The sequence below is a fragment of the Ensifer sp. Root558 genome, assembly GCF_001427045.1.
In the GTDB taxonomy this organism is placed as follows: Bacteria; Pseudomonadota; Alphaproteobacteria; order Rhizobiales; family Rhizobiaceae; genus Ensifer; species Ensifer adhaerens.
Genome location: NZ_LMGC01000001.1, coordinates 557902 through 783744, shown reverse-complemented (window position 1 = coordinate 783744; position 225843 = coordinate 557902). Strand labels below are relative to the sequence as shown.

The window sequence follows — 225843 nt, the reverse complement described above, 5'->3', positions numbered from 1 at the left end:
GAGCGACCGACGATGCCCACCTTCTCGCCCGGGCGCACCACGAGCGAGAAATCGTCGATGACGCGGTCGCCCTTGCCGTAGTGGAAGCGGACGTGCTCGAAGCGGATTTCCGGCTTGCTCACGGCCAGTTCCGTCGCGTCGGGCCGATCGACGAGACCGATCGGCTGAGAGACCAGTTCGGCCGAGTTCTGGATCGTGCCGATGTTGCGCATGATCGAGTTGAACTGCGTCATCATGCGGCCAAGCAGCATGTTGAGCCGGAGCACCAGTGCCAGCGTGAAGGCGACCGCGCCGGAACTGATCGAGCCTGCGAGCCAGAGATGGATGGCGTAGACCGCGATCGCCGTGATCATCAGGCCGGAAAGCAGTGCCAGCGAGGCGCGCACGGCCGTCAAGAGCCGCGTGAACGGGATGACCGCGCGCTGGAACCGGTCGAAGCCGCCGCGGATATAGCGGTCGTTCTCCTCGTCGCGCCCGAAGAGCTTCAATGTCTGGATGTTGGAATAGGCATCGACCATGCGGCCGTTCAGCATCGACGCCATTTCGGCGGTATCGCGGGCGTGCTTGCGGATGCGTGGAACGAAAAAGCGCGCCAGCACCAGGAAGACGACGATCCAGAAGCCGACCATCGCGGCCAGACGCCAGTCGAGCTGCGCCACCAGCGCCATGGTGGACGCCGTGTAGATGACGATGAACCAGACGACCTGCAGCAGCGAGACGAGCAGGTCGCTCGTTGCTTGAGCGCCGGCCCAGACCTTGGTGACGATGCGGCCGGAAAAGTCGTTCTGAAAGAAGGTCAGCGACTGCCTGGCGACGTGCACGTAGGATTGCCAACGCACCAGGTTCAAAAAGCCTGTCGTGATCGCCTGTTCTTCGACGAGCGCCGCCAACGACACCGCGATGAAACGGAAGACCATGACTGTCAGGAGCATGAACAGAAGCTCCGGGCCATTGGCGGCGATCAACCCGCTCCAGCCAGCTTCCGGCTTCACGGTGTCGAGCAGATCGACGAGCCGCCCGACGAAGTAGAATAGACCCGCCTCCAGCATGGCGACGAGGCCGCCCAAGACGGCCATAGCGATGAACGGTCCCTTGGCCTGTCTGGCGTAGAACCAGGCAAACCCCCAGAGCGATTTCGGCGGCTGCAGGCGCTCGCGCGGTGCGAAGGGCTTGATCCAGTTCTCGAAGAGGCTGACGATGGCGCTGAGCATGGTTCCGATATAGGCGGTTCGGCAGGAACAGCAATCGGTTTCGACACAATTGCAGATTACAAATGCGTAACGTCTAACAAAGAGGCCCGCCGCTCTTTCGAACGGCGGGCCTCAGGTTGCTTACTCTGCGGCCTCTTCCTTCTCGACGTCGTCGGCGATGAAGCCGCCCGACTGGCGAGACCAGAGGTCAGCGTAGAGACCGCCATGGGCAACGAGCTCGGCATGCGAGCCGGTCTCGACGATGCGGCCGGCCTCGAGGATCACCAGCCGGTCCATCTCCGTCAGCGTCGACAGGCGGTGGGCGATCGCGATCACCGTCTTGCCGGCCATCAGCGCGAACAGGTTCTCCTGGATCGCCTGTTCGACTTCGGAATCGAGCGCCGAGGTCGCCTCGTCGAGGATCAGGATCGGCGCGTCCTTCAAGAACACGCGCGCGATCGCGATACGCTGGCGCTGGCCGCCGGAGAGCTTGACGCCGCGTTCCCCGACCTGCGCGTCCAGGCCCTTGCGGCCCTGGTTATCCTCGAGCCCCTGGACGAAGTCCCAGGCGTTCGCCTTCTTGGCCGCCGCAATGATCGCCTCGTCGTCCGCTTCCGGATGGCCATAGGCGATGTTGTCGCGAATGGAGCGGTGCAAGAGCGAGGTGTCTTGCGTCACGACGCCGATCTGCGAGCGCAGGCTGTCCTGCGTGACGGTGGAGATATCCTTGCCGTCGATCCGGATCGCACCGTCCTCCAGGTCGTAGAAGCGCAACAGCAGGTTCATCAGCGTCGTCTTGCCCGCACCCGAGCGACCGACGAGGCCGATCTTCTCACCCGGCTTGATATCGAGCGACAGGTGATCGATGACACCCTTGGCCTTGCCGTAGTGGAAGCGGATGTTGTCGAAGGCAATCGCCCCCTTGTCCGCTGTCAGCGTCTTGGCGTCCGGCTCGTCGACGATGTCGTGCGCCTTGGTCATCATGCCGATGCCGTCATAGACCGTGCCGATATTCTCGAACAGCGCCGAGACTTCCCACATGATCCACTGCGACATGCCGTTGATGCGCATCGCAAGGCCGACGGCGATCGCGATCGCGCCGACGGAGATCGCACTCGTCAGCCACAGATGGATGCCAAGCGCTGCGATCGCAAAGAGCGCGATACTGTTGTTGGCATAGACCAGCACGTGGAACAGCGTCACCTTGCGCATCTGGCGATGCACGGTGTCGAGGAAGCCGTCCATGCCGTCGCGCGCATAGCCTTCCTCGCGGCCGGCATGCGAGAACAGCTTGACCGTACCGATATTGGTGTAGCTGTCGACGATCCGGCCGGTCATCATCGAGCGCGCGTCCGCCTGCTCCTTGGAGATCTTCTGCAGCCGCGGCACAAAATAGCTGACGATGCAGATGTAGATCGCCAGCCAGATGCCGAGCGGGATCACCAGCCGCCAGTCGGCGGTGGCGACGACGGCGAGCATCGTGACGAAGTAGCTGACGACATAGACGAAGACGTCGAGGATCTTCATCACGGTTTCGCGCACGGCTAGTGACGTCTGCATGACTTTCGTTGCCACGCGTCCGGCGAACTCGTTGGCAAAGAAGGTCATGCTCTGGCGCAGCAGGTAGCGGTGCATCTGCCAGCGGGCGATCATCGGATAGTTGCCGAGCAGCACCTGATGCATGATCAGCGAATCGATCGCCACGAGGCCCGGCAGGCCGATGAGGACGAGCGCACCCATCCAGAACAGCCGTCCGCTTTCGGCGGCGAGGAAGCTCTCGCGGTCGGCGCTCGACAGCCAGTCCACCATGTTGCCGAGGAACTGGAACAGCGCCACTTCGCCAATGGCGATCAGCGCCGTACAGACGGACATGATGATGAGCCACGGCGCAGCCGGCTTGGAGTAGTGCCAGCAGAAGCCGAACAGAGTCTTCGGCGGAACCGTCGGCTCCTCCGGCGGATAGGGATTGAGGCGGGATTCAAACCAGCCAAACATAACATTGCTCCTTCAGAGTATTTTGAAGGAAAGCGGGATTTCGCCCCGCATTCTTATGATGAAAAAGTCAGTCCGGAAATGCAGCCCGCAAAGGGCTTCGTCTTCCGGAGTCCCGGAAGCGCGTCGATCTCGGTTAAAAGATAGGTCGCGGAACCGGTCAGGCCAAACGGTGGCCCACTACTCCAGGAAGGCGTGTCAACATCAATACATTCATGTTTGCCTCCGTCGGTTCGCGTTGAAGAGGTCCGATCTCTACCCTTATTCGCGCTCGCATGCCAGATTGTCGCAGGCACTTTCTTGCCCAATTTTTCATCGCTCCGACCGCTGTTGCCGTTTCGGCACAGATTAGCGCAGGCAATATGAGCGACCTCAAAAGCAAGCAGCGCCGGACGTTTCGCGGCGGAGAACAAGGATGATCGCTTCATCGGACACGCCTCCTGACCTTCAAAGTGTCGGCTTTCTCCTGCGGCGCCCCCGCGAGGGTGACGCAGACGTGCGCCTGAGGCTCGGCCGCCATCCGGATATCTACCGGATGTTCGGTGCGGGCAGGTCGTTTCCCGGCCTCTTCGGCCACGGTGAAGCGGACGCCTGGGTAACGCGCATCGCCGAACATCCGGCCGCCTGGATCATCGATCAGGACGGCCTCGTCGGCGAAGTGCGGCTCGACAACATCAACCGCGCCGATCGCCGCGCGAACTTCGCCATCGGCATTTTCGATCCGGATCGCCTTGGCAAGGGTCTTGGCACGGCGGTCATCAAGCGGGTATTGGCCTATGCCTTCGACGAACTTGCCCTTCATCGGGTCTCGCTGAGGGTCCTCGCCTTCAACGAGCGGGCGATTGCGGCCTATCTCAAGTCCGGTTTCTCGATCGAGGGCCGCGAACGCGAATCGGCGCTGATCGACGGTGAGTGGCACGACGACATCATGATGGGCATCCTGGCTGCGGATTTCGATACGCGGCGCAACGCCCCCGGAAACGAGTAACCTGACGTGAGCAATCTGCGCATCGCCCTCTACCAGCCCGATATTCCCGGCAATACCGGCACGATCCTGCGCATGGCCGCCTGTCTCGGGCTTTCGGTCGATGTGATCGAGCCGGCCGGCTTCGACCTCTCCGACCGAAACCTGAAGCGCGCCGGCATGGACTACATCGCGTCGGTGGCGCTCACTCGTCACGTCAACTGGGAGCGCTTCGAAGAGTGGCGCTCGGCGAGCGGACGTCGGCTGGTGCTCGCCTCCACCAAGGCTGCCCTGCCCTATACGCGCTATGATTTCCGCCCAGACGACATCCTGCTTTTCGGGCGGGAAAGCGCCGGCGTGCCCGATCACGTGCACGAGCGCGCCGATGGCCGCATCCTCATTCCGATGGCCGACGGCCAGCGCTCGCTGAACATCGCGATCTCCGCCGCGATGATTGCGGGCGAAGCGATCCGGCAGGTTTCGCCGATTTGATACCGTCTCCATAGCCGTCTCCTTGGCGGCAGGCCGAGCTCTTTGAGAGCCCGGCCGAGAGCCCTCGTTTCCAACGTTACGCCGCGACTTCGTTGTAAGGTTTGCTCTTGCGCGCCTGCTTCAGCACCCGCGCCCACCAGGTCAGGCGATCCATCATCAAAAACAGCGGCGCGCGGAGCTCCTCCGGTTTATAGAGGTTGCCGGCAGCATCGAACTTCGACCACGCCTTCGGGAAGGCCACGCCGTCGCGCAGTGTCACCGTGTGCAACTCTCCAAACACCTGGCGCAATTGCTCGACCGCGCGAATGCCGCCCGAGGCGCCGCCGTAAGAGACGAAGGCGACCGGCTTTGCGTGCCAGGGCTCGTAGACAGAGTCGATCAGTTCCTTCAGCGCCGCCGGGTAGCCGTGGTTGTATTCGGGTGTAACGACGATGAAGGCATCCGCCTCGGCGATCTTGCGCTCCAGCCATTCGCCCGGATTGACCGCCGCGCCAAGGCCGCGCGACGTTCTGAGCCGCGCCGGGTCGATGATCGTCAGGGAGAAGGTGTCGGAAGCCGATAGTTCCCGGATCAGCCAATTGGCGACTGTGTCGCAGAAGCGACCCTGCCGCGCGCTGCCATAGATCACGGCGAGGGTCATTTTCTCAGTCATGGGGATCAAGCTCCTGTTGTCTCAGTCATGGAGCCAATGCTATAAAACCTCAAGATTAGTTGAGGTCAATAGCCGTTATGACGATTGTGAAACAAAGCGAATTGCGCCGCGAACTGACCGTGGGCGAAGTGGCGGAGCGCAGCGGCGTCGCCGTCTCCACCCTGCATTTCTACGAGGCCAAGGGGCTGATCCGCAGCAACCGCACCCGCGGCAACCAGCGCCGCTATCCGCGCGGCGTGCTCAGGCGCGTCGCCGTCATCAAGGTGGCGCAGCGCACCGGCATTCCATTGTCGGAAATCCAGGACGCTTTGTCGGTTTTGCCGGACGATCGTCCGCTGACGGTCGAGGATTGGGGCAGATTGTCCGAAAACTGGCGCGAACAGCTGAACGAACGCATCGCCAGCCTGATGGCGTTGCGCGACCATCTGACGAGCTGCATCGGCTGCGGCTGCCTGTCGCTGCGCGAATGTCCTCTGCGCAATCCGCACGACGTGCTGTCGATGGAAGGCGCCGGCCCAAGGCTCATGGATGAAGACAGCCACCCTTGAGCGGCCGCCACGACCAAAGGTGCCTACGCATGGTCATTGTGCGGAAAAGAAGATGAAGTCAGAACTAAGAGGCCGAGTTGCGATAGTCCTTCCTCTTCTCGCTCTCATCCTGTTCTCATGGTTCTATTATCTTGACGATCGCGCATGCGCCGCAGGGGATCAGCAATGCGCCGTCAATACATTCCTGGCGCTTGCCCTGGGGACCGTGATACTCGGGCTGGTAGCCATCATTAATCTATTGATTCTTCTCGGAAAAACTCTGATTTATATTCAGGATCGAAATCGAGGTTGAGCGCTGTGCTACCTTGGCTCGCAGGGAATCTGGCGCGTTTGTTGACGTGACCGGTGATCTCAGAAAAAGCGGCAGGGGCGATGGATCAATCCGCGGTCGGCAGGCGGCGCATCGTAAACTCGATCTCGTCGCCCTCGAGCTGGCGCCAGCTTTCCACCTCGGTCCAGTAGGCGGCCTTCGGCCAGGTGTCGAACCATTCCCGCGCTTTTGCACGGGCAGCACTGCGGTCGAGCCGAAAGGTTTCCCGCACGAAAAGGCCGTCGCCTCGTGTCGGATTTTCCCGGCGATGCCGGGCGATCTGCCGCCGCAATCCATCGAGCGGCGGGCCTGCAGGTATTCTTGCCATGGGCTATACCTCTGGATTGTAAGATAGTGAGGCAAGCCTGCCTTTGCCAGAGCTTTGTGTAGGCGGGTTTCGCCGGGGCCAAGGACACGCCGCGACCGAGTGGCCGAAGCGCTGGACCGCCGTTGCCATCAGCGCCAAAGTGTGAACTGTGGCGACTTCAATCGAATCGGCGGCATCTCATCGGGAAATCCCGCCAACAGGACGTAATTTCATGGAACGACCGCAGCTACCCCAGGGGCTCCCCGCAGACATCGAAGATAAGAAGGCGGAGGCGCGTGCATGGTTCGAAGGGCTGCGCGACACCATCTGCGCCGCCTTCGAGGCGGTGGAGGATGAGCTGACCGGGCCGCTATCTGACCGCGCCCCCGGCCGCTTCGTTGCCAAGGACTGGAGCCGTGAGGATGGCAAGGGCGGCGGTGGCCGCATGTCGATGATGGAAGGCCGCGTCTTCGAAAAGGTCGGCGCGCACACCTCGACCGTCTACGGCGAGTTCTCGCCCGAATTCCGCAGCCAGATCCCGGGTGCAGCCGAAGATCCCCGTTTCTGGGCTTCGGGCATTTCGCTGATCGCCCATCCGGTCAATCCCAACGTGCCGGCCGTTCACATGAACACCCGCATGGTGGTGACGACCAGCAACTGGTTCGGCGGCGGCGCCGACCTCACTCCGGTGCTCGATCGCCGTCGCGTCATGACGGATCCCGACACGCAGCTCTTCCACCGCGCGATGGAGATCACTTGCGGGCGCCATGCGGTCGCCGACCATGCCAAGTTCAAGAAGTGGTGTGACGACTACTTCTTCCTGCCCCATCGCAACGAGGCGCGCGGAACCGGTGGCATCTTCTACGACTGGCTGCATTCCTCGGAAGAGCAAGGCGGCTGGGACGCCGATTTCGCCTTCACCCGTGATGTCGGCAAGGCGTTCGCCATCGTCTATCCGAAGATCGTGCGCACCAATTTCAATGCGCCCTGGACCGAAAACGACCGCGACGAACAGCTGGTGCGCCGCGGCCGCTATGTCGAGTTCAACCTGCTCTACGATCGCGGCACCATCTTCGGCCTGAAGACCGGCGGCAATGTCGAGTCGATCCTGTCGTCCCTGCCCCCGGTCGTGCGCTGGCCGTAAACTCAGCAGCTTAGACAGGCAGAGAGAAGCGCTCGCACCGCGCAGATGCGCTTCTTCTCCGGGACCGCGTCATAGCGCGATCGAGCCGATGAATGGCCCGCTGACCAATGCCGTCGCGGGCCGCTTCGGAATTCCTGACGTCACTTGCAGATCCGCACCTTCTTCCAGAAGACCTTACCGTCGGCGCCATAAGCCCGTTCGGTTTTGACGACGCAGCTCGGTTTGCAGCCGTAGCTATAGTTCGCGGCCTTCGCCGGCATGGCCAAGGCAAGTGCCATCGTCGTCGCCAGAGCCATGGCGAAGCAAGAACTGCGCATTTTGTATATCCCCGTGTAATCCGACCGCGACGGAGCCGCCCGTCGCCTGAAACGAGCCATCGCACGGATCAGTCCCACCCCGCTGTTTCGAATGAAACAGGCGAACAAAGCCCGCTATCAGGCGTTTCACCTTCGTCGAGCGAGGTGAAAACAATGATCTTCAAGAAACGGACATTTTACGGCGATGAACCGGAGCGGCAGGKGGCCGATCACCCGGCCGAACTGGAGCGCCGCGTCGCCCATCTCCTGGCTGTCACGCCCGGCCTCGATGCAGCCGATGTCACTGTTACCGCCAAAGGCAACACCATTGTGCTTGCCGGTTTCGTGGCGACCGAAGGCGAGGTTTTCCGCGCCGAAGAGGCGGCAAAACAGGTGCAAGGCGTCGCGGAAGTGATCAACCGGATCGAGACGGTCGCCGCAAGATAGAAGCGTTCTCGGTTCCTCAGATGGAGCCGAGCGTCCAGCTGACGATTTCTGCCGAAACATTGGCGAAGGCCTGATCCATGGCCTTGATGAAGGCCGTGTTGCCCGTGCCCCTGACCGCGGCCGTGGCGCGAAACGCCTTTTGCGCCAGCACCGTGCCGTTGCGATCGTTGAGGATCTTGGCGAAGATTTCGACATTGGCCGTGTCGGCGCCCTCGGTCGAAATCTCGAAGGCGCGGATTTCGGTGATGACCTGGTAGTCGATCGCCAGGCCCTGGCCGGGCTTGCCGACGCCGCCGATCTTGCCTGTGTCCTCGAAGGCCTGCACGAGCTTCGCCTGTACCAGCTTCGGCAGGCGGTCGCTCCACTGAGCCTTGGCGAGATATTGCAGTTCCGCGCCGGAGAGGCGGATGACGACCTGATCGCTGTCGAGTGCCTTCAGAGCCGTCGGCTCCGGCACGAGGATCTGCTTGCCGGTCGATGCGCGACCTTCGACGGCCGGCCTTGCCGAAAGACTGTAGGTGTCGTTGACCGCTTTGGTACCGCAGCCAGCAAGTCCTGCTGCCAGCATGATCATCAGGGCGGAGCGCCACGCTCCCGCTACTCGCACGCCCACCAGCCCTGGAAAACTCATACTGCCGTTACCTTTGTCCCACACAACTTCGGCGCATTCCCGATCGAAACACACCACCCGGCCCCACGCCGGCTGTGCCCACCGACTCAGCGTCGGGTGCGGCCATCATATTGCTTTACCGTCTCGCCGCCAAAGAGAAGGCGTTGCGGATCCTTGTCGAACGTCGAGATCGTGTTCTCGAGGCTCTGCACCGTGCGGCGCGTATCTGTGACGAGCGCCTCGACGTCGCGCAGCCCCGAATTCGAGAAGCGCTTGAGGTTCTCCGCAATCGGGCCGATCTGGGCGTTCAGGTTGTCCGCCATCTTGCGGAACGAGGCGAGCGTCGCGCGGGCGTCAGCCGAAAGCGACGGCGCGTCCGCATCGCCGAGGAAACCGTCGACCTTGACGAGAATGCTGTCGACCCGGTTGGCCGAAGCGTTCAACTTGCTTGCCAGCTGCGTGACGTCGGTGATCGTGCGGTCGATGTCCTGCTGGCGCGCCGTGATCTTGTCGGCGAACTGCGAGATGTTGGCCACCGTCTTGCGGGCGTCCGCCGTCGCCGCTGTGATGTCGTTGACGACGAGCTCCACCTTCTGCTTGTCGACCGAGGCGACCAGCGTATCGACCCGCTCCAGCGTCTTCTGGGCGTTCTTGCCGAATTGCTCGTAGGTTTCGACCGTGCGCCGGAAGGCAGCGATGGTTTCGGAAACGCCGCCCGACGCAGCCTTCAGGTCGGTGCTGATCTGCTCGACGTTCGAGACGATCTGATCGATCTTCTTCGGATCCACCGATTTCACCAGAGTTTCGGCAGATTCCAGAGTCGAATCGAGCTTCTTGGACGCAGCACTCACCGAACCGGAGAGTTCCGTCACGCTCTTCAGGAAGTCATCGATCGCGCCGGAATTGTTCGCGAGCGCATTCGAAAACGTCTCGGCATTGCCGATCGTCTTGGTCAGCGGACCGCGCACGTCAGTGACGAAGCCCTGGATGTCGGTGATGGCGCTGTTGGCGCGGTCCATAATCTGGTCGGCCGTCGCGAGCAGGCTGGTGACGCTCGACTGGTCCGCAAGGATACGCGCCTGCGTACCCTTCTCGATCGCAGTCTTCAGGATGTTTTCGTCGCCCTTGTGGCCACCGCTGAGTTCGATATAGGCCGCACCGGTCAGGCCTTGCACTTCCAGCGTCGCCTTGGTCGACTTGAGCACCGGCGCGTCGACCGAAACCTCGGTCAGCGCGATCGAATAACGCGGATCGTTGGCATCGATCGCGAGGTTGCGAACCGTGCCGACGGGAATGCCGTTGAAGCGCACCGGAGAGCCGACCGAAAGGCCGTTGGCCGACCCCGGAATGTTGACCACCAGCTCGATCATCTCGCCGCTACGGCCATACTGCGACATCCAGTAGACGAAGCCGAATGCGGCTGCGACCACGAACACCGTGAAGAAACCGACAATGGCGTAGTTCGCTTTCGTTTCCATTCGTACCGACTACCTTCGTGGCCGCTTCACCGGCTCTACCTCCGATCTCGACGCCTGGGCATCAAAATCGGCTTCTCAAGATTCATTGATCGTTCCGCACGATCGATCGTGCCCGCTTGCCACGGAAATAGGACTGCACCCACGAATCGTCGCAGGCCAGCATGTCTTCCACCGTGCCTTCGACCAGGACCTTCTTCTTGCCGAGAACCGCGATGCGGTCGCAGACCGAAAAGAGGCTGTCGAGGTCGTGAGTCACCATATACACGGTCAATCCCAGCGTGTCGCGCAGCTTGGCGATCAACTCGTCGAACTCCGCCGCCCCGATCGGATCGAGCCCCGAGGTCGGCTCGTCGAGGAAGACCAGGTCCGGATCGAGCGCCAGCGCGCGCGCAAGTGCGGCGCGCTTGATCATGCCGCCCGAAAGCTCCGACGGGTACTTTTCCGCCGCCTCCGGCGCAAGGCCGACCAGCTCGATCTTCACCCGCGCCAGCTCGTCCATGAGGCTCTGCGGCAGGTCGAGATATTCGCGCATGGGCACCTGGATGTTCTCGCGCACCGTCAGCGCCGAAAACAGCGCTCCGTGCTGGAAGAGAACGCCAAGACGCATGTCGAGCGCGATGCGTTCGCCCTCGGTGATGTTGTCGTAGTCCGCGCCGAGGATTTCGATCTTGCCGGACCGCTTCGCAAGCAACCTCAGAACCGTGCGCATCAGCACCGACTTGCCGGTGCCGGACGCTCCGACGAAGCCGAGGATTTCGCCGCGGTAGATCTCGAGGTTCAGCTTGTCGAGCACGATGTTGGAGCCGAAACCGACCGTCAGGTCGCGAACGGAAAGCACGGCCTCGCGCCCGTTCGCCTCGGTCGGCTGGTACCCCTCGTGACTCTTTTCGATTGGGTTCACGCTGTTCTCCGCATCAGAAATCAATGGCCGCGTAGAACATGGCGAAGAGCCCGTCGATCAGGATCACGACGAAGATCGACTTGACCACCGAAGACGTCACGTGGCGGCCGAGCGACTCCGCGCTGCCGCCAACCTTCAAGCCCTCGACGGCTGCCACGACCCCGATGATGAGCGCCATGAAAGGCGCCTTGATCATGCCGGCGGCGATCGACGAAAAATCGATGGCTTCCTGCAATCGGGCGAGGAAGGTTGGGATCGTGATGCCGGAATAGCCCCAGGCAACGAGCGCCGCACCGACGAGCGCCGCGAAGTTTGCGATGATCGTCAAGAGCGGCAGCGCGACGGTCAGCGCCACGAGGCGCGGAAATACGAGTACGCCGACCGGGCTCAGCCCCATCACCTTCAGCGCATCCACCTCTTCACGCATCTTCATCGAGCCGATTTCGGCGGTGATCGCGCTGCCGGAGCGGCCAGCGATCATGATCGCGGTCAGCAGCACCCCGATTTCACGGAGCTGCAGGATGCCGACGAGATCGACGACGAAGACCTCGGCGCCGAAATAGCGCAGCTGGAACGCGCCCTGCTGGGCGATGATGGCGCCGATCAGGAACGACATCAGCGTGATGATCGGTACGGCTTTCACGCCCATGCGGTCGATCTGGTGGACAATCGCCGCCGGCGAGACGCCGCTGTGCCGTCCAAGCTTAAGCTGGGCGCCGCGCACCGCGGACCCCAGGATGTACATCGCAGCGACGATATCTTCCCACGTCGCCGCCATGACCTCGCCGACCGGGGCGAAGATGCGCTGAAACAGCGGCAGCCGTTCGCCGTTCTTTTCCGGCGAACGCAGTTCAGCCGGCAGGGCGTCGATCAGCTCGACATAGCGCTGTCCGCCTTCGGCGAAATGAACGTTGTCGCGCGACGGGCCGACGACACGGGTCATGAAGCGGCGGATGATCCAGGCGCCTGCGGTATCCATCGCCGTCACGCCGGACAGATCGAACTGCGCGGCCCCGTCGCCCTTGCGCGCAAGGCCGTCGAGCTTTGCCGCCATCGCTTCGGCCGTCTCGTGCCGCCAGGTGCCGGTAAAGACATAGCTTCGCCCGCCGCCACTCTCGGACAGCGCGACATCGGCGGTCATCTTGCGGGCGGCTTGCGACACGTGTCTTCTGTTATCCCGATTTGCCTCTGCAAAACTCGTCCAATCTCGATAGATTTGAGGACAAGATTGTGCAGCAGACCTAAAGTGTTACCACGTCTGTTGCGCGTCCGACCGGAGGCAACGACTGTGTAAAGATTCGTAAATCCTTCCACCGTCATAACGGCTCGCACCTTTGCTGTCACCCGAACGTTGCGGCGCTATGACGCCGGGCCAACAGATTACCTGCCGGAGACGCTTTCATGTCACTTTCCCTCGATGCCACCGTGGAACATTTCCCGATTGCGGGCACGTTTACGATCTCGCGCGGCTCCAAGACGACGGCAAGCGTCGTCACTTGCCGCATCGGAGACGGTGTCCATACGGGCTCCGGCGAATGCGTTCCCTACGGCCGCTACGGCGAGACGATCGACACGGTGCTCGCCGAAATCGCCGCCATCCGCCACCACATCGAGGCCGGGCTCAGCCGCGCCGATCTGCAGCGCGCGATGAAGCCGGGTGCTGCCCGCAACGCCGTCGATTGCGCGCTGTGGGATCTGGAAGCAAAGCAGAAAAACAAGTCGGCCCATGTTCTTGCCGGCATTTCTTCACCGGAAGCATTGACCACGGCCTATACGCTTTCGCTTGCCGAGCCCGACGCGATGCGCGAGCAGGCCGCCAAATATGCCCACCGCGCGCTCCTCAAGGTCAAGGTCGGCACGTCGGATGATGCTGCCCGCATCCGTGCGGTGCGCGCCGGCGCACCGGAAAGCCGCATCATCCTCGACGCCAACGAGGGCTGGACGCCCGAAACGCTTGCCTATCACTTTGCGATCTGCGCCGAGGAACGGATCGACCTGATCGAGCAGCCGCTTCCCGCCGGCCGCGACGAGGCGTTGGCAACGATCGCCCGTCCCGTTCCGATCTGCGCTGATGAAAGCGTGCACGCGACCGGCGACCTCGCTGCTCTCGTCGGGCGTTACGACGCCGTCAACATCAAGCTCGACAAGACCGGCGGCCTGACCGAGGCACTGCGCATGCGCGATGAGGCGGTCTCGCTCGGGCTCAAGGTCATGGTCGGCTGCATGGTCGGCAGTTCGCTCGCGATGGCGCCGGCGATCCTGGTGGCGCAAGGCGCGGATTTCGTCGATCTCGACGGGCCGCTGCTGCTGGCGCAGGATCGCGAGCCCGGCCTGCGCTACGAGGCCTCGCTTGTCTTCCCGCCGGAGCCGCGCCTCTGGGGTTGAAGATACCAGGCGGTGACGGCAAAGCAGCAGCCGGCAAAGGCGACGACCGACATTGAATAGAAGCCGTTCACCCCGTACCAGGCGTAGAAATAGCCGGACAGGAACGTGAAGATCGCGGTGAAGATACCGGTATAGAAGAAGTAGAGCCCCTGCGCCGACGCTTCCTGTGATTCCACCACCCGCTCGACCAGCTTGTGCTGCATGCCGGTGTGCATGATCGCATAGGTGAAAGCGTGGAAGCACTGCAGGATGAAATAGCCGCTGAAGCCGATATCCATCGGGAAGATGATCCAGCGCACCACGGCGAGAAAGCAGCCGGACAGGATCATCACCCAGACGCTGAAACGGCGGCTGATCGCCTTGGCGAAGATGAACATCGTCACTTCCGCCGCGACGCCCGCGCTCCAGAGCAGGCCGATCTCGGTGCCGCTGTAGCCGATGTGCTGCCAATAGATCGCCGAGAAGGCAAAGAGCATCGCGTGGCTGGCGTTGACCAGCGTCACCCCGATCAGCAGCAACTGCAGGTCGAGCTGCCGCAGCGACTTCGGCGGCGGCTCCGTCAATGCCGTGATCGGTGACGGCCGCCGCGGCTTGCCGACTCGTGGCGCGGCATAGGCCATGATGATCGTCAGGCCGAAGCCGATCGCCATCGCCGGCAGCACCATGTCGCTGCCGAAGATGCCCACCATCCAGCCGCCGAGCATCGTCGCGCCGATGAAGGCGACCGAGCCCCAGAGCCGCATATGGGCGTAGTCGAAGCCCCAGCGCCGCACGCCTGAAAGCGCGATCGCCTCAACGATCGGCACATAGGGAGAATAGACGGCCGACTGCAGCGTATAGATCACGAGCACCGGCCAGAATTCGCGGAAATAGAACAGAACCACGGCCGTTGCGAGCGACAGGAAACCGGACCAGATCAGGACGATCGCCCGCTCGCCGAGCCTATCGGCAATGACGCCGGCGATCGGCGCCGTGATGACGCGCACGAACATCGGCAACGCCAGAACGACGCCGATCTCGAAGTCGCTCATCGACAGCGTGCTCAGCCACATCGGGAAATATGGCATCGCGAAGCCGTTGACGATCAGCGGCGCACAGAAGAGCAAAGCAATGCGAAGCGCAAAATGGCGCGGCGGAGGGCCCACATAGGCGGGCGCTTGGAAGGGAATCATCGTCTGACCTGATGGCTGTGCCCAATCTCTAGCACGAGCCGGGCGCCCCTCGCCATAACCTAGTTTTCGCGACAGGAATATCGCTGCGCCGCGAAGGTCAGGCCGCGCGCTGGGTCAGCAGTTGGGCGAGCAGTTTGTCCGCTTCGCCAGAGGCTTCGCCTTCGCTGGCGCCACCGCGCATCTGGTGCCAGGTGATCAGTTCCATCGTGCCGTCGTGGTGCTCGGCAATCGCCGTGCAGCTTTCCACCCAGTCGCCGGTGTTGATGTAGCGGATGTCGCCGATCTCCTCGATGACAGCATGGTGGATATGACCACAGATCACGCCCTGCGCATCGTGACGGCGCGCCTCCTCGGCGACCACCTTCTGGAACTCGCCGATGAAGTTGACGGCGTGCTTGACCTGGAGCTTCGCCCAGGACGAGAACGACCAATAGGGCATGCCGAGACGTCGGCGGACCGCAGCAAGCCCGATATTGATGGCGATCGCCGTGTCGTAGGCCCAATCGCCGAGATAGGCGAGCACGCGGGCGTTGCGCACGACGACGTCGAATTCGTCGCCGTGCAGCACGAGATATTTACGGCCGTCGGCCCCCTCGTGCATGTAGCGTTGCGCCACCTCGATGCCGCCGAAATGCACGCCCGGAAAGTCGCGCAGGAATTCATCGTGATTGCCGGGGATGTAAACGATGCGGGCGCCCTTGCGCGCCTTGCGCAGGAGCTTTTGCACCACGTCGTTGCAGTTCTGCGGCCAGTACCAGCTGCGCTTCAGCCGCCAGCCGTCGACGATGTCGCCGACCAGAACGATCGTCTCCGCTTCATGATGCCGCAGGAAGTCGAGCAGGTAGTCGGTCTTGGCGGCCTTCGAGCCGAGATGGACGTCCGAGATGAACAACGTCCTGAGCTTTCGTACGGAGTTGTCTTGCTGCGCCGCCATCATGCGAGCCTCGTCTTCAGGTTATGCTTTCTGCCTTCGTGAAACCAGACTCGTGTTTCAGGAAGATGACATCAACATTGCGTCACCGGTCCCCCCGCTGAAATCAGCACTGCAAAACTGTACCTCGCTTCGAATTCATGCCAAAAGGCACGACCACGAATGAGGAATGTGAGAGCATGAATACGGGCGACAAGACGAAATCCCATACCGGTCCGGCCAGCGGCGACATCGACCAGCAGGCCCTTTTCTTCCACCGTTACCCACGCCCGGGAAAGCTCGAAATCCAGCCCACCAAGCCGCTCGGCAACCAGCGCGACCTGGCGCTTGCCTATTCGCCAGGGGTTGCAGCCCCCTGCATCGCCATTCGTGACAATCCGGAAACAGCCGCCGATTACACAGCGCGCGCCAACCTGGTCGCGGTCATCTCCAACGGCACGGCCGTCCTCGGTCTCGGCAATATCGGTCCGCTGGCTTCCAAGCCCGTCATGGAGGGCAAGGCCGTCCTCTTCAAGAAATTTGCCGGCATCGACGTCTTCGACATCGAAATCGACGCGTCGAGCATCGAGCGCATGGTCGACGTAATCTCGGCGCTCGAGCCGACCTTCGGCGGCATCAACCTTGAAGACATCAAGGCGCCCGAATGTTTCGAGGTGGAGCGGCGCCTGCGTGAAAAGATGCAGATCCCGGTCTTCCACGACGACCAGCACGGAACTGCGATCATCGTCGCCGCCGCCATCCTCAACGGCCTCGAACTCGCCGGCAAGGACATCGCGACCGCCAAGATCGTCACCTCGGGCGCAGGTGCCGCCGCACTCGCCTGTCTCAACCTTCTCGTGACGCTCGGCGCCAAGCGCGAAAACATCTGGGTCCATGACCTCGAAGGCCTCGTCTACAAGGGCCGCGAGGTACTGATGGACGAATGGAAGTCCGTCTACGAGCAGGATAGCAGCAACCGCGTGCTTGCCGACAGCATCGGCGGCGCTGACGTCTTCCTCGGCCTTTCCGCCGCCGGCGTCCTGAAGCCGGAACTGCTGGCGCAGATGGCCGAAAAGCCGCTGATCATGGCGCTCGCCAATCCGACGCCGGAAATCATGCCGGAAGCCGCCCGCCAAGCCCGTCCGGACGCGATGATCTGCACCGGCCGCTCGGACTTCCCGAACCAGGTCAACAACGTTCTCTGCTTCCCGCATATCTTCCGCGGCGCGCTCGACTGCGGCGCAAGCACGATCAACGAAGAAATGAAGATGGCGGCCGTACGCGCCATCGCCGGTCTTGCCCGCGAAGAGCCTTCCGATGTTGCCGCCCGCGCCTATTCCGGCGAGACCCCGGTCTTCGGCCCGGACTACCTGATCCCCTCGCCGTTCGATCAGCGCCTTATCCTGCGTATCGCGCCGGCGGTTGCGAAGGCAGCCGAGGAAAGCGGCGTCGCCACCCGTCCGATCCAGGACTATGACGCCTATCTCGACAAGCTGAACCGCTTCGTCTTCCGCTCGGGCTTCATCATGAAGCCCGTCTTTGCCGCCGCCAAGAACGCCCAGAAGAACCGGGTTATCTTTGCCGAAGGCGAAGACGAACGCGTGCTGCGCGCCGCCCAGGTGTTGCTCGAAGAAGGCACGGCCCGCCCGATCCTGATCGGCCGTCCGCAGATCATCGAGACGCGCCTGCGTCGCTATGGCCTGCGCATCCGTCCGGATGTCGATTTCGAGGTGGTCAACCCCGAAGGCGATCCGCGCTACCGCGACTATGTCGAGGACTATTTTGCCCTCGTCGGCCGTCTCGGCGTCATCCCGGAAGCCGCCCGCACGATCGTGCGCACCAACACGACCGTCATCGGCGCGCTCTCGGTCAAGCGCGGCGAAGCCGATGCGTTGATCTGCGGCGTCGAAGGGCGCTACAGCAAGCACCTGCGCGACGTATCGCAGATCATCGGCAAGCGCGACGGCGTGCTCGATTTCTCGGCCTTGAGCCTGCTGATCTCGCAGCGCGGCGCAACTTTCTTCACCGACACCTATGTGAGCTACTGCCCGAGCGCCGAAGAGATCGCCCAGACGACGGTCATGGCGGCACAGGAAATCCGCCGCTTCGGCATCACCCCGCGCGCCGCCCTCGTCTCGCATTCGAACTTCGGTTCGCGTGATTCGGAGAGCGCCACCAAGATGCGCACGGCGCTGCAGCTCGTGCGGGAACTCGCGCCCGATCTCGAGGTCGACGGCGAAATGCACGGCGATGCGGCGATCTCGGAAGCGTTGCGCCAGCGCGTCATGCCGGACAGCAGCCTGTCGAGCGAAGCCAACCTGCTGGTCTTCCCCAATCTCGATGCCGCCAACATCACGCTCGGTGTCGTCAAGACCATGACCGACAGCCTGCATGTCGGCCCGATCCTGCTCGGCTCGGCGCTTCCCGCCCATATCCTGTCGCCGTCCGTCACCTCACGCGGCGTCGTCAACATGGCGGCTCTGGCGGTGGTCGAAGCCAGCCATCCGGGTTGAGATGGCAACGCGGAGATCGCCACCGGTCTTCGCTGCATTCGGGCGCCATGCCGGCGCCGGCAAAACCGTATCCGGATGTCGCGCCTGCTTCAGGCGCGGCATCGCTGGTTTTGCAGATCACCCGCGAATCAGCCCCTGTCACGCGGCCGATCGACGACTACAATCAAGGCGTGCACAATTGGTATTACACACCAATCGGGAAAGTTTGCGCTGGACAAAAGGTGAACCTCTAACCATGCTGGGGCCTCGGACGAGATTCGGTGTTGTGGCATGACTGAGCAGCAGGCTGTCCTCGACATGCTGGAAATCCTGGAATGTGGCGGCTGTGTCGAGCCCGCTCATTTCTTCACATTGATGCGTCGAACCTTCCGCATTGCCCATCTTCTCTATCTCGAAGCGGAGCCCTATGCGGACGAGCTCAAGGTTTGCCGGCTGCATCACACCTTCGGCGCCTACGCTGCCGAGATCTACCATGCCCGCAGCCTTCACCGGATCGATCCGATCCTGAAGCTGGCGCTTGGCGGCGTGCGGCCGGTGGAATGGACGATGGCACGGCATCGCTTCCCGGAATGCGAACCGTTGTTCCAGGCAGCCCAGGAAATCGGCATATCCACTGAGGGCGTCGCCTTGCCATTGCCCTCGCCCGCCGGGCGCATGGCGTTGCTCGCAATCAACGTCAACATGACAGCCGGCGAATGGACGACCTATCGCCGCCATCACCTGCGCGATTTCCAGCTGGCCGCCAATCTCTTCCATGCCGCCATGCTGGAGCACGGCGCCATGGCCGGCAGCATTTCGACCCGAGAGATGCGGTTGACCGGCCGCGAGACCGAGGTCCTGACCTGGGCCGCCGCCGGCAAGAGCTATTGGGAAATCGCCACGATCCTCGGCATTTCCGAGCGCACCGTGCGCTTCTTCATGACCAATGCGCGACGCAAGCTGAATGTCGTTTCCAACACTCAGGCTGTGGCACAGGCCGTACGACACGCTCTGATACCCTCCGTTTGACACCCGACAATACGCCTCCACCGAAACCCCTCGAAATCTAGTGGCAAATATCGCGCATTTGAACTGTCGCTAGCGACAGTTACGCAACCGCCGCGAGCCTGACAGCATCGCCCCATCCCCAAACTCGGATGGAGAAAACGATGATCAGGATCCTGAACGGAAAGACCCGCGCACAACACCCGGCGGCCGTCGACGACATGTTCCGGTTGCGCAAGCGCGTCTTCCACGACTTCCTGAAATGGGACGTGCAGACCGAAGGCGACTGGGAAATCGACAACTACGACCAGGCAAACCCGCTCTACGTCCTGTCCTATGCGCCCGATACCGGCCGGCTGCGCGGCGCGCTTCGCCTCCTGCCGACACTCGGCCCAAACATGCTGGACGATACCTTCCCGATCCTGCTTGGCGATAATCCGGAAATCCGCAGCGCTTCGGTCTGGGAATCCAGCCGCTTCTGCATCGAGCCCGAGATCTCGCAGGACCGCGCCTCGAACCAGGTGACGGTCGCGGCCGCCGAACTGATGTGCGGCGTCGGCGAGCTGGGCCTTGCTTCCGGCATCAGCCACATCGTCACGGTGACGGATGTGTTCCTGGAGCGCATGTTCCGGCGCATGGGATGCCCGGGCGAGCGTATCGCCGAACCGCATCGCATCGGCTCCGTTTTCGCGGTTGCCGTCGCCTGGGAAGTAACGCCGGATCTGCTCACGCGGATGAAGGCGGTCGCTGCCATCGAAGGTACCGTGCTCGAACGTCCGATGTCGCTGGAAACCGCCCGCGCCGCCTAAGCGCGTCAGTCGATCTGCGCTGTTAACGCAAACCGTCGCTTGTCGTTGCACGATCACCGACAAGCTCTATGATGGAGGCGAAACAGGAATGCCGCTGGCAGCCACCCGCAGAAGGTCGGCGCCGACCTGGCAACAGGAAGAGACTTTCGCCCGTGTTCACGCGCATGAAACACGTCGCTGCGGCCCTTGTGCCTCTGGTTCTGATCGGTGCCGGTCCGTCACTGGCATCGACGGCCTGCGACCGACTGAACGCGCGGCTCGCGCAACTGCCTGACTACGTCGCCAGCAATGCCGATGCGCGCGACTACGCAAGCGCGATCTCGCGGCAGAATATCGAGCTGCGGCGGGCAAAGAACGACCGCCGCCGCGCGGGTTGCGGTGGCGGCAACGCCATTGGCTTCGACGGCGGCGACCCCGACACCTGCTACGGCCTCAACAGCCTGATCGCCGAGATGGAAGACAATCTGCGCATGCTGAAGTCCGAGCGCGAGCAGATCGTCGCCGGCGGCAGCGACGACAGCCGGCGCCGCATCCTCGCCGCGCTGGAGATCAACGGTTGCTATGGTGACCGCGAGGAGTTCGCAAGCGTGGAACCGGACGTGCCGGAAAGCCACCGCAACATCGTTGCCGACCTGCCGCCGGAAGACGCCTACGGCCCGATGCTCGGCCGAGGCGAAGACGGCTACGCACCGCAGGAGCGCTACTATAGCGGCACGCTCAGAACCATGTGCGTGCGTACCTGCGACGGCGCCTTTTTCCCGGTTTCTTCAGATGCGACGCCGGCCGATTTCCCGCGCGACGAGCAGGCCTGTCGGGCGCGCTGTCCGGGGGCTGAGACCGAGCTCTATTTTCACGACCTCAACACGGAAGAGAGCGACAAGATGGTCTCGGCCGTGACCGGCCGTCCCTATACCGAAATGCCCAACGCCTTTGCCTATCGCACCCGCGCTGTCGGAAAACCCGGCCAGTGCGGCTGCCAGATACCGCAGACCGCCTCGACCACACCGAAGGCAAACGGAACGAAGATCGGTGACGACCAGTCGTCGATCATCGTCATCGAGACCAAGAAGCCGGAAGCGGCGAGCAATACCGCCAAGGCGCCGGCCGAAGAGCGGCCTTATGATCCGTCGAAGAACAAGGTTCGCGTCGTCGGCCCGACCTACCTGCCGCAGGAAGAAACCGCCATCGACCTCAAGCATCCGAAGGGACCGGCCTATCAGCCGGTCCAGAATTGATCGGACGAGGCCTTACGCCTTCTCCTTGCTGCGTCCCCATCCGTCTTCGAAAACCAGCTCGTCGAGCGGCAGGCGCTGGCGCCAGCCCTTCACAGCGAGTTCCGGCTGCTGATAGAGGCGATCGACATAGCCGAGGCAGAGCCAGGCAACGATCTCGATATGATCTGGGATGCCGAGAATCGCCTTGATCTCGGCCTCGTGGAAAATGCTCACCCAGCCGACGCCCACCCCTTCGGCCCGCGCAGCAAGCCAGAGGTTTTGCACGGCGCAGACGGTGGAATAGACGTCCATCTGCGGATTGTGGGTGCGCCCGAGTACGACGGCACCGCCGCGCGTGCGGTCGCAGGTGACACAGATGCTGAGCGGCGCCTTGCGGATGCCTTCCAGCTTCAGCGCACGGTACTTGGCCTGTTGTTCCGCCTCGAACATCAGCGCGGCCTCGTCATTGGCGCGGCGAAACGCATGCCAGACGCGCTCACGCGTTTCTTCCGCCCGCACCAGCACGAAGTTCCACGGCTGCATGAAGCCCACGGACGGGGCGCTGTGCGCAGCGGCCAGCAGGCGCCCGATCAGATCTTCCGGCAATGGCGCGGGCAGGAATTCATCGCGCACGTCGCGACGTGTCTCGATGGCACGGTAGACGGCCTCCCGCTCTGGCAACGAAAAGGCGCCGGCAGCCGCAAGGCCGCCCTTCGGTTCAGTCAGCATCGTTCGATCCCCAACAATGCGAAACCTCCCGCCGTCCACGCGGGGTTCGGTCTATCTCGCCAGGCCGGTCTTCTGACTTCGGTTCAACCGATCACCTCGCCTTCCCAGATCGATTGAAGATCCAGTGGCAAAACCTTGAATCAATTCAAGGCTCTCTTAGACGCGATCGTCCCCGTCACAGCGTTGGGCACGTTCCGGAATGACACCGGATTCCCGATTCTCCCGCTTTCGCGGGCACCTGACGACGGCACTAAGTGCACAGCCGTTTGAGAAAGACAAGCGGCGCCAACCCGGTCGAGACATGGCGCGCCACTTTCCGCCGGCTACTGTCGAGCTTAGTCGTTTGCCTCCGCCTCAAAGCGGAGCGACCGGATGCGGCGAGCCGTCATAGGCGCCCCAGACCGACTGATCGAAGCAAATCACCGATCCGGTCATCAGCCCGGACTCGGCCGACGACAGATAGGCGCAGGCCCGCGCCACTTCGGCCGGATCGACGAGCCGACCGAAAGGCTGGCCGGCCGCCGCCTTTTCAAGCCAATCGGCAGCCGCGCCATGAAACTCGCGCTGGATGCGGTCTTCGCCTTCGGACGCCATCCAGCCGATATTCAGGCCGTTGACGCGAATGCGGTTGCGAAGAAGCGCATAAGCCGTGTTTTTGGTCAGCGTTTCGAGGGCGCCTTTCGACGAACAATAGGCGGCAATGAACGGCTGGCCGGCCATCGCCGACATCGAGCCGATGTTGACGATCGTGCCCTCGGTCTTCTCCCGCCGCATGATCTTCACCGCCTCCTGCATCAGGAAGAACGGCGCGCGCACATTGATCGCGAACATGCGGTCGAAGAGTTCGGGCGTGGTGTCGAGGATCGTGCCACGGTCGGTGATAGCTGCGGCGTTGACCAGCGCATCGACCCGGCCGAATTCCGCGTCGCAAGCGGCGACCACCTTGCGGGCGTCCTCTACTTTTTCAAGATCGGCCTCGACATAGACGACTTTCGCGCCGCTTGCCTTGCCGATCTGCTCGGCCTTCGCCCGCCCCTTGGCGGCGTTGCGGCCGCAGATGACGATGCCTTCAGCGCCGCGCTCGGCGAAAAGGCCAGCAATCGTCGCGCCCAGTCCCTGCGTACCACCGGTGACGATGGCGATCTTGCCTTGCAATTGTCCACTCATCGAATTCCTCCCTTGGAAATGATCGTTTGAAACGGCTGCGGCTCCCGGCTGAAACACACCGGGAGCCTGTCAAATTGTAACTCGCTCGTCAGCTCAGCTTGCGCTTCGCCTGCGCCTCCAGCACCGAGAGAAACTCTTGTTCGCCCGTCCCCGCAGTGAGAGCCTCGCGCATCAACTGCGCCTGCGTCTTCGGCGCCAACCCGCCGAGTGGCGGATCCCGGTCGAGATTGGTGGGGAACGAATAGCCCTCGGCACAGGAGGAGATCGCGTTGGCCGCTTCCGCCTGCGTCAGCGTCCCGCCCGCCAGCAAGGCCCGCAAGGCCGGATAGAGCGTCGCGCTCATGGTCAGTCGGTCAACGGTTTCCATTGCGCGACCGAAGGCCGAAGACACCTGCAGCAGGTTGGCCACGCGGCGGATATCCCGGGAGCGGTTGGTGCCGGCGGCATGGAAGAGCGCCGGGTTGAAGAAGACAACGTCGCCCTTTTCGAGCGGAAGCTGCACATGGTGTGCGTCGAAATAGGCGCGGAATTCCGGCCGGTTGAGCGCCAGATAGCCCGGCACATAGGTTTGGCTATAGGGCAAGAACAGCGTCGGTCCGCTTTCGAGCGGCATGTCGCGATGGGCAACCGCCCCCTGCAGCGTCAGCACCGGTGAAAGCCTGTGCACATGCGCCGGATACTGCTCGATCACGGCCGCGGTCTGGAAGCCGAGGTGATAATCCCGGTGCGCCGATTGCGCCGCACCGCCAGGATTGACGCGATTGACCTGCGCCGTCATCTGGTAGTTCGGCCCGAGCCAAGCCTCGCTGACGAGCGCTATGACGGCATTGCCGTAATAGGAGGCGAAATTCTCCGGCGCGTTCAGGCAGTGCTTTTCCAGCGAGTTCCAGATGCGGTCATTGGCACCGGGTTTGGCGAAGTGATCGCCGCCGCCGCTGTTGCTTCGATGTTGCTCTTCGATGATGGCGTCAAAGACCCCGCTTGCGACGTCGATTGCTGTCGTATCGGCAAAGGCGCGCTTGAAGACCGCCACGCCAGGCCCGGTCGCCAGTACCTCGCAGATCTCCGCCAGAACAGAACGCCGCGCCTCGGCATCGCCGCACGCCGCAATCAGCGCGGCGCTGTCATATATCAGGATATTCTTTTCGCAGCCGGAAGCATGGGGGTAGTCGGACAGACTGGTTTGGCGTTCGACTTCCGCCCGGAACGCTTCGAGATCGCATGCCTCTTCGGTGAGCCAGACGCGGTCGATTCGCTGGCGCGCTTTGTTGTCGGTCTTCATCGCGTTTCCTCCTCTGGAACATCCTGATGAACACGACTATAGGCGGCGGCAAAACATGATATAGAGCAAGAATCCATCAAAAATCCATCAGGAGAGCAAGGCGATGGCCCATCCGTTTCTGGTCAAGGACATCGCCTTTCAGGCCGGGCTCAGCACCGCGACCGTCGATCGCGTGCTCAACGAGCGGCCGGGCGTGCGCCGCCAGACGGAGGCCCGGGTTCGCGCAGCCATCGAGGAATTGGAGAAGCAGCAGGCCGGCCTCGACATCCAGGGGCGCAAGTTTGCGATCGATATCGTCATGGAGTCGCCACAGCGCTTCACCGATGCGGTGCGTCGCGCCTTCGAGAGCGAGGCGATGACCTTCGCGCCCACCGTCTTTCGCTGCCGGTTCCACTTCGCCGAGACGATGCGCCCGCAGGAGATCGTGCAACTGCTCGACCGAATCCGGCTGCGCGGGACCGACGGCCTGGTGTTGAAGGCGCCGGACGTGCCCGAGATCGTCGCCGCAGTCGCCCGTTTCGAGATGGGCGGTACGCCCGTCGTGACGCTGGTAACCGACCTGCCCCATTCCCAGCGGACGGCCTATGCCGGCGCCGACAACCGGGCGGCGGGCGAAACGGCCGCCTACCTCCTCGGGGAGCGCTTTTCCGGCGCGCCGGCAACTGTGCTGGTGACCCTTTCGAGCGGCCGCTTTCGTGGTGAGGAGGAACGCGAGATCGGCTTTCGCCGGGTGTTGCGCGAGCGCTATCCGGCAATCCGGATCGTCGAGATCAGCGAAGGCCACGGCCGCGACAGCGAAACCGGCCGCCTGGCTCACGCGGCGCTCTCGGCCAATCCCGATATCAACGCGGCCTATTCGATCGGTGGCGGCAACCGCTCCGTCCTTGCAGCCTTCGAGCGCCTCGAACGTCACTGCGCGCTCTACATCGCCCATGATCTCGACGAGGACAATCTGGCGCTGTTGCGGGAACGGCGCATTCACTTCGTGCTGCATCACGACCTCAGGACCGATGCGCGCACCGCCTTTCGCACGATGATGCTGCGGCCCGGCGCCCAGGCGCCGGCAATCGGCCCGCAGCTTTCCGCCGTGGTGGTGATCACGCCCTACAATGTTCCGGAGTAACGCTGCTGACGATCAGCGGGTAACGTTCAGGCCGCCGACTGGCCGTCGTTCTTTTCGGCTGGCAACACCATGTCGTCCGCCGTCTCGAAGCGGTTGCGACCGCGCCGCTTGGCCAGATAGAGCGCTTCGTCCGCAGCCAGCAGCAACTGGCGTGCCGTCAGGCCATGCCGCGGCGCAAAGGCGATGCCGGCGCTGCCGCCGACAACGAGCATTTGGCCGTCGAAAGCGACCGGCGTCTGCGCGTCGGCGATCAGGCCGGCCGTCAGGCTGCGGGCGTCGGCCTCGCTGCAATCGCCGAGAATGACCGCGAATTCGTCACCCCCAAGCCGCGCGACCGTGCCCTTCGGGCCAGCCCGGTTGCGAAAGCGCTCGGCCATGGCCACCAGCACGGCATCGCCGGCGGCGTGGCCGTGGCGATCGTTGACCTCCTTGAATTCATCGAGGTCGGCATAGACGAGCGTGAACGGATGCGTCGATGCCCGCAACAGGGCTGCCGCCAGCATGTCGTCGAAGCCGCTGCGGTTCATCAGCCCCGTCAGGCGATCGTGCTTGGCAAGATGCCGGTTCAGCGCCTCGCTCTGCTGCAGAGCGGCAAAGAGCGTCGAGAACCGCAGCGCCACGAAGGCCATCAGCAGTGCTGCGACGATCGCCATGATAATGACGCTCGGCAACAGCTCCGCGCGGACGAACCCACCGGGCGATTTCGGCACCCAGGCGGCCACGAGACAGGACGAATCGGAGCAGCGCCCGACAGACGCATAGGCACTGCCTGCAGGCCGCTCGTTGAGCGGAACAAAGGCCAGCCCGCGAATACCCAGCCGTGCCGCGATCTCGCGCGTCATTTTCGGCGTGACCGGCCGAACGGCGACCATCAGCACCGGATCGCGCCGTCCCGCCGGAACCACCAATGTCTCGGGGATGACCGCCTGCACCACGGCAACGCTCATGCGCCCGCCGATCTCGCGCAGGTCCACCGCGTGGATGCCGGGCACGGCCGGCATCACGGACTGCGCATCCGGCGTCGTGACATCGAGATTGTAGGTGCCGTCGTTGTTCCTGAGCGCATTGTCGTAGCGGCGCTTGGCTTCGTCTACGAGATCGTCGACCTCGTCGAGCGGCACGCGGGCCACCTCTGCCGGAACCGATGCGCCGTCCTTGAGCGCCGTCGAGACGGTGCGGGCCGGATCCGTGAAGATGATCCAGGAGAAGCCGTAGTCTTCCCAAAGCCAGCCCGAAAGCTCGTCGGCGACGAAACTGTCGCTGACATGCCCCGTCGCCAGCTCCTCGTAGGTCTTGTCCCAGAAGGACACCTGCGCCTGGAACTGAACGACCGCATCCATCTGGTGGCGCAGCTCGTTTGCGACAAGCCGACGCTCGGCCGAAAGGCCGAAGCGATCGGCCTCCGTGACGGATCGGTCGAGGACATAGATGAGGCTTGCAATGATCAGGACCGCGACCAAGGTACAGGCGGCATGGATCGCCCAGACCGTCTTGTCCCGTTTTGCCTGCCGCAACGCCTTTTCCACCACGCCAGTCCCCCTCGTCCGTACCGGCCCTGCCGGGCATACTAGCACTTGTGGAGGTGCGATGCGCAACGATGGCAGCCGATACTGCCGGCACCCTAGCGACCAAAATCGAAGTTTGGCTTAAATAAGCTGGTGATAAAATACTTAACGATTTCAACCGACTGAATCGCCCGACAATCAGCGGTCGCAGCGGGGATCAGGAGAACGCGGGCGACTGCCCGCGCCTCCCTCTGCGTATCCTATTGCGGGGCGGCCGCCGAAGCGCGCAGCAAGGCGACGATCTCCGCATTGCCCTGCTCCAGGGCAAGATCGCGTATCGACGGGCCGGCGGCGCCATCGCGCACGCGTGCATTCGCGCCCCTTTCGAGAAGCAGCCGCACCGTTCCCGCCTGCCCGTTGATCACGGCAAAGGCAAGCGGTGTCATCCAGTCGTGCTGTGGCTCCGGCCTGCCGCGCCCGCGGAACGTGCCGAACGGCGTTTCGATCAGATCCGGCTGCCGGTCGAGGATGTCGGAGAGGCGCGCGGCCACGCCAAAGGACGCAGCTGCGAAGATGTCGAGCGGCTGATCCTTCAGGAAAGTGACCATCGCGTCCTTGCCGTTGTATTTGGCCCAGCCGATCGGCGGTGCATGATGGTAGGGGTCGCGGGCCAAGGGATCGGCGCCGTGATCGAGCAGGCGCCTCGCCATCGCGACATGCCCATGCAGCGCCGCCTCGTGCAACGGCGTGCGCGAGGTCATGCGGTTGACGTCGAAGCCGAGCGCGAGCATCAGCGCCACGGCGTCATGCCGGTCCTCACCCGCCGCCTCGTGCAGGATGGCGGGGTGTGCAGCCTGGGTTCGAGCGACAAGTGTCGGATCCCTATCGACAAGTTCCCTCGCCTCGTCGGCCTTCACTTCCCCAACGGCACGGGCCAGCCGGTCGACATCCTCCAGCGGTGCTTCGGTCGCGCCGCGCGACACGAGGTATTGTGCCAGTGCCGGATCGCCGCCGAGCTCCGCCCATTGATAGGGCGTGCGCCCCTTGATCGGGCGATTGACGTCGGCGCCGTGCGCAACAAGCAGCCGGACGCGATCGGACATGCGTTTTTCCAGTGCCCAGGCAAGCTGATAGTCGAAGACGCGTTCGCCATTTTCGACCAGGCCGCCATCGTTGCGCACCAGCCAGTTGTTGCGGTCGTCGGCATTGAGGCCATGGTCGAGAAGCAGCTGGAGGCAGGAATTGTCCGGTTCGAACATCCGGTTGTAGAGCGCCTGGCTGTCATTGACTCGGGCACCGGCATTAAGCAGCAGCCGCGCAAAGGCAAGGCAATCCGGGTGCGGTGGCTGCCGCTCCGGCCCCGCCTCGCCCTCGCCGAAGACGCCGGTCAAAGCCGTGAAACGATACTGGCCGTCGTCGAGCCAGTAAGCGTTCGGATCGGCCCCGCGCGCAATCAGGCGGGCGCCCGCCGGCAGCGACGAGCGGCCGGGAACGCGGGCATATGCGGCGTAGAGCAACGGCTCCCAGTCGAACGGACCGCCGCGCTTCTCTGCGAGTTTCGGGTCGCGATCGAGAAAGCGGTCGATCGCCGCGGCGTCGCCGAGCGCAGCGGCCACGTGAATGTTGTCCCCGGCAATCTCAGGATGGTCCTTGAGAAGGTCGAGTGCCTGAGCGAACCGCTCGGGATCGGCAGCGACGTCGCCGAAATAGGAGACTGTCGCCAGAGCGAGAAAGCGGTTTGCGACCTGTTCGGTCGACGGCGTGCCGGCCTCGGCTTTCTCCAGATGCCGCTTCAGCCGCGTCCAGCTGGCAAAGCCGAATTCGCGGGCAAGCACCAGCTGGGCATCCTGAAGGCCCATTGCGGTCGGTTCGGAGAAATAGGGAAGCGCCCGCTGTCTTGCACTGGCATCGCCAGCCTTGACGGCCTTCAAAAAGGCCTTGGCCTGCTTGCGGATCGTATCGAGGGTAATATTCGCGGAAAGATCGCGCGTGATCATGAAAGACCTCCTTTCATTCACGTCCGGTATCCGCGCCCACAGACTGAAAAGAGGTGTGGCAACCAAGTTCAGTGAGACAGGTGGGCCTTGCCCTTCCCGCGGATCGGATGCGCCCTGCGAACGACCTCATCGCTAGCATGGCCTCGATATACTTGTCCAGCGCGGTCAGCTTTCCCGTTCGTAGCGGACGAAGGCGAAACGATCGCCCGTGGGCGCCCAGTTGGGAACGTTGATCGTCCCCTGCCCGCCGAAGAGCTCGAACAGGATGCGGGCATTGCCCCCGTCCAGGTCCATCAGCCTCAACCGGACATCGAGATCCCTCGGATGATCGAAGACGTCGCCGTCATAGGAAAGCACAAGCAGATGCTTACCGTCAGGCGACGGATGCGGAAACCAGTCGCCATAGGGGCTGTCGGTGATGCGCGTGACGTCGCTACCGTCCGGGCGGATCCGCCAGATCTGCATCTGGCCGGTACGGCTCGAGTTGAAATAGATCCATTCGCCGTCTGCCGACCAATCGGGCCCGTCGTTGCGGCCCTCCCCATGGGTGAGCCGCCGCTCCTCGCCGCCGTCGACGGAGATCGTATAGATGTCGAAGACCTGGTCGCGGATGCCGCAATAGGTCACCGTGTTCCCGTCGGGCGACCAGCCGTGCCAATAGGAAGGCAGGTTGCGGGTGACGAGCCGCGGCGTGCCGCCTTCGGCCGGCAGCAGGTAGATCGCCGATTTCCCGAACTCGGTCTTGTCGCTGATCGCGATCGTCGTGCCATCCGGGGAGAGGCCGTGGTCGTTGTTGCAGAGCGTCGCAAAACCGGTATCGATCTCCACCGGTTCGGAACCATCGAGGCCAAGCCGATAGAGCCTGCCGTCACCGTTGATGATCAGATGTGAGCCGTCCCGCGACCAGTTCGGTGCCTCGACCAGCCGGTCCGTCTGCCAGACAACCCGCGTTTCACCTGTTGCGATGTCATGGATTTCGACGGAACTGCGCATGCTCTTCTCTCCCGGACGAGGCCGCTATTTCTTGTCTTCACCCGCCGGCAGGGTCGCCAGAACCTTGGAACAGACCGATTGCATCAGAACGGAATTGCGTCGGTCCCGCCAGTCGGTGACCAGACCCCAGGCCAGCAGGAGCAGGATACAGATGAAGGCAACGCCGACGACGGTGAGGCTTCCGGTCGCAAGGCCATAGACCCCAAAGATCGCAGGCGTCGCGAAATAGCCGATCTGCGCCGATAGCTGCCGGCCGGCGGAAACGTCGCTTGCCGACCACAGTCGCAGGAGCCGGATTTCCTCGTCCGTAAAATCTGGACGGCCCTGTCGGCCGTCCGTCTCTTCGGAGAGGATATCCATCGCCTAGCCCCGGTCGCGGAAGCGGTTGGTGATCGGGTAGCGGCGGTCGCGTCCGAAGTTCTTCTTGGTGATCTTGACGCCCGGCGCCGATTGCCGGCGCTTGTATTCGGCGATGTAGAGCAGATGCTCGACCCGGTGTACGGTCACCTCGTCATGGCCGCGGGCGACGATCTCGTCCGTCCCCATTTCCTTTTCCACCAGGCATTCGAGAATGTCGTCGAGCACCGGATAGGGCGGCAGCGAATCCTGGTCCGTCTGGTTGGGACGAAGCTCGGCCGAAGGCGCCTTGTCGATAATGTTCTGCGGAATGACGATGCCGGAAGGACCAAGCGCGCCCGGAGGAACCGTGGTATTGCGCCAGCTCGAGATGGCATAGACCTGCATCTTGTAGAGGTCCTTGATCGGGTTGAAGCCGCCGTTCATGTCGCCATAGAGCGTGGCATAGCCGACCGACATCTCCGACTTGTTGCCCGTGGTCACAACCATCGAGCCGAACTTGTTGGAGATCGCCATCAGGATCGTGCCGCGGGTGCGGCTCTGCAGGTTCTCCTCGGTGATGCCTGATTCCGTGCCTTCGAACGTATCGGAGAGTGCGCTGAGGAACCCTTCGACCGGCTCGGAGATCGGCACGATGTCGTAACGGCAGCCGAGGGCCTCGGCGCATTCCTTGGCGTCCTTCAGCGATTCCTGCGAGGTGTAGCGGTAGGGCAGCATGACCGTGCGCACCCGCTCCTCGCCGAGCGCATCGACGGCGAGCGCTGCGCAAATGGCGGAATCGATACCGCCGGAGAGGCCAAGCACGACATTCTTGAAGCCGTTCTTGTTCACATAGTCGCGGAAGCCGAGCATGCAGGCGCGGTAATCCGCCTCCTCCCGCTCCGGCAGGCGCGACTTCAGGCCGTGCTCGCAATGCCAGCCGCTCTCGCCCTTCTTCCACTCCACGATCGAGATAGCCTCTTCGAACTGGCTCATCTGGAAGGCGAGCGACTTGTCGGTGTTGAAGGCGAAGCTGGCGCCGTCGAAGACCAATTCGTCCTGGCCGCCGAGCTGGTTGGCATAGATCATCGGCAGGCCGGTCTCGATCACCTGCTTCAGCACGACCTGATGGCGCACGTCGACCTTGCCGCGATAATAGGGCGAACCATTCGGCGACAGCAGGATTTCAGCACCGCTTTCGGCCAGCGTCTCGCAGACGCCGAGATCGCCCCAGATGTCCTCGCAGATCGGAATGCCGATGCGCACACCGCGGAAATTGACCGGTCCCGGCATCTCGCCCGGATCGAAGACGCGCTTCTCGTCGAACTCGCCATAGTTCGGCAGATCGACCTTGTCGCGGATCGCGATCACCTTGCCATCGTCGAGTACTGCCACGGCGTTATGTCGGCCGGTCTTCGACAGGCGCGGGAAGCCGATGATGACGCCCGGGCCGCCATCGGCCGTCTCGGCGGCCAGCTTTTCGACGGCCTGGAGGCAGGCCTTGAGAAAGGCCGGCTTCAGAACAAGGTCTTCCGGCGGATAGCCCGAAATGAACAGCTCCGTCAAAAGCAGGAGATCGGCGCCCTGTCGCGCCGCATCGGCGCGCGCCTCACGCGCCTTGGCCAGGTTTCCGGCGATGTCGCCCACGGTCGGATTGAGCTGGGCTACGGCGATACGAAGGAGCGAGGGGGCGTTTTTATGGGCGGTCATGAGCGGGCCTGTCGGTCTGTCCTGAACGATTGCATCTGACTTTCGCAATGTTCTTTAGCGCAATCTGCGGAAAAATACCCACAGCCAATCGCAGCCACGCGAAAAAAACCGAAAACTTCTGTTTTTCCCGGTCCTTATACTGGGCCGTTCGTGCGGCTTCACGCCACGAAAAGCCACCCTCCATTCCCGTTAAGAAACCATTCATCCCCTGTTCAAAATGACGGGCGTATGACAGTTACACGACGCATTTATGAAATTGGAGAATATGTTGGCCAGTATCGATTCCGCTGTCGCGCGAGGCTCACGTGTCTATGCCGATCGACCCGGCTTCGCCGCACGGCACGCCAAGACGCTCGCTTCCACGCGCAGCGCCCTGTTCTCCCTGTTCGTTGCAACTGCCCTTGTCTTCGCCGTTGAACTGATCGTCCGTCAGTCGCTGACCGATACCCTATCCTATGTCCTCGACCCGACGCGCCCGGCGCTGACGACCATCGGCATATTCTTTCTCATTCTGCTCGCTGTCGACGGTATTTTCGGCCGCGAGCACAAGTCCGCCGTGGTGATCGCGCCGCTGGCACTTCTGCCGGCCGTCATCTGCCAGCAGAAGCAGGTGTTCCTGTCCGATCCGCTCTATCCGACCGACTTCCTGTTCGGCCGCCAGATCATGGAGCTGATGCCCGTGCTGGTAAAGGACCGTCCGTGGACGGCGGTCGGCATCGCGGTCGGCCTGGTTGCCACCGTCGTCGCCATCGCCCTCCTGTTGCGCTTTGCCTGGCGGACCTTCCCGAAGCTGACGACCCGCGAGCGTGTCGCCCGCCTCGCCTTCGCGCTGCCGCTGCTCGTCGCCTTCTGGAACATCATGGATTACAACCAGTTCTCCTGGATCCGTGATCGCCTGAAGGTCATCCCGATCATGTGGGACCAGACCGAGAACTATAAGCACAACGGCTTTGCGCTCGCCTTTGCGATCAACCTGCCGATGGCCAATGTCAGCGCGCCCGCCGGCTACATGGCCGACGCGATCGACCGCATTCCGGTGAAGCCGCTTCCCGCCGGCACCTCGCACCGCGGCAAGCCCGACGTCATCGTGCTGATGAGCGAATCCTTCTGGGATCCGACCCGCCTGCCGAACGTCAAGCTGTCGCCCGATCCGATGCCGACGATCCGCGAAATGCAGTCGGGCAACGTCTTCTCGCCGGAGTTCGGCGGCATGACCGCCAATGTCGAGTTCGAGGCGCTGACCGGCTTCTCGAACGCGTTCCTGCCCTACGGCAGCATCCCGTACCAGCAGTACATCCGCAATCCGATCCCGTCGCTTGCCACCTTCTTCCGTGGCGAAGGTTACGTCTCGCGCGCCATCCATCCGTTCCAGAGCTGGTTCTGGAACCGCACCGCCGTCTACAAGGCATTCGGCTTCGACATGTTCAAGTCGGAAGAGAACATGCCGCCGATGCAGAAGCGCGGGATCTTCGCCTCGGACGACTCGCTGACCAACGAGATCATCCGCCAGGCCGACGCGATGGACGACCCGTTCTTCTTCTTCGCCGTCACACTCCAGGGCCATGGCCCCTATGAGGCCAACCGCTACGCCAACAACACCATCAAGGTCGAAGGCGACCTGCCCGAGGCCGACCGCCAGGTGCTTGCCACCTACGCGCAGGGCATCAAGGAGGCTGACGACAGCCTGAAGAAGCTGATGGACTGGGCCAAGAACCGCGATCGCGAAACGGTTATCGTGCTTTTTGGCGACCATCTGCCGCCGCTTAACACCGTCTATACCAGCACCGGTTTCATGAAGGGTGTGACGGCGGAGCGCAAAGGTTCGAAGGAGCAGATGAAGGCGCAGCATGAAACGCCGCTCGTCGTCTGGTCGAACAAGACTGGCCCGAAGAAGAACGTCGGCACCATCAGCCCGGCCTTCCTCTCCTACCAGATCCTCAAGCAGTCCGGTTACGAGCATCCCTACTACACCGGCTTCCTCGGCAAGGTGTATGACCAGTACCGCGTTGTCGACCGCTACATGCTGATCCGCAAGAATGGCAAGGAAGTCGCCGAGTGGTCGCGCCAGCCGAAGGTGCCGGCACTCCTGCGTGACTACCGCTTCCTGCAACACGACATGATGTTCGGCGACCGCTTCTCGACCGACCGGTTCTTCAAGTCACACGCTGATCTCTTCGCCAGCGTCGAAACCCACTGATCGAAGACCGGAGCGGCCAGCAACCGCTCCGGTCCTTGCGGCATTTTCGCGTACCGCCTGATTTCCTTGCGGCGCTGACGCGCTAGATTGTCTCCGGCCAACTCCGGAGATCGCCATGCCGCACTTCAATGACATATCGAAACAGCTTTTCGGCAAGCCGCTCAGCGAGCTCGGAGAGATCGAGCGCCGCATTCTTACCCATGCCCGGGACCGACGCACGCTCGCCACCGATTCACATGCCGCCTTCACGGCACGGCTCTCCTTCGGCGACAGGCTCGCAGACAACATCGCCCGCGTCGGCGGCTCCTGGAGCTTCATCATCGGCTTCTGCGGCTTTCTCGTCTTCTGGGTTTTGCTGAACACCATTCTGCTCGCCACCGGCGCCTTCGATCCCTACCCCTATATCTTCCTCAACCTGATGCTTTCGATGCTCGCCGCGCTGCAGGCGCCGGTCATCATGATGTCGCAGAACCGCCAGGCGGAGCGCGACCGCTTCGCTGCCTCGAAGGACTACGAAGTCAATCTCAAGTCGGAAGTCGAATTGATCGCACTGCATCACAAGGTCGACGACGTGTTGCTGCGCGAGATCTCCGAATTGCGCGCGGACCTGGCGACGCTCAACCGGCAGCTCGAACGCTATCGCACGCCCCCCGGACAGGAGTGACCGGACCCCGGCCGAACCGGGACGATGCGCTGACGATAGGCAAGCCGGCCCTCGCGCAGATTTCGGCGCCCGGACGCGGACGCGCGCAGCCGCCGCGACAGGGCGAAAACTAGCTCATTATCATAAATACTAATTCAACTGTGAATACACATTTTGCAACATTCGCGAAATGCATTGGGATTCAACAACTTATCGGAGTATGAAAAAATTAATATTTGAGGATCACGTTATGGGTGCAGGGACATTCGAGAAATACAGCAACGTGGGTACGCGGAGATGCTGCAATGTCCAACTTCAAGCGCCTGTTAGGCGGCCGGGACGGGGCCGCTGCGATCGAATTTGCAATAATAGCACCACTCTTCTTCATGTGCGTGCTGACCCTGATCGCCTATGGCGTCTATCTCAGTGCCGCCCATTCCATTCAGCAGATTGCTGCCGATGCCGCCCGCACAGCCATCGCCGGCCTCTCCCAAACCGAGCGTGAACGGCTCGCGACCGACTATATCCGTCGCACGACGATGGATCAGGCCTTCATCAAGTCGTCGCGCATGACCGTCACCGTCAGGGACGACGCCAACAACGCAAACCAGTTCACCGTCCGGATCAAATACGACGCCGGCGACCTGCCGATCTTCAACCTGTTCACATTCGCCATGCCGAGCGAACAGATCGAGCGCTTCGCAACCATCCGCATCGGAGGGGTCTGATATGCTGTGGAAACCCATGCGCTCCCTCGCCCGAGCCCGTAGCGGCAATATCGGTATCTCGGCCGCCCTGGCCATGCCGTTGGTGATCACGTCCATGGCCCTTGCGATCGACTACGGCTACCTGACCGTCCAGAAGCGTGAAATGCAGTCTTCGGTCGATCTCGCTGCGATCGCGGCAGCGGCCAACGTCTCCGCCGCCGAGAAGGCCGTGCTCAACCACTTCGCCAACAATGGCCTGAACTACGGCGTATCGACGCCGAACGGTTTGTTGACCATCGACGGCAAGACCCTGCCGCCCGGTGACATCAGCACCGCCAAGCTTGATGGCGTCGCGACCGTAGCGCGCGGGCGCTACGTCCCCGATCCGTCGGTCGATGCCGGCCAGCGCTTTATCAAGGACGCCACGCCCACGGACGCCGTGCAGGTGATGCTCGAAAGGAAGGGCGACATCTTCCTCGCCTCGATCTTCAGCGCCCCGCCGGACCTCAGCGTCTACGGCACGGCGGCGAGTTCGAAAATCGCGGCCTTCTCCGTCGGCTCCCGTCTTGCAAGCCTCAATGATGGGCTGCTCAACTCCATCCTCGGGCAGATGCTCGGAACGACGATCTCGCTCAAGATCATGGATTACCAGGCGTTCATCGACGCCGACATCGATATCCAGCCGTTCCTGAAGATCATTGCGACCAGGCTCAACCTGACGGCGGCGTCCTATGAAGACGTACTCAAGGCAAACCTGACGATGCCGCAGCTGCTTGCCTCCATGCGGCTCGTCCAGGGCCTGTCCGGAACGGTCACGGCCGCACTCAAGAGCATCGAGCTTTCGACCTCGAACGACAAGCGCACCTTCACCTTGGCGCAAATCCTCAACCTCGATCCGAAGAAGAGCCTGCAGGTCGACGCTGGCTCCGATTGGGCGATGCGCGTAAGCGCGCTGCAGATCGTGTCGGCGGCTGCAGCCATCGCCAATGGCGAAAACCAGATCGCCCTCAATGCCGTGGCCGGCCTTCCGGGGATCGCATCTGCCAAGGTCAAGCTTGCGATCGGCGAGCCGCCCGTCGAAACGCCAAGCCACCGCCTCGGCACGCCTGGCGCAGCAATACGCACCGCCCAGACCCGCCTTGCCGTCGAAGTCAACGTCGATGGCCTGGCCGCCCTTGCCGGCATTCGCATCCGACTGCCGATCTATGTCGAACTCGCCTATGCGGAAGCCAAGCTCGCCGACATCAGGTGCTATGGCGGCACGCCCGAAAATGCTTCGGTCAGCGTCGATGCCGTGCCCGGCATTGCCGAAATCGCCATCGGCGACGTCGATCCGGCGGTCCTGTCCAACTTCTCGTCAGACGCGCGGGTACAAAGAGCCAAACTCGTGGACGCCCTGGTGGTCAAGATCGATGCGCTGGCCCATGTCGAGGCGCAAAACCTCAAGCCGACGCGCCTGAGCTTCAGCCCGTCCGAGGTCGCGGCCCGGTCGATCAAGACGGTCTCGACCAAGGACATCCTGACCTCGACGACGCAAACGCTCCTCAACAATCTCGACCTGAACATACAGGTCCTGTTCCTGACGCTCGGCAGCCCGACCATCGTGCAGCAGGCATTGGCCCAAACGCTCGGAGCCGTCACCAAGCCGGTCGACGATCTGCTCTACAACCTTTTGCTGCTCGTCGGCGTACGGGTCGGCGAGGCCGATGTCCGCGTCACCGGCGTCAAGTGCCAGTCTCCGGTCCTCGTGCAGTAGACCCGTTCAAACGGGGCGTTCGACGGCCACCGTCAACGCCCCGTTGAACAAATTCGGTTGCTGACACGTTATGCACAAGGTAGCCCTAGTAAAAGGAATGCAGCTGAGCGCGGCTGGCCGGCGGGGCACCGAGAGTGCCCTTCACTTGGCGGGCCGCGCAAGCATTGGGGGTATGCGCAGCAGATGCATGTGATGGCAGAGCAGGAAGGCGCAGCGCGGGATGGCTCGCTCGCCTTCACCGCGGAAGGTTTTCTTTGTCATCCGGAGTTACGCAACGTGCTCCAGGCGAGCGCGCGCGATCTGATGGCGGCCTACGACATGTTTCCCCGCATCGCTCGCCTTGTCGCCTCCCACCAGAAATGGACGCTCAGCCAGGCCGTCTACGCCCTGCACCTCGAGCGTGAGCCCGGCAACCCCGAAACGGGAGTTACGACCGCCCGCCTTCTCAAGTTCATCCATGAGACCGGCGGCGCCAGCCGCAATACCGCCGCTGCCTTCATCGCCGAACTGCTGACCTACAAGCTTTTGCGCGACGCGGAGGGCGGCCGGGGTCGCAAGAAGATCCGTCCGCTAGAGCCGACCGAAATCAGCGAAGGCGCCATGCTGCGCTGGTTCATGAGCCAGATGGGAACGCTCGATCGCTTCGACGGCCAAGGCCGTGTCGCCCGCGTCGAAGCCGACCGCACGGTTTTCGAACGGGCTCAGCCGATCGCCGCCCGCCTGCTGCTTTCGGATCGCCGGTGGACCCAGCCGCCGGAAGGTGTCGCGGCTTTCGTCTGGACCGAGTGCGGTGGCCTCCTGCTCGACGATCTCATGGCGCGGCCGAAGAGCCTTGAGCCTGTGAATGGTAAAGTCTGGCTGGAGGCGAACCTCTCGGATCTCGCCACGCATTACATGATCTCGAACACCCATATCCGGCGCATCTTCACGCGGGCCCAGGATCTCGGCTTGCTTGGAAGAGCCGATGAGGGGCAGCGCGGCCTGTTCTGGTTGAGTGAGCGGCTGATCGAGGAATATTGCCAATGGCAGGCAGTTAAGCTTGCCGGCCTTGCCAACGGCTTCGAGCAGGCCGAGCGACAGGCGGCAAACCCGCCGGCCTGAACCTCAGACGCGGCCGGCTGCGAATTTCGGCAGGTCGTCCTTGATCTCGTAGAAATCGCCCTGATCTTCGCAGAAGATATGGTAGCCCGGCTTCAGCACCGTCGGCTTGTCAAAGGCGCCCGCGAGGATCGACGTGTAATCCGAACCGTCCGCCTTCCAGAACAGCGCTGACCCGCATTGCCGGCAAAAGCCCCGGCTGGCGCTGTCACTGGCCCTGTACCAGGTTACGTTTTCCGCGCCCTTCAGCTCGAAGTCCTGGTCCTGCACGTTGGTGGCGGCGTAATAGAGCCCGGTCTGCTTCCGGCATTGGCTGCAGTGGCAGAAGATCAGCTCGCGCAGCTCGCCGCGCGCTTTGAAGCGAATGGTGCCACAAAGGCAGCCCCCGTGATGAATGTCCTGCATTGCCCCTCCCCAAGTTCATGACCCCTCGATCCTGCCATGGAGCGTGCCGACGCAAGCCACAGCCCGCGCCGCGCCCTGCTCCAGACACGAAAATGCCGGGCCAGCTTCCAGAGCCGGCCCGGCATTGTCAAATTCAAAGCATCCAAGCGACGTTCAGAAAACCTGAACAATGCCAGAGATTTAGATCAGCCGTTGACGACCATCTTCTTCTCGTCGCGGCCGCCCTTCATGCGTTCGGCGAGCAGGAAGGCGAGTTCCAGCGCCTGGTCCGCGTTGAGGCGCGGATCGCAATGGGTGTGGTAACGGTCGGCGAGATCGTCGCCCGAAAGCGCACGCGCACCGCCGGTGCATTCCGTCACGTCGTTGCCGGTCATCTCGATATGGATGCCGCCCGGGTGCGAACCCTCGGCGCGGTGGATCTGGAAGAAGCTCTCCACTTCCGACAGGATCCGCTCGAACGGACGGGTCTTGTAGTTGTTGAGCGTGATCGTGTTGCCGTGCATCGGGTCGCAGGACCAGACCACCTTCTTGCCTTCGCGCTCGACCGCACGGATGAGGCGCGGCAGATGCTCGGCCACCTTGTCATGGCCGAAACGGCAGATGAGCGTCAGGCGGCCGGCTTCGTTGGCCGGGTTCAGAAGGTCGATCAGCTCCAGCAGGCCATCGGCCGTCAGCGACGGACCGCACTTGAGGCCGAGCGGGTTCTTGATGCCGCGGCAGTATTCGATATGCGCATGGTCAGGCTGGCGGGTACGGTCGCCGATCCAGATCATGTGGCCGGACGTGGCGTACCAGTCGCCCGAGGTCGAGTCGACGCGCGTCAACGCCTGCTCGTAGCCGAGCAGCAGCGCCTCGTGGCTGGTGAAGAAATCGGTCTCGCGCAGGCTCGGGTGGTTTTCCGAGGTGATGCCGATCGCCTTCATGAAGTCCATGGTCTCGGAGATGCGGTCCGCAAGCTTGCGGTAGCGTTCCGCCTGCGGGCTGTCCTTGACGAAGCCGAGCATCCACTGGTGCACGTTGTCGAGGTTGGCATAGCCGCCCATCGCAAACGCGCGCAGAAGGTTCAGCGTCGCAGCCGACTGGCGGTAAGCCATGATCTGGCGCTCCGGGTTCGGAATGCGCGCTTCCTCGGTGAACTCGATGCCGTTGATGATGTCGCCGCGGTAGGACGGAAGCGTCACGTCACCCTGCTTCTCGATACCCGAGGAGCGGGGCTTGGCGAACTGGCCGGCGATACGGCCGACCTTGACCACCGGCTGCTGTGCACCGAACGTCAGAACGACGGCCATCTGCAGGAAGGCGCGGAAAAAGTCGCGGATCGTGTCAGCGCCGTGCTCGGCAAAGCTCTCGGCGCAGTCGCCGCCCTGCAGCAGGAAGCCGCGGCCTTCGGCGACATTGGCGAGGGCACTCTTCAGACGACGGGCTTCGCCCGCAAACACCAGCGGCGGATACTTCGCGAGGCGCGCTTCGGTCGCCTCAAGCGCTGCCAGGTCCGGATATTCCGGCACCTGCTGGATGGGTTTCTGCCGCCAGCTGTTTGGAGTCCAAGTCTGTGCCATTTCGATCACCTGTTGTCTGCCGCGGATCCAACCGCGCGGGTCACGCCCTGACGGCCAATGGCGGCCGCCCGGTATTCTGAAATTTCACTCAACATCCGCTCGCCCTGCCCCGGTCACTTGGCCAAGCCTCGTGCCCGCCCAGCCGGAAACGCCGCGGAATGCGGGCTTATAGACGTTAAGGAAACGCTTGGAAAGCCATCCTACCAGAATTCATTGCTTTGCAGGGCGCCCGGGGCGCAACGATATTTCCGCGGAGCGCACGATCCCGAAAGTCCTGCTCCCTATATCGAAAGAACGCTGCGCAGTTTCAATGGGATAGTGGCATCCCTGATGCTACAGCCGCCGCCAAGATAGGCGACAGATTGTTCAGCGATCGTGCCCGGCGGCTTGCGGCCGGCAATGGCTGGCCCTCACGTCCCAGCGCGCGCGTGTGCGTTCGGTGAGTGGCGCATCGGAACGCGTCAAGCGCGCGTCCGATCTGCGCCGGTTAAGCAGAAAAGAGAAGGCCGGCAGCACCCAGTGCAGGCCACGCCACTCCGGTCCGTCGAGCGGATCATCCAAGCCGTTGCGTGACCCGCGGCGACGTTCACGCTGCAGAACCGTCCACATGACCGCCCAATGTTCAAACATGGTCTCGCCTCCTTTGCCTTGAGACAATCGGAGACCTAATGTCTTCGCCGGCAGCGTTGTAGGCGCACCGTTGAAAGACGTCTTTCATCCGCGAACGGAAGTCAGGGCGGACGACCCGCGCTACTACGAGACAATGACCGCCATGGAGTGCTTATGGCCGAGGCAGCCTGGGACGATTTGAAACTCTTTTATCACGTTGCGACCGAGGGTGGCTTGAGCGGGGCTGCCACGCGAACGGGGTTGAGCGCGCCGACCATCGGCCGCCGCATGCTCGCGCTCGAGCGAGCGACCGGCAGGGCACTCTTCATCCGCAGCCAGCAAGGCTACCGCCTCGCCCACGATGGCCAGATCCTGCTCGAACATGTCCGTGCCATGCGGAATGCCGCCGCAAATATCTCCGATTGGCACCGCGACGCCTTCGCGCTGCCGATCGTCTCAGTCGCAAGCGACGCCTGGGTCGCGGGCTTCGTGGCCGATCATTCAACCGACATCCGCGGCTCGGGCGACGGCTTTCGCTTTTGCTGCAAACATGCGCACCGCGGCCTCGACCTGACCTTCAGAGAGGCCGATGTGGCCGTCCTGTACGAACAGCCCCGCTCCGGCAACGTGGCAGTGCGCCGCTCGGTGAACATCGCCTATGCCGTCTATCGCGCCCGCAACATGCCGGAGCGCGAGGACTTTCCCTGGATATCGATTGGCACCGAAGTTGCCAGCTCGCCGGCTGAAAAATGGGTCTTTGAAAACCGCGAGCAGCAGATCCATACGTGGACCGACAGTGCCGCTCTTCTCGTGCGGCTGATCCGCAATGGCGCCGGCCGCGGCGTCCTGCCCGCCTTCGTCGGCGAAGGTGATCCATTCCTGAAGCGCGAAGGCGAATTGATCGAGGGCCTGACGCATCCGTTGTGGATCGCGGCAAACGACGACGACCGGCGCCGTCCGGAGGTCCGGACGGTCATCGATCGTCTCGCCGATCTTTTCAAACGCGAGGAGGCGCGGTTTGCAGGAGCTTCCGCCTGAGGCGGCTCAGACCCGCTCGCCCTTGCGGATGCGATAGGACGGCGAATACATCGTTACCAATTCTTCCGCCGCCGTCGGGTGCACCGCCATCGTCCGGTCGAAATCGTCCTTGGTGCAGCCGGCCTTCAGCGAAATGCCGAGCAGCTGCGCCATTTCGCCGGCGTCGTGACCGAGGATATGGGCGCCGAGCACCTTGCGGTCGGCGGCATTGACGATCAGTTTCATGATCATCTTTTCCTTGCGGCCCGAAAGCGTCGCCTTCATCGGCCTGAACTCGGCGCGGTAGACTTCGAGTTCGTCGAACCGGCGCGTCGCTTCCTCTTCGGTCAGGCCGACGGTACCGATTTCCGGCTGCGAGAAGACGGCAGTTGCGATCAAGTCGTGGTCCGGCGACACCGGATTGTTCTTGTACTCGGTCTCGATGAAGCACATCGCCTCATGGATCGCGACCGGCGTCAGCTGAACGCGGTCCGTCACATCGCCAAGCGCATAGATGCCGGGCGCGCTGGTGCGCGAGAAGGCGTCGACGATGATGGCGCCGCGCTCGTCCGTCTTGACGCCGGCGGCCTCCAGGCCGAGACCTCTGGTGTTCGGCACACGCCCGAGCGCCAGCATGACCTGGTCGGCGACGATGTCGCCGTGCTTCATCGTGTGCGCGACGCGCTTGCCGTCGGCGTCGAGCGCAACGGACTGGATGATGTCCTCGCAAAGGATGCGGATGCCCTTCTCCTCCATCGCGACGTGCAGCCCGCGGCGCAGGTCATGGTCGAACCGCGAGAGAATTTCCTTGCCGCGATAGATCAGCGTCGTCTCGACGCCGAGGCCGTGGAAGACATTGGCGAACTCGACGGCGATGTAGCCGCCGCCGGCGATCAGGATCGACTTCGGCAGTTCCGCAAGGTCGAAGGCTTCGTTGGAGGAAATGCAGTGCTCGTGGCCGGGCAGCGCGTCATGCGGGGTCGGATGACCTCCGACGGCAATGACGATGCGTTCGGCCGTTACCGTCTTGCCGCTGTCGAGCAGGCGAACCGTGTTCGGGCCGACGAGCTCGGCGCGCGTATGCAGGATTTCGGCGCCCGCATTGTTGAGGCCCTTCTGGTAGAGCCCTTCGAGCCGGGTGATTTCCTGCTCCTTGGCGGCGACCAGCTTCTTCCAGTCGAACGTGCTTTCGCCGACCGTCCAGCCGAAGCCCGCTGCATCTTCGAAGTGCTCGGAAAACTGCGACGCGTAGACATAAAGCTTCTTCGGAACGCAGCCGCGGATAACGCAGGTGCCGCCATAGCGAAACTCTTCCGCGATCGCGACCTTCTTGCCGAGGCTTGCTGCAAGGCGCCCGCTGCGCACGCCGCCCGAACCGCCGCCGATTACGAAAAGGTCATAGTCGAAAGCGGGCATGGGCAGTCTCCTGAAAGCAAGCGGGCCGAAATGGCGATCTGAAAAGCGCGCCGAACGATCCTGGGCCGACACGCAACCGGGCGCAGCCGATGGCCGCGTCGCAGGCACATATAGTGGAGCCTCCGGGCAAAAGAAAAGCCCGGATCGCTCCGGGCTCCTCGAAACGTGATGAAGGCGCTCGGCGCCGCAGCTTATTGTGCCGGCGCCTGAACTGCACCTTCGGCTGCTGCCGGCTGGGTGGAGCCGACCTTCTCGTCGAGCGACTTGGTCGCTTCCTGGGTCAGGTCGCGCGATACGCCCGATGCCCAGATGTCGGCGGCCTTCAGGAGTTCGCGGGACGCGATCGGGCCGTCGTTCAGGAGCTTCTTGCCGGCGGCGGAGTTGTAGAACTCGGTGATCGCGTTCAGCTCTTCGAGCGAAAAGGTCTTGGCGTAGATCGTCGCGGCTTCGTTCTCGAGATCGGCGCGGCGGGCGGCAAGGCTCAGCGCCTTATCGTCGACGGTCGCGGTGATCAGTTCCTGATGGTTCGGCGATGCCTGGATCAGCGTGTTCTTCAGGCGCTCGGCAAGGTTCGGCAGAATGTTGTCGAAGCTGTTGGTTACGCCGAGAGCAGCGATCGTCGCGCGCGCCGCCTTGATCTGGTCTTCGGAGACGTCCTGGGCCTTAACCGCCGGAACGGACGCAGACAGCAGAACCGCGGTGGCAGCGAAAGTGCGGACAAGACCTGCGAGTTTGTTCATTTTTACCCTTGCTCCTGTGTTTGTCGCATGCTGCCCGGGCGATTGCCGCCGCCAGGCCCGCATGTATGGAAACCTGTTGTCTTCACCGCTCCTGCCCCTGACGGGGCAGCGAAGCCGGCTCAGGACGCAGTCAGCGTGCGTGCCCCTTGCGGCCCGGCAATGATTGCCAGCGAAGCGATGCCGATGAAAAGCCCGTGCTCGACGACGCCGGGAATGGCATTCAGCTCCCCGGCGAGCGCATCTGCATCAGGAATACGGCCAAAAGATGCATCGAGAATGAGGTGCCCGCCGTCCGTCAGAAAGGCGCCGTCATGGGACTGGCGGACAGTGATGTCGCCGGAAAGTCCGAGGCGCGAGGCAACCTTTTCGATCGCGATCCGGGTTGCCACCTGACCGAAAGGATTGACCTCGATCGGAAGCTTGAAGGCGCCGAGAACGTCGACCACTTTCGTCTCGTCGGCAATCACGATCATGCGCTTGGACGCAGCCGCAACGATCTTTTCGCGCAGCAGCGCGCCGCCGCCGCCCTTAATCAGACGCAGCTGACCATCGACCTCGTCGGCGCCGTCGATCGTCAGGTCCAGTTCGGGCAGCTCGTCGAGCGACTTCAGCGAAACACCGAGTTCGAGGCAGAGCCGCGCCGTGCGCTCCGAGGTGGGAACGCCTTCGATGCGAAAGCCCGCTGCAACCTTCTCGGCCAGGAGCCGCACAAACTCCTCGGCCGTGGAACCCGTGCCGATGCCGAGACGCATGCCGTCTTCGACATATTCCAGCGCCGCGGCCGCGGCTTTGATCTTCATTTCGCGGGCGTCCATGCGCCGGTCGCTCCCTTGTGATTCGCACGGGCAGCAGGCCGCAATCAGCGAACGGCCGCCCGTTTTTCCGCTGTGACACTTACACGCCCGACGACGCAAACAAAAGTCAAAATGAAATCGGCACTCAGGATTCCGTGTGCTTGCCGGCACCGCTTGCCATTGCAATCGCCGATGAGTTCGCCTACCCGATCAACAACGGTTTTCAGCGCCAAGAGGTTTTCTCCTTGTCTTCTCCCATTGTCGTCTTCGACCTCGACGGAACGCTCGTCGACACGGCCCCAGACCTGGTCGCCAGCCTCAACCATGCGGTTACCCAGGCCGGCGTCGAGCCGGTCACCTACGGCGACCTCACCCATCTCGTCGGCCACGGTGCCCGCGCCATGATCGAGCGCACCTTTGCGATGCGGCAAAAGCCGCTGGCCGAAGACATGCTGGAATGGCAGCTGAAGGAGTTCGTCGATTTCTACCACGGCTCGATGCCGGGCGATTCGCTGCCCTATCCGGGCCTGGTCGACGCGCTCGACCGCCTATCCGGCGCCGGCTTCAAGCTCGCGGTCTGCACCAACAAGCCGGAAAAGCTCGCCACGCGTCTGCTCGAACGGCTCGGCCTGATCGAGCGCTTCGCCGCGATATCGGGCGGCGATACCTTCGAAGTGCGCAAACCGGATGCTGCCCACCTGCTGCGCACGGTCTCCAATGCCGGGGGCCTGGCAACCCGCGCCGTGATGGTCGGCGACAGCCTCAACGACTTCCTCGTCGCCCGCAATGCTCAGGTGCCCTCGATCGCCGTTCCCTTCGGCTATTCCGATGTGCCGGTCGAAAGCCTCGACCCCACCGTTGTCATCAGCCACTTCGACGAACTGACCCCGGATCTGGTCTCGGGCCTGTTTTCCAAATAGAAGACAAGAAAAAGGCCGCTCGAAGCGGCCTTTTTCTTGCTTATCCTTCCGCCCGGCGTGCGCCGCGCGTCGCCTCGAAGGCCCGGTTCATATACATGTCGCGCTCATAGACGTCGTTGAAGTACTCGACCACGCCGTCCTTGTTCGGCCAAGCCGTGAAGTAGGCGACGTAGACGGGAACCTTCACCGGGACCTGCAGCGCCTTGTTGCGGCCGCCGGCGATCTCCTTGCCGACATCGTCGACGCTCGTGCCGAGCACGGCTGCCGCCATCAGGCGAGGATCGGCAAGCCGCACGCAGCCATGGCTGAGCGCGCGATTGTCACGCTTGAAGAAGCTCTTCGACGGCGTGTCGTGCATGTAGATCGCGTGACTGTTGGGGAACAGGATCTTCAACTCGCCAAGCGCATTGTCGCTGCTCGGCGGCTGACGCACGGCAACCGATGCGGTCGAGCCGTTCCAGTTGACCGATGCGGACGGGACCGGGCGACCGCCGACCTCGACCTGGTAGCCCATCCGGTCGAGATAGTTCGGGTCGCTCCTGAGCTTCGGCAGCATCTCGTTGACGATGATCGACTGCGGCACGCCCCAGTAGGGGTTGACCTCGACCGTCTGGATCTCGTCCTGGAAGAAGTAGGTCTGGTTCGCCTTGGACCCGACGACGACGCGCATGGAGAACTGCTCGGCGCCCTTGTCGGCGTAGGTGGCGGTAAAGGCCGGCTGGTTGATGAAGACGTAGCGGTCGCCGAGACCATCCGGCAGCCAGCGCGCCTGCTCCATGGCGATTTCGAGCTTGTTGATCTTGGAGGCGACCGTGTCGCCGCCCGTCAGGATGCGAAGCGACGCCTGGCCGACGACACCGTCGGCCTTGAGCCCGTGCTCCTGCTGAAAGGCCTCCACCACAGCAACCAGCTCCGGCGTGTATTCCGGCGTGCCCTGGTAGGCGGCAAGAACCGTGGCATGATCGGCCTTCAGCTTCTCCGAGCCCTTGAGGCGGATACCTGCGATGACGTTGGCGAGCTCGGGATTGCTCTGCCCCGGCTTCAGCAGCGTGCCGGGCGCGATTTCGACGCGCTGCTCGACGCTCTGCTCGGAGCGCAGCTTCACCAGTTCGGCAGAAAGAGCGGCAAATTGCGCGCTCTTCGGGTTCTGCTCATTGAGAAGCGCGGTCATGTCGCTGCTTGCCGACATCTTGTCGAGAAGCGGTAGCAGATCCACCGTCTTGCGCTTGAAGTCGTGATAGCCGGAGATCTTGTTCGGGTCGATGCGACCGCGCACCGTGTCCTGCACGTAGCTGAGCGTCGCTGCCGAAAGCGCGATCTCGAACTGCACGAGCTCTTTCTCGCGGGCGATCATGTCGCCGCGATCGAACGTATCGGAGGGCACGCTGACGGCATAATCCTGCGGATCGAGGCCGACCTTGGCGGCGTCGGCAAGAACGGCAACCGCCGCCTTCGCCTTGGCGTTGACGCCTTCGGCGCCAATCCAGATGTAATCCATGCGGGCGCCGTAATGGGCTTCGACCGCCTTTGCGACGTCACCCGAGGCGCGCACATTGATGCCGGGAAGGAACTGCCGCGCGTCAGCCAGCGGCATGCGCAGCACCGGCGGCAGCGCGTCGTTGCGCACGGAGCCGGTGACCAAGGGATCGAGCAGCTTGTCGGTTGCGATCCGACGCAGCGGCTCCGCCTTGTAGGTATAGTATTTCGGGCCGGTGATCTTCGGCAGCGGCTTGGCCGCCTGCTGCGGGTCAGCCATCGTGCCGACGCCGGGGAGCGGCTGGGTCGGTTGCACCTGCTGCGCCTCGGGCTTCTTTCTGCCTGCCCGAATGAAATCGCCGAACGTGAAGGCCGAAGCCGGCCGCGCGTCCATGGTCGCGATCGCACAGCCGCTCATGAGCGCCACGATCGCTGCCGTCTTAAGAACTCTCATATGAAACTACGTCCCCGTATCGCGTTGTCGCCGAATTCGGCTGAAGCCAGATTCTCGCCACGCCCTCGTGCGCTAAAAGTTATAGAAAAGGATGGTGAATGAAAAGGAAACGCGCCGATAACGATCGTCCTCGAACCTCCGTTTAGAATCTCCCCAACGCCTCATTTGCAGGACGTTCAGCGAGCGATAAAAATTTGATCCCACTGGATTTTATTTCGGTGCGCGCGTTGGCACGGGCGGCGGCCGGCGATCGGCGCTGGAAAAGAAGATGGCGTCTGTGACCGAAACATCACAACGCCGCCAAACGCCCGGCAAGGACCGAATCACGGTGACGCGACATGCACCCGCCACGCCCAAGGGGTTTCAAACGATTGTAGCATGGCCAGCCATGGACCGCCCCTTTACAAGCTCCAGCCGTCGGGGCAGAGAGAGGCCCGGCACCCTGGAGAGATCGGCCACACGGCCCCTCGCCCAGGCTTGATGAACCGCATGATCAAGGCAGGTATCACGATGACATCGACGCGCACGGAAACAGATACGTTCGGCCCCATCGAAGTGGCAAATGACCGCTATTGGGGCGCCCAGGCCCAGCGTTCGCTCGGCAACTTCAAGATCGGCTGGGAAAAACAGCCGGCCTCGATCGTCCGGGCGCTCGGCATCGTCAAGCAGGCGGCCGCCCGCACCAACCAGGCGCTCGGCCGGCTGGATTCGACCGTCGCCGACGCCATCGTCAAGGCTTCGCAGGAAGTGATCGACGGCAAGCTCAACGACCACTTCCCGCTCGTCGTCTGGCAGACCGGCTCCGGCACGCAGTCGAACATGAACGCCAACGAGGTGATCTCGAACCGAGCCATCGAACTGCTCGGCGGCGTCATGGGCTCGAAGAAGCCGGTGCATCCGAACGACCACGTCAATATGAGCCAGTCGTCGAACGACACCTATCCGACGGCCATGCACATCGCCTGCGCCGAGCGCGTCATCCATGACCTGCTGCCGGCGCTGAAGCACCTGCACAAGGCGCTCGAAGCCAAGGTCAAGGCGTTCGACCACATCATCAAGATCGGCCGCACCCACACCCAGGACGCAACGCCGCTGACGCTCGGCCAGGAGTTCTCCGGCTACGCGGCGCAGGTCGCCTCCTCGATCAAGCGCATCGAAATGACGCTGCCGGGCCTTTGCGAACTCGCCCAGGGCGGCACGGCCGTCGGTACCGGCCTCAATGCGCCTGTCGGCTTTGCCGAAAAGGTCGCTGAAGAGATCGCCAAGATCACCGGGATCGCGTTTACCTCGGCGCCGAACAAGTTCGAAGCGCTCGCCGCCCATGATTCCATGGTCTTCAGCCATGGCGCGATCAATGCGACAGCCGCCGCCCTCTTCAAGATCGCCAACGACATCCGCTTCCTCGGCTCCGGCCCGCGCTCGGGTCTTGGCGAACTGTCGCTGCCCGAAAACGAGCCTGGCTCGTCGATCATGCCCGGCAAGGTCAACCCGACCCAGTGCGAAGCCCTGACCCAGGTCTGCGTCCAGGTGTTCGGCAACCACGCCGCACTCACCTTCGCCGGCAGCCAGGGCCATTTCGAGCTCAACGTCTTCAACCCGCTGATGGCCTACAACTTCCTGCAGTCGGTACAGCTGCTGGCCGATGCGGCCGTATCCTTCACCGACAATTGCGTCGTCGGCATCGAGGCACGCGAAGACAACATCAAGGCGGCACTCGACCGCTCGCTGATGCTGGTGACGGCGCTTGCTCCGAAGATCGGCTACGACAACGCCGCCAAGATCGCCAAGACCGCCCACAAGAACGGCACGACGCTGCGCGAAGAAGCAGTCGGCGGCGGCTATGTGACGAACGAAGAGTTCGACGCGGTCGTTCGTCCGGAAACAATGATCAGCCCGGCCTGATCCATTTTGATACACCACGGCGCCTCCAAGGCGCCGTGGCTTTGATGTCGCGAACGCACTGTCGATCGGCAAAATCTGCCGTGATCGGTCATGATGCGGCGGCGCGACGGCGGCAAATATTAAGACTTCGCAAATCATTTGCCCCTAAAAATAATGACCGATAAGCAGCGTTTCATATTAGGGGGTTTGCAGATGCAAACGGCAAGCTCGGGCAAGGCTCAGACGCCCGATATCGCAGCGCAGGTAACCCATGCGATGCGCATGATGGGCGTGGCGCCCATCCCCCGCAACTACGAGCTCTATTACGAAGCCTATCTCGGCTCCAACCCGCAATTGTCGAAGGAGCTGGCAGCGCTCGGCAGCCGCGCGACCCAGGAAGAACTGGATGCAATCGGCGCGCAGTACTTCAGCCACATCCATCGCTCCACCGGCATCGAACGCGCCCACACCACGCTTGCGGCCAAGCTTGCCGAACTCGTCACCCTGTTGCGCGACGAGCAATATGCGCTCGAGAACTACAACAAGGTTCTCGACGAGGCCTATGTCAACATCGTCAGCAAGAGCGCGTCGAGCGCCGATATCCTGCGCCACGCAATCGGCATCCTGACCGACGCCACGGCCGAGACGATGAGCCAGGGCAAGGAACGCGTCGAGACTGTCGTGCAGAAGTCCTTCGAGATGGAGGTCATTCGGCAGGAACTCGACGAGTACAAGCGTATCGCCAACACCGACTCGCTGACGCGGCTCGCCAACCGCCGTGCCTTCGACGACAATCTGGCGGCCGTCTACAACAACGAGCACCTGCGAAACTTCACCGGCCTGCTCGTTGCCGACATCGACCATTTCAAGAAGGTCAACGACACCTTCGGCCATCCGGTCGGCGACAAGATCCTTGCGACCGTCGGCGGCGTGCTGCGCGCCAACCTGCGCCGCGAAGCCTTCGTCGCGCGCACCGGCGGTGAGGAGTTCGCCATCATCCTCGGCGACAGCAGCCAGGAAGAATGCCTCCAGATCGCCGACCGCATCCGCACTGTGCTGGCCGCAACGCCCTTCCGCAACTCCAAGACCGGCGTCAATTACGGCCCGATCACGCTGTCCGTCGGCGTCTGCATGGCGACGGCCGCCGAAGACCCGGTCGACCTCTACAACAAGGCCGACATCGCGCTCTACTCGGCCAAGAACGCCGGCCGCAACAAGACGGTTCTCTTCGAAGACGGCATGCGCAAGGAATCCGGCCGCAACTGGCTGATCTACCGCCGCTGAGACAGCAGCGCCTACCTGAAACGAAACCGACAACGGGCGCCTTCACGGGCGCCTTTTGCGTTTCATGGGCAACGAGCCCGCTTTCCGCTCAAATGCGTTACCGGCGGCAGGAATCGGCGCCTGCGGCGCGAGCGATTGCGATGATCTCCGGCCGGTACTCGAAGTGCATCGTGTCGAAGTGATACCAGCGGCCGCCCCAGATGAAGCCGTGTTTCTCGAAGGCTTGGACGATGTCCAGCGGATAGCGGTTGCGATAGCCGCCCCTGGCTTTTCCCGCCCAACGCCAATAGTCGGCAAAGCGCGTGTTGATATCGATGGCCGCACCGAAGCTGTGGACCGACAGCGTCGCAGCGCCGGCAATTGGCCGCCAGTTGAAGGTACCGGCACTCGGGCTGAGATAGCGCTTGAGTTCGGCTTGCCGCGAAAGGTCAGCAGCAACAGCCTTCAGCGCCGCCGCCATCCCGTGCTTCCTCGTCACTTGCAGCCATTCGCCGAACCAGTCCACGCTCACGAGATCCCGCCGGACGGCTGCAGCGCTGCCGCCATAGAGCCGTTTCAGCAGCGCTTCGCTGCGGATGCGCCCCGGGTCGAAATCGACCGCCGGTGGCGTCGCACAGGCGCCGAGCGGATAGATCTGCGACAGGCTGTCCTCGACGTCTCCTGCCGCGAGTTTCTCGGCATGGCTTTTCGCTCGGCCGTCGTCGATGATGATCGGCGGTCCGCCATCCCTGAGGACCAGGGCATTATTCTCGATGCGCTCGATGGCATCAGGGTAGCGGGCTGCCAGCAGCCTGAGCTTCTCCGACAGCAACGGCTCGGTGGCAGACGCCTTGCCGATTAGGAGAGCGAGCAGGAGTGCACCTGTCATAGCTTGCCGCAGCACCCTCGCCTCCAGCCTCTGTGCTTGGCCAATCGTGCCGATCAGCCGGGACGCAGCCTACCACATGGTCTTGGCGGCGCGCTCCGGCCATTCTCGGTCATAGGTGTCACGGTCGAAATCCGCCTTGGCGGCCTTCAGAAGCGTGCCAGGCGTCGGCAGCGATGCCGGATCGAGGAAGCGGTCTGGGTTCCAGAGCTGGGCGCGCATGACGGCGCGGGCGCATTGGAAATAGACCTCACCGATCGTCACGACGATAACGCTGCGCGGATGTTTGCCGTCGACCTCGAAGCTTTCCGTCAAGCCAGGATCGACACTGAGGACCGCCGTGCCGTTGATGCGCATCGTCGTGTTCGAGCCGGGGATCAGGAACATCAGCGCCACGCGCGGATCGCGCACGATATTGGCGAGCGAATCGACGCGGTTGTTGCCGCGCCAGTCCGGAATCAGCACCGTCCTGTCGTCGGCGATCCGCACGACGCAATCATCGTCCCCGCGCGGCGAGCAATCCAGGCCCTCCGGACCGACGGTCGCGAGCGCGCAGAAAGGCGATGCCTCGATCATCAGCCGGTATTCAGCCGTCAGCGTCTTGGTGACCTTGGCCACCGATGCTTCGCTGACGCCGCCATAGAGCGCGTTGAGTTCCTCGACCGAGGCGATGATCGACATACCGTCCCCCAATGCTGCCAGATTTCCCCGGGGAACGATCAGGGCGCTGATCTGCGCGCCGAATCCCGGGCCAGTGACCCTTCGGCCGATAGCATGACAGACTGATGACGAGGTCAACGAAAAATAGTCAGGCGACGGCTTTTTGATCTTCCGCGTGTATGAAGGCGTTGATCCGCGCAATCACCGGTGCGGCCGAAACAATGCGCCTGTGGCCAAAACCGTTTGCCCAGTGCATCTCGACATTCGGCCCGGCCGCCGCATAACGGCGCGCATGGTCGGCGGAGACTTCCTTGTCGTCTTCCGCATGGATGATGAGCGTCGGCACGGCACGCGCCTGGATCACGCGCGCGGCATCGAAATCATCAAGGCGCCGTCCGGACAGACGCTCGACCACGCCTTCGAAAGCCGCCTGCGCCTTTGGCGACAGGCGAAGGATTTTTCCGAACCCTTTGAAAAGCCAGGTCATCTCGCTCGGCGCGCCGATCAGCACCAGCTTTCTCGGCATATGGCTGTGCACGTCGCAGACGATGCCGCCGGCCGCACAGGCCAGGCTGCCGCCGCCGAAGGAATGGCCGACACAGACGTCGAAATTGCCGAAATGCCGCCAGGCCGCGTCGATCGCTCGAACCGCCGCCGGCATCGTCAGCGTGCGCCCCGGCGAAGCGCCGTGCCCTGGCCAATCGAGCGTCACCACCTCGGCGCCGCCCTTGACCAGGCCGTCGATCATCGCCGCCAGATAGTCGCTGCGCGATCCCCAGCCGTGCACGAGGAGAATGCGCTTGGTGTTGGCAGCCTCGCGCGGTGCGGCGAACTTGCGCGCCAGCACCCAGCCGCCGGCATAGGAGAGCGTCACCGGCTGCCCCCTGGCGATCACCGGGGCTGCAGCCGCAAGCGCCGCCCTTTCCTTGGCATTCTTCGGCCTTCTGCCGGGCGTGAGGGTGAACAGCCTGAAAGCGAGCCGCCCGGCCGCCTCGGGTGAAAACGCGTCGACGCCTTTCAGCGCGTTGCGGATGACCTTGATCGCAAAGGATGCCATAGTGGGAATCTCTAAAAATGTTCAATGCTGAACATAATTGTACAACGATGAACAAAAATCAAGTGACCACAGAACATCATTTTCCCTGGGACCACCCCCGCTTCCGCAGCTGGATCGCGGTTGCCCGTGCCTGCCAATTGATGCAGCAGACGGTAACCCGCGAGATCGCCCATCTCGATATCAAGCCCCCGCATCTCGACATCCTGATCAATCTCTACCGGTTCGACGGCATCTCGCAGCAGGAACTGGCACGCAAGCTGCTGGTCGGCCGCTCCAACATGAGCATGCTGCTGCCGCATCTGGAAAAACGCGGCCTGATCCTGCGTCGCGGTGACGAGAAGGACAAACGGGTGCTCAGGCTATCGCTGACGCCCGAGGGCCGCACGCTGACGGAGGCCGCGATGGAGATCCACACGGCGCTGATCGAAAGATTGCTCGACGATGAGTCGATCGATGACTGCTTGGTGGTCACCCGCTCCATGGAGCGGCTGATCGGCCTGCTCTTGCGGGAGGAAGGCGAATTGGCCTGAGGTGGGCGCCACGCGGGCGCCGCATGCATGAAACCACGCGAGAGCGCACGGCCGTCGTCAGCGCGGCTTCTCGGCCTTGTCCCGTGACATGCCCTTCTCCACGAGCTCCTGCTCGTAGCCGGCAAACAGCTCCGCACCCTTTTCGCCGAGTTCGCGCAGGTAGTTCCAGGTGAAGATGCCGGTGTCGTGGAAGTCGTCAAAGCCGATGCGCACCGCATAGTTGCCGGTCGGCTGCACCGAAATGATCTGCACGTTGCGCTTGCCGGGCACGGTCACCCGCTGACCGGGACCATGGCCCTGCACTTCGGCCGACGGCGAAAGCACCCGCAGCATCTCGGCCGAGAGATCGAAGGAGGCTCCGTCGTTGAACGTCACCACAAGCCGGTGGCGATCCTTCGACACTCGCAATTCCGTCGGCCAGACTTCGCTCATTTCGCTGCTTCCTTTCGCGTACGACAAACCGGATGCCGGCCATTCGCCGTAATCTGCGTCCCCCGATGCGGCATTGCTCTGAAGGACAACAATGCACTAGCGCAGAAATCGGCGCGCGAGAATTACCCGTCTCTTCCGATCAACACTTTGCGACAGTATGCGCCTTGACGCGACGATCTTCGACGACGACATTGAAGGGGCTGGGAGAAAGACGCTTGAACACAGCAACGATAGACAGATCTGGCGCTCTGCCGCTGGAGCAGAAGACAGCCCCGATGATCGACCCCTTCGGCCGGGCGATCACCTATCTGCGCGTGTCCGTTACCGACCGCTGCGATTTCCGCTGCACCTATTGCATGGCCGAGCACATGACCTTCCTGCCGAAGAAGGATCTGCTGACGCTCGAAGAATTGCAGCGTCTCTGTTCCGCCTTCATCGAGAAGGGTGTCCGCAAGCTCAGGCTCACCGGCGGCGAGCCGCTGGTGCGCAAGAACATCATGTTTCTGGTGCGCGAACTCGGTCGCGAGATCGAGGCCGGCCGGCTCGACGAGCTGACGCTGACGACCAACGGCTCGCAGCTTGCGAAATATGCCGCCGAGCTTGCAGACTGCGGCGTCAAGCGCATCAACGTCTCGCTCGACACGCTCGACCCGGCAAAGTTTCATCAGATCACCCGCTGGGGCGATCTCTCCAAGGTTCTGGAAGGCATCGACGCAGCCCAGGCCGCCGGCCTGAAGATCAAGATCAATGCCGTTGCGTTGAAAGGCTTCAACGACGCAGAGATTCCCGATCTCATGCGCTGGGCCCATGGCCGCGGCATGGACCTGACCTTGATCGAGACCATGCCGATGGGCGAGATCGAAGAAGACCGGACCGACCACTACATGCCGCTGTCGGAAATGCGCCGGCAACTGGAAGAGCAGTTCACCTTCTCGGAGATTCCCTATCGCACCGGCGGCCCTGCCCGTTACCTCGAGGTGGCGGAAACCGGCGGAAGGCTCGGCCTGATCACGCCGATGACGCATAATTTCTGCGAGAGCTGCAACCGCGTCCGTCTCACCTGCACCGGCACGCTCTATATGTGCCTCGGGCAGAACGACGCGGCCGACCTGCGCACAGCGCTGCGCGCTTCCGAAGACGATGCCTATCTCAGCCAGGTGATCGACGAGGCGATCGGCCGCAAGCCGAAGGGCCACGACTTCATCATCGACCGCGAGCACAACCGCCCGGCGGTTGCCCGCCACATGAGCGTCACCGGCGGCTGATCTTTCATCAGGATACCAATTTGGAAGAACAACCGGCAGGCGGCCCCTCAACCGCCTGCCGGCACCTTCTCCGCGCAGGTGGGGAGAAGGGAATGTGGGGCACATCTTCGTGTCCCCACGTATTCCGCGTGTAAGTGGATAGCGCCTGTATGGGCGCGCTTGACCGTCCGGCACGTTCCCTCGCCCCGCCTGCGGGGAGAGGTTTGGTCAGCGGGTGCCCAAGCCGCCCGCCCGGACACTCAAGCCGCGTAGCTTCGATGCCCCTGTCCGCGGGCGCCGATACCGTCCGTCCCGGTACGGAAGCGTTCGATCTTGTCGTTGAGCGCTTCCACCTGCCGGCGCAGGCCATGGATCTCGGCGGTGTTTTCCTCGACCATCGCGGCGTTCTGCTGGGTGATCATCTCGACCTGATGCACCGCCGAGTTCACCTCGTTGAGACCGGTGTACTGGTCGGCGGCCGAAGCCTCGATGTTGCTGACGAGGTCGTGGATCGTGCCTATGTGGCTGTTGATCACTGTCAGCGCGTCGCCGGTTTCCTGGACGAGAGCGACGCCGCTTCTCACCTGTGCCGAGCTTTCGGAAATCAGCCCCTTGATCTCGCGGGCAGCCCCGGCACAGCGCTGGGCGAGTTCGCGCACCTCCTGCGCCACCACCGCAAAGCCGCGGCCCGCCTCGCCTGCCCGCGCCGCCTCGACGCCGGCGTTGAGCGCAAGCAGGTTCGTTTGGAACGCGATCTCGTCGATGACGCCGATGATCGTGCTGATCTTCTCCGAGGAGCGGTTGATCTCGGCCATGGCATCGATCGCCTTGGCGACCACTTCGCCGGAATGCTTGGCGTAGGAGTTGGTTTCACCGACCGAAACCGTTGTCTTGCGGGCGCTTTCGGCCGTCGCGCGGACGATATCGGTCAATTGACGCAGGGCCCGCGAGCTTTCCTCGAGGGCTGCCGCCTGCTGCTCGGTCCGGCGCGCCAGATCGTCAGCCGACGCGGCGAGATTGCCGGTGCCGCCGGTGATCTCGCCGGTGACAACGCGCACGTCGGCAAGCGTCGCCCGCAGCGCCTCGACCGCATTGTTGTAGGTGCGGGCCATGATCACGTAATCGGCGGGCAGATCCTCGGACATGCCCTCTTCGAGATCGCCATCGGCAAGTGCTGCGAGCACGTCGGAGAGCGCGTTCAGCGCCTGCATCTGCTCGGCCTCGATGCGGGCGCGCTCAGCAGCCCGGCGCGTTTCCTCTTCTGCAGAAAGCGCGCGCGCGGCCTCGGCCTCACGACCAAGCCGGACATTCTCGACCGCATTGTCGCGGAAGACGGCAACCGAGCGCACCATGTCGCCGATCTCGTCGCCGCGGTTGCGGCCTTCGATGGCAACGTCGAGGTCACCATTGGCAAGCCGCGTCATCGTTTCGGTCACGCGCTTCAGCGGACCGCGCAGCGTCTCGACCAGCATCAGGCCACCGATGATGGCGAGCAGCGTGCCGGCGATCATCGCCACGATCGAAACGTCGGCCGAACGCTGGCTGTCGACCTTGCCGGCCTCCTGGGCGCTGCTGACGAAGCTTTCGAGCGTCGTGCTGGCGGCTGCGACCATCGTCGCCGCTTCGCTCTTTGCCGTTTGCCAGCGGCCGCCGACGTCGATCAATGCAGCGGTGTCCTTGTCGATGTTGTCGAGCGACGGGCCGAGCTTACCCGGAAGGTCGCGAAGGGCAGCGTTCTTGCCGCCGAGTTCGCCGAGCTTGGCTGAGGTTTCGCGAACCGCCAGGATGTCGGCCATGACCGGCTCGCGGCCGGCGGCATCGAGCTTGCGATGCAGTTCGCTGATGTGCAGCCGCGTGCTGTCGAGGCCCTTGAAGGTGTCGCCCATCAGCGCGATCAGGGTCTTCAGCTGCGAGATCTCGGCATCCATGCCGACGAAGCGCTTGGCGGCCGTGTCGGAATTCTTTGCGGCCTCCTTGGCAAAGTCCGCTTCGTATTTCGAGAACTTGCTGAGGATCGGCACCAGCGCGTTCTTCTTCGCCTCGTTGTCATCGCCGCCGGCAAGGGTCGCCTGCACCTTCGTTGCCTGATCCTTCAGTTCGGCAATCGGCGCCTGCACCTTTTCCGAGGCGATCTTTTCCGCCTCTTCGATCTGCTTCATGAGATGCGGCAGAAGCTTGTTCGCCTGGTCGATCTTGGCGTCGGGGTTGACGGCCATGGTTACCGGCAGGCGGAATTTCTTGATGCGCTCCGCAAGGCCCTGATAGGCGGCGGCATCGAACAGCAACGCCTTGGCAAAAGCTTCCTTCTCACCCGATTCCTTGCGGATGATGTCGATCTGCTTGTAGGCGCCATTGCCCTGTTCGGTCATGTCGGCAAGCGCCTTGTCGAGTGACGCTGTTACCTGGTCGCGCTCGAGCTTGGTCGCCCAGAGCTTGTCCGTCTGGCTGCGCATGGCTTGACCAAGCGTAAGCACCGAAGCGATTTCCGCCTTGTCCTCGGCACGGGTCAACAGGCCGTCGAGCGTCTTCACGCCGCTTTCCTGTTCGTCGATCTGGGCCGACAGTGCCGTGCGCGTCTCCTCGCTCGGCGCATCAGCAAAAGCCTGCAGCGCGCCGCGCAGCGCCTGGAAATCCGAGAGATTGTTGATGGTTTCCCGCGTCACGGTCATATGGCCGTTGAGCGTGCGGGCAGTGAAGAAGCCGATGAGACCAATGCCGGCGATAAGCGCCACGAGCGGAACCACGAAAAGCAGCACCTTGGTGACGATACGCAGCCGTTGCAGCAAGCGATCGATGAAAGACATTGCGCACCCCTGATTATTCTTATGGGAAGCAGGCCCGCGCGGCGGTTTTTCTTGGTGGAAACACCGATGGGCCATCGGCCGGAGGCTCTCCCAAGCCTCAAGCAAACGTCCCTGGAATGGCCACCCTGCAAGGTTTATTGCGGCGCCACCCCGCCGATCGCGTCATGCGAATGGATGCGGAATTGCCGCGACGATAGGCAGCGAAACTTAAGATTCCGCGAATAAGCTTATGTTCGAGCACACCGGCTTTACCGGCATGCGACAGTCTTTCCGGCAATGGTTCTCCCTCGAAGGCAATCCTTCTACTTGTCGGACAAGAAAAGTCGGAGCGGCATGCGATCCCGTTTGCACAACCCGGCAGCCAATGCTTAAACATTAGGCGATCCATTCACGGATTCGCCTCCCCATCCGCCGGCAGCGCAGGCCGCTTGCCCGGCGTCGCAGGACAGCCAGCATGCAAGCCTCCACCAATTTCCGCGGCATTCTTTTCATGTGCCTGGCGATGGTCACGTTCTCGTGCAACGACGCGCTCGTCAAATCCGTCACCGGCGCAATGAATGTGGGGCAGATCATCTTCGTGCGCGGTTTGCTGACGACGCTGATGGTCGTGCTCGCGGCCTGGCATTTTCGCGCCTTCCGGCCGATCGGAACGCTGATGCGGCCGGTGATCCTCTTGCGCATCGCCATGGAGGCGCTGGCCTCGGTCACCTATATCTCGGCCCTCGGCCAGATCCCGCTCGCCAACGCCTCGGCAATCATGCAGGCGCTTCCCCTGGCCGTCACGCTCGGCGCCGCGCTCTTCCTCGGCGAACCGGTCGGCTGGCGCCGCTGGACCGCGATCATCGCCGGCTTCATCGGCGTGCTGATCGTGCTCCGGCCGGGCCCCGAGGGCTTCACGCCGGCGGCGCTGACCGTGGTTGGGTGCGTCTTCGTCACCGCCACCCGCGACCTCTGTACCCGCCGCATCGGCCACGACGTGCCGGCGCTCTACATCACCGTATCGACTTCGCTCGTCACCACCCTCGTCGGCGCCTTGCTCATCCAGCCGATGGGCGGCTGGCAGCCGATGTCGACGACGACCATCAGCCATATCGCTGCGGCAAGCGTTCTGCTGATGCTCGGCTACCAGACGATCGTGCTGGCGATGCGGGCCGGCGACATTTCGGTGATCGCCCCCTTCCGCTACACCAGCCTGATCTGGTCGATTGCGATCGGCATCTTCTTCTTTGCCGAGGTGCCGGATCACTGGATGCTGGTCGGCGTCGCGATCATCATCGGTTCGGGTCTCTACACCTTCTATCGCGAGACGCTGCGCGGTCGCAAAGCCGTCGCCCAGCGCTCGCTGACCGGCCCACTGGAATAGGAGCCGACAATGCCCGGAAGCCGTCCCTCGCCCCTGATCAGCGCACCCCTGCCCGCCGTCGTGCTTGGCGGCGGATTGTCGCGCCGTATGGGCAGCCCGAAGTTCGGCCTTCAGCTGGGCGGCCAGACGATGTTGACGCGCATCGTCGTCCGGCTCCGGCCTCAGGTGACGAGCGTCGCCGTCAACCTCAACGTCGATCCGGCCGGCGCCATCGACAGAGGCGTGCTCGTCATCGCCGACACAGTCCCCGGTTTTCTCGGCCCGCTTGCCGGCGTGCTGACAGCCATGCGCCATGTCGCGGCGACCAATCCGGCAGCAAGCCACGTCGTCGTTGTTCCGACCGATACGCCGTTCTTTCCGGATGATCTCGTCACCCGAATGATTGCCGGCCTGACAGAGCACCAGCAGATTGCCGTTGCGGCATCCAACGGGCAGATGCATCCGTTGTTCGGGCTCTGGCCGGTCGCCCTTGCGGACGAGCTTGAGACCTTTCTGACAAGTGACCCGAAGCGCCGCGTCCGCGCCTTCATCGAACGCCACCCTTCGGTAACGGTCGATTTTCCGCTTATCGCGACGGCAGAAGGCGCATTCGATACGTTCTTCAACGTCAACACGCCCGAGGATCTGACCGACGCGGAGCAATGGTTGCGTTTCTTCGAGGATGACAAAACATGAGCGCCATGAAGATCTTCGGCATCGCCGGCTGGAAGAATTCGGGCAAGACCGGCCTGATGGTACGGCTCGTCACCGAGCTAACGCGGCGCGGCTACATCGTCTCCACCGTCAAGCACGCCCACCACGACTTCGATATCGACAAGGTCGGGGCCGACAGCTACCGTCACCGCGAGGCCGGCGCCCATGAGGTGACGATCGTCTCCGGCACGCGATTTGCCATCATGCACGAATTGCGCGGCGCCCCGGAGCCAAGCTTCAAGGAGATCCTGGCGCGGCTCGCGCCTTGCGATCTCGTCCTCATCGAAGGCTACAAGCGCGAACCGATCCCGAAGGTCGAGGCTCGTCGTCTGGAGTCAGCGAACCGCGAGCCGCTGGCGCCCACCGACCCCCACATCTGCGCAATCGCTGCCGATCATCCGGTAGAAGGCTCCGATCTGCCAGTGTTCGAGCTCGACGACACGGCGGCAATTGCCGATTTCGTCGAGAAGGTCACAGGGCTACAGCGCAAAGGCGTCTGAAATGCGCGAAGGCGCTGCAGGCTCAACGCTGTGAGGCACGGCGATACTCTTCAGGCAGCTTCGCCAGCAACTCCTGCGCTTTCTGCATCCCTTGCGCGGCCGCCTTGGCATACCACTCGGCCGCGGCTGAAAGATCCTGCTCCACCCCATCGCCTCTCGCATAGGCGATACCGAGAAAGAATTGGGCGTCCGCATTTCCTTGCTCCGCCGCCTTGCGGAACCACCTGACGGCAGCCGGAGCGTCAATCTCCACGCCGATGCCATTGAGATAGGCGATGGCGAGATTGAACTGCGCCAAGGCATAACCCTGGTCAGCCGAAAGCTTGTAGAGCCGCGCCGCCTCCTTCGCGTTCTTCTCGATACCTTGGCCATTCGCATACATGACCGCCAGGTTGAATTGCCCTTTGGGATCTCCGCGATCGGCAAGCATCAGGAACCAGCGGTGCGCCTCGGCGTAGTTTTCATCGACGCCGGCACCCGTCAGGTACATGGCGCCGACATTCATCTGCGCTTGCGGGTTTCCCTGTTCTGCCGCCTTCAGGAACAGCTCGAATGCCTGAGCCTCGTCCTTCTCGACACCGCGACCCAGCATGTAGAAGATTGCCAGATCCACCTGCGCCGAGACCATGCCCCGGTCCGCCGCCATCCGGCACCACTTCACCGCCTCCCGATCGTCGCGCCCGACGCCGAAGGCGCGCACGTAGATCGTGCAGAGGAGATTTTGTGCCTGCCCGTTTCCGGCATTCGCAGCAAGCCGCAGCCAGCGATCACCCTCCTTGGTATCGACCCGCCCCGCCTCGCTGTTGAAATAGAGCCTGCCGGCATTCACCTGCCCTTCGATGTTTCCCTGCTCGGCTGCTCGCACATACCAGTTGAGCGCCTCGGGAACGCTGCGTTCGACACCGGTGCCTCTCTCATACATAACGCCGAGATTGTACTGGGCGCGGGGTTCCCCGCCGATCGCGGCGCGCGACTCCCAGCGATAGGCCTCCGCGTCATTCCTCAGCGTACCGTTGCCCCGCAAATAGGCGACGGCAAGATTGTGCATGGCCGCAACCAGCCCCTGGTCCGCAGCCTTCCGATACCATTCGAAGGCCGCGGCCGGATCGCGCGTCGTTCCGCGCCCCTCCTGAAACATGTAGCCGAAATTGTATTGGGCCGCGGCATAGCCCTGCTCCGCTGCCAGCCGGTAGTAGGCAACGGCCTGCGCGTCATCCTTGGCGACACCCAATCCCTGTTCGTAGTGAACGCCGATATTGTACTGGGCGGCCGGCGTCTTCTGATCGGCTGAAAGCCGAAACCAGCGAAGCGCCTCGACATAGTTCTGCTTCACACCTTCGGCACCGTTGAAGTAGATCGAGCCGAGCAGGAACTGGGCTTTCGCGTTGCCCTTCGCTGCAGCCCTCCCGTACCAGCCGATGGCTTTCATGACATCGTGGGCAACACCTTCGCCGGTCTGGTAGCGCATGCCGAGATCGACCTCGGCCTCAACGTCACCGGCCTCGGCGCGCTCCAGCACCTGCTCGAATGGTGGCAGAGCCGTGCCTGCGCCATAGGCACGCGTAGGCAAGGAAGCCTCCACGAGCAGTGCGATAACGAGCCCGAAGACGACACGTTTCATCCCACCCCTCCAGAACCAGTCGCATAGGGAGAGAAGCCTAGGGGGAGGAACCGGCAACGGAAAACGGATTTCGACGGGCCGCTACTTTGCGTCGAGCAGCGGCCTCGTGGCCGACGAGACATGAACCGCCGCGGAGGGCGCGCCGCATTCACGGCCCACACTTGCGGCTTACGCCAACGGCCTCGGCGTGCGGATATTTTCCGGTATCAGCCGTTGCTGGCGGTCAGTTCGTCGCGCCGACGGTCATTTCGTCCGGAGTGTCGTTCAGTCGCACGAAGCTGTAGCCCTTCGCCTTGAGGTCGAGGATGCCGCGGGCAACGCCGGCGCCGGCGGAATGGGTCGGTTGGTTGATATGGGCGATGATGACGTCGCCGTCCTTGGCGGCGCGAATGCGCTTCTCCGCCATCGCCGCACCCAGCAGCGAGCCACCATCACCGTTCACCGAGTAGCCGGCGATGCGGTAGCCCATGGCGCGGATCTGGCTCATCGACGAATGGGTGTATTTGGCCGTCGCGCCGCGAAACCACTTCGGCGCCGGCAGGCCATGCGCCTTGATTGCGACAGCACCGCCATCGACTTCGGCGGCGACTGCCGCCTCGGAGCCGGCTGCCGCGATGCCATAGACGGAAATCTTCACGTCGATCGGCGGCACGTGCATGGCGCCGTGGTCCTCGATCTCGAATAGATCCGGATGCGCCTTCATCACCTCGACGACGAGGCCGTTGCGCTTCAGCCAGCGCGCGGTGACGAAGATCGTGGCGGGGATGCGGTTTTCGATCAGTGTGCCGAGGATGCGCATGTCGGTGGCGCCGCTGCAGGCGTCAAGCGTCAGCGCCACCCGCGGCGCTCCGCCCTTTCCCTCGGGATTGGCGGGCAGACGCAGATCCGGCTCGACGAGCCCGGGCGCGGCGATGGCCGAATGGGCGAGCGTGGTGGCGGCAACAAGCGCGAGAACGAAGGCTTTCATGGCAATCCGAGGAAGAAAAATCTGGGAAGGAATGTCAAACGACAGAAACCCGCCTTTTGCGAGGCGGGTTTCCTGCTCTTATCCGGGCAGTCCTGCCCGAAGCTTGATCCGCGCAGCGCCAATCATTTTGGCGCTGCGCGCGCCTTGTTAGCGCTGCGCGAAGCCCTGTTAGCGCTGTGCGACCGGGCGAACCAGCGGGGTCACACGGCGAATGGTGACGCGACGGTTCTGCTGTTCGGCGTCCTGGGTGCGAACCTTCAGGAAGCGCTCGCCATAGCCCTGGGTCGCCAGGTTTTCCGGCGGAATGCCGTAGACCTCGGTCAGCAGCGAGGCAACCGATTCGGCGCGCTTGTCGGAGAGCACCAGGTTTGAGCGGTCCGAGCCGACGGCATCGGTGTGGCCTTCGATGAAGAAGGTTTCACCCGGATCCTTGGCGAGGATCTTCTCCATCGCGGCTGCGACCTTGCGCATGGTCTTGGCCTGCGACATCGACACTTCGGCGCTGCCCGTCGGGAAGGTGATCGTGTCGAGGTCGACGCGGCGCACCTTGTCACGCAGGCGGGCGGAGTGGCGGACTTCGTCCATGGTGTAGACGCGCTCGACACGCTCGACCGGCGGCTCGGCCAGGAACTCGTAGTAGTCGCGATCCGGATCGTCGGAAACGTCGGCGATGTAGTCACGAACCGGGATGCGCAGGCGCATCGGCGGCAGTTCGTAGCCGACGTCGATGATCGCCGGACGCGGACCCTCGTCACGCTCGGGCGCATAGATCATCAGGTATTCGTTGCCGTCGCGGTCGACACGCGAGCGCTGCAGGATGTCGCCGTAACGGTTGTAGACGGTGACGATCCGGTAGCCGCCCGGACGCACGATGGTTTCGCGGGTACGACCGCGCGGAAGCTGATCGTAGTAAGTCTCTTCCGCATCGTAACGCAGGCGCGGACGGTCGTCGCCACGCACGAAGATCTGGTCGCCGACACCGAGGATCACCCGGTTGTCGACCTGCTCGACGATCTTTACCTCGGTGATGTTGTTGGTGATGTTGTTGACCGTCGTGTTGTTGTTGATCACCGTGTTGTTGATAACAGTGTTGTTGACGATGTTGGTCGTCTCCGGAACCACGAAGACCGGAGCCTCATCGACGCGCGTCCCCTTTTCGTTGAGGTTCGCTTCGATCTTCTGCGGTAGGTCGGCCGGCATCTCGGCAGCAATCGCAGCCTGCGCTGCGGCATCGTCGGCCGGCGGAGGGGCGTCCTCTTCCTTGGCGCGCAGTTCCTCACGCAGCTTCTGGCGCTCTTCGCGCGCCTGGTTGCCGCCGGCATTGTCGGCGTCCTTGTCGCTGTCGAGCACGGCAGCACCGTTTTCGACCGGCAGCACGACGGTTTCGTCGGTCGCGGCCGGATCATCGGCGATCTTCACCTTCTCTTCTTCCGTGCGGGTGTCGACCACTTCCGGAGCCGGCTGCTGCACCTGTGGCTGCTCGGCCGTTACCGGCTGCTCCGTGCCGGGCACGGGCTGACCTTCGCCGGTCTGCGGCTGCTCGGTACCCGGGACCGGCTGTCCCTCGCCCGTCTGTGGCTGTTCGGCACCAGGCACCGGCTGTCCCTCGCCCGTCTGCGGCTGTTCTGCACCAGGCACCGGCTGGCCCTCGCCAGTCTGCGGCTGCGGCTCGACGGCGGGAGCGGTTTCGCCACCAGCCTTCGGCTCTTCGGCAGCCTTCTGCTCTTCGGCAGCCTTCTGCTCGTCAGCAGCCTTCTGCTCGTCAGCGGCCTTCTGTTCGTCAGCAGCCTTCTGTTCGTCAGCGGCCTTCTGCTCTTCAGCGGCCTTCTGCTCGTCGGCGGCCTTCTGCTCTTCAGCGGCCTTCTGCTCTTCAGCGGCCTTCTGCTCTTCGGCGGCCTTCTGCTCTTCGGCAGCCTTCTGTTCGTCAGCGGCCTTCTGCTCGTCGGCGGCCTTCTGTTCCTCTGCAGCCTTCTGCTCTTCGGCCGCCTTCTGCTCTTCAGCAGCCTTGCGGGCAGCCTCTTCCTCAGCAGCCTTCTGCTGCTCGGCAGCCTGACGTGCCGCTTCTTCTTCAGCAGCCTTCTGCTGTTCGGCAGCTTGGCGTGCGGCTTCTTCTTCAGCAGCCTTCTGCTGTTCGGCAGCCTGGCGCGCAGCTTCTTCCTCAGCGGCCTTCTGCTGCTCGGCGGCCTGGCGCGCTGCCTCTTCTTCAGCGGCACGCTGCTGCTCGGCGGCCTGACGGGCAGCCTCTTCCTCAGCAGCACGCTGCTGCTCGGCAGCTTGGCGTGCAGCTTCTTCTTCAGCGGCGCGCTGCTGTTCGGCAGCCTGGCGCGCGGCTTCTTCTTCCGCCTGGCGCTGCTTCTGCAGCAGCAGTTCCTCGTCGGATTGGCCACCGCCCTCCTGTGCAACCTCGAATGGCTTCATCAGGCTGTCGGCCACCGCGGGCGGAACCGCCACGGACACCGACAGCACCGGCAGCGCGACGGTCGCGAACAGCTTGGATCGAATCGACATTTTGTCTTCCTTCCTCTTCCTGGGAGGTCCTGGCCCGCATCCTCTCGTCAACCTGTGACACGCTGAAGAAGAGAATGCGAACACGAATACTTACGGGGCCTTGACCCAAGGTTTCGGCTTTTTTGTGTTGGCCGCGAGACGCGCGGTCCAATGCAACGCCCAAACCGCGAACCGGTTCCTTGACAAGGGCTAGCGGAGGCAAGATTAACCGCCGCTGAACGCCCCGTTCATGTTTCTCCCGCGCGGAAAACCACAATCATCGGTCGAAACTTGATTCCCGTTGAGCGCCTTCGCTTTCCTGTTGATTTTTAGTGGAAAAGAGTACGAATATCGCCACAACCGGCGGCAGACGCCCCGGCTGAAATTGGCATCCGCGAAAAACAACAATGCCGGATGTCGACCAACAGAGAGGACTATCATGCGTATTTCCAAGCGGCTGGCAGCCGCCGCATCGGCTGCCGTTTTCGTGCTCATGGCAGGCTCGGCCATGGCCGACGGCGAAAAGGTCGTGATCGGCACGGAAGGCGCTTACCCGCCCTTCAACAACCTGGAAGCGGACGGCACGCTGACGGGCTTCGACATCGACATCGCCAAGGCGCTGTGCGTGGAAATGAAGGCCGAGTGCACTTTCGTGACGCAGGACTGGGACGGCATCATTCCGGCGCTCATCGCGAAGAAGTTCGACGCCATCATCGCGTCCATGTCGATCACCGCCGAGCGCAAGGAAAAGGTCGACTTCACCAACAAGTACTACAACACCCCGCCGGCAATCGTCGTGCCGAAGGATTCGCCGATCACCGAGGCAACCGCAGCCGCCCTTCAGGGCAAGGCGCTCGGCGCGCAAGGCTCGACCACCCATTCCAACTATGCCGAAGCGCATATGAAGGGTGCCGAAATCAAGCTTTATCCGACGGCTGATGAGTACAAGCTCGACATCGCCAACGGCCGTATCGATGCGGTCATCGACGACGTCGTCGTGCTCTCGGAATGGCTGAAGACCGCTGACGGCGCCTGCTGCAAGCTGCTCGGCACCTTGCCGATCGACCCTGTCATCAACGGCGACGGCGCCGGTATCGCGGTCCGCAAGGGCGACGATGCGCTGCGCGAGAAGTTCAACAAGGCGATCGAAGCGATCCGCGCCAACGGCAAGTACAAGGAAATCAACGAAAAGTACTTCCCATTCGACGTTTATGGCAGCTGATTGACGGTTTCCGGTGCGATTTCCTAGTGAATCATGCCGGAAAAACGTCGGTTGATGCGAAAATTGCAACGGCGGATGGCTTGCCCTTCCGCCGTTTTTGTTTGACAAGTGCCTAAAACAAAGCGCGATCGATACGCATAAAAACAGCGCAAAAGGGGAAATCTCTGACATGAGCGGGTTGTTTGCCGGCTTCTATTCCATCCTCTCCTGGATCGGATCGATCGTCGATCCATTCTGCGGCCCGGTCGGGGTCTTTACCTGGCTCGCACCTGGCACGCTTCTCGCCTGCGGTGACACCGGATGGGGCGACGATATCGCCCACGGCTTCGTCATTACCGCGAGCCTTGCCATCGCAACGCTGCCCGTCGGCCTGTTGATCGGCTTCTTCATCGCTCTGGGCAAGCAGTCCGAAGAGCGCACGGTTCGGCTCGCGTCGAACATTTACACGACGATCTTCCGCGGCCTGCCCGAACTGCTGACGCTCTTCATCGTCTATTACGGCTTGCAGATCCTCGTTCAACAACTGCTGGCATCGCTCGGCTACGACGGTCCGGTCGAGATCAATGCCTTCTTCGCCGGCATGATCGCACTCGGCGTCGTCTTCTCCGCCTATTGCTCGGAAGTGCTGCTGTCAGCCTTCAAGGCCATCCCGCATGGACAATACGAAGCCGGTGACGCCCTTGGCTTGCATCGCGGCCGCACCATGCGCCTCATCATCCTGCCGCAGCTCGTGCGCATCGCCCTGCCCGGTCTCGGCAATCTCTGGATGGCGCTGCTCAAGGATACTGCCCTCGTTTCGGTCGTCGGCCTGACCGACATCCTGCGCCAGACCGGCATTGCCGCCCGCGTGACCAAGCAGGCCTTCGAATTCTACGGTGTTGCCTGCGTGCTCTTCCTGATCCTCGCGATGATTTCCTCGATCGTCTTCTCCTACATTGAACGGCGAACCAAACGTGCGGAGATGGGCCGATGAGTGTCGTTGCAACGATGATCCCGCCGCAGGCGCCGCCGCCGGTTCCGCCGAAGCCCTACACGCTCACCCGCTTCGTCGGCAGCGTTGCGCTCGGCATCTGGCTGGCACTCGGCGTCGGTATCTTCCTGACCGTGGTCGGCGGCTGGGATCCGGACAAGTTTGCCAAATACGGCCCGCGCTTCATCAACGGCCTCGGCGTCACGTTGATGCTGGTCGGCCTTTCGATCGTCATGGGCGCCATCCTGTCGCTGCCGATCGCGTTTGCCCGCATGTCGATGAACAAGGTCCTGTCGTGGTTCGCCTACGGATACGTCTACTTCTTCCGCGGCACGCCGCTTCTGGCACAGCTCTTCCTCATCTACTACGGCCTCGGCAGCTTTCGCCCGCAGCTGGAAGCGGTCGGCCTGTGGTGGTTCTTCCGCGACGCGTGGAACTGCGCGATCTTCGCTTTCACGCTCAACACTGCGGCCTACCAGGCGGAAATCCTGCGCGGCGCGATCGAGAGCGTGCCGCGCGGCCAGCGCGAAGGCGCTGACGCGCTTGGCCTTCCCCAGCGCGTCGCCTTCTGGAAGATCATCCTGCCGCAGGCAATGATCGTGGCGCTGCGCCCCTACGGCAACGAGATCATCCTGATGATCAAGGGCTCGGCGATCGTCGCGATCGTCACCGTCTTCGATCTCATGGGCGAAACCCGCTATGCCTTCTCGCGTACCTTCGACTTCCAGATGTATATCTGGGCAGCCATTCTCTACCTCATCATGGTCGAGATCCTGCGCAACATCTGGAGCCTGCTGGAAGCGCGGCTGACCCGCCATCTGAAGCGATAGGGTTTCTACGTCGGTTTCGAACAAGCTTGGCAGCACTCCCTAAGAGAGGCTGCCAAGCTTTTGTTATTTCACGAGAAAGTTTCACTTCGGGACAAATATTAGCCCTTGATTAACAAATCAGGCGTTTCATCATAGGGACCAACCTTTGCGAGAAGTGAGGTCCACATGACGAACGAGATGGAACTTCAGCTCAAGGGCTACGGACTGACGACGGCGCAGATCCTCTATCACCTGCCCGACCATCCGGCCTTCCTGCAAACCTATATCTGGCAGCACTACGACATTGCGCCGGACTTCCCCGAAATGCGCAGCTTCCTGAAATTCTGGGAAGAGAAACTGGACGGGCCGCTGCATTCGGTGCGCTACGTGCACCGCAAGCTGATCTCGGCCACCGAATGGCGCGCACTGAAGGGCGAGCTCATTCTGCACTGAGAGCCGCCGACGGCGACCGCTCTCTGTCACCAGGAACCCTGGATCGGCGTGACGCCCGGCGCCCTCAGACATGCACCTCCCCATGCGCGAGTTCGCCTTCGCGCGGCTCCTTGTGCAGCGAGCCGTAGAGCACCAGCCCGTAAAACACGATGACACCAACAATCACCGGCCAGCCGGGCAAGGGACCGAGGGCCGCATTCTGGGCGACGTCCATCCAGGAGCGCACGTGGCCGAAGGGCTCGCCATTGGTGGAGATCTTCGGCGAGGAAATCTTCAGCGCCCAGGCAAGCAGCAGGATCAGGTACATCCAGCAGTAATTGCGCTGCAGCCGGCGGCAAAGCGCCTCGCGGTAGCTCATCAGGAAAGCGGGCTTGCGCAGGCTCTTGGCGATCGACGCCGCCCAATTGAGGTTCGGCGTGCCATCGGGCGCCAGGATCTGGGCGAAGTAGCCGCGCTCCAATTGCCGTACCCGGGCGCGATAGACGTCGAAGAAGCGATAGCGCCGGGCTTCGATCAGGAGCAAGAGCGTAATCAGCAGCATGGCGAAGAGCAGCACGCCATGATGCGACGACGGTGTGGACAGCGAGACCGAGAGCAGCGCCGCAACGACGGTGATTGCCCAGTTGGAGGTCCGGTCGATGCGGTCGCGCCAGCCGGCCATGCGCCCCATTTCGCCGCGATAATAGTGTACCACCGCGTTGATCTGCTCCTGCGACGTCTGCGGCAAGGGCGGGCCTTTCGGCTCCTTCGTTTCGGCGCTCAAGATCAGCGGCCCAAGCTCGGCGGACATCGGCATTCCTCCCGTCTTTTCTTATGCTTGCGATGATGACTCCTTTCCTGTCGCCGATAAATCCCGATGGCGCCGCATGGCGACGTTTTTCGTCCGGAAGGCCAAGGAAATCCTGCCACTGACCGCCAAAACGCCAGATCCACGCCCGCAAACCTTTCGCCGACGGCGATTGCCAAAAACCGGCTGCGGACGTAAGAAGCGCCCATGACCCAGAAAAGCACGAAAATCGACGAGGAAGCGCTGGCCGAGGCCTATAACCGCGCCCTCTCCCTGGAAAAGTCCGGCAAGTTCGATGCCGCGGCGCAAGCCTATGCCGAAGTGCTGGCGCTCGATCCGGAAGACCACGGCGGCGCTGCCGTGCGACTGGCTTCGATGGGACGCGGCGAAACGCCGGTGAAGGCGCCCGATGCCTATGTCGCCACGCTCTTCGACCAGCATGCCGAAGTCTTCGACAACGTGCTCGTCGACCAGCTCGGCTACTGCGTGCCGCTCCTCGTCCGCCAGCGCCTGCAGGCGCTTGAACTCGGGCCCTTCGACCGGGTGCTGGATCTCGGCTGTGGCACGGGCCTGACCGGCGGCGCGCTCCGCGACATGGCTGAAGACATCACCGGCGTCGACCTCTCCGAAAACATGGTCGAGATCGCCCACGAAAAAGACCTCTACGAGACGCTTTATGTTGCAGAGGCGGTCGACTTTCTCGACGACAATGACGACGAGCCCTTCGACCTGATCGTCGCCACCGACGTGCTTCCCTATATGGGCGCGCTCGAAGCGCTGTTTTTCGGCGCGGTCGACAACCTCGTCCCGGGCGGCCTGCTGATCTTCTCCAGCGAAACCCTGCCCGCAGAGACCTTCGCCGGCCGCAATTTCATGGTCGGCCCGCACCAGCGCTTTGCCCATGCCGAGAGCTACCTGCGCGACCGTCTCGCCGCCACCGGCTTCGAGATCGTCGAAGTCGGCGACATCACGGTGCGCCTGGAAGAAGGTGAGCCGATCGCCGGACATCTGGTGGTCGCACGCTTCAAGCCCTGATCGGGCCATGACAGCATCATGAGAAGGGAGCATCGCACGATGCTCCCTTCTCTCTTTTCCGCACCCGCGCCATCGGCTACACCAAGGCGAAAGCAATGGGAGTATTCGGAAAATGGCAAAGGTTGCATTCATCGGTCTCGGCGTCATGGGCTACCCCATGGCCGGTCACCTCAAGGTCCGCGGCGGTCACGAGCTGACGGTCTATAACCGCACCTTCGCCAAGGCCGAAAAGTGGGCGGCCGAGTTCGGTGGTCGCGCGGCGCGTACCCCGGCAGAGGCCGCCGATGGCGCCGATTTCGTCTTCTGCTGCGTCGGCAACGACGACGACCTGCGCTCTGTAACGACGGCCAAGGACGGCGCCTTCGAAAAGCTGGAGGCCAACGCCGTCTTCATCGACAACACCACGGCCTCCGCTGAGGTCGCCCGCGAACTCTACGAAGCGGCCAAGGCCCGCAATGCCCACTTCGTCGATGCCCCGGTCTCCGGCGGCCAGGCAGGCGCCGAAAACGGCGTTCTGACGGTGATGTGCGGCGGCGACGAAGCCGCCTTCGATCGCGCCAAGCCGGTCATTGAAGCCTTTGCCCGCATGGTCGGCCTGATGGGTCCGGCCGGTGCCGGCCAGATCACCAAGATGATCAACCAGATCTGCATTGCCGGCCTCGTCCAGGGGCTCGCCGAAGGCATCCACTTCGGCAAGAAGGCGGGTCTCGACATCGAGAAGGTCGTCGACGTCATCTCCAAGGGGGCAGCCGGCTCCTGGCAGATGGAAAACCGTCACAAGACGATGAATGCCGGCAAGTACGACTTCGGCTTCGCCGTCGACTGGATGCGCAAGGACCTCGACATCGTGCTCGCCGAAGCCCGCCGCAACGGCGCCAAGCTGCCGGTGACCGCGCTGGTCGACCAGTTCTACGGCGATGTGCAGGAAATGGGCGGCAACCGTTGGGATACGTCCTCGCTGCTCGCCCGCCTCGAAAAGTGAGCCTTAGCCCGTCCTCGACCGCGGGCGAGATCATCGCTCACCTGCGGTCTCTCGGCTCTGAAGACAATCTCGCCGGCATGGCGCGTTTCGGTATCGTCACCGACGCCGCCATCGGGCTTTCCAACGTCGAGCTTCACAAGATCACCCGGCTGGTGAAGACCGATCACCGCCGGGCGCTGGCGCTCTGGCAAACCGGCATTCGCGAGGCGCGCATCCTGGCCGCCTTCACCGCCGATCCGAAAGTACTGACGCTCGACGAGGCGCGCCTTTGGGCGGAAGATTGCAATTCCTGGGAAGTGGTCGATACCGTCGCCGACCTTTTTATTGCCGCGCGCTTCGAGCGCGAACTGATTCCGGAATTTGCCGCCGACGAACGGGAATTCGTCCGCCGCATCGCCTTTGCGATGATCGCGACGGCTGCGGTTCACCTGAAGAAAGAACCGGACGCAGCGCTTCTCGGCTGGCTGCCGTTGATCGAGCAGCATTCCGGCGACGAGCGCAACTTCGTGAAGAAAGCGGTCAACTGGGCGCTCCGGCAGATCGGCAAGCGCAACGCCGCCTGCCACGGCCCGGCCCTTGCGCTTGCGAAGCGACTGGCGGAAAGCTCGAACCGCGCCGCCCGCTGGACGGGCAAGGACGCGGTTCGCGAACTGTCGAACGACAAGATCCTGGCAAGGCTTGGCCTCGCCTGAGTCTGCTAGCTGAGGTCAGTCCTCGCTGGACTTCGCCTGGTCGATCATCATGTAGTCGAGCGGCAGCTCGGTCGTATACTTGATCTGCTCCATGGCGAAGACGGAGGAAACGTCGCGGATCTCGATCTTGGCGATCATGCGCTTGTAGAAGGCGTCATAAGCGGCGATGTCAGGCACGACGACACGCAGCAGATAGTCCACGTCGCCACTCATGCGGTAGAACTCGACGACTTCCGGAAATTCGGACACGACCTCGGAGAAGCGGCGCAACCACTCCATCGAATGGGAGTTCGTACGGATCGACACGAAGACCGTGACCTTGGTGTTGATCTTCACCGGATCGAGCAGCGCGACGCGGCGGCGGATGACGCCGTCCTCTTCCATCTTCTGGATACGCCGCCAGCACGGCGTGGTCGAAAGCCCGACCTTCTTGGCAAGGTCGGCAACGGCCAGCGTGGAATCCTCCTGCAGCAGGCGCAGGATTTTGCGGTCTAGGCGATCCATAAAAGTCCCTCTCGAATTATTTTTCCCTCTATAGCGCGAAATTGATGAAGATAAAGAAAATTGTTTCAGTTCGTGAGAACGAAAACACGTTCGCGCAAGAAGGGCAGTACGTCCGCTTCGAACCAGGGATTTCGCTTCAGCCAGCCGGTGTTGCGCCAGCTCGGATGCGGCAACGGCAGGATCGCCGGCACGGCGTTGCGCATCGCGTAGCGCCGCCAGTTCTTCACCGTCTCGGTCATCGATTTCGGACAGTCCGGGCCGATATGCCAGCGTTGCGCATAGTGGCCGATCGCCAGCACCAGCTCCACCTGCGGCATCTGCTCCATCACCCGGTGGCGCCAAAGCGGCGCGCATTCGCGCCGCGGAGGCAAGTCGCTGCCATGCGCGTCATAGCCCGGAAAGCAAAAACCCATCGGCACGATCGCGAATTTCTCCGGATCGTAGAAGCTCTCGCGATCGACAGCCAGCCATTGCCGCAGCCGATCGCCGGACGCATCGTTGAACGGCAGACCGCTGTCATGCACGCGCAGTCCGGGCGCCTGCCCGGCGATCAGGATGCGCGCCGCGGTGGAGATCACCGCCACCGGCCGCGGCTCGTGCGGCAGCCGGTCGGCCTCGCCACGCAGCGGGCTGTCGCGACAGATGCGACAGGCCGCAATTTCCGCCCGCAACCGTTCGAGGTGAGCAATGCGGTCGTCAGGCATCGGCGATACCGGAAAAAAGTGCGGTCAGGCGTTCGAGCAGCCAGCTGCGGATCGCCGCAAGCCAGCCATCGATGAGGTGCGGCCCCTCGTCGGGATGACCGTTCGTCCGGCGCCACTCCTGCGGTTTCACGAACTCGCCGGCCCAGAGCCCGCGCTGCTCCCGTTCTGCCCTTGCCTCCTCAGCCTCATAGCGCCCGTAGCTCACCGCATAGCCCGAAAGCACCATCTCGCGCCCGACATCGCGGTGGGCAGCATCGCAAACGCCGAGCTCGCGGCCGTATTTGTCCCGGCCGTGAAACCGACAGCGCACATCACCTGCCGAGACGAGCGCCCGCAATCTGTCGCGCGCCTCGCGGCCGCAGTCCCAGGCGACGCCGTCGCGCCTGCAGGTCTGGTCGAGCTCCGGCGCGTCGATACCCTCGATGCGGACGCGTTTACCGTCGATCCGCAGGCTGTCGCCGTCGCTCGCGATCGCCGCGCCCCGTGCCGAACCGGTCGCAGATCGCTCTCCGACGGGCAGCCTGTCGGCGACAAAGGCGCCGATCGCCAAGAGGATGAGAATGATCCATCCGCCGGCCATGCCGCCACGTCCGCCGGACGGCGCATGACCGCGGGACCTGCCGCGGCCCTTGGGAAACCGATATGTCGTCCGTCCGAATTTCACGCCTGCCCTAACCTCGATTGCCGCGGGACTGCCTCGCAGACCAGCGCGTCATAAACATGGTCGATTCCAAAAGATTAGAGAAGGAACCTCACACGCAGCGCGATCCATCACGACCTGAACACGGCTGCGCCACAATGGTTGTCGAATCCTTCACGCACCGCAGCAACTTCTTAAGGATTGCTCACTAGACTGCAACGCAATCGCAACCGTCGCATATGAGCATGAGTATCGCTGCCAGCACATCGACCGATAAGATTATCGTCGACAAATCGCGTAGCCATCGAAACAAGGCCGTTTCGAGGACGGTCCGCGCGACGCGTGAGCGGCTGCAGACAGGCTCGTCGGTGCCCTCGGGCTTCGAGCGCGAGATGCTCAATCTCTACATCGACAGTGCTCTGCATGGCGCGATCGCCATTCCGGTGCTTGTTACGCTGATTGCGGCGGTCGGCATCTATCTCTCCGGCAATCTCGGTTTCGTCCTCTGGGCGGTCATGACGCTCTCGGCCCATGCCGTCACGCTCTTCTTTGCGCGCAAGGCACGCCGGGAAGACATCAGCGCCGAGAAGGTTCCGGTCTGGCGCCGCCGCTTCCTGCTCGGCCAGGTGCTGATGGGCCTCTGCTGGGCGACCTTCGTCACACAGGATTGCGCGAGCTGCGGCAACGTGCGCTTCGGCTTCTTCGAGGGCACGGTGCTGCTGGTCGCGCTTGCTGCGACCGCCATGGGCACGTTCCTGCTGCGCAATGCGCTCCTTTACACTTTCGCCCCGGTCGTGGCAGCCCTCGCCTTTGCATCGCTCACGACCGGCGACGTGATCTATATGGGGCTCACCGGCGTCATCTCGCTGTCGCTGCTCTTTCTGGTGCTGATGACGGATCGCATGAACCGCGCAAGCGTGCACATCCTCTCCGTTCAATCGGAAAAGGACGACCTGATCGCGGAACTCGAAGTTGCAAAGTCGATGTCCGACGAAGCCCGCCGGCGTGCCGAAGAGGCAAACCTCGCCAAGTCGCGCTTCCTCGCATCCATGTCGCACGAGCTGCGCACGCCGCTGAACGCCATTCTCGGCTTCTCCGAGGTGATGTCGACAGAGGTTCTGGGCCCGCTCAGCAACCCGACCTACAAGGAATACACCAACGACATCCACCGCTCTGGCGAGCACCTGCTGAACCTCATCAACGAGATCCTCGACCTGTCGCGCATCGAGGCCGGCCGCTACGACCTCAACGAGGATTCGGTCAGCCTGGTCGATATTGCCGAGGATTGCATCGGCATGGTGCAACTGAAGGCCCGCGCCAAGAACATCACCATCCACCAGCAGTTCGAACACGGCATGCCCTCGGTCTGGATCGACGAAAAGTCGATGCGCCAGGTCATTCTCAATCTGCTGTCGAATGCCGTGAAGTTCACCAATACCGGCGGCGAAGTCACCTTCAAGGTCGGCTGGACCGCGGGCGGCGGCCAGTATCTCTCGATCAAGGACAACGGCCCCGGCATTCCCGAGGAAGAAATCCCGATCGTGCTCTCGGCCTTCGGCCAGGGCTCGATCGCCATCAAGAGTGCCGAACAGGGCACGGGCCTCGGCCTGCCGATCGTCCAGGCCATCCTCGCCAAGCACAATGGCGAATTCATCCTGCGCTCGAAGCTGCGCGAAGGTACAGAGGCGATCGCCATCCTGCCGGCGCGCCGCGTGCTCGAAAGCCTGCCGGCGATCGAGGATGTCGCAGCCCCGGTTCGCCGCCGCAAGAGCTTCGCCTGATCCATGCACATCGAAACGCAGCGCCTCAGGCTTCGGGCCTGGGAAGGACGCGATATCGCGCCTTTCGCTCTTGCCAATGCCGATCCCGAAGTCCGGCGCTACTATTATCCGGCCATTCTGACGCGCAACGAAACGGCAACGATGATTGCCGACTGCGCCCGCCATCTCGCCGATCGCGGATTCGGCTTCCTCGCCGTTGAACGCAAATCCGATGGTGCGCTGATCGGCGGTCTCGGCCTTTCTGAGGCTGGAGACGAAATCCCCGGCGGACCGCATGTCGAAATCGGCTGGATCCTTGCCCGCCCGTACTGGCGGCAAGGATACGCGCTGGAAGCGGCGAGCGCCTGCCTGGACCATGCATGGCGCACACTCGGCCTTGCCGAGGTTATCGGCTATACCTCGCGCATCAACCAGCCTTCGCAGGCGCTGATGGAAAGATTGGGCATGCGCTCGGATCCGGCTGATGATTTCGACGACGTCACGGTACCCGGGGGCAACCCGCTGCGTCCGCATGTGCTTTATCGGGTGAAGGCGCCGGCCCGCTAGCCGGTCAGTTCATGAAGCCGTCGAAGATCACGACATAGGCGGCATAGACACCGTTGGCGACAATCAGGCAGAGGCAGGCGAAGGAGCCGAGATCCTTGGCGTTCTTACCCATTTCCGAGATTTCGGGAGAAACGCGATCGACAATTTCCTCGATTGCCGTGTTGATCGCCTCGAAGGCCATCATCAGCAGGAACAGGATCGCCATCGCCACATATTGGAAGAAGGTTGCGCCGACGATGATGAAAGCGATCATCGCGGCGGCAAAGGCGATCAGCTCGTGGCGAAAGGCAGCCTCGCCGATCAGCCGCTTGGCGCCGCCGAGCGAATAGCTCGCAGCGGCAAAGAGATGCCGAATGCCGGTCTGCTTCTCGACAGGACCCGTCTGTCCAATGCGGTGCGTGGTGTTCTTGGCGTCCATTTCGTCTCGACAGGGCTTGAAACTGTGCTTGCTTCGACATCGTGATTGAGGCGAATGCAAGGCGGTCTCGGTTGCAGGCACCCAAGACTATAGCTAGGGCGCGCATTTGCGCTTTGGATAGGCGAGAAGGACGCATCCATCAAGGCCCGGCACGCGACAGCTTCGCGCCCGTGACAGGCCTTGGACAGAAACCGGCCGGCCTTCCTGCAAAGCCCGGCCGGAACTTCACTATTCCTTGTTGCTGACGCCGGCCTGGGCAAAGGTCGCCATGCCGCTGTGGCAAGCGGCCGCCGCCTTGACGATACCGGCGGCAAGGGCCGCGCCCGTGCCTTCGCCAAGCCGCATGCCGAGTGCCAGCAGCGGCGTCTTGCCGAGCTTCTCGATCGCGCGCAGATGCCCCGGTTCGCCCGAAACATGGCCGATCAGGCAATGGTCGAGGGCCGACGGGTTGGCCGCCTTCAGGATCGAAGCCGCAGCGGTCGCCACGTAGCCGTCGATGATGACAGGTACCTTCTGGACGCGGGCGGCCAGGATGGCGCCAGCCATGGCCGCGATCTCACGACCGCCGAGGCGACGCATCAGTTCGAGCGGATCGGACAGGTGATCGCGATGCAGCGCCACGGCCTTTTCGACCGCGGCGATCTTGCGCTTCAGCACCTCGCCCTCGGAGCCGGTACCCGGACCGACCCATTCTTCGGCCGTGCCACCATAAAGGCCGAGATTGATCGCGGCCGCGATCGTGGTGTTGCCGATGCCCATTTCGCCGATGCACAGAAGATCCGTGCCGCCGGCAATCGCCTCCATGCCAAAGGCCATGGTCGCGGCGCAATCGCGCTCGGACAGCGCGGCTTCCTCGGTGATATCACCGGTCGGGTATTCGAGTGCGAGGTCGAAGACCTTCAGCCCGAGGTCGTGGCTGACGCAGATCTGGTTGATCGCAGCGCCACCGGCGGCAAAATTCTCGACCATCTGTGCGGTGACGGATGACGGGAACGGGGTCACCCCCTGGCGGGTGACGCCGTGGTTGCCGGCAAAGATCGCCACCAGCGGCCGGTTGACCACCGGCGCCTTGCCCGTCCAGGCGGCGAGCCAGAAGGCGATTTCCTCGAGGCGGCCGAGCGCGCCCGGCGGCTTCGTCAGCTGGGCGTCCCGCTCCCGCGCGGCAACGAGGGCTGCCGCATCCGGGCCCGGCAGGTTGCGCAACAATTCGCGAAAATCATCAAACGGCAGGCCGCTGGCACTCATGGGAGGAATCCTTGCATCATCGTGAAGCTCTATCTACGCCCCTCATAGAGGGCGCCGAAAATTCGGGCAACGACATTTGCGCCAATCGGCGTCGCCGTCTCGATCCGCGAGCGGTCGCAGACGGCCTATGAAAGGTCTGGGAAAAGTGTGCGCGGCCCTCGCGGGTGCGCCCGCCCGGCTTGCGAGACTCGCCGCAGTCGGCGAGTTTGGCAGCGGCCGGGTCAATGGCCGCAACCTTGGAGGAGCCATGGGCTTCGTTGGCGATTTCTGTGACGATGTGGCGCGGTCGATCGGCTTTCTCAGCCGCATCCCGATGCCTGCGCGTCATTTCGAAGGTTATGACGGGCGCTTGAGCCGTGCCGTGCGCGCCTTCCCGTTCGCCGGCCTGGCGATCGCACTGCCATCGGCGGCCGTCGCCATGGCCCTCATGGCGCTGCAGGTGAGCTCGCTCTTTGCCGCCTTTGTCGTCGTCGCCATCCAGGCGCTTGTCACCGGCGCACTGCACGAAGACGGGCTTGGCGACACGGCCGATGGCTTTGGCGGCGGTCGCGACCGCGAAGCGGCGCTTGCGATCATGAAGGACAGCCGCATCGGCACCTATGCGGCCGTCGCCCTCATCCTCTCCTTCGGCCTGCGCGTCTCGGCGTTCGCCTCGATCCTGCCGCTCTTTTCGCCGCTGGGCGCCGCCATGGCGATCCTTGGCGCAGCGTGCCTCAGCCGCGCCGCCATGGTCTGGCACTGGTCGTCGCTTCCGCCGGCGCGCAGCAGCGGCGTCGCGGCCTCGGCTGGCGAGCCGGAACCGGCGGCCACGCGCTTCGCGCTTGCCTTCGGACTTCTTGTCGCAATGCTGCTCTTCTATCTCGCGCAGGTCCCGGCGCTCGGCGTCATCGCGGCGCTCGTCGCATTCCTTGCCACGGTCAAGGGCTTCGCTCGGCTGGCGATGCGCAAGATCGGCGGACAAACGGGCGACACGATCGGGGCGACGCAGCAACTGACCGAAATCGCCGTGCTCGGTGCCCTTGCGCTGACGGTTTGAAACATCGATATATCAAGGGAAAACTGAGCACGCCCATGGAATCTCCCTGCATTCTCGTCTGTTCGATCGATGACAAGACCGGCTACTGTTTCGGCTGCGGCCGTACCCGCGACGAAGTCGGACGCTGGACGCTCTATACCGATGCCGAACGCCGCGCGATCATGAGCGCGTTGCCTGCACGGCTTGAGACCGTCGAACGCAAGCCGCGGCGCGAAACCCGACGCACGCGCATGGCGAGGGAACGCGGCGAAGCATGACCCGTCTTGCCATCCTGCTCTCGATCCTGGCCATCGGCCTCATCCTGCTGATCATCAACCACGACACCGGCCGCACCATGGGGCTTGCCAATGACCAGTTCGGGCAACTGGTCTCGCTCGGCGCCATCGCCACGCTGATCGGCGCCGGCATCCTGCAGAGCCGCCACCGCTTCGGCGAAGGCCTGCGTCAGATCGCCATCTGGCTCTTCGTCGTTCTGGCGCTGGTCTCGGCCTATGTCTACCGCTTCGAGTTGGAGGGCTTCGGTAACCGCCTGCTCGCCGGCCTCATCCCCGGCCGCGCCACCATCATCACTGACAGCGAGGGACAGCAGGAAGTGGTGCTGCAGAAGATGCTGAACGGTCATTTCGAGACCACTGCGACGGTCGACGGCAAGGACATCAGCATGCTGGTCGATACCGGCGCCAGCAACATCGCGCTCACCTATGAAGATGCGGAAAAGATCGGCCTCGACCCGGCCAACCTCAACTTTATCGTCACGGTCATGACAGCCAATGGCCGGGCCCAGGCAGCCCCCGTGATGCTTCAGGAGATCTCGATCGGCCCGATCACCCGCCGCAACATCGGCGCAACGGTCGCAGCCAAGGGCAAGCTCGATCAGAGCCTGCTCGGCATGAGCTTCCTGTCGACGCTGGAGATGCTGCAGATGCGTACCGACGAGCTGCGTCTGCGCGACTGACCGGCATCGGCCCCGGCGCGCGGTCGTGCCACGCATAGAAGCAAGGGGAGCACGGCATGGATTTCATGCGACTGCTGAAGTCGATCGAGGAACTGCTCTATGAGCTCGTCTGCTGGCTGCTGTTTTATCCGCTCACCCTGTGGCGCACGCTGCGCCACCCGCAGGCGATGATGCGCTATGCCGACGTCGAGCTCGGCGACGACCTGCCGGAGCAGTACTCGGATGCGCTGAGCCCGCCGCTTTTTCTGCTGATCACGCTGCTCTTGGCGCATGGGCTGGAGCTCGGCCTCGTCAGCCGCGCAGTTCCCTGGGCGCCGACGTCGCTGCTTGCCTCCGACTCCAACCTGCTGATGTTTCGGGCTGTCGCCTTCAGTATTCTGCCTCTGCTGATGGCCGTGAAGCTCTTGCGCAACAAGGGTGCCAAGCTGACACGCGAGACGCTGCGTCCGCCCTTCTTCAGCCAGTGCTACGTCACGGCACCCTTCGCTTTTGCCATCAGCCTCGGTGGCCAATTGCTCTTGGCCGGGCACAACGCCTTCACCACCGTCGGCGCCGCCTTCGTGGTCGCTTCGATCGTCTGGTACATCGTTGCCGAAACGCGCTGGTTCATGGCCGACCTCGGGCTCTCCGCCGTGCGGTCGCTCCTCCACGTCGTGGTCACGATTCTTCAGGCGCTGCTCGCGATGGCCGTCGCCAGCACGATCATCGCCTATGCCAGCGGAGCCGTGCCGGCGCTAGTACCCTGACGACCGATGGAAGTCAGTTACGCAGGCGGTAGCCGGTGCGGAAGATCCAGGCGAGCACCGACATGCAGACAGTCAGGAAGGCAATGATGATCACCGCGCTGAAGATCGGGTTGACGTCCGACACCTCGAAGAAGCTCCAGCGGAAACCGCTGATGAGGTACAGCACCGGGTTGAAATGGCTGACGGCCTGCCAGAAGGGCGGCAGCATCTTCACCGAATAGAAGCTGCCGCCGAGGAAGACGAGCGGCGGGATCACCAGCATGGGGATCAGGTTCAGTTGCTCGAAATCCTTGGCCCAGATGCCGATGATGAAGCCGAACAGGCTGAAGGAAATCGCCGTCAGCACGAAGAAGAAGACCATGACGAAGGGATGAGCGATCGTCAGATCGACGAAGAGCGATGCCGTCAGGAGAATGATCGTGCCGATCATCATCCCCTTGGTCGCCGCGGCGCCGACATAGCCGAGCACGATCTCCACCATCGAGACCGGCGAGGAAAGCACCTCGTAGATCGTGCCGGTGAATTTCGGGAAATAGATGCCGAAGGACCCGTTGCCGATGCACTGGGTCAGAAGCGTCAGCATCATCAGGCCGGGCGTGATGAAGGCGCCATAGGAAACGCCGTCGATCTCCTGGATGCGGCCGCCGATCGCCGCGCCGAAGACGATGAAATAGAGCGACGTGGAGATAACGGGCGACACCACGCTCTGCAGAAGTGTGCGGCGTGTGCGGGCCATCTCGAAGAAATAAATCGATTTGATCGCTTCGATGTTCATCGCCCTGCCCCCACGATTTCGACGAAAATGTCTTCCAACGAGCTCTGTCGCGTGGAAATGTCCTTGAGCCTGATGCCGGCTTCGGCCAAGGCGGCGAGCAAGGTGGTGATCCCGGTCCGCTCGGCGCTGGTGTCATAATCGTAGATCAGACAATGGCCGTCGCCTTCGAGCGTCAGGTTGTAACCCGAGAGCACGTCAGGCACGCCGTCCAGCGGATGGGCGAGATCGACGCGCAACTGCTTGCGCCCGAGCTTCGACATCAGCGCCGCCTTGTCTTCGACCAGCAGGATCTCGCCGCCGTTGATGACGCCGATGCGGTCGGCGATTTCTTCCGCCTCTTCGATGTAGTGCGTCGTCAGGATGATCGTCACGCCCGAGGCGCGCAGCCGCTCGACCACGTCCCACATGCTCTTGCGCAGGTTGACGTCGACGCCGGCCGTCGGCTCGTCGAGGAAGAGGACCCGCGGCTCATGCGACAGCGCCTTGGCGATCAGCACGCGCCGCTTCATGCCGCCCGAAAGCTCGCGCAGCATGTTGTCCTTCTTGTCCCAGAGCGACAGGTCCTTCAGCACCTTTTCGATATGGGCGGGGTTCGGCTTCTTGCCGTGCAGCCCGCGGGAGAAGGTGACCGTGTTCCAGACGGTTTCGAAAGCGTCGGTGGTCAGCTCCTGCGGCACGAGCCCGATCATCGCGCGGGTCTCGCGGAAATCGCGCACCACGTCGTGCCCCCCGACCATCACCGTTCCGCCGCTCGGATTGACGATGCCGCAGATGATCGAGATCAGCGTCGTCTTGCCGGCGCCGTTCGGCCCGAGCAACGCCAGGATCTCGCCTTCCTCGATATCGAGGCTGACGCCCTTCAGCGCCTTGAAGCCGGAGGCATAAGTCTTCGACAGATTGGAAACGGAAACGATTGGCGCCATGAAAACTGATCCGGAAGGAGGGGCAGAGTCTTGAGGTCCCGCCCTATATGGGACAATTCATTCCGATTTGCAGCCGGCTGGAATGAAAAAACAAGATGACTGTGCGTCAACGAGGCTGAGACAGTCGCGTATCGGCGCCCGCTCCGGCCGATGTCTGCCTCGGGAGCTTGCGGTCAACCAGCCGGTCATGGACCAGCATACCGGCCAGCATTGCCACCACGAAGAGGACCGTTGCCGGCAAGCCAAGCGACAGCGAGGCGAGCGCCGGGCCCGGGCAAAGCCCGACCAACCCCCAGCCGACGCCGAAGATCGCCGAGCCGACGATCAGTCGCCGGTCGATGACCTGATTGTTGGGCAGATGAAAGGCCCCGTCGAACAGCGGATGTTTCAACCGGCGCGTCGCCAGAACTCCGAGCGCCGAAACGAAGACAGCGCCGCCGAGCACGACGGCAAGGCTTGGGTTCCAGTTGCCGGTTATGTCAAGAAAAGCCCGCACGCGGGCCGGATCGAGCATTCCCGACAGCGAAAGACCGAACCCGAATACGACGCCGGAGACGAGCGTCGCGGCAAGGCGGAGCAAGGCGCTGTTCATGCGAAGAAACCCGCAAGGAAGACCGTGACGATCGCCGCTCCCATGAAAGTGGCGACCGCGGCGATCGAGCGGCGCGACAGCCTTGCAAGCCCGACAACGCCATGACCGCTGGTGCAGCCCGAGCCCATGCGCGAACCGAAGCCCACCAGCAGGCCCCCAACCACGAGAAGCGGCCAGGAGGCCGTCACAGTCACCGACGGCCAGGCATCGAAAATGAGGCGGTACAACGCCGGTCCGGCAATCAGCCCCAGTACGAACAATGCGCCCGACGAAGCCTGTACGCCCTGCAGCAGCCGCCCTGCGATGCCACTGATGCCGGCCACCCGGCCATTGGCCACCATCAGGATCGCCGCCGACAGGCCAATCAACAGCCCGCCTACCAGCGCATTCCCGTATTCATTCATGCTTTTGAACCATCCCGACAGAAAATCTGATAGAGCGAGCCGACGAGGCGCGCCACCTTGTCGTGGCTGAGCCGATAGAAAACCTGCTTGGCCTGCCGACGGGTCGCGACAATGCCGGCATCCCGCAACACCGTCAATTGCTGTGAAAGCGTGGGCTGGCGAATGCCCAGCATTTCCTCGAGCGCCGCGACAGAATGCTCGCCTTCGAGCAGCGCGCTCACGATCAGCAACCTGTTGCGGTTGGCAAGTGTCCTGAGGATTTTAGAAACTTCGGCGGCATGCACAGCCATATCGCTGCGCATCCCCGGAAATTGCATGACCGTTCCCATTTCGTCCTCCTGTGGCGTCAAGGAGTGAGTAGGGCCGCCAATGATTGTAGCGGCCAACCAGACACTATCCAAGATTGTTATACGAAATAATATAATATCGTATTACTTATTACAAAACCAGACGAAACGGAGAGATCGGCACGGCCTCGCCAACCCGAGGTTTTCTCATATGCAGAAAAACATATAGAAAATTCAGTCTGTTACAATTGGATCCGAAAATGCCGGGAATCGCCATATTTGGGGCAACCGTTCGGAACGCGACCCGGACGAGTAAAACCTAAAGTATAATACTACTTATTTACGGAATCAGGTCGATTTGCAGATCTTCGCCGACAGCCGGCCAGGAACGCACTCGAACGAAAGCCGGCGCAGGATTTGCTCGGCCGACCACAGCAATTACGCCCAGTTGTCACGAAACCGTGACGCTCTTCGATCAGTTTGCAACGCGCGGGCCGCAACATCGCCCTTTGATTTGCGCTCGTGATTTGCAGGCCGGAGCCTCCCCCTTTTGCTCCGGTCGTTGGGCCGGCCTCCCCGCCGGCCTCTTTTTTTTGCCGGCTTCCGAGCTTCGATAGCCGGCATCTGGAAACCACAGGTGCCAACCGGCTGAACACCTAATCGCAGTGCCGATAACCGGTCTTGCGCGTCCTCAGGTCGAAGTGGAAATGGTCCTTGTGGAACGGGTCGCTGCCCGGGCCGAGTACGGTGTTGAAGTACTTGCAGCTGTCGGAACGCACGGCCTTCAGCAACGCCTTCTCGCGGAAGGCGAAGAAGCCCTTCTTGCGCACGTCGATTTCCTTGCCGTTCTTCAGCACGAACTTGCCGACATCGATGGCGTTGCCGCGCGCATGTTCCGACATCGGATTGCCGCGACGCGAATTCATCGTACGGCAGGAGTAGCCGCCAAGCGGTTTGATCGTCTTGATGCCGGACCAGTAGCGGTAGCGTGACGACGGGGCGAGTTCGTACTTCACCCACTTCGCGAAAGCCTCGGTCACCTCGCAATTGAGCTTGACCGCCGGCTTCACACCGATGCCGCCGGACAGCCCGCTGAGTTCGATCGGATAGTCGATGCCGCAGGACGGACCGTTGCTGATGCGCGGAATGTCGCGGAAGGTGACGCCGAGCTTTTTCAGGCGCTGGCGGCAAGCAATCTCGGAACCGGGCATCGCGCCGGTATATTCGGGCGTCGACATCGGATTGTTGGCGCGCGGCAGGAAGGCGACCTGCTGCGGCTCCTGCGTGCGCTGAAGGCGCTGCTGTTCCATGGCGCGGGCGCGCTGCGCCTGTTCGGCGGCCATCTTGTCCGGCGACAGCGGCGGCAGATCCGGGTCATAGCCAAGGTTCGCTTCGGCCGGCGCGGCGCTGTTTGCGCCGCCGAGTTGGCGCACATTCTCGTCACCAATGCCGCCGACCACCGGCTGGCTGGCATTGCCCTCGGCAATGTCGTTGCTCTGCTCCTCCGCAAGCCCCACCACCGGCTGCTCCACGCCGAGCATCGCATCCATGTTGACGCCCTCTTGGGGAATAGCGCTCGAGCCGGCGCTTGCCGGCTGCGCGCCCGTCGCCACCGCCTCGTCGCTATCGAGCATCGGAAGCGCGCGGCGCGTCTGCTGAGGCGCCGCGTGCTGCGGATTGGTCTGGAAGGTCGAACGCTGCGTGGCGGCCGGATAGGCGGCCACCTCCTGTGCCGGCACGGCATCGACAGGAACCGGCCCGATCGACCCGACCCGCGCCCCGCCATCGATGCGGCCGGGCGGCGAAAGCGCGTCATGGGTCGAGCAGGTGACGAGCGAAAACGAAAGAACGAGCGCCGTCAGCGGGCGATGGAGACGAGTAACATAGGCCATACCGAACTGCGCCTTCCTCCAGGCGGCCCGAAAAAGACCACCGTCATCGCCCCGCTGCCCCTGCCGCCGCCACCGCGTTCAATTGGCACGCAATGGTTGCTACAGCACCTGCAATTGCTGCCTTTTGCCTGTGTCGCAAACCGGGCACAGCGGACAAAAAGCCTGATTTGCCTGGCATTTTATTCAAATACGGTAAACGAAGGCTTGCGCGCCAACCGCTGGAAATGGGGTGTCCGCGCTGCGAATGGTCCATCCATACCGACAAAAAAAGAGCCCGCGTCCTCGTCGGACGCGGGCTCGCATGCTGAAGGCTTGATCGCTTAGGCCTTAGCGGCACTCGCCGCGATGGACGATCTGGAAACCGGCACCACCCGCCTCGCAGGCGTTGGAGAAGGTTTCGATGCGGCTGCCACGCTGGCCGCAGACCGGGGCATATTCGCGGGTGCAGAACTGGCCCTCGGATGGACGGTCGTCCTCCCTGCGGCATTCGCCGCGGCCGATCACCTGGAAGCCCTCGGAACGCGCCTGGCAGGCGTTCGAGAAGGTCTGCGTGCGGCGGCCGCGCTGGCCACACACCGGATTGTATTCCATCGTGCAGGCCTGCGGCTCGCGATCCGGCGGGCGATAGTCCGGACGGCACTCGCCGCGGTGGATGACGTTGAAGCCGTCGGCGCGCGCCTGGCAGGAGTTCGGGAAGCTGCGCATACGATTGCCGCGCTCGCCACAAACCGGCGCATATTCCATCGTGCAGGCCTGCGGGCGCGTGGGCCTCGGCCCCGGCCGCGGCTCGTCGACGACGACGGTACAGGCGGAAAGAAACCCGAGCGCCAGCATCATGAGCGCGATCGGCCGGGTCAGAAGTAGTTTGAGAAGTGCCATGGTGTCCCCTCTGGTGCAGCGGCCGGCAACCGGAGCGACGCCCCGTCGAACACCTCCCGCTTCTCGCGTATCTATCCCCGGCGGTGCTGAGGTCAAGACGGAGAATGTCTCCGTGCACGACAACCGGTGTGACGACGGCGGCACCTAAACGCGTATCCTTGCGACAGCATTGCGGCCGACCCCGAATGAAAAACCCGCGCGGCGTAGCGCGCGGGTCGCAATCGATAAACCTGTGGCGTCAGGCGGCGCGGCCGTAACCCGCGTGCGAGCCTGAAGGCTGCAGCCGGAACTTCGTCAGCAGCGACTTCAGCTCGCGGCTTTCGGCCGCCAGCGTCTGGCTCGCCGCCGTGGTTTCCTCCACCATCGCCGCGTTCTGCTGGGTCATCTGGTCCATGCTGTTGACGGCGACATTGACCTCCTGCAGCCCGGTCGCCTGCTCCCGCGCGGCCGTGGCGATCGAGGCCACCTGCTCGTTGACCCGGTTGACCTGCGCCTCGATCTCCGCGAGCGCCTCGCCTGTGGAGCGAACCAGATCGACGCCGGCGCCGACCTCGCGCACCGAGGCGCCGATCAGTTCCTTGATCTCCTTGGCGGCTCCGGCCGAACGCTGCGCCAACTCGCGCACTTCCTGTGCGACGACGGCAAAGCCGCGGCCCGCCTCGCCGGCGCGCGCTGCCTCGACCCCGGCGTTGAGCGCCAGCAGATTCGTTTGGAAGGCGATCTCGTCGATGACGCCGATGATCTGGCCGATGCGACCGGACGAGCTTTCGATCCGCCCCATGGCGTCGATGGCATTGCGCACGATGCCGCCGGACTTTGCGGCGCTGGTCCTGGTCCGGTCGACCATCTCACGCGCTTCGTTTGCCCGTTCGGAGGCATGGCGAACCGTCGAGGTGATTTCGTCCAATGCCGCGGCCGTCTCTTCAAGGGCGGCTGCCTGCTGCTCCGTCCGGCGGGAAAGATTGTTTGCCGCTTCGGAAATATCGCCGGCGCTGGCGGTGACGATCTCGGTCGAATGCGAGATCGAGCCGATGACATCACGAAGGGCTGCGACGGCCGTGTTGAAGTCGTCCCGCAGCTTGCCGTATTCCGGCGCGATATGGCTGATCTCGGCGGTGAGGTCGCCACTCGCCAGGAGTTCGAGCGCCGCACCAACGGTTTCCATCGTCTCGGCCTGCGCCTCAGCCGTCGCCCGCTGGCGCTGCTCGTTGCCGCGCCGCTCGGAACTCAGTCGCTCCTGCTGTTCTGCCTCACGCGAGCGCAACACCAGCCGTTCGCGCACCGAGTCACGCAGGACAACGAGGACCTTGGCCATCTGGCCGATCTCGTCGCCACGGTCGGTTTCCGGCACCTCCGAAGACAGATCTTCGTCGGCGATCGCCCGCATCGAGGCCTTCAGCTTTTCGACCGGCTTGACGACGCTGCGCACGATCGCCAGTGCCGCCATCAGGATGGCAAGAGCGGCGGCGGCAAGAATGCCGGCAACCTGCCAGGCGCGGTCGCGGAACATCGCCGCCAGGTCGTCGGCATAGACGCCGGTCCCGACCACCCAGCCCCAGGGCTTGAAGCCGGCAACGTGCGAATACTTCAGCACCGGCGCGTCGGCACCGGGCTTCGGCCAGTAATAGTCGACGAAACCCTGGCCGCTCTTTTCGACGGTCTTTACGAACTCTACGAAGAGCTGCTTGCCGTTGGGATCCTTGTTTTCGGTGAGGTCCTTGCCGTCGAGCTCCGGCTTGATCGGATGCATGATCATGGTCGGATGCATGTCGTTGACCCAGAAATAGCCGCTGCCCTGGTAGCGCATCGCCTTGATCGCTTCGAGCGCGCGCTTCTGCGCCTCCTCGCGCGGCAGCGTGCCGGCCACTTCCAGCTTGTGATAGGCGTCGAACACGGCGATCGCGTTCTCGTCCATCGCCGCAAGCATCGCCTTTCGTTCGCCGACGAGCTTTTCCTGCGCCTGGAACAGACCGAAGGTCAGCGCCGCCGCCATGGTCAAAAGCGCGAATGCCACCAGCGCGTAGAGACGCGCCGAAATCCTGAATTTCTTCATTGCCAATCCCCTGCCCCTCGGCGCTCCCCGCGCCGCCCCAAATCCTGGCGCCGCGGCATAGCCGGCAGGCACTCCCAGAGCCTGCAGGTTAGGATGAGGTCTTTGCAAAGCTCCTAACGAGGAACCCCTAAATTTGGCATTCCTCATTCACCCCCTTCGAAAGTATAACGAGCCGGCACCTCAAGGACGTTGCCGGCATTTGTGCGGCAGCGGGGTCTTCCCTCCACAAGTGCGCTCGGGTTACATCTTGTCTCCAACAGGGAGACAGGCTGCATGACCGAACAGACGAGACCGACCGGCGAACTCACCTTGCGCACGCTCGCCATGCCGGGCGATGCCAATGCGGCGGGCGACATCTTCGGCGGCTGGGTGATGGCGCAGATGGACCTGTCCTGCGGCATCCGCGCGGCAGAACGCGCCCGCGGCCGCGTCGTGACGGCGGCTGTCAAGGAAATGGCCTTCGCGCTGCCCGTCAAGATCGGCGACACGCTCTGCATCTATACGGACGTGCTCAAGGTTGGCCGCACCTCGATGACGCTCAAGGTCGAAGCCTGGGCGCAGCGTTATCTCTCGCATCTGATGGAAAAGGTGACGGACGCGATCTTCGTGATGGTCGCGCTCGACGAGAACGGCAAACCGAAGCCGGTGCCGGCGGAAGAATAGGAGCGCGGCGTATGGAGCCTGCCCATACCGACCCGGAGATCTTCTCGCATATCCGCGTCGTCATGGGCATGATCGTCAGCCTGAGCCTCGCTCGGCTCTTGAGCGGCATTGCACTCTTCGTCCAGCATCCCGGCAAGACGCGCGTCTACTGGATCCACCTCGGCTGGGTCCTGTTCATGTTCGTCTTCCTCGTGCACTTCTGGTGGTGGGAGTTCCACCTGCATTCGCTGGCGGTGATCGATGTCAGCGTCTACCTCTTCGTCGTCCTCTATTGCTGCGTCTTCTTCTTTCTCTGCGTCATGCTGTTTCCAACGACGCTCGACGACTACAGCGACTACGAACACTATTTCATGTCGCGCCGGGCCTGGTTCTTTGGTGCCCTGGCGCTTGCCTTTGCCGTCGATCTCGTCGACACCGCGTTGAAGGGAAAGGCCTATTTCGCGTCCTACGGCTTTGAGTACCCGGCGCGCAACACCGCCTACATCCTGCTCTGCATTGCCGCCGCCTGGACCCCGAACCGCCGTTTTCACGCGGTCTTCGTCGTCGCAGCCGTCGCCTACCAGCTCGTCTGGATGTACCGGGCTTTCGATCTTCTCGATTGAGACGCGGCAGGGCCGTCGTTGAGGATTTCCGTCCATTGGTCTTGATCCAGCGGCACGGCAGTGCTTTATCCGTTAGTCATATCTATATCTCGCATATGCAGGTCGGGGGACTGTTGCATCATGGAAATCTTTACCGCTGCCGGCCTGGCGGCGCTTCTTCAAGTCATCGTCATTGACCTCGTTCTCGCCGGCGACAACGCCGTCGTGATTGGTCTTGCCGCCGCTGGCCTGCCGACGGACCAACGCAAGAAGGTCATTCTCGTCGGCATCATCGCCGCCACGGTGCTGCGCATCGCGCTCGCCAGCGTCACGGTGCAACTGCTCGAAATCATCGGCCTGCTGCTCGCCGGCGGCATCCTGCTGCTTTGGGTCTGCTGGAAGATGTGGCGAGAAATTCGCGAACAGCAGGCAGCAAACGCTGCGGGCGAAAGCGGACAAGGCTCCGAGGCGCCCAGGAAAACCTTCATGCAGGCGGCCATCCAGATAGTCGTCGCCGACGTCTCGATGTCGCTCGACAACGTGCTCGCTGTTGCCGGCGCTGCCCGCGAACATCCGACGATCCTGGTAATCGGCCTTGCGCTTTCGATCGCCATGATGGGCATCGCCGCCGGCTTTATCGCCCGGCTGCTCAACCGCTATCACTGGATCGCCTATATCGGTCTCGTGATCATCCTCTATGTCGCGCTCGACATGATCTATCGCGGCGCAGTCGAGGTCTGGCCGCATCTGGCCCCGGCCGTGGCGGCGGTGATGTAGTTACCGCAACGCCGACGACAAACCGCTTTTCGCTGAAAAGGCAGGGTTTACGCCCTGCCTTTTTCTTTGTGTCCGTTGGGGGTGCGTCAGCCCTTGAAGATGAAGGAAGCACCGGCCGCGATCAGCGCGAAGCCGACCAGATGGTTCCAGCCGATCGACTCCTTCAGCCAGAAGACGGAGAAGGCTGCAAAGACGATCAGCGTGATCACCTCCTGCATCGTCTTCAACTGGGCCGCCGAATAGACCTGGTGGCCGATGCGGTTTGCCGGCACCGCCAGGCAATATTCGAAGAAGGCAATGCCCCAGCTGGCGACGATCGCCATGTAAAGCGGCGACGACGTGTACTTCAGGTGCCCGTACCAGGCAAAGGTCATGAAGACGTTGGAGATCAGGAGCAGAAGAACGGGCCAGAGATAGGCCGGAGAAAGGGTGAACGACATGAAGAACCTCGGCGTGCGAATCACGTTGAGACGATGCGCCGCCGCCCCGTAAGCGCGCAAGTGCCGCCGCTTCTCCGGCGTAAAGACCTGCCTTGGAAGGCACCGACCCACTATTTTTTTGATGTCTGACGCGGCGAATCGCCGTTTCGCATCAGCTATTTCGGCGATTAGCAATCCCTGCCCTAATATTTTACGGGTTTTGCCACAATTTTGCACCGGCGCATGGTGAATGAAGCTTTGCTGCCCGACGGGGCAGACAGGGGAATACCACACTTCGAAACGGCAGTTGCCGTGAAGCTGGCTCCGCGTTCTGCCGCGGTTCGCCGGCGTGCCTGATGCGGCGTTTTCAACGCCTGCACGCGCGCGTCCGCTGATATCTCCCCGCCCAACATTGGAAACCGTTGAGCAACCGGGTGCCATGCCGGCGATTGCCAGGCCGCCCCGACCGTTCGCACCAAGCAACTTGTCAAGGAGACCTGACCATGAAGGTCCTGGCGTTTCTTGCGGCTGCCTATGTCGCGCTACTGACACCTGATTTCGCCAATGCGGGCATGCTTGCCCAGGCGCAGCAATACAAGGGCCTGCACGAGGTCAAGAACAACAAGACCCTTCGTGCAGCGCTCGGCATCAACCCGGCCCGCACCCCCTGGTGCGGCCACTTCATGGGCATGGTCGCCCGCAAGGCCGGGCGCAGTCCGCCGCAGAGCTTCGGCATCGCCCGTTCCTGGCTGCGTTTTGGCGCGCCCGTGAAGCTCTCCTATGCCCGTCCCGGCGACGTCGTCGTCGTGCGCACCGGCCGCGGCTATCACGTCGGCATCCTGTCCATGCTGTCGAAATCGACGGCCCAGCTGATCGGCGGCAACCAGTCCGGCGGCGTCAGGGTCTCGCAGTTCGCACGCGGCCAGGTGGTCGCCATCAGACGGTAGCGCGGCCACAACCGCGCCCGAGCGAGCTTCTTTCAGCGCCGGCTTTCCGGAATGCTGGCTTGCGCCCTCAAGCGAGCTTCAGCCGCATGGCACAGCGCCGCTCTGCCGGCAGCCCGTGCGCCGCCTCGTTGGCAAGGATTTCGGCAAGACGCGGATCGAGTTCGCCCGCATCGAGCGTCACAAAGCCGAGCTTGCAATAGAAGTGCTCGTTCCAGGCAAGATCGCGGAACGTCGTCAGCGTGACGGCGGCGCGTGACGTCACGCGCGCATGCGCGATTGCCGCCAGCATCAGCGTGCGCCCAAGCCCCTGCCCCTGACGTTCCGCCTCGACGGCAAGCTGCCAGATGTGCATGGCATCGTCGGCAACCGTAGCGCAAAGAAAAGCGATCGGCCGATCGGAGGCGTCGACCATTACCACCGATAGTCCGGTGCGCAGGAATTCGCGATGAGCTTCTGCCGATTGCACGTCGTCATCGGCAATCCAGGCAAGCTCGGGGACGGTGCGGAACACCTCGCCCGAGGAGCGCTCGATGGCGGGCAGAAGAGAAAGGTCGCTTTCGCGTGTGGGTCGAATCAGCGGCATGATGGCGCCATCCTACCGCCGCACTGCGCCGCGTCGACCCCGCTGCGTGTTCCCTGGCTGACCACCACGCCGCTTAAAGCGGCAACGCCATCAACATCTCGTCGAAATAGGCATCGTCAACCCGCAGCGCGCGCTGTTCCAGGCCGTATTCGACAAATCCCGCCTTCCGGTAGAGGTTGAGGGCAGCAGCGTTCGACGAGACGACAGTCAGCAACAGCCGCTCCACCTTGCCCCGCGCTTCGGCGATAATCCCGTCGACGAGCAAACGCGATAGCCCGGTTCCTCGTGCCTCTGGCAAGACATACATGCCCCAGAGGGTCCCCTTGTGCTTTGCCTTTGTCGCCGTCTGGATCGCGAGGCCAGCAACACCCATGAGCTTTTCATCGCTATCGAAGGCGCCGAGGACGAAGCCGCTATCAAGCCGTTCCGCTGTGACCTCGATCGGCCGGCTGGCCTCATCCTCGTAAGATGAACCGAAGGCTTCAGGATGCTTCAGCAGGCCGTCTAGCCGAACTGCCCGATAGGCCTCGGCATCACTGGAGGTGAGCCGGCGAATGGAAAAAGGCGCCATCACTGTTGATCCCGAGCGCGATAGAGGTTGCCGGCCTGAACCAAGCGCGGCGGCATGAAGGCCGCGAACCTTGCACAATCGGCCGCTCCGCGGAAGCACCGGCGAGTACAATCTCGCGTAGAAGCCGCGTGGAGCATTTTTACGCTTTGAGCAGCGTCTTCAGGCCCGATCAGGGCGATTTACGCTTCTCGGACTTTCTAATTTAAGTTACGCTTAATTTCCTTCTGACCAGATGCCGCAGGAGGGGCCCGCCGCCTTGGAACGGAAGCTCGCCGTGATCCTTGCTGCCGATGTCGCTGGTTACAGTCGCCTTGTCGCGACCGACGAGGAAGGCACGCTTGCGACCCTGGCCACCTACTGCGAGACGATTTCCGGCCTTGCTGCGGAGCACGGGGGCCGCGTCTTCGGCGCGGCCGGCGACAGCTTGGTCGCGGAATTCCAGAGCGCCGTGCAGGCCGTGCGGGCGGCGGTCGCCATCCAGCGAACCCTTCAGCGCCGCAATGCCGACCTACCGCCAGAAAGGCGCATGGAGTTCCGCATCGGCCTCAATCTCGGCGACGTGGTTGTCAACGGCGGCAATCTGCTCGGCGACGGGGTCAATGTCGCCGCCCGGCTCCAGCAGGTGGCGCAGCCGAACGACATCTGCATTTCCGGCGCGCTCCACGACCAGATCGAAGGCAAGCTCGAGTTTCCGATGCAGCGCCTCGGCGAGCGCGCGCTGAAGAACATACCGCGTCCGGTCCTGGTCCACCGCGTCGAGTGGCGCGAGAACCCGGCGGGCGGCGACTTGCCCGGCATGCCGCTTTCCCTGCCCGACAAGCCATCGATTGCGGTGCTGCCCTTCGTCAACATGTCCGGCGATCCCGAGCAGGATTTCTTCGCCGACGGACTGACTGAGGACATCATCACCGCACTGTCGCTTTACCGCTGGTTCTTCGTCATCGCGCGCAACTCTTCCTTCGCCTACAAGGGCCGCGCCGTCGACGTCAAACAGATCGGCCGGGATCTCGGCGTGCGCTACATCGTCGAAGGCAGCGTGCGCCGGTCCGGCTCGCGGGTGCGCGTTACCGGCCAGCTGATCGAGGCCGAGACCGGCAACCACCTCTGGGCGCAGCGCTACGAGCGTGAATTCGCCGACCTCTTCGCCATTCAGGACGAAATCACCCAGCATGTGGTCGCGGCAATCGAGCCGGAGATCCTGATCGGCGAAAACCGGCGCGCGCAATTGCGGGGCACCGACAATCTCGGCGCCTATGAATGCCACATGCGCGGCACCCTGCTGCACAACGCGCAGGATTCCGCCGTGCATTTCGACGAGGCGATCGAATGGCAGCGCCGCGCCATCGCCCTCGATCCGGAATTCGGCCGCGCGCACATGATGCTCGCCCGCTCGCTGTTTGCCCGCTGCTTCTTCGGCTTCAGCAAGGACATCGACCGCGACAGCGCCGAGTTGCAGGCGGAGGCCGCGCGCGCTGTGGTGATCGACGATCACGACCCCTATTGTCACTATGTCATGTGTCTCGCCAACTTCGCGGCCCAGCGGCCGCACGCCGCGGTCGAGGAAGCGCAACAGGCGATCGACATCAACTCCAACTTCGCGCTCGCCCACATGGCGCTCGGCTGGGCGCGCATCTATATCGGCCGCTTCGCCGAGTCGCTGGACCCGCTGCACAAGGCGCTGCGGCTGAGCCCGCACGATCCGCTCACCTATCTCTTCCTCAACCGCATGGCGCTCGCCCACTACCATCTCGGCAACTACGACGAAGCCCTGCGCTGCGCCGAACGGGCGCTGCTCTTGCGCCGCACCTATTTCAACCTGGTGATGCTGATCACCTGTCTCGGCCAGCTCGACCGCATCGATGAGGCGCGCAAGCTTCTTCCGGAAGCGATCGCCAACGCACCGAGCGACGTGCCGCGCTACTGGCGCTTCTTTACCGCCTATGTCGATCCTGCCGACCACGCGCATTTCAACGACGGGCTCGTCAAGGCGGGCCTGCCCATGGTTCCGTAGGCCGCCATGACACGATCGCAACTGTTCGGGGTTCTGATCGGCATGACGGTGGTGGCGTTCTTCACCATTCTGCGCGCCCAAGATCCGCAGTTGCTGCGCCAGGCGCGCGACGTCACCTTCGACGAATACCAGCGCATTGCGCCGCGCCGCTTCGAGCCCATGCCGGTCAAGATTATCGACATCGACGAGGCGTCGCTGCGCGAGCTCGGCCAATGGCCCTGGCCGCGCGATCGGCTGGCGAAGCTGACCGACCGCTTGAGCGAGATGGGTGCGGCCGCGATCGCCTTCGACGTGCTCTTTGCCGAGCCGGACAGATTGTCGCCGCGCACGGTGGTGCGCGATGTCGGCGGCGTCGATCCGTCCTTCCTTGCCGCCCTGCCGGACAATGACGAGATCTTCGCCGAGGCGATCCGCGACAAGCCCGTGGTTCTCGGCTTCGGCCTGACCAACGAGGGCAGCTACCTGCCGCCGGTCAAGGCCGGCTTTGCCCTGACCGGCGAAAGCGCCAACGAAGCGCCGCCGCGCCTGCGGGCCGCGACGCCGCTCAGGCCGCAGCTCGAGGCCAATGCCGCCGGCCTCGGCCACATCAGCCTCAATCCCGGCTCGTCCTCGGCGGTGGTGCGCACCGCCCCGCTATTCCTGAGCGACGGCCAGCAGTTCTATCCGAGCCTGGCCATGGAGGCCCTGCGGGTGGCCCAGGGTGCTTCGACCTATGTCCTGGCGGCCGCACCAGACGTCGCCAACACGCTGACCGCCGTCAAGATCGGCGACTTCGTCGTACCGCTGATGTCGACCGGCGAGGTCTGGCTCTTTGTCACGCCGGACACGACGGAACGCTATATCTCGGCGCGCCGCATTCTCGCCGACGGCGAGCCTTCGCCGGATATCCGCGCCGGCATCGAAGGCAGCATCGTCTTTATCGGCACTTCGGCGGCCGGACTGCAGGATGTGCGCACCACCGCGCTCGGCCAGAACGTGCCCGGTGTTTCGATCCACGCGCAGATCGTCGAGCAGATCCTGTCGGGTCGCTATCTTTCGCGCCCGGATTGGGCGAACGGGCTCGAAATCCTCTCGATCGCGCTCGCCGGAACGTTGCTGGTGCTGCTCACCACCTTCGTCAGCCCCGTGGTCGCACTCGTCTGCGGCATGGCAGTGACGGCGCTGGCGCTCGTCGCCTCCTGGATCGCCTTCTACTATGGCGGACGGCTTTTCGATCCGCTGGCGCCGATCCTCGCCGCCTCGATCACCCATTTCGCGGCCACTGCCTACCGCTTCCTGGTGACCGATCGCGAACGCCGCGAGGTGCGGCAGGCCTTCGGCCGCTATCTCTCGCCGTCGCTGCTCTACCGCATCGAGCATACGCGCAATGCCCTCAGCCTCGGCGGCGACGATCGCGAGCTCACCGTGATGTTCGTCGACGTGCGCAGCTTCACCGAAATGAGCGAGCGCATGACGCCGACCGAGGTCGTCGCCTTTCTCAACACGCTGCTCGATGCGCTGAGCCGGCATGTGCTGGCCAACGAGGGCACGCTCGACAAGTTCATCGGCGATTCGATCATGGCCTTCTGGAATGCGCCGGTCGACGTCGCCAACCATCCGCAAAAGGCAGTGCGTGCAGCGCTTGGCATGCGCGAGACGCTGGCGCGGCTGAACGCCGACAATGCCTTCGGCTTCGGCGCCGATCAGGAAGTGCGCATCGGCATCGGCATCCATACCGGGCTTGCCTGCGTCGGCAACATGGGCGCCGAGACGCGGTTCAACTATTCCGCCGTCGGCGACACCGTGAACATCGCCGCGCGCATCGAAGCGGCCTGCAAGGACGTCAACATCGACATTCTGGTGTCCGAGGCGACCGCCCAGGCTCTGCCGGACCATGCCATGCTCGACGCCGGCTCCCTCGGGCTCAAGGGCAAGACGACGCGAACGCGGGTCTATGCCGTCGCCGGCGACGAAAACCTCGCTGCCTCGCCCGCCTTCGCGGATCTGCGCGGCCTGCACGATCGGCTGGTCGCCGCACTCGGCGCTCGGACGCAGACCAGCCGCAGCATCGTCAACGCCGCCAAGCTGAAGGCAGCGGCGCTGACGCCGGCACTCGCCGGTTTCTACGCCCGGATCGGCCGCCGCGCCGACCATTTCGCGCAGACCACCGACGAGAATACCAAGCGTCCTGCCGAATGATCTTGCCCACGGCAGCCGAAAGCCACCTCGCAGAGCACATGCGGAAACGACCGCAGCCTACTGATTTAGTGCAGTTTTCAAGAAACACGGCTCGCCAGAGGAAGGCGGCAAGGCGCACCGGCTCGGCTTTGAGATCAGGCGCGCGCCAGCAAAGCCTTCGCCGCCCCTTCAATCGTGGCTTGGGGCCTGATCCTGCGTCCCCTGATCCTGGCTCGGTTGATCGCCGCCACCGCCGTCTTGCGGTCCTGGGTCGCCGGGGTTGTTCGGCTGCGGCCCGGGATCACCCGGGTTTTGCGGCTGCGGCCCGGGATCACCCGGGTTTTGCGGCTGCGGGCCGGGATCGCCCGGGTTCTGGGGCTGCGGTCCGGGATCGCCGGGGTTCTCCGGCTGCGGGCCCGGATCCCGGGGCTTTTCTTCCGGCGGCGGCTTCTCTTCACGCGGCTTTTCTTCGACGCGAGCCGGTTGCTCTGGGATGGTACGGGTGGTGCCCTCGAACTGCGCCGCGCGCAGCCCGCAACCGCCGCCCACCCAGCCGATCGCTCCGGACAGGCGTTGACCTCCGGAGAGGAACGGCAGCGCCTGGGCATTGCCGAGGGATTTCAACGTCGTGCGGCTTACCCGTTTCGGTTCGGTGGCCCTCCGGCCAGGCTTGGCGACGACGCAATCGCAGCGCTGCGTCAGCTGCCGGCAGCCGCCTGGACCGCAGAAATCCGCCGCGCCGCTGAGCAGCACCACGGCGGTGGTGCCATCCGGGCCGACAAAGAAGTCGAAGGCGGTGCCGCGCACCCCGATGGTGCCGGCCGGCGTGACGATTTCATAGGCGGAATGGCCGGATTTGCCGCTGATCCAGCGGAACGTGCCCTTGGCGGCCATGATGGTCAGCTTCTTCACCGACTTCTTGTCGTCATAGACGAACTTGTCGATGACGACGGAAGACCCCCAGCCGACGGCAAGCTTGGTGCCGTCCTCGAAGACGAACTGCCCGAGCCCGGACTTCGATGTCGATATCCGTTCGTTCTTGTAGACAGGGTCTCTGACCGCAATCGCACCCCGCGCACCGTTGACCGCTGTCCGGATCTCCACCGCTGTCGCCCGAGCCCGGACTTCGATGTCGATATCCGTTCGTTCTTGTAGACAGGGTCTCTGACCGCAATCGCACCCCGCGCACCGTTGACCGCTGTCCGGATCTCCACTGCCTTGCCGACCGGTTCGGCGGCAAACAGGGACATCGGACCAAGGACCACGGCACAAAGCCCAAGTGCGGCACCACGCAAGCAGAACATGGCACCCTCCAAAGAACTATTGTTATCACGCGGCAGGCTTGGCTGTCTTCTCGCCCAATCGGGGTAACGCTGCGTCAGGCCCGCAACCGTAAGGGTTACAATGCGACAGGAATCCGACCCGCCTTGGTTGAAGCCCGCGATTCAAGGCGCAAACGGCGCCGGAATCGACTTCGGCAACCGGGGCGAAATGTTGCCCTTTTGTACTCCCTCGCCCCTTCACTTTCGGCCGGACTCTCTCCATATTCCCCGCCATGACCAAAGCTCCGAAGAATGCCCCGCCGAAGCCCTCCACCCCGTCCGGTTTCGAAGAAGCGCCGCAGGCGCCTTTGTCAGGCACGCCGCTTTCCGGCAATGTTTCCGACTGGGTGAAGCAGCTTGAGGCGGACGCGGAAGCCTCGGCCTTCGAAACCCAACGCCAGATCGCCTCCAAGGCCGGCAAGCACCGCAAGACGGTGGAGATCGCCGCCTCCAAGGCGGCGCGCAAGGCAGCGGGCGCCGATGACGAGGCGCAGCCGAAGAAGGCGGGCAAGAAAGGCAAGGTCGAGATCGTTGGCAGCAAGTCGGCGCGCGGCACCTCCATGGGCGGTTCGACCGACCCGAAGACCCGCGCCGCCGCCGGCCTCAATCCGGTGGCCGGCCTCGACGTCTCGCTGGAAGATGCCGCCAAGCTGACCTCCACCTCGGGCGTCACCGCCACCGTCGAGGCGCTTTCGGCGCTGATCGAGAGCGGCAACCCGCTGTTCAAGGACGGCAAGCTCTGGACGCCGCATCGCCCTGCCCGCCCACCGAAATCCGAGGGCGGCGTCGAAATCCGCATGGCGTCGGACTACCAGCCGGCCGGCGACCAGCCAACGGCGATCGCCGATCTGGTCGAGGGCCTGAACTCCGGCGAGCGCAGCCAGGTGCTGCTCGGCGTCACCGGCTCGGGCAAGACCTTCACCATGGCCAAGGTGATCGAGGCGACGCAGCGCCCCGCCGTGATCCTCGCGCCCAACAAGACGCTCGCCGCCCAGCTCTATTCCGAGTTCAAGAACTTCTTCCCGGACAACGCGGTCGAGTACTTCGTCTCCTACTACGACTATTACCAGCCGGAAGCCTACGTGCCGCGCTCGGACACGTTTATCGAGAAGGAATCCTCGATCAACGAACAGATCGACCGCATGCGCCACTCGGCCACCCGCTCGCTGCTGGAGCGCGACGACTGCATCATCGTCGCCTCGGTCTCCTGCATCTACGGTATCGGCTCGGTCGAGACCTACACCGCCATGACCTTCCAGATGAGCGTCGGCGACCGGCTCGACCAGCGCCAGCTTCTCGCCGACCTGGTGGCGCAGCAGTACAAGCGCCGCGACATGGACTTCCAGCGCGGCTCGTTTCGGGTGCGCGGGGATACGATCGAGATCTTCCCGGCCCACCTGGAGGATGCCGCCTGGCGCATCTCCATGTTCGGCGACGAGATCGACGCCATCACCGAGTTCGATCCGCTCACCGGCCAGAAGACCGGCGACCTGAAGTCGGTGAAAATCTACGCCAACTCGCACTATGTCACCCCGCGCCCGACGCTGAACGGCGCCATCAAGGCGATCAAGGAAGAGTTGGTGCATCGCCTCGCGGAACTCGAAAAAGGCGGCCGCCTGCTCGAAGCCCAGCGACTGGAGCAACGCACCCGCTACGACATCGAGATGCTCGAGGCGACAGGCTCCTGCGCCGGCATCGAGAACTATTCGCGTTACCTCACCGGCCGCAATCCCGGCGAGCCGCCGCCGACGCTGTTCGAATATATCCCCGACAATGCGCTGCTGTTCATCGACGAGAGCCACGTCTCCGTGAGCCAGATCGGCGGCATGTATCGAGGCGACTTCCGCCGCAAGGCGACGCTTGCCGAATACGGCTTCCGCCTGCCCTCCTGCATGGACAATCGCCCCTTGCGCTTCGAGGAATGGGACGCGATGCGCCCCGACACGATCGCCGTTTCGGCGACGCCCGGCAGCTGGGAGTTGGAGCAATCCGGCGGCGTCTTTGCCGAACAGGTCATCCGCCCGACCGGCCTGATCGATCCGCCGGTGGAAGTGCGCTCGGCGAAAACCCAGGTCGACGACGTGCTCGGCGAAATCCGCGAGACGGCCGCCGCCGGCTACCGCACGCTCGTTACCGTGCTCACCAAGCGCATGGCAGAAGACCTCACCGAATACCTGCACGAACAGGGCATTCGCGTGCGCTACATGCACTCCGACATCGACACGCTGGAGCGCATCGAGATCATCCGCGACCTGCGTCTCGGCGCATTCGACGTGCTCGTCGGCATCAACCTTCTGCGCGAAGGCCTCGACATCCCCGAATGCGGCTTCGTCGCCATTCTCGACGCCGACAAGGAAGGCTTCCTGCGCTCCGAGACCTCGCTGGTGCAGACCATCGGCCGCGCCGCCCGCAACGTCGACGGCAAGGTCATCCTCTATGCCGACCAGATCACCGGCTCCATGCAGCGCGCCATGGACGAAACCAGCCGCCGCCGCGAAAAGCAGATGGCCTATAACGAGGCCAACGGCATCACCCCGGAATCGGTGAAGGCGAAGATCTCCGACATCCTCGATAGCGTCTACGAGAAGGACCACGTCCGCGCCGACATTTCCGGCGTCGCCGGCAAGGGTTTCGCCGACGGCGGCCACCTCGTCGGCAACAACCTGCAGGCGCACCTCAACGCGCTGGAAAAACAGATGCGCGACGCCGCCGGCGACCTCGACTTCGAAAAGGCCGCGCGCCTGCGCGACGAGATCAAACGCCTCAAGGCCGCCGAACTCGCCGCGATGGACGACCCGATGGCGCGGGAAGAGGCACGGTCGCAGGAGGGTGGCAAGCGGTCCGGCTCCTCGACGTCATCTTCGGGCTCGACCCGAGGATCCAAATCCACCGACGACAAATCCCTATTTCAGAAGCCGTCCCTCGACGACATGGGCCCAGGCACGGACACGGAGACCCCACTGTTCCGCAAGCCCGACCTCGACGAAATGGGCCGCGACGTCGCGACACCCGCCGGCGCGGACAAATCGCTGTTCCGCCGGAACACGCTGGACGAAATGACCGTCGGCCGCACCGAAAAGCCAGTCATCGGCCACGTCCCGGAAAAACCGATCGTCACGCGGGCGAAACCGGGTGTCGGCTCCTATGAGGATCCGGTGGATCAGAAGCGGCAGAAGGGGCGGACGAAGGGCAAGACGGGGCGGCCGGGGCGGTGAGGTAGAACTTCGATGGAGTGGTTTGCATGACGAACGCTGAGCAAGCCGGATCAATCTCCGCGAACTGATCGATGGGGAAGCGCCGCTGCCGTTGTCGGCATGTTGTCAATCGGGCCAGTCTTCGCCGGCATTGTGATATCGCGTTTCATTGCAGGTGAACTGCCCGGCCACCACACGCTTACCGTCGCCGAACACCAAATCCTGTTTTATTTGATAATCTCGGCGCTAGGTTATGGCGCCTTCAAGACGATGCAGCTCAGCCTGTTGTTCGTTGTCGCTCACTTCGGCGGCCGGTGGAAGCTTTAGAAAAAGTTGATTGAGATGACGGTCGGCCGGGCACAATAGTCCGCGATCTTCAAAACTCTCGGAGAGCGCCCCGGCCAACTCCGACGTACTCGCGGTGGCGCAGGGAACCTTGGCCTTGCCGCCTCCCCCATTCCCCGCTACAACCACCCTCATGATCAAGACCGCGCTCATCGCTGCCAACTATTATGCGACGTCTCCATAGGGAGCGGCGCGTTTCGATCATGCCTTGAAACAAGCCGCCGTCAGGCGGCTTTGTTTTGTTCAGTGCTCCCTGGCGGCATAGCCATGGAGAGTACCGATGACCCATTCCGACAATCCAACCGATGCCTTTGAGCCGCGTTCCGCGATCACCTGGACGCTGGTTGAGCGCGGTTATGTCAACCAGGTGACCGATCTTGCGGGCGTCGACGGCGCCTTTGCGGCCGGCGTCGTGCCTGTCTATGCCGGTTTCGATGCGACGGCGGACAGTCTGCATGTCGGCCATCTCATGCCGATCATGGCGCTTCGGCGTCTGCAGCAGGCCGGCCACAAGCCGATCGTTCTGATTGGCGGCGGCACCACCCGGATCGGCGATCCCAGCTTCCGTTCGGCGGCACGGCCGATGCTGTCAGAAGACGAGATTGCGGCCAATGTCGCCGGCATCCGCAAAGTGTTCGAGCGGCTGCTGACCTTTGGCGACGGGCCGTCCGACGCGGTCATGGTCAACAATGCCGACTGGCTGGACCGGATGGCCTGGATCGACATGCTCCGGGACGTCGGCAAACATTTCTCTGTCAACCGCATGCTTTCCTTTGACAGCGTGAAAACGCGGCTGGAGCAACAGGAGAACCTGAGCTTCCTCGAATTCAACTACATGATCCTGCAGGCGGTCGATTTCCTCGAGCTGTTTCGCCGCACCGGTTGCCGGCTGCAGCTCGGTGGCGGCGACCAGTGGGGCAATATCGTCGGCGGCGTCGATCTCTTGCGCCGGATCGAGGGCGCGGAAGTCTTCGGCATGACCACGCCGCTCCTGACCACCGCCTCGGGCGTCAAGATGGGCAAGACAGCGGCCGGCGCGGTCTGGGTCAACGAAGACCGCCTGTCGCCCTACGACTACTGGCAGTTCTGGCGCAACGCCGAGGATGCCGACGTGGTGCGCTTCCTCAAACTCTTCACCGAACTGCCGATCGACGAGATCGAAAGGCTCGGTCGCGCCGAGGGTGCGGAACTGAATGCGGTGAAGGAGCGGCTTGCCAACGAGGCGACGGCACTGGTGCATGGGCGGCAAGCGGCCGATCATGCACAGCAGACGGCGCGGCAGGCTTTCGGGCAAGGCGAAGCCGCCGCGGGCTTGCCGACCGTCGAACTCGACGACGCCGAGCGCACTGCCGGCGTGATGCTGATCGACCTGCTCGTCCGGGCCGGGCTGGCGGCATCGAAGAGCGAAGCGCGGCGGGCGATCTCAGGGCGCGGCGTCCGCATCGACGGCGAGGTCGTCGAGGATGGCGACGGACTGCTGACCGTCGCCGGGCGCCCGCTGCGGCTCTCGCTCGGCAAGAAGCGCCATGTGGTGGTGAAGTAGCGGTTCTCCGCTACGACCACAGCCTCACCGCCCTCGACCCGGCGCTTGTTTTGGACCCTCCTCGCGCCACATCTGCGGCGCGGGGGATGCGTCGGCAAACCAAAGCGCCTGTGTGCGCTGGCTCGGCATCTCCTGCCGCGCCGACGCGCGGCAGCTGGATCTCTGTGACGCGCACAGAGATGAGGGTGGAGATGATGCAGCCGCAGAAATCGTGGCTTGGGCGTGACGACGGTAACCGGCGGCGCTCTTATGAAATCGGCTCGCAGCGAACCACCTTGGCCGAAGAAGTGCCGGGATTACCCGACCGCCCTCATTCCTGTGCCTGTCACAGGAGTCCAGCAGCGCCGCGTCTGCGGCGCGAAGGGCCTACTGCCAAAAAGTTTGCCGGAACGAGCCGCCGCAGTTTTCCGCCGTGCGGCCGCATTGGTACGGGATCCCTGTGACGAGCAGAGATGGACGGGGCTGCAGCCGCCAAGATCGCGGCTCCAACGGCCCGGACAACACATCGGGGCTGTGGCGGGCGGCATCGTGGCGCCAACGCCGCTCGAAAGTGAGCCCGCCCACGGCCACGCCGACGTCGCGGCGACCAGCCCACCGCAACCGCCCTCGCCTCGACCTGCCCTGCGTCGTCGCCAAACTCCTCGCCCCACTTGCAGAGCGCATCCGCCGCCACGTTCAGCGCGGCACCGCGTTTGGTCAACGAATAGACCACCTTTGGCGGCGTTTCCGGATAGGTGGTGCGGCTGACGAGGCCATCGGCTTCCAGTTCGCGCAGTTGCTGCGCCAGCATCTTCTCGCTGATGGCGGGCATCGCCTGACGCAGGCGGCCGAAGCGGCGCGCGGCCTTGCCGAGTTCGCAGAGAATATCGACCTTCCACTTGCCCTCGATCGCCCGCAGCGCGGTCATGAAACCGCAGTTTTCCATGGCATCCGTCACGTCATCCTCCCTTACGCCGGGGTAACCACTTACCCGCGCGTGCGTATTGCGACCCGATTGTCCCGTCTTACGTCTCAGCCGCGACGACAAATGCGTCGCCTCGAACAAGCGAAGCGGGATGCGCGTAGCGAGCGCCGATCCCGCACCAAGGATATGGAGACTGGATATGCAACCTGCAATCAGCGTTTTGGGAATGGGGCGGATGGGGTCGGCATTGGCGCATGCGCTGCTCAAGGCCGGGCACCCGACGACGGTGTGGAACCGTACGCCGGCAAAGGCCGCGCCGCTCGCCGCAGCCGGAGCCGAAGTGGCGGCCAGCGTACGCAACGCCGTCGCAGCCTCCGACATCGTCATCGTCAATGTCAGCGACTACCAGGCGACGCAGAGCCTGCTGCGCGACCCTGACGTCACTGGCACCCTCAAGGGCAAGCTGATCATCGAGCTGACCTCCGGCACGCCCGATGGCGCCCGCGAGGTGCAGGCTTGGGCCGGGCGGCATGGCATCCGCTACCTCGACGGTGCGATCCTGGCGACGCCCGATTTCATCGGCACCGAAGCGGGCACGCTGCTCATCTCCGGCCCGGCCGCGGCGTTTGAGGAAAGCCGCGCAGTGCTCGGCGCGCTCGCCGGCAATGTGCAGCATATCGGCGCTGATCCGGGCCTTGCCAACGCGCTCGACAGCGCGGTGCTCGCCCTGATGTGGGGCGCGCTGTTCGGCGCGCTGCAATCGATCGCCGTCTGCCGCGCCGAGGCGATCGATCTCGAAACGCTTGGCAAGCAATGGTCGGCGACGGCGCCTGTCATCGATGGCCTCGTCGCCGACCTGATCAAGCGCAGCGCCGCCGGGCGCTATGCGGCCGACGACAAGACGCTTTCCTCGGTCTCGCCGCACTATGGCGCCTTCCACCATCTGGTCGAGCTGATGGCCGCCCGCGGCATCGACCGGACGATCACCGACGGCTACGAGGCGATCTTCCGCCGTGCCATCGACGCCGGCCACCTGCACGACGATTTTGCATCGTTGTCGCTGTTCATGGGGCGTCCGTAACGCGTAGGTGACGGGGCGCGCGCCGTCCGCTGTGCCGCCCCGCGCCACAATCTTTCAGATTTGCGCTTTAAGCCTTTGATCCATCGCCGCGTTCTGCGCCTGCCGCGTCCTTGCTCCGCGTGCGGCGGTGCGCACTCACTTCGCGGCCTCCGCACCGCCCCCTTCGCCTGCCGGCTTGAGTACTCCGACCAAGGTCTTGCCGTCGGTGAAGTAAGGATCGCCGCCGCCGTTGCGACCCGATGTGGTGGCGCCGACGCCGGGGATCTCATAGGTCGATGCCACCTGCCCGGCCTTGTCGAGGTCGTCGATGACCAGATTGCGTTCGGCATCGAGATCGGGGCCGATGTGGTGGGTGATCTGGCCGGTATCGTGGCTGAGGCCGACGCCGCGGTCGAAGCTGGCCGAACCGAGCCAGAGCGGGCCGCTGCCCTCCACAGGCTTGGTCGTCTGCCAAAAGCGCACATGGTTGCGCTGGTCGGCGCTGTGGCCGACCGGCTTCTCGAAGGCCAGGTCCTGCTTGCGCCCCTCATAGAACAGCGGACTGACGGGCGCGTCGAGATCCGGCCGGTCGAGCACGACGCTGAGGCCGATATCGACCGAGGACCTGAGCGTCACCTTGTCGGCGGCGTCCCATCCGGCCGCGGCGAAGGCGCGGATGATCTGCTCCTTGGAGCCGACCAGCCCGACATTGATCGGGTCGCCGGGAATACCCTGCTCCGTGGACGTTACCATGGGATTGAGCGGAACCCTGCGCCTGGAATCACGGAAGACCCAGAGTTCCGGGACGAGAAAATAGCTGACCGCGAGATAGGCGGCGAGCATGGTCGCCAGCAGGAAAACGGCTGCACGCATGTGTGAGCGGCTCATGCCACTCTCCTTCGCTCCAGACGATGGCAGAGTCCCGGCTATCGGACACAGACGAAGACTATGGCACCGATGGAGGCGACTGCACAGCGGTGCCACAAAGGCGAACGTCGGTGATATCAACGCCGCCGATCGCGCCGGCCGACAGCCAGGTGTCCGGATCACGGGTGTCGTCGTCGTCCCGGCGTACTTACCACAGGCAAAGTCGAGACGGCGCCGCCTACTCCGCCGCGTGCGCCTTCACCTCCAGCGCCTCAAGCTCGTAGGAATACCCCTCCAGCATTTCATAGGCCTGCTCGATCGTCTTGATCTGCTCGTCGGTGCTCTTGATCGCCTCGGCGATCGAGCGCGAGCGGGCGCGCAGCATCGAGCCGAGCACGTCGGTCTCCGGCCGGCGGCCGAGGCGGTCGAGGTGCTTGCGCACGCGGGCCCGGTGGCGCTCGAGTTCGAGGATATGGAAGCGGCTCTTGACGATATCGTCCGAAAGCTTGCGCCGCATCGCGGCGACAGGATCGAAGCTGCCGGGCTCGCGCTCGTCGAGGATGAACTCGTTGACCAGCGTTTCCAGCATCATCAGGCCCTTGAGATCGCGCGCGTCGGCCAGCTGCGGATCGTAACCGGTGTCGTCATAGACCTTGCGGCGCACCGGATCCTTGAGCAGCTCATAGGCCACCTGCAGTCGCGCGAACTGTTCAGGATCGCCGCCGGAATCCGGATGCGCGGATTTCGCCGCCTTGCGATAGGCGTTGCGGATCGCCTGATTGTCGGCGTCGCGTTCCAGTCCAAGCAGTTCGTAAGGGTCGATCACGCTGTCCCTCTCCGTATGTCACTCTCGCCACCAGCAAGACCTGGCCGGCGCACTCTCACCAATTCAGCCCCGGCGATACTTCGCCCGCACGGCGATACTTCGTCCGTCCTCGCGGCCGCCCGTCTGCGCCACTGGCTACGCCATCGGCGGCCAAGACGGAACCAACCTTCAGTAAAACCTGCGCGTTATCCCGGGGATGCGCAAGTGTTATGGAGAGGTGCAAGCCTTCCCCCCGGCAGTCCGCCCCCAAAACGCAAACGCCCGTTGGCGGCGCGCACGTTCGGTCGCGGTCGGGACGAAATTGTGTCCGGAAACCGGCCGTCCCCGATTTTTCTCCCTGCCCGGAAAGCGACGGTCGAGAACGGGCCAAAGCCCTGCAAAGACAGAGGCTGGACGGCTTCCCGCGGCGCACAAGGCGCTTGCCTTTTTCTGCAAATCCTGTCACTTCTTGCCCCGTTCGGGCGATTTCTATCCCGGAGACTGGACTTTCAACTGCGCCCGGCCTTGTGTCGGGACCGCCGGCAGCGGCACCGTAGACGTCTTTTCCCCGATATCGTGACCACTCGACGCCTTTCCGCTTGCAAGCGGAAGACGAGATGCCCACATCCCCCAGGGGGCGCGGGCAACGCAAATTGACTGAAGGAAAAGGACTTCTTCCATGGCCACCAAGGGCATCGTAAAATTCTTCAACCAGGACAAGGGCTTCGGCTTCATCACGCCGGATGGCGGCGCGAAGGACGTGTTCGTACACATCTCCGCCGTTCAGGCCGCTGGCCTCGCTACGCTCAAGGACGGCCAGCAGGTCACCTTCGACACCGAGCCGGATCGCATGGGCAAGGGCCCGAAGGCCGTCAACATCCAGGCTGCCTAAGCCGGATCGTCCAGTCGGACATTCATTTGGAAACGGCGCTCCGCAAGGGGCGCCGTTTTCGTTTGGGGCTTGCGCTCGACCCGAGGAGAGGCGCTATCTTCTCCCGACGCAGCAAAGCCTGCGCCGAACGCGCGGCCCAATGAGCGCTCGGGCGAACTCGAGGACGACAAACCGAGAGGTCTGCGGCACTTACCCTCGAACGCCCCGCGGGCGCCCGCACACTCGGCGACCGCCTACTCCGCCGCCTGCTTCGCCGCCGTCGCCTCGAAGACCGCGTCGAAGGCCGCGTGGATTACGTCCGGCCCCGCGCCCTGGCGGGTCGCATCGGAGGACAGGATCTGGCGATAGCGTCGCGCACCCGCCCAGCCCTGGAACAGGCCGACCATGTGGCGGGTCACATGGATCAGCCGGCCGCCATTGGCGATATGCGCGGCGGCGTAATCGGCCATGGCGTCGCGGACCTCCGCCCAGAAATCAAGATCGAGACGATGGCCGCGCTCTGAGAAGGTGGCGCCGTCTTCGACGATTGGCTTGGCGCCAGTCAGCGGATGCGAGAAATGGCGATCGGCCGCTGTCAGCATGGCGCTGTCGTGATAGGCAGCGCGGCCGAGCATGACGCCGTCCAGATGCGGAAGCTGCTCACGCGCCTGATTCAGGGTCTGAAGACCGCCGTTGATACCGATGAAAAGATTGGGATTTTCCTGCTTCAGCCGATACACGAGGCCATAGTCGAGCGGCGGGACCTCGCGGTTCTCCTTGGGGCTCAGGCCCTGTAGCCAGGCTTTGCGGGCATGCACCCAGACGGCGTCCGTGCCGGCATCGATCACCTGCGCGACGAGCGTGCGCAACGCCACTTCCGGATCCTGGTCGTCCACCCCGATACGGCACTTGACCGTAACCGGGATTTTTACCGCCGCCTTCATCGCCGCCACGCAGGCGGCCACCGTTTGCGGCTCCTGCATCAGACAGGCGCCAAACGTGCCGGATTGCACCCGGTCCGACGGGCAGCCGACATTCATGTTGATCTCGTCATAGCCGAAGCCTTCGGCGATCCGTGCCGCCTCCGCCATCTTCGCCGGATCGTTACCGCCGAGCTGCAGCGCCACCGGATGCTCGGATACGTCAAAGCCGAGCAGCCTCTGCCTGTCCCCCCGCAGGATCGCCTCGGCGACGATCATTTCCGTATAGAGCAGCGCATGCTTCGATAGCTGCCGCGCGAAAAACCGATAGTGCCTGTCCGTCCAGTCGATCATGGGCGCAACGGCGAAGACCGGTGCGTTGAAATACGCCTTAGTGCGCGCAGCTTTTCCTGCGGTCTCAGTCATCTTTCGTGCGTCTCTTGTTCAATGGCCGCGGCAAGGGCAGCGCCGAAAATTCGCGCATGCCGCCAGCAGGCATTATCTAGTGTTGCCGGGCTTATATAACGCGACGCCGAAGAAAGCGAGCTTTAGACACCTACGGCAATGAGAGGCAACGAGGAGGCCTCAGCAACGCGACCCGTCACCCAAAGGGAACGGTCGTCCAGCGGTAGCGAATGCTGCGCAAGAGGAACGGCGGCAACGCCGCCACCTGCAGTGACAGTCGCTTGCACTCGCGCCAGAGCTTCTGATGTATCTTGAGCTTCAGCTTCACGCGAGCCGCTGCTCCGGCCGGCTTGCGGATCGTGCTTCCGTGCGCCGGGTCGGCGCTGTCGAGAAGCATGCCCTGGATGCAGACGGCCGGATAGAGCTGATGAATGCGGCAGTCGTCCGGCCGCGGCACCTCATCGTCGAACATGAAATGATCGACAGGGCATGGAAACGCCCCTTCCGAAAGCTCAAGCAGTCTTTTTGCATAGTCCCGAGAGATGACATAGCCGCCCGTGCCGACATGGCATCCCCGCAATGCATGGATCGTACGCCCGGCATCGGCGAGCACACGGGCACGGCTGAGAAACACCTTCTGCCGGAAAGTTTCGATCTTCAGCAGGCCCACTTCGGCCGGGATCCAATCCGATGACGACAGCGCCTGGGTTGCGCTCGGGGAAAAGAAGACATCGTCCTCGATCACCGCGCCATAGGCATCGCTCCCTTCCGCGATGATGGCCCAGCACTTCCGATGGCTCATGAAGCAGGCGATTTCAGCCTTGTTCATCCTCTTCCACTGCTTCGACACCGGCTGCATCGCCAACACGGCGTCATCGAGCTCTCGCCCGTCAACGGCAGCCACGCGCTCAAAATTCAGGCCGAAGGTGGAAAACTGGCTTCCGATGTGGATCAGTCGCTCAGGGGAACGGTCGAGATTGATCACCAGGCAGCGCATGGATACCCCTTGCTTCCTTCCATCTTGACGTGTGTGGGCCGAAAGCGCACGCCGCTTGGTCAGCCTATCGCGCCCGATCCAAGGAACTGCGAAAAAACGCTCCGAAATCAACGGCAGGGTAACCGAACGCATCATCGGGATTCGTACAACTGCGCGACGAGCTACCACGGATCGCACCGCGTCACAACGATCAGCGCTGTAGCGACAAGCGCCTGCGTTACAACAACTCCCCTGAACTCCTCGCGATACGGCACTAACGGGGCAACCAACAAGGTGCCGGCAACACGGCCTCCGCCGATAGCCTCCTGCCGACGGCGGCTCCGCGCCGGGCATGGTTTCCACTTTGTTAAGAAGAATCGCACATCTTGCCGCCTCGACTGGATCGTCATCGGAGCGAAACATGAGCTACGATTGGAGCGGCGAACGGCGCCGACGGACAATAGCGACCGTCATCGGCGCCGCATTTCTGCTGCTGGCGCTGGCGGCCACGGTCGCTGCCGCGGTTGGCACGAGCCTTTTTTGAGCGACAGGCGCTTTTTGCGCCTTCGTTTCACAAAGGACGAAACTCGCAATTGCCAACGGAAAGAAGGCAGATGATCAGCTCGCCTCAGCCCCGCCGCTACGCACAGCACGGGGTTGACGGCGACCGCGGACAGGACTAGGGCAGCGTTCCTGTATCGTTACCGGTCACAGGAATAAGGACAGACGGCATGAAACGCGCGATCGCGGCACTTCTCACGCTTCTCTTGGCCGGGTGCCAATCGATGGAGTTGGAGGCGCCTGAAATCGCGAAGCCCCGGCCGACCGCCCCGGCCGTTCCGACGCTTTCGGGCGATGCGCTCCAGGCCTTCCTCGTCGGCAAGACGCTGCGGTACAATCTCAACGGCGTCAACTCCACCTTCTTCCCCGACGGCCGCTACGGCTATCGCGACTACGAGGTGCGCGATGGCGGCAGCTACACGATCACCGGCGACGAGGTCTGCATCACCTTCGAGGATGGCGGCCGGCGCTGCGACCAGTATGCGCAGATCGGCTCCGACTATTACCGGATCGAGGAAGGCGGTCGCCGAACCAAGGTGGACCGCGTCGTCCCGGCGGCCTGACAATCCCGACGGCAACGGGCGTGCCCGTATAACCCCTCATTCCCGAGGGGTTCAATTCGCCGGCCTTCTGCCATAGTGCGCGCGGGAATGCGGCCTTGTGGGAGGGACGGGTGGCCCCATTGCGAGCGACACAATGCCTGGCGCTGTCGAAGGCCGACATGGAGCGGTTGCAGCGCGTCTTTGACGCGCTTTGCATCGAACAGGGCTGGGCGCGAGACGGTGAGCCTGCGCGGCGGCATGCCAGGATGCTGATCGACGACTATCTCGCAGGCAATACCAGCGAAGGACGCCTGCTTATTGCCGGTCGCGCCTTCGCCGAAAGCTTGCAGCGTGGCATCCCCAGATAACGCCAATCGCGGCACTCGCGCCAGGCGGAGCGGCCGCCGGCGGCAGCCTGTCCTGCCATAACCGAAAAGCTGCTTACAAAAGCGAACTCCTGCGCTACATTAGCAAGATCGACTGCCGACCTTCTCGAGAGGAGCCAGAGGCCGGCGGTCGCAAATGCCGATGTTCATTGAGATGATCTCGAGGAGGAGACGCATGCAATTAGTCTGGAAACAGCCGATCGAACTCGACTTCGTTAGCGGCGATTGCCGCACCGTCAAAGGCCCCTCAGACGCCCTCGCCTGCCTTGCAGACCATTGGCCTCGCCGCGGACCATTCTATGTGGCCGCCCGCAGTGCCTGCCGCGCCGCCATCGACGGCCGTCGCACCGCAGAAGAGGCCCGATCGCTGTTCATCTCGGCCGCCGAAGAAGCCGAGTTGCCTACGCACTAACCCGCCTACCGGCGCTGAACGAAAGGTGCCGCTGGAAGGCGGCGAGCGTTTGCCATCGGGCAAGCGACACGATGACTTTTTTGATTGAAAGCTTCGGCCTTTGACGGCCGCGGACGATTATTCAGGCTCCGGGCATTCGCCCAGCAAACGCATCATTTCAGCACATTACTGCCCAATCTCGGGTGATTTTTCCAGAAATGGCCCGATTTCTGTCGTGAAGCATTCATTTCTTTCTACTATATTCTGAGGTGCCTCACAAAAACCAATTTCGGAGCGCCTTAGTCCCATTAAGGGAATTCAAGAAAAACGATATACGGGAGAGAACATATGAGCGAGAGCAATCTCTATCGCATCGTTGAAGTCACCGTGAAGCGTGAAGGTGGCCGTCGTGATCTCGGCATCATGACCGTGCGCCAGGCCCTTGAGCTTCCCCAGGTCCCCAGCCTCGAATACAGCCATCCTGAACTCAACTCGCGTTCGGACGGTCGGTTCCTGACCCGAGACCAGCTTCAGGCCTACGCTCATTGCGCCTGACTTTGCCGATGATGGCATCCTTTCGGATGCCGTGATCGCGCGCGCCCTGGTGGGCGCGCCTTAATCAAAATCTTCGTCCCCAATCCTTGTTCTTAATTTTTCTGCGGATCGATTCCGATTCGCGGATTTATGCAGTAACGTCCGGATTCTCTCTTGCCTCGCCTCAACCGAAATCGGCCAACGGCGAACGCCCAACAAACGCGCGGTGCTCTTCCTGTCGGTTGCGACAGGCGGACGCCCAAGACCGGACGATCATGGAAACAATCATCCCCCCACCGCTTCCCGTGCTGCTGCCGATTTCCGGCAGCCTCGTCGGCTTTCCGGTTCGCCGGGTCTATTGCGTCGGCCGCAACTATGCCGCCCACGCGATCGAAATGGGCCACGACCCGGACCGCGAGCCGCCGTTCTTCTTCCAGAAGAACCCGGACAACCTGCTTGCAGCCGGTAGCGCCTTCCCCTACCCGCCCTTGACCAACGACGTTCATCACGAGGTCGAACTGGTCGTCGCGCTGAAGCGTGGCGGCAGCAACATCGCCGTCGAGGACGCGCTCGATTGCGTCTACGGCTATGCCGTCGGCATCGATTTCACCCGCCGCGACCTGCAGGCGGAGGCGAAGAAGGCTGGCAAGCCCTGGGCTGCAGCCAAGGCGTTCGAGCATTCCGCCCCGCTCTCGGCGATCGCATCTGCCGAAACGATCGGCCATCCGCTCAACGGCAATATCTGGCTGAAGGTCAACGGCGAACTCCGCCAGCAGGGCGATCTCGACCAGATGATCTGGAAAGTGCCGGAGATCATCGCCGAACTCTCCAAACTCTTCACGCTGGCCCCCGGCGACGTCATCATGACCGGCACGCCCTCGGGCGTCGGACCGGTCGCGCGCGGTGACGAGGTCACCTGCGGCGTCGATGGGGTTGCGGCGCTCGCCGTCAGCGTCGTCTAACCTGCTCACTTCCGGCAGGCGGCCCGCCGCCTGCCGACCGGCCCCGATCGGCCATGTTGCGAAAGGACAGAATGGATGCCGCTTTACGCCCTTGGATCACTTCGCCCACAGACGCCGCCGAAGGGCAGCTATTGGGTGGCCCCGGACGCCAATGTCATCGGCCAGATCGAGATCGGCGAAGAGGTCGGCATCTGGTTCGGCGTAACCCTGCGCGGCGACAACGAGCCCATCCGGCTCGGGGCGCGCACCAACATCCAGGAAAACGTCGTCATCCATGTCGATCCCGGTTTCCCGGTGACGATCGGCGAAGGCTGCACCATCGGGCACGGCGCCATCATCCATGGCTGCACCATCGGCGAAAACTCGCTGATCGGCATGGGCGCGACCGTGCTTAACGGCGCCAAGATCGGCCGCAACTGCCTGGTCGGCGCCAATGCGCTCGTCACCGAAGGCAAGGAATTTCCGGATAATTCGTTGATCGTCGGCGCGCCGGCCAAGGCGATCCGCACGCTGGATGATGCGGCGGTCGAAGGCTTGAAACGCTCGGCAGCGCATTACGTCAAGAACTGGCGGCGTTACGCCGCCGACCTCACCCGGCTGGACTGAGCGCCAAACACCTCAAGGTAAGCTTTCCACGGGCCCTGAAGGAGTTGCCCTTATGCGCAGCTCTGGCAATGGCCGCGGATCTCGATCGTCGTCTTCTCGGTCTTGAAGTTCTGCGCCCGCGTCAGCGTCGAAAGCCGCTGCTCGATCGCCTCGTCATGAAACTCGGTCACCTGGCCACAGCCTTCGCAGATGGTGAAGGCGGTGACGCCGTGATCGTGTTCGTGGTCATGCGGGCAAGAACAGGCGACGAAGGCATTCAGGCTTTCCAGCCGATGCACGAGGCCATATTCGAGCAGTTTGTCGAGTGCGCGGTAAACCTGCAGCGGGGCGCGGAAGCCGTGATCGCGCAGCTTGTCGAGAATGGTGTAGGCGCTCATCGGCCCTTCGGAGTGGCTGAGCGCATCCATCACCAACGTCTGGTTCTTGGTCAGTTGCGGCGTAGCCATTAGTGGTGCCCTCCAGGCGTGGAATGATGCGCCGCCTCGAGCGGGCGGCGGCCGATCGGTAGCAGACTCAGAACGAAAAGCCCAACCGCGGCAACAACGATAGACGGTCCCGACGGGGTATCCCAGTGAAGCGAGCCGAAAAGTCCGCCGGTGACGGCGAGCGCGCCGATGACCGATGCGAGTACCGCCATCACTTCCGGCGAGGTCGAGAAGCGCCGTGCCGTTGCCGCCGGGATGATCAGCAGCGAGGTGATGAGCAGAATGCCGACGATCTTCATGGCGATCGCAATCACCAGCGCCATCAAGAGCATGAAAAAGAGCCGCGTGCGTTCGGGCTTCAGCCCCTCGGCTTCCGCCAGTTCCGGATTGACGGTGGAGGCCAAGAGCGGCCGCCAGAGATAGACAATCGCGAATATGACGAGGATGCCGCCACCCCAGATGATGTCGATGTCGGACTCGGAGACCGCCAGAATGTCGCCGAAGAGGAAGCCGACGAGATCGATGCGCACCCAGGTCATGAAGGCAACGATGACGAGGCCGAAGGAAAGTGCTGAATGGGAGAGGATGCCGAGCAGCGCATCCGTCGACAGCGCCCCGCGCCGCTGCAGGAAGAGAAGCAGTACCGAGACCACGGCCGCGACGATGAAGACGCTGAGCATCAGGTTGAGCTCGAGCAGCAGCGACAGCGCCACGCCGAGCAGCGCCGAATGGGCCATGGTGTCGCCGAAATAGGCCATGCGCCGCCAGATGACGAAGCAGCCGAGCGGCCCGGCCATGACGGCAATGCCGATGCCGGCGATCAGCGCGCGCACGAAGAAATCGTCAAGCATCGCGCTTCTCCTTCACGTCATAGCCGTGCAGTCGCGAATGATGGCCGCAGCCGCAATCCTCGCCGTGATCGTGCACGTTTTCCTCGTCGTCGTGGTGATGGCCGTCACCGGGGTAGCAATGTTCGGTGATCGAACCGTCCGCATGCAGCACCCGGCCGTCGGGCAAATGGGTGTGGTCGTGGTGGTGACTGTAGACCGCAAGCGTATTGGCGGCCCGCCTGCCGAAAAGCTTCTGGTATTCCGGGCTCTGGCTGACCGCCTGCGGCGTGCCGCGGCAGCAGACATGGCCGTTGAGACAAACGACCGTATCGGTCTCGGCCATGACGATATGTAGGTCGTGCGAGATCAGGAGAATGCCGCAGCCTGTGCGGTTGCGGATCTGCTTGATCAGTTCGTAGAGCGCAATCTCGCCGCTGAAATCGACGCCCTGCACCGGCTCGTCGAGCACCAGCAGGTCCGGCTTGCGGGCAATCGCGCGGGCGAGCAGCGCGCGCTGGAACTCGCCGCCGGAGAGATGCTGCACCTCGGATTTCGCCAGATGCAGCACGCCGGTCGCCGACAGCGCCTCCTCGATCTCCCGCCCCTTCAAGGGGCCGGTCAGCGTCATCAGTCGCTCGACCGTCAAAGGCAGCGTCCAGTCGACGGCAAGCTTCTGCGGCACGTAGCCTACTTTCAGGCCCGGCTTGCGCTCGACATAGCCCTCGTCCGGTTTCAGCACTCCGATCGCCGTCTTCGCGGTCGTCGATTTGCCCGAGCCGTTCGGGCCGATCAGCGTGACGATCTCGCCCGGGCTGATCGAGAATTCGACGCCACGCACCAGCCAGCGACCGTTGCGGCGCACGCCGGCATTGCTGAGATTGACCAGTGGCAGCGCTTCTGGGGAACGGAAATTCAGCATGAAAAAATTCCGGATTGCATGGTTGCCACTGGCTATCGCACACGTTATAGCATAACGCAATTGATGTAATAACATTACATGACGACTTCAAGGCCGGCAACGGCCCGTTGGAGTAACAGTTTTGCATGCCCGAAGCGCGCTTGGCCGATGTGGCAGGCACGCCAATCAAGCCCGGAGAACCCGATGAAATCGACATCCGCCCTGCTCTTTGCCTCTACCATGCTTCTTGCGGCACCCGCCGCAGCGGACAGTCCCAATGTGGTGGTTTCGATCAAGCCGATCCACTCCCTTGTCGCCTCGATCATGCAGGGTGTGGGCGAGCCGTCGCTAATCGTCGAGGGCGCCGCCTCGCCGCACACCTACAACATGAAGCCTTCGAACGCCTCGGCCCTGCAGGCGGCAAAGGTGGTCTTCTGGGTCGGTCCCGGCCTCGAAGCCTTCCTCGACAAGCCGCTCGACGCCTTGAGCAGCGGCGCAAAGGTGGTGGAGCTCAGCGAAGCGCCCGGCATCGAGAAGCTGAAATTCCGCGAAGGCGGTGCATTCGAGGCGCATGACCACGGCGACGAAGGCCACAGTGAAGAAGGCCAGAGCGAGGAAGGCCACAAGCATGCCGAGGGCGAAGCGGGGCACGATCACGGCCATGACCACGATCACGGCCACGGCGATGCCGATCTGCACATGTGGCTCGATCCCATGAATGCCAAGGCGATGGCCGCCGAGATCGAAAAGACGCTCACTGAGGCCGATCCTGCCAATGCGGGCGCCTACAAGGCCAATCTGGACGCCCTGAACAAGCGCCTGGATGCGCTTGACGCCAAGCTCACGGAAACCGTGGCACCGGTGAAGGACAAGCCCTTCGTCGTCTTCCACGACGCCTACCAGTATTTCGAGCACCGCTATAAGGTTCGCGTCGCCGGCTCGATCACCGTCAGCCCTGAGGTCCTGCCTGGCGCGGATCGGGTGTCGCAGATCCATGCCAAGATCAAGGAACTCGGTGCCACCTGCGTCTTTGCCGAGCCGCAGTTCGAGCCGAAGCTGATCAATGTGGTGATCGAGGGAACGCCGGCGAAATCCGGTACGCTGGACCCGGAAGCCGGCACGCTGGAGGCCGGCCCGGATCTCTATTTCCAGATGATGGAAGGGATCGGCACCTCGCTGAAGACCTGCCTCGCCTCGGCAAGCTGACCCGTCCTCCCAAGGCGGTATCGGTGGGCGCTCGCCTGGCTCGGCTATACGGGCGCCCGCCCCTCTCTATCATTCTCGGGAATGGCCATCCTCGGCGAGATGGTGCGGAACCGGGCCGCCTGCTGGAACCTCGGGTCAAGGGGGATTGACGGAAAGACTAGCCACAGGCGACCGAGAGATTGGAACGACGACCTGCCGGCAAGTTGGGTTCAGCCCAGAGGTCCGGTGCCAAACTTCGCACTCGTATCAGGCGAGCAATCGCGCTCGCCTTTCTTTCCGGCATTATTCGTAACGATATAACATACAGGAACCAATCGATGGAAAAGCTCCCTGTCACCGTTCTCTCCGGCTTTCTTGGCGCCGGCAAGACGACACTGCTCAACCACGTGCTTTCGAACCGCGACGGGCTGCGCGTCGCCGTCATCGTCAACGACATGAGTGAGGTCAACATCGATGCGGCACTGGTGCGTGATGGCGGTGCCGGTCTGTCGCGCACGGAAGAGCAACTGGTGGAAATGACCAATGGCTGCATCTGTTGCACGCTGCGCGACGATCTCCTGAAGGAAGTCCGCAACCTCGCCGAACAGAACCGCTTCGACTATCTGCTGATCGAATCGAGCGGCATTTCCGAGCCCCTGCCCGTCGCCACCACCTTCGATTTTCGCGACGAGGACGGTGAAAGCCTGGCCGATGTCGCGCGGCTCGACACGATGGTGACGGTGGTCGATGCCGCGAACCTGCTGGCCGACTATTCCTCGCTCGATTTCCTCGCCGACCGTGGCGAAACGGCGGGCGAAGGCGATACACGCACCCTCGTCGACCTCCTGGTCGAGCAGATCGAGTTCGCCGACGTGGTGGTCTTGAACAAGGTCGGCACTGCGACGCCCGAGCAGGTGGATGCCGCGCGCAAGATCATCGTCGGGCTCAATCCCGATGCGCGGCTGATCGAGACCGATTTCGGCAAGGTGAACCTGCGCGAGGTGCTTGGAACCGGCCGCTTCGATCTCGCCAAGGCCGAAGAACATCCGCTCTGGTACAAGGAACTGCACGGCTTCAAGGATCATATCCCGGAGACCGAGGAATACGGCATCCGCTCCTTCGTCTATCGCGCTCGACGTCCGCTCGATCCCATGCGCTTCCAGGCCTTCCTCAACCGTTCCTGGCCGGGCGTGCTTCGCGCCAAGGGCTTCTTCTGGCTCGCCACCCGACCGCATTATGTCGGCGAGATCAGCCAGGCCGGCCCGCTTGTGCGGACCGGCAAGATGGGGCTGTGGTGGTCGGCCGTGCCTCAGGAGCAATGGCCGCGCGAACCAGGTTTCCTGAAGGCGGTCGGTCCCTACCTGGACCCGGTCTGGGGTGATCGTCGCCAGGAGATCGTCTTCATCGGCACCGACCCGATGGACGAGGCGGAGCTTCGTGCCGAACTCGATGCCTGCCTGATCGCCGACGAGCGCTTTCGTCCGGAACGTTGGCGCGATCTTGCCGACCCCTTCGCCAGCTGGTCGCCACGGGCCGCCTGATGGCAGACCCCGCGCGCGCACCGCGCCGACCACGCTTCACCTGCATGGCGCTCAACGCCGCCGGGCGGCCGGTGCCGATGTTCGATCCGTTTCTGGGAGATGAACCCGCAGATGAGGACGCGCCGGAAGCGGCAGGCGCTATCGAACTCCTGCTTTTTGGCGACCGGCAAAACCCATGCGCCGGTTACCGAAAAGGCGAAGGGGCGGCGTGAAAACGCCGCCCCTTCGCTGAACCCAGAGTGCCTTATCAGCGTGCTGCCGCCAGGCCGACAATGACGCCGGTGGCAAGGCTGATCAGCAGGAAGTCGTTGCCGGACCGTACCCATTGCTGGCCGCGCGGCGGCTGGCGAAGCTTGTAGTAACGGTAGTCGCGCACCTGCGCCATGTGGCGGCGCTCGGCCGGCGACAGGCGATGGCCGCGCGCCCAGCGCTCCTTCTTCTTGACGATCACCCGCTTTTCGATCGTGACGTGCTTGTCGACGTGACGATCCACGCGGCGGTCCATGTGACGATCGTAATCGCGATCGACGGGTCGACGCGAACGATCATAGTTCTGCGCCACCTCGAAGGATCCTGCCGGCTGGGCAAGGGCTGCGACCGGCGTAATCAGAACGGAGCTGGCGACGAGCGCGATCAGGAGACGTTTCATTCGGGTGTCCTTTCTTTGTCTGCACCCGAAAATTAGACCCCGCTTCCTGAACCGAATATGAAACTCTACATTACAAATGCGTAATGATATCCATCACTTATTCCATAATTCTAATGTTTACGGATCAACTTGCCGCAAGGCTGACGTAGCGGAAGCGGTCGAAATCGGCAGCCTTGCCCGCGCCTGAGGTGTCGAAGGCGAACATGCCGGCGAAGGCCCCGGTGAAGGATCCATGCTCGCCGCGGCCGCCCTCGTCGGAGACCACGCCCGCATCGAGAACCGGGCCGATCGGCTGCCAATCCACCGCTGCGTTCGCCCGCCAGAAGAACTGCAGGTCATTGTCGCGAACGTCCATGGCAAGGTCGATCGGACCATCGGGAATGGCGATGCCGCTGCCGACGGGGAACTGCAGCCGGCCGTGCGGAAAATCGCCGGGGCATGAGAGGATCGTCAGCGCCCGGCCCAACGTTTCGTGCCAGGTGATGCCGAGCGCATGGAACTTGTGGCGATTGTAGTAATGCGTCACACCTGCAACCTGTTGGTAGGTTACGGCCGTGAAATCGACCGTCGTCTCGGCGCGGAAGGAATGATGCTCCTGCCGCCGCGCGACCAGCGCCTGCTCGAACCAGCTGCCGATGCTCTCTCTGCCGAACAGCCTGAGGTGGCCCGGCCGCCATTCGAGCGAGAAGATCCGCTCCGGTTCCGGCGTACGCAGCCATTGGAACTCGACGGGCAATGCCTGGCCGTCGAAATGCGTTTCCGTAACCACCGGTGTCGCCACCTGCCCCGCCGGTCCCGGCGCCGGCACGAGCACCTCCGGCACCGGGCCGCCGTTTTCGAGATAGAGCCAGCCATCATCGCGCCAGACACATTTTTGCAGGGCCGTCTCGCGACCGAGCGTACAGCGGCGTCCGGGAGGCAGCGGTCGGCCGGTCAGATGCGTATGATAGGCCTGCCCATCTGGCGTCTCGACATATTGGCCGTGGCCCGCGCGCTGCAACGGCGCTTCGGGGTGGTCCTTCGACGTGATCAGATAGATATCCGGATGCATCTCATAGGGGCCGTAGATCGCGCGTGAGCGGGCCATGGTGACGGCGTGGTCGTAGCCGGTTCCGCCTTCCGCCGTCGTCAGATAATACCAGCCGTTTCGCTTGAACAGATGCGGCCCCTCGACGAGGCCGAGTGGTGAGCCGGCAAAGATGTTCTTCACGGGGCCGACGAGCCTGCGTGTCCGTTCGTCCCATTCCTGCAGCAGGATGCCGTCAAAGGCCGGATGTTTCGGCGAGCCGCCGAAGCTTTCGGTGCGGTGGTTCCACTGCATATTGAGGAACCACTTGCGGCCGTCGTCATCATGGAAGAGCGACGGGTCGAAGCCGGAGGAATTGACGTAGACCGGATCCGACCAGGTCGCCTCGATCGCCTCAGCCGTGACGATGTAGTTGTGCGCGTCCTTGAAGTTGCCGTCGAAGCGCTTGACGTCGGTGTACACCAGCCAGAACAGACCATCGTCATAGGAAAGACACGGCGCCCATACGCCGCAGCTATCCGGGTTGCCGCGCATGTCGAGCTGGCTTGCCCGCTCCAGCGGCCGGCGGACGAGTCGCCAGTTCACCAGATCCCGCGAATGGTGGATCTGCACACCCGGGTACCATTCGAAGGTGGAGGTCGCGATGTAGTAGTCGTCTCCGACACGGCAGATCGAAGGGTCCGGGTTGAAGCCCGGCAGAATGGGGTTTCGGATCATGGCAGTCATGGTTCAGGCGTCCTCCCTTGGCGGCGCCATCCGACCTCAAAAATCATACAAATTCAAGCCTGCAACGTTGCAGTAATTCGCGCGTCGTATCGCCTGTGCCCGGCTTTCCGCATCGATTCGCTTGGCGATGTGCACCTTAAGGCGGCTGACGATCGCCGTGCCTCGCCGTCTGCAACCGGATTGCACAAACAATGGGCAAAGCGCTGGATCACCCTATTCTACTTTAGTCGGAGGCGGCCGAACTACACGGGAAAATCGCACCTCAGACTTGAACGTGCGCTTGAAATCGGCACTCTGGCTATGCTTGGCACAAGAACCATAAAAGCCATCGCGGGGAGGAAATCGATGAGAGCTTTGCTCGGCTTTAGCCGACTTATAGACACGATCACGGAATTTATCGGAAAGAGCGTTTCATGGCTGATCCTGGCCGCTGTTCTCGTCAGCGCCGGCAACGCAGTGATCCGCAAGATCTTCAACATGTCGTCGAATGCCTGGCTCGAGGCGCAATGGTATCTATTCGGCGCCGCGTTCATGTTTGCGGCCGCCTATACCCTGAGCCAGAACGAGCACATCCGCATCGACGTGGTCTACGGTCAGTTCTCGCGCCGCGTGCAGCATTGGATCGACCTTCTTGGGCACCTCCTCTTCCTGATGCCCTTCGTGCTGCTCGTGCTCTATTACCTCTTCCCCTATGTGAAGATGTCCTACGTCTCGGGCGAGGTCTCATCATCCGCCGGCGGCCTGATCATCTGGCCGGCCAAGGCCATCCTGCTCTTCGGCTTCCTGCTGCTGGCCTTCCAGGGCGTGTCGGAGATCATCAAGAAAATCGCGATCATGACCGGAAACATGGAAGACCCGACACCCTATGTGCCGACCCATGCGCCGCTTGACGATGTCGTGTCTCCGGAGACCCGTCCATGATCGAATTCATTGCTGAAAACCTGGCGCCGATCATGTTCGCGTCACTGATCGTGTTCCTGCTTTTGGGATACCCGGTCGCCTTCTCGCTCGCCGCCAACGGCCTGCTGTTCTTCATCATCGGCGTCGAACTTGCGCCGCTGTCGGATTCGATCAACCTCTCCTGGCCCCTGCTCAACGCGCTGCCTGACCGGTTCTGGGGGGTGATGTCGAACGACACATTGCTTGCCATCCCCTTCTTTACCTTCATGGGGATTGTGCTCGAGAAATCGGGCATGGCGGAAGACCTGCTCGACACGATCGGCCAGCTCTTCGGCCCGATCCGCGGCGGTCTTGCCTATGCGGTCATCTTCGTCGGCGCGCTGCTTGCAGCCACGACAGGCGTCGTTGCCGCCTCGGTCATCGCCATGGGCCTGATCTCGCTGCCGATCATGTTGCGCTACGGCTATGACCGGAAAGTCGCCTCGGGCGTCATCGCGGCTTCCGGCACGCTCGCCCAGATCATCCCGCCGTCACTCGTGCTCATCGTTCTTGCCGACCAGCTCGGCCGTTCGGTCGGCGACATGTATGCCGGCGCGCTGATCCCGGGCCTGGTGCTGACCGGACTGTACATGGTCTACATCCTGATCATGACGATCCTGAAGCGTGACTCCATGCCGGCCCTGCCGCTGGAAGCCCGCACGCTGGGCTCCGGCGTTACCTCGCTGTTCATCGCGCTCGCGGTCGCAGCCGGCATTGCCTATGCCGCCCACGTCTATCTCTACCCGACCCAGGGCGAGAACGCCGACATCCTCGGCGGCACAGTGGGCGTTGCCTTCATCTATATCGTCGCCCTGCTCGACCGCGGCCTGAAGATCAATGCGATGTCGAGGCTTGCCCAGCAGGTCATCATCGTGCTGATCCCGCCGCTGGCGCTGATCTTCCTCGTCCTCGGCACCATCTTCCTCGGCATCGCAACGCCGACCGAAGGCGGCGCCATGGGTGCAGTCGGCGCGCTGATCATGGCGGCCGCCAAGGGTCGTCTCAATCTGGACGTCGTGCGCGGCGCACTGACGGCAACGACAAGGCTTTCCGCCTTTGTGCTGTTCATCCTGATCGGTGCGCGCGTCTTCTCGCTCACCTTCTACGGCGTCAACGGCCATATCTGGGTCGAGCACCTGCTGACGGCGATGCCGGGCGGCGAGACCGGTTTCCTGATTGCCGTCAACCTGCTCGTCTTCTTCCTGGCGTTCTTCCTCGATTTCTTCGAGCTCGCCTTCATCATCGTGCCGCTGCTTGCGCCCGCTGCCGACAAGCTTGGCATCGACCTCATCTGGTTCGGCGTGCTCCTCGGCATCAACATGCAGACGAGCTTCATGCACCCGCCCTTCGGCTTCGCGCTCTTTTACCTGCGCTCGGTCGCGGCCAAGGTGCCCTATCTCGACAAGATCACCGGCAAGTCGATCCAGCCCGTTACGACCGGCCAGATCTACTGGGGTGCCGTACCCTTCGTCGGTATCCAGATCGTGATGGTGGGCCTGACGATCATGTTCCCGCAGATGGTCATGCACTACAAGGGAACCGGAACGGGCGTCGATCCGAACACCATCAAGATCGAGGTGCCCGGCTTCGGCGCCGGCGGTGGCGGTCTCGGCCTGCCCGGCGGCCTGCAGCTTCCAGGTGGTAGCCCGCTCGACCAAAAGCCGGCCGATCAGGGTGGCGCCCAGCCGCAGACCGCTCCGTCGAACGACCTCAGCCAGCCTCCGTCGTTTGGCAGCCCGGGTGCCCAGCCACAGCCGGCCCCCTCAAACGACCTCAGCCAGCCGCCGTCGTTCAAGTAGGACCGCTGGCAGACAGAAAAGCAAAGGGCGGCCGATAAGCCGCCCTTTCCATTTCTACAATCGCTGAGACGACGACCGAACTCGTTCAATCCAGCCGCTTGGCCGGATTGTCGCGGTACCAGTCGACGATCATCGGCATCGCCTCCTCGAATGGACCGCCGACATAAACGTTGAGCAGCCCGATGCGCGCTTCGCTCTCGTTCTTGAAGTCATGCATCGTCCCGCGCGGGATGACGAACAGCGAGCCCTTCGGCTTCTGGTGCCAGATGTCGCCGACGAGCACGCTCGCCGTGCCCTCGATCACGTAGAAGATCTCGTCGTTGTCGTCGTGCTTGTGGGCGCCCGGTCCCTCGTGCCTGGCCTCGAGCCACCATTCCGAGACCGAAAATCGACCAGCGGTTTCAGCGCCATCGGCTTTGAAGACGGCCTGGATGGCGCCCATGTCGTAGCGGCGGCCCTCGTCGGGACCGAGCACGACCGATTGGCCTTCGCTTGGCATAGTTCTTCCTCCGTCCTGTTGAGGCAGCAACCCTACCACGAAATGCGTTCAGTACGGCGCGCAGCAATACGCCGTGCGCGCGGCAACGAAAAAGCCGCCCGCAACGGATATCGCGAACGGCTCGTTTCAATCGGCAATGAGGGAAAAGCTTAGAGCTTGCCGCCGCGCTGCTGGATCATCATGAAGGTGTCGTAATTGTATTCGGCGATCTGGGCGTTGAGGTAGTACTCGCCGCGGAAAGCCTTGATCGAGTCCCAGATCTTCTTGAAGGTCGGGTTCGAGGCTTCCATCTCCGCGTAGACCTCGTTGGCCTTGTCGAAGCAGGCTGACAGGATTTCGGCGCTGAACGGGCTGAGCTTGGCACCCGAAGCCACCAGGCGCTTGATCGCCGAGGGGTTCAGGTAATCGTACTTCTGCAGCATGTTCGCGTCAGTGGCGTGGCAGGCGGTGCGCAGCAGCGACTGGTAGTTCTTCGGCAAGCCTTCGAAGGCCGCCTTGTTGAACATGGCGTGGACCGTCGGACCACCTTCCCACCAGCCGGGATAGTAGTAGTAGGGCGCAACCTTGTAGAAGCCAAGCTTCTCGTCGTCATAGGGGCCGACCCATTCGGCAGCGTCGATGGTGCCCTTTTCCAGCGCCGGGTAGATGTCGCCGCCGGCGATCTGCTGCGGCACGACGCCGAGCTTCTCGACGACCTTGCCGGCGAAACCACCGATGCGCATCTTCAGGCCCTGCATGTCGGCAACCGTCTTGATTTCCTTGCGGAACCAGCCGCCCATCTGCACACCGGTGTTGCCGCCCGGGAAGCCGACGAGGCCTTGCGTGCCGAGGAACTCGTTGAAGAGGTCGATACCGCCGCCATGGTAGTGCCAGGCGTTCATCCCGCGCGCGTTGAGCGCGAAGGGAACGGCTGCACCGAGCGCCCAGGTTGGGTCCTTGCCCCAGTAATAGTATGCGACCGTGTGGCAGGCTTCGACCGTACCGGCAGCAGCCGCGTCAGCGGCCTGCAGGCCTGGAACGATTTCGCCGGCAGCGAAGACCTGGATCTGGAAAGCACCGTCGGTTGCCTCCGAGACGTATTTCGACAGCACTTCGCCGCCGCCATAGATCGTGTCGAGCGACTTCGGGAACGACGACGCCAGGCGCCAGTTCACCTTCGGGTTTGCCTGCGCGATGGCCGGTGTCGCAAGCGCGGCTGCACCTGCGGCCGCCAAGCCGCCGAGGCTTGCGTTTTTAATGAATGAACGGCGATCCATGGTTCCTCCCCTAGTTCTCGCCAAAGGGCGGGCGCAGCGCGCCTCTACCCATCAATCCACCCTGCCCCTTCCCGGACAAACGGTGGCTCTCCTCCTCGTTACCCGCCGAAAGCGACTGAGATCAGCAGCGCAACCGGCAGGCATTGTCGCACCTTACAGAAACACCGGACCATGTCCAGAAGCCGCTTTCCGGCGTTTATTCGACTTTTGTCTAATACGCCGGAAAGCGATGTCCTTTGCCTAAAATGCAGGCAAATCAATATTTTCGGTCGAAATCAGAGCTCGGCCGACTTGGCCCAGAGGTTGATGTCCGCCTCGCGCGCATAGAGATCGATCTCGGCCAGTTCGTCGGCCGTGAACGTGTCGTTTTCGAGCGCCTTGACGCAATCGACGATCTGCTCGGAGCGGCTGGCGCCGATCAGTGCCGAGGTGATCCGGCCGTTGCGCAGCACCCAGGCAAGCGCCATCTGCGCCAGCGTCTGGCCGCGCTTTTCGGCGATACCGTTCAGCTTGCGGATGTTGTCGATGATCTCGGGGCGGATGAAGTCCTTCTTCAGGAAGTGGTTCTGCGCCGCGCGGCTATCAGACGGGATGCCGCCAAGATACTTCGTCGTCAGCATGCCCTGGGCGAGCGGCGAGAAAACGATCGAGCCGATGCCGAGATCTTCGAGCGTATGGATCAGCCCATCGTCCTCGATCCAGCGGTTGAGCATGGAGTAGCTCGGCTGGTGGATGAGGCAAGGCGTGCCGAGATCCTTAAGGATCGCGGCGGCTTCGCGGGTGCGCTGCGAGTTGTAGGAGGAAATCCCCACATAGAGCGCCCGGCCCGAACGCACGATATGGTCGAGCGCACCGCAGGTTTCTTCGAGCGGCGTCTCAGGGTCGAAACGGTGCGAATAGAAGATGTCGACATAGTCGAGGCCCATGCGCTTCAGGCTCTGGTCGCAGGATGCGATCATGTATTTGCGGCTGCCCCATTCGCCGTAAGGGCCGGCCCACATGTCGTAGCCAGCCTTGGACGAGATGATCAGTTCGTCGCGCAAGTGCGCGAAGTCCGTGCGCATGATTTCGCCGAAGGCAGTCTCGGCCGAGCCCGGAGGCGGGCCGTAATTGTTGGCGAGGTCGAAATGGGTGATGCCCAGATCGAACGCCGTGCGGCACATGTCGACCTTGCGGTCATGCGGTGTGTCGCCACCGAAATTGTGCCAAAGCCCCAGCGAGATCGCCGGCAGCTTCAGGCCGGAACGGCCGAGACGGTTATATTTCATGGTGTCGTAGCGGTTTTCCGCCGGTAGCCAGGTCATCGCACAATCCTCCGCGATCGATCTCCGGATGGCGAACTCGTCCGCCACCCTCAAAAATGAAACGGTTTCCGTAGCGGTTGGCCGCTACGGAAACCTCAGTTCACAAAGGTCTAAACCTCTCCGGTGTCGCTATGAAGCGGCAGCGACGCGATTTCCCGACATTTCTTCTTCGGTCTCGCGCAAGAGTGCCCGAGCTTCCTCGATGCCGAGGGCGGCCGGCTGGGTGCAGGTGGTGGAGAGTTCGACGAAACGTCCCTCCTCGCCAGATTTCAGGATCGACACCATGACGTCGACGCCGTGCAGCGCGCGGTCGAGCGAGCAGCGGGCATCGCGGCCTTCGAGGATGGCGAGCGCCATGTCGGCAAGGCCGGCGGTGCGGTAATTCGCCATCGGCCCCTGCGGATGCTCCTGGTTGGCAACACCGAAAGGATGATCCCAGGGCTCCAGCGGCTCGATTTTCTTGTCGCGGCCGCTTGCTTCCACCGTGCCGCCGAAGAAGTTCGGGTCGGGCACGTAGAGCGAGCCTTCGGTGCCGTAAAGCTCCATGTTGGCATGGCGGTGCGACCAGACATCCCAGCTGGCCGACAGCGTGATCGTCGCGCCGTTCTCAAATTCGAGCAGCGCGTGGATGTTGGTGGGCGTCCTGACCGGGATCACCTCGCCCTTGCGCGGTTCGCTGGTGATCGTGCGGGTCGGGTTGGCCATGGTGGCGAGCGCCGCCACGCGCTTCACCGGACCGATCAGGTTGATCAGGTTGGCGATGTAGTAGGGACCGAGATCGAGGATCGGGCCGCCGCCGGGCAGGAAGAAGAAGTCCGGGTTCGGATGCCACATCTCCATGCCCGGGTTCATGACGTGGCAGGTGCCCGAGGTCACCCGGCCGATCTTGCCCGCGTCAACATAGCTACGGGCAAGCTGATGCGCGCCGCCGAGGAAGGTGTCCGGCGCGCAGCCGACGGAAAGGCCCTTCGCCTTGGCGATCGCCCTCAACTCCTCGCCCTGCTCCAGGGAGAGCACCAGCGGCTTTTCCGAATAGACGTGTTTGCCGGCTTCGAGGATTGCCTTGGAGACCGGATAGTGCGCGTCCGGAATGGTCAGGTTGACGACGATGTCGACATCGGGATTGGCGAGCAGCGCCTCGATGCTCTCAGCTTTAACGCCGTATTCGGCCGCCCGCGCCTCGGCTGCCGCCGGGTTGATGTCGGCGCAGGCGACAACCTTGATGCCCCGGAAAAGCGGGGCAAGCTTGAAGTAGGTGGTGGAGATGTTGCCGCATCCGATGATGCCGACGCCAAGTTCCTTGGTCATGGATAAACCTGCTTCTCAATAGGATTGGATGGAGGCGAGCGAACGCTTGGCGAAGCGCTTGAAATCACTCGGGTTGTCGTGCTCGGCGATGAAGTAGCGGGCCTTCGTGCCGGAAAGTGCCGCAAACAGGCCTTTCCAGTCGACCGTGCCCTCGCCGACATCGGCCCAGCCGTCCTCGTCCTTCTTCTCGCCTGTCGGCGCGATGTCCTTCACATGCACGGCGGTGATGCGGTCGCCATACTGCTTGATCCAGGCGATCGGATCGGCGCCGCCGCGGATGATCCAGGCGATATCGGCCTCCCAGGAGAGATCCGGTCCGCCCGCAAAGATCAGGTCCTGCGGAATACTGCCATCCGGAAGGGCCGCGAACTCGAAGTCGTGGTTGTGCCAGCCGAAGATCAGCCCGGCATCACGATAGGGCTTGCCGGCCTTCTGCAGCCGCTCGCCGAAGGCGCGCCAGCCGGCGGCATCGGTCGGGCGCTGGTCGGGCATCAGGTAGGGGCAATAGATCGCCTTGATGCCGAGCGCCTTGGCGATTTCGAGCACGCGGGCCGGATCGCTTTCGAGCATGTCCAGGCCAAAGTGCGCGGTCGGCATGGCGAGGCCATTGTCGTCGAGACCTTCCTTGAAGCTGGCGATCTCGGCGTCGCTGAGCGCTGCGTAAAGCGCGCCGTAACCTTCGACCTGGCTGTAGCCGGCGTCGCCGAGTGCTTTCAGCACATTGGCGAAAGGCGGGAAATTGCGAGCGCTATAAAGCTGGAAACTGACGTCCTTCATGAAATCCTCCTCGATTTCGTCCTGGGGGTCTTGGGATAGTGGGATCTTGGGGTTGTTGGGGTCTCGGTATCACCTGAGCCAGGTATCGTAGTCCGACACCAAGAGGTGGGCGGGGCCTGCGTCCTCCTCGATCGCCGAGAAGCGACCGACCGGCTCGCGGAAATAGTTGTCGGTGAGATCGTCGTTGACGGTCGATACTTCGCCCATCAGCACGTCGGCGCCCTCGGCCCAGAAGGCGTGCCAGTTGCCAGGGAGAAGCGTGACGCTTTCACCGGCCTTGAGCTTCAGCAGGTCGCCAGCTTTCAGCGTGCGCAGCCGTGCATCGGTCGCGACAACGACGTCGCTCTCCTCGTCAACCGAGCCGTCCGGTTTGGAATTGTACATCTGCAGCACCAGCGAACCGCCGCCACGGTTGATGATGTCCTCGGTCTTGACCGCGTGACGGTGCAGCGGGTTGACCTGGTCCTTGGCGGTGATCATCAGCTTCTCGGCGTAAACCATGCCCTGCCCGGTCTTCAGATTGGCGGCATTGCCGTTGCGCAGCGTGAAGAGCACCAGCCCGAACTCCTCGAAGCGGCCCTTGCCATAGTCGGTAATGTCCCAGCCGAGCCGGGCATCAAAGATCGTCGGACTGTCGGAAGCGACGCGCGCCTTCAGTTGCTCCGGCGACCAGTAGGCAAAGGGTGGCAGGGTGAAGCCGAAGCTCTTCATGAAGGCATCGCTCTCGGCGATGATGTCGTTGACGTGGCTGCGTTTCATGGCGGTCAACCCTTTCCCTGGCAGGATTCGAGATCGAAGGCGGAAAAGCGCGGCAGCTCACCTGCGTCAAACGGCACCTTCGGGGTAAAACGGATGACCTTCGTCTCGCCGGCCAAGAGGTCGAAGGCGTTGTCGGAATAGCGCCCGGCCACATCCGCCTCGATCATCACATGCAGCGCCAAGCCGCTCGCCTTGACCGTGACGTCGAAGGCGCCTTCGCCTGCGGGCGCGACATCGAGTGTCAGGCCGGACGGCTTGAGGTCGAGCGCCTTGTAGGTGCCGTTGACGTGGTGCCCCTCACCGCGCATGCCGTTCGATGCCTCGAACGACCAGAACAGCAGGTCGCCTTCCGGAATGTCGAAAGCCGCGATCGTCGCCAGCGTTGCCGCCCGGTCCGGGCTGCAGGTACCGGCGACCGCCGCGAGCGGCGTGCGCTGGCCATCGAGCGAAACCAGGAAGGTCTGCAGCTCGACGGTCACCGGCTCTGCCGTATCGTTGACCATCGAGAAGGCGATTTCCTTTCCATCTGCCGATGGGATCGCTGCGACCGAGACCGGCTGGAAGAAGCGACGGACCATGTAGTGCATCGCCTTCCAGCTGCCGCCATAGTCGAGGCTCGACCAGGAGGCGACTGGCCAGGTGTCGTTGAGCTGCCAGTAGAGCGTGCCCATGCAATGGGGCTTCAGCGAGCGCCAGTAGTCGACGGCCGTGCGGATCGCCAGCCCCTGCTGCACCTGGCTGAGATAGACGAAGGCCGGAAAATCCTTGGGGAAGCGGAAGTAGCGGAACATCGTGCCGGCGATGCGCTCGTTGCCGCCGACATTCTTCTGGTGGCTCTCGATCACGGGCGACGCGATATTGAGGTCCTTCTCGGCCGAAAACTGCCGGATGACCGGCATCGACGTATAGGACTGGAAGCCGAACTCCGAGCAGAAGCGCGGCCGCACGGTGCGGTAATTGTCGAAGGACTTGTTTTCGTGCCAGACCGACCAGTAGTGCATGTCGCCGGAACCATCGGCATGCCAGGCGTCGCCGAAGTCGAGATATCCCGACGCCGGGCTCGACGGCCACCAGATCGCTTCGGGCAGCGCCGCCTTCAGCGCCACCTCGATGGTGCGGTTCAGCCGGTCATAGGAGACGAGATAACGGTCGCGATCCTTGCGCGGCTCATCGAACCAGGTGAGCGCGCCGACGAGCTCGTTGTCGCCACACCAGACCGCGATCGACGGATGCGACGACAGGCGCTTGGCCTGGTAGTCCACCTCGGCTGCGACATTCTCCAGGAAATCCGGCGTCGAAGGATAGAGGTTGCAGGCGAACATGAAGTCCTGCCAGACCATGAGGCCCAGTCGGTCGCACAGATCGTAGAACCAGTCCGGCTCGTAGAAGCCGCCGCCCCAGACGCGGATCATGTTCATGTTGGCATCGACAGCCGAGGTCAAAAGGTCTTCGACGCCTTCGCGCGTCACCCGCGACGCCAGCGCATCGGCCGGGATCCAGTTGGCGCCCTTGCAGAAGATCTCGCGGCCGTTGACGCGGAAGGCGAAGCGGCTGCCGGCCTCGTCCTTGTCGGTCAGAAGCTCGACGGTGCGGAAACCGATCTGACGCGTCACCTGCTCCTGCGGCACCTCGACGGTCAGCCGCGACAGATGCTGCTCGCCGCTTCCAGCCGGCCACCAGCGCTTGGGCTCGCTCATGGTGAAGACATGGGTGATGCGGGTCTCGCCCTTGCCGACGGCGCAATCGAGCCGTTCGCGGTCCTCATCGAGCGAGAAGTGCACCGGCACAATGCCCGGCCCATCGGCAAAGAGCGTCAGCGTCACCACCAGATCGACGCTGCCATCCTCCAGCCAGACCTGCTTGCTCGTCACATGCTCGATGCGGGCGATCTCCAGCCGGCAAAGGGCGATCTCTCCGTAGACGCCGAGCGGCGCGATCGCGAGGTTCCAGTCCCAGCCGAAATGGCACTGGGGTTTGCGCAGCATATTGCCGTTGGCGATCGGTGAATTGCCAGGGTGATAGGGCACGTAGAAGGGCTGCTCCGCCTGCCGCCGCGCGCCTTCGGCAATCGAGGAATGCAACACGATGCGGATGCGGTTCTCGCCTGCAACCAGCGTCTTCGAGACATCCGGGCGATAGCGGCGGAAGCAATTCTCCGCTTCAAGCACCAGCTTGTCATTGACGAACACCGAGGCAACCGTGTCGAGGTATTCAAGGTCGAGATACCAGTAGCCGGCAATGTCGTCGGCACCGACCGTGACCGTGCGCTCGATCACCCAGTCCTTGTGCGCCACCCACTGCACGTCGTTCTCGTTGCGCCCCACATACGGGTCGTCGATCACGCCGGCCTTCAGCAGCGCCGAATGCACATCGCCCGGCAACTCCATTGCCAGCGCATGGCTATTGTCGACGGAAGAAAGTTGCCAATCCCCTGCGAGATCGAGACGAATGGCGGTGCGGGTGAAATCCTCAGAGAGCATGCGCATGGTTCCATAGATCGACCGGCCACGCCGGCACAGTCATTGCTGGGAGGTGCCGGGCAGCGGTGGCCGCCCCGCATCCCCTTATTTCAGAGTCGGTTCTCGCTTGTCGCATCGAAGATCGAGGCGACGCCCATGTCGAAGGAAAGCGTGACCGCCGTGCCCGGCGCGTAGCGCCGCTGGCCGGCGATACGAACCGACATCGACTGTCCGGCAAGCTTCAGCCACAGCAGATTGTCGGCGCCCATCGGCTCCTCGATATCGACGACCGCCCGGTGCGAGGCCGGCGCGCCACTTGCCGCTTCGTCGACGCGCACATGCTCGGGCCTCAAGCCCAGCACCACCTTCTGGCCATGCACGAAGGGCGCGCGCGACGGATAGGCCGACACGTCGAAATCGACGCCGTTGGCGTGGACGTAGGCGCGCTGGTCGCGCAGCTGCAGTTCGCCGCGAAAGAAGTTCATCGACGGCGAGCCGATGAAGCCGGCGACGAACAGGTTTTCCGGCGCGTTGTAGATCGTCATCGGATCGGCAAGCTGCTGGATCACGCCGCTCTTCATGACCGCGATGCGGTCGGCAAGCGTCAAGGCCTCGATCTGGTCATGGGTGACGTAGATCATCGTGTTCTTCAGCGACTGGTGCAGCCGCTTGATCTCGACGCGCAGTTCCGAGCGCAGCTTGGCGTCGAGGTTGGAGAGCGGCTCGTCGAACAGGAACACGTCGACATCGCGCACCAGCGCCCGGCCGATCGCCACACGCTGGCGCTGGCCGCCCGAGAGTTCCGAAGGCTTGCGCTTCAAGAGCGGCTGGATCTGCAGGATCTCGGCGGCGCGGCTGACGCGCTTGTCGATCTCTTCCTTCGGCACCTTGGCGACCTGCAGGCCGAAGGAGAGGTTCTTCTCCACCGACATCTGCGGATAGAGCGCGTAGGACTGGAACACCATGCCGATGCCGCGGTCCTTGGGCTCCTCCCAGGTGACGTTCTTGTTCTTGATGAAGATCTGCCCGTCGCTGACATCGAGCAGCCCGGCGATGCAGTTCAGCAAGGTCGATTTGCCGCAGCCGGACGAGCCGAGCAGCACCAGGAACTCGCCGTCCTTGATGTCGAGGTTGAGCGTGTCGAGCACAGTGACGGCACCGAAGCTCAACGACAGGTCTTTGACCGATACGCTGACGTTTTGCATGTTGTTACCCTTTCACTGCGCCGGCGGCGATGCCGCGGACAAAAAGCCGTCCGGAGACGAAGTAGACGAAGAGCGGAACCGCCCCGGTCAGGATCGTCGCCGCCATGTTGACGTTGTATTCCTTCACGCCCTGGACCGAATTGACGATGTTGTTGAGCTGAACCGTCATCGGGTAGTATTCCGGCCGGGTGAACACGACGCCGAACAGGAAGTCGTTCCAGATGCCGGTGACCTGCAGGATCATCGCCACGACGAAGATCGGCAGTGACATCGGCAGCATGATCTTGAAATAGATCGTCCAGAAGCCGGCGCCATCGACGCGCGCGGCCTTGAACAGTTCCTCCGGCAGGCCGGCGAAATAGTTGCGGAAGAGCAGCGTCAGGATCGGCATGCCGAAGATGGTGTGCACGAGGATGAGGCCGGTGAGCGTGCCGTAGATGCCCATTTCCCGCAGTACGATGACGATCGGATAGATCATCACCTGATAGGGAATGAAGGCGCCGACGATCAGGATGGTGAAGAACAGCTCCGCCCCCTTGAAGCGCCAGTTGGCGAGCGCATAACCGTTGACCGAGGCGATCGCGATCGAGACGATCGTCGAAGGAACGGTGATGCGCACCGAGTTCCAAAAGCCGCGCGAAAGGCCGTCGCAGTTGAGCCCCGTGCAGGCGCTCGCCCAGGCCTTTGCCCAAGGCTCGAAGGTGATTTCAACCGGCGGGGCAAAGATGTTGCCGAGCCGGATTTCCGGCATGCCCTTGAGCGAAGTCATGACCATCACGTAGAGCGGCAGCAGGTAGTACAGCGCCACGACAATCAGCGTGCCGTAGATCATGATGTTGCGGCCAGACAACGCCCGGCGGGGCTTGGCGCCGCGGGGGCCGGCGACGACCCGGTTTGTCTGCGCCTGCAGTGCGGCCTCTTCAGTCACCGAATTGAAAGCAACGATATCAGACACGCTTGCGCCCTCCCCCGAATTCCAGATAGGCCCAAGGCACGATGATGATGGCGACGGTGATGAGCATCATCGTCGAGGCGGCAAAGCCCTGACCGAGGTTCTGCGCCTGGAACATGTAGTCGTAGACATATTTTGCAGGCACTTCCGACGCGATGCCGGGACCGCCGCTCGTCTGCGCCACCACCAGGTCGTAAACCTTGACGATGCCGCTGGCGATGATCACCAGCGTGGTGATGAAGACGCCGCGCATCATCGGAATGACGACGAAGATGTAGGTCTTCCACATGGGTATGCCGTCGACGCGCGCGGCCTTCCAGATGTCCTCGTCGATGCCGCGAAGACCTGCGAGCATCAGGCACATGACGAGCCCGGTGCCCTGCCAGAGGGCTGCGATCAGGATGCCGTAGATAACGATGTCGGCATTATAGAGCGGGTCGAAGGTGAAGCTTTCCCAGCCGAGCGAGCGCACCACCGACTGGATGCCGAATTCCGGATTGAGCAGCCATTGCCAGACCAAGCCCGTCACGATGAAGGACAGGGCGAAGGGATAGAGCATGATGGTGCGGAAGGTATTTTCGAAGCGGATCTTCTGGTCCATCAATGCGGCCAGCACGAAGCCGATCAGCAGGCTGAAGATCAGCGAGAAGATGCCGTAGATTGCCAGATTCTGCACCGAAATCAGCCAGCGCGGCGCCGCCCAGAGGCGCTCGTACTGATCGAGGCCGACGAATGAGAGCCGCGGCAACAGCTTGGAATTGGTGAAGGAATAGACGACCGTCCAGATCGTGCCGCCGAGGAAGATCACCACGGCCGTCAGAATCATCGGGACGGAGGCAATCTTCGCGTTCAGGTTCCGCAGCCACTGGTTCGGTCGGCCCGAACCTTGTGTGTAACCCGCCATGTTTCGTTCCTCCGGAACTGCATTGGGTTTCGGACGATGGGCAGCCCCGCGCACTCAGCGCGCAGCGCTCTGCCACATCAGGGCGACAACCACTCCCATGGGGCCCGCAAACGCATCACGCGCGGACGACCGGCACATCCTGCCGAATGGGAGGCTTTGACCGGCCTCGTTTTCAAAGAGGCCGGCCAAGGCAGTTGCGGTTATTCCGCGTTCGCGATGATGTCGGCGAAGCGCTTCTGCGCGTCTTCCGGCGTGATCGACGGGTTGGCGAAGAATTCGGAGAACAGGTCTTCCTTCTGCTTCTGGCTGTCGGCCGAAAGCAGCTGGTCGGTACCCTGGATCACGTTGCCCTTGGCAAGAATGTCCAGCCCCTTCTTCATGCAGTCGTTGGCAGCCGCCAGATCGACGTCGCCGCGCACCGGCAGCGAACCCTTCTTGAGGTTGAAGGCGACCTGCGTCTTCGGATCGAGCAGCGTCGAGGCCAGCGCTTCCTGCGCCTTCGACTTTTCCTCGTCCTTCAGAAGCGGGAAGTAGAAGGCGTCGCCACCGGTCGAGATGATCTCGTTGACGCCGAGGCCCGGCAGGCAGGTGTAGTCGGTTCCGGCCTTCTGGCCGGCAAGCGCGAATTCACCCTGCGCCCAGTCGCCCATGATCTGGCCGCCGGCCTTGCCGGTGATGACCATATTGGTCGCCTGGTTCCAGTCCTGGACGTTGGAGCCCTTCGACATGCGGCGGGCATCGTCGGCAGCCTTGAAGACCTTGGCGATCTCGGGGCCTGCGGCCACTTCCTCGTCCTTGTCGCCGAACACCTTCTGGAAGGTGTCCTTGCCGGCGATCGCCACCATCAGCACGTCGAAGGCGCCGGCTGCCTGCCACGGCTGACCGCCGACGGCGAGCGGCACGATGCCTGCCTTTTCGAGCGCGGGCGCCGCGGCTACGAATTCATCCCAGTTCTTCGGAACCTCGACGCCGGCCGTCTTGAAGGCCGCATTCGACAGCCACAGCCACTGCCAGGAGTGGATGTTGACCGGGGCGCAATAGATCTTGCCGTCGATCGTGCAGGAATCGAGCAGGCTCACCGGCTTGATGATGTCCTTCCACTTCTCGCGGGTTGCGACATCGGTGAGATCACGCATCAGCCCGGCCTGAACCAGTTCCTCGGCCTGGCGACCATGGTTGAACTGCGTGGCGCCCATCGGGTCGCCACCGGTGATGCGGCTGATCATGATCGGACGGGCGGTGCCGCCAGAACCGGCGATCGCGCCGTCGACCCAGTGATTGCCCGTCGCATCGAAGGCCTTGGCGAGTTCCGCGACCGCGGCAGCTTCGCCGCCCGAGGTCCACCAATGGGTCACTTCAAGATCGACAGCGTTGGCTGCGCTGAGCGGCAGGGCCACGGCGGCTGAAAGCACGGCGGCCAAAGAACGTAAATTCATGAGTCTCCTCCCTCACTGTAACGTTACCGTAAAAAACTTAGTGCAATCGATTACAGGACGCAACACCCACCACAATCGATTTAAACAGAATCTTAAAAAACACCCATTGCGTGCATACGGCAGCCGCGTTCCAAAGCGCTTTGTGCGCAATGGCGGCACCCACGCGGCCAGCAGGAATCCCTTTCATCGCGCTGAAATACATATATTTTCCGCAACAATGGCGCACCGGCATCGGAGGCGCCATCTCGCAAGCGCAAAAAACATGCGCCAAAACTTCCGATTCAACCAGTCCGCTCCATCTTTCGCAGCGCAGCAACGAAAACGCTCGACATCGCAACTGTATCGTTACAGATTTGAAGCAATTTGATCCATCCAAAGCAGCATAGCCGCCACCGACTTTTCGTATATAACGCGATGACGTGACAGGGCGACGGCGCGGCGGATGGAACTGAACCGACGCGTTTCGCTGCCGGATGGGCAATCTGGCGGCGGGCGGCAAGAGAGTGGGCGGGTGACGGCAATGGACAACAAGACGAAAAACAGGCCGCAGAGACTGCCGGATGGAGCCCGTCCGACACTGAAGACGATCGCCTTCATGACCGGGCTCGGCATCACTACGGTTTCGCGGGCGTTGAAGGATGCGCCCGATATCGGTGCGGAAACCAAGGAGCGTGTGCGGCTCGTCGCCAAACAGATCGGCTACCAGCCGAACCGCGCCGGCGTGCGCCTGAGAACCGGCAAGACCAATGTCATCAGTCTCGTATTGACGCTGGAAGAAGAGATCATGGGCATCACCAGCCCGATGGTCGTCGGCATCACCGAGATCCTTGCCGGCACGCCCTACCACCTGGTCGTCACCCCCTATAGCGCCGTCAAGGACGCGCTGGCGCCGATCCGCTATATCCTCGACACGGGTGCCGCAGACGGCGTGATCATTTCGCGCACCGAGCCGCACGATCCGCGCGTGGCGCTGCTCACCGAACGCGGACTGCCCTTCGTCACGCACGGCCGCACCGAAATGGGGATCGTTCACCCCTATCACGACTTCGACAACGAGCGTTTCGCCTACGAGGCGGTACGCAAACTGGTGGCGCGCGGCCGGCGGAAGCTGGTGCTGCTCGAGCCGCCGCCGCACCTCACCTTCTATTCACACATGCGCGCCGGTTTCGAGCGTGGGCTTCGCGATTTCCAGGCGGATGCAGTCGGCTTCCACCAGACCAACATTGACCATTCGCTGGTCGAGATCCGCGACGCCTTCGAGCCCCTGATGCGCTCGGCGGACGCGCCCGACGGCATCGTTTCGGGCAGCGGCTCCGGTGCGATCGCTTTGATTGCCGGCCTGGAAATGGCCAAGAAGAAGCTCGGCGAAGACTGCGACATGGTCTCGAAGTCACCGAGCGACTTCCTGCGCTGGCTGCGCCCGGAAGTCATGACCATGTACGAGGACATCCGCGTGGCCGGTCGGGAACTGGCCAAGGCAGTCATCGGCCACATCGACGGCCAGCCGCCAGAAACGCTGCAGAGCCTCAGCCAGCCCGAGTTCCAGCCGCCGATCACGCGTGGCTTGCGCGCCTAGGAACGGCTGAAAACAGCCCTCAAGTCTTGCTTGTGACGCAGAAACCTGCGACAGGCCGGGGCAACAATTGGGCGCGACTGCGCCCCGCTCCTCCCTTCAGGCTACCGCAGACATGATCCGTATCGAAAACATCAGCAAGCAGCTCAGCCACCGCATCCTTTTCATCGAAGCCTCCGCCGCGCTTAACCGCGGTGAAAAGGTCGGCCTCGTCGGCCCGAACGGCGCCGGCAAGTCCTCGCTCTTTCGCATGATCACCGGCGAGGAAATACCGGACGAAGGCCAGGTCGCCGTCGATAAGGGCGTCACCATCGGCTACTTCAACCAGGACGTCGGCGAGATGTCCGGCAACAGCGCTGTTTCCGAAGTGATGAACGGCGCCGGACCGGTGAGCGAAGTCGCCGCCGAGCTGCGCGAGCTCGAAGCCGCCATGGTCGATCCGGATCGCCTCGACGAGATGGACGCGATCATCGAGCGCTACGGCGAGGTGCAGGCACGCTATGAAGAGCTTGACGGCTACGCGCTGGAAGGCCGCGCCCGCGAAGTGCTGGCGGGCCTGAGCTTTTCCCAGGAAATGATGGACGGTGACGTCGGCAAGCTCTCGGGCGGCTGGAAGATGCGCGTGGCGCTTGCCCGCATTCTCCTGATGCGGCCGGACGTGATGCTGCTCGACGAACCGAGCAACCACCTGGATCTCGAAAGCCTGATCTGGCTCGAAGACTTCCTCAAGAACTATGACGGCGCGCTGATGATGACCTCGCACGACCGCGAGTTCATGAACCGCATCATCACCAAGATCATCGAGATCGACGGCGGTCAGCTCAATGCCTACTCGGGCGACTACGGCTTCTACGAGCAGCAGCGCGCTCAGAACGAGAAGCAGCAGCAGGCGCAGTTCGAGCGCCAGCAGGCGATGCTCGCCAAGGAAATCAAGTTCATCGAGCGCTTCAAGGCGCGCGCCTCGCACGCCTCCCAGGTGCAGAGCCGGGTAAAGAAGCTCGAAAAGATCGACCGGGTCGAGCCGCCGAAGCGCCGCCAGACCGTCGCCTTCGAATTCCGCCCGGCGCCGCGTTCCGGCGAAGACGTCATCAACATCAAAGGCGTGCACAAGAAATACGGCAGCCGCAGCATCTATGAAGGTCTCGACTTCATGGTGCGCCGCCGCGAGCGCTGGTGCATCATGGGCATCAATGGTGCCGGCAAGTCGACGCTTCTGAAGCTCGTCGCCGGTTCCACCGAGCCGGACGAAGGCAATGTCGCGCTCGGCGCCAGCGTCAAGATGGGCTACTTCGCCCAGCACGCCATGGACGTGCTCGATGGCGACCGCACGGTGCTGCAGCAGCTCGAAGACACCTTCCCGCAGGCGGGCCAGGCGCCGCTGCGCGCGCTTGCCGGCTGCTTCGGCTTTTCCGGGGACGATGTCGAGAAGAAGTGCCGGGTGCTTTCCGGCGGCGAGAAGGCGCGCCTGGTGATGGCGATCATGCTGTTCGACCCGCCGAATTTGCTTGTTCTCGACGAACCGACCAACCACCTCGACCTCGACACCAAGGAAATGCTGATCAAGGCGCTCGCGGACTACGAAGGCACGATGCTGTTCGTTTCGCACGACCGCCACTTCCTCGCAGCCCTTTCCAACCGTGTGCTGGAGCTGACGCCCGAGGGCATCCATCAGTATGGCGGCGGTTACACGGAATATGTCGAGCGGACCGGCCAGGAAGCGCCGGGTCTTCGCAGCTGAAGCAAAGCAAGCTGGGCGTCGCGCGCCGGCGCCCAGCATTTCGCAGTCACCGCCTTCCTCGGCGGGACCGAGGACCTGCAAGCAGAACCCAAACGCATAACGCGACCCTGCTCTAAATCGGTACTGAAAAAACTAGGTTCTTGTGGCGCTGCCGTGGCAACGCCCACCGATCCTAACTTATCGCGCCGTGAAATCGATGGGACTTTGGTCCGACTCTTGCTGCCAAAGGTCTGAGTGTCATTGCCGCGCCATGCACCGGTCACATATTGCACGGGCTGGGGCGCCATCGCAGCAAACAAAAAAGCTGCCAATCACTTCAGACAGGTGATGTTCGGCATGACATCGAGAATTGCATGGAAAGACAGGCTGACTGACCGCGCGTGGGCCTTCCTGTCCAATCCCTTGACCATCGGCATCTATCTTGCGTTCGCCATGCTTTGCGCCTTCGTCGGCAGCGCAACGACCGGTGTCCCGGCCTATCTGCTTATGGCCATCGGCTTTCTGCTGGTGATCTTTGTCGATCCGCCAATGAGGCTGGGTAGGCTGCGGCAACGGCGCCGCAGCTCGTCACCGGCAAACACGGTTACGCCATTCCCGCGTCGAGCGGATGAGCGCGAAACGATGCGGGGTTCGCAGCGCCCTGGCGAACGCAGCCGAATCCGCGACGACCGCCACGCTTCTCGGCGCTAGCCGCGCCCGCCAGGGGTCTTTAGGACAACTGGCGTCACGCGGTGCACAAGCCTCAGCCCGCAACAATCGGCCCTTTCGGCCGCTTTCCGTCTGACGTACATTCCCATGAACGGACGCATGACGTCCACGGTGCAGCCAAGCCATCCAGCATGAGATGGCGATGAAAGCGCGTGGGCACGATGAAGACGAAACACTACGTGCTGCAAATCTTTCGCGCCGCCTTCACCGACAGGCTGGTGCTGATCATCGTTGTGCTGATGATTGCCTCGCTTTTCACCGTCCTGCCGATCAAGTCCTGTTCCAATCCCACCGCGTCAGGCGGCGGGGGAACCACAGAACGATCTGTACCCGTCTCGATGACAGGCTAGCACCCCGTCCACGCAAAACGAGGCCCAAACGAAAACGGGGCGACCCGAAGGCCGCCCCGCATTGATCTGATTACCCGAACGGTCAGGCGTTGAGGCCGCTGCCCCACGGGCCATGATGGCTGTCGGCACCGTCGACGCGGTCAAAGCCATGGGCGCCGAAGAAGTCGCGCTGCGCCTGGATGACATTGGCCGTGCCGCGGCCGCGGCGGTAGCTGTCGAAGTAGCCGAGTGCGGAAGCGAGTGCCGGAACCGGCAGACCGCCGAGTACTGCGGCCGAGACGACGCGGCGCAGTGCCCCGTCGGTGTCCTTCACCATGGCGGCAAAGGCCGGCGTCACGATCAGGTTGGCGGCGTCAGGCGCCTTGGTGAAGGCGGTGGTGATCTCGTCCAGGAACTGCGAACGGATGATGCAGCCGGCGCGCCAGATCTTGGCGATCGTCGGCATCGGCAGGTTCCAGTTGAACTCCTTGGACGCCGCCGACATCACGGCAAAGCCTTGCGCATAGGCGCCGATCTTGGCGGCAAGCAGCGCGCTTTCGAGATCCTTGATGAAGGCTGCCTTGTCGGCGACCTTGAACTCGCCGACTTGGGAAAGGCCAAGGATCTTTTCGGCCGCTTCGCGCTCGTCCTTCATCGAGGAGATGCTGCGGGCTGCAACCGCCGCCTCGATGCCGGTTGCCGGCACGCCCATGTTCTGCGCCTCGATCACCGACCACTTGCCGGTGCCCTTCTGGCCAGCCTTGTCGAGGATCAGGTCGACGATCGGCTTGCCGGTCAAAGGATCGGCAGCCTTCAGCACCTTCTCGGTGATCTCGATCAGGTAGGAGTTGAGGCGGCCCTTGTTCCAGGTGCCGAAGACTTCGCCAATCTCGCTCGCCGACATCTTCAAGCCGTCGCGCAGGATGCCGTAGATTTCGGCGATCATCTGCATGTCGGCATATTCGATGCCGTTGTGGATGGTCTTGACGAAGTGGCCGGCGCCGTTTTCGCCGAGCCAGGCGACGCAAGGCACGTTGTCATACTTGGCGGCGATCGAGGTCAGCACGGTCTCGACGCGCTTCCAGGACTCTTCCTTGCCGCCGACCATGATCGACGGACCGTGGCGCGCACCTTCCTCACCGCCGGAAACACCCATGCCGATGAAGGTAAGACCCGAATCCTTCAGCGCCTCGAAGCGGCGCATCGTGTCGCGGAAGTTGGCGTTGCCGGCATCGATCATGATGTCGCCCTTGGCGAGATACGGCTTCAGGATTTCCATCTGCTGGTCGACCGGCTCACCGGCCTTGATCATGATGATGATCGGGCGCGGCGGGCGGATGGCGGCGACAAACTCTTCAATGGTGTCGCAGGGCACGATCTGGCCCTGGAGGTCGCCGGCCTCCGCGTAGAATTTGTGCGTCGCTTCGACGGTGCGGTTGAACACCGCGATCTTGTTGCCTTTTTCAGCGATGTTGAGCGCCAGGTTCGAGCCCATGACGCCGAGACCGATTAGGCCGATTTCCGCCTGTGACACGTGATTGCCTCCATTGGACAGAAGTGCCGGGCGCGATCGGGATAAACGCGTCTGTGCCGGCCCTTCGAATTGAACTTCGCCCCCTCGCGCGGGGCTCTGTCGAAGGCCCAGGCGCGAGAAGCGACGGCGGAGGTTGTTTTGGCATTCAAATCGATTAAGGACAAGTGATTACTGACGAAATCACTTCTTTTCAGGCTTGCCATCGCCATCGTCGAGCACCCGCCAGGAGGCGCCTTCGAGGTCTTCGTATTGGCCGCTCTTCAGTGCCCAAAGGAAGGCGGCGAGGCCAATCCCACCGAGAAACAGCGCTATGGGAATGAGATAGATCAGCGTGTTCATGAGGCGCTCCCGACCGGCCGCAGCGTGACAGGTGCCTTCTGTTCGGCGACCTCCGTGACATTGCCGGTCGCCGCGCGCAGGCGCAAGGCGTTGGCAACGACGATCACCGACGAGGTCGACATGGCGACGGCCGCGATCAGCGGCGTGGCATAGCCGAGGATCGCGATCGGGACGGCGATGACGTTGTAGCCGATCGCCAGGGCAAAGTTCTGGCGGATCAGCCGCCCGGCCCGGCGCGACGTATCGATCGCCATCGGCACGGCGTTCAGCCCCTGGTGCAGGAAGACGAAGTCTGCCGCCTGGCGGCCAACATCGGCGGCCGTTGCCGGCGCCATCGAGACGTGCGCGGCGCGCAGCGCCGGCGCGTCGTTGATGCCGTCGCCGACCATCAGCACCCGGTGACCGCCCTCAGCGGCGGCCGCACATTCATCGACCTTGCCGCGCGGCGTCAGTTCCGCCTTGAAGCGCTCGATGCCGGCCCGCTTGGCGAGGGCGGAGACGACCGGCGCCCGGTCGCCCGAAAGAATGCCCGTCGAAAGACCGAGCCGTCCAAGTTCCTCGATGCTCTCGCGGGCGAACGGCCTGAGCCGGTCCTCGAAGCGGAAGCAGGCGAGTTCGCGGCCATCGAGCGACAGGATCACTTCCGACTGGCCGGTCGCCTCGCCGGCATCGCCGCAGGCAAAGGCGCGGCTGCCAAGCCGGTAGAGACCGGCTTGCGTCTGAGCTTCAATGCCGGCACCGGGGATTTCGCGGATGTCGCCATTGACGACGGGCGCGATCGCCGCCGCATCATGAATGGCCATCGCCAGCGGATGGCGCGAATGCACGGCGAGCCCCGCCGCCGTCGCGAGGATCGATGGCTGAATGTCCCCGCCATTGACGAGCCGCGGCTCGCCAACCGTGAGTGTTCCGGTCTTGTCGAGCAGCACCGTATCGATCTCGGCAAGCCGCTCCATCGCCGAGCCGTCCTTGACCATGACGCCGTTCTGGAAGAGCCGTCCGGCGGCAATCACCTGCACGACAGGTACCGCAAGCCCGAGTGCGCAGGGGCAGGTGATGATCAGCACCGCGACGGCGACCAGCATCGCATGATGGAAATCGCCGTTGACGAACATCCAGCCGATGAAGCTGACCAGAGCCAGCAAATGCACCGCCGGCGAATAATATTGTGCCGCGCGGTCGGCGATGCGGCGGTAGCGCGCCCTGCCCCCTTCGGCGGCTTCCATCAGCCCCATGATCTCGGCAAGCAGCGAGTCGCGTGCCGCCGCCATCGCCTCGATCGTCAGCGGTCCGGTGAGGTTGAGCGTACCCGCCTCGACGGCGTCGCCGACCTTGACCGGCGCCGGCGCGCTCTCCCCATTGACGATCGAGCGATCGAGATCGCTGGTGCCCATGAGGATGCGGCCATCAACGGGGATGCGCTCGCCGGCAGCGATCGCCAGTTTCTCGCCTGGCTTGATCTCGTCGACAGGGCGATACTCGCGTCCGCCGTCAGCATCCACCACCATGGCGCCGCGCGGCGAAAGCCTCGCCAGGCTGCTGATCGCCGAGCGGGCGCGCCCGCGCATCATGTGGTCGAGCGTGCGGCCGATCAGCAGGAAGAAGAGCAGCATCACCGTGCCGTCGAACCAGGCATGGGTGCCGTGAGTGATCGTCTCGTAGAGCGAGATCGAATAGGAGAGCGTTATCGCCAGCGCAATCGGCACGTCCATGTTGGTACGGCCGTGCTTCAGCGCGTTCCAGGCGGACGCATAGAAGAAGCGTCCGGCATAGATCAGCGTCGGGGCGGCAATCAGCGCCGAGATCCAGTGAAAGAGATCGCGGGTCGCCGCCTCCGCCCCCGACCACACCGAGACCGAAAGCAGCATGATGTTGGCCGAGGCAAAACCCGAGACGGCAACGGCGCGCACGAGCTTCTTCAGCGTCTGATCGCCGTCTTCCTCGCCCGGCGCGAAAAGATGGGTCTCGTAGCCGCGCGAACGGATGGCCCGCGCCAGTTCCCGCGGATCGGTACGGGCGCCATTTACCTCTTCCTTCCAGATGATCGACACGCGCCGGGACGAAAGGTTCACGCGCGCCCGGTCAACCTCCGGCCGTGTCTTCAAAGCGCCCTCGAGCGTAGTAATGCAGGCGCCGCAATGCACGCCGGGCACGCTCAAATCCGTCTGGCGCAGGCCGCCGCCGAGCGACCGGCTCATCAACCACAGCTCTTCCGTTGTCGGCAGTCCCTGCCCGGCCCTGTCGACCTCCAGAGCCATTTCGGTTCCGGGAGCACAGCAGCTCATTTCGCAGCTCCCGGCACCATGAAGCGGATGGCCTGGCGGTAGACGACGGTCTCGCCGGAGGTTGCGGTGATATCGGCGATCCACTGGCCGCGCTTCAGCGCGGTTGCGGCAACGAAGACGCCCTCGCCCTGATGCGCCATCTCGACCGTGACGTCCTCATGCTCCTCGACCGGGCGTTTCAGCACAGCCACCACCTTGTCGGCAGTCATCTCCGGGTTGCCCCGGCGCGTCAACGTGTAGCGCAGCGCCTCGTTTTCGACGCTGAGCTTGCCGTCGAGGCCATCGGCGACAAAGGCCTTCGCTTCCTTCACCTTGCCGTTGAACTGCTGGCTCGCGACATAGGTGTTTTGCACCACCAATCCGCTCCAGCTATGGCTGGCGTTCCAGGCCATGATCAGATTGACGGTGATGATCGTGCCGAAGAACAGCACCATGACGCCGAGCATGTGCCAGCCGGTGAAGGGCCGCGGTGCCTTTGCCTGTTTTGCCCCTGCCTGGTTTATCGTCATTTTGCGGCTCCCGGGCTGTTGAAGTTGGCCTTGTAGACATCGCGCTCATGGCTCGACGGATCCTCGACGATCAGGCTGAAACCGTCGTCCGCCTCGCCGAGCTTGTCCTTTGGCAGCGTCACGAACACCTTGACTGCCGTCACCTTGTCCGGATCGACGCCGAGGGCGAAGGTCCGGCCGTCGCCCGCCGCCTGGCCGGCGATGCGCATGGTCGCAGAGGGCATCCCGTCGATTGCGAGCGTGATCGTGCGTTGTTCGGGGATCATGTTCAAGAGCTTGACCATGTAGCCGTTGCGCACCGAACCATCGGATTCGACGACGAACTGCGGGTTGCGGTCGTGCAGCACGTTGAGTTCCAGCCGGTCGCGCGACAGGAGCGCATAGAGCAGACCGATACCGACCAGCGTCCAGACGCCGAGATAGACGAGCACACGGGGCCGGAAGACGATCTTCCAGTTGAAGTGGCGAACCTTGTCCGAAAATGCGCCGTCGGCGTTGCGCACCCGACCCGGATCGATCGCCGCCGTACCGCCATTGGTGGCCAGCGCCATGTTGGCGGCATAGTCGTTGAGCGTCGCATAGGAAATCAGCCCGCGTTCACGGCCGAGCTTGTCCATGACACCGTCGCAGGCATCGATGCAGAGCGCGCAGGTGATGCATTCGAGTTGCTGGCCGTCGCGAATGTCGATGCCCATCGGACAGACGACGACGCAGGCGTTGCAATCGACGCAATCGCCGACGGCCTCCCCGGCAGCGACGGCCTTTTTCTGGTGGCGCGAGCGCGGCTCGCCGCGCCAGTCGTTATAGGTCACGACCAGCGAGTTTTCGTCGAGCATTGCCGCCTGGATGCGCGGCCACGGGCACATATAGGTGCAGACCTGCTCGCGCATCAGTCCACCGAAGACATAGGTCGTCGCCGTGAGAATCGCGACGGTCATGTAGGCGACCATGGGCGCTTCCAGCGAAACGAAGCTTTTCAAAAGCGTCGGCGCATCGGCGAAATAAAAGATCCAGGCGCCGCCCGTGGCGATGCCGATCATGATCCAGATCGAGTGCTTCGACACCCGCTTGACGATCTTGTCGAACGTCCAGGGACCGGCATCGAGCTTCATGCGGGCATTGCGGTCGCCTTCGATATAGCGTTCGACCACCAGGAAGAGATCGACCCATACCGTCTGCGGACAGGTATAGCCGCACCAGGCGCGGCCGACGGCAGACGTCACCAGGAACAGGCCGAAGCCGGCCATGACGAGCAGGCCTGCGACGAAGAAGAACTCCTGCGGCCAGATCTCGATGAAGAAGAAATAGAAGCGCCGGGCGGCGATATCGACGAGCACAGCCTGGTCCGGCGCATGCTCGCCACGGTCCCAGCGGATCCAGGGCGTCAGGTAGTAGATGCCGAGGGTCACCAGCATCACCAGCCACTTGAAGCGGCGGAAGCTGCCTTCGGCACGCTTCGGGAAGATCTTCTTGCGCTTTTCGTAGAGCGGCTTGCGCACATGCGCCGCATTGACCGGTTCGGCCTCGTGACGTTCGACGGAGGCTGGATTTGCGGCGGATTGTGGGCTCATTTGTGGGAAATCCCCGGATATGTCATGTATTGCACCACGTTTTGCCTGATTTGGCGGCCGAAAACGTTGATCTGTGTCAAGTTTGCGGGCTAAAGCGCCAGCATGCGGCGAAAGGTCCAGGCGCTCGAAAGAGATGCCAGGCTCAAAAGTAGTAAACGGCCTTTCCCATTCGATCCGCACCGCGGTTCGCCACATCACCACACCTTGCAATACCAATGAGGAACCGCATGGACACGATCATCGGCTTTCTGAACACGATCTTTTGGGGCTACGTGCTGATCTACGGCCTGCTCGCCGTCGGCATCTACTTCACCCTGCGGCTCGGCTTTCCACAGATCGTGCATTTCGGCGAGATGTTCCGGGTCTTAAGCAGCGGCGGCTCGAAGGATGCGGCCGGTATCAGCCCGTTCCAGGCGCTGACCGTCAGCCTCGCCTCGCGCGTCGGCACCGGCAACCTCGCCGGCGTTGCCGTTGCGCTCTATCTCGGTGGTCCCGGTGCCACCTTCTGGATGTGGATGGTGGCGCTCGTCGGCATGGCGACGGCCTATGCGGAAAGCGCGCTGGCGCAGCTCTACAAGGTGCGCAACGAAAACGGTCAATATCGCGGCGGTCCCGCCTTCTACATCGCCCGCGGCCTCAACGCGCCCTGGGCGGCGACGATCTTCTCCGTCTGCCTGATCCTCTCCTTCGGCCTCGTCTTCAACGCCGTGCAGGCCAATTCCATCGCGGACGCCGTCCAGGGTGCGTTCGGTGTGCCCAAGATCGCCGTCGGTATCGCGGTTGCGACCATCTCCGGCATCGTCATCTTCGGCGGCATCCGCCAGATCGCCCGCGTCGCCGAAATCGTCGTGCCCTTCATGGCGATCGCCTATCTCCTGACCGCGATCTACGTGCTCGTCGTCAACGCGTCGATCGTGCCGAGCGTGCTGTGGACGATCATCTCCAGCGCCTTTGGCCTGCAGGAAGCGGCAGGCGGTGTCGCCGGCGGCGTCACGGCTGCGATGATGAACGGCGTCAAGCGTGGCTTGTTTTCCAACGAAGCCGGGATGGGCTCGGCCCCGAACATCGCGGCCGTCGCCACGCCCGTGCCGCATCACCCGGCATCGCAAGGCTTTGTGCAGTCGCTCGGCGTCTTCATCGATACGATCCTGATCTGCACCGCGACCTCGGTCATGATCCTGCTGTCGGGCACCTTGGAACCCGGTTCCGGCGTCACCGGAACGCAGCTGACGCAAGCGGCCATGAACGTGCATATCGGCTGGGGCGGCAGCTACTTCATCGCCGTCGCGATCTTCTTCTTCGCCTTCACCTCGATCATCGGCAACTATTCCTATGCGGAGAATGCGCTCACCTATCTCGGCGGCGCCAATCGCGTCGGCGTTCTGGTCATGCGCTGCGCCGTGCTCGTCATGGTCGTCTGGGGCGCGTCCGAAAGCATCACCACCGTGTTCGACGCGGCAGACGCCTCGATGGGGCTGATGGCAACGATCAACCTCATTGCCATCGTGCTCCTCTCCGGTACCATTGCCAAACTGACGAAGGACTATTTCGCCCAGCGCCGGCAGGGTCTCGACCCGGTGTTCCATGCGGCCGACTATCCGGAGCTGCAGGGCCAGATCGACGGCGAGATCTGGTCGCGCCAAGAGGCGGCCGGCACGGTCCGAAGCGTGGAGGACAAGGCATGGACGGCGCCCACGGGCCGCTGAGACAGACGGAGCCGGCTCCGGCAGAGCCGACACTGGCCAAGCGGCGCGGTATCTATCGAGAGTATGCCGCGCCCGGCGCACTCGTCGGCCATGTCGAATGCCTCTGGCGCCACCAATTGCCGGAGGGGACGGCCGCACCCATCGCGGTCGTGCCCGACGGCTGTGTCGATATCCTCTGGTCCAGGCACGGCCTGGCGGTTGCCGGGCCTGACCGGGTGGCCGCTTTCCCCGTCTTCGCGCCGGGCACCGACATCATCGGCCTGCGCTTCCGCCCGGGCATCGCGGCATCCTTCCTGCACACATCGCTTTCGCAGATCATCGGCGCGGTCGTTCCGCTCGACGCCTTCTGGGGTCCAGCCGCGCGCAAACTCGAAACCAGGATTGAGGACGCGCCCGATGCGGTCCACCGCGCCGAGATGCTCACGGAAGCGGTGCTTGAGCGCCTGCCGGCCGTCTCGCCGCCATCAGGCGATATCGCCGCCACCCTCGCCCATCTGCGGCAGAGCCATGGCTCGTCCGACAACAACCCCATCCGCGCCCTCGCTACCATCACCGGCACCAGTGAAAGGACGCTGAGGCGCCGCTGCCACGAGCATTTCGGCTACGGCGCCAAGACGCTCGACCGCATCCTGCGCCTGCAGCGCTTCCTCGGGGCTTGCCAAAGGGACCCCTCCGCCACGCTCGGCCTGCTTGCGCTCGATGCCGGCTATGCCGACCAGGCGCATCTGTCGCGCGAGGCCAGGCAGCTGACCTCGCTCTCACCCGCCGAAATCCGCCGCCAGCTCGTCGGTGACCGGCGGGCGGCCTGACTGGCCGTTTCGTTCAAGACCGGTCGGGCGACCCGTGCTACTCCGTCATGCAGGAGAACAAAGCATGTCAACACTTGAAGCAAAGATCGTTCACACCACCATCGACCGCGACTGGCGCGACGTCTATGCCTTCATGGCAAAGCCCGAGAACATGCCGCGCTGGGCGTCCGGCCTGTCGTCGGGCTTGACCCGCGAGGGTGATCACTGGCTGGCGCCGGGTCCGCTCGGTAATGCCCGCGTGCGCTTTGCGCCTGACAACGCCTTCGGCGTCACCGATCATCTCGTCACGCTGGAAGACGGCACAGAGGTCCACAATGCGCTGCGCGTCGTGCCGAACGGCGACGGCGCGGAGGTGATGTTCACGCTGCTGCGGCAGCCGGGCATGAGCGCCGAACAATTTGCCGGCGATGCCGGCTGGGTGGCGAAGGATCTCGCCACCTTGAAATCGATCATGGAATCCGGAGAAGACAGGTAGAAAAATGGGTAACAAGGGCAACGACAGCCGCATCGACTATGTCGAGTTCAATGTCTCCGACATCGCCGCCACCAAGGCCTTCTACGGCAGCGCCTTCGGCTGGACCTTCACCGACTACGGCCCGGAATATTGCGAATTCCAGGACGGCCGACTGACCGGCGGCTTTACCACCACCGGCCCCGTCGGCAGCGGCGGACCGCTGATCATCCTCTATGCCGACAAGCTCGAGGATATGCTCGCCCGCGTCGAAAAGGCCGGAGGCAGGATCGTCAAGCCGATCTTCACCTTCCCTGGCGGAAGGCGCTTTCATTTCGCCGACCCGGATGGTTACGAACTGGCGGTCTGGTCTGCGCAGTAAGCAGGCCCATGAAGGCGCGGCACTGAAACGACCCTTAGACACTGGCGAACGGCCGCTCCCCTCTCGTCCCTCATCTCTGTGCTCGTCACAGAGATCAAGCGGCCGTGCGTCTGCAGGGCAGAGATGCCAAATAAAAATGCCGGCACCCGCCCTTCTCGCGCCGCCGACGCGGCGCGACCGGATTTCTGTGACGAGCACAGAAATGAGGGAGATGTTGGTGAGGCCGTCACATTGGCTGACCAGCAGCTAGTCGGTCCATTGCAACCGCACCGATTCCCTGTGGACACGCGCTCCCGCTTTACGCCGGTTTAATCTCTACACGTCAGAATTGCGCGCGACGAACACGAGGGCGCGCAAGAGCATGGCCGACACGCATGATTTTCTGAAGAACTCGGTCATCATCGGCGCCCATCCCGATGACGAGTTGCTGTGGTTCACCTCGATCCTCCGAAAAGTCGACGAGGTGATCATCCTTTACCGCGATATCTGGTCGGAGCCGCAGATGGGCGACGCACGCGCCGCTGCGATCAAGGCCTACCCCCGCGGCAACGTGCGCTTTCTGGAAATGGAAGAAACCGGCTCCTTCGATTGCGCCGACTGGACGAACCCGAAGCCCGGTCCCTTCGGAATGGAGTTCGGCACCGAAGGCACACGCCGCGAAGCCAAGCGCATCGTCAAGAAATCGCTGTCGCAGATCATGCCCGGCAGCTTCCGCCACTCCACCCGGCCGATCGCCCAGGCTTACCGGGACAATTACGAAACGCTCTATCGCACGCTGCTGCCGCTCCTGAAGCCCGACATGAACGTCTTCACCCACAATCCCTGGGGCGAATACGGCCATGAGGATCACGTCCAGGTCTTCCGGGTGCTGGACCGGCTGCGCGACGAGATCGGCTTCAAGCTCTGGATGTCGAACTATTGCACCGAGCGCTCCATGCCGCTCGCCATGCAGTATTTCAGCCGCAGGCCGCAAGACTATATCCGTCTGCCCGCCGACAAGGGCTTCGCCGAGCAGGTGGCAAACATTTATCGCCAGCACGGCTGCTGGACCTGGCGCGACGACTGGATCTGGTTCGACGACGAATGCTTCATGGAAGCGCCGTCGAGCAAGCCGGAAAGCGGCGGTTTTCACCTCCTGCCGATGAACCTTTTCAACTTCGGCACGGTCGTGAGAAAGCCGGTCAACACCTCGCTGCTGCTCGGCACGGCGCTATCGAGCGTCGTGGTCGGCGCCACCATCGCCGCAGCCCTCGAATAAGAAGGCCCGGCGCCTGCTGCTTCGGGCGTCGCCGTCAGGCAAGCGCCGGTTCGGCGAAGTAAACCACCATCCGCAGATGCCGGTGCTCGTCCACAACCAACGTCTCGTGGCGGAAACGCAGGCGCCCGCTCCCGGCATCGATCAGGGACCCGATCCCGCGACGGACCTCGTCAATGCCAGGCGCTGCCCACCAGCGCCTGAAATCGGCCGACAGGTCCTTCAGGCTTTCGACCAGGGCCAGCATCGACGGATCATCCGGCGCCACGGCAAAATCGTATCGGAACTGGGCAAGCAGCTTCGGCGCGTCCTCGCGCCAGGCGGGCATGCGCCTCCGTATCTCGGGATCGGCAAACACCATTTGCAGGATATTGCCAAGCTCCGGCTGCCGGGCGCTAAAGCCGAACAGAGCGTCTGCCGCAGCGTTCCAGGCAACGACATCCCAGCGCAGGTTGATCACATGGGCCGGCCGGACCGTGAGCTCGTCCAGCAACGTCTGGATCAGCGGCGAAACGGTGACGCGATGATGTGCCTCCGGCGGTGGCGGCCGCTTGTGGGCAAGCAGGAACAGATGGCTGCATTCGGCGTCGTCGAGCTTCAGCGCTCGCGCCACATTCAGCAGGAACGCCTCCGACACTTTGATGTCGCGCCCTTGCTCGAACCACGTGTACCAGGTGAGCCCGACACCGGCGAGCGCTGCCACCTCCTCCCGCCTGAGGCCCGGGGTGCGCCGCCGCCCGGTGAAGGCAAGGCCGGCATCGGCCGGCGTCAGCTTCGCCCTGTGTCTCGTCAAAAACTCCGACAGCTCGTTCTTGCTTCGCTCAAGACTTCGTTCGTTCACGCTATTGCTCTCAGTAATAGGATAACTACTTAAATTGTAACAGGATGACTGTGCCCTGAAGATGTGGTCTCCGCAACCAGCCCAAGCGAAGACGGAGGCCACTTTTGACAATTCTCAGCGACCGACCATCCCACCTCACCGACCATGCCGATCCGGGTGAAACGCGCGCGGGCCTGCGAGAATGGGCCGGGCTCGCCCTGCTCGCGCTCCCCACCATCCTGCTCGGGCTCGACCTGACGCTGCTGCATCTCGCTTTGCCGGCGCTCGCGGCGGATCTGAAGCCCACCAGCACCCAGGCGCTCTGGATCGTCGACGCCTACGGCTTCATGATCGCGGGCTTTCTGATCATGATGGGAACGCTCGGCGATCGCATCGGTCGCCGCAAGCTCCTGATGCTGGGCGCGGCCGCCTTCGGCGTCGCCTCGGTGCTTTCGGCCTATTCCACCAGCGCCACCATGCTGATCAGTGCACGCGCGGCACTCGGCGTTGCCGGCGCAACGCTGATGCCGCCGACCCTGGCGCTGATCAGCAACATGTTCCTGAACCCGCACCAGCGCGCGCTTGCGATCGGCGTCTGGGCGACCATGTTCGCGCTCGGCATGGCCGCGGGGCCGATCGTCGGCGGCATCCTGCTCGAACGTTACTGGTGGGGGGCTGCCTTCCTCGTCGCACTGCCGATCGTCGGGCTGCTGCTCATCGTCGCGCCGTTTCTGCTGCCGGAATATCGTGCCCCGCAATCGGACCGCCTGGACATGGCCAGTGTGGCGCTGTCGCTGGCGGGGCTGCTGCCCATCGTCTACGGCATCAAGCAGATCGCCAAGGATGGCCTTGGGCTCGGCGCCACCCTCGGCCTGACCGTCGGCCTCGTCGCCACGCTCCTCTTCATCCGGCGACAACGCCGGCTTCGAAGCCCGCTGATCGACCTCGAGCTCTTCTCCGACCGCGCCTTCCGCACCGCGCTGTTGATCCTCCTGATCGGCCTGACGGCTGTCGGCGGCACGATGCTGCTCATCACCCAGTATCTGCAGCTTGTCGTCGGGCTTTCTCCGCTGTCGGCGGGCCTGAGAATGGGCCCCTCGGCGCTCGCCATGCTTTTGGCCGGCATCACCGCACCGCTCATCGCCAGGCGCTTCGGCCCCGGCCCCGTGATCGCAGCGGCGCTGGCGCTCTCCGTGGTCGGCTACCTCCTGCTCGCCCAGCTCGGCCATACGCCATACGGGGTCGGGCTGGTAACCGCCGCATTTGCGCTCGTCTATCTCGGCCTTGGAACCATTGCCGCGCTTGGCACCGATCTCGTCGTCAGCGCAGCGCCCGCCGAAAAGGCCGGAACGGCCTCGGCCCTCTCCGAAGTGGTGCAGGAACTCGGCCTTGCCGTCGGCATCGCCACGCTCGGCAGCCTGACCACCGCCGTCTACCGCATCGAAATGGCCGGCCAGACGCTGATCCCCGGCGAGATCGGCGACAGGCTGTCGGACAGCCTCGCCGGCGCCGTATCCGTCGCGACCGAGCTACCGGCGGGCATGCTGGAGCAAGCCCAGGCCGCCTTCATGACCGGCTTCAACGCAGCCGCCGCCGTTTGCGCCGTCGCCATCGCGATCATGGCGACGCTTGCCGTGGTTTCGTTGCGAAGGCGTGTCGGCGAAAAGGCGAGATCTTGAGAGGACACGTCGGCCAATTCATTGACATCTTCCCTCAATGACGAAACGCTCCAGATGAAAAAGGCCGCGCCATTTGGCGCGGCCTTCTCGACTGGATGGATGAGAGCTGCCCCTCACTGTCCTGCCGGACATCTCTCCCCGCCTGGCGGGGAGAGAAACGCTGGGGCACCCGCCCGGCATCAAGCCTGAAAAGCCTGAGCGGTAGCCCACTCAAGAACGTGATGGGCGGCTCCATCGCCAACCTTACGTTTAACCTGGCGAGGCCAGCGCGGCTTACGCCCTTCTCCCCGCCCGGCGGGGAGAAGGGCCAGCAGGCGAATGAGGGGCGCCACCATCACCTACGGATGAGTGGCAGGTCCGCAAGCCCCTCGTTCCTCTTACTCGCCGCCACCCAGCGAATGCACGAAGATGGCGAGCTGCTTGACGGTGGTGTCGCCGAGGCGTGGTAGCCAGGCGGGCATGACGCCGTGCTTGGGCGCCTTCATCTGGGCGACGATCGCCTGTTCGCTCGAGCCGTTGAGCCACAGCGCATCGGCAAGGTTGGGCGCGCCGAACTCGCGGTTGCCCTTGGCGTCGGCACCGTGGCAGGAGGCGCAGTTTGCCTCAAACAGCGCCTTGCCCGGCTCTACCATGGAGGCATCCGACGGCGTGCCGGTGAGGCTGACGACATAGGCCGCCGTCTGCTTGATCTCTTCCGGCTGCAGGATTTCCGCGAAGGACGGCATTTCCGAGACGCGGGTGTCGTCGTCGCCGTTATAGCGGATGCCGTGGGCGATCGTCTGGTAGATCTCTTCGGGCTTCCCACCCCAGAGCCAGTCGTCGTCGTTCAGGTTCGGGAAGCCGGCAGAACCGGCCGCACCCGAGCCGTGGCACTGGGCGCAGTTGACCTTGAAGGCCGAGGCACCGCCGGAAACGGCGAAGTGCTGCAGCTGCGGATCGGCCATGATGTCGGCGAGCGAGCTCGACGCGATCTTCTCGATGTTGCCGGCCTGCGCTGCCTTGGCGCTGGCAAGCTCCGCACTCACCTCGGCGCGGCTCGAATAGCCGAGCACGCCCTTGGTGGCGTCGGTCAGAAGCGGCACGGCCGGATAGACGATCATGTAGCCGACCGCCCAGACGATGGTCGCGTAGAAGGTATAGACCCACCAGCGCGGCATCGGATTGTTAAGCTCGCGGATACCGTCCCATTCGTGGCCGGTGGTCTCGACGCCGCTGATTTCGTCGACGTGTTTGTCCGCCATTCTATTAATCCTCCTTCAGGGGGATGGCTGCGGCATCATCGGCGGCCTTCTTGGCGCCGGGCCGGAAGATGAAGGCGACGACGCCCAGGAAAAAGAGCGTCATGGCAAGGAGCGCCCAGCTATCGGCGAACTGGCGCATGGCCGTGTAGGTTTCCATGGTGCGGTCTCCTTAGCGATAGCCGGTGGTGTCGTCATAGGTGGAGAAGTCGACCAGCGTGCCGAGCATCTGCAGATAAGCGATGAGCGCGTCCATCTCCGTCAGCTTCTGCGGATCGCCGTCGAAGTCGCCGAGCTTGGCCTTCGGATAGCGGCCCTCGACGCCGGACGTGTCGGCGTTCGGATCTGCCTGCGCCTTGATGTCGGCAAGCGCGTTGTCGATCATCTCGTCCGTGTAGGGCACGCCGACCGCCTTGTTGGCCTTGAGGTTCGCGGCGATGTTGTTCACATCGAGCGGCGTCGCCTTGAGGAAGGCGTAGCTCGGCATCACCGATTCCGGCACCACCGAGCGCGGCTCGATCATGTGCTGCACGTGCCACTCGTTGGAGTAGCGGTCGCCGACGCGCGCCAGGTCCGGCCCAGTGCGCTTGGAGCCCCACTGGAACGGATGGTCGTACATGGATTCCGCCGCCAGCGAGTAGTGACCGTAGCGCTCCACTTCGTCGCGGAACGGGCGGATCATCTGGCTGTGACAGACATAGCAGCCTTCACGCACATAGATGTCGCGGCCGGCAAGCTCCAGCGGCGAATAGGGACGCATGCCCTCCACCTTCTCGATGGTGTTTTCGAGGTAGAAGAGCGGCGCGATTTCCACGATGCCGCCGACAGAGACGACGAGCAGCGAGCCGACGAGCAGCAGGGTCGCGTTGCGTTCGAGCGTCGCGTGTTTGTCGAGAATGGACATTCTCTATGCCCTCCTATTCCGCAGCCTTGAGCGCGGGCGTCGCACCGAAGATCGGGGCTTCATCGCGCACGCGGCCGAGGATGGTCATGGTTACGTTGAAGGCCATGAGCAGAGCTCCGGCGAGGAAGAGTGCGCCGCCAAGGGCACGCAGCACGTAGTAGGGAACCATGGCCGCGACCGATTCCGCGAAGGAATAGACGAGGAAGCCCTGGTCGTCGTACTCGCGCCACATCAGGCCCTGCTGGATGCCGGCAACCCACATGACCGCCGCGTAGACGACGATGCCGAGGGTGGCGAGCCAGAAGTGCCAGTTGACCATGCGCACGCTGTAGAGACGCTCGCGGTTCCACAGCTTCGGAACGAGATAGTAGATCGCGCCGAAGGTGATGAGGCCGTTCCAGCCGAGCGCGCCGGAATGCACGTGGCCGATGGTCCAGTCGGTGTAGTGGCTGAGCGAGTTGACCGTCTTGATCGACATCATCGGACCTTCGAAGGTCGCCATGCCGTAGAAGGCAACGGCCATGACCATCATGCGGATGATCGGGTCGGTACGGATCTTGTCCCAGGCGCCCGAAAGCGTCATCAGGCCGTTGATCATGCCGCCCCAGGAGGGCATCCAGAGCATGACCGAGAACACCATGCCGAGCGTCTGCGCCCAGTCGGGCAGCGCGGTGTAGTGGAGGTGGTGCGGACCCGCCCAGATGTACATGAAGATCAGCGACCAGAAGTGGATGATCGACAGGCGGTAGGAGTAAACAGGGCGATTGGCCTGCTTCGGAATGAAGTAATACATCATGCCGAGGAAGCCGGCCGTCAGGAAGAAGCCGACGGCATTATGCCCGTACCACCATTGCGTCAGCGCATCCTGCACCCCGGCAAAGGCCGAGTAGCTCTTGGAGCCGAGGAAGGAGACCGGAACCGCCAGGTTGTTGACGATGTGCAGCATCGCGATCGTGACGATGAAGGCGAGGTAGAACCAGTTGGCCACATAGATATGCGGCTCCTTGCGCGTCAGCAGCGTGCCGAGAAAGACGGCGAGATAGGCGACCCAGACGATCGTCAGCCACAGGTCCACATACCATTCCGGCTCCGCGTATTCCTTCGACTGGGTGATGCCCAGCAGATAGCCGGTGGCGGCCATGATGATGAAGAGCTGGTAGCCCCAGAACACGAACCAGCCGAGATTGCCGCCGAAGAGGCGGGCACGGCTGGTGCGCTGGACGATGTAGAAGGACGTTGCGATCAGCGCGTTGCCGCCGAAGGCGAAGATGACCGCCGAGGTGTGCAACGGCCGCATGCGGCCGAAGTTGAACCAGGGCTCGATGTTGAGGTCCGGGAAGGCAAGCTGGAGTGCAACCACGACACCGACGAGAAAGCCGACGACGCCCCAAAAGACGGTGGCGATCACGCCGTACTTGACCACCTCGTCAAAATACTCCGACTGGGGTGGCGGCGGTGACGCCCTGCCCGCGGAAGCCGGGCTGAACTCGATGCGGCGCATCAGGAGGATGGTGCCGGCAAGAAGCGTGAAGAACAGCACCCACATATGGGCTTCGAAGTGCCGGTCCTGGGCAAACCCGGCGCCGACAAGCGCCAGGAATGCACCGACCCCGAGCAGGATCATCTCGAATGTGTATTTCATGGTTGGGTCCCCAACTTTATCCGAACGCACGCGACAACACCCCGAAACGAGGGGTGTCACCGCAGCTTGCCCGAAAGTGTCAGAATCGGGGCAGCCCGGCCTTGATTCAGATCAAGGCTTTGTCACCTCGTTTGGATCATCCTCGGCAAACAATAGGGAGCGCCGTGGGAGCTGGCGTCTGAAGCCGATGAAAAAGACTTTTGAAGACGGACGAATCCGCAGCCGGCTGGACCCGGCCCCCCGGCGGGAGTCCGTGGCCGAGCCGTTTGCCTGGCTTGCCCGCGCCCACGAGGAGCAGCTTGCGCTCTGCAATTGCCTGGAGGAAATCGCCGACAGCCTGCCTGCGGAAATCGACCGGCAGAAATGCCTCTATGCCGCAAAGGTGCTGGAGCCGCTGATCCGCGAGATGCACTCGGGCGAAGAAAACCTCGTCTTCTCCTGGATCGAACGCACCTACCGCGGCGATCCGACGCTCGGCGCGACGCTGGAGCGGCTGAAATACGAACATTGCGAGGACGAGTGCTTCGCCGAGGAGCTGACCGAAATGCTGGAGCGCCTCGGCGCTGCCGACCAGACGGTCAATGCCGAGACCGCCGGCTACATGCTGCGCGGCTTCTTCACGAGCCTCAGGCGGCACGTCGGCTTCGAGCAGGAATGTCTGCGCAGCATCACCGCGCCGGTCGGGTGAACCGGCCTTCGCGGCAGGTGGACATGCAAGGCGGCCGTTACCCGGCCGCGCTCCCCTCATGCATTTTCGATTGATACCGCCGGAACCGGCGCCTCAGGCCGCGATCGCGCGGCGGCGGTCGGCATGTTCCTGGATCACTAGAATAGCGCCGATGAGCTTGCCGGTGCTCGACATGCACGGCGTCAGCCGGCAGCGCACGACGACCGTGCGCGCGTCCACCGTCTTGGCGAAGGTGTAGTCCACCACTTCGCCGGCGAAACACCGGTCGAGATAGGATTTCACCCGGAGCTCGAACCGCTGGATGCCGATGAACTCGACGATATGCCGGCCGATCAGGTCCATCGGGCGGCTTTCCAGATGCTCGGCATTGCGCGGATTGGTGTAAAGATAGCGGTAGTCGGGCGTGATCACCGCAAGCCGGTCCGGGAAGCTGTCGAGGATCGCCTCGTTGAGCAATCCTTCGTCCGCCCTGCCCTTGTTCGGCTGCGCCGGCAGGCGCTCCAGTTGCAGGTCGGCGAGGTTCTCCGCACCGGTCGCCGCGAAGTAGCGATTGATCAGCGATTGCAGCAACTGCGAATGGCGCAGCACGCAGGAAATGTCGTCGGCTTCGACGCGCAGAATGTCGATCAGGAACTGAAACTGAAGCCGGGCATCTTCGACGCTCACCGCCTTCTCGTCGTAGACGGATCTCAAGATCGGATCCAATTCGCGATCCAGAATGCTGATCAAATGCTCGTCTGCCGTACGAACGGCATACTGCAGCTGCGAATATTTGAACCAGAACAGCTCAATCAGTGCGTTCAATTCGAAACCCCAATTCCCCCACGGCAAAACCGCTTCGATGCACTTACAAAACAGGCGTAGATGCTCAGGACACTGATCTGGTTCTTGACGTTTCCCCCACCACTTCCGCGTAAAACCGCACTGCTCGGGTCATCCAAAGCGCTTGCAGGCATTTTCTCACGCGACAGGCATAAGTTTACACTCATTGCGATAGCGTTCAACAGCAGAAAGAAAAACTTAACGTTTACGCACGTTTTCGAGGGAAGATCGGCGCCGATGCCCCCGCGTACTTGGCAAAACGCAAAGCCCGGCACACGGGGTGCCGGGCTTGCAGGAAGATCAAGCCTGCTTGCGCAAGACGCAATCTGGCTGGGGTCGCGGGCGAAGGAGAATCAGTCTTTCAGGTAGCGCTTGATGTGCCAGCGGTCGTGATACCAGAGCCATTGGCCGGGATACTCCCTCACCCAGCTTTCCACCTTGTCGTTCAGAACCTGCGCCGTAGCGGTCACGTCGACGCTGCCGTCGGCCTTGCGTGGGATGGCGATCGCCGGTTCGATCTCCAGGCGGAAACGGCCACCCGGCAAGCGGATGCAGCGGGCCGGATAGACCTCGCAGTTGAACTGGCGGACGAGCTTGGCGAGCAGCGGGTTGGTCTGCACATCCTGGCCGAAGAACTTGGTCTTTAGACCCTTGCGGAATTTCTGGTCGACGAGAACCCCGACGCCCTGGCCGCGCTCCAGCTGGCGGGCGAGCGCAAAGGACGAGCCCGCATGCGACGGCACGAGCTTGCCCATGCGTTCTGCGCGGAAGTTGAAGACCTTCTCGGCCACGTATGGGTTGTTCGGCGGCCGGAACAGCACCGTCACGTCGAGCCCGAAGGCTGAGCCGGCGACCGGCAGCATTTCGAAATTGCCGCTATGCGCGGTAAAGACGATGAAGGGGCGCGGATTGTCGCGAAGCTCGAGGAACAAGGGAATGCCCGAGACTTCGATGCGCCCGGGCGTCGTGCGCTCCGGGTCGAAATCGAAGAGACGGTCGAGGAACACGTATTCGGCCGCCATGCGGCCCATGTTGCCCCAACTTTCGAGCGCGATCTGCTCGATCTCCGCTTCGCTCTTTTCCGGGAATGCATTGCGCAGGTTCGTCAGCGTCAGCTTCTGACGGCTGGTCTTCGGGCCGATGAACCGCAGGGCGCGATCCATGAAGTTGATCGCGCCGTCAGCGGGAAACATCTTCAGGATCGTCAGAAGCAGAAACACGAACTGCGCAATCAGCCACTGGCGGAAACGATCCGCCGCCAGCACCAGCCGTGTGATCAGCATGCGCACGTCGATCAATCCATCTTCAGGATGATCTTGCCGAAGATCTGGCGCGATTCCATGCGCTCCAGCGCGCGGTCGATCTCGTCGAGGCCGATTTCGGTGTCGATGACCGGATGTACGAGGCCGCGCGCCATCTTCTGCATGGCGTTCGCCATGTTTTCCATGCGGCAGCCGAAGGAGCCGAGCAGCTTCAGCTGCTGCTGGAACAGCATCATCAGGTTCATGTCGGTGGACACGCCCGAGGTCGAGCCGCAGGTGACCAAGCGGCCGCCGCGCTTCATGCAGAGCATCGAGCCCGCCCAGGTGTCCTTGCCGACGTGTTCGAACACGACGTCGACGCCCTTCTTCTTGGTAAGCTTGCGCACCACGCCCTCGAAGCGGTCGGTGCGGTAGTTGATGACGTGATCGGCGCCGAGCGCCTTGGCCTTCTCGATCTTGTCGTCGGAGCCGACGGTGGTGATCACGGTGCAGCCGATCTTCTTGGCAAGCTGGATCGCCGCCGAGCCGATGCCGGAACCGCCAGCATGCACGAGGATGGTTTCGCCGGGCTCAAGCTTGGCGTTGTCGAACAGCATGTGCTCGACGGTACCGAAGGTGACCGGAGCAAGGGCTGCAGCGACCGCGTCGACGCCCGGAGGTGCCGGTACCAGCAGGCGCGCCGGCAGGTTGATCTTTTCCTGCGCGAAGCCGTCGAGGTGGAAGCCGTGAACGCCGCCGACATGTTCGCAGAGGTTGTCGCGGCCTTCCTTGCACGGACGGCAGAGGCCGCAGGTGCGCGCGCCGTAGATCGAGACGAGCTGGCCCGGAAGCACGCTTGAAACACCGGGACCGATGCTGTCGACGACGCCTGCTGCCTCGGCGCCGATGACGAGCGGCATCTTGCGCTTGGCGAATGCCATGCCGCGCCAGCCCCAGACGTCGATATGGTTGAGCGCAACCGCCTTGACGCGCAACGTCACCTCGCCCGGGCCGGGTGCTTCCGGTTCCGGAATGTCGGTGATTTCGAGCTTGCGGTCATCGAGCAGTTGCAGGGCGCGCATGGTTCTTCCTTTAAATGTTCAGATCGACAGGCGGCATATACACGTCTTGTGGGCATGTCGCCATTCTACAGAGAGCGGCGCGTTAGCCCCCTCTGCCCTGCCGGGCATCTCCTCCACAAGGGGGGAGATTGGATGTGGCACCCCTTTGCCCTTCACGAAAAGCACCGAAATCGGGCCTTGTTATTGGAGCGATCGGCCGGCCGCGCGTCGATCTCCCCCTTGTTGGGGGAGATGGCCGGCAGGCCAGAGGGGGGTATTTCGTTTCACCAGGTCCGGCTCAAGCCGGCTCGGCCGTCATCACCAGGCTGGCGTTCTGGCCGCCGAAACCGAAGGAGTTCGACAGCACCGCAGACACCTGCTGGCTGCGTTTCACGTTCGGCACCACGTCGAGCACGATCGCCGGATCGGGGTTCTGGTAGTTGATCGTCGGCGGCAGCGTGCCCGTCAGCATCGTCAGAATCGAGAACACCGCCTCGACCGCGCCGGCGGCCGTCAGGGTGTGGCCGATCATCGACTTGTTCGACGAGACCGGGATCGACGGCAGATGCTCACCGAAGACGGCAGACATCGACAGATATTCCATCTTGTCGTTCTCGGGCGTCGAGGTGCCGTGCGCGTTGATGTAGCCGATGCCGCCTTCGTCGATGCCGGCGTCGGCAAGGGCCGCGCGGATCGTCGCAATCGCCGGGCCGCCGTCGGGCGACGAGCGCGTGCGGTGGAAGAGATCGGCCTTCTCGCCGCAGCCCTTCAGGATGCCGTAGACACGGGCGCCGCGGGCAACGGCAGATTCAAGCGATTCCAGGACCAGGGTCGCAGCGCCTTCGGCGATGACGAAGCCGTCCCGATCCTTTGTGAAGGGCTTGGAGGCCTTCTCCGGCGGATCGTTCTGGGTGGAGAGCGCGGAAAGCAGCGCAAAGCGGATGAGTGCTTCGGCGCTGACCGAACCATCGGTCGCTACCGTCAGCGCACGATCGGTGCGGCCCTGGCGGATCGCCTCGACGCCGAGCTGGATCGCGGTCGCGCCCGAGGCACAGGCCGTCGAGAGCGTCACCGGCAGGCCGCGCGTGCCGAAGCGATCGGCAAGGCGCTCGGAGATCGAGCCGAAGAGCACGGCCTCATGGAACACCGGATCGGCCTTCTGGCGCATCGCGGCGAGGAAACGGTTGTACGCATCGCCCGGCTGTTCGGAAGGCGGCGAGCGGTCGGCAAGCTCGAAGCGCGCGCTCCATTCAGGCTCGATCGGCGGGGCGGCCAGAAACAGCGGACCGTTGAAGTCGCCGGAAAGCCCCGCCTGCGCCAGCGCTTCCAGCGTCGTCTCGCGCGCCATGGCGTAGGAGCGCTCGACGGAGTTGGCCGCCGGCACCTCGATGAAATCGACCATGCCGGAGATGCGGGTGTTGAGACCCTCCGTCGGGAAACGGGTGATCTTGCGGATGCCGGAGACGCCGCCGGTCAGCGCCGACCAGTTGTCCTCGAGCCCCTGGCCGAGCGAGGTGATGACGCCCATGCCAGTGACGGCGACGATCGGACGACCGAGATGATCCTTGTAAGCGTTGCTCATCAATCGTTCCTCTTATTCGGCCGAAAGGACCGCGACGCCTTCGCCGCGTGAATGACCGACGGTGGTCACGACCGCCGACCGGGCAGCCGCCGTCATCGGCTTTTCGAAGCTGCCGTCGAAGGCCGGTACCTTGGCGCCGTGGCCGAGCGTGAGTGCAGCAAGCGCGAGGCCCGCCGGAAACTGCGCCTCGATGCTGTGCCCGACGATGCCGCCATAGGCACGCACCGGCGCGCCGGCCAGATTGGCCTGCAGGAACGCCTTTTCGCTGGCGACGAGATCATGAAAGCCTGACGTGCCGGAAAAGACCACGGTGCCTGCAGGGTCGAGCTTTTCGGCCGGTTTCGCAAGGTCCGCAAGGCGGGCTTCGAGCTTGCCGTCAGCGCGGCTGCCGCGGTCGCTGCCGATCGCGTCGATCGTCGCATAGATACGGGCGCCACGGGCTTCGGCGTACTCGCGTGATTCCAGCACCAGGAAGGCTCCGACCGACCCGGGGATCATGCCGCCGCCGTTGTCGCGGCTGCGCGACCAGATCGGGTGCCAGTCACCGGTCGCCTGGCCCTGGATCGCCTCGATCATCAGCATGATGTCCAGGCGCTCGGCCGAAAACGCGCCGCCGACGAGCGTATGCGTCGACTGGCCGGCCTTGATCCGGGCAAAGGCGGTTTCGATCGCCGAGATGCCGGCCGCTTCCTCGCCCATGAAGGTGCGCGACGAACCGGTGACCTTGTGCACGATCGAGATGTTGCCGGCGAGCAGGTTCGAAAGCTGGGCCAGGAACAGCGTCGGGCGCAGTTCGGTCGTCAGCTTTTCATTGAGGAGCTGTTCGCGGTCGTTGCGCTTCAGCGCCTCGTCGACGATCAGCGAATCGACGTTGATGTCACGCTCGCCGCCGCCGGCAGCGACGATCATGTCCATGCTGCCGCAGGCTTCGAGATTGTCCTTGAGACCGGCGTCATCGAGCGCCAGGCCCGCGGAAAAAACGCCGAGACGCTGCCAGTTTTCCATCTGCCGCTGGTCGCCACGCTTGGCGATCTGCTGCGACCAGTCGATCTCCGGCAGCGGGTGCACCGGATAGGGGCTGAACTTTTCGGTCTCGACGCGCACGGCCGGCGACGTGCCGGCGGTAAGCAGCGCCAGATGCGGCTCGACGCCGACGCCCTGGCTGGTGACGATACCGACGCCGGTAATGACAACGTCGTTTGCAGATTTGCTCATCTTACTTCTCCGAACCGGCTGCCGCCGAAAGCGCCGCCATCAGACCCACTTCTCCAGCCCGCTTGCGCACGATATCGCCGAGCGGAACCTGATCGAACGGCATCGTTCTCAGTTTCAGCTGGGCATCGCAGACCTTCTTGCCGCCAGAGGTGATCTTCGCCTTGGTGACGGCAAAGCCCGAACCTTCATGCTCGAGGAAAGCCTCGATCTCGAGTTCGGCCGAGGGCTCGACGAAGGTCCGCATCTTGGCGCCGTCGACCGACATCAGGAAGGGCATGGCGGCGAAATTGGTGGCGGCGAGCACCAGGAAACCGGAGGCCTGCGCCATGGTCTCGATCAGAAGCACGCCGGGCACCAGCGGGTAGCCTGGGAAATGGCCTTCGAACACCGGGCTCTTCTCCGGCACGACGGACCGCGCCGTCAGCCGGCCAGCCGAAAGATCGACCGTTTCGACACGGTCGATCATCTGGAAGTATTCAAGGAGCATTGAGGCTCACCCTGTTGGTTTCGGGCTCAAGTAAAAACGCCAATGCCGCCTGTCAAGCGCGGGGCGCGACGGGCGGCATTGGAAATCGAGTGGCAAGGCTCGGGCGAAAGCCCGATCAGCCCTTGGCAGCCCGCAGTTCGTCGATCTTGGCGCAGAGGTTCTTCAGAACGAAGTATTCTTCGGTCGAAACCTTGCCTTCGTTGACTTCCTGCGTCCACTGCTCGAGCGGAATCTTGATGCCGAATTCCTTGTCGATCGCAAACACGATGTCGAGGAAGTCCAGGCTGTCGATGCCGAGATCGTCGATCGTGTGGCTTTCCGGCGTAATCGTCTCGCGATCGATCTCGCTCGTTTCCGCGATAATGTCGGCAACCTTGTCGAATGTAGCTGTCACGCGCATACCTCTAATATTTTAAGTCGAGTCTCGGCGATCCTATAGGTAAATGCGCCGCAAAAGCCAATGGCCTTGATGGCAAAGGCTTTCGAATTGGAAAACGGTGTTGCGACAGAGCATGGGGTCAGACGGCCACCGAATGCCGGCCCCGGCCGTTGCCGAGATAGGCGTCGAAGGTGGCTGCAACCGAGCGGGCAAAGGGCCTGCCGCGTTCAGTCAGGCGGAAAACCCCGTTTTCGATCGTCGTCAGCCCATCCACGTCGCGCGCCCGAAACAGCCGTGCCTCCTCGATCACAGCCCCTGCCAGCCCGGGAAACGCTTCCTCAACCTCAGCAAAGGAGAAGGCAAAACGGCACATGACGTCGGCAATCACTTTTGCTCTCAAAGTGTCGTCCGGTGTGAAGCGATAACCGCGGACCGCAGCGAGCCCCGTGTTTTCAACATGGCGCAGATACTCACCGGTCGCCGGCATGTTCTGGACATAACCTTGACGAAACTGGCCGATCGCGGAGGCGCCAAGCCCGACGAGCGTTTCGGCGGCATCGTCGGTATAGCCCTGGAAATTGCGACGGAGACGCCCTTCCCGGCTGGCCCGCGCCAGGCTGTCGTCGGGCTTCGCGAAATGGTCGATGCCGATGGACTCGTAGCCGGCGGCAGCCAGCATTTCGGCCGCGCGGCTCATCTGCGCGAAGCGCTCGACGATGCCGGGCAGGCTTTCGTCCGGGATCATCTTCTGATGCGTCTTCATCCACGGCACATGGGCGTAGCCGAAGAGTGCGACGCGATCGGGGTCGAGCGAAAGCACTGCCTCCATGGTGCGCTCAAGCGACTGGAGGCTCTGATAGGGCAAACCATAGAGCACGTCGCAATTGACCGAATGCACGCCCCTTACCCGTGATGCCTCGATCGCGTCACGCGTCTGCTCGAAGGTCTGGATGCGGTTGATCGCCTTCTGCACGACGGGGTCGAAATCCTGGATGCCGAAGCTCGCCCGCGTCATACCGATCCCCGCCAGCGCATCATGGCGCGCTTCGTCGAGATCGTTCGGATCCATCTCGACGCTGATCTCGCAATCAGCCGCGAAGGTGAAGTGATCGGTAAAGGCGCGTTTCAGCGCGATCAGGTCGTCGGGCCTGACGAGCGTCGGCGAGCCGCCGCCGAAATGCAGGGCCGTTACCTTGGCTTCGCGGCTCACCCGCCCGCCGATCTCTGCAATCTCCCGATGCAGGCCCGTGAGGTAGGTTGCCACCGGATCATACCGCAGCGTCTGCTTGGTATGGCAAGCACAGAACCAACAGAGCCGGTCGCAATAGGGCACGTGAGCATAGAGCGAGATCGCCTCATCCGGACCGATCGCCCCGAGCCAGCTTTGATAGTCAACCGGCCCCACCGCTTCGGAAAAATGCGGCGCGGTCGGGTAGCTGGTGTAGCGTGGCACGGGGTTCGCATGCTTGAGGATTAGCGCGTCGTCCATCAGTCTCTCCGCTGTCATGAAAACGGCTTAGGACGGATCGGCAATGAGGCCTTTGATTTTGATCAAGTCGGCGAATTAACACGTTAAAATTGACAATGCTCAAGCCAGCATGAGACATTGTTTCGCGCTTTCGGAATTAGCACCTGTCAACTCTTGATTTAACGACCCGCATCCTCTTTGGTCATCCAGGGAGCAATGGAATGCAGGTAGAAAGAATTGCAGATCGTGAACGAACATCGCCGCAAGGATATCCATAATTCGGACGTTCCAGCCGTCTGCTCCGCCTGCGAGGCGCGCCATGGCGGCGTTTGCGGTACGCTCTCTCCGGATCAGCTTCTCGACCTCAGCCGTCACTCCACCCGCCGCAGCATCGAGCCCGGCCGCGAGGTCATCGGCCAGGGAGAAACCACCGACAGCTACGCAAATATCATCTCCGGCGTCGTCAAGCTCAGCAAGGTGCTGGCCGACGGCCGCCAGCAGATCGTCGGCCTGCAGTTCGCCCCTGATTTCATGGGCCGGCCCTTCACCCGCGAAAGCGCGCTGACGGCGGAAGCGGCTGTCGACACCGACATCTGTTGCTTCCCGCGCAACGTCATCGAGCGGCTGGTCTCCGAGGCTCCCGGGCTGGAACACCGGCTGCACGAGCAGGCGCTGAAGGAACTGGACGAAGCGCGCGACTGGATGCTCACCCTTGGCCGCAAGACCGCGCAGGAGAAGGTCGCAAGCTTCCTCTACATCATCGCAACTCACATCGACCCGGAAAACGGCACCTCGAACGTGTTCGACCTGCCGCTGTCGCGCGCCGACATCGCCGACTATCTCGGCCTGACCATCGAGACCGTCAGCCGCCAGATCACCAAGCTCCGCAAGGAGAATGTCATCCGCATCGAAAACAGCCGCCACGTCACCGTGCCGAGCCTCGACCGGCTGATGCATGTGGCAGGCATCGACTGACGGTCGCCAGCGGCTCTTAGCTGCCTCATCAAGTGCCCGACAGAATTGCCCTCTCCTCGGGTTTACCCCGAGGAAAGCCAAGCAGTCACGTTGAAGATGGGGACGCGCATTCTACCGTTCACTTCTTACGAAACGGTCGAAGATGAAGCGGAAACGGTGCCTCGGATCCCTTCTCCCCTTCAAAACAGAGAGAAGGTCCCGGCAGGGGGATGAGGGGCTGGCTAGGCAGGCGTCACCGCGTAATTACGATCCGCGTGTTCTTCAGCCCATGTTCCCGCGTCAGCGCAAAAAACTCCGCCGCGTTGTTTGGATGGAGCCGCACGCAGCCGTGCGATGCCGGGCGGCCGAGGCGTTTGATGTCGTAGGTGGCGTGGATGGCGTAGCCGCCGTTGAAGAACACGGCATATGGCATCGGCGCGTCGTCGTATTTGCGTGAACGGTGATTGCGAGAGAGCCATTTGGCGCTCCAGCTGCCGCGTGGCGTCACATAGCCCTTGCGCGCCGTCGACACCTTCCAGCGATACATGACGACGCCGTATTGCCGCACGGTCATCGTCTGCGACGACAGGCTGATATCGGCAATGAGATTGGCGGCGTTCGCGGGTTGAACGGCAAACTGCAGCAGAGCGGCAATCAGCGCAGTCAGAAAGCTTTTGCGCATGCTTCTCTCTCCGGGAAGACGAACACGTACCGGTGGAACCAAACGTTCCAGGAGAATAACTGATCGAATATGATACGATCTTAATACATATGGAAAGCAGAGTCTTAATGCGAAGGTCAACTTCCGCGATCAAATCATTGCGATTGCAAGAACAAACCCGGCCATGACCGTACAGGCGCCATAAAATACAGCAATACCGGCGTCGATGTCTTCGCTTGTTGCAACCGCTCGGCCCGGACCGTTGATCATAGGTTCGCTGACCTTGACGCCGCCATAGATCCGCGGACCGGCAAGCTGCAGATCGAGCGCGCCGGCCATGGCCGCTTCCGGCCAGCCGGAGTTCGGCGAGCGGTGCAGGCCATGGTCGCGAAGGGCCACGGTCAGCGCATCCTTGGCGGCGCTGGCGCCACGATGGATCAGCGCACCGGCTGAGATCAAAAGGATCGAGAGCCTCGCTGCCGGCAGGTTGGCGAGATCGTCGAGTCGGGCCGAGGCCCAGCCGAAGTGCAGATATTTCGGCGACTTGTGGCCGATCATCGAATCGGCGGTGTTCAGCATCTTGTAGGCAAGAAGCCCCGGCAGGCCGGCAACCGCGTACCAGAAGGCCGGCGCCACGACGCCGTCGGAGAAATTCTCGGCAAGGCTTTCGATCGCGGCACGGCAGACCGCCGGCTCGTCGAGCGTCTTTGGATCGCGACCAACGATCATCGACACGGCGGCACGCCCGCCTTCCAGCCCGCCCTGTCGCAAGCCCCCGGCCACGCGACGCACGTGATCGGCGAGGCTCTTCTGTGCCAGGAAGACCGCGACCAGAACCGCCTCGAGCAGAAAGCCGAGCGGTCCGAGGACGGCGAACAGGCGATGCAGCAGATGGCCGAACCAGGCGCTGATGCCAAGCAACAAAAGGATCGCGACGACGCCACGAAATTTGCGCGCGCTATCCTCGAGGTCCTCCCGGTTCAGCCGCGCGTCGAAAAAGCCGATGGCCTTGCCGAAAAACACGACCGGATGCGGCACGCGCGCCCAGAGCCAGTCCGGATCGCCGACAACGCGGTCGATCACCAGCGCCAGCGCGAGAATGAGCAGGATCGTCTCCGACACCTCAGAGCTCCATGCGGGCAAGCGCGTCCGCCAGCCGTCGGTCACCAGCCGCGTCAGGCGCAAGACCGACCCTGAGCCAGGTCGGGGCATAGTCGAACTTGCGCGTGAGAATATGGGCCTCGCAGAGCCGCTCCTGCAGCAGAGCTGCCCTGGGATGCTCGACCAGCACGAATAGCCCCGTGCCGCCGATACGGTTGAGCCCTGCCCCATCGAGAGCCGCATCGAGGCCGGCGCGACGCTCGAGGATGCCCGCCGCGATCGCCTTCGTATCGCCCTGCATCAGCGCTTTCGAGATCGTCAACGCCGGGCCGGAGACAGCCCAGGGACCGAGCCAATCGGCAAAGGATGCAAGCACTGGCTCGGTCGCAACGACGAAGCCGAGGCGCAGGCCCGCAAGGCCGAAGAACTTGCCGAAGGAGCGGAAGACGATGAGGTTGCCTTGCCCTGACGCGTGACCAGCGACACTCAGTTGCGGCTCAAGATCGCCGAAGGCCTCATCGACCAGCAGCAGTCCGCCGCTCGCCTTCTGCCTTGCGGCGATCGCCAGAAGCTCCGCCGGCGCCAAGGCGCGGCCGGTCGGGTTGTTGGGGTTGACGACGATGACAAGCCCATGTTCGGCCGTGAGCGCGTCGGCATCCGCGACGCGATCGACAGCAAAGCCGGCCGCTTCAAGCACGCGGGCATACTCGCCATAGGTCGGCCCGAAAATCGCGACGTGCCTGTTGGCCGGAGCAAGACGTGGCAGGAGCTGGATCACCGACTGGGTGCCCGGCACCGGCAAAGGCAGCACGCCGTTGGTGCGGTAGTAGTCGGCGGCGGCGCTCCGCGCATCATCTACCGTCTGCCGATCCGGCAGCCGGTGCCAGGCGCGCTCAGGGACCGCGGGCAAGGCGACGGGGCATGGATTGATGCCGGTCGACAGATCGAGCCAGTCTTCAGGCCGGCCGCCATAGCGCGCTGCGGCCTCGGTGATGCCGCCACCATGAACGATCGGTGCGCTCATGCAGCACCTGCGACGTCGATCAGATGCATGAAGGAACCGGCGACAGGGCCGCGCCGGAGGCCCGCCTGGCCGAGATCCTCGCCGGCGGCGTCGCTGACCGCAAACAGCCGATCGGCCGCCCCTTCGGCGACGATGGTCGCATAGTGGAATTCGTGCGCCGTCATGGGTCCATCGAAGAAGGCGTTGTCGACAGGCACGACGCGGCGATAGCCGAGGTGCCGCCTGCGCTCGGCAAAACTGGTTACGAGCGGCAGCAGGCCGAGCATGTCGTAGCGTGTGCCATCGGCAGCGACAAGCCCTTCGCCGAGCACCATATAGCCGCCGCACTCGCCGAAGATGCGGGCGCCGCGTTCCGCCGCGGAATGCATGCCGGAACGGAATCGGGCGGCGGCGCTCAGCTGCCCCGCATGCAGCTCCGGATAACCCCCCGGAAGATAGACGGCATCGGCTGCCGCATCCGGCCCCTCGTCGGCGAGCGGCGAGAAGAAGGAAATCTCCGCGCCGCCTTGCCGCCAGCCGTAAAGCAGGTGCTCGTAGCAGAAGGCAAAGGCGATATCGCGCGCGACCGCGATGCGCTGACCGAGCGGCCGCAAACGCTCGGCATCGGCCGCCGCGGGCACCTGCGGGAAAATCGTCGCGATCAGGCGGATGGCGTCGAGATCGCAGGCAGCCTCGACCCGCGCGGCCGCCGCCTCGATGAAGCCCTCAAGCGCTGAGTGTTCGCCCGCCTGCACGAGCCCGAGATGGCGCTCCGGCAGTTGCAATGCGCTGTCCTGCCGGAGCACGCCGAAGACAGGCATGCGCACCTTGCCGAGCGCATCGCGCAGCATCATTTCATGCCGATCGCTGCCGACCTTGTTGAGGATGACGCCAACCACCCGGATATCGTCGCGATGATCCGCATAGCCGCGCACGAGGGCGGCAACCGACTGGGACATGCGGGCGCAATCGACCACCAGAATGACCGCAAGGTTCAGCGTCGCGGCGAGGTCCGCTGGCGTTCCCGAGCCGTCGGCAGCACCGTCATGCAGTCCCATCATCGCCTCGACGATCAATGTGCGCCCGCCGGAGGCCACATGCGACGCATTGGCAAGCAGCAGTTCCGGGCGCATCGCCCAGGGGTCGTAGTTGAAGCAGGGCTCGCCGGTCGCTGCCGCGTGGAAAGCGGGATCGATATAGTCCGGCCCCGCCTTGCCGGGCGCGATCGCCACGCCGCGCCTCTTCAGGGCGCGCATCAGCCCGAGCGTCACCGTCGTCTTGCCGGAGCCGGACGCGGGTGCGGCAATCAGCAATCCGCTCATGCCGGGTTCCTGAGAATGCGATTGGCGAACGGGTCGGCGGCAAGCTTGCGCCCGTCCAGCGCGCCGATCCAGTCGAGCGCTGCGCGCAGCCGCACCACCTCGCCGACGACGACGATCGCCGGCGGCTCCAGCCCTGCCGCCGCAACATCGGCCTCTGCACGCGCAAGCGTCGTTTCCAGCACCGCCTGCTGCGGCGTCGCGGCGTTGCAGACGAAGGCGACCGGTTCGTCCGGCGAGCGGCCGCCGGCAATGAGGTTGGCGGTGATCGCGCCGATATGTTTCATCGCCATGTACATGACGATGACAGGCGAGCCGCTGGCGATGCCCTGCCAGTTGATGCGATCCGGCACCAGGCCGGAGGAATCATGGCCAGTCAGGAAAGTGACCGCGTGGTTGACCTCGCGATGGGTCACGGGAATGCCGGCATAGGCAAGCCCGCCGATACCGGCGGTGATGCCGGGCACGATTCGGAACGGCACCTGGTGTTCGACCAGCGTCAGCGCCTCCTCGCCACCGCGACCGAAGACGAAGGGATCGCCGCCTTTGAGGCGCAGCACCCGGTTGCCGGCGCGCGCGAGTTCGACGAGGCGAAGCGAGATGTCGCGCTGCTTCGGCGACGGCTTGCCGCCACGCTTGCCCGCAAACTCCAGCACGGCGCCCGGCCGCGCGAGCTTCAGGCAATCCTCGTTGACCAGCGCATCATGCACGATCACATCCGCCTGGCGCAGCGCATTGGCCGCATGCAGCGTCAACAGGCCGGGATCGCCGGGGCCGGCGCCGACCAGCCAGACCGAACCTTTTTCGAGCGCCGGCAATCCGGCAAAGAGGTCGTCGATCATGCGTGCTGTCCCACCTGTATTTCGGCGCCACCCAACGGCACGCCTGACGCGCTCTCTAAAGAACCGGATTCCACTTGAGAGAAACCCCGGGCAAAAGATTGATTCAATTCAACAACATAAGAATGCATCAGACAGCCTCCGCCGCCTGGATGCGCTTTTCGGCGCGCAAGGTCGCCGGCCCGGCAAGTGCGGCCGTCGCATGGGCGGAGACGATCTTCTGCACAATCAGCACGGCTTCGCGACCGGCGCCGACGAGCGCTGCACCCTCGGCAACGCCATGACAACCCGTGTAGGCAAAGACGATCTCGGACGGGTTGGCGAGCCGGGAAGCTTCGGCTTCGAGCGTGGCGGCATCGTAGAACGCGGCCGGAACCGCGAAATGCTGAGCGGCCGCCAGGATCGCCGGCTCCTCGGCGCGAGCATCGAGCGAGGCGACCAGCCGCAGATCGCCGGGCGCAACACCGGCATCGGCAAGCGCACGCTCGGCAAGGGCGATCACCTCTTCGGCCGGCGTGCGACGCTCGCAGCCGAGCCCGAGCACCAGCCCGGCTCCTGCTTTCGTCGTCTGTGCAGAGTGTTGGCCCGATGGCATCGGCGGCCGGCTCCCTTCGTTGTTCTCCTTAACGAAGCGCCGGCTGGGACGATCCGTCCCGGCCGATCTGGACAGCACCGGCTGATGGCCCCCTGACTGGGTCGGCCGCACCGGACGCTCTTTCAGTCCGCCAAAGCGGACGCCGTCGCATATCCTTCATTTTTACCGGAGCGCGGAAGGCCGGTCAAACCGGATTGCGCCATCGCCATGTCGCGTTTGAGGAAGATCGTCATCCGCCTACCGTATCGCAAGGACAGCCCTTCTTCGGCACCATGCGGGCGAGAGCGCCTCCATCCAGAAAGACAGCGAGCTGGAACAAGGCTTTGAATCTTTGTCGGTTTTTCAATTTCGACACCTGCATGGACAGCAACACCGCGACAGAAGGCTTTGCAAATCGCGCCGGGCTCTGACACAAGGCGGAAAATCCCGCCTGACAGCTCTCCTCTCGAGTCCCCGCCGTGCAAGATCTCGCCTTCCACCTGCTCGCCTTCCTGTTCGTCGCCGCCTTCATCGCAGGCTTCATCGATTCGATCGCCGGCGGCGGTGGCATGATCACCATTCCGGCCATGCTCATTGCGGGCATCCCGCCCTTGCAGACGCTCGGCACCAACAAGCTGCAGGGATTGTTCGGCTCCGGCTCGGCCACGCTGTCCTATGCCCGGCGCGGCCACGTGAACCTGAAAGAGCAGCTGCCGATGGCGCTGATGTCGGCCGCCGGCGCCGTGCTCGGCGCCCTGCTCGCAACCATCGTTCCCGGCGACGTGCTGAAGGCGATCCTGCCCTTTCTGCTGATCGCCATTGCGCTTTATTTCGGCCTGAAGCCGAACATGGGCGACGTCGACCAGCACAGCCGCGTCACCCCCTTCGTCTTCACGCTGACACTGGTGCCGCTAATCGGCTTTTATGACGGCGTCTTCGGCCCCGGCACCGGCTCGTTCTTCATGCTCGGCTTCGTTACCCTCGCCGGCTTCGGCGTGTTGAAGGCGACGGCGCACACGAAGTTCCTCAACTTTGGCTCCAACGTCGGCGCCTTCGGCGTCTTCCTCTTCTTCGGCGCCGTTCTCTGGAAGGTCGGCCTGTTGATGGGCCTCGGCCAGTTCCTCGGCGCCCAGGTCGGCTCGCGCTATGCCATGGCCAAGGGCGCCAAGATCATCAAGCCGCTGCTCGTCATCGTCTCGATCGCGCTCGCGATCCGGCTGCTCGCAGATCCGACGCATCCCTTGCGGATCTGGCTGGGGCATTGAGGCGCGGCGCGGTCGGCAAATTCTGCGCTGTCCTAACGGCCGCAACCGCGCAGCCTGTGAGGCGTGGCTGGGCCACACCGGCGGGCAAAACCGCAAATGCATGTCCGTTCTGCGATCTTGGATGACCGGTTGACCGGGTCGACATGGCGCAGACATGCTTGCCGATAAACGGCGGCACTCTCATTCCGGCGCTAATGCACGGGCCTTTGCGAGAAGGGTCTCGTCGCCGTCGCCCAAGACCTCCAGCAAGCGTTTCATCTCGGCGCCGAACACTTTCCAGAAATTCGGATCGCCGGCTTTGATCGCTATCGCATTGTCGATCAGGTCGGCGAGCTTGACGGTTTTCGCCGCGGCGGGCGCCGATGCGAGGTGCTGGCGATCCAGTTCCTTGCGCACCTGTCGGTTGCCGTGGAACGGAGTGGATATGTCGGTGAGCCACGCAACCAGTGTTGCGACCTTGGGGCCGAACGCTTCCTTGATCTCCAGCAGCGTCGCGTCGGTATCTTCGACCGTATCGTGAAGCAGCGCTGCGGCGATCATTTCGGGCGTATGGGGCACGCTTCGAACAATCTCCGCCACCGCAATCGGATGAACGATATAGGGCCGACCGTCATACTTACGCTTCTGTTCGCCGTGTGCTCGGGTTGCAAACTGGAGCGCGCTGTTCTCGAGATCGATCATTATTTTGCGTTCAACGCCGGCTTCCATCACCTAAACCCAATCCCAAGCTTTCAGAACGAACCAGGCGACCCGTGATTTCTATCGCGTCAGGCGTCGCTTCGAGCGACGCACGCTTGCCTGCCCGCGCGAAGGTCGCGGGCGGTCAACGCCTGACAGTTATGCCAAGATCAGGCGCACCGGATTTCGACCAGCACGAGCACTGCTCTCCGACCGGACCTGCGCCATAGCTGCATTCGCTCTCCCGCGTCTTGCAAATCCGTGGACGGCGCGCTTCGGCGAGCGCCTTGGCCTTGGCTTCATCCGCAGCCCTTTGCTTGCGCGTCGTTTTAGTTTTCGGTTTCGCCTTCTGGGTGGTCGTCGTTTCTTGAGCTCGTGACGCCCCGCTCTTCACGGTTTGCGCCTGCCCCGCCACACCTGATGACAAGAACAGCAAGACCGATGCGACACCAACCGCAGCTCTGAGAGTATTCTTCAAGGTTCACCCGTATTTAGCCTGTCGACGGTCTAACATGGGTGCGGCCTCCTGCCTATGCAATCGCTCGACGGAAGGAGCAGCCGTCAAGAGACGAATTTTGCCGACCTTCCGACACGGCGGGGGCGACGATGACAGCCTCCAACGCTTGGCAATAAGATCCGGTAACCACGACGAAAGTCGGACAGGTCCGACGCTTGAACCTCTAGTTACTAGAGATTGCAAGGTGATCAGAATGCTTCGCCGGGTAGACGCTCATATGGGCCGCCTACCCGTCGTGCGCTCCTGTCTTGTCAGCTCGCTCCAGAGGTTTCCATGTCCACCACCCTTCCCACCATCCTGATGCTCGTCGTGGGATTGTCCACGCTCGCGCTGGCGATCCTCCGCCGCGTGCAATCCGGCCGCTCGCCGGTCGTGCTAACCTATGGCGACGATGCGGAAGGGTTTGCGGGCAGGCTTTTCCGCCTGATCGTCGCAGCGCTGGTGATCCACCTGCTGGCGGTCGCCATGCTCCCGGCCTCCGTCGATGCTGCCCTCGGCCGGATCCCGGCGCTCGACACGCCCATCCTTCACGCCGTCGGCCTGGCGCTGATGACGCTCGGCGGCGGGCTGACGATGCTGTCGCAATGGGCGATGCGTCATTCCTGGAAGATCGGCATCCCTGAAAAGCAGGACGCGCCGCTTGTGACCTCAGGCCTCTATGCCTTCTCGCGCAACCCGATCTATGTCGGCATGGTGACCGCGCTGATCGGCACGGTGATGGCGGTGCCCAACGTCATCTCGGTGGCGCTGGCGCTCTCCGCCTGGATCTCGATTTCCTACCAGATCCGCATGGAGGAAACCCACCTCGCCAAGGTCTTCGGCGACGCCTACGGTGCCTATTGCAGGCGTGTCCGCCGGTGGGTCTGAAGCAGGGCTCACCCTCAGGCTGCGACGCTTCCAGCGTCTGCCGAACTGCGCGACGTGGCCCGACGGATCAGGAAGGCGCTCGCTCCAATTGCCTTCAATCTGCATGCCGTCCTCCCGCTCGTCACAACCACTGCATGTGTCGGGATTACGGATTGATTGAGGCGAGCATTCAGTGAACAGGCACCAGAGCAGGCGCGCTCAAAACACCGCCAGCAACAGCGCCCCGGCGGCAATGAAGGCGACGCCGAGCCAGTTCATCAGGTTGAGCTTTTCACCGAGGAAGAGCACGCCGAAGATCGCGACCATGACGATCGAGAGCTTGTCGAGCGGCGCCACGCGGGCGGCGTCGCCGAGCTTCAGCGCGCGGAAATAGGCAAGCCAGGAAGCGCCAGTCGCAAGCCCTGACAGCGCCAGGAACAGCCAGGTGCGGCCCGGGATTTCCGATGGCTTCTGCCACTGCCCTGTCGCCGCCACGATGGCGGCGATCACGCAGAGGATGACGACGGTGCGGATCAGCGTTGCGAAGTCGGAGTTGATCTGCGCAACCCCGACCTTGGCAAACACCGCCGTGAGCGCAGCGAAGGCGGCCGAAAGCAGCGCCCAGAACTGCCAGCTCTGGCTCATCAGAACTCCACGCCCTGCTGCGCCTTGATGCCGGAACGGAACGGATGCTTGATCAGCTCCATCTCAGTGACGAGATCGGCGACTTCGATCAGGTCTTCTTTCGCGTTGCGGCCGGTGAGCACCACATGCGTCATGTGCGGCTTTTCTTCCTTCAGGAAGCGCACCACTTCGGCGACGTCGATGTAGTCGTAGCGCAGAGCAATGTTGATCTCGTCGAGCAGCACCATCGAGTTGCGCTCGTCACGGATCAGTTCCTTCGCCTTCTCCCAGGCCTTTTCAGCCATCGCAACATCGCGGGCGCGATCCTGCGTTTCCCAGGTGAAGCCCTCGCCGAGCGTGTAGAACTGGCAGACATCGCCGAAATGCTTCTCGATCAACTCGCGCTCGCCGGTTGCCATCGCACCCTTGATGAACTGCACGACGGCGCAGGGCATGCCGTGGGCGATATGGCGGAAGATCATGCCGAAGCCGGCGGTCGACTTGCCCTTGCCTTTGCCGGTGTTGACGATGATCAGACCCTTCTCGTCGGTCTTCGTCGCCATGATCTTTTCGCGTGCTGCCTTCTTCTTCGCCATCTTCATGGCGTGGCGGGCATCGTCCTTCTCGGCCGGGGCTTCGCCGCCTACTGTCGTCTCGTCGCTCATGATCACTCCCTCAGTTCTCAAGTTCGGGATGGGCAGACGCCCTCGTCCCGCTTCGGTTCCTTTTCGCACTTCACTGAGCAGCGAAACGGAACCAGGTCTTTGTTTCCAAGCAATTCCGGACGGATAACCGCCAGCCCGGAACCGCTCTATTCATTGCCGGCACGAAGCCGGGTTGCTGCCGTGCCGATGCCGGCAAGTTCAAACCGCGCCGAATTCGAGCGCGGCGTCCAGAGATTGCGGTCGATTGCTTCAAGCAGGCGTTCGGCAAGCTCGGCAAAGGCGGCCGGGTTCTTGTCGCGCATGAAGTCAGCCACGCGCTCGTCGACAATGAACGCCTGATAAGCGGCCTCGAAATGATGGTCGCGCACCGCACCCGTGGTCGCGGCAAAGGCGAACATGTAGTCGACCGTGGCAGCGATCTCGAAGGCGCCCTTGTATCCGTGGCGCATGACGCCATCGATCCACTTGGGATTGACGACGCGGGCCCGGACCACGCGGCCGATCTCTTCTTCGAGCGACCGGATCACAGGCTTTTCCGGACGGGAATGGTCGTTGTGGTAGATCGCCGGACGGTGACCGCCGAGCTGTTCGGCGGCAGCGCTCATGCCGCCTTCGAACTGGTAGTAGTCGTCGCTGTCGAGCAGATCGTGCTCGCGGTTGTCCTGGTTCTGCACCACCGCCTCTATCGTGCGCAGGCGCTCCTCGAAAAGATCGCGCTCGGCCTTGCCCTCCTCGCCGGCGCCATAGGCATAGGCGCCCCAGGTAAGATAGGCCTCGGCGAGATCTGCTTTGGTTTCCCAGCCCTTCTCGTCGATCAGCGCCTGCAGGCCGGCGCCATAGGCACCGGGCTTTGCGCCAAAGACGCGGTAGGAGGCGCGACGCGCGGCCTCGGCGGCTTCCACGCCTTCGGCCTCCAGCCGCCGGCTTTCCGCCCGCATGCGTGCGGCGATCATGTTGTCGGCATCGTCTTCCTCCAGCGCGCCGACGGCGCGGATCGCCTTGTCGAAGAGCGCGATCTGGTCCGGGAAGGCATCGCGGAAGAAGCCGGAAATGCGCAAGGTCACGTCGACGCGTGGGCGGCCGAGGACTGCGAGCGGCACGATCTCGTAGCCCATCACCCGGCGAGAGACCATGTCCCAGGTGGGCTTGGCGCCGATCAGCGCCAGGGCCTGGGCGATGTCGTCGCCGCCGGTGCGCATGTTCGCCGTGCCCCAGGCGGTCAGGCCAAAGGAGGACGGCCATTCGCCATGGTCCTGCAGGTAGCGGCGGATCAGAAGCTCGGCCGATTTCTTGCCAAGCTCGTAAGCCGCCGGCGTCGGCACGGCGCGGCTGTCGACCGAGTAGAAATTGCGCCCCGTCGGCAACACATCCGGCCGGCCGCGCGTCGGCGCGCCCGATGGACCGGGGGCGACGAAGCGGCCGCTGAGACCGGTGAGGAAGCCGGTCATCTCGGCGGCACCCGAGTTTGAAATCGACGGCTTCAGGCGCGTTTCGATTTCGCCGAGCACGGCGCGGGTGTTGGCCCAGTGGTCCGGGCAAGCCAGTTCACCCGACACGAGATTTGCGGCAAGCAACTCGATGCGCTCGACCGTATCGCCGGCGGTGCGCCAGGGGGCGTCCGAGAGGTCAGCGAGGATGGACGGTTTCGGGCCTGTCCAGGTGTCGGACATGACGCAGTCGAGCGGGTCGAAGGGTTGGGCGTCGCGTGCGGGGTTGCCCCCCGCCGAGGTGGGAATAGCAAACCCACGCAGCCCCGCATCCGCTGCGATCGCCCGCTGCAGGCTCTGGTCGCCGCCCTCGCCGAGACCTCGGGGCACGCGCGCCAGCGCTACGGTGAGGTCCGTCAACAACCGCCCTTCCGGCGCAACGCCGAAGATGTGCAGGCCGTCGCGGATCTGCATTTCCTTGAGGTCGCAGAGATAGGCGTCGAGCTTTTCCAGCGCCTTGTCGTCGCTGTCGCCCCTGTCGATGCCTGCGTCGCTGTCGAGGCCGATGTCGCGCACGAGATCGAGGATCTGGCGGCTGAGCAGCCTGAGGCGGCGCGGATCACCGCCGGCGGCGTCGTAATATTCGTCGACGAGCGCTTCCAGATCCTTGAGCGGGCCGTAGGATTCGGCGCGCGTCAAGGGCGGGGTCAGGTGGTCGATGATGACGGCGCTGGTGCGGCGCTTGGCCTGCGTACCTTCGCCCGGATCGTTGACGATGAAGGGATAGATGTGCGGCAGCGGCCCGAAGATCGCTTCGGGATAGCAGGTTTCCGACAGCGCCAGCGCCTTGCCCGGCAGCCATTCGAGATTGCCGTGCTTGCCCATGTGGACGATCGCCTGCGCTCCGAACTGCTGGCGCAGGAAGGCGTAGAAGGCGAGATAGCCATGCGGCGGCACGAGGTCCGGGGAATGGTAGCTTTCCTTCGGATCGATGTTGTAGCCGCGCGCCGGTTGGATGCCGACGATCACCTCGCCGAAGCGGGCGAGCGGCAGCGCGAAGGCGCCATCGAGGAAAAAGGGATCGGCCTCCGGCACGCCCCAGCGACCGGCAACTTCATCCTTTATCTGTTTCGGAAGCGAATCGAAGAACGTTTTGTAATCGTTCAGCGAAATACGCTCGCGGATTTCACGGTCATGGCTCGCCGCATTGGTCGGCCCGGCCATCAGAAAGCGGATCAGCGCGTCGCCATCGGCGGGAACCTCACCGACCGCATAGCCTTCCCGCGCCATGGCGCTAAGCACCTCGACGGTACCGGCCGGCGTGTCGAGCCCGACACCGTTGCCGAGGCGACCGTCGCGGTTCGGATAGTTGGCCATGACGATGGCAATACGGCGCTCGGCGGGCTCTGCCCGGCGCAGCTTCGCCCAGTTGACGGCAAGATCAGCGGCAAAGCGCACCCGGCCTTCGAGCGGCTCATGGCCGACGATATTGGCCTCCACCTTGGCGTCATAGATCGACGCCGCCTTGAAGGAGACGGCGCGCGCAAGGATGCGGCCATCGACTTCGGGGAGTGCCACGTTCATGGCGAGGTCGCGCGCCATCAGCCCCTGCGGCGACGTTTCCCATTGCGCCCGCGACGAGCCGGAGAAAATCACCTGCAGCACCGGCGCACCGGTCGATTCCAGCACCGTCGGCTGACGGTCGGCACCGGGCGACGAGACCGCAAAGCCAGTGGCGTTCATCACCACGTCGGGTGCGGCCTCGGAAAAAATCGCCTGCAGCGTGCCGACGGAAACGGCATCCTTGAGGCTTGAGACAAACACCGGCAGTGCCCGCACACCTTCAGCCTCCAGCGCATCGATCAGCGCCTCCACAGGCCGTGTCTCGCCACTCTGCACGAGCGCGCGGTAAAAGCAGATCCCGACCGTCGGGGGTTCGAATCCCTCCCTCGCTACCATCCGTCCCTGAACAAGGGACTGCCATTCGCTGACGCCGATCACACCAGCACCCGGCCACCAGATGCCGGCCTTCAACAGGGGCTTTGCCGGCTGCGGCTTCTCCGCACCTGTGACCAGTGCGGCCGCATAGTCGAGAAACAGCCCGGCATTGTCCGAGCCGCCTTCGGTGAAGTAAGCCCAAAGGCGCTGGCGGTCGTCGGCTGCGACGGTGGAGAAAGGCTCCAGCCCCGGATCCGGCTTGTCGTCACCCGGCAGAACCGCGATCTCGAAACGATGGGTGACGGCAGCCGCATGCAGGGCTTCCAGCAGATAACGGAAATAGCTGGCGCCACCGAGCGGCCGGACGACGATCAGCTTGGCGTGACGCGCCGTGCGCTCGACGTAAGTGTCGACCGACATCGGGTGCATCAGGCTCATCAGGCTGGCGATGCGCAGGCTCAAGCCTCCGTCGCGTCGGCCGTGAGCCGCGGCGATCGAGGAGAGCTCGGTGTCGGCGGCCGATAGGAAAAGGATATCGGCCGGCGTTTGCCCAAGGTCGATCGCCTCGTTGCCGTCGGCGATCGTTCCTTTCTGGGCGAGAAGCAGATGCATTCGTCTTGTCCGTTGGGGCAATTCCGAACGAAAACGCTAAAAGCGTTCTCCATCCGGAACTGCATCATTTCAATGCGTTAGATCATTTCATTCAAAGAACGATCTACACGAGCGCGGTGATCGCGGCGCGCACCGCCGCCTCGTCCATGTCGTGCAGGCCGATGACGACGAGGCGCGTACCGCGCTTTTCGCCAGCGCCCCAGGCGCGGTCGTAATATTGGTCGATGCGGGCGCCGACCGCCTGGATCAGGAGGCGCATCGGCTTGCCGGGCACGTCTGCAAAACCCTTGAGGCGCAGAACGTCGTGCTCCGCGATTACGCCCTTCAGGCGATCGATGAAGGCGGCCGGATCGGCGATCGAACCGAGCTCGACGACGAAGCTGTCGAACTCGTCGTGATCGTGCTCCTCACCTGCCTCGTGCTCCATCTCGTGATGCGACTTGCGGTTGGCGATATCGCTTTCCGTGCCGACACCGAGGCCAAGCAGGATGGCAGCGGCGACTTCGCCGTTTTTCGCCTCGATCATCGTGGGCTTGCGGCTGGTGCGCGAAGACACCTCGTCGCGCACGGCCTTGAGGCCGGAGGCATCGATCAGATCGGTCTTGTTGAGAACGATGAGATCGGCAGCCGTCAGTTGATCCTCGAACAGCTCCTCGATCGGGCTTTCGTGATCGAGATTGTCGTCCTCGACGCGCAGCGCATCGACCTTGTCGTGGTCGTCGGCAAAGCGGCCAGCGGCAACGGCGGCGCTGTCGACCACGGTGACGACGCCATCGACGGTCACTTCGCTGCGGATATCCGGCCAGTTGAAAGCGGCGATCAGCGGCTGCGGCAGGGCAAGGCCCGAGGTTTCGATGATGATGTGGTCAGGACGGTTTTCACGCTCGAGCAGCTTCGTCATGGTCGGGATGAAATCGTCAGCCACGGTGCAGCAGATGCAGCCATTGGTGAGCTCGATGATGTCGTCCTCGGTGCAGGCCTCGGCACCGCAGCCCTTCAAGACATCGCCGTCGACGCCAAGATCGCCGAACTCGTTGATGATCAGCGCGATGCGCTTGCCGTCGGCGTTCTGCAGCAGGTTGCGGATCATCGTCGTCTTGCCGGCGCCGAGGAAGCCGGTGATGACGGTCGCCGGGATCTTGCCCTGGTTGGCTCTCGCAGTGGTCATGGATCAACCCTTCATTTTCAGCGGCAAACCGGCCGCGACAAAGTAAACTTCAGCGGATTTCTCCGCAACGATCTGGTGAAGCCGGCCGGCATGGTCGCGAAACTCGCGGGCCATGCGGTTCTCGGGCACGATGCCGAGGCCGACCTCATTGGAAACAAAGACGAGGCGCGCCCGCGCCTCGGGCAGATACGCAACAAGGGCGGCGAACTCCGCCGTCATGTCGCGCTCTTCCAGCATGAGATTGGTGACCCATAGCGTCAGGCAGTCGATCAGGACCACATGGCTGGGATCATCGATGCGTCTGAGGATGCCGACGAGATCGAGCGGCTCCTCATGCGTCGTCCAGCCCTCGCCGCGGCGCGTCCGGTGATGGTCGATGCGCTCGCGCATTTCGTCGTCCCAGGCGCGGCCCGTGGCGACATAATGCATGGTGAAGCCGGACGCTTCGACGAGCCTCTCGGAAAAGCTGGACTTGCCGGAACGGGCGCCGCCAAGGACCAGCACGGGCCCGGCGCTGAGACTGCTCATCGTGGCTGCCTCAACATTCCCAAATCAGCCGTCGGTGGCAAAAGCCATCGGACGCGCCACGGGCGCGTTCTTGAAAACATCTGCGAGCCAAAACAACCTCCGTGATGGCGTTGGAGACAAAAGTCCCCTCGGGCGGAATGCCCATGCCGGATGGCAGGTCTCCTGGCTCACGGCGTCACGGGCCGAACATCGCCTCGCCCTTAAACGGCAAGGTTCCGATGTCAGGGCCCGAGCGGCCCGCCTCACCTTCCCGGCGTCTTTCCGGTGCCACAGCGAACCTTTGCGCGTCGTCTCCGACGCATGGGCGCTGTGAGGGACATCGTGAAAGGCGGACGATTCGTAGAAGAAGAGGCGTCCAAACCCGGCTGATCACGATGCCACGCCAGTGGCTTTTCCGGCTTGATCCCCGACCTGCCCCGATTGCCCATGCAACCGGCCGACAGCCCGGCACCAATCCCGATGGCGAACCCTGACCGTTCTACAGTCGCGGGGTCGGCTGCGATAAGGATGCCCGATTTGGGTCCATCCGTCACATTCCCAATTATTCCCCCAGATCGCCACGACAAGGGGGAACCATCCAACACCTGATGATTAGGAAGCGGGCAGCCCAAAGTCAATCGACGCATGCGACGCCTCCCCGGCCGAGTTGCGCCACGCGACGATTTGTCGGGCGTCAGGCACGACGGCAGTGTGAACGGAACCGATGTCGAAACCTAGTGCTATGGATAGCAAACTGCTGCTAACACCTGTGCCAAAGTGCCGAGGGCGAATCTCGCCAAAAAAAGTGCCGAGGGCGAATCTCGCCAGAAAGGGAACCTTTCGAGTGGATACCGACCTGCGCCGCGTCGTCCTCATCGTCTCCCTGTTGAACCTTGGCTATTTCGGGGTCGAACTCCTTGTCGCGCTTTCGATCGGCTCGGTGTCCCTCATGGCCGACAGCGTCGACTTCCTCGAAGACGCCTCCGTCAACATGCTGATTTTCTTTGCTCTGGCCTGGACGGCGCGAACCCGCGCGCGGGTCGGCATGGCGATGGCGTTCATTCTACTGGTACCGGCGCTGGCCTTCCTTTGGACGGCCTGGGCGAAGTTCATGGATCCGGTCCCGCCAGAGCCCTTTGCCCTGTCCCTGACCGGACTTGGGGCGCTGGTGGTCAACCTCTTCTGCGCCTATCTGCTCGTCGCCTACCGTCACACGAGCGGCAGCCTCACGCGGGCAGCATTTCTCTCGGCCCGCAACGATGCCTTCGCCAATGTGGCCATCATCGCCGCGGGTCTGGCGACAGCCTATCTGTGGCAGTCGGCCTGGCCGGACCTGATCGTCGGCCTGGGGATTGCCCTGATGAACCTGGATGCCGCGCGGGAAGTCTGGGAAGCCGCAAGCGAGGAGCACGATGTCGCAGCGTAGTTCCGTCGGATAAGCTCGTTGCTCCTGTTGGGCCCGACGTACCGGACCTGCTGGCTGACCGTTGCCGCGTCCCTAGTGCCTGAGCAACTCGTCCAGCCAGCGACGATCGAGCACAGCCTCCAGTTCGTTCGCGACATCGTCGAGCGCCGCATCGACCGATTGGCGGTAGTTGTTGGCGCCGCCTTCGATGCCGAAACTCTTGAGCAGCGCGCCGCGATAGGCGTCGCTGGTGAAGAGCCCATGCAGGTAGGTGCCCATCACGCGGCCATCGGCCGAAAGGGCGCCGTCGGCGCGATTGTCGATGCGCACCGACGGCCGGCCACAGTCCGCACCTTGCGTCTTGCCAAGATGGATTTCGTAGCCTTCGAGCACCACATCATGCTCCAGCGACCAGGCGCGGCTGTTGCGCACCGTCTTTTCCGGCGCCATCTCGGTCTCGACCTCGAGCAGCCCGAGGCCCTCGACCGCACGTTCGCCGCCCTCGATGCCGAGCGGATCGGTGACGCGCCGGCCGAGCATCTGGTAGCCGCCGCAGATGCCGATGACCCGGCCGCCCCGGCGCACATGACGTTCGAGGTCACGGTCCCACCCTTGCGCACGGAAATCGATGAGGTCGCCGATGGTCGATTTCGACCCGGGAATGACGACGAGGCCAGCGTCGACCGGAATGGGACTGCCAGGCCGCACGAAGACGAGATCAATCTCCGGTTCGGCGGCGAGCGGATCGAGGTCGTCGAAATTGGCGATGCGCGACAGTACCGGGACGGCAACCTTCAGCGCCCGCCCCTCGCCGCGCGTCAGCTTCTCCAGCACGACGGAATCTTCCGCCGGCAGGCGTGCCGCCGCCTTCAGCCACGGCACGACGCCGAAGCAGGGCCAGCCGGTGTAGCGGTTGACGGCAGCAATGCCGTCGTCGAACAGCGTGACGTCGCCGCGGAACTTGTTGATGAGATAGCCGGTCACCATGCGCCGGTCTTCCTCGGGCAGGATCGCATGCGTGCCGACCAGCGAGGCGATCACCCCCCCGCGGTCGATGTCGCCGACCAGCACGACCGGCACATTGGCCCGTGTCGCAAAGCCCATATTGGCGATGTCGCCGGGCCTGAGGTTGATTTCGGCCGGCGAGCCGGCGCCTTCGACCACCACGAGATCGGCACCGGCCGATATTTGTTCGAAACTCTCCATGACGGCGCCCAGCAGCTTGGGCTTGAGCGCCTGATATTCCCGCCCCCTGGCCTGCCCGGCGACCTTGCCCTGAACGACGATCTGGCTGCCCACGTCCGACTGCGGCTTCAGGAGCACCGGGTTCATGTGCACCGACGACGGCACGCGCGCGGCCAGCGCCTGCAGCCATTGCGCGCGGCCGATCTCGCCGCCGTCGTCGGAAACGGCGGCGTTGTTCGACATGTTCTGCGGCTTGAACGGCCGGACCTTCAGGCCCTGATTGGCGGCAAGCCGGCAGAGCCCCGCCACCAATACCGATTTTCCGACATCCGAGCCGGTTCCCTGCAACATGATCCTGCGTGTCATGCGGCCATCGGTAACACTGAAACGGGCAGCGGCAAAGGTCTGTTTCGACACGATTTCGCCGCAATTGACAAAGCCCTTTCACGCATTGTTTCGCGCTTTCGCAAGGCTTGTCGAAAATGTCGCGGCCGATAGCCAGAATGCGACATGGCGTGGCGAGTTTGGCATTCAATTTTTTGCAGCGCACACCTATATCAGCGGCATAGCAACACGCCCCGGAGGATAGGCCTCCGGCCTCTCAAGGTTCATGTCCATGCTGTATATTTTCAGCAAGCCCAATTTCGTTCAGATCGCCTGGAACTCGAAGGTTCCGTCCAGCCAGTCGCGCGTACGCAACCTCGTCGTCGACGCGCCCTTCGGCCCGCTCGGCGTCATCCGCACGTCGAACGTCGGCTAACGCCAGCGATCGGGGCGGAAGCCCCTTCGAGCTCTCCTCCCAGAGCCTCCTCCACCGCCCCTTCGGGGCGGTTTTTTTTATGTCCGGCATTGGCCCTGAAATGCGAAGGCCGCATCAACCTCTTCAAGAGGGATGCGGCCGCCAAAAAACGCCTGGTCACTTCGGAAAAACACACCGAAGGTTCGCTCAAAGTCCGGGACGCACAAACCTGATCCGGACCGGCGGCAGTCCCCCGCCGCGAGAAGAACAATTAGCTGGACATCGTTACCGGATGGTTATTGAGGATTTAACCAAAGATGAATTCCGGACTTTTTTGTAAATTTTTCGCGACATGCGCGCCATTTGGCGTGACGCAATCACGACAGGAAACGTCAGGATCTCGACAGGGTTCTGAGGTCCGTGGCGCCCAGCGCCATTTTTTGCGGCAAGAATTGTCGCTATTGCTTAAATTCGGGGTCTCTCACGCACAAAATACGCGCTTCGGCGATGTCGCAGACAGAACGCACGAGACCCCGTCCTTCCCGGTCAACCGATTGAAGAGGTTGATTTCTCAGCGAGAAACCTTAGGCTTGGTTTGCGGTATAAGAGGAGATTGGCTGGCGACAGGGTTCCGCGGCCAGGGCTGAATACGAACTCCCGCACCGTCCGCAGCAAGGGTGAACCTTGGCTTGTTTGATGCCGAACCCCCGGCTGCATCGTTGTTTCGGGTGACGGAGGATGTCGCGTCCGCCGTGGATTCCCGTTTGGATCTTGGCTGCAAAATAAGACTGGGAGGTCTTGCAACATGAAGAAACTCCTCGCTTCCACCATTCTCGCCGCTGGCCTCTATGCGATGGCGGGTTCCGCGCAGGCCGCGGAATGCGGTGAAGTCAGCATTGCCGAAATGAACTGGGCTTCTGCCGGCGTCGCCGCCCAGGTGGACAAGTTCATTCTGGAGAACGGCTACGGCTGCACGGTGACGCTGGTCACCGGCGACACCATGCCGACCTTCGCTTCCATGAATGAAAAGGCGCAGCCCGACATGGCGCCGGAACTCTGGGTCAACGCCGTGCGCACGCCGCTCGACGCTGCGATCAAGGAAGGCCGTCTCATCGAAGCCGCCAAGATCCTGAGCGAAGGCGGCGTCGAAGGATGGTGGATCCCGAAATTCCTCGCCGACGCGCACCCGGACATCAAGACGGTGCAGGACGCGCTGAAGCACCCGGAACTCTTCCCGGCACCGGAAGACTCGTCGAAGGCCGCCGTTCACAATTGCCCGTCCGGCTGGAACTGCCAGGTCTCGACCGCCAATCTCTATCGCGCGCTGAACGCGGAGAAGGACGGCTTCCTGCTGGTTGATACCGGCTCGGCTGCCGGCCTCGACGGCTCGATCGCCAACGCGTTCGAAAAGAAGACCGGCTGGCTCGGCTACTACTGGGCACCGACCGCCATCCTCGGCAAATACGAGATGACCCGCCTCTCCTTCGGCGTCGATCACGACAAGGCCGATTGGGACGCCTGCACCGCCGTGCCGGATTGCCCGAGCCCGAAAGTCAATTCCTACCCGGTTTCCGACGTTTACACCGTCGTGACCAAGTCCTTCGCCGACAAGGCGAGCGTCGCCATGGACTACGTCAAGGCGCGCAAGTGGGACAATGGCACCGTCAACAAGGTTCTCGCCTGGATGGACCAGAACCAGGGCACCAACGAGGACGGCGCCAAGCACTTCCTCGCCGAGTTCCCGGATATGTGGACACAGTGGGTGAGCCCGGAAGTGGCCGAAAAGGTCAAGGCAGCGCTCTGACCGAAAATGACGGCAGGCGGACCGTGGAATCGGCCGCCTGCCCGTTCCGGTTTTAATGCCGGGACAGGGAACGATGGGGCGTCCTTGCGGGTTTCGTTGAACGTTCATCGTCTCAGAGGCGGCGAACCGGGAGCCTTCGCGTCGCTATCAGGTAAGCGGGCGACACATTTCGCTGCCACAGTTTAAGTGCCGGGACCCAAAGAGGTCACCCAAGTGTGCGCCGTCATCGAGCCTTTCGATGCCGAGACGCGGCCGGCTTAAAAAAAACTTCCGGCCAAGAAGGGGAAACAAATGGCCTCCATCTGCAGTGTCTTGCCAGCGTTACTCTGCAAGTTCCCTGCCATTGACGAGAGCACGATCCGGCTCGCCCGCAAGGCTGTCGATGATAGCTTCAAGGGCTTCGTGCGATCCTATGGTAACGCCATCGACACGGTGGTCCAGCCGCTTCAATGGTTCCTGAACTACCTCGAAAGCCTGTTCGTCGGCTCCCCCTGGATCGTGATCCTGGCGGCGATGACCGCGATCGTCTATTTCGGCAGCCGCAACATCAACGTCACCATCGGCACCGCGCTGTCGATGATCGCCATCGGTCTTGTCGGGCTTTGGAATGACACCATGGTCACGCTCGCCATGGTCACCGTCTGCACACTGATCTCCATCCTCATCGGCATTCCGATCGGTATCCTGATGGCGCGCTCGGACCGGGTGCAGTCCTTCGTCAATCCGATCCTCGACGTCATGCAGACGATGCCGAGCTTCGTCTACCTGATCCCGGTCGTCATGATCTTCGGCATCGGCAAGGTGCCGGGGCTGATCGCCGTCGTCATCTACGCGGTGCCGCCGATGATCAGGCTCACCAATCTCGGCATCCGCCTCGTCGACAAGGAAGTGCTGGAAGCGGCCGACGCCTTCGGCTCCTCGACCTGGCAGAAGCTGAAGAACGTGCAGATGCCGCTGGCGTTGCCGACCATCATGGCCGGCATCAACCAGACGATCATGATGTCGCTGGCGATGGTCGTCGTCGCATCGATGATCGGCGTCGGCGGCCTCGGCAAGAACGTGCTGCAGGCGATCGCCAACCAGTTCTTCACCGTCGGCTTCCTCAACGGCTTTGCCCTTGTCGGTATCGCCATCATTTTCGACCGTACCAGCCAGGCCTTCGGCAAGCGGCTGCAAAAGCACTCGGAGGTTATCCATGGCTAGTCACGCGATCGAGGTGAAGAACCTCTACAAGATCTTCGGCCCCCGCGGCGTCGACTTCGTCGATGCAGTCAAGAAAGGCATGGGCAAGGCCGAGCTCAACGAGCAGCACGGCCACGTGCTCGGCCTGCAGGACATCAACATTTCCATGCCCGCCGGCAGCGTCATGGTGGTCATGGGTCTCTCTGGCTCCGGCAAGTCGACGCTGATCCGCCACATCAACCGGCTGATCGACCCGACCGCCGGCGAAGTGCTCTATGACGGCGTCGACGTCTGCAAGATGAACGACAACGATCTGCGCGAATTCCGCCGCCACAAGACGGCGATGGTGTTCCAGAAGTTCGCGCTGCTGCCGCACCGCACCGTGCTCGACAACACGGTCTACGGTCTCGAAATTCAGGGTGTGGAACGCAAGGAGAGCGAGAAGCGCGCCCGCGGCTGGATCGAGCGCGTCGGTCTCAAGGGCTTCGAGAACCACTATCCGAACCAGCTGTCGGGCGGCATGCAGCAGCGCGTCGGTCTCGCCCGCGCGCTGACCAACGATGCCGACATTCTCTTGATGGACGAAGCCTATTCGGCGCTCGACCCGCTGATCCGCGTCGACATGCAGACGGTGCTTCTCGACCTGCAGAAGGAACTGAAGAAGACCGTCGTCTTCATCACCCACGACCTCGACGAGGCGCTGCGCCTCGGCGACAAGATCGCGATCCTGCGCGATGGCCGCGTGGTGCAGCAGGGTACCGGCCAGGAAATCGTGCTGTCGCCGGCCGACGACTACATCACCGCCTTCGTCAAGGAAGTGAACCGCGGCCGGGTGATCAATGTCGAGACCATCATGCGGCCGATCTCCGGCAATGCCGAAGGCGTGGCGCTTGCAACCGGCACGGTACTGGAATCGGCGGCGCGCACGATGACCGCCGCCCGTGTGGGAACCGCCCACGTGGTCGATGAAAACGGCCGCCCGATCGGCGCCCTCGACCTTTCGACGGTCATCGCCGCGATGGTCACGCCGGTCAGCCACGAGGATCGCGCTGCGGCTTGAGACAAGCGATGATTGGGGCAGCGACCGACGCGGCCCCTCATCCGCCTACCGGCACCTTCTCCCCGCCCGCGGGGAGAAGGTATTTGCGGCGATGCCACGCTCCCAATCTCTGACAGGCCTGCCCGGCGGTCAGTGCCCGACGACATCCTATCGTTTTCCCGACCTCATTATGGCCGCCTCTGGCGGCGGCCAAGCAACGGACGGCGAACGTCAGCCCTCGTCCCCTCGCCCCGCCTGCGGGGAGAGGGTTAGGGTGAGGGGCAAACCTCAGAAAGTGGTCGGAGAGATCAGTTCGTGGTGGTCGTCGCCGCTGAAGCAGCCGGTTCAGTGACGCTGGCAGCGCTTGCGTCTTCCTTCGGCGGCAGGAACTTGTCGAGCAGCGCGATCATGTCGTCGTCGCGCGACTGCGCCGTCTTGCCACCCATGACGACGGCGACGAGGCGGGTGTCGCCGCGCTTGGCCGAGGTCACGAGATTGTAGCCGGAGGCGTCGGTGTAGCCGGTCTTGATGCCGTCGACGCCTTCGTAGCGCTTCATCACGCCGTTGTGGCCGCGCAGCTTCATGCCGCGAAACTCGATCGTCTTGTTGGCGAAGAGCTGGAATTCCTGCGGAAAGTCGCGCATCAGCGCGAGGCCGAGCGTCGCCATGTCGCGCGCCGTGGTTACCTGGGCCGGGTCCGGCAGGCCGTTGGCGTTCTTGAACACGGTGCTGGTCATGCCGAGTGTCCTCGCCTTGCGGGTCATCATCTGGCCAAAGGCGGTCTCGTTGCCGGCGAGCGTCTCACCGATAACGACGGCTGCGTCATTGGCCGAAAGCACGACCATGCCCATGACCGCTTCGCGCACGGTGATCTGGCGACCGGCGCCGACGGCAAGCTTGAACGGCTCCAGGCTGTTGGCGTGCTCGGAAACCGTCAGCTTCTGGTCCCATTGCAGGGTGCCGCTGCGCAGCGCTTCGAAGGCGAGATAGATCGTCATCATCTTCGTCAGCGACGCCGGGAAGTTCAGCTCGTCGGCATTGTCGGCCTCCAGGATCGAGCCGGTGTCGGCGTTGACGACAAAATGAGCCTGCCCGGCGGCGGCAAAGGATGCGCTGCCAAGCAGCAGGCTGACGGAGACCGCCGCGGACGCGACCATACGGATAAGGGACTGCATATCGTGTTTTCTCGTTTCAACGCTATCGAACGACCTCGGAACGAAAATCGAGATCGAATTATGGAAGACGGACCGCGAAATACGGCAAGGGCCGCGATTTCCACACGGCCAATATACCCTAGCCTTTTAAGGGCATGGCGACCGGGCGGCAAGCACCTGCGGCAATCGGCGCGCAAATATCGGGACCGGTAATGCCGCGCCTGCCGATCCCGCCCGGGCGGCCCGTCCACCGTTTCACCGAGGTTTAACCTGATTGCGCCAAGGTGCGGATCTCCCAAGGCCGGCCCTGTCCGAACGGCAGGACCGCCCGGGGTCATGATCACCGATGCCGAACAGCGTCCCAGTCATTCGTTTTTTAAGCCGCCATGCACCCGAACACAGCCACGGCAGACACCTCCACCGCGCGCCAGCGCGTGCCGGAGGCGTTCGATGCCGGGCTGGCGGAACTCGTCAATGGCCTTGCCGCGCTGCTTTCGGGCCTTGGTCTGTTCCTCATCGTCTTCACGCTGATCCCGTTTCAGGGCGCGGTGACGACGGATCCGAACGCGGCGAACGAAGGCAACATCATCAACCAGGTCGGCTACCTGGTGCTCGGCGCGGTCTATCTCTTCGCCATGCTGCTCACCGTCGACCGGCGGGTGCTCGCCCGCCTCGTCTCTCCGGCCTGGATCGCGATCTTCGCCATCGCCTACCTCTCCTGCCTGCAGTCCTATGACCCGGCCGCCTCCGCCCGCGGCCTGACGCTGAGCCTCGTCGCCATGATCATGGTGGCGGGCGTGCTGGTGCTGCCGAAGAGCGAGAAGGACTTCGTCAACGCCGGCGCCAATGCGATCCTACTTCTGATCCTGATCGACTACGCCGCTCTCTTCGTGGCACCCGACCGCGCCATCCATTCGGCCTTCGGCGACGAGCCCTGGCATGCCGGTTTCTGGCGCGGCCACCTCCTGCACAAGAACGTCTCGGCGCCGGTCTTTTCCATCCTCTGCATGTTCGGCATTTATTGCCTGCGCGCCGGCGCGCCGCTTCGCGGCTGGGCGATCACGCTGCTGGCGGCCAATTTCGTGCTGCACACGGGATCGAAGACGACGATCGGATTCCTGCCGATCGCGATCGGCCTCGTCTTTGCCGGCCGCGCGGTGCGCAGCCCCGGGCTGATGATCCTTGCCCATCTCGCCATGTCAGTGCTGGTCTTCGGCCTGACGCTCGGTACCATCTATTCCGACACGCTGCTTTCGATCACCAAGGGGCTGATCGACGATGCGACCTTCACGGGCCGCGACGACATCTGGAAATTCGCGAGCGCCAGCATCGCCGAGCGCCCCTGGCTCGGCCAGGGCTATGCGAGTTTCTGGCTGTCGCCCGTGATCATGGGCATGGAGGCGAATTTCGAGGCGAGCTGGGACGTGCGCGGCATCGTCACCGGCCACAACAGCTATCTCGACGCGGTGCTGATGTTCGGCCTGCCCGGCGGCATCCTCATGACCACCCTGCTTTTCGTCAAACCGCTCTTCGACTACGCACGGGCCTATCGCCGACCGCAGGGCCGCATCTTCGCCGATTTCTGCGTCATGGTGGTGATCTTCATGACCTACAACGCCATGCTCGAAAGCTTCTTCCTCAATCGCGCCGATCCGATGTGGCTGCTGACGGCACTTGCCGTCTTCGGCCTTGGGCTCGCCGGCCGCATGAGCATGCGCGCCGAACCGGAAGCCTCCCGTCGCTGAACGCTTGCCAAGACATAAAGATATCTTTATATCTTGTTGCAATCTATTCTAGCCGGGAAAAACCGATGACCGCAGCCTCCAATGCCCTCTCCGCTCTCATCGCCGAAAAAGGCGTTCTTCTCGCCGACGGCGCCACCGGCACATCGCTCTTCGCCATGGGCCTCGAAGCAGGCGAAGCGCCGGAACTCTGGAACGAAACGAAGCCGGAGAACATCACCAAGCTGCACCAGGATTTCGTCGACGCCGGCGCCGACATCATCCTCACCAACACCTTTGGCGGCACCCGTCACCGGCTGAAACTGCACCAGGCCGACGACCGCGTGCATGCGCTGAACAAGCGCGCCGCCGAGATCGCCCGTGCGGTTGCCGACAAGGCATCGCGCAAGGTCATCACCGCCGGCTCCGTCGGCCCGACCGGCGAACTGCTGATCCCCCTTGGCGCACTTTCCTATGAAGATGCAGTTACCGCCTTCGTCGAGCAGATCGAGGGGCTGAAGGCGGGCGGCGCCGAAGTCGCCTGGATCGAGACCATGTCCTCGCCGGACGAGATCCGTGCGGCCGCCGAAGCGGCCGCCAAGGTCGGCCTTCCCTACGTCTATACCGGCTCGTTCGATACCGCCGGCAAGACGATGATGGGGCTGCACCCGAAGGATATCCATGGCGTTGCCACCGAGTTCGGCGACGGCCCGGTCGCCGTTGGCGCCAATTGCGGCGTAGGTGCTTCCGACATTCTCTCCTCGCTGCTCGACATGACGGAGGCAGCACCCGAGGCAACGGTGATCGTCAAGGGCAATTGCGGCATCCCGGAATTCCGCGGCTCGGAGATTCACTATTCCGGCACGCCGCCGCTGATGGCCGAATATGTGCGCCTTGCGGCCGATGCCGGCGCCAAGATCATCGGCGGCTGCTGCGGCACCACCTGCGACCACCTCGCCGCCATGCGCGTCGCACTCGACGAACATGTGCGCCGCGAACGCCCGACGCTCGACCTGATCATCGAAAAGATCGGCCCGCTGCGCAACAAGACCGCCAACGAAACGGCGGCCGCGCCTGCCCGCGAGCGCCGCAGCCGCCGCGCCTGATCAAGCCAGGCAAGGCAAATCGACAAGCAAACGCCCCGGCATCGAAAGATCCGGGGCGTTTTCGTTTATGCGTCGATGTGGCGGCTGTCTTAAAGCGCGGCGTTGTCGAAGGCCTTGGCGTCCGTCGCCCGCTCAGCCACGGGCCTGCCCTTCGCCGCCTCGATGAAAGCTCGGTAGAAATCGAAGGCGCGTCCCATCTGGCGGGACCCTTCCTTGGAGAAGTGCCCGAAGTCCTCGAAGAGCGCGACGCCCTTGTCCTCGATCTTGCAGCTGTCGTCGTCGCAGAGATAGTCCATGAAGCTGACGACGGGATACTCGTCGGCGATATCCGCAACCACGTTCAGGACATCGCGGTCATATTCGCGAACGGTCTTTAGCACCGGCTCGCAGTGCCGGTCCGGCAGGCCGAGCAGACGCGCTCTTGCAACGCAGAGCCCGGTATCGCGGCCATCATGCGGCGTCGGCGCGACGAAGACGGGTTCGAAGCCGTTCGAGCGCAGCCAGGCAAAGGTTGCCCGCAGGCCGTCGATGAGAAGCTTCGTCTCGGTCGTCACCTCGCTGCGGCCATCGACCAGCACCTTCTCCTCCTTCAGGTACTGGCTGAGCTGCGAGGACAGAACGACGTAGCGGATCGACCGGTTGGCAAGCAGGAAACGGCGGACCTCTTCGTTGTAGCGGGCGCAATCGTCGGACCAGTCGCGACCGAGCCGCGGCATGATCGGCGACAGGTTCAAAAACGGCCCGCAATTATTCTTGGCAAGCTGCACCAGTCGCACGTCCGGCTTCGACGCGATAATGCCGTCGACGAGGTGCCGGGCGAAGGAATCCCCCCAGACCGCGACCTCGGGTTTCGGGTTAGAGGCGCAGCGCAGGTCGGCGACGGCATCGCATTTCTTGCCGAGGCCGACGCTCGGCTCCGAAAGCTGCGCAAGCTCGCGGTTCCGGGCGGCGAGACCGTCCGAACCGTCGAGCGTGAAGCCGAATGCGATCGCCGCCGATCCGGCAGCGAGCGTGGCGCCAAACACCGCGCGACGGCTGAAGCGGCCCGGCTTGCGAAAGGGCTGCTCGACGAGACGCCAACTGAGATAGGCGAGTACGAAGCAGAGCGCGATCAGGAGCGCGTAGCCTTCGGCCGGAATGTCCTCGATCGACCGCAAGCGCGCGAAGGCAAAGACCGGCTGATGCCAGAGGTAGAGGCTGTAGCTGATGAGCCCGATCGCGACCAGCGGCTTCAGCGACAGCAGCCGGCCGACGACGGTATCGCTGCGACCGAAGGCGAGAACCAGCGCCGTGCCCAGCACCACCGGCACGGTCGTCCAGCCGGGATAGAAGGCCGATTCCACCACGAACAAATAACTCGCGACGATCGCCAGCAGACCGAGGGCTGACAGAAGCTCGCGGCTGCCTTTCGAAAGATCGAGCTTTTCGACGCCGACGAGCGCAAGCAGCGCACCGACGCCGAGTTCCCAGAACCGGCTTGGCAGCAGGTAGAAATTCGCGGCTGGGTCCAGGTTCGCAAAGACCTGGGTCGCCGCAAAACTCAGGAGCACGAGCGCCGCCACCACCCTCAACAGGGTTGCCCGCGAGAAGCGGTGAAGCAGCAAAAGCAGCAGCGGGAAGACCAGATAGAACTGTTCTTCGACCGCCAGCGACCAGGTGTGCAGCAGCGGCAGCAGCGCCGTGCTCGGCGCGAAATAGCCGGTCTGGTCCCAGAAGAAGAAGTTCGAGGCGAACAGGTTCACCGAATAGAGGCTCTTGCCGAAGCTGTTGAGCTCCTCCGGCAGCATCCACATCAGCGCGAAGGGAATAGAGACGGCGCAGACCAGGAGCAGCGCCGGTGCGAGCCGACGGGCACGCCGCTCGTAGAAGTGCACGATGCTGAAGTTCCCGTCGCTGATCTCGCGGTGGATGATCGCGGTGATGAGGTAGCCGCTGATGACGAAGAAGACATCGACGCCGGCAAAGCCGCCAGAGACAAGGCCGAAACCGGCATGGAACAGGAGGACCGGGACGACGGCAAGCGCGCGCAGTCCATCGATTTCGGGTCTATATTGCATCAGCAGAGGAAACACTCGGTGGCGGGGGCCGCTCGTTAACACAATCTTGACAATGGAACCATTGTCGCGCGGTCCGTATCCACATGCGTGCGTTCCAAGGCTCCCGGGGCATACGCCCGGGAGCGGGACCTGCGGGTAACTAGCAGGCCGAAGATGGCGACACTGGGGCTATCGCCGAATATGCCGGCGCCAGGCATCGAGCCCGACCTCGATATCCTTGCGGCCGAAACCGACGCGGAAGCGATCGGTGGCGACCGGCAGCAGATCGGATACAAAGAGGCTCGACGGCAAGAGCAGCACGCCAGCCTCCTCCACCAGCCCCCGGCAATGGCTCTCGACGCCATCGGCACCGAGATAGCGGGCAAAGCCGACGCAGCCCCCGTCAGGTGCCCGCCACTCATAGAGATCCGGGAATTCCGCAAAGAAGGCGCCGAGCCTCTCGAGATTGGCGGCAACGAGCGCCCGGTTGCGATCGAGGATAACGGCACGCCCCTTGAGCGCGATTGTCGCCAGCACTTCCGACGGCCGCGAATTGCAGATCGACAGATAGTGCTTCATCTTCTCCATGCGTTCGAGAAGCGCATGGTCGCGGCAGGCGATCCAGCCGATCCTCAGGCCCGGCAGGCCATAGGCCTTGGACATGACATTCAGCGAGATTCCACGGTCAAAAAGTTCGGCCGCCTGCGGCAGGCGCAGCGAGGCGTCACGCTCCAGCCCGCGATAGACCTCGTCGCTGAAGAGATGAATGCCGCGCTCCGCGCAGAGCTTGGCGAGCGCCGCGAAGGCTTCCTGGTCGGCAATGGCGCCGGTCGGATTGTTGGGGAAATTCACACAGATCAGCTTCGTGTTGGGTTTCAACGCCGCGCGCACGTCGGCGATATCCAGCCGCCAATTGTTTTCGGGGCGAAGCGGCACGCCGGTCACCGCGCCGGCGATCGTCACCGGCAGGGTCTCCATCGACTGGTAGTTCGGCACCGTCACGATCGCGTGGTCGGCCGGCCCGAGCAGCGCCAGCATGGCGCAATAAAGCCCCTCCTCCGCGCCGGCAAAGCAGAGGATATCGGCAGCCGTCAGCCCTTCATAGGTCGCAGCGATCGCTGCCCTCAGCGCCGGTGCGCCATAGGTCTCGGTATAGCCGAGCGTGATGTTGTCCCAGGCGGCGCGGTCCTCCGCGTCGGCAAGCGCCAGAAGATCGCTCATGCTGGTCGTCTGGCTGTCGCTTGCGGTCATATGGTGGCGGGCGCTGAACTCCCAGCGGGAGAAATGGGTTTCGAGCCGGAAATCGGGCAAGGTCGTCATGGATATTTCCTCCTCTCGCGGCTGAGGCGCACGCGAACGGTTATGGGTCAGGCAAATCCGAAGAGCCGCGAAGCGGTCTCTGTCCGAAATATTGCGCGCAGCAATCAGGGCGCCTCGCCGCGGGCCGCAGCGAGATAGTTGTAGATCGACGCGCGCGAGGCGCCGATGAGGCTGGCAAGGTGATCGACCGCGTTGCGCGTCTGGAAGAGACCGCGTTCGTCGAGCGCTGCCACCAGCGCCACGCGATCGCCGCGCTTGAGCGCCGAGAGCGCCAGCCCCCGCTCCTTCAGCCAGCCATGCAGGGTCGCGTTGATCTCCTCGCGCCAGTCGCGCGAAAACAGCGCCTGCGGCTTCGGCTGCTCGGCGCCGGCGAAAGCCGAGAGCAGCTTCACCGCCTGATCGATCATCGACATGTCGAGATTGATGCAAAGCAGGCCGACCGCGTCGCCCGTCCCGTCGCGCAGAACGGCTGAGATCGACTTGAAGCGCCGGCCATCCGCACCGGTCTTCTCATAGGGCCCGAGCACCGCTTCAGTGCTGCCGAGGGCTGAAAATTCCTCTTCGATCAGCGAATCTTCGCCGACCGCGCGACCGGAGAAACAGTTCCAGATCCCCGCGATCGTACCGGTTCGGAGATCATGCAGCACAACCTCCCCATGCGGATAAAGAAGCGCGCTGATCGCAGCCGCCGTCGGCGCGTGCGTTGCAAGGATCGAGGTGAAGGCGGGTGCTATGGTCATGGCTCGCATATGCCCATAGTTGGATTAATTGTCAATATTGGACTATATGTTCAATATCTGCATATTCGCCACCGCTTGCGCACCCGTGACCGCTGGCCTATCCCCGATGAAAGAGAGATTCGCTGCTTTGCAGCGGTTCAACGTGCCACACCGCGCCTTTGCGTCCCGCAGAACGCACCGCGCGGCCGCAGACGGGAGACAGTGACATGAACGCCGGCCCAGCCTCCTTTCCCGACCGGGACACGGTCGCCGAAAAATTCGGGAGTTTCAGCGAAGCCGACCAGTCCTTCCTGCGCCTGCTGATGGAAAACCCCGAGCAGGACGAGCGCCTGATGGACGGCCTCTACCGCCACCTCGACATCGCCTCGGAGGCGAAGTTCCTGAATTCGCTGAAACTCGAAAAGCTCGGCCAGTGGCTCGGCAGCCATGCACCGGCGCGGCTGCAAATGCGCCTGATGGAAGCCGGCCGCTCCAGCCAGCATGCGGCCTACCAGGCGTTCAAGGCGGGCCTGTCGAAGGCGGGTGGGCTGGAACGCGCCTTTCCGAAGGCTTGAGGCGACAGGGGATCGACGCTCGCGCGTGACGGGTGCCCCCTCACTGTCCTGCCGGACATCTCTCCCCGCAGGCGGGGAGAGAGCCGCTAGGCGCACCCTCCGGTGCCAGGCCTCAACGTCAGCGACAATCTCAGCCTTCACGATGGGCGAAACGGTTGCCACTTGTTCGCCTCTCCCCGTCATAACGGGGAGAGGTGCCGGCAGGCGGATGAGGGGCAAACCCTGACCACGCGCGGATGAGGGGCATCCTCACCGCGTAGATGAGGGGCACCCCCTCACCGCGCGGATGAGGGCTGCCCCCCGTCGACATCACTTGCCGGAACCGCCGAGCCCCTTGGAGAGCCGCACCAGATTGACGAATTCGCTGCGATAGCCGAACGGATCGGCGCCCTTGGCGGCTGCGGCGAGATCGATGACTGCGTCATAGGAATAGTCGCCGAGCGCCGTCACGCCTGCAAGCTTCTGCCCGAAGGCCGCCACTGCCACCGAGAAGCGCACGTCATTGGACGCCTCGGCGAGCGACGGCACCGCATTCGACTCGGTCACCGGCGTGGTGATCAACTCGCTCTTGTCGCCGTCCGGCTTCTTGTAGCGGATCTTCAGGAAGGCAAGTTCGCCGCTGTTCGGGCTTGCCTCTGCCACCGACTTTTCCGCCTCTGCATAGCGCAGGTCGTCGTTGAGCACCGCCGGGCTGCCCTTCGGCGTCACCTCGTAGATCGCCGTCACGCTGTGACCGGAACCGATGTCGCCGGCGTCCACCTTGTCGTTGTTGAAGTCCTCGCGCTTCAAGGCGCGTGTCTCGTAGCCGATCAGCCGGTATTCGGCGATCGCGGCCGGATTGAACTCCACCTGCAGCTTGACGTCCTTGGCGATCGGGAAGAGCGAGGACCCCGCCTCCTCCACCAGCGTCTTCTGCGCCTCGGCCAGAGTATCGATATAGGCGGCCGTGCCGTTGCCGTTCTGGGCGATCGTCTGCATCAGCGCGTCGTTATAATTGCCGCGGCCGAAGCCGAGCACGGAGAGGAAGATGCCGCTCTTGCGCTTCTCCTCGATCAGCCGCTTCAGGTCCTCGTCGCTCGACGGGCCGACATTGAAGTCACCATCCGTCGCCAGCATGATGCGGTTGACCCCGCCCTTGACGAAGGCCTTCTCGGCAAGCCCGTAGGCCGCGTCGATCCCTTCCGCACCGGCGGTCGAGCCGCCGGGCTGCAAGGTGTCAATCGCCTGGAGGATCTTCGCCTTGTCCTTGACCGATGTCGGCTCCAGTACTGTTCCGGCGTTGCCGGCATAGGTGACGATCGAGACCGTATCCTCGGGCTTCAGCTTCTCGACCAGCAGCCGGAAAGCGCCTTTCAAGAGCGGCAGCTTGTCGGGCTCGTCCATCGAGCCCGATACGTCGATCAGGAAGACGAGGTTCGCCTTCGGCGCTTCCGCCGGCACGACGTCGTAACCCTTGATCGCCACATGCATCAGCCGCGTGCCACCATTCCACGGCGTCGGCGTCAGCGTCACCGTCGCCTTGAAGGGTTCGGCAGCGCTTGCCGGCCTCGGCCAGTCATAGGGAAAGTAGTTGACCATCTCCTCGACCCGCACGGCGTCGCGCTCGGGCATCTGCCCTTCCATCAACGAACGGCGCACGAAAGCATAGGATGCCGTGTCGACGTCGACCGAGAAGGTCGAGACCGGATCGGTCGCAACGCTCTTCACCGGATTGCTGTCGGCCTTGCCGAAGCGCTCGCGGTTTTCCACGGGTGCCGGCTGCATCTCATCCTGAATCGTGGGCGCTGGCAGGTATGTCATCTGCGGCTGCGCACCGCCGACGGCCGAGAGCGGAGCGACGCTGTCGCGCGCAACACTGTTGGCCATCGCATCGGCCTGCGCGGCAGGAGCCGCAGCCTCGCTCTCGGCCTCTACGGTCGCGGGCACCTCCACGGTTTTCGCTTCCTGCTGGCGCGCGCGTTCGTCGGCGGCCGCCTTCCTGGCGGCGACCTGGGGCTCCGGCTTTTGCCGCGCCTCTTCCTTGGTGAGTTCACCCTTCAGCGCAACCTCCTGCGCCCGCTCGCCGAAGGGCGCACCGTCGCGCGTGAGTTCAAACGTCAGGAAAGCGGCGGCGGGCACGACGAAAAGGGTTGCCAGTGCCGATCCTGCAAGCAGTTTCCGGTTCATGATGGGGCTCCATATCCGGTTGAAGATGGAGCTTTGACGAACCGGCCGAACCGATCCTTGGGTGGCATTCGAATTTTCTTGCGGCTCGTCGAAGGCCTGCATGGCCAAGGCGAGCGCACGGGCGCGCGCTTCCGCAGAAGCCTTCGGCGGGTTCATCCGGCCAAGCTTTTCGAAATCGTCGCTCATGGTCACACTGCCTCCTTGCCGAGCAATGTCTTCAGGCGCTTGCGCGCTTCATGCACATGCCAGGATATGGTTGCCTCCGAACAGCCAAGCACGTCGGCGGCCGCCGCATGGCTCAAGCCTTCGGCATAAACGAGCAGCACCGCATCGCACTGCTTTTCCGGCAGTTCCCGGACCGCGGCCCAGAGCGCCTCGCGCTGCTCTTCGTCGGGATCCTGAGGGGGCGCTGCCGTCGCCTGCTCGCTGGCATAGGCCTGCAGGCGGCTGTTATCGCGTACCTGCCGCCGCCTATGGTCGCGCGCGGCGTTCAACGTCAGCGTATAGAGCCAGGTGCGAAACCGGCTGGTGCCGCGAAAGCCGCGAATGGCGGCACCCAGCCTCAGGCAGACATCCTGGGCGATGTCCTCTGCGTCAGAGACGTTTCCGGACCATCGCCAGGCGACCGCATGGACAAAATCATAGTGTCGCTCGACCAGCTGGCCAAAAGCCTGTCGGTCTCCATCCACCGCCTTTTCGACGAGTTCAGCGTCCAAATCCGTGCCCGCCCTCACCTCATTTGAACCTTAGACGTTGCAGGCTGCCCGTTCCTTGGGTGGGCGGCACATTTTTTTCGGGGGAGGAGGAAAAGTGTGCGGTTTTCCGCCCGAATCCCGCGCCCAAGGAAAGTCAGCGTGGAAATTTTCCGACGACGGCGATGATCGGCCCCATCGGAAACAGCCGATCGTGGCGGTTGATATCAGGCGCATAGACGCTCGAAATCGTGCCGTCGAGGAAGAGCGCATTGGGGCAATCCAATGTATCGCGAAACAGCGTCGCGAAATCGTGGAACCGCACCGGCCGCTTCGAGACGACGAAAACCACCTCGCCCTCGGCCGTCACGCCGACGCCGTTGCGGGTCTTGTAACTGGTGCTGTCGGGCAGGAAGCGCGGATGCAGCTTGCCGTCGATGACCAGCATCGGCCCGGATTGCGTGGCAAATCGCGGCGTGAGCCTGGCGTCGCGATAGGCGTCCGCCGCCATTACCCCCGCTTTGCCGTCGTCGACATAAAACACCCCGTTCGGCAAAAGGTGGAAATTGCCCCAGCCGGAATTGGTGTTGAGCGGCGCCTGCTCGCGCCCCTCCTCGATATGCAGGCCGACCGGCGACAGATCGTCGTGATACATGCCGCCGTTCATGGCGAAGCTCATGTATTCTTCGCGATGGCGCAGTTCGAGCGACAGCGCCCGGAAGGAGCGGAAGGGCACGCCCGCCTGGTCCTTGTTGTAGAGGCGGATATCGGTTGTCGCCGGATCGAAGCTGCAGGCGACATAGTCCTGGCCAAGATGGCTGACATCGCGGCAGGCGGCGAGCGCAGGCCCGGCAAGACCGGCCGAAAGAACGGCACCGACGAGAAAGGGTTTTGGAAAAAGCGGCATGGCGAAAGGTCCAATCGAATCAGCCGCCAAGCATGCCTGAGATTGCGGCTTATTCTGGCGCGGGCACAGGCGAAATTATACGCTTGGCGACTAGCCGCCGACGATCGCCGCCATGGTGGTGACGAGACCGGCGATGCCGGCGAGACTTGCAAGGCCGAAGATCGCGCAAAGGCAGGCAAAGCCGCCGACGCCTGCAAGCAGATAGGATTTGGGATCGCGGTTCAGCACATCCTGCGACAGCGACAAAAGCAGCCGCTTCTCTCTGAGCGTCGTTGCCACCTTCACCGCATGGCGCCTCGCTTCTTTCTGGACCTCGCCGTAATTGTTGCCGATCGCCCAGAACGTGAGGAACAGGCCGAGCGCGCTGACGGTCAGCGCAAATTTTCTGAGGATGTCGATGGCATCGGGCAGAAGATCGCCGGTGAGAACCGAGCGGTCCACCAGCGCATCGAAGCCGGCAATGCAGGCGGTGATGACGGCCGCATGGCCGGCGCCGATCGCCAGCAGGCGCTTGAAAGCGTCCCCCAAAACCTGGCTGTTGGCCGCGTGAATACTGTCAAGCCGAGATATCTGCGCTTGCACGTCCTCGCGCGACAGGTGCGGAGGATAGTTGCTCACGGATACGACTGGGCTACCTCTCATACGATGGACTCCAACGCCACGCCGTCCAGATCGTTATAAATTCGATAATATTACCTTTCCACGACACCTCCAATTTTAGTCATTTTGGAGATTTGCACCATCTTTGCGCGCCAGAGTGGAGACCGGCGCTCACACTTCAAGCGCAGACATATGGAAGCGCAACTGCTCGGGCGGGTAGCGATATTGGCTCCCGACGGGACAGGCAGCGCGCGACAGACAGCCATTCGCAAGGCAGCCCGCCCTGCCCGCGTCCGTGCGCAGGTGGCCGCGACAACGCCCGACATCGAAGCGTTCCCCTGCAAGCGCCGACGCCGGACAGCCCGAGATGCACGGCTTTTCGAGACAGTGGTCGCAAGGGTGGCTGGCGCTCGCTTCACCTGTCTCGCCAAGCGGGATACCGAAAGCAAGTGCGCCGCGGTAACCGTGCCACAGGCCGAAACGCGAATGGATGAGAATGCCCAGCGGCGACGGTTTCAGGCCTTCGGCCCTCATCGCCCACTGCTGGAACGGCTGCCACGGGGGATCCGACGGAAAGAAGGCGGTCGCCCCCTGCTCGCCGGCGACCGGATTGATGACGGCCTTCGACCAATTGTCGAGCGGATCGGCGCCGCCGCCATCCGACCGGGCTTGCCGCCACGCGCTGAACGGCTGCCACAGCGAACCGCCGATATTGCCAATCAGCACCACGCTTGCCGCCAGGCGGCCATCGACGAGCAGCGGTGCGACCTCACCGGAGGCGAAATTCACGGTTCCGCGCAAAAAAAGACCGTGCGGCGCCAGCGCCGCACGGATCGTTTCGATTGTCTTGTCCGCTGTCGCGGAGGGCGCCGTCATTTCGGTTTCGGCCCCTGGTGTTCGTAATGCGGGCGCCAGACCTCCTTCTGGATCATGTCGGCCACCTGCGCCGCGCCGCCTTGCTCCCTGGCTCGCTCGGGACCCTTTCAGGTGAAAGCGTCCGGCATCGAGTCCTTGCGGCTGGCGATGAACGCCTTCAGCTTTTCGTCGATCTCGGGATCGAGGTAAGGCGCCTCGTAATGCTCCAGCCAACTGCGGCAAAGCGCATTGGCGCGCTGCTCGATGCGCTTTTCGCCTTCCACCTCCCACTGTTCGAAGGAATTGTTGTCGGCAAGCGGCGAACGGTAGAAGGCCGTCTGGAAGTTGGCCTGGGTGTGGGCGCAGCCGAGATAGTGGCTGCCCGGGCCGACTTCGCGGATCGCGTCGAGCGCCTGGGCGTTTTCCGAGAGGTCAACGCCTTCGGCCATCTTCTGCATCATGCCGAGCTGGTCCTGGTCGATCATGAACTTCTCGTAGGACGAGATCAGACCGCCTTCGAGCCAGCCTGCCGCATGCAGCACGAAATTGGTGCCGGCAAGAAGCGTCATGTTCAGCGTATTGGCCGATTCGTGCGCTGCCTGGGCGTCCGGAACCTTGGAGCCGCAGAGCGAGCCGCCGGTGCGGAAGGGAAGCTTCAGGCGACGGGCGAGCTGGGCGGCACCGTAGGAGACCAGCGACGGCTCCGGCGTACCGAAGGTCGGCGCGCCCGACTGCATCGAGATCGAGGCGGCGAAGGTGCCGAACAGCACCGGCGCGCCCTTGCGGATCAGCTGGGTGAAGGAGGCGCCGGCGAGAACTTCGGCGAGAATCTGCGTCAGCGTGCCGGCAACCGTCACCGGGCTCATGGCGCCCGACAGGATGAAGGGCGAGAGCACGCAGGCCTGGTTATGGCGCGCATAGACCTTCAGCGCCCCCACCATCGTCTCGTCGAAGACCATCGGCGAGTTGGCGTTGATGAGGTTCAGCGTAACGCAGTTGTTTTCGACGAAGTCGTCGCCGAAGACGATCTTCGCCATGGCGATCGTGTCTTCCGCCCGCTCCGGCGCCGTCACCGAGCCCATGAAGGGTTTGTCGGAATATTTGATATGGCTGTAGACCATATCGAGGTGGCGCTTGTTGACGGGGATGTCGACCGGCTCGCAGACCGTGCCGCCGGACGAGTGCATCGACGGCGCCATATAGGCGAGCTTCACGAAGTTGCGGAAATCCTCGATCGTCGCATAGCGGCGGTTGCCTTCCAGATCGCGCACGAAGGGCGGGCCGTAGACCGGCGCGAAGATCGTCGCCTTGCCGCCGACCTGGGCGCTGCGCTCCGGGTTGCGGGCATGCCAGGTGAATTCGGAGGGTGCCGTTTTCAGAAGCTCGCGGCAGAGACCCTTGGGGAAATGCACGCGCTGGCCGCGCACGTCGGCGCCGGCCTGCTTCCAGAGTTCGAGCGCCTCGGCGTCGTCACGGAACTCGATGCCGATTTCCTCGAGGATCGTATCGGCATTGCGCTCGATCAGCTGCAGGCCTTCCTCGTCGAGCACCTCGTATTCGCGAATCTTGCGCTGGATATAGGGCAAAGACGGCCCCGGGCCGCCGCCGGTGCGCGATGCGCGCCTTGCTGCTGCTCCCCGTCCCTCGCCGCGTGCGCGGCGACCGCCGCCTCCAACCGCGCCCTGATCTGTCACGTCGCTCATTCGCTTTTCCTCTCCCGCGCATCACTTTTTGCGCCTTCAAGCATCATTTGACCTTAATGCTACCAAGCATCGGGGGCCTTGCGGGTCTCAATGCGCCAAGGCATGGCGCAACTCGAACACTGCCGAGCGGCGACAAGGGGGCGCAAAAACCGCGTGGCGCGAATATATTGTTTTTGTTAAGAATATACAGGCGGCAAAAGAAGCCGCCCTCCCGTCGCTTTTTGTCATATGCGACGTCGCTTTCGAAAACAGATTTTTAGACATCGACCGCTATGGATTGATGGACGCGTCCGAAAATTTCGCGCGACCGTGCCAGGAACCGAGGAACCCCAATATGGCAGACGATGAAATCATTCTCGAGGACCTTTCCGACGAAGAACTCGTGCAGCAGATGCACGACGACCTCTATGACGGCCTGAAGGAGGAAATCGAGGACGGGACCAACATCCTGCTCAAGCGCGGCTGGACGCCTTACGACGTCCTGACCCAGGCGCTGGTCGAAGGCATGCGCATCGTCGGCATCGACTTCCGCGATGGCATCCTGTTCGTGCCGGAAGTGCTGCTCTCGGCCAACGCCATGAAGGCCGGCATGACCATCCTGCGCCCGCTTCTCGCCGAAACCGGCGCGCCGAAGCTCGGCAAGATGGTGATCGGCACCGTCAAGGGCGACATTCACGACATCGGCAAGAACCTCGTCGGCATGATGATGGAAGGTGCGGGCTTCGACGTCGTCGACCTCGGCATCAACAACCCGGTCGAAAACTATCTCGAAGCGATCGAGCGCGAGCAGCCGGATATTCTCGGCATGTCCGCGCTTCTGACCACCACCATGCCCTACATGAAGGTCGTCATCGACACGCTCAAGGAAAAGGGCCTGCGCGACGACTACGTCGTTCTCGTCGGCGGTGCGCCGCTGAACGAGGAATTCGGCAAGGCCGTCGGTGCCGATGCCTATTGCCGCGATGCGGCGATTGCGGTCGAAACCGCCAAGGACTTCATGAAGCGCAAGCACAACCGCCTGGCCGGCTGAGCTTTGGACAGTCCGAAATGACAAAGCCGGCCGCGTGGGTGAAATCCGCGGCCGGCTTTCCTATGTCTGGCGAGCGTGCCTGGCAGGTTTGCCGGGTTAGTTGACGGAGTTTGCCACCTTCTTGCCGGCCGACTGTGTCGCGTTGACCGTGTTTGCGGTATCCTGTCCGATCCCGCGGATGGTGTTGCCGCAGGCGGTAAGCGTCGAAAGGGCGACGAGAACGGCGCCGACGGTTGCAAGGGTCTTTACTGTCATGGTCAGGGTCCTTCCCGCTGATAGCCACATGGAATCAAGATGGAAAAAGTATCGCCCGCAATAGAACGTGCACAACCGGAAAAAGTTCACGTGATCGGTTGCGGCGCCATCGCCCGCGAAATCCTGGCGATCTGCGAGGCGAACGGGCTTGGCCATATCGACCTCAACTGTCTGCCCGCCATCTGGCACAACACGCCCGACAAGATCACCCCGGGAATTCGCGACGCCATTGCCAAGGCCCGCGCCGAAGGCTTCGAGCGCATCTTCGTCGCCTATGCCGACTGCGGCACCGGCGGCCAGCTCGACCGACTTCTGGAGGAGGAAAAGGTCGAGCGTATCCCCGGTCCGCACTGTTACTCCTTCTTTGCCGGCAACGATGATTTCGCCCGCCGTTGGGACGACGACCTCACCGCCTTCTTCCTCACCGACTTTCTCGCCCGCCAGTTCGAGGCCTTCGTCATCGAACCGCTCGGCCTCAACCGGCACCCGGAGCTCCGGGACATGTATTTCGGCCACTACCGCAAGCTCGTCTATCTCTCGCAGCAGGAGGATGAAGGCTTGCAGGAGAAGGCGAGGAAGGCCGCCGAGCGGCTCGGGCTCGAATACGAATATCGCTTTACCGGTTACGGCGATCTGACGGGGTCGCTGCTGACGGCGTGAATTAGCGACATCATCAAGCTGAAATCGCAGACCCGAAACAGAGACTTTACGTCGAATCCAATATAGGGTACCCCCCTATATAATATTGGAGGCATCGACATGGGCAATCACGACCGCGACCATCATCACCACCACGGACACCACGGGCATTCGCATGACGACGCGCGCGTGCTCGCGGCCAGCCATGATCACGTCTTCCTCGGCGGCAATCACGAGCGCAACGAGCGGCGGACCTGGATTGTCATCGCGGTGACCGCAACGATGATGGTGATCGAGATCGCAGCAGGTCAGATCTTCGGCTCGATGGCGCTGGTTGCCGATGGCTGGCACATGTCGACCCATGCGGCCGCGATGCTGATCGCAGCGCTTGCCTATCTCTATGCACGCAAGCATTCGAACAATCGCCGCTTTACCTTCGGCACGGGAAAGCTCGGGGACCTCGCCGGCTTTTCGAGCGCCATCGTGCTGGCCCTGATCGCGCTTCTGATCGGCTGGGAGAGCCTGCGCCGCCTCCACGCTCCGGTGACGATCGATTTCAGCGAGGCGATCCTCGTCGCTGTTGCCGGCCTCATCGTCAATCTCGTCTGCGCCTGGCTCTTGAAGGACGATCACGGCCATCATCACCACGATCATCACCGCCACCACCATGGGCACCATGGTGGGCAGGATCGTAACCTGCGCGCCGCCTATCTACACGTGCTTGCCGACGCGCTGACCTCGGTCCTCGCCATCGTCGCCCTTGGTCTCGGCGCAATCTATGGCTGGCTGTGGCTCGATCCCGCCATGGGCATCGTCGGCGCACTTGTCATTGCGCGCTGGTCCTTCGGCCTCATTCGCGATACAGGCGCGACATTGCTCGACTATATCCCCGATGGCGAAGACCTGCCGGACGAGATCGGCGAGATCGTCGCCAGGGAAGACGCCGAGATCGTCGATCTGCACGTCTGGCAACTCGGGCCCGGCCACCACGGTGCAATCGTCTCGCTCGTCGCCGACAACCCGCGGGCACCGTCCTATTATCGCGAAAAGCTTGCCGCCATTCACGATTTGTCGCATGTGACCGTGGAGGTGGAACCACGGGCCGCATAGCGGCGGCGCCCGAAACCGGAGTTTCCGATGACCCATACCATCCGCGAGAAGCAGAAGCTCATCAACAGGGTACGGCGCCTGCGCGGCCAGATGGAGGCGGTCGAGCGGATGCTGGAGGAGGAGAAGGGCTGCGCCGAGGTCATGCAGGTGATCGCCGGCATACGCGGCGCGGTCAACGGGCTGATGGCGGAAGTGGTCGAAGACCATATCCACATGCATGTCGCCGCAGCCGAGCTGTCGCAGAAGGACCGGGAGGAAGCGGCGGCCGAACTGGTGGATGTGGTGCGCGCCTACCTGAAATAGCGTCGCTGCCGCGCACTTTGCCAAGGTCACCGTTGCCGCCGAGAACCATGCTGTGCTCGGCGATGGCGACCGGTCATGCTTTCTGCCAGCTCACAGATTGACCGCGAAGTCCTGCCGGCCGCACGCTTCCGGCGGCAACTGATCGTCGGTGATCACGTTCCGTCAGAGGCCGACGATCCGGCTTCCGCCCGGGCCCCCTCATTGCCAGCAGGTCCCCTCCTTCGCCGTCTGAACTCTCAATTTGAAACCATGTTCGCGCCAGCCCGTTTAGCTGGCGTGACTCATCCCTGACGCTTCCTCAGCCGCCTGACAATTGGCCGTCTTTGCGCCAAGCACGGAGCCAGAACGCGGGAGCGTCCCATGACCAAGAATTTTACGCACGACAAAAAGAGACTGCTTCATGGCTGGGATGCGGTCTACGATCTCGAAGAATTCATTCTGGCCTATCACTTGGCACCGCTGGCAGCGCGCGACATCTTCGCAAAAGTCGGCCCGCGCAGGCTCGATCTGGCGCATGCGACGGATGCGCAAAGCACAGCGACGGGCGACGGGCGACGAAGCGAAACGCGCGCTCGGCCAAAACAACCTCCCGGTGCTTGAGTGAAGTTCGTTGCGCTGGCGCGACAACGCGTGCAGGGTGCTTTATCGACGGCGATTGAAGCGGGCGCCGTCGCCTACGGGCCTTCGTGCCTGGGCCCCAACCAAAGGAGGACGCAATGTCTTCCAGCAATCCAGAACATTATCTTCACTCCGACGACCTCAGCCTTCTGGTCGAGGTACTCGCCGCTGCCGGCTACTACGGAACGACCACGACGGCAGACCCGGGCGGACGGCTTGCCGCCACGCGCTTCCTGATTGCGGCACTTGAAAGCGGCGTCGACAGCCACGCCACTCCGGAGGCGGCGCTGGCCGAGCCGGGCACTGCCGCGGAGTTTCCGAGGGCCCCTTCCCGTCCGGCGCCTTATGAGCAATTCAGACAGGCTGCAGTTGATCGAAAGACCGGCAGCGTGCCCCGCTGAGCCACCATCGTGGGTTTCCAGCCCACCCATCTAACCCCTATCTTCCGGCGGCCGGGGCGGAAGCTGGATCGTGCCCCTGCGTATGCGGTCTTTGAGATTGAGAATATCGAGAAGATCATCCGCTTCGTCGCGCGGCAAGTTGGACATCAGATAACCGTCAACAACAACCGGTTGCCCGGTGAAGACATCGACAACCGCCCAAACATTGTTGGCTTCGACCTTGAGACCGTACCTTAGTGTTGTCATCAGCCCAGTCCGTAATCGGGGTTTACCGCCTGCCCTTGCTCAGCCACATGCGGCATGGCGGGGCGATCGCTCGCATTGCCCTGAGGTGGCCTGAAGGCCCAGACAAGAAAAACCGACAGGGCGACCAGAAACAGTGAGAAGACCAAACGGGAGGACATCGCGCCTCTCCTTCATCGAATGAGGCCATCGCGGCTGGGGGGTGTCACGCGGCTGGGGAAAGAAAGCGCGCAATAACCTTCTGCAGGGTCTCGGCAGCCGCTCGGTTCAGCGCGACCTCGATCTGGCCGTCGTCGCATTCCAGGCAGAGAGTGCCGATCAGCGGCGCCTTGTGCAGGGTGATGATTTCGCTCTGGTAGAGTTTGTTCGGCTCGGACATGACAGTCTCCAGTTCCAAGCGACGAGCTTAACACATCCTCGATCGGCACGTGGCTTTTATCACGCGAGCAGCGAGGAACTCGGGAGAAACACCGGCGTCGCGCCAAAAACACTTTAAATCTGCGCCGGCCGACACACGCGCCTCAATTGAAACTCAATCGACGCGCAATAGTATATCCAAGTAAATTTGGCCGATGTGGCTTTCGCGGTATCAGAATTTCTAACCGCACCTATTCTCCTAAATTTTCGAACGACACGCAAGCTTCGGATCCAGTGCTTGGTCCATGCTTCGCCTCGAAGCACATCGCGCATTGTAACGTCTGTTCGTTCCCCGAACCTTGGTTGATCGGTCGATAACCGGCTCATCGCAGCCGACCGACCGTGCCTGCCCACACCTAAAAGGACTGAGACCACTATGAACGCTTTATCTTTTACGAAACGCATCATCCGCGGCCCCCGCGACCAGTCGCCGGTTCACCGCTTCCAGGTCGGCCAGCTTGTTCGCTCGAAGGGAGCGCTGACCAGAGAGTCGACCATCGGGGACACCTACCGCATAACCGCCACGCTCCCCATCCGCGACAATGCGCTCCAGTACCGCATACGCAGCAGCGACGAATGCCATGAGCGCGTGACCGATGAAGGCAATCTCGAACTGATTCGTCCCGCCGATGAGCGAATGGCCCTGGCCGAACGGGCCTTCAAGTCCAGACACGCCCTTTAGATCCAAACCATCTTCCTAACAGATCAGCTGCAGGAGGCGATCATGAAGTACCACATACCGGCTCAGATCTATCTATTCGACTACCGCGGCCTGCTTGCCTGGATCGCCCTTTCGCTGGCGGTCGCCGTCGTCGTGACCACGATCCTTTTCGGGCGGATCCTGTGACGGCCCGTCTCTGGCCGGCCTGGCTTACCGCCAAAAGGATTACGACCATGCCGCTGACCTTTCCGAACCCATGCCGAAGCTTCGATGAAGCGCGCAAGGCCGTACGTTTCCTTGGCCACGATGGCATGTTCGAAGTGCCCTTCTACGTTGAGGCGGCCGCCCTCTCCCGTGGCGCGCCCACCCGGACGACCGAAGCAGCCTGCTTGCTGGCCTTCGATGCCGCGCGCAACGCAATCCACGAGGCCGCGACGGCAGCCTATGCCAAGGGGCGCCGGACGATCTATGTCCTCACCGCCGATGACTTTCGCTAGGTCCCGGGCCAAAACGCAGCACCCGTTCGACTAACACCCCTTGGCCTAGCAGGGGTCTCCGCCTTATGCGCAACGCGCCCCGCAGCGGCCGAAAGGGCGTGGCAATCTCAACCGCACTGTTGAAATGCGTCCTGCTCTCCTGTGGGCGACGCCATGGCGAGCGCTTGTCGCCGGCGCCTTTGCTATTATTATTCCGCCAATTCCAAACCCGTACCCGTGCATGCCACACCCGGCAGTTTCACGGACCTTCTGAAATCACCAGGCGACAGAACTTTCATGAAACTTGGATTCATCGGCACCGGCGCACTCTCCTCGGCGATCGTCACCGGCCTCAAGACGCTTCCCGGCGAGATCACCACCGTCGTCCTTTCGCCGCGCAACGAAGAGATCGCTGCGGGCCTTGCCGCCCGCTTTCCTGACGTGACTGTCGCTGCCGACAATCAGGCGGTGCTCGACGCCTCAGACACGGTCATGCTCGGCGTCCGCCCGCAGATCGCCCGCGACGTGCTGCCGACCCTGCGCTTTCGCCCGGATCACCACGTCGTCAGCCTGATTGCGACCTTCTCCTGCGCCGAGATCGCCGCCATGGTCGGCCAAGTGAAGCGCGTGACCAAGGCCTTGCCGATGCCGATGATCGCGATCCGCCAGGGCCCGACGATCATCTTCCCGCCGGATCCGGATATGGCGGCGTTTTTCGGCCGGCTCGGCACGGCGATCGAAGTAACAAGCGAGAGCGAATTCGATGCGCTAAGTGTGGCGACCGCCACCTATGCCAGCTACTTCAAGTACCTGGAAACGATCCATAGCTGGCTAAAGGACAATGGCGTCGACGAAGCCAAGGGCCGCGCCTATATCGCCAGCCTGTTTGGTGCGCTCGGCCAGGCGCCGGAAACGACCCCGGACGCGAGCTTCGCCCATCTGGCGCAGGACTACGCGACACGCGGCGGCATCAATGAGCAGGTGCTGCGGGAGTTGACGGAGCACGGCACCTTCGAAAAATTCAGGGAAAGTCTCGGCGGCATCCACCGGCGGATTACCGCAGCGTCGTGAGCCACTGGCGCAACGGAAAAGCCCCTCATCCGGCCTGCCGGCCACCTTTCTCCCCGCAAGCGGGGCGGAGGAAATTCGCGGCACCCACTCCGCCAACAATAAACACCACGATTTCCGCCTCGCTGCGGCTCCGCTCGGCGAAACTAAGATCGGGCCACGTCCCCTCTCCCCGCCTGCGTGGAGAGGGTTAGGGTGAGGGGCAATCCGGTTTGCAAGAACTCCGGCTAGCCTCGTCCACCGATGCTGACCGAAGCGCAGCGGCTTACGTGAGCGCTCGCTCCGACAACGAAAAATAAGCTCTTCCTAATCCCTATATCTGCGCTACCCTGCGTTACATCTCAGTGCGCGACTGCTGCGTCTTGGGACGGGAGGCGCCAGTGAAAATCCTCGACTATCTGCCCTACGCCATCGGCTGCGCCGCCGGGCTGCTGCTGTCGCTGGTCGTCGGCGCGGTCTGCAGCCTCTCGGATGACGTGAAGATGGTCGAATCCGTCGCCCTCGTCGTGCTCGGTGGCGGTGTCGCCGAATGGTACTGGAACCAGTTAAGCCGGCGGTAACGGGCAAGCCTTCATAACTCGGCCCTGTTCATCCGCGGGGCCGCCATGACCGACATCGCCAGCCAAAATCAAGCCGCAGGCGGACGCCCCGGCCGCGTCGTCGTGGTGACCGCGGGCGGCGAGAACCCCTGGATCATGATCAACGCGTTCTCCGCGCATTTCGCCGACGTTGCAGTCGTCGAGGAGCAGCCGGAATCGAAGGGCCTGTTCCTGCGCCGCCGCGCACGCAAGCTCGGCTGGCTGACGGCGCTGGGGCAGCTTGCGACCATGATCGCCTCGCGCTTCGGCAAGCGTTTTACCCGCAAGCGCGCGGACGAGATCTTCGCGACCTACAAAGTCTCGGGAAAACCCGATCCGTCGATCCCGGTCAAATCCATCGCCTCCATCAACGACACGGACGCCATCGCCCAAGTGCGCGCGCTCAAACCCGATGTCGTCTTCCTCATCAGCTGCCGCATGCTGAAGGCCGAAACGCTGGCCGCCTTCCCCTGCCCGGTCCTCAACTTCCACGCCGGCATCAACCCGGCCTATCGCGGCCTGATGGGCGGTTACTGGGCGCAGGTCAACAACGACCTCGAAAACTTCGGAGCGACCGTGCATCTGGTCGATGCGGGCGTCGATACCGGCGGCGTGCTCTACCAGTCGCGCCAGAAGCCTGCCCCTCACGATACGATGCACACCTATCCGCTGCTGCAGACGGCGGCTTCCACGGACATTGCGATTGCCGCCGTCGGCGATGCGCTCGCCGGAAAGCTGCAGGTCATCGATGTCGCAGGCCCGTCACGGCAATGGTATCATCCGCCGATCTGGACCTGGATATGGAACGGCCTGAAGCGCGGCATCTGGTAGGCTGACAAGCCGCCCTTACCTCCTTCCGACATCGGCTAAAAGCCTGAAACTGCGGGTAATCCTTGCCGATGGTTCCTGGCTGCAAGAAGCGCCTCAACTGCGACTTGCGCATCACCGCCAAGACGTCTGATATGGCATCCGCGCCAGCGTCGTTTTTGGACATATCCGACGTCGTGGCGAGATGAGCCCGGACGCCGGTACATGCGCATTGTCGCAGAACGAGGAGAACAACACCCCATGGCAGATCGCATTATCGTCTACTGGCGCGACATTCCGGCCCAGGTCATCATCAAGAAGGGCCGTACGACGGCGAAGCGCGAGCTGTCTCTGCGCTTCACCGAAGCGATCGACATGTGCGCCATGCGCACCGGTGCGGCTGAAACCGACGACTACCTCGCCGAATGGCGCAAGGCCGATCCGGTGCCGGTCTCCGACAATCTGGAAACGGAAGCCGACCAGGCCGCCGCCGAGCTCGAAGCCGCCTATGACCGCGAACGCCTCGTCGCCCTCGTCAAAGCCGGAGGCCGCGACAATGGCTGACGCCAAACCGCCGAGCGAGCCGAAGGTGATGAAGGGCAACGCCGCCCCGGCCGCCAAGGCCGCAACCGGCGCGTTTACGCCGTCTGGCGTTTCGCCGAGCCGCCGCTCGCGCCACAAATATACGGTCCGCCTCTGGGCGGTCCGCAACTCCCGCTTCCTCGAATGGTTCTACCACCGCTTCGCCGATCTGTTCCTGCTGCTTCACCCGCTGTGGAACGCCATCGGTTATGGCCGGGTCGAGCGTCCGGTGACCTTCGTCGAGCGCCACGTGAAAGGCTTCCTCTTCGACTGTCGCATGTGCGGCCAGTGCGCGCTGTCGTCGACGGGCATGTCCTGCCCGATGAACTGTCCGAAGCAGCTACGCAACGGCCCCTGCGGCGGCGTGCGCGCCAACGGCAATTGCGAGGTCGAGCCGGACATGCCCTGCGTCTGGGTGCAGGCCTGGAAGGGCTCGCAGAACATGGAGAAGGGCAACGCCATCATGAACGTGCAGAAGCCGGTCAACCAGTCGCTGCGCGAAACCTCGTCCTGGCTGCGCGTGACGGCGGAAGCCGCAGCGCGCCGTGAAGCGGCATCCAAGGAAGGCCAGGCATGAGCCCCGACATCAATCCCTTCGATCCCGGCGCGCCGCTCGAGCCCCTGCCCGGCCATTCCTCCCGCGGCCGTCTTGAGCGGGTTTTGCGCCGCGGCGAGTTCGCCGTCACCGCCGAACTCAACCCGCCTGACAGCGCAAACCCGCAGGATGTCTACGAGCGCGCCGCGATCTTCGACGGCTGGGTCGACGGCATCAACGCGGTCGATGCCTCCGGCGCCAACTGCCACATGTCCTCGGTCGGCATCTGCGCGCTTTTGACCCGCATGGGCTACGCCCCGATTATGCAGATCGCCTGCCGCGACAAGAACCGCATCGCCATCCAGGGCGACGTGCTCGGCGCCTCTGCCATGGGCGTTCAGAACATCATGTGCCTGACCGGCGACGGCGTGCAGGCCGGCGACCAGCCAGGCGCCAAGCCCGTCTTCGACCTCGACTGCATGTCGCTGCTCGAAACCGTCCGCATCATGCGCGACAACTCGAAGTTCCTCTCGGGCCGCAAGCTGACGACACCACCGCAGGTATTCCTCGGCGCTGCGATCAACCCCTTTGCGCCGCCCTATGATTTCCGCCCCTATCGTCTCGCCAAGAAGATCGAGGCCGGCGCCCAGTTCGTGCAGAGCCAGTACTGCTTCGACGTGCCGATGTTCCGCGAATACATGAAGAAGGTGCGCGACCTCGGTCTGCACGAGAAGTGCTATATCCTTGTCGGCGTCGGGCCGATGGCATCGGCCAAGACCGCCCGCTGGATCCGCTCCAACGTGCCGGGCATCCATATTCCGGACAGCGTGATTACCCGCCTTGAGGGCGCGCAGGACCAGAAGAAGGAAGGCAAGCAGCTCTGCATCGACATCATCAACGAGGTGAAGGAGATCGAAGGCGTCTCCGGCATTCACGTCATGGCCTACCGCCAGGAAGAATATGTCGCAGAAATCGTGCATGAATCGGGCGTCCTGAAGGGCCGCCGCCCCTGGAAGCACGAGACGCTGCCGGAGGATGCGATGGTTGCCGAGCGCCTGGAGCACATTCGCGAGGGCAAGGAAGAGAACCAGCAACAGATGGCCGAAGCCGCGGCCCATCACCCGCACTGACCGCAGACAAAACTGGCGCCGGCCACAAGGCGCCTATCATCGACTTCACGGGCGTGATTACATAGACGCCAAATGACAAAGGACCCTGCATGACCCGGACCATCGTCGCTTCCGCCACCCGCGAGATCATCATCGGCTTCGACCAGCCGTTCTGCGTCATCGGCGAACGCATCAACCCGACCGGCCGCAAGAAGCTGGCCGCCGAAATGATCGAGGGCAACTTCGACACCGTCATCAAGGATGCGCTGGAACAGGTCGCCGCCGGGGCGACGATGCTCGACGTCAACGCCGGCGTGACCGCCGTCAATCCGAACGAGACCGAGCCGCCGCTCTTGGTCAAGACACTCGAAATCGTCCAGGGCCTCGTCGACGTGCCGCTGTCGATCGACAGTTCGGTGACGGCCGCGATCGAGGCGGCACTGCGCGTCGCCAAGGGCCGCCCGCTGGTCAACTCCGTGACCGGCGAAGAGGAAAAGCTCGAAGCGATCCTGCCGCTCTGCAAGAAGTATGACGTTCCGGTCGTTGCCATCTCCAACGACGAAACCGGCATTTCCGAAGATCCGGATGTGCGTTTTGCCGTCGCCAAGAAGATCGTCGAGCGCGCCGCCGACTTCGGCATCAAGCCGCACGACATCGTCGTCGACCCGCTGGTCATGCCGATCGGCGCCATGGGCACCGCCGGCCAGCAGGTCTTCGCACTTCTGCGGCGTCTGCGCGAAGAGTTGAAGGTCAACACCACCTGCGGCCTGTCCAACATCTCCTTCGGCCTGCCGCACCGCCACGGCATCAATGCCGGCTTCATTCCGATGGTCATCGGCGCCGGCATGACGTCGGCAATCATGAACCCCTGCCGCCCGCAGGAAATGGAAGCCGTGCGTGCGGCAAACGTGCTGAACGGCACCGACCCGAACTGCACCCACTGGATCAAGACCTACCGCGACCACAAGCCGGCCGAAGGTGGCCATGTGGTTGCGGCAGCACCAGTGGCAGCCGCCGGTGGCGGACGTCGCGGTGGCCGCGCGGCCCGCACGGGTGGTGCGGCTGCCAGCGAGTAGTTCCTGGATCGGCGCTGATGCGCTCGAGGGAGAAGGACGATGAGAAGCCAGTTGCGCCTCCTTGCCGTCGTTCTCCCTCTGGTCGTTATCGCCAGGTACACACTGTTTGACGATGCGGCCGAGTTTCAGCGGTTCTACGCCGCGCTCCGCACCTATGGTGCGCCCGTGATCATCGTGACGGCTGCCGTACTTGGAACAATAATGATCGCCACCGTCACCAGGAAGGTCTATCTCGGTCCGCAGGAGCAGGTGATCAAGGCTTGCCTCTGGGGCAGCTCGGCCGTGCTGGCCGCGACTCTTGCCTATACATTCGCAGTCGTAAAACTTGCCGGGGCGCCGTAGCAACGCACGTCGGTTCATCCATCCGCCAACGCAAAGTGGAGATCACCATGACACGCAGCCTACGCCTGGATGCCGCCACCCTCTGGTTCGAGGCCCCCTTCGTCATCGCCGTCCGACTGCAGGAGATGCAGATGGCGGCGCTCACCGGCAAGACCCAGGACGTGACCGAGCTTCATCGCATGGTCTCCGAGAAGATCGCCGCCACGGCCGAAAGCGTCATGGCCGTGAACATGGCCATCTGGAAGGCCGCCTTCGACAACACCTTGCGCCTGATGACCGGCGGCACGGCGTCTGGCCACGGAACGGCGATTGCGTCCGCAGCCCTCAGGCCCTATGGCAAGCGCGTGCGCAGCAACGCCCGGCGGCTGTCGCGCAAGTAAGCCTGACGCGCCGCCGTGCCCCACACCTAACTGTTTGAAACAGAAGCTTCCATGTCGGGATTGGACAACTATCGGGCGCCGTTCCGGTGCAGTCTGAAACCGTTTACCCGTGCTTCGCTTGACCCATTGAAGCGGACCTGACGAAAGACCACAGAGCATGCGCATTGAAGGTACCTCCGAGATCGAGACCAACATGACCGAAGCCGCGCAAAAGGACCCTCTCGTGCTGTTCATGCCTTCGGGCAAGCGCGGCCGCTTCCCGGTCGGCACGCCGGTTCTCGATGCGGCGCGCAAGCTCGGCGTCTATGTCGAAAGCGTGTGCGGCGGGCGCGCCACCTGCGGACGCTGTCAGATCGTGGTGCAAGAAGGCAACTTCGCCAAGCACAAGATCGTCTCGTCCAACGACCACATTTCTGAAAAGGGCGCCAAGGAAGATCGCTACGAGAAGATCCGCGGCCTGCCCGACGGCCGCCGCCTCTCCTGTTCCGCCCAGATCCTCGGCGATCTCGTCATCGACGTGCCGCAGGATACCGTCATCAACGCCCAGGTCGTGCGCAAGGCCGCAACCGACCGGGTGATCGAGCGCAATGCCGCCGTTCAGCTCTGCTATGTCGAGGTGGACGAGCCCGACATGCACAAGCCGCTCGGCGATCTCGACCGGCTGAAGGTGATGCTGGAGAAGGACTGGGGCTGGAAGGATCTGCTGATTGCGCCGCACCTGATCCCGCAGGTGCAAGGCATCCTGCGCAAGGGCAACTGGGCCGTCACCGCCGCCATCCACCGCGACATGGATAGTTCGCGCCCCTTCATCGTCGGCCTGTGGCCGGGCCTCAAGAACGAGGCCTACGGCGTTGCCTGCGACATCGGCTCGACGACGATCGCCATGCATCTCGTGTCGCTGCTCTCGGGTCGTATCGCCGCCTCGTCCGGCGCCTCCAACCCGCAGATCCGCTTCGGCGAAGACCTGATGAGCCGCGTCTCCTATGTGATGATGAATCCTGATGGCCGCGAGGCGATGACCAAGGCCGTGCGCGAGGCGGTCAATGGTCTCATCGGCAAGGTCTGCGCCGAGGGTGAAGTCGACCGCCACGACATTCTCGACATGGTCTTCGTCGCGAACCCGATCATGCACCACCTCTTCCTCGGCATCGACCCGACGGAACTCGGCCAGGCGCCGTTCGCGCTCGCCGTGTCAGGCGCGCTGCAATATTGGGCGCATGAGATCGATATCGACGTCAATCGCGGCGCGCGCCTCTACATGCTGCCCTGCATCGCCGGCCATGTGGGCGCCGATGCGGCGGGCGCAACCCTCGCCGAAGGGCCCTATCGCCAGGACAAGATGATGCTGCTCGTCGATGTCGGCACCAATGCCGAAATCGTGCTCGGCAACAAGGACCGCGTCGTCGCCGCTTCCTCGCCCACGGGCCCGGCCTTCGAAGGTGCGGAAATTTCGTCGGGCCAGCGCGCCGCCCCCGGCGCGATCGAGCGCGTGCGCATCGATCCCGTAACGCTGGAGCCGCGCTTCCGCGTCATCGGCGTCGAAAAGTGGTCTGACGAGGAAGGCTTTGCCGAGGCGGCCGCATCAGTCGGCGTCACCGGCATCTGCGGCTCGGCGATCATCGAGATCGTCGCCGAGATGTATCTTTCCGGCATCATCTCCGAGGACGGTGTCGTCGATGGTGCCATGGCGGCAAAAAGCCCGCGCATCATCCCGAACGGCCGCACCTTCTCCTACCTCCTGCACGAGGGTGAGCAGCGCATCACCGTGACGCAGAACGACATCCGCGCCATCCAGCTCGCCAAGGCAGCGCTCTATGCCGGCATCAAGCTGCTCATGGAAAAGCAGGGCGTCGACCACGTCGACACCATCCGCTTTGCCGGCGCCTTCGGCTCCTTCATCGATCCCAAGTATGCGATGGTGCTGGGCCTCATCCCGGACTGCGATCTCGACGACGTAAAGGCCGTCGGCAACGCCGCCGGTACCGGCGCGCTGATGGCGCTCTTGAACCGCGGCCACCGCCGCGAGATCGAGCAAACTGTCAGCAAAATCGAGAAGATAGAGACGGCGCTTGAATCAAAATTTCAGGAGCATTTCGTCAACGCCATGGCGATGCCGAACAAGGTCGACAGCTTCCCGAAGCTTTCGACCGTGGTCACCTTGCCGGAGCGCAAGGTGAGTAGCGATGACGGTGAAGGCGGCGGACGGCGGAGGAGGAGGAGCCGGGAGTAGTCCGGTAACCATTCCGAGCTCTCACAAGTCTCTGCCGTGTCGAAATACGACAACCGCCGTATGTCTTCGTTCTCACAGCAGGTCTACGCCGAGGTTGGCGCGCTTTTGCGCGTGCTTTGCACCAAGGAGAGACCAATGAAAATCATCATCGCAGTCGCGGCATCGCTTGCATTTGCCGGCTCCGCCTTCGCAGTGAGTTCGCTGGGGGCCGCTGAAAATCAGCCGGCTGCCAAAGCCATTGAAGCAATCGAGTTGGCGGGCGGTAGCGGGAAACCCAACACGACGCCAGGCACGGGCAGGTCCAACCTCACGCGCGGCAAAACCTCGTACTTTGGTTGACGCAAACGAAGGGCGGCACCAGCCGCCCTCTCGCCATGAACGTGGCGGCCGACCGCACAGGCGAAAGTCCTCGTTTGGTCGCGCATCGGGCTATTATGCTGTTTGGTGAATGTGGACACCGGAGATTTCAGCTTGCCTTAATTCCGGCGGCGGGCGACGGTCTGATGAAACCTATTCCTTAAACTGGCATCCAGAACCCATGAACGACAAAATTCTCGATACCCTGACCGGCATGTACTTCACCGTCGACGATCCCGATGGCACCTATGGCACCGGTCAGATCATCCGGCTTGCCGCCGAGGGGATCTACTTCATTCGCTACGACGGCAACGAGGTGGAATTGCCGATGGAGCTCGTTTCGATCGGCGAAATGCTGCAGACCACCGAAGAAGACTACAAGCTCTGGCGGTTCTTCGACACGACCGAGGAACGGGACAAGTGGATCGAGTGGCTGGACGCCCCCTCGAAGCCGCGCGTCGTCTCGCTGGTGCGGCCGACGCCTGCTCCGACGAAATAGGGCATCGTTGGAAGGTGACCGGGGCGGCTTTGCCGCGCCGGATTGGGCTTGGCGCGGTGGCTGCCGCGCCTCCCTCAAGGCTGGATCGAGGAAGGCTTTTCCTTAAGCCGTTCCATGAACCGACCATAGTCCGGCCGGAACAGGGCATAGGCGGTGGCTGCGGCATCGAACCAGTTTCTGGTCCCGACTTCAGCGGCCACCGGAAGCCTCCTTCTCCTGACGATGGGGGCGGCCTTCAGGCGGCTCGCGAACCCTTCCCGCTCCAGCGCCGCCCCGAGCGCCTGTAGCACCGCAAGAACCGGATATCCGATTTCCAGCTCGAGGCACCGGATCGCCAGGAATGTCATCTGCCGGTGCGGCTCCAGAGTTGTCAGGAGGGCGACGCCCTTTTTCGTCAGCCGCAGGCCGGTCTTCCTGCCGTCGTCGGGGCCGCGCCGGGCAAGGAGCCCGCCCTTCAGCATCAGGCTGACCGTCTGGCTGATCGCGCCCTGGGTGAGACTGCTGTTGCTGGTGATCTCGGTGACGGTCTCGGCGCCGGCGGCAAGCGCGCGCAACAGGGGCGTATAGCGCGGCCTGTAGTCGATCTTCAGGGTTTCAGATCGCTCGGCGGCACCCCGATCGACGCGTTCGCCGACATATCGCAGGAGTTCGCCGAGGTGCCGAGGTCTGGCACTGGCAAACACCCAGGGGCTCTCCCTCACCGAAATGGCCTAACCCATTTGGATCATGACGAAATCAGCGAATGATCCTATAGGCCTAGACGGCCGTTCACCGCCCTTTGTGTTATGCTTTAAGGGAGGGAGTAGATCCATGGCACCCACACGATCCGATGTTTCCGAACGCGTAAAGGCGATCCTCGTCGAGCTGCTCGGCGTGAAGGCTTCCGAAGTGAAAGACGATGCCGAGATCGAAGAGGATCTGGGCGCCGACTCGCTCGAAGTGTCTCAATTGGCGATGTTGGTGGAGGAAGAGTTCGAGATCTATCTGACCGACGACTCTGTCGAAAAGCTCGTCACGGTCGGCGACCTGATCGACTTTGTGCTCGCGTCGAAAACGCTGAAGTGATCATCCGGCAATAAAAAAGGCCGGGGCGAAACCGCACCGACCTTCCTCATCATCGCTCTTACACCAGTGCCAGTACATCCGTGGTCAAAAGTCTAAAGCGACGCGACAGTTGCGAGCGGCGAACACATTCAGCGCTCATAAGCAAATGTCGACAGATGGGCTTATACGAAGCGATTGTGTTCGAAAGATGTCCACACGCGCTGCGCGTCGCTATTAAATAAACAGCCCTGCCAACCGCTGCCGCCCGGCCGACCAGAAACAGGTGGACCGCATCCGCTCCGAACTCGGCATGGTGTTTCAGAGCTTCAATCTCTGGTAAGAAGTGGACGAAGGTGACGATCGCCACCGAAGGTGCCTTTCCGCCCTATAACCTGACCAAGGCGGACGGCACGCTCGACGGCTACGAGATCGAGCTCAGCAAGATCCTCTGCGACCACATGAAGGTCGAATGCACCGTCATCGCGCAGTCCTTCGATGGCATGATCCCAGCGCTCAACGCCGGCAAGTTCGACGCGATCATGGCCGGCATGTCGGCCACCGAGAAGCGCAAGGAAGTCATCGACTTCTCGATGTCCTACGGCAGCACCGGCC

The 225843-nt window shown here is 63.2% G+C and carries 225 protein-coding genes, 3 pseudogenes and 2 riboswitches (2 of these 230 cut by a window edge); of the genes and pseudogenes, 107 read left to right on the top strand and 121 right to left on the bottom strand.

Going from position 1 to position 225843, the window contains the following annotated elements; all coding sequences use genetic code 11:
* Window positions 1-1211, bottom strand: the 5' portion of a protein-coding gene (locus ASD63_RS03890; RefSeq protein WP_034794995.1) for an ABC transporter ATP-binding protein. The gene continues 655 nt to the left of window position 1, outside the view; the window shows 1211 of its 1866 coding nt (coding positions 1-1211); its start codon is at window positions 1209-1211; the stop codon falls past the left edge of the window.
* Window positions 1212-1331: 120 nt separating this feature from the next.
* Window positions 1332-3185 carry an ABC transporter ATP-binding protein gene (locus ASD63_RS03885; protein ID WP_034795000.1) on the bottom strand — a complete coding sequence of 618 codons (1854 nt, stop codon included), beginning with the start codon at window positions 3183-3185 and terminating at the stop codon, window positions 1332-1334.
* Window positions 3186-3597: 412 nt separating this feature from the next.
* Here ASD63_RS03885 and ASD63_RS03880 point away from each other — a divergent pair, with 412 nt between their 5' ends.
* Both ASD63_RS03880 and ASD63_RS03875 read left to right on the top strand, forming a co-directional pair.
* Window positions 3598-4170, top strand: a complete 573-nt coding sequence (locus ASD63_RS03880; protein WP_051659327.1) for a GNAT family protein — start codon at window positions 3598-3600, stop codon at window positions 4168-4170.
* Window positions 4171-4176: 6 nt separating this feature from the next.
* Window positions 4177-4638 carry a tRNA (cytidine(34)-2'-O)-methyltransferase gene (locus ASD63_RS03875; RefSeq protein ID WP_034795003.1) on the top strand — a complete coding sequence of 154 codons (462 nt, stop codon included), beginning with the start codon at window positions 4177-4179 and terminating at the stop codon, window positions 4636-4638.
* 76 nt (window positions 4639-4714) lie between these two features.
* Here the strand turns inward: ASD63_RS03875 and ASD63_RS03870 are convergent, their stop codons facing one another.
* Window positions 4715-5290, bottom strand: coding sequence for an NADPH-dependent FMN reductase (locus ASD63_RS03870; protein ID WP_034795007.1), 576 nt, complete (start codon window positions 5288-5290; stop codon window positions 4715-4717).
* 77 nt (window positions 5291-5367) lie between these two features.
* On the opposite strand from ASD63_RS03870, the gene soxR reads away from it, so the two are divergent.
* Together soxR and ASD63_RS03860 are read left to right on the top strand one after the other, a co-directional pair.
* Window positions 5368-5838, top strand: coding sequence for a redox-sensitive transcriptional activator SoxR (gene soxR, locus ASD63_RS03865; protein ID WP_034795010.1), 471 nt, complete (start codon window positions 5368-5370; stop codon window positions 5836-5838).
* A 52-nt stretch (window positions 5839-5890) separates the two neighbouring features.
* Window positions 5891-6130 carry a hypothetical protein gene (locus ASD63_RS03860; RefSeq protein ID WP_034795013.1) on the top strand — a complete coding sequence of 80 codons (240 nt, stop codon included), beginning with the start codon at window positions 5891-5893 and terminating at the stop codon, window positions 6128-6130.
* 85 nt (window positions 6131-6215) lie between these two features.
* Here the strand turns inward: ASD63_RS03860 and ASD63_RS03855 are convergent, their stop codons facing one another.
* Complete coding sequence (locus tag ASD63_RS03855) at window positions 6216-6476, bottom strand: hypothetical protein (RefSeq protein WP_034795016.1); 261 nt, start codon at window positions 6474-6476, stop codon at window positions 6216-6218.
* A gap of 211 nt (window positions 6477-6687) precedes the next feature.
* Between ASD63_RS03855 and hemF the strand changes: the two genes are divergently transcribed.
* On the top strand, window positions 6688-7599 hold the full coding sequence (hemF, locus tag ASD63_RS03850; protein WP_034795020.1) for an oxygen-dependent coproporphyrinogen oxidase: 912 nt from the start codon (window positions 6688-6690) through the stop codon (window positions 7597-7599).
* A 140-nt stretch (window positions 7600-7739) separates the two neighbouring features.
* Here the strand turns inward: hemF and ASD63_RS34870 are convergent, their stop codons facing one another.
* Window positions 7740-7916, bottom strand: coding sequence for a hypothetical protein (locus tag ASD63_RS34870; protein ID WP_156400740.1), 177 nt, complete (start codon window positions 7914-7916; stop codon window positions 7740-7742).
* A gap of 153 nt (window positions 7917-8069) precedes the next feature.
* Here ASD63_RS34870 and ASD63_RS03845 point away from each other — a divergent pair, with 153 nt between their 5' ends.
* On the top strand, window positions 8070-8342 hold the full coding sequence (locus ASD63_RS03845) for a BON domain-containing protein (RefSeq protein ID WP_060528795.1): 273 nt from the start codon (window positions 8070-8072) through the stop codon (window positions 8340-8342).
* Between the two features lie 16 nt (window positions 8343-8358).
* Here ASD63_RS03845 and ASD63_RS03840 read toward each other — a convergent pair whose 3' ends face one another.
* The 4 genes from ASD63_RS03840 to ASD63_RS03825 all read right to left on the bottom strand — a co-directional run bounded on the left by ASD63_RS03840 (window position 8359) and on the right by ASD63_RS03825 (window position 12493).
* Window positions 8359-8973: an ABC-type transport auxiliary lipoprotein family protein gene (locus ASD63_RS03840; RefSeq protein WP_034795038.1), complete on the bottom strand. Its 615-nt coding sequence runs from the start codon at window positions 8971-8973 to the stop codon at window positions 8359-8361.
* An 86-nt stretch (window positions 8974-9059) separates the two neighbouring features.
* Window positions 9060-10430 carry an MlaD family protein gene (locus ASD63_RS03835; RefSeq protein ID WP_034795040.1) on the bottom strand — a complete coding sequence of 457 codons (1371 nt, stop codon included), beginning with the start codon at window positions 10428-10430 and terminating at the stop codon, window positions 9060-9062.
* Window positions 10431-10512: 82 nt separating this feature from the next.
* Window positions 10513-11322, bottom strand: coding sequence for an ABC transporter ATP-binding protein (locus ASD63_RS03830; protein ID WP_034795281.1), 810 nt, complete (start codon window positions 11320-11322; stop codon window positions 10513-10515).
* Window positions 11323-11344: 22 nt separating this feature from the next.
* Window positions 11345-12493, bottom strand: coding sequence for an ABC transporter permease (locus tag ASD63_RS03825; RefSeq protein WP_034795042.1), 1149 nt, complete (start codon window positions 12491-12493; stop codon window positions 11345-11347).
* A 239-nt stretch (window positions 12494-12732) separates the two neighbouring features.
* Here ASD63_RS03825 and dgcA point away from each other — a divergent pair, with 239 nt between their 5' ends.
* A complete protein-coding gene (gene dgcA / locus ASD63_RS03820) occupies window positions 12733-13716 on the top strand; it encodes an N-acetyl-D-Glu racemase DgcA (RefSeq protein ID WP_034795044.1) in 984 nt (327 codons plus the stop codon).
* On the opposite strand, the gene ASD63_RS03815 is transcribed toward dgcA, so the two are convergent.
* Together ASD63_RS03815 and ASD63_RS03810 are read right to left on the bottom strand one after the other, a co-directional pair.
* Complete coding sequence (locus ASD63_RS03815) at window positions 13668-14888, bottom strand: MFS transporter (RefSeq protein ID WP_034795045.1); 1221 nt, start codon at window positions 14886-14888, stop codon at window positions 13668-13670. The two genes, dgcA and ASD63_RS03815, sit on opposite strands and share 49 nt — an antisense overlap.
* 97 nt (window positions 14889-14985) lie before the next feature.
* Entirely contained in the window at window positions 14986-15825 is an 840-nt protein-coding gene (locus tag ASD63_RS03810; RefSeq protein WP_034795046.1) for a UDP-2,3-diacylglucosamine diphosphatase, read from the bottom strand.
* Window positions 15826-15998: 173 nt separating this feature from the next.
* Between ASD63_RS03810 and ASD63_RS03805 the strand changes: the two genes are divergently transcribed.
* The 4 genes from ASD63_RS03805 (at window position 15999) to ASD63_RS03790 (ending at window position 21339) form a co-directional block, all read left to right on the top strand.
* Window positions 15999-18311 carry an NADP-dependent malic enzyme gene (locus ASD63_RS03805; protein ID WP_034795048.1) on the top strand — a complete coding sequence of 771 codons (2313 nt, stop codon included), beginning with the start codon at window positions 15999-16001 and terminating at the stop codon, window positions 18309-18311.
* 270 nt (window positions 18312-18581) lie between these two features.
* Window positions 18582-19319 carry a LuxR family transcriptional regulator gene (locus ASD63_RS03800; RefSeq protein WP_034795050.1) on the top strand — a complete coding sequence of 246 codons (738 nt, stop codon included), beginning with the start codon at window positions 18582-18584 and terminating at the stop codon, window positions 19317-19319.
* 140 nt (window positions 19320-19459) lie between these two features.
* Window positions 19460-20104 (top strand): acyl-homoserine-lactone synthase, encoded by a 645-nt coding sequence (locus ASD63_RS03795; RefSeq protein ID WP_034795052.1) that lies wholly within the window; start codon window positions 19460-19462, stop codon window positions 20102-20104.
* A 164-nt stretch (window positions 20105-20268) separates the two neighbouring features.
* A complete protein-coding gene (locus ASD63_RS03790) occupies window positions 20269-21339 on the top strand; it encodes a DUF2865 domain-containing protein (RefSeq protein WP_034795054.1) in 1071 nt (356 codons plus the stop codon).
* A gap of 12 nt (window positions 21340-21351) precedes the next feature.
* On the opposite strand, the gene bluB is transcribed toward ASD63_RS03790, so the two are convergent.
* The 3 genes from bluB to ASD63_RS03775 all read right to left on the bottom strand — a co-directional run bounded on the left by bluB (window position 21352) and on the right by ASD63_RS03775 (window position 24496).
* Window positions 21352-22047: a 5,6-dimethylbenzimidazole synthase gene (bluB, locus tag ASD63_RS03785; RefSeq protein WP_034795057.1), complete on the bottom strand. Its 696-nt coding sequence runs from the start codon at window positions 22045-22047 to the stop codon at window positions 21352-21354.
* A gap of 44 nt (window positions 22048-22091) precedes the next feature.
* Window positions 22092-22304: riboswitch (cobalamin riboswitch) on the bottom strand.
* Window positions 22305-22401: 97 nt separating this feature from the next.
* Window positions 22402-23214 (bottom strand): SDR family oxidoreductase, encoded by an 813-nt coding sequence (locus ASD63_RS03780; RefSeq protein WP_060528794.1) that lies wholly within the window; start codon window positions 23212-23214, stop codon window positions 22402-22404.
* 88 nt (window positions 23215-23302) lie between these two features.
* Window positions 23303-24496 carry a phytanoyl-CoA dioxygenase family protein gene (locus tag ASD63_RS03775; protein ID WP_034795060.1) on the bottom strand — a complete coding sequence of 398 codons (1194 nt, stop codon included), beginning with the start codon at window positions 24494-24496 and terminating at the stop codon, window positions 23303-23305.
* Window positions 24497-24599: 103 nt separating this feature from the next.
* Between ASD63_RS03775 and ASD63_RS03770 the strand changes: the two genes are divergently transcribed.
* The gene (locus ASD63_RS03770) at window positions 24600-25619 is read left to right on the top strand and encodes a LacI family DNA-binding transcriptional regulator (RefSeq protein WP_034795061.1); all 1020 of its coding nucleotides are present in this window, start codon (window positions 24600-24602) and stop codon (window positions 25617-25619) included.
* 26 nt (window positions 25620-25645) lie between these two features.
* Here ASD63_RS03770 and ASD63_RS03765 read toward each other — a convergent pair whose 3' ends face one another.
* The 5 genes from ASD63_RS03765 to ASD63_RS03745 all read right to left on the bottom strand — a co-directional run bounded on the left by ASD63_RS03765 (window position 25646) and on the right by ASD63_RS03745 (window position 32160).
* Window positions 25646-27148, bottom strand: a complete 1503-nt coding sequence (locus tag ASD63_RS03765) for a diguanylate cyclase (protein WP_060643554.1) — start codon at window positions 27146-27148, stop codon at window positions 25646-25648.
* Between the two features lie 236 nt (window positions 27149-27384).
* Complete coding sequence (locus tag ASD63_RS03760) at window positions 27385-29121, bottom strand: ankyrin repeat domain-containing protein (RefSeq protein ID WP_034795064.1); 1737 nt, start codon at window positions 29119-29121, stop codon at window positions 27385-27387.
* A 165-nt stretch (window positions 29122-29286) separates the two neighbouring features.
* On the bottom strand, window positions 29287-30114 hold the full coding sequence (locus ASD63_RS03755; protein ID WP_034795067.1) for a TolB family protein: 828 nt from the start codon (window positions 30112-30114) through the stop codon (window positions 29287-29289).
* 24 nt (window positions 30115-30138) lie between these two features.
* The gene (locus tag ASD63_RS03750) at window positions 30139-30474 is read right to left on the bottom strand and encodes a hypothetical protein (RefSeq protein ID WP_034795070.1); all 336 of its coding nucleotides are present in this window, start codon (window positions 30472-30474) and stop codon (window positions 30139-30141) included.
* A 3-nt stretch (window positions 30475-30477) separates the two neighbouring features.
* Window positions 30478-32160, bottom strand: a complete 1683-nt coding sequence (locus tag ASD63_RS03745) for an NAD+ synthase (RefSeq protein ID WP_034795073.1) — start codon at window positions 32158-32160, stop codon at window positions 30478-30480.
* Window positions 32161-32428: 268 nt separating this feature from the next.
* Here ASD63_RS03745 and ASD63_RS03740 point away from each other — a divergent pair, with 268 nt between their 5' ends.
* The 5 genes from ASD63_RS03740 to ASD63_RS03720 all read left to right on the top strand — a co-directional run bounded on the left by ASD63_RS03740 (window position 32429) and on the right by ASD63_RS03720 (window position 38564).
* On the top strand, window positions 32429-34357 hold the full coding sequence (locus tag ASD63_RS03740; protein WP_082572785.1) for an LTA synthase family protein: 1929 nt from the start codon (window positions 32429-32431) through the stop codon (window positions 34355-34357).
* A gap of 115 nt (window positions 34358-34472) precedes the next feature.
* Window positions 34473-35021 (top strand): DUF1003 domain-containing protein, encoded by a 549-nt coding sequence (locus ASD63_RS03735; RefSeq protein ID WP_034795080.1) that lies wholly within the window; start codon window positions 34473-34475, stop codon window positions 35019-35021.
* A gap of 284 nt (window positions 35022-35305) precedes the next feature.
* On the top strand, window positions 35306-35728 hold the full coding sequence (locus ASD63_RS03730) for a TadE/TadG family type IV pilus assembly protein (RefSeq protein WP_034795083.1): 423 nt from the start codon (window positions 35306-35308) through the stop codon (window positions 35726-35728).
* Window position 35729: 1 nt separating this feature from the next.
* Window positions 35730-37463: a TadG family pilus assembly protein gene (locus ASD63_RS03725; RefSeq protein ID WP_244497211.1), complete on the top strand. Its 1734-nt coding sequence runs from the start codon at window positions 35730-35732 to the stop codon at window positions 37461-37463.
* 192 nt (window positions 37464-37655) lie between these two features.
* Complete coding sequence (locus ASD63_RS03720; protein WP_234852485.1) at window positions 37656-38564, top strand: hypothetical protein; 909 nt, start codon at window positions 37656-37658, stop codon at window positions 38562-38564.
* Window positions 38565-38567: 3 nt separating this feature from the next.
* Here ASD63_RS03720 and ASD63_RS03715 read toward each other — a convergent pair whose 3' ends face one another.
* The 3 genes from ASD63_RS03715 to ASD63_RS03705 form a co-directional block, all read right to left on the bottom strand.
* Window positions 38568-38966: a GFA family protein gene (locus tag ASD63_RS03715; RefSeq protein ID WP_060520690.1), complete on the bottom strand. Its 399-nt coding sequence runs from the start codon at window positions 38964-38966 to the stop codon at window positions 38568-38570.
* Between the two features lie 185 nt (window positions 38967-39151).
* A complete protein-coding gene (locus tag ASD63_RS03710; protein WP_034795289.1) occupies window positions 39152-40525 on the bottom strand; it encodes a 3-deoxy-7-phosphoheptulonate synthase class II in 1374 nt (457 codons plus the stop codon).
* Between the two features lie 366 nt (window positions 40526-40891).
* Window positions 40892-41155, bottom strand: coding sequence for a hypothetical protein (locus ASD63_RS03705; protein WP_034795092.1), 264 nt, complete (start codon window positions 41153-41155; stop codon window positions 40892-40894).
* Between the two features lie 153 nt (window positions 41156-41308).
* Here ASD63_RS03705 and ASD63_RS03700 point away from each other — a divergent pair, with 153 nt between their 5' ends.
* Window positions 41309-42172, top strand: coding sequence for a LysR family transcriptional regulator (locus ASD63_RS03700; protein WP_034795095.1), 864 nt, complete (start codon window positions 41309-41311; stop codon window positions 42170-42172).
* Between the two features lie 6 nt (window positions 42173-42178).
* On the opposite strand, the gene gor is transcribed toward ASD63_RS03700, so the two are convergent.
* The 4 genes from gor to ASD63_RS34865 all read right to left on the bottom strand — a co-directional run bounded on the left by gor (window position 42179) and on the right by ASD63_RS34865 (window position 45334).
* Window positions 42179-43567 carry a glutathione-disulfide reductase gene (gor, locus tag ASD63_RS03695; RefSeq protein ID WP_034795096.1) on the bottom strand — a complete coding sequence of 463 codons (1389 nt, stop codon included), beginning with the start codon at window positions 43565-43567 and terminating at the stop codon, window positions 42179-42181.
* A 191-nt stretch (window positions 43568-43758) separates the two neighbouring features.
* Complete coding sequence (locus ASD63_RS03690; RefSeq protein WP_034795099.1) at window positions 43759-44307, bottom strand: DUF2059 domain-containing protein; 549 nt, start codon at window positions 44305-44307, stop codon at window positions 43759-43761.
* A 119-nt stretch (window positions 44308-44426) separates the two neighbouring features.
* Window positions 44427-45122: a ribose-5-phosphate isomerase RpiA gene (gene rpiA, locus ASD63_RS03685; RefSeq protein WP_034795102.1), complete on the bottom strand. Its 696-nt coding sequence runs from the start codon at window positions 45120-45122 to the stop codon at window positions 44427-44429.
* Window positions 45123-45166: 44 nt separating this feature from the next.
* A complete protein-coding gene (locus ASD63_RS34865; RefSeq protein WP_156552961.1) occupies window positions 45167-45334 on the bottom strand; it encodes a hypothetical protein in 168 nt (55 codons plus the stop codon).
* 12 nt (window positions 45335-45346) lie between these two features.
* Between ASD63_RS34865 and ASD63_RS03680 the strand changes: the two genes are divergently transcribed.
* A complete protein-coding gene (locus ASD63_RS03680) occupies window positions 45347-46021 on the top strand; it encodes an HAD family hydrolase (protein WP_034795292.1) in 675 nt (224 codons plus the stop codon).
* 40 nt (window positions 46022-46061) lie between these two features.
* Here the strand turns inward: ASD63_RS03680 and ASD63_RS03675 are convergent, their stop codons facing one another.
* On the bottom strand, window positions 46062-47951 hold the full coding sequence (locus ASD63_RS03675; protein ID WP_034795105.1) for a murein L,D-transpeptidase: 1890 nt from the start codon (window positions 47949-47951) through the stop codon (window positions 46062-46064).
* A 510-nt stretch (window positions 47952-48461) separates the two neighbouring features.
* Here ASD63_RS03675 and fumC point away from each other — a divergent pair.
* A complete protein-coding gene (gene fumC, locus ASD63_RS03670) occupies window positions 48462-49853 on the top strand; it encodes a class II fumarate hydratase (protein WP_034795294.1) in 1392 nt (463 codons plus the stop codon).
* Window positions 49854-50045: 192 nt separating this feature from the next.
* On the top strand, window positions 50046-51116 hold the full coding sequence (locus ASD63_RS03665; protein WP_034795108.1) for a GGDEF domain-containing protein: 1071 nt from the start codon (window positions 50046-50048) through the stop codon (window positions 51114-51116).
* A 97-nt stretch (window positions 51117-51213) separates the two neighbouring features.
* Here ASD63_RS03665 and ASD63_RS03660 read toward each other — a convergent pair whose 3' ends face one another.
* The 3 genes from ASD63_RS03660 to ASD63_RS03650 all read right to left on the bottom strand — a co-directional run bounded on the left by ASD63_RS03660 (window position 51214) and on the right by ASD63_RS03650 (window position 53698).
* The gene (locus ASD63_RS03660) at window positions 51214-51999 is read right to left on the bottom strand and encodes a M15 family metallopeptidase (protein ID WP_244495182.1); all 786 of its coding nucleotides are present in this window, start codon (window positions 51997-51999) and stop codon (window positions 51214-51216) included.
* Between the two features lie 54 nt (window positions 52000-52053).
* Window positions 52054-52662 (bottom strand): pyridoxamine 5'-phosphate oxidase family protein, encoded by a 609-nt coding sequence (locus tag ASD63_RS03655; protein ID WP_034795114.1) that lies wholly within the window; start codon window positions 52660-52662, stop codon window positions 52054-52056.
* 127 nt (window positions 52663-52789) lie between these two features.
* Window positions 52790-53698, bottom strand: a complete 909-nt coding sequence (locus ASD63_RS03650; protein WP_034795117.1) for an alpha/beta fold hydrolase — start codon at window positions 53696-53698, stop codon at window positions 52790-52792.
* Between the two features lie 47 nt (window positions 53699-53745).
* Between ASD63_RS03650 and ASD63_RS03645 the strand changes: the two genes are divergently transcribed.
* On the top strand, window positions 53746-54228 hold the full coding sequence (locus tag ASD63_RS03645) for a MarR family transcriptional regulator (RefSeq protein WP_034795119.1): 483 nt from the start codon (window positions 53746-53748) through the stop codon (window positions 54226-54228).
* A gap of 57 nt (window positions 54229-54285) precedes the next feature.
* Here ASD63_RS03645 and ASD63_RS03640 read toward each other — a convergent pair whose 3' ends face one another.
* The gene (locus tag ASD63_RS03640) at window positions 54286-54660 is read right to left on the bottom strand and encodes a DUF971 domain-containing protein (protein WP_034795121.1); all 375 of its coding nucleotides are present in this window, start codon (window positions 54658-54660) and stop codon (window positions 54286-54288) included.
* Window positions 54661-54875: 215 nt separating this feature from the next.
* Between ASD63_RS03640 and moaA the strand changes: the two genes are divergently transcribed.
* Complete coding sequence (gene moaA, locus ASD63_RS03635) at window positions 54876-55925, top strand: GTP 3',8-cyclase MoaA (RefSeq protein ID WP_082572764.1); 1050 nt, start codon at window positions 54876-54878, stop codon at window positions 55923-55925.
* A gap of 239 nt (window positions 55926-56164) precedes the next feature.
* Here moaA and ASD63_RS03630 read toward each other — a convergent pair whose 3' ends face one another.
* On the bottom strand, window positions 56165-58708 hold the full coding sequence (locus tag ASD63_RS03630; RefSeq protein WP_034795123.1) for a methyl-accepting chemotaxis protein: 2544 nt from the start codon (window positions 58706-58708) through the stop codon (window positions 56165-56167).
* Between the two features lie 454 nt (window positions 58709-59162).
* Here ASD63_RS03630 and ASD63_RS03625 point away from each other — a divergent pair, with 454 nt between their 5' ends.
* Genes ASD63_RS03625 through mobB form a run of 3 tightly spaced genes read left to right on the top strand, consistent with a single transcriptional unit; the run spans window position 59163 to window position 61264 of the window.
* The gene (locus ASD63_RS03625; protein WP_060528791.1) at window positions 59163-60071 is read left to right on the top strand and encodes a DMT family transporter; all 909 of its coding nucleotides are present in this window, start codon (window positions 59163-59165) and stop codon (window positions 60069-60071) included.
* 9 nt (window positions 60072-60080) lie between these two features.
* Window positions 60081-60746, top strand: a complete 666-nt coding sequence (mobA, locus tag ASD63_RS03620; protein ID WP_034795129.1) for a molybdenum cofactor guanylyltransferase MobA — start codon at window positions 60081-60083, stop codon at window positions 60744-60746.
* Window positions 60743-61264 carry a molybdopterin-guanine dinucleotide biosynthesis protein B gene (mobB, locus tag ASD63_RS03615; RefSeq protein WP_034795131.1) on the top strand — a complete coding sequence of 174 codons (522 nt, stop codon included), beginning with the start codon at window positions 60743-60745 and terminating at the stop codon, window positions 61262-61264. The genes mobA and mobB overlap by 4 nt, the downstream gene beginning before the upstream one ends.
* Before the next feature lie 22 nt (window positions 61265-61286).
* On the opposite strand, the gene ASD63_RS03610 is transcribed toward mobB, so the two are convergent.
* From ASD63_RS03610 to ASD63_RS03600, 3 genes are all read right to left on the bottom strand, one after another.
* Window positions 61287-62885, bottom strand: a complete 1599-nt coding sequence (locus ASD63_RS03610; RefSeq protein WP_051659330.1) for a tetratricopeptide repeat protein — start codon at window positions 62883-62885, stop codon at window positions 61287-61289.
* Window positions 62886-63108: 223 nt separating this feature from the next.
* Entirely contained in the window at window positions 63109-63852 is a 744-nt protein-coding gene (locus ASD63_RS03605) for a polysaccharide deacetylase family protein (RefSeq protein ID WP_034795134.1), read from the bottom strand.
* Between the two features lie 168 nt (window positions 63853-64020).
* On the bottom strand, window positions 64021-66360 hold the full coding sequence (locus tag ASD63_RS03600; RefSeq protein WP_034795137.1) for an OmpA family protein: 2340 nt from the start codon (window positions 66358-66360) through the stop codon (window positions 64021-64023).
* A 418-nt stretch (window positions 66361-66778) separates the two neighbouring features.
* Between ASD63_RS03600 and ASD63_RS03595 the strand changes: the two genes are divergently transcribed.
* The 4 genes from ASD63_RS03595 to ASD63_RS03580 all read left to right on the top strand — a co-directional run bounded on the left by ASD63_RS03595 (window position 66779) and on the right by ASD63_RS03580 (window position 69793).
* The gene (locus ASD63_RS03595) at window positions 66779-67561 is read left to right on the top strand and encodes an ABC transporter substrate-binding protein (protein ID WP_034795139.1); all 783 of its coding nucleotides are present in this window, start codon (window positions 66779-66781) and stop codon (window positions 67559-67561) included.
* Between the two features lie 169 nt (window positions 67562-67730).
* Complete coding sequence (locus tag ASD63_RS03590; protein WP_034795142.1) at window positions 67731-68534, top strand: ABC transporter permease; 804 nt, start codon at window positions 67731-67733, stop codon at window positions 68532-68534.
* Window positions 68531-69361 (top strand): ABC transporter permease, encoded by an 831-nt coding sequence (locus ASD63_RS03585; RefSeq protein ID WP_034795145.1) that lies wholly within the window; start codon window positions 68531-68533, stop codon window positions 69359-69361. The genes ASD63_RS03590 and ASD63_RS03585 overlap by 4 nt, the downstream gene beginning before the upstream one ends.
* A 165-nt stretch (window positions 69362-69526) precedes the next feature.
* Window positions 69527-69793, top strand: a complete 267-nt coding sequence (locus tag ASD63_RS03580; RefSeq protein WP_034795148.1) for an usg protein — start codon at window positions 69527-69529, stop codon at window positions 69791-69793.
* A gap of 64 nt (window positions 69794-69857) precedes the next feature.
* On the opposite strand, the gene ASD63_RS03575 is transcribed toward ASD63_RS03580, so the two are convergent.
* On the bottom strand, window positions 69858-70583 hold the full coding sequence (locus ASD63_RS03575) for a DUF2270 domain-containing protein (RefSeq protein ID WP_034795151.1): 726 nt from the start codon (window positions 70581-70583) through the stop codon (window positions 69858-69860).
* A gap of 204 nt (window positions 70584-70787) precedes the next feature.
* Between ASD63_RS03575 and ASD63_RS03570 the strand changes: the two genes are divergently transcribed.
* The 3 genes from ASD63_RS03570 to ASD63_RS03560 all read left to right on the top strand — a co-directional run bounded on the left by ASD63_RS03570 (window position 70788) and on the right by ASD63_RS03560 (window position 73289).
* Window positions 70788-71615 (top strand): class I SAM-dependent methyltransferase, encoded by an 828-nt coding sequence (locus ASD63_RS03570; RefSeq protein ID WP_034795154.1) that lies wholly within the window; start codon window positions 70788-70790, stop codon window positions 71613-71615.
* Window positions 71616-71727: 112 nt separating this feature from the next.
* On the top strand, window positions 71728-72597 hold the full coding sequence (locus tag ASD63_RS03565) for an NAD(P)-dependent oxidoreductase (protein ID WP_034795156.1): 870 nt from the start codon (window positions 71728-71730) through the stop codon (window positions 72595-72597).
* On the top strand, window positions 72594-73289 hold the full coding sequence (locus ASD63_RS03560; protein ID WP_034795159.1) for a DNA alkylation repair protein: 696 nt from the start codon (window positions 72594-72596) through the stop codon (window positions 73287-73289). Before ASD63_RS03565 ends, ASD63_RS03560 begins: the two co-directional genes overlap by 4 nt.
* A gap of 15 nt (window positions 73290-73304) precedes the next feature.
* Here the strand turns inward: ASD63_RS03560 and ASD63_RS03555 are convergent, their stop codons facing one another.
* The 3 genes from ASD63_RS03555 to ASD63_RS03545 form a co-directional block, all read right to left on the bottom strand.
* On the bottom strand, window positions 73305-73793 hold the full coding sequence (locus tag ASD63_RS03555; protein ID WP_034795162.1) for an Lrp/AsnC family transcriptional regulator: 489 nt from the start codon (window positions 73791-73793) through the stop codon (window positions 73305-73307).
* 65 nt (window positions 73794-73858) lie between these two features.
* Window positions 73859-74497 carry a uracil-DNA glycosylase family protein gene (locus ASD63_RS03550; protein WP_034795165.1) on the bottom strand — a complete coding sequence of 213 codons (639 nt, stop codon included), beginning with the start codon at window positions 74495-74497 and terminating at the stop codon, window positions 73859-73861.
* A complete protein-coding gene (locus ASD63_RS03545; RefSeq protein ID WP_034795169.1) occupies window positions 74490-75077 on the bottom strand; it encodes a thermonuclease family protein in 588 nt (195 codons plus the stop codon). The genes ASD63_RS03550 and ASD63_RS03545 overlap by 8 nt, the downstream gene beginning before the upstream one ends.
* Window positions 75078-75382: 305 nt before the next feature.
* Between ASD63_RS03545 and ASD63_RS03540 the strand changes: the two genes are divergently transcribed.
* Together ASD63_RS03540 and ASD63_RS03535 are read left to right on the top strand one after the other, a co-directional pair.
* On the top strand, window positions 75383-76918 hold the full coding sequence (locus ASD63_RS03540) for a HAMP domain-containing sensor histidine kinase (RefSeq protein ID WP_034795304.1): 1536 nt from the start codon (window positions 75383-75385) through the stop codon (window positions 76916-76918).
* A gap of 3 nt (window positions 76919-76921) precedes the next feature.
* A complete protein-coding gene (locus tag ASD63_RS03535) occupies window positions 76922-77464 on the top strand; it encodes a GNAT family N-acetyltransferase (RefSeq protein WP_060528790.1) in 543 nt (180 codons plus the stop codon).
* A gap of 4 nt (window positions 77465-77468) precedes the next feature.
* On the opposite strand, the gene ASD63_RS03530 is transcribed toward ASD63_RS03535, so the two are convergent.
* The gene (locus tag ASD63_RS03530; protein WP_034795175.1) at window positions 77469-77882 is read right to left on the bottom strand and encodes a diacylglycerol kinase; all 414 of its coding nucleotides are present in this window, start codon (window positions 77880-77882) and stop codon (window positions 77469-77471) included.
* Between the two features lie 228 nt (window positions 77883-78110).
* Window positions 78111-79127, bottom strand: coding sequence for a nicotinate-nucleotide--dimethylbenzimidazole phosphoribosyltransferase (gene cobT / locus ASD63_RS03525; protein ID WP_034795180.1), 1017 nt, complete (start codon window positions 79125-79127; stop codon window positions 78111-78113).
* Between the two features lie 247 nt (window positions 79128-79374).
* On the opposite strand from cobT, the gene ASD63_RS03520 reads away from it, so the two are divergent.
* Genes ASD63_RS03520 through ASD63_RS03505 form a run of 4 tightly spaced genes read left to right on the top strand, consistent with a single transcriptional unit; the run spans window position 79375 to window position 81864 of the window.
* Window positions 79375-80163, top strand: coding sequence for an adenosylcobinamide-GDP ribazoletransferase (locus tag ASD63_RS03520; RefSeq protein ID WP_034795183.1), 789 nt, complete (start codon window positions 79375-79377; stop codon window positions 80161-80163).
* Window positions 80164-80198: 35 nt separating this feature from the next.
* On the top strand, window positions 80199-80420 hold the full coding sequence (locus tag ASD63_RS03515; protein WP_034795186.1) for a DUF1289 domain-containing protein: 222 nt from the start codon (window positions 80199-80201) through the stop codon (window positions 80418-80420).
* The gene (locus ASD63_RS03510; RefSeq protein ID WP_034795190.1) at window positions 80417-81118 is read left to right on the top strand and encodes a TIGR02281 family clan AA aspartic protease; all 702 of its coding nucleotides are present in this window, start codon (window positions 80417-80419) and stop codon (window positions 81116-81118) included. Before ASD63_RS03515 ends, ASD63_RS03510 begins: the two co-directional genes overlap by 4 nt.
* A gap of 56 nt (window positions 81119-81174) precedes the next feature.
* On the top strand, window positions 81175-81864 hold the full coding sequence (locus tag ASD63_RS03505) for a hypothetical protein (RefSeq protein ID WP_034795206.1): 690 nt from the start codon (window positions 81175-81177) through the stop codon (window positions 81862-81864).
* A gap of 13 nt (window positions 81865-81877) precedes the next feature.
* On the opposite strand, the gene ASD63_RS03500 is transcribed toward ASD63_RS03505, so the two are convergent.
* The 8 genes from ASD63_RS03500 to ASD63_RS03465 all read right to left on the bottom strand — a co-directional run bounded on the left by ASD63_RS03500 (window position 81878) and on the right by ASD63_RS03465 (window position 89669).
* Window positions 81878-82639: an ABC transporter permease gene (locus ASD63_RS03500; RefSeq protein WP_034795209.1), complete on the bottom strand. Its 762-nt coding sequence runs from the start codon at window positions 82637-82639 to the stop codon at window positions 81878-81880.
* Window positions 82636-83562, bottom strand: a complete 927-nt coding sequence (locus ASD63_RS03495; RefSeq protein ID WP_034795212.1) for an ABC transporter ATP-binding protein — start codon at window positions 83560-83562, stop codon at window positions 82636-82638. The genes ASD63_RS03500 and ASD63_RS03495 overlap by 4 nt, the downstream gene beginning before the upstream one ends.
* Window positions 83563-83668: 106 nt before the next feature.
* Window positions 83669-84154, bottom strand: coding sequence for a YeeE/YedE family protein (locus ASD63_RS03490; RefSeq protein ID WP_034795216.1), 486 nt, complete (start codon window positions 84152-84154; stop codon window positions 83669-83671).
* Window positions 84151-84558, bottom strand: coding sequence for a YeeE/YedE thiosulfate transporter family protein (locus tag ASD63_RS03485; protein ID WP_034795219.1), 408 nt, complete (start codon window positions 84556-84558; stop codon window positions 84151-84153). The genes ASD63_RS03490 and ASD63_RS03485 overlap by 4 nt, the downstream gene beginning before the upstream one ends.
* On the bottom strand, window positions 84555-84887 hold the full coding sequence (locus ASD63_RS03480) for a metalloregulator ArsR/SmtB family transcription factor (RefSeq protein ID WP_034795232.1): 333 nt from the start codon (window positions 84885-84887) through the stop codon (window positions 84555-84557). The genes ASD63_RS03485 and ASD63_RS03480 overlap by 4 nt, the downstream gene beginning before the upstream one ends.
* Window positions 84888-85501: 614 nt before the next feature.
* Window positions 85502-86737: an extensin family protein gene (locus ASD63_RS03475; RefSeq protein WP_060528789.1), complete on the bottom strand. Its 1236-nt coding sequence runs from the start codon at window positions 86735-86737 to the stop codon at window positions 85502-85504.
* Window positions 86738-87064: 327 nt separating this feature from the next.
* Window positions 87065-87616 (bottom strand): Kazal-type serine protease inhibitor domain-containing protein, encoded by a 552-nt coding sequence (locus tag ASD63_RS03470; RefSeq protein ID WP_034795236.1) that lies wholly within the window; start codon window positions 87614-87616, stop codon window positions 87065-87067.
* 238 nt (window positions 87617-87854) lie between these two features.
* Window positions 87855-89669 (bottom strand): methyl-accepting chemotaxis protein, encoded by a 1815-nt coding sequence (locus ASD63_RS03465; protein WP_060528788.1) that lies wholly within the window; start codon window positions 89667-89669, stop codon window positions 87855-87857.
* Between the two features lie 273 nt (window positions 89670-89942).
* Here ASD63_RS03465 and ASD63_RS03460 point away from each other — a divergent pair, with 273 nt between their 5' ends.
* The 3 genes from ASD63_RS03460 (at window position 89943) to ASD63_RS03450 (ending at window position 91690) form a co-directional block, all read left to right on the top strand.
* Window positions 89943-90332, top strand: a complete 390-nt coding sequence (locus ASD63_RS03460) for an acyl-CoA thioesterase (protein ID WP_034795240.1) — start codon at window positions 89943-89945, stop codon at window positions 90330-90332.
* 11 nt (window positions 90333-90343) lie between these two features.
* Window positions 90344-90934 (top strand): hypothetical protein, encoded by a 591-nt coding sequence (locus ASD63_RS03455; protein ID WP_034795242.1) that lies wholly within the window; start codon window positions 90344-90346, stop codon window positions 90932-90934.
* 120 nt (window positions 90935-91054) lie between these two features.
* A complete protein-coding gene (locus ASD63_RS03450; RefSeq protein ID WP_034795244.1) occupies window positions 91055-91690 on the top strand; it encodes a TerC family protein in 636 nt (211 codons plus the stop codon).
* Between the two features lie 86 nt (window positions 91691-91776).
* On the opposite strand, the gene ASD63_RS03445 is transcribed toward ASD63_RS03450, so the two are convergent.
* Window positions 91777-92130, bottom strand: a complete 354-nt coding sequence (locus tag ASD63_RS03445) for a DMT family protein (RefSeq protein ID WP_034795307.1) — start codon at window positions 92128-92130, stop codon at window positions 91777-91779.
* 482 nt (window positions 92131-92612) lie between these two features.
* Here ASD63_RS03445 and ASD63_RS03440 point away from each other — a divergent pair, with 482 nt between their 5' ends.
* On the top strand, window positions 92613-93056 hold the full coding sequence (locus tag ASD63_RS03440) for a TIGR02594 family protein (RefSeq protein ID WP_034795245.1): 444 nt from the start codon (window positions 92613-92615) through the stop codon (window positions 93054-93056).
* 67 nt (window positions 93057-93123) lie between these two features.
* On the opposite strand, the gene ASD63_RS03435 is transcribed toward ASD63_RS03440, so the two are convergent.
* Both ASD63_RS03435 and ASD63_RS03430 read right to left on the bottom strand, forming a co-directional pair.
* Window positions 93124-93639, bottom strand: a complete 516-nt coding sequence (locus ASD63_RS03435; RefSeq protein ID WP_034795249.1) for a GNAT family N-acetyltransferase — start codon at window positions 93637-93639, stop codon at window positions 93124-93126.
* Between the two features lie 73 nt (window positions 93640-93712).
* Window positions 93713-94210: a GNAT family N-acetyltransferase gene (locus ASD63_RS03430; RefSeq protein ID WP_034795266.1), complete on the bottom strand. Its 498-nt coding sequence runs from the start codon at window positions 94208-94210 to the stop codon at window positions 93713-93715.
* Window positions 94211-94466: 256 nt separating this feature from the next.
* On the opposite strand from ASD63_RS03430, the gene ASD63_RS03425 reads away from it, so the two are divergent.
* Together ASD63_RS03425 and ASD63_RS03420 are read left to right on the top strand one after the other, a co-directional pair.
* A complete protein-coding gene (locus ASD63_RS03425; RefSeq protein WP_034795269.1) occupies window positions 94467-96221 on the top strand; it encodes an adenylate/guanylate cyclase domain-containing protein in 1755 nt (584 codons plus the stop codon).
* A 6-nt stretch (window positions 96222-96227) separates the two neighbouring features.
* Window positions 96228-98399: an adenylate/guanylate cyclase domain-containing protein gene (locus tag ASD63_RS03420; protein WP_034795272.1), complete on the top strand. Its 2172-nt coding sequence runs from the start codon at window positions 96228-96230 to the stop codon at window positions 98397-98399.
* Between the two features lie 357 nt (window positions 98400-98756).
* On the opposite strand, the pseudogene ASD63_RS03415 reads toward ASD63_RS03420, so the two are convergent.
* Window positions 98757-99517, bottom strand: a pseudogene (locus ASD63_RS03415) (FecR domain-containing protein); the annotation flags it as partial.
* Window positions 99518-99933: 416 nt separating this feature from the next.
* On the opposite strand from ASD63_RS03415, the gene uvrB reads away from it, so the two are divergent.
* On the top strand, window positions 99934-102915 hold the full coding sequence (gene uvrB / locus ASD63_RS03410) for an excinuclease ABC subunit UvrB (protein ID WP_034788499.1): 2982 nt from the start codon (window positions 99934-99936) through the stop codon (window positions 102913-102915).
* Window positions 102916-103140: 225 nt separating this feature from the next.
* Here the strand turns inward: uvrB and ASD63_RS35850 are convergent, their stop codons facing one another.
* Window positions 103141-103401, bottom strand: coding sequence for a hypothetical protein (locus tag ASD63_RS35850; protein WP_210174237.1), 261 nt, complete (start codon window positions 103399-103401; stop codon window positions 103141-103143).
* Between the two features lie 118 nt (window positions 103402-103519).
* Between ASD63_RS35850 and tyrS the strand changes: the two genes are divergently transcribed.
* The gene (gene tyrS / locus ASD63_RS03400) at window positions 103520-104782 is read left to right on the top strand and encodes a tyrosine--tRNA ligase (RefSeq protein WP_051659136.1); all 1263 of its coding nucleotides are present in this window, start codon (window positions 103520-103522) and stop codon (window positions 104780-104782) included.
* Window positions 104783-105107: 325 nt separating this feature from the next.
* Here the strand turns inward: tyrS and ASD63_RS33885 are convergent, their stop codons facing one another.
* Window positions 105108-105719: a helix-turn-helix domain-containing protein gene (locus ASD63_RS33885; RefSeq protein ID WP_234798741.1), complete on the bottom strand. Its 612-nt coding sequence runs from the start codon at window positions 105717-105719 to the stop codon at window positions 105108-105110.
* A gap of 166 nt (window positions 105720-105885) precedes the next feature.
* On the opposite strand from ASD63_RS33885, the gene ASD63_RS03390 reads away from it, so the two are divergent.
* Window positions 105886-106767, top strand: a complete 882-nt coding sequence (locus ASD63_RS03390; protein ID WP_034788492.1) for an NAD(P)-binding domain-containing protein — start codon at window positions 105886-105888, stop codon at window positions 106765-106767.
* Window positions 106768-106902: 135 nt separating this feature from the next.
* Here the strand turns inward: ASD63_RS03390 and ASD63_RS03385 are convergent, their stop codons facing one another.
* Together ASD63_RS03385 and ASD63_RS03380 are read right to left on the bottom strand one after the other, a co-directional pair.
* Entirely contained in the window at window positions 106903-107634 is a 732-nt protein-coding gene (locus tag ASD63_RS03385; protein ID WP_051659135.1) for an LssY C-terminal domain-containing protein, read from the bottom strand.
* Window positions 107635-107851: 217 nt separating this feature from the next.
* A complete protein-coding gene (locus ASD63_RS03380) occupies window positions 107852-108439 on the bottom strand; it encodes a J domain-containing protein (protein ID WP_034788490.1) in 588 nt (195 codons plus the stop codon).
* A gap of 658 nt (window positions 108440-109097) precedes the next feature.
* On the opposite strand from ASD63_RS03380, the gene ASD63_RS03375 reads away from it, so the two are divergent.
* Window positions 109098-109310 (top strand): cold-shock protein, encoded by a 213-nt coding sequence (locus tag ASD63_RS03375; protein ID WP_034788487.1) that lies wholly within the window; start codon window positions 109098-109100, stop codon window positions 109308-109310.
* Between the two features lie 233 nt (window positions 109311-109543).
* Here ASD63_RS03375 and dusA read toward each other — a convergent pair whose 3' ends face one another.
* Window positions 109544-110635: a tRNA dihydrouridine(20/20a) synthase DusA gene (gene dusA / locus ASD63_RS03370; RefSeq protein ID WP_034788485.1), complete on the bottom strand. Its 1092-nt coding sequence runs from the start codon at window positions 110633-110635 to the stop codon at window positions 109544-109546.
* A gap of 175 nt (window positions 110636-110810) precedes the next feature.
* The gene (locus ASD63_RS03365) at window positions 110811-111611 is read right to left on the bottom strand and encodes a glycosyltransferase family 25 protein (RefSeq protein ID WP_051659134.1); all 801 of its coding nucleotides are present in this window, start codon (window positions 111609-111611) and stop codon (window positions 110811-110813) included.
* A gap of 400 nt (window positions 111612-112011) precedes the next feature.
* Between ASD63_RS03365 and ASD63_RS36550 the strand changes: the two genes are divergently transcribed.
* The 7 genes from ASD63_RS36550 (at window position 112012) to ASD63_RS03335 (ending at window position 115572) form a co-directional block, all read left to right on the top strand.
* Window positions 112012-112134 (top strand): hypothetical protein, encoded by a 123-nt coding sequence (locus ASD63_RS36550; protein WP_256385285.1) that lies wholly within the window; start codon window positions 112012-112014, stop codon window positions 112132-112134.
* A gap of 187 nt (window positions 112135-112321) precedes the next feature.
* Window positions 112322-112714 (top strand): hypothetical protein, encoded by a 393-nt coding sequence (locus tag ASD63_RS03360; protein ID WP_034788482.1) that lies wholly within the window; start codon window positions 112322-112324, stop codon window positions 112712-112714.
* Between the two features lie 110 nt (window positions 112715-112824).
* On the top strand, window positions 112825-113061 hold the full coding sequence (locus ASD63_RS03355) for a hypothetical protein (RefSeq protein WP_234798742.1): 237 nt from the start codon (window positions 112825-112827) through the stop codon (window positions 113059-113061).
* A gap of 193 nt (window positions 113062-113254) precedes the next feature.
* A complete protein-coding gene (locus ASD63_RS03350; RefSeq protein WP_082566472.1) occupies window positions 113255-113491 on the top strand; it encodes a DUF982 domain-containing protein in 237 nt (78 codons plus the stop codon).
* 327 nt (window positions 113492-113818) lie between these two features.
* Complete coding sequence (locus ASD63_RS03345) at window positions 113819-114025, top strand: hypothetical protein (RefSeq protein WP_034788476.1); 207 nt, start codon at window positions 113819-113821, stop codon at window positions 114023-114025.
* Window positions 114026-114279: 254 nt separating this feature from the next.
* Window positions 114280-114966, top strand: a complete 687-nt coding sequence (locus ASD63_RS03340; RefSeq protein ID WP_034788473.1) for a fumarylacetoacetate hydrolase family protein — start codon at window positions 114280-114282, stop codon at window positions 114964-114966.
* Between the two features lie 75 nt (window positions 114967-115041).
* Window positions 115042-115572, top strand: a complete 531-nt coding sequence (locus tag ASD63_RS03335) for a gamma carbonic anhydrase family protein (RefSeq protein WP_034788469.1) — start codon at window positions 115042-115044, stop codon at window positions 115570-115572.
* 50 nt (window positions 115573-115622) lie between these two features.
* Here ASD63_RS03335 and ASD63_RS03330 read toward each other — a convergent pair whose 3' ends face one another.
* From ASD63_RS03330 to ASD63_RS03320, 3 genes are read right to left on the bottom strand one after another with little or no spacing between them, the layout of a single operon-like run.
* Window positions 115623-116018 (bottom strand): Fur family transcriptional regulator, encoded by a 396-nt coding sequence (locus ASD63_RS03330; protein WP_034788467.1) that lies wholly within the window; start codon window positions 116016-116018, stop codon window positions 115623-115625.
* Window positions 116018-116848 (bottom strand): zinc ABC transporter permease subunit ZnuB, encoded by an 831-nt coding sequence (znuB, locus tag ASD63_RS03325; RefSeq protein WP_034788464.1) that lies wholly within the window; start codon window positions 116846-116848, stop codon window positions 116018-116020. Before znuB ends, ASD63_RS03330 begins: the two co-directional genes overlap by 1 nt.
* Window positions 116841-117746: a metal ABC transporter ATP-binding protein gene (locus ASD63_RS03320; protein WP_034788461.1), complete on the bottom strand. Its 906-nt coding sequence runs from the start codon at window positions 117744-117746 to the stop codon at window positions 116841-116843. The genes znuB and ASD63_RS03320 overlap by 8 nt, the downstream gene beginning before the upstream one ends.
* Window positions 117747-117929: 183 nt before the next feature.
* Here ASD63_RS03320 and znuA point away from each other — a divergent pair, with 183 nt between their 5' ends.
* From znuA to ASD63_RS34860, 3 genes are all read left to right on the top strand, one after another.
* A complete protein-coding gene (znuA, locus tag ASD63_RS03315; protein WP_034788457.1) occupies window positions 117930-118931 on the top strand; it encodes a zinc ABC transporter substrate-binding protein ZnuA in 1002 nt (333 codons plus the stop codon).
* Window positions 118932-119248: 317 nt separating this feature from the next.
* Window positions 119249-120451 (top strand): GTP-binding protein, encoded by a 1203-nt coding sequence (locus tag ASD63_RS03310; RefSeq protein WP_060528787.1) that lies wholly within the window; start codon window positions 119249-119251, stop codon window positions 120449-120451.
* Entirely contained in the window at window positions 120451-120663 is a 213-nt protein-coding gene (locus ASD63_RS34860; RefSeq protein ID WP_060643550.1) for a hypothetical protein, read from the top strand. The genes ASD63_RS03310 and ASD63_RS34860 overlap by 1 nt, the downstream gene beginning before the upstream one ends.
* Before the next feature lie 35 nt (window positions 120664-120698).
* Here ASD63_RS34860 and ASD63_RS03305 read toward each other — a convergent pair whose 3' ends face one another.
* Window positions 120699-121100 carry an RcnB family protein gene (locus ASD63_RS03305; RefSeq protein ID WP_034788451.1) on the bottom strand — a complete coding sequence of 134 codons (402 nt, stop codon included), beginning with the start codon at window positions 121098-121100 and terminating at the stop codon, window positions 120699-120701.
* A gap of 124 nt (window positions 121101-121224) precedes the next feature.
* Window positions 121225-122853, bottom strand: a complete 1629-nt coding sequence (locus ASD63_RS03300) for a glycoside hydrolase family 43 protein (protein ID WP_034788449.1) — start codon at window positions 122851-122853, stop codon at window positions 121225-121227.
* A gap of 345 nt (window positions 122854-123198) precedes the next feature.
* Here ASD63_RS03300 and ASD63_RS03295 point away from each other — a divergent pair, with 345 nt between their 5' ends.
* Together ASD63_RS03295 and ASD63_RS03290 are read left to right on the top strand one after the other, a co-directional pair.
* Window positions 123199-123774, top strand: coding sequence for a TRAP transporter small permease subunit (locus ASD63_RS03295; RefSeq protein ID WP_034788445.1), 576 nt, complete (start codon window positions 123199-123201; stop codon window positions 123772-123774).
* A complete protein-coding gene (locus tag ASD63_RS03290) occupies window positions 123771-125591 on the top strand; it encodes a TRAP transporter large permease subunit (protein ID WP_034788443.1) in 1821 nt (606 codons plus the stop codon). The genes ASD63_RS03295 and ASD63_RS03290 overlap by 4 nt, the downstream gene beginning before the upstream one ends.
* Before the next feature lie 85 nt (window positions 125592-125676).
* Here ASD63_RS03290 and ASD63_RS03285 read toward each other — a convergent pair whose 3' ends face one another.
* The 11 genes from ASD63_RS03285 to ASD63_RS03235 all read right to left on the bottom strand — a co-directional run bounded on the left by ASD63_RS03285 (window position 125677) and on the right by ASD63_RS03235 (window position 138450).
* A complete protein-coding gene (locus tag ASD63_RS03285; RefSeq protein WP_034788438.1) occupies window positions 125677-126090 on the bottom strand; it encodes a cupin domain-containing protein in 414 nt (137 codons plus the stop codon).
* A gap of 149 nt (window positions 126091-126239) precedes the next feature.
* A complete protein-coding gene (locus ASD63_RS03280; RefSeq protein WP_034788435.1) occupies window positions 126240-127346 on the bottom strand; it encodes a TRAP transporter substrate-binding protein in 1107 nt (368 codons plus the stop codon).
* Between the two features lie 275 nt (window positions 127347-127621).
* The gene (gene mgrA, locus ASD63_RS03275) at window positions 127622-128650 is read right to left on the bottom strand and encodes an L-glyceraldehyde 3-phosphate reductase (RefSeq protein ID WP_034788432.1); all 1029 of its coding nucleotides are present in this window, start codon (window positions 128648-128650) and stop codon (window positions 127622-127624) included.
* Between the two features lie 129 nt (window positions 128651-128779).
* Window positions 128780-129958, bottom strand: coding sequence for a Gfo/Idh/MocA family oxidoreductase (locus ASD63_RS03270; RefSeq protein WP_051659132.1), 1179 nt, complete (start codon window positions 129956-129958; stop codon window positions 128780-128782).
* 15 nt (window positions 129959-129973) lie between these two features.
* Window positions 129974-130735, bottom strand: coding sequence for a sugar phosphate isomerase/epimerase (locus ASD63_RS03265; protein WP_060528786.1), 762 nt, complete (start codon window positions 130733-130735; stop codon window positions 129974-129976).
* A gap of 69 nt (window positions 130736-130804) precedes the next feature.
* Window positions 130805-131494, bottom strand: a complete 690-nt coding sequence (locus ASD63_RS03260) for a D-lyxose/D-mannose family sugar isomerase (protein ID WP_034788426.1) — start codon at window positions 131492-131494, stop codon at window positions 130805-130807.
* A gap of 5 nt (window positions 131495-131499) precedes the next feature.
* On the bottom strand, window positions 131500-133980 hold the full coding sequence (locus ASD63_RS03255) for a glycoside hydrolase family 2 protein (protein ID WP_192441106.1): 2481 nt from the start codon (window positions 133978-133980) through the stop codon (window positions 131500-131502).
* Between the two features lie 83 nt (window positions 133981-134063).
* A complete protein-coding gene (locus ASD63_RS03250; RefSeq protein ID WP_034788421.1) occupies window positions 134064-135158 on the bottom strand; it encodes an ABC transporter ATP-binding protein in 1095 nt (364 codons plus the stop codon).
* A gap of 4 nt (window positions 135159-135162) precedes the next feature.
* Complete coding sequence (locus ASD63_RS03245; protein WP_089044240.1) at window positions 135163-136104, bottom strand: carbohydrate ABC transporter permease; 942 nt, start codon at window positions 136102-136104, stop codon at window positions 135163-135165.
* Window position 136105: 1 nt separating this feature from the next.
* Window positions 136106-137014 carry a sugar ABC transporter permease gene (locus tag ASD63_RS03240; protein WP_034788417.1) on the bottom strand — a complete coding sequence of 303 codons (909 nt, stop codon included), beginning with the start codon at window positions 137012-137014 and terminating at the stop codon, window positions 136106-136108.
* Window positions 137015-137214: 200 nt separating this feature from the next.
* On the bottom strand, window positions 137215-138450 hold the full coding sequence (locus tag ASD63_RS03235) for an ABC transporter substrate-binding protein (RefSeq protein WP_060528785.1): 1236 nt from the start codon (window positions 138448-138450) through the stop codon (window positions 137215-137217).
* 520 nt (window positions 138451-138970) lie between these two features.
* Between ASD63_RS03235 and ASD63_RS03230 the strand changes: the two genes are divergently transcribed.
* The 4 genes from ASD63_RS03230 to ASD63_RS03215 all read left to right on the top strand — a co-directional run bounded on the left by ASD63_RS03230 (window position 138971) and on the right by ASD63_RS03215 (window position 142819).
* Window positions 138971-140026 carry a LacI family transcriptional regulator gene (locus ASD63_RS03230; RefSeq protein ID WP_034788411.1) on the top strand — a complete coding sequence of 352 codons (1056 nt, stop codon included), beginning with the start codon at window positions 138971-138973 and terminating at the stop codon, window positions 140024-140026.
* 112 nt (window positions 140027-140138) lie between these two features.
* A complete protein-coding gene (locus ASD63_RS03225) occupies window positions 140139-141761 on the top strand; it encodes an ABC-F family ATP-binding cassette domain-containing protein (RefSeq protein ID WP_034788408.1) in 1623 nt (540 codons plus the stop codon).
* Between the two features lie 234 nt (window positions 141762-141995).
* On the top strand, window positions 141996-142451 hold the full coding sequence (locus ASD63_RS03220) for a hypothetical protein (protein WP_127889099.1): 456 nt from the start codon (window positions 141996-141998) through the stop codon (window positions 142449-142451).
* 170 nt (window positions 142452-142621) lie between these two features.
* Entirely contained in the window at window positions 142622-142819 is a 198-nt protein-coding gene (locus ASD63_RS03215) for a hypothetical protein (RefSeq protein WP_064816996.1), read from the top strand.
* Between the two features lie 82 nt (window positions 142820-142901).
* Here ASD63_RS03215 and gndA read toward each other — a convergent pair whose 3' ends face one another.
* The 5 genes from gndA to ccoG form a co-directional block, all read right to left on the bottom strand.
* Window positions 142902-144332, bottom strand: a complete 1431-nt coding sequence (gene gndA / locus ASD63_RS03210; RefSeq protein WP_060528783.1) for an NADP-dependent phosphogluconate dehydrogenase — start codon at window positions 144330-144332, stop codon at window positions 142902-142904.
* Window positions 144333-144512: 180 nt separating this feature from the next.
* Window positions 144513-144671, bottom strand: a complete 159-nt coding sequence (gene ccoS, locus ASD63_RS03205) for a cbb3-type cytochrome oxidase assembly protein CcoS (protein ID WP_034788403.1) — start codon at window positions 144669-144671, stop codon at window positions 144513-144515.
* The gene (locus ASD63_RS03200; protein ID WP_034788401.1) at window positions 144668-146956 is read right to left on the bottom strand and encodes a cation-translocating P-type ATPase; all 2289 of its coding nucleotides are present in this window, start codon (window positions 146954-146956) and stop codon (window positions 144668-144670) included. The genes ccoS and ASD63_RS03200 overlap by 4 nt, the downstream gene beginning before the upstream one ends.
* Window positions 146953-147465 carry a FixH family protein gene (locus ASD63_RS03195; protein ID WP_034788399.1) on the bottom strand — a complete coding sequence of 171 codons (513 nt, stop codon included), beginning with the start codon at window positions 147463-147465 and terminating at the stop codon, window positions 146953-146955. Before ASD63_RS03195 ends, ASD63_RS03200 begins: the two co-directional genes overlap by 4 nt.
* Window positions 147462-149036 carry a cytochrome c oxidase accessory protein CcoG gene (gene ccoG / locus ASD63_RS03190; protein WP_034788396.1) on the bottom strand — a complete coding sequence of 525 codons (1575 nt, stop codon included), beginning with the start codon at window positions 149034-149036 and terminating at the stop codon, window positions 147462-147464. Before ccoG ends, ASD63_RS03195 begins: the two co-directional genes overlap by 4 nt.
* 227 nt (window positions 149037-149263) lie before the next feature.
* Between ccoG and ASD63_RS03185 the strand changes: the two genes are divergently transcribed.
* The 5 genes from ASD63_RS03185 to ASD63_RS03165 all read left to right on the top strand — a co-directional run bounded on the left by ASD63_RS03185 (window position 149264) and on the right by ASD63_RS03165 (window position 153642).
* A complete protein-coding gene (locus tag ASD63_RS03185) occupies window positions 149264-150742 on the top strand; it encodes a sodium:alanine symporter family protein (RefSeq protein WP_090425676.1) in 1479 nt (492 codons plus the stop codon).
* Entirely contained in the window at window positions 150718-151551 is an 834-nt protein-coding gene (locus ASD63_RS34850; protein ID WP_234798743.1) for a helix-turn-helix domain-containing protein, read from the top strand. Before ASD63_RS03185 ends, ASD63_RS34850 begins: the two co-directional genes overlap by 25 nt.
* A gap of 64 nt (window positions 151552-151615) precedes the next feature.
* Window positions 151616-152026, top strand: a complete 411-nt coding sequence (locus ASD63_RS03175) for an SRPBCC family protein (RefSeq protein ID WP_034788394.1) — start codon at window positions 151616-151618, stop codon at window positions 152024-152026.
* A 4-nt stretch (window positions 152027-152030) separates the two neighbouring features.
* Window positions 152031-152384 carry a VOC family protein gene (locus ASD63_RS03170; RefSeq protein WP_034788390.1) on the top strand — a complete coding sequence of 118 codons (354 nt, stop codon included), beginning with the start codon at window positions 152031-152033 and terminating at the stop codon, window positions 152382-152384.
* 361 nt (window positions 152385-152745) lie between these two features.
* On the top strand, window positions 152746-153642 hold the full coding sequence (locus ASD63_RS03165; RefSeq protein ID WP_060520627.1) for a hypothetical protein: 897 nt from the start codon (window positions 152746-152748) through the stop codon (window positions 153640-153642).
* 34 nt (window positions 153643-153676) lie between these two features.
* Here ASD63_RS03165 and ASD63_RS03160 read toward each other — a convergent pair whose 3' ends face one another.
* Entirely contained in the window at window positions 153677-154480 is an 804-nt protein-coding gene (locus ASD63_RS03160) for a helix-turn-helix transcriptional regulator (RefSeq protein WP_034788385.1), read from the bottom strand.
* A 104-nt stretch (window positions 154481-154584) separates the two neighbouring features.
* On the opposite strand from ASD63_RS03160, the gene ASD63_RS03155 reads away from it, so the two are divergent.
* Entirely contained in the window at window positions 154585-156138 is a 1554-nt protein-coding gene (locus ASD63_RS03155) for an MFS transporter (RefSeq protein ID WP_082572762.1), read from the top strand.
* Between the two features lie 377 nt (window positions 156139-156515).
* Here the strand turns inward: ASD63_RS03155 and ccoP are convergent, their stop codons facing one another.
* The 4 genes from ccoP to ccoN are packed head-to-tail and all read right to left on the bottom strand — an operon-like array spanning window position 156516 to window position 159922.
* Window positions 156516-157379 carry a cytochrome-c oxidase, cbb3-type subunit III gene (ccoP, locus tag ASD63_RS03150; RefSeq protein WP_034788383.1) on the bottom strand — a complete coding sequence of 288 codons (864 nt, stop codon included), beginning with the start codon at window positions 157377-157379 and terminating at the stop codon, window positions 156516-156518.
* Window positions 157380-157383: 4 nt separating this feature from the next.
* Window positions 157384-157536, bottom strand: a complete 153-nt coding sequence (locus ASD63_RS03145; RefSeq protein ID WP_034788377.1) for a CcoQ/FixQ family Cbb3-type cytochrome c oxidase assembly chaperone — start codon at window positions 157534-157536, stop codon at window positions 157384-157386.
* Between the two features lie 12 nt (window positions 157537-157548).
* Window positions 157549-158280: a cytochrome-c oxidase, cbb3-type subunit II gene (gene ccoO, locus ASD63_RS03140; RefSeq protein WP_034788367.1), complete on the bottom strand. Its 732-nt coding sequence runs from the start codon at window positions 158278-158280 to the stop codon at window positions 157549-157551.
* Window positions 158281-158293: 13 nt separating this feature from the next.
* Window positions 158294-159922, bottom strand: coding sequence for a cytochrome-c oxidase, cbb3-type subunit I (gene ccoN / locus ASD63_RS03135; RefSeq protein ID WP_034788365.1), 1629 nt, complete (start codon window positions 159920-159922; stop codon window positions 158294-158296).
* 187 nt (window positions 159923-160109) lie between these two features.
* Here ccoN and ASD63_RS03130 point away from each other — a divergent pair, with 187 nt between their 5' ends.
* A complete protein-coding gene (locus tag ASD63_RS03130) occupies window positions 160110-160610 on the top strand; it encodes a hemerythrin domain-containing protein (protein WP_051659130.1) in 501 nt (166 codons plus the stop codon).
* Window positions 160611-160703: 93 nt separating this feature from the next.
* Here ASD63_RS03130 and ASD63_RS03125 read toward each other — a convergent pair whose 3' ends face one another.
* The 8 genes from ASD63_RS03125 to hemN form a co-directional block, all read right to left on the bottom strand.
* Window positions 160704-161414 carry a PAS domain-containing protein gene (locus ASD63_RS03125; protein WP_034788334.1) on the bottom strand — a complete coding sequence of 237 codons (711 nt, stop codon included), beginning with the start codon at window positions 161412-161414 and terminating at the stop codon, window positions 160704-160706.
* A 371-nt stretch (window positions 161415-161785) separates the two neighbouring features.
* A complete protein-coding gene (locus ASD63_RS03120) occupies window positions 161786-162715 on the bottom strand; it encodes a lipid A biosynthesis lauroyl acyltransferase (protein ID WP_034788563.1) in 930 nt (309 codons plus the stop codon).
* Window positions 162716-162726: 11 nt separating this feature from the next.
* Window positions 162727-163755 carry a zinc-binding dehydrogenase gene (locus tag ASD63_RS03115; RefSeq protein WP_034788322.1) on the bottom strand — a complete coding sequence of 343 codons (1029 nt, stop codon included), beginning with the start codon at window positions 163753-163755 and terminating at the stop codon, window positions 162727-162729.
* Window positions 163756-164032: 277 nt separating this feature from the next.
* A complete protein-coding gene (locus ASD63_RS03110; protein WP_034788320.1) occupies window positions 164033-165316 on the bottom strand; it encodes a beta-ketoacyl-ACP synthase in 1284 nt (427 codons plus the stop codon).
* A 12-nt stretch (window positions 165317-165328) separates the two neighbouring features.
* Window positions 165329-166531 (bottom strand): beta-ketoacyl-ACP synthase, encoded by a 1203-nt coding sequence (locus ASD63_RS03105; RefSeq protein ID WP_034788318.1) that lies wholly within the window; start codon window positions 166529-166531, stop codon window positions 165329-165331.
* 1 nt (window position 166532) lies between these two features.
* A complete protein-coding gene (locus ASD63_RS03100) occupies window positions 166533-167018 on the bottom strand; it encodes a 3-hydroxyacyl-ACP dehydratase FabZ family protein (RefSeq protein ID WP_034788315.1) in 486 nt (161 codons plus the stop codon).
* 115 nt (window positions 167019-167133) lie between these two features.
* Window positions 167134-167418, bottom strand: a complete 285-nt coding sequence (locus ASD63_RS03095) for an acyl carrier protein (RefSeq protein ID WP_089044188.1) — start codon at window positions 167416-167418, stop codon at window positions 167134-167136.
* A 118-nt stretch (window positions 167419-167536) separates the two neighbouring features.
* A complete protein-coding gene (gene hemN / locus ASD63_RS03090) occupies window positions 167537-168886 on the bottom strand; it encodes an oxygen-independent coproporphyrinogen III oxidase (protein ID WP_034788311.1) in 1350 nt (449 codons plus the stop codon).
* Window positions 168887-169102: 216 nt separating this feature from the next.
* Between hemN and ASD63_RS03085 the strand changes: the two genes are divergently transcribed.
* Complete coding sequence (locus tag ASD63_RS03085) at window positions 169103-169840, top strand: Crp/Fnr family transcriptional regulator (RefSeq protein WP_051659129.1); 738 nt, start codon at window positions 169103-169105, stop codon at window positions 169838-169840.
* Between the two features lie 232 nt (window positions 169841-170072).
* Here ASD63_RS03085 and ASD63_RS03080 read toward each other — a convergent pair whose 3' ends face one another.
* The 6 genes from ASD63_RS03080 to ASD63_RS03055 all read right to left on the bottom strand — a co-directional run bounded on the left by ASD63_RS03080 (window position 170073) and on the right by ASD63_RS03055 (window position 175337).
* Window positions 170073-170501, bottom strand: coding sequence for a L,D-transpeptidase (locus tag ASD63_RS03080; protein ID WP_034788308.1), 429 nt, complete (start codon window positions 170499-170501; stop codon window positions 170073-170075).
* Window positions 170502-170630: 129 nt separating this feature from the next.
* Window positions 170631-171602, bottom strand: coding sequence for an adenosylcobinamide-phosphate synthase CbiB (cbiB, locus tag ASD63_RS03075; protein ID WP_034788304.1), 972 nt, complete (start codon window positions 171600-171602; stop codon window positions 170631-170633).
* A gap of 1 nt (window position 171603) precedes the next feature.
* Entirely contained in the window at window positions 171604-172605 is a 1002-nt protein-coding gene (cobD, locus tag ASD63_RS03070) for a threonine-phosphate decarboxylase CobD (RefSeq protein WP_034788299.1), read from the bottom strand.
* Window positions 172602-173906 (bottom strand): cobyrinate a,c-diamide synthase, encoded by a 1305-nt coding sequence (locus ASD63_RS03065; RefSeq protein ID WP_034788296.1) that lies wholly within the window; start codon window positions 173904-173906, stop codon window positions 172602-172604. Before ASD63_RS03065 ends, cobD begins: the two co-directional genes overlap by 4 nt.
* Window positions 173903-174742, bottom strand: coding sequence for a uroporphyrinogen-III C-methyltransferase (cobA, locus tag ASD63_RS03060; protein WP_176960267.1), 840 nt, complete (start codon window positions 174740-174742; stop codon window positions 173903-173905). Before cobA ends, ASD63_RS03065 begins: the two co-directional genes overlap by 4 nt.
* A 130-nt stretch (window positions 174743-174872) precedes the next feature.
* The gene (locus ASD63_RS03055; protein ID WP_034788287.1) at window positions 174873-175337 is read right to left on the bottom strand and encodes a cobalamin biosynthesis protein; all 465 of its coding nucleotides are present in this window, start codon (window positions 175335-175337) and stop codon (window positions 174873-174875) included.
* A gap of 458 nt (window positions 175338-175795) precedes the next feature.
* Between ASD63_RS03055 and ASD63_RS03050 the strand changes: the two genes are divergently transcribed.
* The gene (locus tag ASD63_RS03050; RefSeq protein WP_034788283.1) at window positions 175796-176581 is read left to right on the top strand and encodes a TSUP family transporter; all 786 of its coding nucleotides are present in this window, start codon (window positions 175796-175798) and stop codon (window positions 176579-176581) included.
* Window positions 176582-176761: 180 nt separating this feature from the next.
* Here the strand turns inward: ASD63_RS03050 and ASD63_RS03045 are convergent, their stop codons facing one another.
* Complete coding sequence (locus ASD63_RS03045; RefSeq protein ID WP_034788555.1) at window positions 176762-177262, bottom strand: HD domain-containing protein; 501 nt, start codon at window positions 177260-177262, stop codon at window positions 176762-176764.
* A 787-nt stretch (window positions 177263-178049) separates the two neighbouring features.
* Here ASD63_RS03045 and ASD63_RS03040 point away from each other — a divergent pair.
* Window positions 178050-178643, top strand: coding sequence for an isoprenylcysteine carboxylmethyltransferase family protein (locus tag ASD63_RS03040; protein ID WP_034788278.1), 594 nt, complete (start codon window positions 178050-178052; stop codon window positions 178641-178643).
* Between the two features lie 198 nt (window positions 178644-178841).
* On the opposite strand, the gene ASD63_RS03035 is transcribed toward ASD63_RS03040, so the two are convergent.
* The 5 genes from ASD63_RS03035 to cobU form a co-directional block, all read right to left on the bottom strand.
* Entirely contained in the window at window positions 178842-179267 is a 426-nt protein-coding gene (locus tag ASD63_RS03035) for an EamA family transporter (protein WP_034788274.1), read from the bottom strand.
* Window positions 179267-179911 (bottom strand): cob(I)yrinic acid a,c-diamide adenosyltransferase, encoded by a 645-nt coding sequence (gene cobO, locus ASD63_RS03030; protein WP_034788552.1) that lies wholly within the window; start codon window positions 179909-179911, stop codon window positions 179267-179269. The genes ASD63_RS03035 and cobO overlap by 1 nt, the downstream gene beginning before the upstream one ends.
* A gap of 146 nt (window positions 179912-180057) precedes the next feature.
* The gene (cobN, locus tag ASD63_RS03025) at window positions 180058-183888 is read right to left on the bottom strand and encodes a cobaltochelatase subunit CobN (RefSeq protein WP_034788270.1); all 3831 of its coding nucleotides are present in this window, start codon (window positions 183886-183888) and stop codon (window positions 180058-180060) included.
* Window positions 183889-183991: 103 nt separating this feature from the next.
* Window positions 183992-185056, bottom strand: a complete 1065-nt coding sequence (gene cobW, locus ASD63_RS03020) for a cobalamin biosynthesis protein CobW (protein ID WP_034788267.1) — start codon at window positions 185054-185056, stop codon at window positions 183992-183994.
* Window positions 185057-185059: 3 nt separating this feature from the next.
* The gene (gene cobU, locus ASD63_RS03015; RefSeq protein WP_034788264.1) at window positions 185060-185584 is read right to left on the bottom strand and encodes a bifunctional adenosylcobinamide kinase/adenosylcobinamide-phosphate guanylyltransferase; all 525 of its coding nucleotides are present in this window, start codon (window positions 185582-185584) and stop codon (window positions 185060-185062) included.
* A gap of 134 nt (window positions 185585-185718) precedes the next feature.
* Window positions 185719-186177, bottom strand: a riboswitch (cobalamin riboswitch).
* A gap of 230 nt (window positions 186178-186407) precedes the next feature.
* Between cobU and ASD63_RS03010 the strand changes: the two genes are divergently transcribed.
* On the top strand, window positions 186408-186989 hold the full coding sequence (locus ASD63_RS03010) for a cation diffusion facilitator family transporter (protein ID WP_034788257.1): 582 nt from the start codon (window positions 186408-186410) through the stop codon (window positions 186987-186989).
* Window positions 186990-187061: 72 nt separating this feature from the next.
* Here the strand turns inward: ASD63_RS03010 and ASD63_RS03005 are convergent, their stop codons facing one another.
* Window positions 187062-188519, bottom strand: coding sequence for a cobyric acid synthase (locus tag ASD63_RS03005; protein WP_034788549.1), 1458 nt, complete (start codon window positions 188517-188519; stop codon window positions 187062-187064).
* Between the two features lie 250 nt (window positions 188520-188769).
* Between ASD63_RS03005 and ASD63_RS35575 the strand changes: the two genes are divergently transcribed.
* The 4 genes from ASD63_RS35575 (at window position 188770) to ASD63_RS02990 (ending at window position 192938) form a co-directional block, all read left to right on the top strand.
* Window positions 188770-188913, top strand: a complete 144-nt coding sequence (locus ASD63_RS35575) for a hypothetical protein (RefSeq protein WP_089044242.1) — start codon at window positions 188770-188772, stop codon at window positions 188911-188913.
* A gap of 784 nt (window positions 188914-189697) precedes the next feature.
* Window positions 189698-190696, top strand: a complete 999-nt coding sequence (locus tag ASD63_RS03000) for an ABC transporter substrate-binding protein (protein WP_034788254.1) — start codon at window positions 189698-189700, stop codon at window positions 190694-190696.
* Window positions 190697-190987: 291 nt separating this feature from the next.
* Entirely contained in the window at window positions 190988-191899 is a 912-nt protein-coding gene (locus ASD63_RS02995; RefSeq protein WP_034788251.1) for a proline/glycine betaine ABC transporter permease, read from the top strand.
* Entirely contained in the window at window positions 191892-192938 is a 1047-nt protein-coding gene (locus ASD63_RS02990; protein WP_034788248.1) for a glycine betaine/L-proline ABC transporter ATP-binding protein, read from the top strand. The genes ASD63_RS02995 and ASD63_RS02990 overlap by 8 nt, the downstream gene beginning before the upstream one ends.
* A gap of 287 nt (window positions 192939-193225) precedes the next feature.
* Here ASD63_RS02990 and ASD63_RS02985 read toward each other — a convergent pair whose 3' ends face one another.
* Window positions 193226-194092: a D-alanyl-D-alanine carboxypeptidase family protein gene (locus ASD63_RS02985; RefSeq protein ID WP_034788245.1), complete on the bottom strand. Its 867-nt coding sequence runs from the start codon at window positions 194090-194092 to the stop codon at window positions 193226-193228.
* A 365-nt stretch (window positions 194093-194457) separates the two neighbouring features.
* On the opposite strand from ASD63_RS02985, the gene ASD63_RS02980 reads away from it, so the two are divergent.
* Complete coding sequence (locus ASD63_RS02980) at window positions 194458-195816, top strand: O-antigen ligase (protein WP_034788241.1); 1359 nt, start codon at window positions 194458-194460, stop codon at window positions 195814-195816.
* A 65-nt stretch (window positions 195817-195881) separates the two neighbouring features.
* The gene (gene bmt / locus ASD63_RS02975; protein WP_034788237.1) at window positions 195882-196898 is read left to right on the top strand and encodes a betaine--homocysteine S-methyltransferase; all 1017 of its coding nucleotides are present in this window, start codon (window positions 195882-195884) and stop codon (window positions 196896-196898) included.
* Window positions 196899-196987: 89 nt separating this feature from the next.
* On the opposite strand, the gene ASD63_RS02970 is transcribed toward bmt, so the two are convergent.
* From ASD63_RS02970 to ASD63_RS02960, 3 genes are all read right to left on the bottom strand, one after another.
* A complete protein-coding gene (locus ASD63_RS02970) occupies window positions 196988-198955 on the bottom strand; it encodes an acyltransferase family protein (RefSeq protein WP_034788236.1) in 1968 nt (655 codons plus the stop codon).
* A 168-nt stretch (window positions 198956-199123) separates the two neighbouring features.
* Entirely contained in the window at window positions 199124-200254 is a 1131-nt protein-coding gene (locus ASD63_RS02965) for a pyridoxal phosphate-dependent aminotransferase (RefSeq protein WP_034788233.1), read from the bottom strand.
* Window positions 200255-200358: 104 nt separating this feature from the next.
* Entirely contained in the window at window positions 200359-200994 is a 636-nt protein-coding gene (locus tag ASD63_RS02960; protein ID WP_034788230.1) for a PAS domain-containing protein, read from the bottom strand.
* Window positions 200995-201200: 206 nt separating this feature from the next.
* On the opposite strand from ASD63_RS02960, the gene ASD63_RS02955 reads away from it, so the two are divergent.
* On the top strand, window positions 201201-201548 hold the full coding sequence (locus ASD63_RS02955; protein WP_034788228.1) for a hypothetical protein: 348 nt from the start codon (window positions 201201-201203) through the stop codon (window positions 201546-201548).
* A 309-nt stretch (window positions 201549-201857) separates the two neighbouring features.
* Here ASD63_RS02955 and ASD63_RS02950 read toward each other — a convergent pair whose 3' ends face one another.
* From ASD63_RS02950 to ASD63_RS02925, 6 genes are all read right to left on the bottom strand, one after another.
* Complete coding sequence (locus ASD63_RS02950; protein ID WP_034788225.1) at window positions 201858-203906, bottom strand: VWA domain-containing protein; 2049 nt, start codon at window positions 203904-203906, stop codon at window positions 201858-201860.
* Complete coding sequence (locus tag ASD63_RS02945; RefSeq protein ID WP_034788223.1) at window positions 203903-204430, bottom strand: RNA polymerase sigma factor; 528 nt, start codon at window positions 204428-204430, stop codon at window positions 203903-203905. The genes ASD63_RS02950 and ASD63_RS02945 overlap by 4 nt, the downstream gene beginning before the upstream one ends.
* A 133-nt stretch (window positions 204431-204563) precedes the next feature.
* Window positions 204564-205313 carry a phosphodiester glycosidase family protein gene (locus ASD63_RS02940; protein ID WP_034788220.1) on the bottom strand — a complete coding sequence of 250 codons (750 nt, stop codon included), beginning with the start codon at window positions 205311-205313 and terminating at the stop codon, window positions 204564-204566.
* A 90-nt stretch (window positions 205314-205403) separates the two neighbouring features.
* On the bottom strand, window positions 205404-205955 hold the full coding sequence (locus tag ASD63_RS02935) for a hypothetical protein (protein WP_134886575.1): 552 nt from the start codon (window positions 205953-205955) through the stop codon (window positions 205404-205406).
* 129 nt (window positions 205956-206084) lie between these two features.
* Window positions 206085-206789 (bottom strand): 4Fe-4S dicluster domain-containing protein, encoded by a 705-nt coding sequence (locus ASD63_RS02930; RefSeq protein ID WP_034788214.1) that lies wholly within the window; start codon window positions 206787-206789, stop codon window positions 206085-206087.
* A 107-nt stretch (window positions 206790-206896) separates the two neighbouring features.
* Window positions 206897-208471: a trimethylamine methyltransferase family protein gene (locus tag ASD63_RS02925; protein ID WP_060528782.1), complete on the bottom strand. Its 1575-nt coding sequence runs from the start codon at window positions 208469-208471 to the stop codon at window positions 206897-206899.
* A gap of 334 nt (window positions 208472-208805) precedes the next feature.
* On the opposite strand from ASD63_RS02925, the gene ASD63_RS02920 reads away from it, so the two are divergent.
* Complete coding sequence (locus ASD63_RS02920) at window positions 208806-209501, top strand: B12-binding domain-containing protein (protein WP_034788208.1); 696 nt, start codon at window positions 208806-208808, stop codon at window positions 209499-209501.
* 96 nt (window positions 209502-209597) lie between these two features.
* On the opposite strand, the gene ASD63_RS02915 is transcribed toward ASD63_RS02920, so the two are convergent.
* Complete coding sequence (locus tag ASD63_RS02915) at window positions 209598-209756, bottom strand: hypothetical protein (protein ID WP_034788206.1); 159 nt, start codon at window positions 209754-209756, stop codon at window positions 209598-209600.
* A 39-nt stretch (window positions 209757-209795) separates the two neighbouring features.
* Between ASD63_RS02915 and ASD63_RS02910 the strand changes: the two genes are divergently transcribed.
* The 5 genes from ASD63_RS02910 (at window position 209796) to ASD63_RS02890 (ending at window position 212827) form a co-directional block, all read left to right on the top strand.
* Window positions 209796-210416: a DUF1638 domain-containing protein gene (locus ASD63_RS02910; RefSeq protein WP_034788203.1), complete on the top strand. Its 621-nt coding sequence runs from the start codon at window positions 209796-209798 to the stop codon at window positions 210414-210416.
* Window positions 210417-210515: 99 nt separating this feature from the next.
* Complete coding sequence (dmeF, locus tag ASD63_RS02905; RefSeq protein ID WP_082572759.1) at window positions 210516-211505, top strand: CDF family Co(II)/Ni(II) efflux transporter DmeF; 990 nt, start codon at window positions 210516-210518, stop codon at window positions 211503-211505.
* Window positions 211506-211532: 27 nt separating this feature from the next.
* Window positions 211533-211808: a metal/formaldehyde-sensitive transcriptional repressor gene (locus ASD63_RS02900; RefSeq protein ID WP_034788200.1), complete on the top strand. Its 276-nt coding sequence runs from the start codon at window positions 211533-211535 to the stop codon at window positions 211806-211808.
* A 360-nt stretch (window positions 211809-212168) separates the two neighbouring features.
* Window positions 212169-212408, top strand: coding sequence for a hypothetical protein (locus ASD63_RS02895; RefSeq protein WP_034788197.1), 240 nt, complete (start codon window positions 212169-212171; stop codon window positions 212406-212408).
* Between the two features lie 116 nt (window positions 212409-212524).
* Window positions 212525-212827: a hypothetical protein gene (locus tag ASD63_RS02890; RefSeq protein ID WP_034788544.1), complete on the top strand. Its 303-nt coding sequence runs from the start codon at window positions 212525-212527 to the stop codon at window positions 212825-212827.
* A gap of 30 nt (window positions 212828-212857) precedes the next feature.
* On the opposite strand, the gene ASD63_RS02885 is transcribed toward ASD63_RS02890, so the two are convergent.
* Genes ASD63_RS02885 through ASD63_RS34835 form a run of 3 tightly spaced genes read right to left on the bottom strand, consistent with a single transcriptional unit; the run spans window position 212858 to window position 213449 of the window.
* A complete protein-coding gene (locus ASD63_RS02885; RefSeq protein ID WP_034788194.1) occupies window positions 212858-213073 on the bottom strand; it encodes a hypothetical protein in 216 nt (71 codons plus the stop codon).
* Window positions 213073-213231: a hypothetical protein gene (locus tag ASD63_RS34840; RefSeq protein ID WP_156400735.1), complete on the bottom strand. Its 159-nt coding sequence runs from the start codon at window positions 213229-213231 to the stop codon at window positions 213073-213075. Before ASD63_RS34840 ends, ASD63_RS02885 begins: the two co-directional genes overlap by 1 nt.
* Window positions 213232-213275: 44 nt before the next feature.
* Window positions 213276-213449: a hypothetical protein gene (locus ASD63_RS34835; protein ID WP_156552966.1), complete on the bottom strand. Its 174-nt coding sequence runs from the start codon at window positions 213447-213449 to the stop codon at window positions 213276-213278.
* Between the two features lie 414 nt (window positions 213450-213863).
* Between ASD63_RS34835 and ASD63_RS02880 the strand changes: the two genes are divergently transcribed.
* From ASD63_RS02880 to ASD63_RS02815, 15 genes are all read left to right on the top strand, one after another.
* Entirely contained in the window at window positions 213864-214169 is a 306-nt protein-coding gene (locus ASD63_RS02880; protein WP_034788191.1) for a hypothetical protein, read from the top strand.
* Between the two features lie 42 nt (window positions 214170-214211).
* A complete protein-coding gene (locus ASD63_RS36545) occupies window positions 214212-214334 on the top strand; it encodes a hypothetical protein (RefSeq protein WP_034788190.1) in 123 nt (40 codons plus the stop codon).
* 47 nt (window positions 214335-214381) lie between these two features.
* Entirely contained in the window at window positions 214382-214645 is a 264-nt protein-coding gene (locus ASD63_RS02875) for a DUF1488 domain-containing protein (protein ID WP_034788542.1), read from the top strand.
* Between the two features lie 276 nt (window positions 214646-214921).
* Window positions 214922-215695 carry a pyrroline-5-carboxylate reductase gene (locus tag ASD63_RS02870; RefSeq protein WP_034788187.1) on the top strand — a complete coding sequence of 258 codons (774 nt, stop codon included), beginning with the start codon at window positions 214922-214924 and terminating at the stop codon, window positions 215693-215695.
* A 377-nt stretch (window positions 215696-216072) separates the two neighbouring features.
* Window positions 216073-216252, top strand: coding sequence for a hypothetical protein (locus tag ASD63_RS02865; protein WP_034788185.1), 180 nt, complete (start codon window positions 216073-216075; stop codon window positions 216250-216252).
* Between the two features lie 45 nt (window positions 216253-216297).
* On the top strand, window positions 216298-217101 hold the full coding sequence (locus tag ASD63_RS02860) for a formyl transferase (protein WP_034788182.1): 804 nt from the start codon (window positions 216298-216300) through the stop codon (window positions 217099-217101).
* A gap of 237 nt (window positions 217102-217338) precedes the next feature.
* Complete coding sequence (locus ASD63_RS02855) at window positions 217339-217641, top strand: virulence factor (RefSeq protein ID WP_034788179.1); 303 nt, start codon at window positions 217339-217341, stop codon at window positions 217639-217641.
* Window positions 217634-218236, top strand: coding sequence for a methylenetetrahydrofolate reductase C-terminal domain-containing protein (locus tag ASD63_RS02850; RefSeq protein WP_034788176.1), 603 nt, complete (start codon window positions 217634-217636; stop codon window positions 218234-218236). Before ASD63_RS02855 ends, ASD63_RS02850 begins: the two co-directional genes overlap by 8 nt.
* A complete protein-coding gene (locus tag ASD63_RS02845; RefSeq protein WP_034788174.1) occupies window positions 218233-219324 on the top strand; it encodes a methylenetetrahydrofolate reductase in 1092 nt (363 codons plus the stop codon). Before ASD63_RS02850 ends, ASD63_RS02845 begins: the two co-directional genes overlap by 4 nt.
* Window positions 219325-219413: 89 nt before the next feature.
* Window positions 219414-220379, top strand: coding sequence for a methyltetrahydrofolate cobalamin methyltransferase (locus ASD63_RS02840; protein ID WP_034788171.1), 966 nt, complete (start codon window positions 219414-219416; stop codon window positions 220377-220379).
* A gap of 39 nt (window positions 220380-220418) precedes the next feature.
* Entirely contained in the window at window positions 220419-220721 is a 303-nt protein-coding gene (locus ASD63_RS02835; protein ID WP_034788169.1) for a hypothetical protein, read from the top strand.
* Between the two features lie 47 nt (window positions 220722-220768).
* A complete protein-coding gene (locus ASD63_RS02830; protein ID WP_034788166.1) occupies window positions 220769-221101 on the top strand; it encodes a hypothetical protein in 333 nt (110 codons plus the stop codon).
* Window positions 221102-221258: 157 nt separating this feature from the next.
* Window positions 221259-223331 (top strand): ASKHA domain-containing protein, encoded by a 2073-nt coding sequence (locus tag ASD63_RS02825; RefSeq protein WP_051659127.1) that lies wholly within the window; start codon window positions 221259-221261, stop codon window positions 223329-223331.
* A gap of 135 nt (window positions 223332-223466) precedes the next feature.
* Window positions 223467-223670: a hypothetical protein gene (locus tag ASD63_RS02820; protein ID WP_034788163.1), complete on the top strand. Its 204-nt coding sequence runs from the start codon at window positions 223467-223469 to the stop codon at window positions 223668-223670.
* A gap of 199 nt (window positions 223671-223869) precedes the next feature.
* Window positions 223870-224187 (top strand): hypothetical protein, encoded by a 318-nt coding sequence (locus ASD63_RS02815; protein WP_034788160.1) that lies wholly within the window; start codon window positions 223870-223872, stop codon window positions 224185-224187.
* Between the two features lie 74 nt (window positions 224188-224261).
* Here ASD63_RS02815 and ASD63_RS02810 read toward each other — a convergent pair whose 3' ends face one another.
* Window positions 224262-224870 (bottom strand): MarR family transcriptional regulator, encoded by a 609-nt coding sequence (locus ASD63_RS02810; RefSeq protein ID WP_063979483.1) that lies wholly within the window; start codon window positions 224868-224870, stop codon window positions 224262-224264.
* A gap of 127 nt (window positions 224871-224997) precedes the next feature.
* Here ASD63_RS02810 and ASD63_RS02805 point away from each other — a divergent pair, with 127 nt between their 5' ends.
* The 3 genes and pseudogenes from ASD63_RS02805 to ASD63_RS02800 all read left to right on the top strand — a co-directional run.
* Entirely contained in the window at window positions 224998-225252 is a 255-nt protein-coding gene (locus ASD63_RS02805; RefSeq protein ID WP_034788158.1) for an acyl carrier protein, read from the top strand.
* Window positions 225253-225493: 241 nt separating this feature from the next.
* Window positions 225494-225568 (top strand): annotated as a pseudogene (locus ASD63_RS35940) (histidine/lysine/arginine/ornithine ABC transporter ATP-binding protein); the annotation flags it as partial.
* 1 nt (window position 225569) lies between these two features.
* Window positions 225570-225843 (top strand): annotated as a pseudogene (locus tag ASD63_RS02800) (transporter substrate-binding domain-containing protein) (its annotated part continues 503 nt past the right edge of the window); the annotation flags it as partial.

Coding starts and splice junctions, on each gene's coding strand:
- ASD63_RS03885 (WP_034795000.1), bottom strand. CDS start 3,185: ATGTTTGGCTGGTTTGAATCCCGCCTCAATCCCTATCCGCCGGAGGAG.
- ASD63_RS03880 (WP_051659327.1), top strand. CDS start 3,598: ATGATCGCTTCATCGGACACGCCTCCTGACCTTCAAAGTGTCGGCTTT.
- ASD63_RS03870 (WP_034795007.1), bottom strand. CDS start 5,290: ATGACTGAGAAAATGACCCTCGCCGTGATCTATGGCAGCGCGCGGCAG.
- soxR (WP_034795010.1), top strand. CDS start 5,368: ATGACGATTGTGAAACAAAGCGAATTGCGCCGCGAACTGACCGTGGGC.
- ASD63_RS03860 (WP_034795013.1), top strand. CDS start 5,891: ATGAAGTCAGAACTAAGAGGCCGAGTTGCGATAGTCCTTCCTCTTCTC.
- ASD63_RS03855 (WP_034795016.1), bottom strand. CDS start 6,476: ATGGCAAGAATACCTGCAGGCCCGCCGCTCGATGGATTGCGGCGGCAG.
- hemF (WP_034795020.1), top strand. CDS start 6,688: ATGGAACGACCGCAGCTACCCCAGGGGCTCCCCGCAGACATCGAAGAT.
- ASD63_RS34870 (WP_156400740.1), bottom strand. CDS start 7,916: ATGCGCAGTTCTTGCTTCGCCATGGCTCTGGCGACGACGATGGCACTT.
- ASD63_RS03840 (WP_034795038.1), bottom strand. CDS start 8,973: ATGAGTTTTCCAGGGCTGGTGGGCGTGCGAGTAGCGGGAGCGTGGCGC.
- ASD63_RS03835 (WP_034795040.1), bottom strand. CDS start 10,430: ATGGAAACGAAAGCGAACTACGCCATTGTCGGTTTCTTCACGGTGTTC.
- dgcA (WP_034795044.1), top strand. CDS start 12,733: ATGTCACTTTCCCTCGATGCCACCGTGGAACATTTCCCGATTGCGGGC.
- ASD63_RS03815 (WP_034795045.1), bottom strand. CDS start 14,888: ATGATTCCCTTCCAAGCGCCCGCCTATGTGGGCCCTCCGCCGCGCCAT.
- ASD63_RS03810 (WP_034795046.1), bottom strand. CDS start 15,825: ATGATGGCGGCGCAGCAAGACAACTCCGTACGAAAGCTCAGGACGTTG.
- ASD63_RS03805 (WP_034795048.1), top strand. CDS start 15,999: ATGAATACGGGCGACAAGACGAAATCCCATACCGGTCCGGCCAGCGGC.
- ASD63_RS03800 (WP_034795050.1), top strand. CDS start 18,582: ATGACTGAGCAGCAGGCTGTCCTCGACATGCTGGAAATCCTGGAATGT.
- ASD63_RS03795 (WP_034795052.1), top strand. CDS start 19,460: ATGATCAGGATCCTGAACGGAAAGACCCGCGCACAACACCCGGCGGCC.
- ASD63_RS03790 (WP_034795054.1), top strand. CDS start 20,269: ATGAAACACGTCGCTGCGGCCCTTGTGCCTCTGGTTCTGATCGGTGCC.
- bluB (WP_034795057.1), bottom strand. CDS start 22,047: ATGCTGACTGAACCGAAGGGCGGCCTTGCGGCTGCCGGCGCCTTTTCG.
- ASD63_RS03780 (WP_060528794.1), bottom strand. CDS start 23,214: ATGAGTGGACAATTGCAAGGCAAGATCGCCATCGTCACCGGTGGTACG.
- ASD63_RS03775 (WP_034795060.1), bottom strand. CDS start 24,496: ATGAAGACCGACAACAAAGCGCGCCAGCGAATCGACCGCGTCTGGCTC.
- ASD63_RS03770 (WP_034795061.1), top strand. CDS start 24,600: ATGGCCCATCCGTTTCTGGTCAAGGACATCGCCTTTCAGGCCGGGCTC.
- ASD63_RS03760 (WP_034795064.1), bottom strand. CDS start 29,121: ATGATCACGCGCGATCTTTCCGCGAATATTACCCTCGATACGATCCGC.
- ASD63_RS03755 (WP_034795067.1), bottom strand. CDS start 30,114: ATGCGCAGTTCCGTCGAAATCCATGACATCGCAACAGGTGAAACGCGG.
- ASD63_RS03750 (WP_034795070.1), bottom strand. CDS start 30,474: ATGGATATCCTCTCCGAAGAGACGGACGGCCGACAGGGCCGTCCAGAT.
- ASD63_RS03745 (WP_034795073.1), bottom strand. CDS start 32,160: ATGACCGCCCATAAAAACGCCCCCTCGCTCCTTCGTATCGCCGTAGCC.
- ASD63_RS03735 (WP_034795080.1), top strand. CDS start 34,473: ATGCCGCACTTCAATGACATATCGAAACAGCTTTTCGGCAAGCCGCTC.
- ASD63_RS03730 (WP_034795083.1), top strand. CDS start 35,306: ATGTCCAACTTCAAGCGCCTGTTAGGCGGCCGGGACGGGGCCGCTGCG.
- ASD63_RS03725 (WP_244497211.1), top strand. CDS start 35,730: ATGCTGTGGAAACCCATGCGCTCCCTCGCCCGAGCCCGTAGCGGCAAT.
- ASD63_RS03720 (WP_234852485.1), top strand. CDS start 37,656: ATGGCAGAGCAGGAAGGCGCAGCGCGGGATGGCTCGCTCGCCTTCACC.
- ASD63_RS03715 (WP_060520690.1), bottom strand. CDS start 38,966: ATGCAGGACATTCATCACGGGGGCTGCCTTTGTGGCACCATTCGCTTC.
- ASD63_RS03710 (WP_034795289.1), bottom strand. CDS start 40,525: ATGGCACAGACTTGGACTCCAAACAGCTGGCGGCAGAAACCCATCCAG.
- ASD63_RS03705 (WP_034795092.1), bottom strand. CDS start 41,155: ATGTTTGAACATTGGGCGGTCATGTGGACGGTTCTGCAGCGTGAACGT.
- ASD63_RS03700 (WP_034795095.1), top strand. CDS start 41,309: ATGGCCGAGGCAGCCTGGGACGATTTGAAACTCTTTTATCACGTTGCG.
- gor (WP_034795096.1), bottom strand. CDS start 43,567: ATGCCCGCTTTCGACTATGACCTTTTCGTAATCGGCGGCGGTTCGGGC.
- ASD63_RS03690 (WP_034795099.1), bottom strand. CDS start 44,307: ATGAACAAACTCGCAGGTCTTGTCCGCACTTTCGCTGCCACCGCGGTT.
- rpiA (WP_034795102.1), bottom strand. CDS start 45,122: ATGGACGCCCGCGAAATGAAGATCAAAGCCGCGGCCGCGGCGCTGGAA.
- ASD63_RS03675 (WP_034795105.1), bottom strand. CDS start 47,951: ATGAGAGTTCTTAAGACGGCAGCGATCGTGGCGCTCATGAGCGGCTGT.
- fumC (WP_034795294.1), top strand. CDS start 48,462: ATGACATCGACGCGCACGGAAACAGATACGTTCGGCCCCATCGAAGTG.
- ASD63_RS03665 (WP_034795108.1), top strand. CDS start 50,046: ATGCAAACGGCAAGCTCGGGCAAGGCTCAGACGCCCGATATCGCAGCG.
- ASD63_RS03655 (WP_034795114.1), bottom strand. CDS start 52,662: ATGTCGATCATCGCCTCGGTCGAGGAACTCAACGCGCTCTATGGCGGC.
- ASD63_RS03650 (WP_034795117.1), bottom strand. CDS start 53,698: ATGGCATCCTTTGCGATCAAGGTCATCCGCAACGCGCTGAAAGGCGTC.
- ASD63_RS03645 (WP_034795119.1), top strand. CDS start 53,746: ATGAACAAAAATCAAGTGACCACAGAACATCATTTTCCCTGGGACCAC.
- ASD63_RS03640 (WP_034795121.1), bottom strand. CDS start 54,660: ATGAGCGAAGTCTGGCCGACGGAATTGCGAGTGTCGAAGGATCGCCAC.
- ASD63_RS03630 (WP_034795123.1), bottom strand. CDS start 58,708: ATGTCTTTCATCGATCGCTTGCTGCAACGGCTGCGTATCGTCACCAAG.
- ASD63_RS03625 (WP_060528791.1), top strand. CDS start 59,163: ATGCAAGCCTCCACCAATTTCCGCGGCATTCTTTTCATGTGCCTGGCG.
- mobA (WP_034795129.1), top strand. CDS start 60,081: ATGCCCGGAAGCCGTCCCTCGCCCCTGATCAGCGCACCCCTGCCCGCC.
- mobB (WP_034795131.1), top strand. CDS start 60,743: ATGAGCGCCATGAAGATCTTCGGCATCGCCGGCTGGAAGAATTCGGGC.
- ASD63_RS03610 (WP_051659330.1), bottom strand. CDS start 62,885: ATGAAACGTGTCGTCTTCGGGCTCGTTATCGCACTGCTCGTGGAGGCT.
- ASD63_RS03605 (WP_034795134.1), bottom strand. CDS start 63,852: ATGAAAGCCTTCGTTCTCGCGCTTGTTGCCGCCACCACGCTCGCCCAT.
- ASD63_RS03600 (WP_034795137.1), bottom strand. CDS start 66,360: ATGTCGATTCGATCCAAGCTGTTCGCGACCGTCGCGCTGCCGGTGCTG.
- ASD63_RS03595 (WP_034795139.1), top strand. CDS start 66,779: ATGCGTATTTCCAAGCGGCTGGCAGCCGCCGCATCGGCTGCCGTTTTC.
- ASD63_RS03590 (WP_034795142.1), top strand. CDS start 67,731: ATGAGCGGGTTGTTTGCCGGCTTCTATTCCATCCTCTCCTGGATCGGA.
- ASD63_RS03585 (WP_034795145.1), top strand. CDS start 68,531: ATGAGTGTCGTTGCAACGATGATCCCGCCGCAGGCGCCGCCGCCGGTT.
- ASD63_RS03580 (WP_034795148.1), top strand. CDS start 69,527: ATGACGAACGAGATGGAACTTCAGCTCAAGGGCTACGGACTGACGACG.
- ASD63_RS03575 (WP_034795151.1), bottom strand. CDS start 70,583: ATGTCCGCCGAGCTTGGGCCGCTGATCTTGAGCGCCGAAACGAAGGAG.
- ASD63_RS03570 (WP_034795154.1), top strand. CDS start 70,788: ATGACCCAGAAAAGCACGAAAATCGACGAGGAAGCGCTGGCCGAGGCC.
- ASD63_RS03565 (WP_034795156.1), top strand. CDS start 71,728: ATGGCAAAGGTTGCATTCATCGGTCTCGGCGTCATGGGCTACCCCATG.
- ASD63_RS03555 (WP_034795162.1), bottom strand. CDS start 73,793: ATGGATCGCCTAGACCGCAAAATCCTGCGCCTGCTGCAGGAGGATTCC.
- ASD63_RS03550 (WP_034795165.1), bottom strand. CDS start 74,497: ATGCCTGACGACCGCATTGCTCACCTCGAACGGTTGCGGGCGGAAATT.
- ASD63_RS03545 (WP_034795169.1), bottom strand. CDS start 75,077: ATGGCCGGCGGATGGATCATTCTCATCCTCTTGGCGATCGGCGCCTTT.
- ASD63_RS03540 (WP_034795304.1), top strand. CDS start 75,383: ATGAGTATCGCTGCCAGCACATCGACCGATAAGATTATCGTCGACAAA.
- ASD63_RS03535 (WP_060528790.1), top strand. CDS start 76,922: ATGCACATCGAAACGCAGCGCCTCAGGCTTCGGGCCTGGGAAGGACGC.
- ASD63_RS03530 (WP_034795175.1), bottom strand. CDS start 77,882: ATGGACGCCAAGAACACCACGCACCGCATTGGACAGACGGGTCCTGTC.
- cobT (WP_034795180.1), bottom strand. CDS start 79,127: ATGAGTGCCAGCGGCCTGCCGTTTGATGATTTTCGCGAATTGTTGCGC.
- ASD63_RS03520 (WP_034795183.1), top strand. CDS start 79,375: ATGGGCTTCGTTGGCGATTTCTGTGACGATGTGGCGCGGTCGATCGGC.
- ASD63_RS03515 (WP_034795186.1), top strand. CDS start 80,199: ATGGAATCTCCCTGCATTCTCGTCTGTTCGATCGATGACAAGACCGGC.
- ASD63_RS03510 (WP_034795190.1), top strand. CDS start 80,417: ATGACCCGTCTTGCCATCCTGCTCTCGATCCTGGCCATCGGCCTCATC.
- ASD63_RS03505 (WP_034795206.1), top strand. CDS start 81,175: ATGGATTTCATGCGACTGCTGAAGTCGATCGAGGAACTGCTCTATGAG.
- ASD63_RS03500 (WP_034795209.1), bottom strand. CDS start 82,639: ATGAACATCGAAGCGATCAAATCGATTTATTTCTTCGAGATGGCCCGC.
- ASD63_RS03495 (WP_034795212.1), bottom strand. CDS start 83,562: ATGGCGCCAATCGTTTCCGTTTCCAATCTGTCGAAGACTTATGCCTCC.
- ASD63_RS03490 (WP_034795216.1), bottom strand. CDS start 84,154: ATGAACAGCGCCTTGCTCCGCCTTGCCGCGACGCTCGTCTCCGGCGTC.
- ASD63_RS03485 (WP_034795219.1), bottom strand. CDS start 84,558: ATGAATGAATACGGGAATGCGCTGGTAGGCGGGCTGTTGATTGGCCTG.
- ASD63_RS03480 (WP_034795232.1), bottom strand. CDS start 84,887: ATGGGAACGGTCATGCAATTTCCGGGGATGCGCAGCGATATGGCTGTG.
- ASD63_RS03475 (WP_060528789.1), bottom strand. CDS start 86,737: ATGGCCTATGTTACTCGTCTCCATCGCCCGCTGACGGCGCTCGTTCTT.
- ASD63_RS03470 (WP_034795236.1), bottom strand. CDS start 87,616: ATGGCACTTCTCAAACTACTTCTGACCCGGCCGATCGCGCTCATGATG.
- ASD63_RS03465 (WP_060528788.1), bottom strand. CDS start 89,669: ATGAAGAAATTCAGGATTTCGGCGCGTCTCTACGCGCTGGTGGCATTC.
- ASD63_RS03460 (WP_034795240.1), top strand. CDS start 89,943: ATGACCGAACAGACGAGACCGACCGGCGAACTCACCTTGCGCACGCTC.
- ASD63_RS03455 (WP_034795242.1), top strand. CDS start 90,344: ATGGAGCCTGCCCATACCGACCCGGAGATCTTCTCGCATATCCGCGTC.
- ASD63_RS03450 (WP_034795244.1), top strand. CDS start 91,055: ATGGAAATCTTTACCGCTGCCGGCCTGGCGGCGCTTCTTCAAGTCATC.
- ASD63_RS03445 (WP_034795307.1), bottom strand. CDS start 92,130: ATGTCGTTCACCCTTTCTCCGGCCTATCTCTGGCCCGTTCTTCTGCTC.
- ASD63_RS03440 (WP_034795245.1), top strand. CDS start 92,613: ATGAAGGTCCTGGCGTTTCTTGCGGCTGCCTATGTCGCGCTACTGACA.
- ASD63_RS03435 (WP_034795249.1), bottom strand. CDS start 93,639: ATGCCGCTGATTCGACCCACACGCGAAAGCGACCTTTCTCTTCTGCCC.
- ASD63_RS03430 (WP_034795266.1), bottom strand. CDS start 94,210: ATGGCGCCTTTTTCCATTCGCCGGCTCACCTCCAGTGATGCCGAGGCC.
- ASD63_RS03420 (WP_034795272.1), top strand. CDS start 96,228: ATGACACGATCGCAACTGTTCGGGGTTCTGATCGGCATGACGGTGGTG.
- uvrB (WP_034788499.1), top strand. CDS start 99,934: ATGACCAAAGCTCCGAAGAATGCCCCGCCGAAGCCCTCCACCCCGTCC.
- tyrS (WP_051659136.1), top strand. CDS start 103,520: ATGACCCATTCCGACAATCCAACCGATGCCTTTGAGCCGCGTTCCGCG.
- ASD63_RS03390 (WP_034788492.1), top strand. CDS start 105,886: ATGCAACCTGCAATCAGCGTTTTGGGAATGGGGCGGATGGGGTCGGCA.
- ASD63_RS03385 (WP_051659135.1), bottom strand. CDS start 107,634: ATGAGCCGCTCACACATGCGTGCAGCCGTTTTCCTGCTGGCGACCATG.
- ASD63_RS03375 (WP_034788487.1), top strand. CDS start 109,098: ATGGCCACCAAGGGCATCGTAAAATTCTTCAACCAGGACAAGGGCTTC.
- dusA (WP_034788485.1), bottom strand. CDS start 110,635: ATGACTGAGACCGCAGGAAAAGCTGCGCGCACTAAGGCGTATTTCAAC.
- ASD63_RS03365 (WP_051659134.1), bottom strand. CDS start 111,611: ATGCGCTGCCTGGTGATCAATCTCGACCGTTCCCCTGAGCGACTGATC.
- ASD63_RS36550 (WP_256385285.1), top strand. CDS start 112,012: ATGAGCTACGATTGGAGCGGCGAACGGCGCCGACGGACAATAGCGACC.
- ASD63_RS03360 (WP_034788482.1), top strand. CDS start 112,322: ATGAAACGCGCGATCGCGGCACTTCTCACGCTTCTCTTGGCCGGGTGC.
- ASD63_RS03350 (WP_082566472.1), top strand. CDS start 113,255: ATGCAATTAGTCTGGAAACAGCCGATCGAACTCGACTTCGTTAGCGGC.
- ASD63_RS03345 (WP_034788476.1), top strand. CDS start 113,819: ATGAGCGAGAGCAATCTCTATCGCATCGTTGAAGTCACCGTGAAGCGT.
- ASD63_RS03340 (WP_034788473.1), top strand. CDS start 114,280: ATGGAAACAATCATCCCCCCACCGCTTCCCGTGCTGCTGCCGATTTCC.
- ASD63_RS03335 (WP_034788469.1), top strand. CDS start 115,042: ATGCCGCTTTACGCCCTTGGATCACTTCGCCCACAGACGCCGCCGAAG.
- ASD63_RS03330 (WP_034788467.1), bottom strand. CDS start 116,018: ATGGCTACGCCGCAACTGACCAAGAACCAGACGTTGGTGATGGATGCG.
- znuB (WP_034788464.1), bottom strand. CDS start 116,848: ATGCTTGACGATTTCTTCGTGCGCGCGCTGATCGCCGGCATCGGCATT.
- ASD63_RS03320 (WP_034788461.1), bottom strand. CDS start 117,746: ATGCTGAATTTCCGTTCCCCAGAAGCGCTGCCACTGGTCAATCTCAGC.
- znuA (WP_034788457.1), top strand. CDS start 117,930: ATGAAATCGACATCCGCCCTGCTCTTTGCCTCTACCATGCTTCTTGCG.
- ASD63_RS03310 (WP_060528787.1), top strand. CDS start 119,249: ATGGAAAAGCTCCCTGTCACCGTTCTCTCCGGCTTTCTTGGCGCCGGC.
- ASD63_RS34860 (WP_060643550.1), top strand. CDS start 120,451: ATGGCAGACCCCGCGCGCGCACCGCGCCGACCACGCTTCACCTGCATG.
- ASD63_RS03305 (WP_034788451.1), bottom strand. CDS start 121,100: ATGAAACGTCTCCTGATCGCGCTCGTCGCCAGCTCCGTTCTGATTACG.
- ASD63_RS03300 (WP_034788449.1), bottom strand. CDS start 122,853: ATGACTGCCATGATCCGAAACCCCATTCTGCCGGGCTTCAACCCGGAC.
- ASD63_RS03295 (WP_034788445.1), top strand. CDS start 123,199: ATGAGAGCTTTGCTCGGCTTTAGCCGACTTATAGACACGATCACGGAA.
- ASD63_RS03290 (WP_034788443.1), top strand. CDS start 123,771: ATGATCGAATTCATTGCTGAAAACCTGGCGCCGATCATGTTCGCGTCA.
- ASD63_RS03285 (WP_034788438.1), bottom strand. CDS start 126,090: ATGCCAAGCGAAGGCCAATCGGTCGTGCTCGGTCCCGACGAGGGCCGC.
- ASD63_RS03280 (WP_034788435.1), bottom strand. CDS start 127,346: ATGGATCGCCGTTCATTCATTAAAAACGCAAGCCTCGGCGGCTTGGCG.
- mgrA (WP_034788432.1), bottom strand. CDS start 128,650: ATGACCTGGCTACCGGCGGAAAACCGCTACGACACCATGAAATATAAC.
- ASD63_RS03270 (WP_051659132.1), bottom strand. CDS start 129,958: ATGACCAAGGAACTTGGCGTCGGCATCATCGGATGCGGCAACATCTCC.
- ASD63_RS03265 (WP_060528786.1), bottom strand. CDS start 130,735: ATGAAGGACGTCAGTTTCCAGCTTTATAGCGCTCGCAATTTCCCGCCT.
- ASD63_RS03260 (WP_034788426.1), bottom strand. CDS start 131,494: ATGAAACGCAGCCACGTCAACGACATCATCGCCGAGAGCGATGCCTTC.
- ASD63_RS03255 (WP_192441106.1), bottom strand. CDS start 133,980: ATGCGCATGCTCTCTGAGGATTTCACCCGCACCGCCATTCGTCTCGAT.
- ASD63_RS03250 (WP_034788421.1), bottom strand. CDS start 135,158: ATGCAAAACGTCAGCGTATCGGTCAAAGACCTGTCGTTGAGCTTCGGT.
- ASD63_RS03240 (WP_034788417.1), bottom strand. CDS start 137,014: ATGGCGGGTTACACACAAGGTTCGGGCCGACCGAACCAGTGGCTGCGG.
- ASD63_RS03235 (WP_060528785.1), bottom strand. CDS start 138,450: ATGAATTTACGTTCTTTGGCCGCCGTGCTTTCAGCCGCCGTGGCCCTG.
- ASD63_RS03230 (WP_034788411.1), top strand. CDS start 138,971: ATGGACAACAAGACGAAAAACAGGCCGCAGAGACTGCCGGATGGAGCC.
- ASD63_RS03225 (WP_034788408.1), top strand. CDS start 140,139: ATGATCCGTATCGAAAACATCAGCAAGCAGCTCAGCCACCGCATCCTT.
- ccoS (WP_034788403.1), bottom strand. CDS start 144,671: ATGAACACGCTGATCTATCTCATTCCCATAGCGCTGTTTCTCGGTGGG.
- ASD63_RS03200 (WP_034788401.1), bottom strand. CDS start 146,956: ATGAGCTGCTGTGCTCCCGGAACCGAAATGGCTCTGGAGGTCGACAGG.
- ASD63_RS03195 (WP_034788399.1), bottom strand. CDS start 147,465: ATGACGATAAACCAGGCAGGGGCAAAACAGGCAAAGGCACCGCGGCCC.
- ccoG (WP_034788396.1), bottom strand. CDS start 149,036: ATGAGCCCACAATCCGCCGCAAATCCAGCCTCCGTCGAACGTCACGAG.
- ASD63_RS03185 (WP_090425676.1), top strand. CDS start 149,264: ATGGACACGATCATCGGCTTTCTGAACACGATCTTTTGGGGCTACGTG.
- ASD63_RS34850 (WP_234798743.1), top strand. CDS start 150,718: ATGGACGGCGCCCACGGGCCGCTGAGACAGACGGAGCCGGCTCCGGCA.
- ASD63_RS03175 (WP_034788394.1), top strand. CDS start 151,616: ATGTCAACACTTGAAGCAAAGATCGTTCACACCACCATCGACCGCGAC.
- ASD63_RS03170 (WP_034788390.1), top strand. CDS start 152,031: ATGGGTAACAAGGGCAACGACAGCCGCATCGACTATGTCGAGTTCAAT.
- ASD63_RS03165 (WP_060520627.1), top strand. CDS start 152,746: ATGGCCGACACGCATGATTTTCTGAAGAACTCGGTCATCATCGGCGCC.
- ccoP (WP_034788383.1), bottom strand. CDS start 157,379: ATGGCGGACAAACACGTCGACGAAATCAGCGGCGTCGAGACCACCGGC.
- ASD63_RS03145 (WP_034788377.1), bottom strand. CDS start 157,536: ATGGAAACCTACACGGCCATGCGCCAGTTCGCCGATAGCTGGGCGCTC.
- ccoO (WP_034788367.1), bottom strand. CDS start 158,280: ATGTCCATTCTCGACAAACACGCGACGCTCGAACGCAACGCGACCCTG.
- ccoN (WP_034788365.1), bottom strand. CDS start 159,922: ATGAAATACACATTCGAGATGATCCTGCTCGGGGTCGGTGCATTCCTG.
- ASD63_RS03130 (WP_051659130.1), top strand. CDS start 160,110: ATGAAAAAGACTTTTGAAGACGGACGAATCCGCAGCCGGCTGGACCCG.
- ASD63_RS03120 (WP_034788563.1), bottom strand. CDS start 162,715: ATGCTGATCACACGGCTGGTGCTGGCGGCGGATCGTTTCCGCCAGTGG.
- ASD63_RS03115 (WP_034788322.1), bottom strand. CDS start 163,755: ATGCGCGCCCTGCAACTGCTCGATGACCGCAAGCTCGAAATCACCGAC.
- ASD63_RS03110 (WP_034788320.1), bottom strand. CDS start 165,316: ATGAGCAACGCTTACAAGGATCATCTCGGTCGTCCGATCGTCGCCGTC.
- ASD63_RS03105 (WP_034788318.1), bottom strand. CDS start 166,531: ATGAGCAAATCTGCAAACGACGTTGTCATTACCGGCGTCGGTATCGTC.
- ASD63_RS03100 (WP_034788315.1), bottom strand. CDS start 167,018: ATGCTCCTTGAATACTTCCAGATGATCGACCGTGTCGAAACGGTCGAT.
- ASD63_RS03095 (WP_089044188.1), bottom strand. CDS start 167,418: ATGCGCGTGACAGCTACATTCGACAAGGTTGCCGACATTATCGCGGAA.
- hemN (WP_034788311.1), bottom strand. CDS start 168,886: ATGGACGACGCGCTAATCCTCAAGCATGCGAACCCCGTGCCACGCTAC.
- ASD63_RS03080 (WP_034788308.1), bottom strand. CDS start 170,501: ATGCGCAAAAGCTTTCTGACTGCGCTGATTGCCGCTCTGCTGCAGTTT.
- cobD (WP_034788299.1), bottom strand. CDS start 172,605: ATGAGCGCACCGATCGTTCATGGTGGCGGCATCACCGAGGCCGCAGCG.
- ASD63_RS03065 (WP_034788296.1), bottom strand. CDS start 173,906: ATGAGCGGATTGCTGATTGCCGCACCCGCGTCCGGCTCCGGCAAGACG.
- ASD63_RS03055 (WP_034788287.1), bottom strand. CDS start 175,337: ATGCCATCGGGCCAACACTCTGCACAGACGACGAAAGCAGGAGCCGGG.
- ASD63_RS03045 (WP_034788555.1), bottom strand. CDS start 177,262: ATGATCGATCTCGAGAACAGCGCGCTCCAGTTTGCAACCCGAGCACAC.
- ASD63_RS03040 (WP_034788278.1), top strand. CDS start 178,050: ATGTCCACCACCCTTCCCACCATCCTGATGCTCGTCGTGGGATTGTCC.
- ASD63_RS03035 (WP_034788274.1), bottom strand. CDS start 179,267: ATGAGCCAGAGCTGGCAGTTCTGGGCGCTGCTTTCGGCCGCCTTCGCT.
- cobO (WP_034788552.1), bottom strand. CDS start 179,911: ATGAGCGACGAGACGACAGTAGGCGGCGAAGCCCCGGCCGAGAAGGAC.
- cobN (WP_034788270.1), bottom strand. CDS start 183,888: ATGCATCTGCTTCTCGCCCAGAAAGGAACGATCGCCGACGGCAACGAG.
- cobW (WP_034788267.1), bottom strand. CDS start 185,056: ATGACCACTGCGAGAGCCAACCAGGGCAAGATCCCGGCGACCGTCATC.
- cobU (WP_034788264.1), bottom strand. CDS start 185,584: ATGAGCAGTCTCAGCGCCGGGCCCGTGCTGGTCCTTGGCGGCGCCCGT.
- ASD63_RS03005 (WP_034788549.1), bottom strand. CDS start 188,519: ATGACACGCAGGATCATGTTGCAGGGAACCGGCTCGGATGTCGGAAAA.
- ASD63_RS35575 (WP_089044242.1), top strand. CDS start 188,770: ATGCTGTATATTTTCAGCAAGCCCAATTTCGTTCAGATCGCCTGGAAC.
- ASD63_RS03000 (WP_034788254.1), top strand. CDS start 189,698: ATGAAGAAACTCCTCGCTTCCACCATTCTCGCCGCTGGCCTCTATGCG.
- ASD63_RS02995 (WP_034788251.1), top strand. CDS start 190,988: ATGGCCTCCATCTGCAGTGTCTTGCCAGCGTTACTCTGCAAGTTCCCT.
- ASD63_RS02990 (WP_034788248.1), top strand. CDS start 191,892: ATGGCTAGTCACGCGATCGAGGTGAAGAACCTCTACAAGATCTTCGGC.
- ASD63_RS02985 (WP_034788245.1), bottom strand. CDS start 194,092: ATGCAGTCCCTTATCCGTATGGTCGCGTCCGCGGCGGTCTCCGTCAGC.
- ASD63_RS02980 (WP_034788241.1), top strand. CDS start 194,458: ATGCACCCGAACACAGCCACGGCAGACACCTCCACCGCGCGCCAGCGC.
- bmt (WP_034788237.1), top strand. CDS start 195,882: ATGACCGCAGCCTCCAATGCCCTCTCCGCTCTCATCGCCGAAAAAGGC.
- ASD63_RS02970 (WP_034788236.1), bottom strand. CDS start 198,955: ATGCAATATAGACCCGAAATCGATGGACTGCGCGCGCTTGCCGTCGTC.
- ASD63_RS02965 (WP_034788233.1), bottom strand. CDS start 200,254: ATGACGACCTTGCCCGATTTCCGGCTCGAAACCCATTTCTCCCGCTGG.
- ASD63_RS02960 (WP_034788230.1), bottom strand. CDS start 200,994: ATGACCATAGCACCCGCCTTCACCTCGATCCTTGCAACGCACGCGCCG.
- ASD63_RS02955 (WP_034788228.1), top strand. CDS start 201,201: ATGAACGCCGGCCCAGCCTCCTTTCCCGACCGGGACACGGTCGCCGAA.
- ASD63_RS02940 (WP_034788220.1), bottom strand. CDS start 205,313: ATGCCGCTTTTTCCAAAACCCTTTCTCGTCGGTGCCGTTCTTTCGGCC.
- ASD63_RS02935 (WP_134886575.1), bottom strand. CDS start 205,955: ATGAGAGGTAGCCCAGTCGTATCCGTGAGCAACTATCCTCCGCACCTG.
- ASD63_RS02930 (WP_034788214.1), bottom strand. CDS start 206,789: ATGACGGCGCCCTCCGCGACAGCGGACAAGACAATCGAAACGATCCGT.
- ASD63_RS02925 (WP_060528782.1), bottom strand. CDS start 208,471: ATGAGCGACGTGACAGATCAGGGCGCGGTTGGAGGCGGCGGTCGCCGC.
- ASD63_RS02920 (WP_034788208.1), top strand. CDS start 208,806: ATGGCAGACGATGAAATCATTCTCGAGGACCTTTCCGACGAAGAACTC.
- ASD63_RS02915 (WP_034788206.1), bottom strand. CDS start 209,756: ATGACAGTAAAGACCCTTGCAACCGTCGGCGCCGTTCTCGTCGCCCTT.
- ASD63_RS02910 (WP_034788203.1), top strand. CDS start 209,796: ATGGAAAAAGTATCGCCCGCAATAGAACGTGCACAACCGGAAAAAGTT.
- dmeF (WP_082572759.1), top strand. CDS start 210,516: ATGGGCAATCACGACCGCGACCATCATCACCACCACGGACACCACGGG.
- ASD63_RS02900 (WP_034788200.1), top strand. CDS start 211,533: ATGACCCATACCATCCGCGAGAAGCAGAAGCTCATCAACAGGGTACGG.
- ASD63_RS02895 (WP_034788197.1), top strand. CDS start 212,169: ATGACCAAGAATTTTACGCACGACAAAAAGAGACTGCTTCATGGCTGG.
- ASD63_RS02890 (WP_034788544.1), top strand. CDS start 212,525: ATGTCTTCCAGCAATCCAGAACATTATCTTCACTCCGACGACCTCAGC.
- ASD63_RS02885 (WP_034788194.1), bottom strand. CDS start 213,073: ATGACAACACTAAGGTACGGTCTCAAGGTCGAAGCCAACAATGTTTGG.
- ASD63_RS34840 (WP_156400735.1), bottom strand. CDS start 213,231: ATGTCCTCCCGTTTGGTCTTCTCACTGTTTCTGGTCGCCCTGTCGGTT.
- ASD63_RS34835 (WP_156552966.1), bottom strand. CDS start 213,449: ATGTCCGAGCCGAACAAACTCTACCAGAGCGAAATCATCACCCTGCAC.
- ASD63_RS02880 (WP_034788191.1), top strand. CDS start 213,864: ATGAACGCTTTATCTTTTACGAAACGCATCATCCGCGGCCCCCGCGAC.
- ASD63_RS36545 (WP_034788190.1), top strand. CDS start 214,212: ATGAAGTACCACATACCGGCTCAGATCTATCTATTCGACTACCGCGGC.
- ASD63_RS02875 (WP_034788542.1), top strand. CDS start 214,382: ATGCCGCTGACCTTTCCGAACCCATGCCGAAGCTTCGATGAAGCGCGC.
- ASD63_RS02870 (WP_034788187.1), top strand. CDS start 214,922: ATGAAACTTGGATTCATCGGCACCGGCGCACTCTCCTCGGCGATCGTC.
- ASD63_RS02860 (WP_034788182.1), top strand. CDS start 216,298: ATGACCGACATCGCCAGCCAAAATCAAGCCGCAGGCGGACGCCCCGGC.
- ASD63_RS02855 (WP_034788179.1), top strand. CDS start 217,339: ATGGCAGATCGCATTATCGTCTACTGGCGCGACATTCCGGCCCAGGTC.
- ASD63_RS02850 (WP_034788176.1), top strand. CDS start 217,634: ATGGCTGACGCCAAACCGCCGAGCGAGCCGAAGGTGATGAAGGGCAAC.
- ASD63_RS02845 (WP_034788174.1), top strand. CDS start 218,233: ATGAGCCCCGACATCAATCCCTTCGATCCCGGCGCGCCGCTCGAGCCC.
- ASD63_RS02840 (WP_034788171.1), top strand. CDS start 219,414: ATGACCCGGACCATCGTCGCTTCCGCCACCCGCGAGATCATCATCGGC.
- ASD63_RS02835 (WP_034788169.1), top strand. CDS start 220,419: ATGAGAAGCCAGTTGCGCCTCCTTGCCGTCGTTCTCCCTCTGGTCGTT.
- ASD63_RS02830 (WP_034788166.1), top strand. CDS start 220,769: ATGACACGCAGCCTACGCCTGGATGCCGCCACCCTCTGGTTCGAGGCC.
- ASD63_RS02825 (WP_051659127.1), top strand. CDS start 221,259: ATGCGCATTGAAGGTACCTCCGAGATCGAGACCAACATGACCGAAGCC.
- ASD63_RS02820 (WP_034788163.1), top strand. CDS start 223,467: ATGAAAATCATCATCGCAGTCGCGGCATCGCTTGCATTTGCCGGCTCC.
- ASD63_RS02815 (WP_034788160.1), top strand. CDS start 223,870: ATGAACGACAAAATTCTCGATACCCTGACCGGCATGTACTTCACCGTC.
- ASD63_RS02805 (WP_034788158.1), top strand. CDS start 224,998: ATGGCACCCACACGATCCGATGTTTCCGAACGCGTAAAGGCGATCCTC.